Below are 224,590 nucleotides of genomic sequence, written 5' to 3'. Positions count from 1 at the left end.
CCCGACCGGCTGCGCGAGCTGGCCGCGATCAATTTCGACCGTCTGAGCCTTTTGCCGCTTTCGGCCGACCAGTTCGGGCGAATCGACCAGGTGGCCTATCCCGCCGCGCCGTTGATGGAGATCGACAATGCGATCGAAGTCTCAGCCGGGGAGGATGACCGATGATCCGCACGCCGCTGCGCCCGCTGGCGCGTATCCTCGATGCTCGTGCCAAGGGCGAAAACCCCGATGTGATCGAACGCGAAAACACCCGGATGCGCCACGAGGAGATGCGCGACAAGACGCGCGCCCGGGCCGAGGGGCGGCTGCTGGTGCTGGGGGTGATGTTTCTTTGTGCCTATGCGGTGATCGGGGTGCGGATGGGCGTAATGGCCAGTTCCGAACCCGAAGAGCCGCGCGCCCGGGCCGCGGGGAGCCATATCGTGGCGCAACGGTCCGATATCGTGGATCGGCGGGGGCGGGTTCTGGCCACCAATCTCGAGACCCACAGCCTTTATGCGCAGCCCCCCCAGATGATCGAGCCCGAGCGGGTGGCAAAGGCGCTTGCACAGGTTTTCCCCGATCTCGACGAGGCGCGGCTGGTGCGCGATTTCACCGGCAAGCGCAAGTTCGTCTGGATCAAGCGCAAGATCAGCCCTGAGCAGAAACAGGCGGTGCATGACATCGGCGATCCGGGGCTTTTGTTCGGGCCGCGCGAGATGCGGCTTTATCCCAATGGCAAGCTGGCCAGCCACGTGCTGGGTGGGGCGTCCTTTGGCAAGGAAGGCGTGGACGCGGCCGAGGTGATCGGCGTCGCGGGTGTGGAAAAGGTGTTCGACGATTTCCTGCGAGACCCGGGCGAAGAGAGCAAGCCGTTGCAATTGTCGCTCGACCTGACCGTTCAGGCGGCGGCCGAGCGGGTGCTGTTGGGTGGCATGAAGCTGATGAATGCCAAGGGCGCGTCAAGCGTGCTTTTGGATGTGCATACCGGCGAGGTGATCAGCGTCGTGAGCCTGCCGGATTTCGACCCCAATGACCGGCCGCGCGCGCCGACCGAGGGAGCGCCCGATGACAGCCCGCTGTTCAACCGGGCGGTTCAGGGCGTTTACGAGCTTGGCTCGACCTTCAAGATATTCACCGTGGTGCAGGCGATCGAGATGGGCCTTGCCAAGCCCTCGACCATAATCGACACGCGCGGGCCGCTCAGATGGGGCAAGCACAGTATCCGCGATTTCCGCAATTACGGGCCCGAGCTTTCGGTCGAGAAGGTGATTGTCAAAAGCTCGAATATCGGCACCGCGCGGCTGGCCCAGCAGATCGGGGCCGAGCGGCAGCGGGAGTTTCTGGGTGCGCTGGGGCTGTTGGAGCGCACCCCGGTCGAGATCGTGGAGGCGAGCGGGAGCACGCCGCTCTTGCCCGCGAACTGGTCCGAGATTTCGGCGATGACGATTTCCTATGGTCACGGGCTGTCGGTGAGCCCGATGCACCTGGCGGCCGGTTATGCGGCGATTGCCAATGGCGGCACTCGGGTCGATCCGACGATCCTGAAACGCGAGGGGCGGCAGAACGGGCCGCGGGTGATGAGCCCGCAGGTGGCCGCCGTGGCGCGTGACATGCTGCGCAAGGTCGTCACCGAAGGCACGGCGAGTTTCGGCGATGTGCCGGGCTATGCGGTGGGCGGCAAGACGGGCAGCGCCGACAAGCCAAGGCCGCAGGGCGGCTATTACAAGGACAAGGTGATCGCCACCTTCGCCACGATCTTTCCGGCGCATGATCCGAAATACGTGCTGGTGCTGACGCTGGATGAGCCCGAAACCTATGCCTTGGGCGAGATGCGGCGCACGGCGGGCTGGACCGCGGTGCCGGTGGCGGCCGAGATGATCAACCGGCTGGCCCCGCTTCTGGGGCTGAGACCGCAGGTTGAGCCCGGGCAATTGGCTGGTATAACGCTGACATCGAATTGACCCATAAAGGGGAACGGGCAGATGGGTGGCGGGCAGCAGGTCAAGACATTATCCCAGATGGGCCTGACCGCCCGGGGCGGGCGCGAGGCGCGGATCACGGGCCTTTCGGTCGACAGCCGTGACGTGAAGGACGGGCATCTGTTCGCGGCCCTGCCGGGCACGCGGGTGCATGGCGGCGAATTCATCCAGTATGCGCTGCGCATGGGGGCGGGGGCGATCCTGACCGATGCGGCGGGTGCGCGGATCGCGGCCGAGGAGCTGGCGGCGAGCGATGCGGCGCTGATCGTGAGCGAAGACCCGCGGCAGGTTCTGGCCTACACGGCGGCCTTGTGGTTCGGGGCGCAGCCCGAGGTGGTGGTGGCCGTGACCGGCACCAACGGCAAGACCAGTGTCGCGACCTTTACCCGGATGATCTGGACCGAGCTGGGCGAGGAGGCGGTGAATCTTGGCACCACGGGGGTCGAGGGGGTGTGGAGCGCGCCGCTCGCGCATACCACGCCCGAGCCGATCACGCTGCACCGCACGCTGGCGGCGGCGGCGCGCGAAGGGGTGAGCCATGCGGCGATGGAGGCATCGTCGCACGGGCTGGTGCAGCGGCGGCTGGACGGGGTGAACCTGGCGGCGGCGGGGTTCACCAACCTGTCGCAGGATCACCTCGATTACCACGCCAGTTTCGACGATTATTTCGAGGCCAAGGCGGGGCTTTTCGCCCGTGTCCTGTCCGAAGGCGGGACGGCGGTGGTCAATATCGACGATCCGCGCGGGCCGGACATGGCGGCGATCGCGGCGGGGCGCGGACAGCGAGTGATTGCCGTGGGGCGCACCGAGGGGGCCGACCTGCACCTGACCGCGCAACGCTTTGACACGACCGGGCAGGAGGTCTTTTTTTCGTGGGAAAGGAAGGGGTTTCGCGCCTACCTGCCGTTGATCGGGGGGTTCCAGGCCGAGAACGTGCTGCTGGCCGCGGGGCTGGTCATCGGCTGCGGGGAAGAGCCTGAACGGGTGTTCGAGACGCTGGAGCACCTGACCGGCGTGCGCGGGCGGATGCAGTTGGTCGCGCGCCGTGCCAACGGGGCGGCGGTGTTTGTCGACTACGCGCATACGCCGGGCGCGGTGGCCACCGCCTTGTGCGCGTTGCGGCCGCATGTGGCGGGGCGGATCGTCGTCATCGTCGGCGCGGGTGGGGATCGGGACCGGGGCAAACGCCCGCTGATGGGGCGCGCGGCGGCGGATCATGCCGATGTGGTGATCGTGACCGACGACAACCCGCGCAGCGAAGACCCCGCATTGATCCGCGCGGCGGTGATGGAGGGCTGTCCCGACGCCCAAGAGGTGGGCGACCGGGCCGAGGCGATCCTGCGCGGGGTGGATCAGCTTGAACCCGGTGACGTGCTTTTGATCGCGGGCAAGGGCCATGAAAGCGGGCAGGTCGTGGGCGAGGACGTGCTGCCCTTCGACGATGCCGAACAGGCGAGCGTGGCGGTGGCCGCGCTCGAAGGGCGGCTGGCATGACGCTCTGGACAGCGCAGGAGGCCGCAGCGGCCACGGGCGGGCGGGCGCAGGGCGATTGGGCGGCCCGGGGTGTGTCGATCGACACGCGCAGCTTGCAGTCTGGTGATCTGTTCGTGGCGCTCAGGGATGTGCGCGACGGGCATGATTTCGTGGCCGAGGCGCTTGCGAAGGGGGCAGGTGCGGCGATGGTGTCGCGCAGTCCCGAGGGCGTGGGCGCGGATGCACCGCTGTTGATCGTGGACGAGGTTCTGCCCGCGCTGGAGGCGTTGGGCCGTGCGGCGCGGGCGCGCAGCGCGGCGCGGGTCGTGGCGGTGACCGGGTCGGTTGGCAAGACGTCGGCCAAGGAGATGTTGCGCGACGTGTTGCAAGGGCAGGGCCGCACCCATGCCGCCGAGGCGTCGTTCAACAATCACTGGGGGGTGCCGCTCACATTGGCGCGGATGCCCGCCGACACCGAATTCGCCGTGATCGAGATCGGCATGAACCATCCCGGCGAGATTGCCCCGCTGGCGCGGATGGCGCGGCCGCACGTGGCGCTGATCACCACCGTCGCCCCGGCCCACCTTGAAGCGTTTGACTCGATCGAGGGCATCGCCCGGGAAAAGGCCGCGATCATGGACGGGCTGGAGCCGGAGGGCGTTGCGGTTCTCAACGCCGATATCGGCACGGCGGCGATATTGCAGGACAAGGCCCGTGAGATCGGCGCGCGGATGGTGCTTTTCGGCGAGACATCCGGCGACTACCGGCTTGAAAGCGTTCGCCTTTCGGATGAGCGGACGGTGTGCGAGGCGCGGGCGCATGGGGCGTCGCTCCTCTACAAGATTTCAAGCCCGGGGCGGCATTTCGCGATGAACGGGCTGGGCGTTCTGGCCGCGGCCGAGGCGCTGGGTGCGGATCTCGGGATCGCGGCGAGCGACCTGGCGCGTTGGCAGCCACCGGCGGGGCGCGGCAGGCGCGAGCGGATCGTTCTCGACGCGGGGGTGGGGGCCGAACTCAGCCTGATCGACGATGCGTTCAACGCCAACCCGACCTCGATGGCGGCGGCGCTTGAGGTGCTGTCGGTGGCCACGCCCGGCGACGCACGGCGCGGCCGACGGGTGGCCATTCTGGGTGACATGCTCGAACTCGGGCCAAGCGAGATCGAGGACCACGCGGCGCTTGCCACGCTCGACGCGATGGCCACCGTTGACGTCGTGCATTGTGTCGGGCCGCGGATGCGGCATCTTTATGAGGCGTTGGAACCGGCGCGGCGCGGTCTGTGGGTGGAAACGGCGCAGGAGCTGGTGGAGCAACTGCGCAAGCTGCTTCATGCGGGCGACGTGGTGCTGGTCAAGGGCTCCAAGGGGATCAAGGTGAGCCGGGTTGTTGACGCGATCCGCGAATTGGGTCATCGGACCCGTTTAAACAAGGGGAACGCGTGAATGCTCTATTGGTTGACCGCTTTGTCGGATGGCGGGGATGTCTTCAACCTGTTTCGATACATCACCTTCCGGGCGGGCGGGGCCTTCCTGACGGCGTTGTTGTTCGGGTTCATCTTCGGCCCGCCGCTGATCAATGTGCTGCGCCGCCGCCAGGGCAAGGGCCAGCCCATTCGCGAGGACGGGCCGGACGGCCATTTCGTGAAGGCGGGGACGCCGACCATGGGGGGGCTGTTGATCGTGGGGGCGCTGTTGACCTCGACGCTTCTCTGGGCGCGGCTCGACAACCCGTTCGTATGGCTCGTGCTGTTCGTGACGATGAGCTTTGCCGCCATCGGATTTGCCGATGATTACGCCAAGGTGCGCAAGCAGGACACCGCGGGCGTGCCCGGCAAGGTTCGGATATTGCTGGGCCTCGTGATTGCGGCGCTCGCCGCGTGGTGGGCGACGATGTATCATCCCGAGCCGCTCCAGAACCAACTGGCGCTCCCGGTTTTCAAGAATGTCCTGATCGACATGGGGCTGTTTTTCATCCCGTTCTCGGTCATCGTGATCGTGGGGTCGGCCAATGCGGTGAACCTGACTGACGGGCTCGACGGGCTGGCGATCATGCCGGTGATGATCGCGGCCGGAACGCTGGGCGTGATTGCCTATGCGGTGGGGCGGGTCGATTTCACCGAATACCTGGATGTGCATTACGTGCCCGGAACCGGCGAGATCCTGATCTTTTCCGCCGCGATGTTCGGCGGGGGGCTGGGGTTCCTGTGGTATAACGCGCCACCCGCGGCGGTGTTCATGGGCGATACCGGGTCACTGGCGCTAGGGGGCGCGCTGGGGGCGATCGCGGTGGCCACCAAGCACGAGATCGTGCTGGCCATCGTGGGTGGCCTCTTCGTGGCCGAGGCGCTGTCGGTGATCGTGCAGGTGCTTTACTTCAAGCGCACCGGCAAGCGGGTGTTCCTGATGGCGCCGATCCATCACCATTACGAGAAGAAGGGCTGGGCCGAGCCGCAGATCGTGATCCGGTTCTGGATCATCTCGCTCATCCTCGCGATGATCGGTCTTGCCACGCTGAAGGTACGGTGAGGCGATGATCGCCGTGCGCGGATACGACGGCCGACGCGTGGCCGTGCTGGGCCTCGGCCGGTCGGGGCTCTCGGCGGCGCGGGCGCTGCGTGCGGGCGGGGCGGAGGCGGTTTGCTGGGATGACAACCCGGCGGCGCGGGAGGCGGCGGAAAGCGAAGGGTTTCAATGCCTTGACCTTGCCCAGCCCGGTGCGTTCGACGGCGTGACCAGCCTGATCCTGAGCCCGGGTATCCCGCATCTTTACCCGGCGCCCAACCGCGTGGTGCGCGCGGCATGGGAGGCGGGGGTGCCGGTGGACAACGATATCGGGTTGTTCTTCCGCTCGCTGGGCGCGGCGGGTTGGGACAGTTTCGACATGGCGCCACGGGTGGTGGCGGTGACCGGGTCGAACGGGAAATCGACCACGGCGGCGCTGATCCATCACGTGCTGGCCGAGGCGGGGCGCGCGGTTGAACTGGCGGGCAATATCGGGCGCGGGGTTCTGGACATCGACCCGCCGGGGGATGGCGGTGTTGTCGTGCTGGAACTCAGCTCTTACCAGACCGATCTTGCGCGGGCGCTGACCCCGGATGTGGCTGTTTTCACGAACCTTTCGCCCGATCACCTTGACCGGCATGGCGGCATGGGGGGGTATTTCGCGGCCAAGCGGAGGCTCTTTGCCGAGGGCGGGCCGGATCGTTGTATCATCGGCGTGGACGAGGATGAGGGGCGATACCTTGCCAACCAGCTTGCCGAGGGGGTCGGGGATGACCGGGTGATCGCGGTCTCGGTCGAACGCAAACTGACCGGGCCGGGCTGGCATGTCTTTGCGCGGAAAGGGTTCCTGTCCGAGTATCGCAAGGGGCGGCAGGTCGGGTCGATCGACCTGCGCGCGATTGCCGGGCTGCCGGGGGCGCATAACCATCAGAACGCCTGCTGTGCCTATGCGGTGTGCCGGACCCTGGGGTTGGCGCCACGGGAAATCGAACAGGGATTTCAATCGTTTGGCGGGTTGCCGCACCGCTCGCAGATCGTCGGCGAGAAGGATGGCGTGCGGTTCGTCAACGACTCCAAGGCGACGAATGTGGATTCGGCGGCCAAGGCGTTGAAAGCCTTTGAGAATGTCCGCTGGATCTGTGGCGGGCTGGAGAAGGAAGGCGGGCTGGAGGGGCTGCTGGAGGCCACCGGATCGGTCGTGAAGGCCTATGTGATCGGGCGGGAAGCGGCCGGATTCGCCGTGCAATTACAAGGGGTTGAAGCCGAAGTTTGCGGCGACATGGCGCGCGCCGTGCGCCGCGCCGTGGAAGAGGTGCAGCCGGGAGAGGTGATTCTCCTGGCCCCGGCGGCGGCGTCGTTCGATCAGTATGACAGTTTCGAAAAGCGCGGCGACGATTTCATGGCTGAGGTTGCCAAGTACCTGTAATCAGTGACAAATTCCCTGCCGCTCTGCGCCGTCCCACGGAATGTGGACGGATTGCGGGATGCGAAGCCGTTGCAGGGGAAAGACCTCGCCAAGCAATTCCTTGAGCCGCGCGGTGCGCGGGGCGGTGGGATCGAGCGCGGCGCAGCAGACATATTCTTCGACAATGCTGGCCTGTTGCTCGAACGCGTAGTCAAGAAACCGCGTTTTGGTTGAGATATCGTAAAGATAGGGATCAGATTTGAAATCGTGCTCGTTGGCGGCGCGGATCGGGGAATATCCGGTGATTTCGCGGTTCTGCCATTGCCAGGCATGGGTCATCTCGTGGGCGAAAAGCATGGCCGCGAAGAGGTGCATTTCCTCGGGGTAGCCGACTAGATAATCGTTTGAATAGAATGGCTTGGAAAAGAATATCCGGTTGTGCAGCGCGATGGCAGCGGGGCCGACGGTGACGGTGTCGGTGGTGGGTTCGGGCCAGATGCGCTCACGACAGGCGAGGCGCGGGCGTTTCTGACGTTTGTAGGTGACCTTTTCGACGATGGCGCCGTCGTGAAAGCGGATCATGCCGGTGTTGGCCGTGTCGCCAAAGATCTGATCCGCAAAGGTTTTTTCCGCCTCGCTGAGCGGGCGGGCGGCGCAGGCGGCAAGGATGAGACAGAGAAAAAGGGCGACTCGCATGGGGGGAGTTTATGGGTTGTTGCGGCACCGTGCGAGGGGGTTAATGGCGCTGCATTGCGGAAATCACGCGGGGGTGATCCCCGGCTGCTGCCCGGCTGTTCTGCGTGCACCGCCGCGTTGCGGCATTTGTTAACGGTTTCTTTGGTTAACGGGGCGGGCGGTGGGCTGGCGTGTTTGCGGCGCGGGGCGTTGCGCGCGCAACCGAGGGCCGCGCCCGAGCCTGGGTGGGCGCTGGCGGAACCGGGAATAGGGGCAGGGCGGTGTAGATGGTCCAACGGTGGTGCGGGGCGCGCGGTTGCAATGCGCCCTCCCGGGGGGAGGGTCGGGCGCGGCCCGGGCCGTTGGCCTGTGCCAATCGCGTGCATTTAGATGGTTCACTTTTTCAGCTACTTTTTACTTGGCAAATACAGTTCTATGGTTCTTGCGAAGGGAGACTAAAATGGCAAGCTTTTCGGATGACGAGGCCCTTCAGATGAGAATAGAGAAATTAGGGGAGAACTTTGGCCCCTTATTTCATCATGTTGAGAATGACCTTCGCTCATTAAGAGTGCTTTGGAGGGTTTATGTCGCATTCTTTGGATTTTCACCAAAGCGCGTTGATCTGTTGAATTCGAGTAGCGGTATAACCGCGGTTATTATCGAAAGAACCTTTTTTGAAAGCGCGCTGTTGTCCCTTTGCCGGCTGACTGATCCTCCTACGGGAAATAGGGGCGCATCACTGAATACAACTGTGACGCGGTTTCCATCATTCCTTGAAGATCATAAAAAGATTGGCGATCTAAGATCCCTTGTCGACCACGCTGTGAACCAAACAGCTTTTGCGAGAAGTTGGCGCAACAAGAGAGTGGCGCATTCTGACTACGACGTGAGGCAGAAAAAGGCGCGAGTAGACCGGGCTTCAAGAAAGCAAATGTCGGATGCCACTGATGCAATCTCCGCTGTCGTCAGATGGGTAGGGTTGGAATGCTTGGATACGACGATTGTGACGCATCCGATTTCAGAATTTACAGGAGATGAAGTGAGCTTCCTGAAGCATCTTTATTTGGGCGTCGGAAAAGAAAGGCAGCTTGAAGCGGAACGTCGTCAATTGGCACAAGAAGGAAAATATGCTGAAGCGGAAGATAAGGTGAGTAATTTTCCCGATTGGCTAACTTACAGGCCACCAGATGTTATGGACATGTGATTGAGGCACTCAACCCCCGCCGCGAGCCGCCCGTTCTCGGAAAATAGCTTCGACTCGTCCACTCCGATCAACCCCATGCCCCTGCGCGGAATCAAGGCGCGGCACGCGCCGCCGCGCATCGCCGACCCGCCCCCCGGGGCGGCGATTGGTGAGGGCAGGCGGAACACCGGGGTTGGGAAGGTTTGGCGGGATAAACTGCCCTGCTGAAACCTCGGATCGCCACCCCGCGGGTCGGCGATGCGCGGCTTGGATCAAAAATCCAGCTCCTCCACGAACTTCGCGTTCTCCGAAATATACTGGAACCGCAATTCCGGCTTCTTGCCCATCAGCCGTTCGACGAGGTCGCCGGTCTCGCCGGGTTCGTCCTCGTCTATGGTGACGCGGATGAGCTTGCGGGTCTGGGGGTCCATCGTGGTTTCCTTCAGATCCTTGGCGTCCATCTCGCCCAGCCCCTTGAAGCGGCTGACGTCTATCTTGCCTTTGCCGCCCAGCCCCTTTTCGAGCCACATGGCGCGCTCGGCCTCGTCGAGCGCATAGACGCGGCGCGCGCCCTGCGTGAGGCGATAGAGCGGCGGGCAGGCGAGGTAGAGGTGGCCCGCGTCGATCATCGGGCGCATCTGGGTGAAGAAGAAGGTCATCAGGAGCGCGGCGATATGGGCGCCGTCGACATCGGCGTCGGTCATGATGATGACCTTGTCATAGCGCAGGTCGTCGAGGTTGAATTTCGTCCCCAACCCGGTGCCGAGCGCCTGTGTCAGATCGGAGATCTCCTGGTTGGTGCCAAGCTTGGAACTGGCCGCGCCCAGCACGTTGAGGATCTTGCCGCGCAAGGGCAGGAGGGCCTGGGTCTTGCGGTCGCGGGCCATCTTGGCGGAGCCACCGGCGGAATCGCCCTCGACGATGAAAAGCTCGGTGCCCACGCGGTTGGTGGCGGTGCAATCGACGAGCTTGCCGGGCAGGCGCAGCTTCTTGGTGGCGGTCTTGCGGGCGGTCTCTTTCTCCTGTCGGCGGCGCATCCGTTCCTCGGCCCTGAGCACGAGGAAATCGAGGATCGCACCGGCGGATTTGGTGTGGGAGGCGAGCCAGTGGTCGAAATGGTCGCGCACCGCGCCCTCGACAAGGCGTTGGGCCTCGGTGGTGGCGAGGCGGTCCTTGGTCTGGCCGACGAACTCGGGCTCGCGGATAAAGGTCGAGACGAGCGCGCAGCCCCCCGAGATGAGATCTTCGCGGGTGATCTCCTTGGCCTTGCGGTTGTTGGCCAGCTCGCCATAGGCCTTGATGCCCTTGAGGATTGCGGCCCAGAACCCGGCGACATGGGTGCCGCCCTCGGGGGTGGGGACGGTGTTGCAGTAGGATTGCAGGAAGCCGTCGCGCGCGGGGGTCCAGTTGATCGCCCATTCGACCTTGCCCGGCTGGCCGAATTTCTGGTTGAAATCGACGGTTCCGGCAAAGGGCTCCTCGGCATAGGTGGCCGCGTTGCCCAGCGTTTCCTTGAGATAGTCGGAAAGGCCGCCGGGGAAGTGGAACGTGGCCTCGGCCGGGGTTTCACCGTCGTCGATGGCCGATTTCCAGCGGATTTCGACGCCCGAGAAGAGATAGGCCTTGGAGCGGATGGATTTGAAGAGGCGCGCGGGTTTGAATCGGTGCGAACCGAATATCTCTTCGTCCGCATGGAAGGTGACGGTGGTGCCGCGCCGGTTGGGGGCCTGGCCCACCTTTTCGATCGGGCCGAGCGGCACGCCGCGTGAGAATCGCTGCTCGTAAAGCGCCTTGTTGCGGGCGACCTGCACGACCATGGAATCCGAGAGCGCGTTGACCACCGAGGCGCCGACGCCATGGAGGCCGCCCGAGGTCTGATACGCCTTGCCCGAGAATTTGCCGCCCGAATGGAGCGTGCAGAGGATCACCTCGAGCGCGGATTTCTCGGGAAACTTGGGGTGCGGGTCGATCGGGATGCCACGCCCATTGTCGCGGATGGTGATGGCGTGGTCGGCGTGCAACTCGACCTCGATCCGGTTGGCGTGGCCGGCCACCGCCTCGTCCATCGAGTTGTCGAGCACCTCGGCGACGAGATGGTGCAGCGCGCGTTCGTCGGTGCCGCCGATATACATGCCCGGGCGTTTGCGCACCGGTTCCAGCCCTTCGAGAATCTCGATGCTGTCGGCGTTGTAATCGCCCGATGCGGCGGGAGAGAGAAGATCGTCTGCCATGTCTGCTTGCTGCTCTGTTCTTGGTTGGCTGGGGGGCATTATGACAGAGCGCGCGGCGCGGGGGAAGCGGGGATGGGGGTGGTGTTTGGGGTCTTGCAAATGTTATAACATAACGCTAGTCGGGTGAAGACGACCGGATTTCCACTGACTAGACGCGAGGCCAGCATGACCATGCAAGACAACCGCCTTCCCGTGACCGTGCTTTCGGGGTTCCTTGGCGCGGGCAAGACGACCCTTCTCAACCGGGTGCTCAACAACCGCGAGGGGCGGCGGGTGGCGGTGATCGTCAACGACATGTCCGAGGTGAATATCGACGCCGATCTGGTGCGCGAGGGCGGGGCGAACCTGAGCCAGACCGATGAGACGCTGGTCGAGATGTCCAACGGCTGCATCTGCTGCACGCTGCGCGATGACCTGTTGCAGGAGGTGCGGCGACTGGCCGAGGACCGGCGGTTCGATTACCTGCTGATCGAATCGACCGGCATTTCCGAGCCTTTGCCGGCGGCCGCCACCTTCGAGTTCCGTGACGAGGCGGGGCAGAGCCTGTCGGATGTCGCCCGGCTCGACACGATGGTGACGGTGGTCGATGCGGTGAACCTGCTCGGGGATTATGCGAGCCATGATGTCCTCGCCGACCGGGGCGAGACGATGGGCGAGGAGGACGCGCGCACGTTGGTGCATCTCTTGACCGACCAGATCGAGTTTGCCGATGTGGTGATCCTCAACAAGGTGGACGATGCGGGGCCCGAGAAGGTGGATGCGGCGCGCAAGATCATTCGCAGCCTGAATGCCGATGCCAAGATCATCGAGACCGATCATTCCGACGTGCCCGCGGGGGCGATCCTCGACACGCGGCTCTTTGATTTCGAGCGCGCGCATGAGCATCCGATGTGGGCCAAGGAGCTTTACGGGTTTGCCGATCACGTGCCCGAGAGTGAAGAATATGGTGTCGGGTCGTTCGTTTACCGCGCGCGCCGCCCGTTTCATCCGCAGAAGGTCCATGACGTTCTGAACGGCCCGTTGCCCGGGGTGATCCGGGCCAAGGGGCATTTCTGGCTGGCGACGCGGCCCGACTGGGTGGCCGAGTTCAGCCTTGCCGGGGCGCTGTCGAGCGTGGCGCCGCTCGGCACGTGGTGGGCGTCGGTGCCACGGGAGCGGTGGCCCGATCATCCGCAGGCGCGCGATTACATGGCGGCGCATTGGGTCGAGCCGTGGGGCGACCGGCGACAGGAGATCGTGTTCATCGGGGTCGGGATCGACTGGCCCGCGATCAGGGCGCGGCTCGACGCGGCGCTGGTGCCCGAGCACCAGGCGCCGGGGCCCGAGAGGCTTGGACGGCTGGCCGATCTGCCCGACCCGTTCCCGCTCTGGCGGCGGGCGGAGCAGGCGGCATGAGCCCGCCCGGGTGTTCACCACGCCGACCGGTGCGCCGATCCTGTTGCGCGGCAGGATGTGGCCGGTCTCGGGCGGGGAGGTCAGGCGCTCTTGCATCGCTCGCCGCCGATCGAGGGCAGCGGGGAGACCCGCCTCGTGCTGGTGCTCGATCCGGTGACGGGCACGGAGGGGGATATGTGAGCGCGCATGGCAGGGCACAAATCCGCGCAAGATTTGAGCGAGGCGTTGCGAGAACCGGGGCGGGCGCGTAAAGCCATGGGCCATGAAGGGATTGCTCCGTCGCCTGCTGTCGCTTGTGCTGGTCGTCCTGCCTGTGGGGGCGGGGGCGCATCCGCATGTCTTTGTCGCCACCGGGCTGCGGCTGGTGGCCGAGGAGGGGCGGATCACCGGGATCGAGGTGGCCTGGCAATATGATGAATTGTATTCGCTTCTGGTGCTTGAGGACATGAACCTTGATCAGGATTACGACGGTGTGCTGAGCGAAGGTGAACTGGCGCGACTGGACGGGTTCGACATGAACTGGATCGAGGGGTTCGAGGGCGATCTTTACCTTGAGCAGGGCGGTGCGCCGCTCGAGCTTGGCCCGCCCGAGCCGCGCGGCACGGCGTTCGAGGAGGGCAGGATCGTCACCCGCCATTATCGCGCGGTCGAGGCGGAGGCGGGGCCGGTGGTGGTGCGGGCCTATGATCCGACGTTTTACACGGCCTATGACCTCGGCCTTGGCATCGACGTGCCCGAGGGCTGTTCGGTGTCCGTGAGGAAAGTCGATTTCGATGCGACCAAGCGCGCCCTGCTGGCGGAACTGGCCGAGATCCCCGAGGATGGCACGGTGCCCTTTCCCGAGGTGGGGGCGAAGTTTGCCGACACGGTGGAGGTGACATGCGACGCGCCGTCCTGATCCTGCCGGTGGTGCTGGGTGTGGGGCTGCTGCTCTGGCTTTGGGGGTTGGGTGGCATGGACCGGGTGGCGGCCTGGGCTGCCGAGGGCCAGCGCGATGCGCAGAACGCGATTGCCGGGACGTTGCGGCGGCTGCGCGGCGGTGACGCGGCGGCGTGGGGCGGGCTTTTGGGTCTGTGTTTCGCCTATGGGTTCTTTCACGCGGCGGGGCCGGGGCATGGCAAGATCCTGATCGGGGGCTATGGCATGGGGCGGCGGGTGCCGGTGGGGCGGCTTGCCGGGCTGGCGCTGGCGTCGAGCCTTGCGCAGGCGCTAACGGCGGTCGTGCTGGTCTATGCCGGGGTGTTCGCCTTCGCCTGGGGGCGCGAGCGGATGATCGGGATCGCCGAGGACATGTTGCAGCCGCTTTCTTACGCGGCGATCGCGCTGGTCGGGCTGTGGCTGGTGAGCCGGGGCGCGCGGCGGTTGTGGCGCGGGGTGCGGGGCCCTGTGCACGAGGGTGAAGCGGGCGAATGCGGCTGTGGGCACCGGCACGGGCCGACGCCCGAGGAAGCGGGGCAGGTGCGCTCGTTGCGCGATGCGGTCGTTCTGGTGGCGAGTGTGGGCATCCGGCCCTGTTCGGGGGCGGTGATCCTGCTGATCCTCGGGCACCTGATGGGGATCAACCTTGCCGGCATTGCCGGGGCGGTGGTGATGGCGCTGGGCACGGCGAGCGTGACGATGGCGGTGGCGGTGCTGGCGGTGAGCATGCGCGAAGGCGCGCTGGGCCAGGTGATGAGCGGGCCGGGCGCGGCGCGCTGGGCGGCGGTGATCGAGGTGATGGCCGGGGTGTTGATCGCGGCGGTGGCGGCGCAGTTGGTGTTGTTGACGCTTTGAGGCGGGGCACGATTTTTCGGCGAAAAATCGGGGTGGCCGGTTGCGTCATTCGGCGGGTTGGAAGCCTTCGATCAGGTGGCGCAGGCCGAGGGCGGCCCCGGCGAAGATCGCGGCGAAGGTGACGGGGGCCGAGAAGCTGAGCGTGGAAAAGGCCGAGAGGCCCTGGCCCACGGTGCAGCCCATGGCGATCACCGCACCCGCGCCCATCATCGCCGCGCCGTAGATCTGGCGGCGCAATTCGCGCGGGTCTTCGCAGGCTTCCCAGCGGAAATGGCCCTTGAGCCCCGAACCGATCAGCGCGCCCAGCACGACGCCGGTGACCGAGCCGACGGCAAAGGAGGGCAGGCGCGCCGAGGCGGTCATCAGCCACAGCACGGTTTCGCCCACCGGGGCCGAGAAGGAATGCGACACCACCGGCACGGCGGCAAAGCCGGTCATCGCCACATGCGCCGATCCGGCCCAGCCCGAGACGATGGCGAGGCCCACGATGGCGGCCCAGAAGATCAAGGCCGGTTTGGCGAGGAATGCGCGTGAAGCAAGCGCACCGGCGGTGATCAACGCCCCCAGCGCGATGCCGATTGCGGGGAGCGACAGCCCGCTCAGGTCGGTGAGAAGATGCGCAAGGCCGGGGGGCATTTCGCCGGGCGTGACAGCAGATTGCGGGAAGGCCCAGACCCGAAGCCCGGCCAGCGGCCCCGAAAGCACGATATAGGCCGACACCCCCATCACCAGCACGATCACGAAGGCGCGCAGGTCGCCGCCCCCAAGCCGGGCGATCGAGCCGAAGCCGCAATTGCCCGCCAGCGCCATGCCATAGCCGAACAGGAGCCCGCCGAGGATCGAGGCGAGGGGCGTCCAGCGGATCGAGAGGTAGAAGCTATCTTCGGGGATGAGCCAGCCCGCGGCGGTGAGCCCGAACGTGCCCATCACCGCGACGCCGATGGCCAGCACCCACATGCGCATGCGGATGTCGGAGCCGCCGTAAAGCAGATCCTCGATCGCGCCCAGGGTGCAGAACCGCCCGAGTCGCGCGGCGAGGCCCAGAAGGACACCGCCGAAGAGGCCCGTCAACACCACGAAGGCGTTGTCACCGATGATGTCGAGCATGACGAACCCCTCCTCCCGGGATGCCCTGCTGCTGTGGCGGAGCCAAGGGTCAGCTGTCGTCTTCGCAGAACAGTTCGTAAACGAGTTCCAGTATACGCTTGGGGCGGTTGTCGGCCAAACGGTAATAGATCGCCTTGCCCTCGCGCCGGGGGATCACCAGCCCTTCGAGCCGGAGGCGGGAGAGCTGTTGCGACACGGCGGCCTGGCGGGCCGAGAGCAGGTCTTCCAGTTCGGTCACCGATTTCTCGCCGGTGACGAGGTGGCACAGGATCATCAGCCGGCCTTCGTGGCTGACGGTCTTGAGGAAATTCGACGCCCGCGTCGCGTTGGCCACGAATCGGTCAAGTTCTTCCTCGCTCAGATCCTTGTCGAAAACGGGCAGGCCCATGGTTCTTGTCCTCGTCGATGTGGCGGGGCCCATGCCGGACCTGCGCCCCAATTGTCCATTCAACCCTGTCACGCGCACGTCGATGGGATGGTCTGTTAACGCTTTTTTACGTCGAGGTCATCCCCCGGCGTGTCGATGCGGCGCTTCATCCGGTGCCGGCGTAATCGGTTGTTCGTTTCAGCAGCATGTCGAGCAGGCCCCAGAAGAAATCTTCGCCCGGGTAACCTTCGATGCGGCCAAGTTCGGTGCCGTCCTCGACCAGGATGAAGGTCGGCGTGAAATTCACCGGGCGGGCATAGCGCACGCCATCGGGTGCGCCGTCGCGGATATTGACGACACGCAGCGGGGCAAAGCGGCCTTCGGGCGATTTGGGATAGATCGGGCCGATCGTGTCCATCCAGGCGATGCAGTAAGAGCAGCCCTTTTGCTCGACCATGATCAGTTCGGCCGCCGCGGCGGGCATCACCGAAAGGACAAGGGCCAGAACGGTCGCGAGAGCGTGTTGCACCGGGGCGAAAGACATGGGCAGGACCAGATTGACAATGATTGAACAAATCTTAATGTGATAATGTGTTTTCGGCAAGGGAGGGAAGCGCGCGTGCTGGATATTACCTATCTGGGCGCCTTGCTGGCAGGGTTTGGCGCGTTCTTCACGCCATGTATCCTGCCCATGGTGCCGTTTTACATCAGTTACATGGCCGGGATTTCCATGGCCGAGCTGCGCGGTGACGGCGAGATCGCGCCGGGGGCGCAGCGGCGGCTGGTGGTTTCGGCACTGATGTTCGCGCTCGGGGTGACGACGATCTTCATGCTGATGGGCATGGGGGCGACCGCGCTGGGACAGGCCTTTGCGCAGTGGAAAGGCACGTTGGCCTATGTCGCGGCGGCGGTGATCTTCGTCTTTGGGCTGCATTTCCTGGGGGTGATCCGCATCGGGTTCCTGATGCGCGAGGCGCGGATGGAATCGAAAAGCGACCCGACCACGGTTCTGGGCGCCTATGTGATGGGGCTGGCCTTCGGTTTTGGCTGGACCGCCTGCGTGGGGCCGGTTCTGGCCTCGATCCTGATGATCGCGAGCGGCATGGGCGAGATCAGCCAGGGCGCGATGCTGCTGGCGGTGTTCGGGGCGGGAATGACCGCGCCGTTCGTGCTGGCGGCGTTTTTCGCGCGCCCGTTCCTCGGCTGGATGCAGCGCCACCGGGCCAAGATGGTCTATGTCGAAAAGGCGATGGGGGTGATGCTCATCGTGTTTGCGATCCTGATCGCAACCGATACGGTGAACACGATTTCGAACTGGATGATCGAGACGTTCCCGAGCTTTGGCCGTCTCGGGTGAGTTTCTGAATACGAGGGAGAATGAGGATGAAACGGTTTGTGATGGCCCTGGCGATGCTGGCCGGGTTCGCGACGGGTGCGGTGGGCGAAATCGGCGATGACGGGCTGCACAAGCAGCCGTGGATGCGCGACACGTTCAAGGATCTGCGCGAGGATCTGAGCGAGGCCAACGCGGAGGGCAAGCGGCTGGTGCTGTTCGTCGAGCAGCGCGGGTGCATCTATTGCAAGAAGATGCACGAGGAGGTCTATGTCCGGCCCGTCCTGTCGGATTACATCGCCGAGAATTTCTTCGTGGTGCAGATGAACCTGCATGGCAACGATAGCGCGACCGATTTCGACGGGCAGGAGACCGGGCAATCGGCGTTGATGCGCAAATGGGGGATTCTCTTTACCCCGACGCTCATTTTCCTGCCCGAAGAGGTGGCGGACGGGCAGACCGCCGTGCAGGCGGCAGTGGCGATGATGCCGGGCGCCTTCGGGTTCCAGACGACGCTGGACATGTTTACATGGGTCAATGAGAAACGCTATGATCTTGATGACGGGGAGGATTTCCAGCGTTACCATGCCCGCATGATCCGCGAGAGGCAGGAAAATGCGGCCGATTGAGCAATAAAATTGCGCGGCCTTAATTCATTCTTTTGAATTTGTTGTTGCGTTCAGCGACAGGCCTGCAATACTGTGGCGACAACGAGCCTGAATTATAACAGGTCAAGGGAGTTGGGAGGAAACATGAAGCTTACGACTTTGACATTCGCGGCGGCGATGGTTGCCGGAACCGCAATGGCCGAGGGGGTCGTGGCCCCGCAAGACGTGGTGATGTCCGAATATGGCGAGGTCGCGACGTCGCTGACCGGCAAGCCGGGCGATCCGGAGCGGGGTTTCGAGGTCTATTCGAAGCGCAGCCTGGGCAATTGCGTGGCGTGCCACGAGATCAGCACGCTCGACGTGGCATGGCCGGGCAATGTCGGGCCGATGCTCGATGGCGCGGCGGATCGCTGGAGCGAGGCGGAACTGCGCGGGATCGTGGTGAATTCGAAGAAGACGTTCGAGGGCACGGTGATGCCGGCCTATTACCGGGTCGATGGCTTTATCCGTCCGGGCAATGCCTATACCGGCAAGGCCGCGGACGACTCGTTCGGGCCGCTTTTGACGGCCGAGCAGGTTGAAGATGTGATCGCGTTTCTCTCCACTCTGAAAGAGTGAACGGGGCGGGGCGGTCTGAAGTAACATTATCTGAGGAGAGAGACATGGGATTCTCGAGACGTGATACGCTGGCGCTGGGTGCCGGTGCTATTGCCCTGACGGCCCTGCCACTGCGCGTGGGCGCGGCAGGAGAGGACGCGATTGCCGCCTTTACCGGCGGCGCAGATGTGAGCGAAGGCGGTATAACGCTTGATGCGCCGGAGATTGCCGAGAACGGCAACACCGTGCCGGTGGGCGTGTCGGCCGACGGGGCATCGGCAGTGATGCTGCTGGCGCTGGGCAACCCGAATCCCGACGTGGCGGTATTCAATTTCGGCGAGTTGGCGGGCAGCCAGACGGCGTCGACCCGTATCCGGCTGGCTGGCACGCAGGATGTCGTGGCGATCGCGAAGATGGCCGATGGCAGCTTTGCCAGCGCGACCAAGAACGTGAAAGTCACCATCGGCGGCTGCGGCGGCTAATCAGAGGAGACGAAAGACATGGCATCTGGTGTTAAACCCCGCGTGAAGGCGCCCAAGACCGCATCGGCCGGCGAGGTCGTGACGATCAAGACCCTGATCAGCCACAAGATGGAATCGGGCCAGCGCAGAGACAGCGACGGCAACCTGATCCCGCGCTCGATCATCAACCGCTTTACCTGCGATTTCAACGGCACGAACGCGCTTGACGTGGAAATGCACGGCGCGATCTCGACCAACCCGTATTTCGAGTTCGACGTGACGATCCCCGAGTCCGGTGATCTCCAGTTCACGTGGTACGACGATGACGGATCGGTTTACGAGGACGTGAAATCGGTCAAGGTGTGAACGGGCCCAAGGATAAAAGGCGCCTTGCCCCGAAGAAGGGCAGGGCGTTTCAAAGGGAGGAAAGTGAATGAATTTCAAGATGTTGTCCGTTGTGTCGGCCGTGGCTTTGGCGATGCCGACATTGGGTGCCGCCGGTCCTGACGATGATACGCTGATCATCAACGAGGAAATCGAGGTGGTGACCAAGGCCGAACCCGCCGAGCATCTCGACGGGGCGCTCTACGAAGTGATTTCGGGCTGGCATTTCCGCAATGACGATACGCAGGCCATCGAAATGGACGATTTCGACAACCCCGGCATGTTGGGGGTCGAGAACGCCATGGCCACCTGGAACACCGCCGAAGGCAGCGCGGGCAAGTCCTGTGCCGATTGCCATGGCGATGCGGCCGAGAGCATGAAGGGCGTGAAGGCGACCTATCCGAAATACGACGAGAAGGCCGGCACGGTGATGACCGTTCAGATGAAGGTCAACGAGTGCCGCACCGAGCGGATGGGTGCCGAGGCGTGGAAATACGATGCCGGTCCGGCCATCGACATGGAGGCGATGATCGGCAGCCAATCGCGCGGCATGCAGATGAACGTGGCCATTGACGGCCCGGCGAAACCCTTCTGGGAGAAGGGCAAGGAAATCTATTACACCCGCTATGGCCAGTTGGAGCTGTCCTGCGCGTCCTGCCATGAGCAGAATTATGGCAACATGATTCGTGCGGATCACCTGAGCCAGGGCCAGACCAACGGGTTTCCCACCTACCGGTTGAAGAATGCAAAGCTGAACGGGGCGCATTCGCGCTTCAAGGGCTGCATTCGCGACACCCGCGCCGAGACGTTCAGCCCGGGCAGCGACGAGTTCATCGCGCTTGAGCTTTACGTGGCGAGCCGTGGCAACGGGCTTGGCGTCGAGACTCCGTCGGTTCGCAACTGATCCACGAAGAAGGCCCGTCATGGCAGTGTGCCGGGCGGGCCTTTTTTCTGTTGTAACAAATTCAATGCTGTGCATATGTTGCGCGCAACACTCAGGATAAATCCGGAAAGGCCCGCATCATGATCTCACGTCGCGATTTCCTCCAGGTCAGCATGGCCGCGTCGGCCATGATCGGCGCAAGCGGTTTCGGCAACTGGTCGAAACTGGCCGCGCAGCAGGCGCTGACGCAGGACGACCTGTTGCAATTCGACACGTTCGGCAATGTCAGCCTGATCCATATCACCGACATCCACGCGCAGATTAAGCCGATCTATTTCCGCGAACCGGAGATCAACCTGGGCGTCGGCAAGAACCGCGGCGCGGTTCCACATGTCACCGGTGCGGAGTTTCGCAGGCTTTACGGGATAGAGGATGGCAGCCCGAGCCATTATGCGCTGAGCTATGACGATTTTTCGGCGCTGGCGCAGACCTATGGCCGTGTCGGTGGGCTTGACCGGGTGGCGACGGTGATCAACGCGATCCGGGCCGACCGGCCCGACGCGATCCTGCTGGATGGCGGTGACACATGGCACGGCTCTTACACCTGCTATCACACGCAAGGGCAGGATATGGTCAACGTGATGAACGCGCTGAAACCCGACGCGATGACCTTTCACTGGGAATTCACGCTGGGCTCGGAGCGGGTGCGCGAGATCGTCGAGGAGCTGCCGTTTCCGGCGATGGGGCAGAACATCTTTGACGCGGAATGGGACGAGCCGGCCGAGGAGTTCCCCGATTACACCTTTTTCGAGCGGGGCGGGGCCAAGATCGCGGTGATCGGTCAGGCGTTTCCCTACATGCCGATTGCCAACCCTGGCTGGATGTTCCCCGAGTATTCCTTTGGTATCCGCGACGGGCGGATGCAGGAAATGGTCGACGAGGTGCGCGCGCAGGGTGCCGACCTCGTGGTGGTGCTGAGCCATAACGGCTTTGACGTCGACAAGAAGATGGCGGGGCGGGTCAAGGGGATCGACGTGATCCTGTCCGGTCACACCCATGACGCGCTGCCCGAGCCGGTGCTGGTGGGCGAAACGATCCTGATCGCGAGCGGCAGCAACGGCAAGTTCGTGAGCCGGGTCGATCTCGATGTGCGCGACGGGCGGATGATGGGATTCCGGCACAAGCTGATCCCGATCTTCTCGGACGTGATCGAGCCGGACAAGGAGGTGAGCGCGGTGATCGAGGCCGAGCGCGCGCCTTACAAGGCCGAGCTGGAAGAGGTGATCGGGACGACCGATGACCTGCTTTACCGGCGCGGGAATTTCAACGGGACGTGGGATGACCTGATCTGTGATGCGCTGATTTCCGAGCGCGAGGCCGATATCGCGATGAGCCCGGGCGTGCGTTGGGGGCCGAGCCTTCTGCCTGGCGATCCGATCACGCGCGAGGATATCTGGAACGTCTGTTCGATGACCTATGGCAAGGCCTATCGCTCGGAAATGACAGGGGAATTCATCCATGTGATCCTTGAGGACGTGGGCGACAACCTGTTCAATCCCGACCCCTATTACCAGCAGGGCGGCGACATGGTGCGGGTCGGTGGCCTTGGCTATCGGATCGACGTGACCAAGCCGCAGGGCGAGCGGATCACCGACATGACGCTGTTGAAGACCGGCGAGGCGATCGACCCGGCCAAGAGCTATGTCGTGGCCGGCTGGGCGAGCGTGAACGAGGGCACCGAGGGGCCGCAGATCTGGGACGTGATCGAGAACCACATCCGCAAGCAGGGCACGGTGAAGCTTGATCCCAACAACAGCGTCGAGGTGATTGGCGGCTGAGGCGACCTTGCAGGCGTGATTTGATGGGCAGGCCGGGACATTTCCTGGCCTGTTTTCATGTGCCGAGGATTTCGGTGGCCAATCGGCGCGAGACTTCGGCGGCGCGCAGGTAGCCGTCGGCGGCGTGGCCGAGCGAGAGGAAGAGGCCCGCAAGCCCTTCATGCGCGCCGTAAAGCAGCGCCTCATCCGGCAGGAAGGGGCGAAAGGCGTGGGTCGCTTCGAGAAAGGGCAGATCGGCCAGCGCGGGGGCGGCGCGGATTGCCCCGGCCAGAAGCGTCTGCACCGCGCCCGCATCGGGGAAATCGCGCATGTCGTCGGGCGTCTTGGTGACACCGAGGATGAGGCGACCGTCCGAGCGTGGGCAAAGGATGCCGTCGGGGCGTTTGATGAGCCGGGTGAAGAGCGGGGTGGGGCAGGAGAGCGCGAGGATCACGCCGCGCACCGGGATCGAGGCGGGCAGGTCGGCGGGCAGGCCCCTGATCCGGTCGAAGCCGTGCCCGGCCGCAAGGACCACGCGCTCGGATGGCATGTGACCGGCGGGGGTGTCGACGCCGGTAACGCGGCCGCGCACATGGGTGAGGGCCAGCGCGGGGCGGTGCTCGATCATCCGACCGCCGCGGATGGTGATGGCCCGGGCCAGCGCGGTGCAGAGCTTGCGCCCGTCGACCCAGGAGACCTGTTTGAGCAGGCAGGCGATGGTCACGTCAGGCGAGAGTGCGGGTTCGAGGGCGCGGGCGGCGGTGCCATCCATCATCTCGACATCCCAACCGGCGGCGCGGCGGGCCTCGTAATCGGCGCGGATCTCGGTCTCGTCCCCGGCAAAGCCGATGCGCAACTGTCCATCGGTGCGGAAATCGACCGAGAGGCCGGTTTCGGCTTCGAGATCGGCGATGAAGGTGGGGGTGGCGTGCAGGCTGGCCCATTCGAGATCGGTGACTGGCGAGGGGTCAAGGCCGGGCTGAAGATAGCCCGCAGCGGCATGGCTGGCCCCCTGGCCGATGGCACCGGCGTCGATGATGGTGGGAGGCAGCCCGCGCCGAGCCAATTGCCAGCCAAGCGAGAGCCCCGCGATCCCGGCGCCGATGATGATCATGCCCTGTCTCCCGAAGCGATTTTCGGGATGATAATCCGGTTGGGCCGGGGCAGGAAGACGTCGACAGACATCTTTTTATTCGCTAGTGTGAATGTGACGGTTTTCAAGCGCCCATAAATTCAATATGAAGAATTTGTTTTGCGAATGAGGAGGCAGAATCAATGACGGTCAGCGACAAGGGCACAAAGCCCTCGCGGCGCGCATTTCTGAAAGGGGCCGCCGCGGCGGGAGGCACCCTTGCGGGTGCGGGGGCTGCACATGCGGCGGGTGATCCGGTCATCACCGAGTTGCAACCCTGGATGCAGCAGCTTGGCGACGGGGTGGATGTTGCGCCCTATGGCAAGCCATCGGAATACGAGTCGCATGTAAAGCGGCGCACGGTGGAATGGCTGACGGCCGACCCGGTGAGTTCGATCAACTTCACGCCGCTGCACGAGCTGGACGGGATCATCACGCCCAACGGGCTGTGTTTCGAGCGTCACCATGCGGGCACGGCGCATATCGACCCGGCCAAGCATCGGTTGATGATCAACGGGCTGGTGGACACGCCGCTGGTCTTTACCATGGCCGATCTGTTGCGGTTTCCGCGCGAGAACCATGTCTATTTCCTTGAATGCGCGGCCAATAGCGGCATGGAGTGGCGCGGCGCGCAACTCAACGGGTGCCAGTTCACGCACGGGATGATCCATAACGTGATGTATACCGGCGTGAAGCTCAGACACCTGCTGGAAGAGGCGGGTGTGAAGACGAGCGGCAAGTGGGTCATGCCCGAGGGGGCGGATGCGGCGGCGATGACACGCTCGATCCCGATGGAAAAGGCGCTCGATGACTGTCTCGTGGCCTGGAAGATGAACGGTGAGGCATTGCGCCCCGAACAGGGCTATCCGCTGCGCCTTGTTGTGCCGGGCTGGGAAGGCAACATGTGGGTCAAGTGGCTGCGCCGGATCGAGGTCGGTGACGAGCCGTGGCACCACCGCGAGGAAACCAGCAAATACACCGATCTTCTGGCCGATGGCACGGCGCGGCGCTTTACGTGGGAGATGGACGCGAAATCGGTCATCACCAACCCCAGCCCGCAGGCGCCGATCCTGCATGGCAAGGGGCCGACGGTCCTGACCGGGCTGGCATGGTCGGGGCGGGGCACGATCCCGCGGGTGGATGTGACCATCGACGGTGGCAAGAACTGGCATGCGGCGCGGATGAGCGGGCCGAGCCTCGATAAGTCGATGCACCGGTTCTATTTCGAATTCGACTGGGATGGTGGCGAATTGCTTTTGCAAAGCCGGGCGCATGACAGCACCGGTTACGTGCAGCCGACCAAGAACGAGCTGCGCGACTATCGCGGGACCAATTCGATCTATCACAACAACGGTATCCAGACCTGGTATGTCAACAAGAACGGGGAGGCGGAAAATGTCGAAGTTTCTTAATGTCTTGACCGCCTCAGCCGTGGCGGTGTCGGTGCTTGCGACACCGGCCATGGCCGAGAATCTGGGCCTTGGACGCGCGGCGACGCCTGACGAGATCGCCGCGTGGGATATCGACATCCGCCCCGATGGGCAGGGCCTGCCCGAAGGGTCGGGATCGGTGATGGATGGCGAGGTTCTCTACACCGAGAAATGTTCGGTCTGTCATGGCGTGTTCGGCGAGGCGGTGGGCCGCTGGCCGGTTCTGGCGGGCGGCGACGGGTCGCTGAGCGATGATCGCCCGGTCAAGACCGTCGGTTCCTACTGGCCCTACCTGTCGACGGTCTGGGATTACGTGCACCGGGCGATGCCGTTCGGCGATGCGCAAAGCCTGAGCAATGACGAGGTTTACGCGATCACCGCTTACCTGATGTATCTCAATTACCTGGTGGAGGACGATTTCGTTCTCTCGAAGGAGAATTTCCTTGAGGTGCGCCTGCCCAACGAGGACAATTTCTTCATGGATGACCGCGCCGATGGCGAGCTTGTCGCCTTCGCCAAGCCCGAGATCTGCATGAGCGATTGCAAGGACAGCGTCGAGATCACGGCGCGGGCGGCGATCATCGACGTGACCCCCGAGGATGCGGATGCCCGCAAGGCGCGTGCCGCGCGGCTGGGGATGGATGTGTCGGAGTCAGAGGGCGCGGCGTCGGCCGGCGAGGATGACGCCACGCAGGAGGCCGCGGCCAGCGCGCCCGCCGAGAGCGGCGAACCGGCGCTCGACATGGCGCTGGTGGCCGAGGGTGAAAGGGTGTTCAAGAAATGCGCGGCCTGTCACCAGGTCGGCGAAGGCGCGAAGGACCGTGTCGGCCCCGTGCTCAACGGTGTGATCGGCGCGCCGTTCGGCCATGTTGACGGATTCAGGTATTCCAAGGGACTGCTTGAAATGGCCGATGAGGGCATGGTCTGGACCGAGGACAACATGGCGGAGTTTCTCAGGAAACCGCGCGATTACATCAAGCGGACCAAGATGTCCTTTGCGGGCCTGCGCAAGGACGAGGAAATCGCCGCGGTGATCGAATACCTCAAATCCTTTTCCGAATAGGGACGGGTGACGGGGCCGCCCGAGGGTGGCCCCGTTTTGCCGCAAGGTGGAGTTGTGGCATAGTTTGGTGAGTGCGCTATCTGGGAGGAGAGGCCATGCTCACACGACGCAATCTGTTTCTATCCGCCGCGGCCGGTGCTGCGGCAGGCCCCCTTTGGGCCGCCGGGACCAATGACCCGGCCGCAGCCCCTGTCGAACTGGGCGATGACGGGTTGCACAAGCAGCCGTGGTTCCTCGACAGCTTTCTCGAACTGGGCGACGATTTGCAGATGGCCGCCGAAAGCGGGCGCAACCTCATGGTGCTGTGGGAGCAGAACGGATGCCCCTATTGCCGCGAGTTGCATCACGTCAATTTCCAGCGTCCCGAGATCGTCGACTACATCGAAGCGCATTACGACGTTATCCAGCTTGACATGTTCGGCGCGCGCGAGGTGCTGGGTTTCGACGGGCAGGCGCTGGAAGAGCGGCGGTTGGCGGAAAAATGGTTCGTGAATTTCACGCCGACGACGATCCTGTTTCACCGTGACAATGCCGGGGCCGGATCGTTGCGCGCGGCCGAGACGTTCCGCCTTCCGGGCTATCTCAAGCCGTTCCATTACCTGAGTGCGCTGGAATATGTCGAGACGGGGGATTTCCGCAACCAGCCGTTCCAGCGGCATTTGCAGGACAAGTTCGAAAGGCTGAGAGAGCAGGGAATTGATCCGGATGTATGGTAGATTTCGGGCGGCGCTGGTGCTTTGGGCGGGGCTGGGCGTTGCGGCGCCGGTAATGGCCGAACAGCAGGGCGCGCTGATCGGGGACGCGGAGGCGGGCGAAGAGGTTTATGAGCTTTGCGTCGGCTGTCACGAGGTCGGGCGCGGGGCGGAGAACGGGATCGGGCCGCATCTCAACGGTATCTTCGGGCGCAAGGCGGGCTCGATCGAGGGGTTCAGATATTCCAAGGGGTTGGTCCGCGAGGGCACGCTGGGCATGGTCTGGACGCTTGAGTTGCTCGATGCCTACCTGGAGAATCCCAAGGCGCTGGTCAGTGACACGCGGATGAGTTTCGACGGGCTGGAGGACAAGACCGACCGCGACAACGTGCTGGCCTATCTGCGGCAGTTTTCGGACAATCCGCAGAACATCCCCGAGGCTGCCCCCACCGGCCGTGCCCGCGAGGTGGAGCTGTCGCCCGAGACGCTGGCCATTGTCGGTGACCCGGAATTCGGGGCATACTTGGCGAATGAATGCACGACCTGCCACCAGGTTGACGGCCGAAATGACGGAATCCCGGGGATTGTCGGCTGGCCGGAAGAGGACTTCGTGATCGCGATGCACGCCTACAAGAGACAGATTCGTCCGCACCCTGTCATGCAGATGATGGCGGGGCGGCTGTCGGATGAAGAGATCGCGGCATTGGCCGCATATTTTGGCGATCTGGAATGATCCGGGTGGCCTGACGCACCGGGCAAACGGGTGCAGACGAACGGGAGGAAAGACCATGACATTGAACAGACGCGCCTTTATCGGCACGGGGGCGGCCATGGCGGCGGCGCTTGCGGCCCCCAATGTGCGGGCCTCGAGCCATGGAATGCCGCGGGTCGTCGTGATCGGCGGCGGGGCGGGCGGCGCGACCGCTGCGCGCTATATCGCCAAGGACAGCAAGGGCGAGATCGACGTCACCCTGATCGAACCGACGCGGATGTATTACACCTGCTTTTTCTCGAACCTCTATATCGGCGGCTTTCGCGAGCTGAGTTCGATCGGGCACAGCTATGGCACGCTGGCGCAATCGGGGGTCAACGTGGTGCATGACTGGGCCACCGGCGTGGATCGCGAGGCGAAGACGGTGACGTTGGCGGGTGGGGCGGTGCTGCCCTATGACCGGCTGATCCTGTCGCCCGGGATCGATTTCGTTGACGGCTCGGTGCCGGGATGGGATGTGAGCGCGCAGAACAAGATGCCGCATGCCTACAAGGCCGGGTCGCAGACCGAGCTTCTCAAGGCGCAGATCGAGGCGATGCCCGAGGGCGGACGTTTCGCGATGGTCGCGCCGCCGAACCCCTATCGCTGTCCGCCCGGACCCTATGAGCGGATCAGCATGGTGGCGCATCTGCTCACGGAGATGAACCCGACCGCCAAGATCCTGCTGGTCGACCCGAAGCCGAAATTCTCGAAACAGGCGCTGTTCGAGGAAGGCTGGCAAAAGCACTATTCCGGCATGATCGAACGGATCGGCCCGGATTTCGGCGGTGACAAGGTCGAGGTGGACCCCGACGCGATGACGGTAAACATCGACGGCGTGGTTGAAAAGGTCGATGTGTGCAACGTCATCCCGGCGCAAAAGGCGGGGCGCATCTGCGAGATGGCGGGCATCACCGAGGGCAACTGGGCCCCGGTCATCGGCCACACGATGCAAAGCCGCGTCGACGAGAATATCCATGTGCTGGGTGACGCCAGCAACCAGGGCGACATGCCGAAATCGGGCTTCTCGGCCAACAGCCAGGCCAAGGTCGCGGCGATGGCGGTGCGTGGGGCGCTTCTGGGATCGAACGTGTTCCCGGCGAAATTCTCGAACACCTGCTGGAGCCTTATCGACGAGGATGACGGGGTGAAGGTCGGAGCGTCCTACGAGGCGACCGACGAGAAGATCGTCAGCGTGTCGAGCTTTATCAGCCAGACCGGCGAGGATGCGGATCTGCGCAAGCAGACCTACGAGGAATCGATCGGCTGGTATGCCGGGATCACGGCGGACATGTTCGGCTGAGCATTTGGTTTAAGATGCGTAACCGCACCGCTCAGACGGGTTAAGACGATTTTTCGTCGAAAAATCGGGGGGTGATCTCCGGCTGTTTTCCGGCTGTCGGGCGTGCACCGCCCGCGAAGCGGCGAAACCCTTGGTTCAATGGTTAAGGCCGCGCGCGGTGCGGGCGGTGGCTTGTGAGTATTTTTGCCAAGAAAGAACGGCGGTGCCGGCTCCGCGCGGTTGGCCTGTTCGCGGTTCCCAGGAAAGATGCAGGGCGGGGCGCGGTGTGGATCGCGCCCCGTTGCCTGTTGGGACAGGGTGTTTTTTTCCGCTGCCCTTGCAGCCCCTGAGCCGCATGACTAAGACTCCGTTAGGGAGTTTTCCGTAATCATCGAAACGACGAAAGCAGGCAGGATCAGATGAAAGACCCGTATGAGATTTACATGAATACCCTCGTGCCGATGGTGGTCGAGCAGACCAGCCGGGGCGAGCGGGCCTATGACATCTTTTCGCGCCTGCTCAAGGAGCGGATCATTTTCCTGAGCGGGCCGGTGCATGATGGCATGTCGAGCCTGATCGTGGCGCAGTTGCTGCATCTCGAGGCGGAAAACCCCTCGAAAGAGATTTCGATGTATATCAACAGTCCCGGTGGTGTCGTGACGAGCGGCCTGTCGATTTATGACACGATGCAATACATCAAGCCCAAGGTTTCGACGCTGGTGATCGGGCAGGCGGCCTCGATGGGGTCGCTGTTGCTGACGGCCGGTGAGGCGGGGATGCGGTTTTCGCTGCCCAACAGCCGGATCATGGTGCACCAGCCCTCGGGCGGATACCAAGGGCAGGCCACCGATATCATGATCCATGCCGAAGAGACGATGAAACTCAAGAAGCGTCTCAACGAGATCTATGTCAAGCATACCGGTCGCAAGCTCAAGGAGGTGGAGTCCGCGCTTGAACGCGACAAGTTCATGAGCCCCGACGAGGCCAAGGAATGGGGCCTGATCGACGAGATCGTGGAAAGCCGGGTGAAGGCGGGCGACGAGGCGTGAGCCCGCGCCCGCGGGTCGCGCGCCATCACAAGCCGCGGAGACGGTCGAATTTGACATTGTGACCGGTTTGTCTCTGCCCTAGACTTGGTGTAACGCAGACCCTTGGGCCGGACGCCGGCCAAAATGAATCGAGACGGCCCCGAAAGGACGATCATGGCGAACAATTCTGGCAGCGGAGACAGCAAGAACACGCTTTATTGCAGCTTTTGCGGCAAGAGCCAGCACGAGGTTCGCAAGCTGATTGCCGGACCGACGGTGTTCATCTGTGATGAATGCGTCGAACTCTGCATGGACATCATCCGCGAAGAAACCAAGAGTGCGGGTCTGAAATCCAGCGAAGGTGTGCCGACGCCGCGGGATATTTGCGAGATCCTCGACGATTACGTGATCGGTCAGGCCATGGCCAAGCGGGTGCTGTCGGTCGCGGTTCACAACCATTACAAGCGGCTCAACCATGCGGCCAAGTCCAGTGAAGTGGAACTGTCGAAGTCGAACATCCTGCTGATCGGGCCGACGGGCTGTGGCAAGACGCTCCTTGCGCAGACGCTGGCGCGGATTCTCGATGTGCCGTTCACCATGGCGGATGCGACCACGCTGACCGAGGCCGGTTACGTGGGCGAGGATGTGGAGAACATCATCCTCAAGCTGTTGCAATCGAGCGAATACAATGTCGAGCGCGCGCAACGCGGCATCGTCTATATCGACGAGGTCGACAAGATCACGCGCAAATCGGAAAACCCGTCGATCACCCGCGACGTGAGCGGCGAAGGCGTGCAACAGGCGCTTTTGAAGCTGATGGAAGGGACCGTGGCCAGCGTGCCGCCGCAGGGCGGGCGCAAGCATCCGCAACAGGAATTCCTGCAGGTGGACACGACCAATATCCTGTTCATTTGCGGCGGGGCCTTTGCCGGGCTCGACAAGATCATCGCGCAGCGCGGCAAGGGCAGCGCGATGGGGTTTGGCGCGGATGTGCGCGACAATGACGATCGCAATATCGGCGAGGTGTTCAAGGATCTCGAACCCGAGGATCTTTTGCGGTTCGGCTTGATCCCGGAATTCGTGGGCCGCCTGCCGGTGATCGCGACGTTGGAAGATCTTGACGAGGATGCGCTTGTCACCATCCTGACCCAACCCAAGAACGCGCTGGTCAAGCAATATCAGCGGCTTTTCGAACTTGAGGATGCGCAGCTGACCTTTACCGACGACGCGCTCAAGATGATTGCCAAGCGGGCGATTGCGCGCAAGACCGGCGCACGGGGGCTTCGCTCGATCCTGGAGGAAGTCCTGCTCGACACGATGTTCGAACTTCCCGGCATGGAGAATGTCGAGGAAGTGGTCGTCAACGAAGAGGCTGTTGCGCATGCCGAGGCCAAGCCCCTGATCATCTATGCGGATCAGAAAAAGGAAGGCACGGCGGCCAGTTGAGCTGCCGCGTCCGGGTGACACCGCCCTGACCTTGCGCCAATCCGACCCTGACCCCTGGATCGCGTGACGCGGCGTTTTGATGCGTTCGCATTCCGTTGGGTGCTAGCCTTTGCCGATCGGGGAGCGATCCCCGGCGGCATTGACTGTTCAGGGAGGAAAGAATGGCAATCAAGGGAAAAGTGATCGGCGCTGTTGCGGCTGTCGTGTTCGTGCTTGGGCACGGGATCAGCGCGCAGGCCGAGGGTTACAAGGTTGAAACGCTTGTGCCCGGATCGGATTTTCACGGCGTGCACGGGCTGGGCATCGGCCCGGACGGCGCGCTTTTCGCGGGCAGCGTGGTTGGGCAGTCGCTCTATCGGGTGGATCGCGGGAGTGGCGATGTCAGCGTCGAGATTGATGCCCCGACGGGCATGGCTGATGATATCGCCTTTGCCGATGATGGCACGATGGCCTGGACCGGGTTCCTGACCGGTGAGGTCTTTGCCCGCGCGCCGGGTGGCGAGGTGGTAAGGCTGGCCGAGGGGTTGCCGGGGATCAACTCGCTTGATTTCCGCGCCGATGGCAGGCTTTACGCGACGCAAGTGTTCCTTGGTGACGCGCTTTACGAGATCGACCGTGCGGGTGAGGCCGCGCCGCGCAAGATCATCGAAGGGATGGGCGGTTTGAACGGGTTCGAGTTCGGCCCCGATGACAAGCTTTATGGCCCGCTCTGGTTCAAGGGGCAGGTCGTTCGCGTCGACGTGGATTCGGGCGAAATCGAGGTTCTGGCCGAGGGGTTCAAGGTGCCCGCCGCGGTCAATCTCGACAGCCAGGGCAATATCTGGGTGGTCGATACGGCGCGGGGCGAGTTGGTGCGGCTGGACCCGCAGGGGGGTGATCGCACGGTGGTGGCGCAGCTTTCCACATCTCTCGACAATCTGGCAATCGACGGTGAAGACCGGGTTTTCGTGTCGAACATGGCCGATAACGGCGTGCAGGAGATCGACCCTGCGACAGGTGATGCCCGCCAGATCGTGAAGGGCCGATTGGCGATGCCCGGCGGTCTGGCGATGGTGGGCGATACGCTCCATGTCGCCGATCTCTTTGCCTATCGCAGCGTGGATACCGCAACGGGCGAGATCACGGACCGGGCGCGGATGCATGCGGATCATATCGAATATCCGATCTCGGCGCGGGCCAATGACCGGCATGTGATCCTGTCAAGCTGGTTTACCGGAACGGTTCAGGTGATCGACGCGCAAAGCGGCGAGAGCGTCAGGATGCTGCATGGATTCGCGGCACCTTATGATGCGGTTGAGCAGGATGACGGCACGCTTCTGGTGCTGGAACTGGCAACCGGTCAGTTGACCCGGGTGAGCGGTCCCGAGGGCGAGACCCGCGCGCCGGTGGTGCAGGGGCTGGTCCTGCCGGTCGGCATGGTGGCGGACGGCGAGGGCGGTGTCTATGTGACCGAGGCCGGAACCGGGGCGGTGTCGCGTGTCGATCTTGAGAGTGGCGAGAAAACCGTTATCGCCGAAGGGCTTGCCGGGCCGGAGGGTATCGAGATGGGCGGCGATGGTTGGTTGATCGTTGCGGAAGTCGGCAAGCGGCAAGTGATCGCCATCGAGCCCTCAAGTGGCGCGACCGAGGTGCTGGCCGGGGATTTGCCGCTCGGGCTGCCCGCTGCGGCGGGCACGCCGCCGCCGGGATCGCCAACCGGCATCGCGGTCGGGCAAGACGGGGCAATCTATGTCGCGTCGGATCTGGACAACGCGATCCTCAAACTGACGCCTCAGTGAAGGGATGTGTCCGGGGGCTGCGTTTTCAGCCCCCGGATTCGTGGCCGCGTTGGTCAGAACGCCGCATTGCTCCGGCCTTGGGTCTGAAAGGTCTTATCCGGTCGCGAGAGATAGCTCGCTGGGCGTGTAATCGCCGCCAAGGCTCGCGCGGATTTCTCCTTCGTCCAGCGGTTCCCAGCCGGATGGGCCGCCGGTGACGAAACCGTTGTCGACAAGGGCGCGGTGGAGGAGCGGCAAATCCGGTTCCCCCACGGAAAGGCGCGCACGCTGCGTGGCGACTGGTTGCCAGACGCGGCACAGCACATCGAGCAAGATGGGGTCACTCCCGGTAAAGCTTTTGATATGGGTGAGGATGTGTCGGGTCGCGCCGGAGCGGCGGCGCGGGATCACCGCGACCTGTTGATCGGACCGGCCGCAAAAGGCGAAGAGATGCAGGGCCGAGCCTTCGCTGGCAATGATCTTCCGGGCGGCTTTGTAGCGCGCGATCTGGGTGGGGATGTCATGGCGTTCGGGATGGAAGATTTCGTATCCTTGGGCCGCCAGTGCCTGTTCGATCCGGTCCTCGCCGAGAAGGGCGCCGCGTTTGGGGCCAAGGCGACTACGGGAGATATAGAGCCTGTCCCCGCCCTCGGGTGCGATATTCGCGCCAAAGCGGTTATGCGTAAAGCGCCGGAACGGTTCGGTGCCGGCGCTGATATCGCCGAGGCCAAAGCCCTGACCCGGCACGATGAGACGCTCGACCCGCGTCGGTTCCGACAGGACTTTTATGGGCAGGTCGATGCCCATTTCCCGAAAGAACCCGCTTTGGAAATTGACCAGTTCGGTCTCGACCAAGGGTCGGCGTGGAATGAATAGAATGCCCTCGGGGCGGCCGATTTCCGGCGCGTCCAGTGCCCAGAGCCGCCCGACGCTTTCGACGATGAAATGTGCGAAATAGCGCCACATGACGCCGCCCCAGAGCCAGGTGCCCGGTAGTTCGGGGATCGGTGCCGTGGGGCGGTCGAATGGAAGGTTCATGCGGCGGGCGTTGCGCCAGAGCGCGGCTTCGGCCACGTCGAGGCCGTTTGCGTCCTGCACCCCCGACGGGGTGCTTAGCCCGCTGTCTTCTGCCGGGTGAATCACGGCCTTGTCGACGCTGCGCAGGCTTTCGGACCAGCCGCCGGACGGGCGGGGCGGGCCGGAGGCAAGCCGCGCCTGTTCGGGCGAGCGGGTGCAGGTCCAGACAAAGCGGGTCGAGAGATCGGGGTTCTTGGCAAAGCCCGCCTGGCGCAGGGCGTTCTTGCAGGCCTTGGCGCCCTGCACGCCGTAAACATCGGGGTGAAACTCGATCACCACCGCGCGAATCCCGTGCAGGTCGGCATGTTCGAGGAAGTCGAGTTCCCCGCCTTCGATATCCATGATCAACACATCGGGGTGAAACGCATCGCGCAGGTCGTCGAAACCCGCTGTCGGCACCTCGACCGGGCGGGTCTTGCGCGTGGTCTTGGCGATCAAGGACGAGCCGAGAAACGAGTTCTGGATATGGAAGGTGACGGTCTCGGGGCGGTTGGGCGCGCTTATCACCACCTCGTTGCGCAGTTCGATCACATTATCGAGCTTGTTCTCGGCATAGAGTGCCCGGGCATGGGGGATGAGGTCGGGGTTGGCCTCGAAGGACAGGATGGCGGCGGGTTTGGCGTTGAGCGCCGTCACGGCCCCGACAATGCCCAGCCCCGCGCCCATTTCGAGCACCCGGTCGCCGGATTGCACGACGGCGAGTGCGCCGGCGATTTCATCGCCTTCATAGCGGGCTTCGTCGATCCGGCGGATGCGGGTATCGGTCAGAAACGGAGAATGCGGAACCCGAACACCCTTGCAGGTCGCGGCGATGGAAGCGGTTGTCATATCTGCCCAGCCATTTTTCTTGTTTGCACGAGGTTAGCCGGGATTGGCCATTCGGGCCAGATACCGCACGGGATGCTTTGCAGATGGGGGGCGATTGCGACATGCGTGCCACTGGACCTTGGTTGCGCTTTTCGTCATACAGAGGGCGAGACAAACAGGAGTCGTCCATGGGCATTCTCAATACCCTTCTTCGTGCGGTGACCTGGTGGCACGGGTCGACGCTCAACACGCAGTTCTATACCTGGCGCAAGGGCGTCAAAGTGGGTGAGGACGCGCAGGGTAACGTGTTTTACCGCTCGCGTGATGGCAAGCGGCGCTGGGTGATCTTTAACGGAGAGGCCGAGGCCAGCCGGGTCAGCGCGGATTGGCACGGTTGGTTGCATCATACCTTCGAGAAGGCCCCGAGCGAAGAGCCGCTGCCGCACAAGGCGTGGGAAAAGCCGCATCAGGAAAACCTGACCGGTACGATGCTGGCCTATGCGCCCGACGGCTCGATCCGCAAGACGATGCCGAAACCACGCCGCGATTACGAGGCGTGGCAGCCCGAGTAGCAACCCAGGATTGTAGGTCAGTCACATGGCGGAGAACACCACCGAAGTTTTGGTCGGCGGCGCGGTTTTGGCCGTGGCGATCGGGTTCGTGGTCTATGCGGGGCAGGCGACGGGCTTTTCGCGCGGCGGCGACGGATATCCGCTGACCGCGTCGTTTCGATCGGTCGAAGGGGTAACGGTGGGGACCGATGTGCGGCTGGCCGGGGTCAAGATCGGGACCGTGACCGGGGTCACGCTCAACCCGCAGACCTATCGTGCCGATACGACGTTCAGCGTCTCCAATGGCGTCGAGATACCGGATGACAGCGCGGTCGTGATCTCGTCCGAGGGGTTGTTGGGCGGGACTTTCGTTGAGATCTCTCCGGGCGGGTCGCCGTTCTATTATGAACCGGGCGATGAAGTGCTCGACACGCAAGGGGCGGTTTCGCTGATTTCGCTGCTGTTGAAGTTCGTGAGCGGCGGCGAGGGCGGAGACGACCAATGATGCGGTTGGTCGCGATTCTGATGCTTCTTGGCCTGCCGCTGTCCGGGATGGCCGAGGAGGTCAGCCCGGGCAAAGGTGCTGTGATCCGGACCCTCGACAAGATCAACGGCATGGTCGAGGATATCGAGCTTGCCAATCGCGAGGCGGTTGAGATCGGGCGGATCAAGGTGACGCTGGGCGAATGCCGATTTCCGGTCGGGAACCCGGCCGGTGATGCCTATGCCTTTCTGACCGTCACGGAGGAGGGGCGCGACAGCCCGGTTTTCATCGGCTGGATGATCGCGTCTTCGCCCGCGCTCAGTGCGATGGACCACCCGCGTTACGACGTGTGGGTGTTGCGCTGTATCACCGAATAAGGGTCTGTTTCCAAAGGGGTTTCCATGAAACGCCCCGGGTGTTGGAGCGCCTGTTCCAGCTGCCGTCGATAGGCGGCGCGCGATATCTCGACGGCGCCGAGCCGGGCCAGATGCGGGGTGATGAACTGCGTGTCGAAGAGCTGGAAACCGGCGCGGTTGAGGTGATCGACCAGATGCGCGAGCGCGATTTTGGAGCCGTCCCGGCGGGGCGAAACCATGCTTTCACCGAAAAAGGCGGCCCCTATCGTGACGCCGAAGACCGCGCCGAGCAGGCCGTCATCGTCGCGAATTTCCAGTGAATGCGCCCGGCCCATCGCGTTGAGCTGCATGTAGAGATCAAAGAGCGTCTGGTTGATCCAGGTTTCCGGGCGGTCGGCACAGGCCTGCACGACACCGGGGAAATCGGTGTCGATGGCGGCGCGGTAATCGGCGCGCCGCATGCGCCGGGCGAGGGAACGGGACAGGTGAAACCCGTCAAGCGGCAGGATGCCCCGGCGGCGTGGGTCGACCCAGAAAAGCTCGGGATCGTCCTGTTGCTCGGCCATGGGAAAGACGCCGACGGAATAGCCTCGCAGCAGCAGTTCGGGGGTGATGGTCATGTCCGGTTGGGGGGACATGGGGTTGGTCAGCCCTCGCCCAGATTGCTTTCGAGCCAGCGTTCCAGCCAGTGAATGTTGTAATCGCCGGTCAGGATGTCGGGTTCCTGCAGCAAGGCGTTGAACAGCGGCACGGTGGTGTCGACGCCATCCACGATCAACTCGCCCAGGGCACGGTCGAGCCGCGCGAGTGCTTCGCGCCGGTCGCGGCCATGCACGATCAGCTTGCCGATGAGCGAATCGTAATAGGGCGGGATGGAATAACCGTCATAAAGCGCCGAATCCATCCGAACACCCAAGCCCCCCGGCGCGTGATACTGGGTGATCCGACCGGGGCAGGGGGCGAAATTGGGCAGTTTCTCGGCGTTGATGCGCACCTCGATCGCGTGGCCGTTGATCTGCAACTCGTCCTGGGTGAAGGACATCGGCAGCCCTTCGGCGACGCGGATCTGTTCGCGCACGAGGTCGACGCCGAAAATGGCTTCGGTCACCGGATGCTCGACCTGCAGGCGGGTGTTCATCTCGATGAAATAGAATTCGCCATTCTCGTAGAGGAATTCGATCGTGCCGGCGCCGATATAGTTGATCGCCGCCACGGCATCGGCGCAGGCCTTGCCGATGCGGTCGCGCTCTTCCTGGCTGATGGAAGGGCCGGGGGCCTCTTCAAAGACCTTCTGGTGGCGGCGCTGGAGCGAACAGTCACGTTCGCCCAGATGCACGGCGTTGCCCTTGCCGTCGCCAAAGACCTGGATCTCGATATGACGGGGCTTCTGGAGGTATTTCTCGATATAGACCTCGTCATTGCCGAAATTCGACTTGCCCTCGGCGCGGGCGGTCATGAAGGCGCGTTCCATCTCGGCGGGCGAGTTGGCCACCTTCATCCCCTTGCCGCCGCCGCCGGCGGTGGCCTTGATGATCACCGGATAGCCGATTTCCTCGCCAAGCCGCTTGGCGGTTTCGAGATCGGGCACGCCGCCATCCGAACCGGGCACGCAGGGCACGCCGAGGTTTCGCATGGTTTCCTTGGCAGTGATCTTGTCACCCATCACGCGGATATGCTCGGCGGTGGGGCCGATGAAGATGAGGTCGTGATCCTCGACCACCTGAACGAAATTGGCGTTCTCGGAGAGAAAACCATAACCGGGGTGAATCGCCTGCGCGCCGGTGACTTCGCAGGCGGCTATGATCGCGGGAATCGAGAGATAGCTTTGCGGAGACGGCGCGGGGCCGATGCAGACGGTTTCGTCGGCCATGCGCACATGCATCGCATCGGCATCGGCGGTGGAATGGACCGCGACGGATTTGATGCCCATCTCGCGGGCGGCACGGATCACCCGGAGCGCGATTTCACCACGGTTGGCGACAAGGATTTTCTCGATCATGGTCGGGGCCTTATTCGATGATCATCAGGATCGAGCCGTATTCGACCGCGTCGCCGTCATCGACGAGGATGCGCTTGACGGTGCCGGATTTCGGGGCCGGGATATGGTTCATCGTCTTCATGGCTTCGACGATCAGGAGCGTATCGCCCTCGGCGACCTGTGCCCCGATGGAAACGAAGGGGGGTGAACCGGGTTCGGCCTGAAGGTAGATCGTACCGACCATCGGCGACGTGACCGCACCGGGGTGGCTGGCGAGGTCTTCGGTGGCGGGGGCAGGCTCGGCGGGCGCGGGCGCCGGGGCCTGCGGTGCGGCGGCGCTGCTGGGGGCCGGGGGCGGCGCGGTGTAGGCCACGGTTTCAGTGCGGCGGCTGACGCGCACGTTCAGGCTGTCGTTTTCGCCATAGTCGCGCTTGACGCTGAGTTCGGTCAGGTCGTTTTCGTTCAGCAACTCCGCCAGCGCCTGAATGAACGCCACGTCGGCTTCGGTAGATTGGGGTTTTCTCGTCATCAATGTCCTCGAACGGTTCGGGCGCAGGTTCCGCGCCTTGATGCATCTGTTGCCTTATAGGGCAAGGCCGGGAAGGTGAAAAGCGTGATCCGAGTTTTGTCCTGCCGTCACCAGTCTGGGACATTCGGCATGGCGATGTCAGGGGAAATCCGCGATCACAGCGGCATGCCCGAGAGTTTGGCGATCAGTTCGGCCAGTTTGCGGGCATGGAATTTCTGCAGCAGGCGGGCGCGGCAAACATCAGGCTGCAGCGTCGGATCACGCGGTTTTCCAGAACGGCAAGCCCGATGGGGGCATGATCGAAGGCAATCGCGGGATCGGTCATGGCGTCGTATTGACGCTTTTTCAGGGCCTTGCCAAGGGCACGTGGTTTTACGCGATTGCAGGTGGTGGGGTGCGGTGGTTTGATATGTGCAGGATGGAGAGGGGAGTGCAGGAATGAATATCGCGATCTATCTGGACCGGATTGCGCAGGTGCGCGGAGAGGCGCCTGCGCTTTTCCTCGGGCGTGAGGTGGTGGCGGATTACGCCGGGTTTCGTGACCGGGCGGCGCGGGTTGCGGCGTGGCTTTCTGTGCAAGGTATCGGGCCGGGGGGCCGGGTGGCGATTTTCATGAAGAACCTGCCGGATTACCTGATCGTGCAATACGGCATCTGGATGGCGGGCGCGGTGGCGGTGCCGATCAATGCCAAGCTGCATGGGCGCGAGGCGGCGTGGATCATCGACAATGCCGGTGCGGGCATGGTCTTTGCCTCGCCGGGTCTGTCGGAGGCATTGGCGGAGGCCGGTGTGACGGCGCGGATCGTTGACGTGACGGGGCGGGGTTATGCCGAGGTTGCGGAATGTGCGCCGGTGGCGCGCGCGGCGGAGCGCGGGGCGGATGATCTTGCCTGGCTGTTTTACACCTCGGGGACGACGGGGCGGCCCAAGGGGGTGATGATCACCCACCGGATGCTGCGCGAGATGGCGCTGTGCTATTTCGTTGATGTGGATCAGGTCCACCCGGAGGATGCCGCGCTTTACGCTGCACCGCTGAGCCATGGGGCGGGGATTTACAACATCATGCACGTGATGGTGGGCGCGCGCCATGTCTGCCCACCGTCGGGCGGGTTCGACGAGGCCGAGATTTTCGACCTCGCCCGCCACCATGGACGGGTGCACATGTTCGCCGCGCCCACTATGGTCAAACGAATGACACAGGCGGCGAAGGCTGCGGGCGAGGCGGGTGAGGGGCTGCGCACGATCGTCTATGGCGGCGGGCCGATGTATGTGGCGGATATCGTCGAGGCCGTCGACCATTTCGGGCCGATCTTCGTGCAGATATACGGGCAGGGGGAATGCCCGATGGCGATCTCGGCCCTGTCGCGCGACGAGGTGAGCGACCGGACGCATCCGCGTTGGCGCGCGCGGCTGGCCTCGGTCGGTCGGGCGCAATCGGTGGTGGAGGTGCGGATCGGTGATGCCGATGGGCAGGTGCTGCCACATGGGGAAGCGGGCGAGATCATGGTGCGGGGCGATACGGTGATGCCGGGTTATTGGCAGAACGACGCGGCGACGGCCAGGACGCTGGTGAATGGCTGGCTGATGACGGGGGATGTGGGCGTGATGGATGCGGATGGCTATATCACGATGCATGACCGCTCGAAGGACATGATCATTTCGGGCGGCACGAACATCTATCCGCGCGAGGTGGAAGAGGTGTTGCTGACCCATCCCGATGTGCAGGAGGCGGGTGTCGTGGGTCGCCCGCACCCCGAGTGGGGCGAGGATGTGGTGGCCTTTGTGGTGATGCGCGACGGCGTGGCACTCGATCAGGGGGCGCTGGATGCGCATTGCCTTGACAATATCGCGCGATTCAAGCGGCCGAAGGATTATTTCGTGGTGCCGGAACTCCCCAAGAACAATTACGGCAAGGTCCTCAAGATCGAGTTGCGAGAGCGCCTGAAGGAGGTGCTAGATATTTGACTTGAACGGAAAAACGGTCCTCGTGACCGGATCGGTAGAGGGCGTTGGGGTGGCAATCGCGGGGTCATTGTGCGGGGGATGGGCGGCGCAATACTGCGGCGATCAGGTGCCGGGTTGCGCGTCCTTCCTGGCCTGAACGTCGGCGAGTTCCTTTTGCAGGCGCAACTCGTGCAGCAGAACCGCGGTCATGGGTGGCACGGGGAAATCGGCCTTGCCTGCCCGGGAGGAGGGACGAGGACCGGGGTTCATCGCGGGTTTGGTGGCAGCCCCGGGTTGGAGAACGGCCTGCGTCGTCTCGACCGGTGCACCGGGGTGAGTGGTGGTGGAAGGCTGCATGGCGGCGGCTTTTGCCGTGCCCGGGCGCGCGCCGACGGTCGGGTGTTGAATGGAGGGCGCGCGGGCGCCGTTGCCGTTTCCAAGCAGATCAATCGGAGACATTTTGCGGCTCCTCTCAAAGGGAGCCCCCACCGAGGTTGAAGGTGGCCGAAAAAAGTTACCACGCGGTTAAGACAACCGCGTGGTATGTTTCAAATCCGAAGAAATATTGACGGATCAGGTCGGGCAAGGCCCTGTGCGATAGGTGCCGTCGCCGTTGGAATAGGCGCATTCGCCGGTGGCCTGATTGCGGGCCACCATGACACCGGCGGCGGAACCGGCCAGCGTGGACAGGATGGTCCAGTTGTTATTCGCGCCAAGCGCCTTGGCGGTGATGAGCCCGATCGCGCCACCGACCGTGGCGCCACCGATATCGCGGCGGTCCGATTCGCTCATCTGCATGCAGGCCGAAAGCGTCATGCTGCTGACGAGGGCGAGCGTGAGAATGGTCTTGTTCATGGAAACCTCCGATTGTCTGGCGGCATTGTAGCGCCGCCGTTGCCGCCACCTTATGCCATGTGTCGGCAAAGGACAGGGTCGCCCGTGGTGCGCGGTTGCAGTCGGCGGAAGATTGCCGGTCAGGGTGGCCCCTGCCCGCGCGGGGCAGGGGAACCTATTTGGGCCTGCGCAATCGCCTACTTGTTCATCCGGTTGTCGATCAGATCCTCGACCACGGAGGGATCGGCAAGCGTCGATGTATCGCCAAGCGCGCCGTAGTCGTTCTCGGCGATCTTGCGCAGGATGCGGCGCATGATCTTGCCCGAGCGGGTTTTCGGCAGTCCCGGCGCCCATTGGATGTGATCGGGCGAAGCGATGGGGCCGATCTCCTTGCGCACCCAGTCGCGCAACTCCTTGCGCAGCTCGTCGGTATATTCCTCACCGTCCATCAGGGTGACGTAGCAATAGATGCCTTGCCCCTTGATATCGTGGGGAAAACCGACAACCGCGGCCTCGGACACGGCGGGGTGGGCGACGAGGGCGGATTCGACCTCGGCGGTGCCCATGCGGTGGCCCGAGACATTGATCACGTCATCAACGCGGCCGGTGATCCAGTAATAGCCATCGGCATCGCGGCGGCAGCCATCACCTGAGAAGTAATAGCCCTTGTAGTCCGAGAAATAGGTTTTCACGAAGCGGTCGTGATCGCCATAGACGCTGCGCATCTGGCCGGGCCAGCTGTCTTTCATGCACAGCACGCCCTCTGCCTCGGTGGTGGTGACTTCCTCGCCGGTGGCCGGGTCGAGGATCACCGGCTGGACACCGAAGAAGGGCAGCGTGGCCGAGCCCGGTTTGGTCGGGATCGCGCCGGGAATCGGCGTGAGAAGGTGCCCGCCGGTTTCGGTCTGCCACCATGTATCGACGATGGGGCGGGTGCCCTTGCCGACAGTCTCGTTATACCAGTTCCACGCTTCGGGGTTGATCGGTTCACCCACGGTGCCCAGCACCTTGAGCGAGGAAAGGTCATGCTTCTCGACCGGTTCCTTGCCATGCGCCATGAGCGCACGAATGGCGGTGGGGGCGGTATAGAACTGGTTGACCTTGTGCTTTTCGCAGACCGCCCAGAACCGGCCCACATCCGGCCATGTCGGCACGCCTTCGAACATGAGCGTGGTGGCGCCGTTGGCGAGCGGGCCATAGATGATGTAGCTGTGACCCGTGACCCAGCCCACATCGGCGGTGCACCAGAAGATATCGCCTTCGTGATAGTCGAACACGATCTCATGGGTCATCGCCGCCCAGAGCAGGTAGCCGCCCGAACTGTGCAGCACACCCTTGGGCGCGCCGGTGGAGCCGGAGGTGTAGAGGATGAAGAGCGGATCTTCGGCATTCATCGGTTCGGCCGGGCAGTCGGTCGAGGCATGGGCCATGAGGGTATGATAGGCATGATCGCGTCCTTCGACCATGTTCACATCGGCGCCGGTGCGTTCCACCACGAGTGTCTTGACGTCGCCACAGATGGCGAGCGCCTTGTCGACATTGGTCTTGAGGGGTGTACTGCGCCCGCCGCGCGGTGCTTCATCCGCTGTCACGATGAGCGATGCCTCGCAGCCGCCGACCCGGGCGGCCAGCGCCTCGGGGCTGAAGCCGGCGAAGACGATGGAGTGCACAGCCCCGATGCGGGCACAGGCGAGCATGGCATAGGCGGCTTCGGGAATCATCGGCATGTAAAGGACGATTCGGTCGCCTTTGCCGATGCCGAGTGATTTGTAGACATTGGCCAGCTTGTTCACCTGCTCGCTGAGTTCGAGATAGGTGATATGCCTGGAAACCGACGGGTCGTCACTTTCCCAGATGATCGCGGTCTGATCGGGGCGTGTGGCAAGATGGCGGTCCACGCAGTTGGCGGCGACGTTCAATTCGCCGTCTTCGAACCATTTGATCGAGACGTCGGGGTGGGAGAAGGTGGTATTCTTGATCTTCGTCGGCGCCTTGTCCCAGGTCAGGCGCTCGGCCTGCTGCGACCAGAAACCTTCGGGGTCGTTGATCGACGCCTCATACATGGATTGGTATGTCGCCGCGTCGATATGCGCATTCTTCACGAAGTCGGGGGCGGGCGGATAGGTCTTGATCTCGGTCATGACGGGCCTTGTTGTCTGGTCTTCGATATGGATTTCTGCCCGCCTTCGCAAATGGATCGAAAGGCGGGCGTTCAGGCTCAGATGGCCAGATACTCGGTCCGCAGGCTCTCATTTTCAAGCACTTCGCTTGCGGAGGCGTCGAAAACGATGGACCCGGTGTCGAGAATCACCGCGCGGTCGGCCAGTTCCAGCGCGCGCACGGCGTTCTGTTCGACGATCACCGTGGTGATGCCCTGCTCCTTGATGATACGCAAGGTTTTCTCGATTTCGTCCACGATGACCGGGGCGAGACCCTCATAGGGTTCGTCAAGCAAGAGCACCTTGATGTCGCGGGCCAGCGCCCGGGCCACGGCCAGCATTTGCTGTTCGCCCCCCGAAAGCGTCACGCCGTCCTGCTTGCGCCGTTCGGCCAGCCGCGGGAACAATTCGTAAAGACGGTCGAGTGACCAGCCGATCGGCGGTGCGATCTGTGCGAGTTGCAGGTTTTCCTCGACCGTGAGGCCCGAGATGATACGGCGGTCTTCGGGCACCAGGCCGATGCCGGCCTGTGCGGCCTGATAGCTTGACATGTTGTGCAATGGCTGGTGATCGAGCCAGATTTCGCCATGCGTTACCTGCGGGCTGCTCACCCGTGCGATCGAGCGGAGCGTCGTCGTCTTGCCTGCGCCGTTGCGGCCCAGAAGGGCAAGGATTTCGCCCTCGTGGACGTTGAAGGAAATGCCCTGCACGATATAGCTCTCGCCGTAGTAGGAGTGCATGTCCCAGACCGACAGGAAGGCCGGGGCGGTTTCGGCAAGGTTGCGGCCCTTGGAAAAGTCGGGTTTGACGTTCATGTCTTCGTCCCCTCGCTTAAGCGGCTTCGCCAAGATACGCTTCGCGCACCTTGGGATGGCCCTTGATGTTTTCGGGATCGTCTTCGACCAATGGTGTGCCCTGCGCCAGAACGGTGATCCGTTCGGCGAGCGAAAAGACCACATGCATGTCATGTTCGATGATCGCGATGGTGATGTCACGTTCGTCCTTGATCTGTTTCAGCAGGTCGATCGTGTTGTTGGTGTCGGCCCGCGCCATACCTGCGGTCGGTTCATCAAGCAGCAGGAGGCGGGGATTCTGACTGAGGCACATACCGATTTCCAGCCGTCTCTTGTCGCCGCGCGACATGGAGGCCGCGTGCATATGCTGCTTGTCGAGCATGTTCATCTCGTCGAGCACCTGTTTCGCGCGTTCGACGACGGCCTTTTCGTTGTGCATGTTTTCGATGGCATGCATTCGGAAGGAACCGTCGCGACTGGCGAAGATCGGGATCATCATGTTTTCCAGCACCGAGAGATCACCGAAGATTTCCGGGGTCTGGAACACGCGGGAGATGCCCATCTGGTTGATCTCGTAGGGGGTGCGCCCCAGCACGGACTGACCATCGAACAGGACGGAACCGGTATCGGGGATCAACTTGCCGACGAGGCAGTTCAGAAGCGTGGATTTTCCCGCCCCGTTGGGCCCGATGATCGCGTGGCAGCTGTTTTCCCGGATCGACAGGTTCACATCGCCCAGAGCCTGTAGCCCGCCGAAGCGCTTGTTGACGTTCTTGACTTCGAGAATGCCCATTGGAACGTCTCCTTATTCGGCTGGTTTGGATTGAGCAGATTCGTCGGATGTCTTTTCCGACTTGCGGCGGCGGAAGAGTTTGGCGACCCGCTGACCAGCTTCGACAAGGCCGCCGGGCAGGAACACCACGACGAGCATGAAGAGGATGCCCAGTGTCAGATGCCAGCCCTTGCCGACAAACGGATGGACGATCGCGACCAGGGCGTTTTCGAACCCGTCGGGCATGAAGGCGAACCAGCTATGCAGGATGTTGTCGTTGATTTTCGAGAAGATGTTCTCGAAATACTTGATGAAGCCCGCGCCCAGAATCGGACCGATCAACGTGCCGGCACCGCCCAGAATGGTCATCAGGACCACCTCTCCGCTTGCCGTCCATTGCATTCGTTCAGCCCCGGCAAGCGGGTCCATCGAGGCCATGAGACCACCGGCCAGACCGGCATACATGCCCGAAATCACGAAAGCGGCAAGCGTGTAGGGCCGGGGATTGAGGCCGGTATAGCTCATCCTTGTCTGGTTTGACTTGATCGCGCGCAGCATCATGCCGAAGGGCGACCGGAAGATCCGGATCGCGATGTAAAAGCTGAGCAGCATGATGATGGCGCAGAGGTAATACCCGGCATTGAACTGGAATGACCAGGGTCCGAAGATCATCTCGTAGGTCGAGCGCATTTCCAGCCCGAACAGGCTGGTCACGGGGATCGAGCCTTCGGCGGTGGTCACCTGACCGAGGATGCGCGGGTCGTTCAACGTGAGCTGAAGCCCGGTTTCGCCGTTGGTGATGGGGGTCAGCACGGAGTAGGCAAGGTTGAAGCTCATCTGTGCGAAGGCGAGGGTCAGGATCGAGAAATAGATCCCCGAGCGACGCAGCGACACGAAGCCGATCAGCACCGCGAAGAGGCCCGAAATGAGCATCGCGAGCAGGATGGCCGGGATCACGTTCATCGACAGCAGCTTGAACATCCAGACGGCCGAGTAAGACCCGACCCCGAGAAAGGCCGCATGACCAAAGGAGAGATAGCCGGTCAGACCGAACAGGATGTTGAACCCGATGGCAAAGATCCCGAAGATGACGAAGCGCTGCATCAGATCGGGATAGCCCGCGTTGAACTGCGCCATGGCGCTTTGCGTCGGGAAGGGGTTGAGGATGAAGGGCGCAAGCAGCGTGATCGCGGCCACGATGATGAGCAGCAGGGTGTCTTTGTTGTTTAATCCGAGCATGACTTAATCCTCCATCACGCCTTTTCTGCCCAACAGGCCCCTCGGCCGGGTGAGCAGAATGATGATGGCAACGAGATATATGATGATCTGGTCGATGCCGGGGAATATCGATTTCACCTGGTTCATCGAGGCGAAGCTTTCAAGAATGCCGAGCAGGAAGCCCGCGGCAACCGCGCCGGGCAGCGAGCCCATGCCACCGACCACGACCACCACGAAGGAAAGCACGAGGAAATCCATGCCCATGTGGTAATTGGGTGAGTTGATCGGGGCATACATCACGCCCGCCAGACCGGCCACGGCAGCCGCGAGGCCGAACATGATGGTGAAGCGTTTGTCGATATTGATGCCAAGGATGCCGACGGTTTCACGATCAGCCATGCCGGCGCGGACCACCATCCCGAAGGTGGTGAATTGCAGAAAGGCGAAGACCCCGCCGATAATGATCGCGGCAAAGGCGAAATAGACCAGCCGCCAGTAGGGATAGATGATTGCGTTCGCTTCAAACCCCAGAAGCACGCCAAAATCGAAACTGCCCTTGAAGGCGGCCGGGGCCGGGGTCGGGATCGGGTTGGCACCGTAGAATGCCTTGATGATTTCCTGAAGCACGATGGCGAGACCGAAGGTCACGAGGATCTGATCGGCATGCGGACGCTTGTAGAAATGCTTGATCAGGCCGCGTTCCATGATGAAACCGACCGCGATCATGATGGGGATGGCAAAGAGAATGGCCAGCGGCACGGCCCAGTCGATCATCGCCCCGCCGAATTCGGGGCCGAACCACGCTTCGATATAGGTCGTCTTGACCTTGAGGGGCTGACCGAGAAAATCGGTTTGTGTCGGATCGACGGTTTCGAAGCTCAGGGTCAAGATCCGTGACAGGGTGACCGCGCAGAAAGCACCGATCATGAAAAGGGCGCCATGGGCGAAGTTGACCACGCCGAGTGTGCCGAAAATGAGTGTCAGCCCCAGCGCGATCAGCGCGTAGGCTGAACCCTTATCAAGCCCGTTCAGGATTTGCAGAATTATTGCGTCCATTTTCCCCACCTTTGCAGGATCGGACGGGCGCATGGAGCGACGCGCACCGTCCGTGGTTGGAATGCGGGGCGACCCGAAATCGCCCCGCAATCATGTCTTGGATCAGGCGCCGGGGTTGCAACTGCCCAGATTACCACCCGCGAACATCGGGTGGTCGTGAGCATATTCGACCTGCGCGCGAGGTGTGACCTCGACGACTTCGAGCACGTCGAACTCGCTGGTCGGGTTTTCCTTGCCGCGCACCACGAGCACGTCCTTGAAGCATTGGTGGTCTTCGGCCCGATAGAGCGTCGGGCCGTTGCCCAGACCGTCGAATTCAAACCCTTCGAGCGCCTCGGCGATACCACAGGGGTTGAATGTGCCGGCCCGTTCGCAGGCATCGGCATAGAGCAGCGTCTGGGCATAGCAGGTCTGTGCTGCCTGGCTGGGCGGGAAGCCGTACTTGGTGCCGAAGGATTTCACGAAGGCCTTGGAGGCTTCATCCTGCAACGACCAGTGCCAGTTGGTCGAGCCAAGGATGCCCTTGACGTTTTCGCCGGCGCCACGGGCCATCAAGCGCGAATAGAGCGGAACAACGATCTCGAAGTTCTTGTTGTTGATGATCTTTTCGCGCAGGCCGAATTGAACCGCATTGGTCAGCGAGTTGACCATGTTGCCGCCGTAGTGGTTGAGAACCAGAACGTCGGCACCGGAGTTCAACACCGGGGCGATGTAGGATGAGAAGTCGGTCGCGGCGAGCGGGGTCAGCACGGTGTTGACGGTTTCCCAACCCAGCGCCTCGGTTGCGGCGACGATCGATTCCTCTTGCGTCCAGCCCCAGGTGTAATCCGCGGTCAGGTGATAGGCTTTGCGGTCGGTGCCGTACTGAGCGGCCAGCACCGGCGCGAGGGCCGCGCCCGACATATAGGCGTTGAAGAAATGGCGGAAGCCATTGGCCTTCTTGTCCTTGCCGGTGGTGTCGTTGGAATGGGTCAGGCCGGCCATGAAGATCACGCCTGCCGACTGGCACAGATCCTGCACCGCCACGGCGACGCCCGAGGACGAGCCGCCGGTGATCATGATGGCGCCGTCCTTTTCGATCATGGAACGGGCCGAGGCACGGGCGGCGTCGGACTTGGTTTGAGTGTCGCCGGTGACATACTCGATCTTCTTGCCGAGGATGCCATTGCCCTTGAGGGCCTTGGAACTGAACGTGTTGAGCAACCCGCCGTCGCCTCCGCCATTGAGATGCTCGACGGCAAGTTCATAGGCGCGCAACTCGTCCGCGCCTTCGTCGGCATAGGGGCCGGTTTGCGGGACGTTGAAGCCCAGCGTGACGGTTCCGCCGGTGGGTTCGTTGGTATATGCGGCGGCCGAGCTTGCGGTGAAGATCGTGGGCAGCGCGACACCGGCACCAGCAACGGCACCTGTTCTAAGCACGCCACGGCGCGTGAAATTGGTTCTAGTCATGAATTCCTCCCGGTTCGATTGAAATGGGGAGAGCCTCCTCTTGCGTCTCCCCACGGACACTTTCGTGCAAAGACATTATCGTAAGGAATCGGAAAATTTCGCAACAGACCCTTGGCAGGAAATGATTTTTTTGTAAAAGTATGAACACATATGGGGTGAAATTTGTAAATAATTTCACGTTGCAGAGCAGAAACGCATTGAAATGGAACGAGAATCCCGATGCCAAGGTCATCACTCACAGGAACGCGCATTCGCGAACGGCGCATTCTTCAGGGGATCAGGCAATCGCATCTGGCAGAACGGGTCGGGATATCACCGTCCTATCTGAACCTTATCGAACACAACCGTCGCAGAATCGGCGGCAAGTTGCTGAACGACATCGCCGCGGTTTTGAATGTCGAGCCTTCATTGTTGGCCGAAGGGGCGGAATCCGTTCTCATCGCCTTGCTGCGCGAAGCCGTGGCGGAAGCCGGAGAGCAAGGTGTCGAGATCGAGCAGGCCGAGAGTTTCGCCGGGCATTATCCCGGTTGGGCGCGGTTGGTGGTGGCGCAGCGTCGTCAAATCGCCGCACTTGGACGGGCGGTCGAAACGCTCACCGATCGGTTGACCCATGATCCGCATCTGGCTGCGACGTTGCACGAGGTGCTCGATACGATTTCCGCCGTTCGCTCGACCGCCTCGATCCTGGCCGAGACCCGGGAAATCGAGCCGGAGTGGCGCGACCGGTTCCACCGCAACATCAACGAGGATGCCACGCGGCTGGCCGAAGGGGCACAGGCTTTGGTTACGTATCTCGACGGTGCGAGCGATGCGAGACGCGATGTGCAATCGCCGCAGGAGGAAATCGAGGCATTCTTTGTTGCGCATGACTTTCATTTCCCCGCCCTCGAGGACGAAAGCCTGACGCCCGAGGAGATCATGCACGACGCAAGTGAATTGGTGTCGGGGAGCGCGGTCTCACAAGCCTTGAAATTGTTGCGGCAATACGCGGTGGATGCAAAAGCGGTGCCGTTGGCAGAGCTTCGTGCGGTTGTGGATGAGCTCGGCCCGGACCCTTTTCGCATAGCCGTGCATTTGGGGATGGATCAGGGGGTGATCATGCGCAGGCTGGCGGCCTTGCCGGAATTGGAGGCCGGGTTGGTCGCCTGCGATGGGTCTGGCACGCTTGTCTTTCGCAAACCGTTGCCCGGGTTTCCGTTGCCAAGGTTCTCGGCGGCCTGTCCGCTTTGGCCCCTCTACCGGGCTTTGACCCGACCAATGGCGCCATTGCATATGCGCATGGAGCAACAGGGCCGCGGGACTGTGCCGATGGGCGGGAGCCTGTTCGACGCGTATGCGGTGGCGTTGCCAAAAGGCCCGGCGACGGTGAACACGGACCCGATTTTCGAGGCGCAGATGCTGTTCCTGCCAGTGCCGGGAGAGGAGCGGGAGGTTTGGCGGGGAGGTGTTGTTCAGGTCGGCGCGAACTGCCGTATCTGCCCGCGAATGGAGTGTCATGCCCGGCGGGAGCCATCCATCATTGCCGATGGGTTTTGACTTGGACCGACAGTTTGGTGATAACTGGGCTGCGGGCTTATGATTATGGCCCTTGGGGAGGAAGACCGGAGAATGGGCAAATCAGTCCTTCTGATCGAGGATGAGCCGAATATCATCGAGGCCATCAGCTTTATCCTTTTACGCGATGGCTGGGAAGTGAACACGCATGCGAACGGTCAGACTGCTTTGGCCAGGATCGCGGAAAAGAAGCCCGATGTCGTCATACTGGACGTGATGCTTCCGGGCGCGAGCGGTTACGATATTCTTCGGGGCCTGCGTGCAGAGCCGGAAACGCATGACCTGCCGGTCCTGATGCTGACAGCGCGCGGTCAGAACAAGGACAGAGACATGGCAGAAAAAATGGGCGCGAGCCAGTTCATGACCAAACCGTTTTCCAACGCTGATGTGCTCGAAGCCGTCCGGTCGCTGGTGGGATCGTGAGCGGGACAGAACATCGCGCACAGTCCGGGCGAGGGCAGGTTTCTGTTTTCCTTGAGCGCTCCACCTATCGGCGGCGGCGACTGGTCGATGCCATGCGGCTTTTGCCCTTGCTGGGTGTCGGCCTCTGGGCGGTGCCGCTCTTGTGGAATGCACGGGCGCGCGAGACGCCGATGTCCCATGCCGTTCTATATGTGTTCGGCGTCTGGTTGTTGCTCGTGGTTGCAGCGGGGATCATGGCCGTGATGATTGGGCGGCGGAACTCGGACACGGGTGAGCCTGGCGAGGCGGATGGACCGGCGATGAGGTTCTGACAATGGCGACACTCAATGTTCTTGTTGCCGTGTGTCTTGCCTATGTCGCCTTGCTTTTCGGTGTCGCTTTCATGGCCGAGCGGGCCGCGCTGCGGGGGCGGGTCAAGTGGCTGCGCTCGCCCGTGGTTTATACTTTGTCGCTGTCGATCTATTGTACCGCCTGGACCTTTTACGGGGCGGTTGGTTATGCGGCGCGGTCGGGGCTTGAATATCTGACAATCTATATCGGGCCGACGCTGATCATGGTTGGCTGGTGGTGGGTGTTGCGCAAGATGGTGCGTGTCGGGCGGGCACAGCGTGTTACGTCGATTGCCGATCTGATTTCGAGCCGCTACGGAAAATCGACCATACTGGCCATACTGGTCACGACCATGGCGGTTGCCGGCACCACACCCTATATCGCCTTGCAACTTCAATCGGTGACCCTGTCCTTTGCGGCGTTTGCAGGCACGACCGAGATTGCCGGTGTCGGCAACAGCCGCTGGACGGCGCTCTGGGTTGCGGTTGGGCTGACGTTGTTCACGATCCTGTTCGGGACCCGCAACCTCGACGCCAACGAGCGGCACCATGGAGTCGTGATGGCCATCGCGCTTGAAGCCGTGGTTAAGCTGTTCGCGCTTCTGGCCGTTGGTGTCTTTGTCGTCTGGGGGATGAGCGGCGGGGTCGGAGCCATGCTCGAACAGATTGACGCCAGTGATATCGGCAGCTGGCAAATGCAGGGCGGGCGCTGGGCCGGGCTGATCTTTCTTTCGGCGGCTGCGTTTTTGACTTTGCCGCGCATGTTTCAGGTTCTGGTGGTTGAGAACGAGAACGAGGATCATCTGCGGTTGGCGTCATGGGCGTTTCCCACCTACCTGATGTTGATGAGTTTGTTCGTCGTGCCGATCGCGGTGGTCGGTTTGGCGCGTTTGCCGCAAGGCGCCAATCCTGATCTTTTCGTTCTGACGGTTCCCTTGTCGCAAGGCCAGACCGGTCTGGCGATGCTGTCCTTCCTGGGTGGTTTCAGTTCGGCGACATCAATGGTGATCGTTGCCGCGATCGCGCTGTCGACAATGGTTTCGAACCATATCGTCATGCCGATCTGGCTGCGCGTCGCCTATGGTGGGGCCAAGATGTCGGGTGATGTGCGAAACCTTGTGCTTTTTTCGCGGCGGGTTGCGATCGCAGTCGTGGTGCTTATGGGATACATCTATTACCGGTTTTCCGGCGGTGGTGCGGCACTTGCCGCGATCGGACTGGTTTCCTTTGCGGGGGTGGCGCAATTCCTTCCGGCGATGTTGGGGGGGTTGTTTTGGCGGGGTGCAACCCGCACCGGGGCAATCATGGGGCTGATTACCGGCTTTGCGGTCTGGACGTGGAGCATGCTTCTTCCCAGTTTCGGCACGGGCGAAATCCTGTCCCCGCAAGTCTTTGAAGCGGGGCCGTGGGGGCTGGGATGGTTGCGGCCACATGCGCTTTTTGGAATCGACGGGCTTGATCCGCTGGTGCATGCGATCCTTTGGTCCATGTCGCTTAATACTCTGGTTTTCGTGGCCGTGTCCCTGGGCAGTTTTCCATCTCCGCTTGAACGTTTGCAGGGGGCGCAGTTCGTCGATGTTTTTCTGCATTCGGCGCGTCCGCAAAGCTGGTCGGGTGGCGTGGCGCAGAGTGAAGATCTTCTGATCATGGCGCAGCGCATCCTCGGGCCGATCGAAGCGCAGGCTCTTTTTCGGCGCGCGGCGAGCAAACAGGGCCTTGTCGGGTATCTTCCCGAGCCGGTGCCGGATTTTCTGAATGAACTGGAGCGCGAACTTTCCGGGTCTGTGGGTGCCGCGACAGCGCATGCCATGGTGGGACAGATCGTTGGGGGCGCCAGTGTTTCGGTGAAGGATCTCATGGCTGTCGCGGATGAAACGGCACAGATGATGGAGTATTCCAGCCAGCTCGAGATCAAATCGGAAGAACTGACGCGCACGGCGCGGCAATTGCGTGAAGCCAATGAGAAGTTGACCGCGTTGTCGGTTCAGAAAGACGCCTTCCTCAGCCAGATCAGTCACGAACTTCGAACGCCGATGACCTCGATACGCGCCTTTTCCGAAATCCTGCGCGATACGGATGGCCTGAGATCTGCTGAAAAAGCCAAGTATGCGTCAATCATTCATGATGAGGCGGTGCGACTGACCCGCCTGCTGGATGATCTTCTGGATTTGAGCGTTCTGGAGAGCGGGCAGGTCAACATGAACATGCGACGTGGGACACTCAAAGACATCCTGGACCATGCCATGGCGGCGGCGGGAGGGGGAAAGGCACTGCCAGTTCAGCGCAATCGCGAGAATGAGCATATAGGCCTATGGACCGATCTCGATCGTCTGGCCCAGGTCTTTATCAACCTGATCGCGAATGCGCAGAAATATTGCGATGCCTCTCAACCCGAACTGCGTATTCTCGTCAAACCCGGGCAAGCCGGGGGGATTGATGTGGACTTTGTCGATAACGGTTCTGGAATTCCACATGACAGGCAGGAAATGGTCTTCGAGAAATTCGCTCGTGTCAGCGATCAGGGCGCTGGTGGCGCGGGGCTGGGGCTTGCCATTTGCCGTGAGATCATGGTGCGTCTCGGGGGGCGCATCACCTATTTGCCGGGGCAGGGTGGGGGTGCGTTCCGCGTCAGCCTGCCGGGTGAGGCATTGACCACAAGTGCGTGAACGCGCGACCGCTCCTTTCATTTTACAGACATTCGATAACAGATTGGTAACTCAAACAATCCTAGGATGATGCCAGATACCGCAACATATGGCGGCGGAGGAGATGATCGCAAGCGACGCACATAGAGTATTGCGGCGAAAGGCCAAGGTCGGGCGTAGTGGCTATGAGGCCCGGATCATGACTCCGGCGCGTGCGGTGCGGCTTGCGCTTGCGCGCGCGGCCGAAAAACTGTTCGACTTGCCCTTGGTGGTGACCGGCGTGCAGGTTTCCCGTGTCACGCAGGACATGGTTCTCGAGCAAATCAATGATGGGTGGCTTATTACGGTGCTGGATGGACCGGATGGTGCGATGGGCGTGTCGGCCGTCGATATGCCGGTATTGGGCGCTCTTGTCGAAAGCCAGACCTTGGGCCGGGTCTCGTCGCGGTCCAGCGAGGCACGCTCGCCAACCCAGACCGACGCGGCGCTTTTTGCACCTTTGATCGATCAGGCTTTGTCTGTGATGAGTGACGAGCTTGCCAAGCAGGGTGGCGATATCCGGATCGCAGGGTTTCGGTTCGGTGCGCGAATGGAAAGCGCCCGGATGCTGGGGCTGCTGCTGGAAGCGCAGGAATTCCACTTCTTCCGACTCGACATCGTTTTGGGTGACGGTGCCAAACAGGGCGAGATGGTCCTGGCGCTTCCTGTGGCAGCGCGCTCCGCGATCAAGGAAACCGGTGGTGGCAAAGCAAGACCCGATACCGATCATGCAGATGGCGAGCAGTGTGCCAAGCTGGTGAGACAAGGTGTCCTGATGGAGGCAGAGGTCCGTCTGGATGCGGTATTGTGGAAGCACGAGATGCCTTTGTCTGCGATCGAGGCTCTCGCGGTGGATGATGTTCTGGAGATTCCGGAAGCCGCGCTTTCCAGGGCACAATTGCACGCTGGATCGGAACGTCTTCCGGGTTCTTTCCAGTTGGGTCAGAAAAACGGCTTTCGGGCGGTTCGCCTGAATATGACGGAAACCGGTGGCGAAAATCCGTCTCGGTCAACTGGAACTCAGAGGCAGGATCTGGTCACTTCACATGATGCTGAGCCTGCCCTGTCGGCTGATATTGCTGCGCAGGGCGGGCCAGTGGTGAATTTTCCGGATGCCCAGGCAACCTCCCCGCAAGTGCCAGAACGCGATGGTGTCAGGCCGCTTGAACAGTCCCGCGCATCGCTTGAAATCGAAGATCATCTGTCAGATCTGCCCGATCTCAGCGATCTGCCTGAACTGTCGTGACTCGGAGCAAGAGCCGTCCGGGTTTGAATGCTGGGATGCGAGGAAGAGGAAATGCCTTACCCGAGATAGGGTGCAAGCTGGTTGACGTTGTAGCCTGCATTGGCCGCCGTCTTCATGATCTCGTCGGCTGGCATATTGCCTGCCTGACCAAGGGCCCAAACGAAGGTCGAGCGCGTGCCTGAATTGCAGTAGGCGAGCACCGGCCCAGCGGATGACTCGACCAGGTCACGTTGGGTCGTGACCAATTCGCCTGTCATCCCTTGATGGCCGACGGGAAGCACATGGAACTCGAGACCGGCGGCACGTATTGCCGCGCCAATGGCCTCGGCCTGTTGATCCTTGGGAACCTCTTCATCCGGACGATTGCAGATCACAGTCGTAAAACCCGCCGCGGCGATTGCGGCGGCATCGGATGCTGAGATTTGCGGGCTCACCGAGTATCGGGGGGTCAGGGTGCGAATATCCATGGTTTGTCTTTTATGCAGCTGCTGAGCCTCTGTCCAGCACCTGGCATCGGCCTTTGGCAGCATTTCAGAGCTTGTTCACCGGAACTTTCAGGAACACGTCGCCCTTGTCATCGGGTTTGGGCATGTGGCCCGCGCGCATGTTCACCTGAAGTGACGGGATGATAAGTTTCGGCATGGGCAAGGATGCATCGCGTTCGTCGCGCATTTTCACGAACTCATCCCTGGATTTCCCATCGCCGACATGAATGTTCCGGGTTTTCTGCTCTCCAACCGTTGTTTCCCATGCATATTCTTCACGACCCGGCGCCTTGTAGTCGTGCCCTACGAAAATGCGGGTCGCGTCTGGCAACGCCAGGATTTTCTGCACCGAGTCATAGAGCATTCGCGAGGAGCCGCCGGGAAAATCGCACCGCGCCGTGCCGAAATCGGGCATGAAGAGCGTATCGCCAACAAAGGCCGCATCACCAATCACATAGGTCAGGCAAGCCGGCGTGTGACCGGGTGTATGCAACACGTCCCCGCGCAGTTGACCGATCATGAAACTGTCGCCTTCTGCAAAGAGCTGATCGAATTGAGAGCCGTCCCGCTCGAACTCGGTGCCTTCGTTGAAAACCTTGCCAAACGTTTCCTGAACGACCTTGATCCGGTCGCCTATTCCAATCTTGCCGCCCAACGCCTGCTGGATATAGGGGGCGGCAGAAAGGTGATCGGCGTGAACATGCGTTTCGAGCAACCATTCAACGCTCAGACCCTCTTGTTTGACCCACTTGATGATCCGGTCGGCCGACGCGGTGTCAGTGCGACCAGAGGCGTAATCGAAGTCCAGCACTGAATCGATAATGGCGCAGGACGATCCGTTCGGGTCGCGCACAATGTAGGAAATCGTATTCGTGGCTTCATCGAAAAAGGCTTTCACTTCGGGTGACATGGGGACTCCTCTGGTGATTTCTTGTTTCTCGTGACCTCGGTTTTAATATGTATTTTTTCGCATGTGTTTCAACCGATGATCAGATGATGTGCCTTTGATTTGTGTCAATGATTCTTGCAGTGAAATGTGCGACTCTTCCCCTTGGACAAGGGAGGCGTGACCAGATGAAATCCTACGCGAAATACCGGGCTCTGTTGCTGACACGATTGTCGGAACTGGACCAGCGATTGCATGAGATCGAAGAGGAACTTGATGCGCACCAGTCGAAAGACTGGGAAGAACTGGCGACCGAACGCGAGGATGATGAAGTTCTGGAGGGGTTGGGGCTGGCGGGTCAGGAAGAAATCAGGCGTATCCGCGCTGCTCTCCAACGGATTCGGGACGGGGAATACGGGATCTGCACCAAATGTGGCGAGCAGATACCTGAGGCCCGGCTGGACGTGTTGCCATACACGCCGTTTTGCAAAACCTGCGCCGCGTCTTTGTGATGCTGATCGAGGTGCGGAACATGGTCGAACGAAAGGACGTGAACCATGATGCAGCAAGACACGTTAAACCAAGCACTCGAAGCGCTGGAAAGGCGCATCGAGAACCTTCCGGATGAGAAGTACCGTCTGGTGCAAAAGGATTTGCATAATCTGGTTGAGTGTATGCTGAAGGCAGGGCTGGAACCGCCGGAGCGTGTGATACACCTTGAAAAAGCACTGATGGACGCTGCGATCGAGGCGCAGTTTGACAACATGCCGGTGTGAAAACGGGTAATGCGAAACTCGGAACTTGCGCGGAGGCAAAGACTGCCCAAAACTCTGTCACGAGACGTGTATTGGGAAGAGCCGTCAGTGGCGCAAGGCCTGTCATATAAAACAAAAGACGGAATTGCTATCTTGAGCGTCAATCAGGACCCCGGTCATTTGAGCGGGCAGGTGATTGACTCAATCGGCGCGGCGCTTTGCCGGGCGCAAGCGGAGGGGGTTCTGGCCGTTGTGATTGCGGGGGAGGGCGATGGATTTCCCGATGGTCCGCCGCTGTCCGAGATTCTGAGCGATGTGACGGTCGAAAGCCTCGGCAAATTGTGCTCTCGTGTTGCCTGTTCTGACCTGCCGGTTGTTGCGGTGATGCAGGGGGCCGTGTGTGGCGGCGCGCTGTCGTTGGCATTGTCCACACATGCGCGCGTTGCGCAGGTTGGCACGAGGATCGGGTTCAAGGAAATCGAGTGGGGTTTGTGCCCTTTTGCAGGCGCAACCCAGAGGCTTTCGCGGATTCTGGGGGCTGGGCCTGCGATCGAGCTTATGCTGTCGGGACGCCTTGTGCCCGCCGAACATGTGGATGTCGCGCCTCTTTTCGAGCGGCTTGTCGGTGACAACCTGATGGATGCGGCGATCGGGCTGGCGCGTGACCTTGCGGTTCAGTCCCGGGCGAATAACCGGCGGAGTGAAGCCGAGGCGGCCGGGTTATCAGACCCGATCCAATATCAACGGGCGGTCGCGGGCGCACGCAAGGGGGTTTTGTCTGCCGAGGCCAAGGCGATTGTCGACTGCGTTGAGGCTGCGCAACTGCTGACAATGGAGGCAGGGCAAGCTTTTGAAACGTCGTCGTTTCATGTGTTGCGAGAAAGTTCCAGGGCCGCCGCACTTGTCCATGTGGCGCAGGCGGAGGCATTTTTTCTGACAGCCCGGCATCCTGCGCCCAAGGACGTGGTGGTGTTCGGGGACAGCCGGATGGCGCGGGGGGTGGCGATTGCGTGCCTTGATGCCGGTGCCCGCGTTCATTTGGCCGAACGCGCAGAAGGCGGTGCCGGGCGGCTTGTGAAGGAGATCGAGAAGGTCAACACACAAGAGGTCGCGGCTGGCCATACGAGTGCCGAGCACGCGCAAGCGCGGCTGTCCCGGCTGTCCGGCGGACGGCTGGAGGAGGTGATCGGCAGCGGCGAGATTGTCATCGAAGCCGGAGGTTTTCCTCTATCGGCGATGGGAGATGTCGCCGATCTTCTTACGTCGGCAACCGGTCCTGAGATTCCGGTTCTGCTTGGGTCGAATGTCGCGTTGCGGGGCGGGGCCATGGCGCACCTGTTTGGCGGGCGTGTGCTCGGTGGCGCGTTTCAGCCACCCCCGCAGTTGGCCAGGCTGGTTGAGCTTGTCGTGCCGGACGCGGTTTCGGCAGAGGCCGTGATCCGGAGTGAAGCCTTGGCCCGTGCGATGCGCAAGGTCGTGTTGCATGTGGCCCCCCGGAACGGGTGTCTTTTGCAGACATTGGTGTCCCGGTTCTTTGCGGCGGCAGAGTGGTGCGTGTTGCAAGGTGCCTCGCCATTGGAGGTCGACAGGGCCCTTGGATGGCGGGCGGGACCATTTGCGATGATGGATCGTGAAGGGCTTGGAACTCAATCGGCCAGATTGGCTGCGATCAACGGGCATGAGCGCGAGAATTCGCTGAACAGTGCGCTTCTTGCCGTCGGTCGCGACGGTATTGCGAACGGTCGGGGATATTACCGCTATGACGACAATGGTCAAAACCCGAGAGCAGACCCGGAGGCGGATGCACTTGTTGCACGCTGGCGCGACGTTGAGGCTGACAGACAGGGGCCCGTTGCGGAGGAAATCCGTCAACGCATATTGCTGGCCTTGGTGAGTGTGGGGCTCGAATTGATGGAGGGTGGCGTAATCGGGCGTGCCGCGGAGGTGGATCTGGCCGCGATCCATGGGTTGGGCATGCCACGTTCGTCTGGCGGACCGATGAAATGGGCCGAAAACGCGGGCCTTATCAGGGTCAGAAAGGCGTTGGAGAGGTTCAGCGCGTCTGACCCGCGATTGTGGCAGATTTCACCAATTCTGGATGACCGGATAAAGGACGGCACGAGGTTCGGCGATTAAGCCAGGAAAATTCCAATGATAACAATCATCAATCCAATGGCCGAGAGCAAAAGGGATGCCAGGTTGATTGGTACGAGACGGGCCAGGCGCGCGCGCATTGCCTCGTCCGAGAGGTTCTCGCGTTTGGCGGCTGCGGCCCTGACGATGCACCATGCGAGGCCAAGCAGCCCGATGAGTGTAACGCCAGCACCAGCCCAGATCAGGAATAGCATCACTTTCGCTTTCGTTTGCAGTGAGACGGCACGCGGCTAGCGGATCATGATGCAAAGCGCAAGGCTGCGGTGCGATATCCTCTTGCGGGGGTGAGGGGAGAGGGGTAGTCAGTGCGCTCTCAACCGAAGGAGGCCCGAGCATGACCGATAGTGACAATGTGCAAAGTGACCAAGATTCGACATATCGTGTGACGGCCAATGAATTGAGGCAGTTCATCGAGCGCTTTGAGAGGCTGGAAGCCGAGAAAAAGGACATAGCCGATCAACAGAAAGAGGTCATGGCGGAAGCCAAGGCACGTGGCTATGACACCAAGGTCATGCGCAAGGTGATCGCGCTGCGCAAGCGGGATGCCGATGACATCGCGGAGGAAGAGGCGGTCTTGGATATGTATAAGGAAGCACTCGGGATGCGGTGAGGCGCAGTGCGTGCCGACCGGGTTCAGGGGGCGATGAAATTCACCCCGGGGATGCGTGCGATTTCATACACATCCTCATCATAGGCTTCACTCAGAGTATCCACGAGGTCATCGGTCCAGCCGGGCAGATCAAGCTCTTCTTCGATCATGTCCTCGCGCGCGAACTTGTCGAGAAATGCGACCATCACGCGACGCTTCTGGATCTCGGTCATTGCGGGATGCTCGGCCAGATAGGCGCGAAAGCGTTTCATCCCGTCGCGTGTCATGATCTCGGACAGAAGGTCGAAGCCGCCCTTGATCTTGGCGCCCGGGTTCAACCCGGCCATCTCGCGAATGATCTGTGCCCAGATCAAGGGGCTGTCCTCGTTGCACCAGACGGTCAGGGGCACGTCCGGGTGTTCATTGCGAATTCGCCAGATCAGTTCCGACCAAGCCAGATCGTGCGGGTCGTTGTCGCGCATCAACGCGTTGTAATCGTCCACAGGTGTGGCGTTGAAGAGCGCGGGGAAGAAAGTCGCCGGATTTCGGATGGCGATAAAAACTTCGATCTGATCCCCGCGAAAGAGGGATTTCAGTTGCCTGATCCGCATCCCCGCCTTGGGATAGAGGACACCGTTTGAAACAGCGAGCTTGCCAATGCAGAAAAGGTTTTCGTTGGACAGAAGCAGCCTGTCGGCCTGGTCGTCGTCGAGAATCGTTTCCAGCAGAATTTCACGCGCGTTTGGCGCGGGCTCGGACTGGGACAAGGCAACAAGGGTTTGGTGGAGCAATTTTCGATAGCGCCCGGGTGGTGGCACGATCGACCCGATTTCCGAAAATTCACTTCGGTTGCGCAACAGGCATTTCAACACGCGGTCATCGTCGGTGCAGTGAACTCCGGCGTGAAACATGATCTGCATTTGTCGCCTCGTGTGTTCATGGTTGGGGCACTATCCGGGCTGTACATGCCCCGTTGGCAAGGTTGCAGCCTCTATTCCCCACGCTGTTTTGTCGCTGTATAAGGTCTTTTCTGGACCATAGAACCGAAATCAGGCAACAGGGCAAGGATGAGCCTCGAGACTCTTCTCAAGAATGATAGGCGTGCTTGGCGCGATCTGGTGGATCCGTGGTCTGTCGGGGCGATGGTCATTGCAATCATCGTGTTGGCGCCGATTGCCGCGGTGTTGTGGATCGCGTTGTTTCCAGTTGATAATATCTGGCCACATCTGTTGGCCACGACATTGCCGCGCTACCTCAGGAACACGCTTGTATTGATGAGCGCGGTCGGCGCTGTCACCGCGGTTGTGGGAACCGGTGCGGCGTGGATCATTTCTCGTTACAGCTTTCCAATGTCGCGCTGGCTTGAATGGTTGTTATTGTTGCCCTTGGCGATCCCTGCCTATGTCGGGGCCTATGCGCTTGTCGACCTTCTGGAATATGCGGGGCCGGTTCAGACCGGCTTGCGGGCGATGTTCGGTTGGCAGACGGCGCGGGATTACTGGTTTCCCGAGATCCGGTCGATGGGGGCGGCGATTATCGTGTTGAGCGCCTCGCTTTACCCATATGTTTATTTGCTTTCGCGGGCCGCCTTTCGGGAGCAGTCGGGCAGTTCCGAAGAGGTGGCGATGAGCCTCGGGGCCGGGGCGTTGGCGCGGTTCTGGCGCGTTGGCCTGCCCTTGGCGCGCCCGGCGATTGCGGCGGGTGTGGCAATCGTGATGATGGAGACGGTGAATGATTTCGGCACGGTCGATTTCTTTGCCGTCCAAACCCTGACCGCCGGTATTTTCAACGTCTGGCTCGAGAGCAACAATGCCGGCGGGGCGGCGCAGATTGCCTCGGTGGTTCTTGCGATCGTCATTTTGCTGGTGATGCTGGAAAGACTTTCGCGCCGAAAGGTCAAGTTTTTCGATCTTTCGACCCGGCACCGCCCGGTCGAGCGCAAGCGGGTGACAGGATGGGCCGCCGCCGTGGCGTTCCTGTTGTGCCTGTTTCCATTTGCTATCGGGTTTATTCTTCCTGCTGCCGTCATCCTGAAACATGCGCTGGCCAACGCAGATCAATGGGCCAACCCGGCCTTGTTCAGCGCATTGATCAATACGTTGACCGTCGGTGGAACGGCCGCCGTTGTGACGGTTCTGGCCGGTGTGTTTCTTGTTTATGGCGTGCGTTTGTCGGGGCGGAGCCTGCCTCGGAAGCTATTGCCGGTGACAACCATCGGGTACGCCGCGCCCGGCGCGGTACTTGCGGTGGGAATTCTCATACCCCTGGCCACGATAGACAACTGGCTGGCCGACATGGTGGAAAACCTGACCGGATATGATATCGGGCTTATCATGACCGGATCGGCTTTTGCCCTGGTCCTTGCCTATTCGGTGCGGTTCTTCGCGATCGCGCAAGGGGCGGCCGATGCGGCAATGGGACGGGTATCGCCGAGTTTGCCCATGGCGGCGCGATCGCTTGGGCGGTCACAGGGGCAGACGTTGCATGAGATCTATTACCCGCTCATCCGTGGATCGGTGGGTTCGGCGCTCTTGCTGGTCTTCGTGGATTGCGTGAAGGAACTGCCAGCAACGCTTTTGTTGCGACCGTTCAACTTTGACACCCTCGCCACGCGGGTCCACAACGAAGCGAGCCTTGAAAACCTTGGCAATGCAGCTCCGGCGGCGGTTTTGATCATTGGGGTAGGGTTGGTTGCGGTGGGGTTGTTGGCGCGGGCGAACAGATGATTTTCCGGCTTGCGTGGCTGCGTTGCATTTCGTATGCCCTCACCGGCGCCCCTATAGCTCAGCTGGTAGAGCAACTGATTTGTAATCAGTAGGTCCGCGGTTCGAGTCCGTGTGGGGGCACCAGTAAGCCAAATAAAACAACAATTTATGGGTGTCGGCAGTCATGCCTTGCCCTACTGCTTTGCCTTTGTCGCCGGATTTGTAATCAATTTGCGCAGTCACAAGAAAACCGGGGGAATTCCGCCCGATCCACGTTGATCGGCTGACGTCAGACACCCGGGCGTCATCTCGCCTGTCGTGCCTCTGCGCACCACCCCCTCAATAGCGTGAGCGTCGTCAGCCTCGATCAACTTGCTTTGCGTGGCCGTAATCAGAACAAACAGGCTTTGAGCTTCGGGGAGATTGGGCAGTCTTGCAGCCTCGGCCATCTGCTCGACGGCGCGCAGCATTGCGGGCTTTGAAATGGGACAGAGTTCCCCCTATCCGCGCACCATCGTTGCGCTCCGCGCCGCCCTCGAATCCGCCAGGGTAGAGCTAATAGCGGAGAATGGGGGCGGCGCAGGCGTCCGGTTGCGCAAGGACACCTGACGCTCCGAAGTTGCAAACCGTGATGGGCCTTCGAGACGTGATTGGCCCTTTGCGGCTATTGGCCGGGACAAGTTACGCACAATGCAGCTTTCGCATTCCTGCCGTTTGCGCATCTTGCGGCATTTCCGATGATCGGATGGCGACAGACGGGCCGGAGCTGCCGCTCTTCATTCTGGATCGAATGGCTGGTGTCGGCATGTTGCGACAGGCGGTTTCTGCAGGACGGGCGCGAACCAGCCTTTTCAGCCCACATCACCGCTTTCAGGAAGAAGCCCGTTCAGGTGGCTCCAGCCATTTTCAGATCGTGTGTCAGCGTCTCGGTCTGATCGGGATCGGCCATAGGGTACGAGTTGAAAAAGGATTCAACACTAAATGACGGCGCCAAGTTCAGGATTTCCTCCACCTCCCACCGGGCGCCATCCAAGTCGTCGGCTTCGACCATGCAGGCGGCTATGTAGAGGCGTGTTTCCACATTCGCGAGGTTACGGACAGCCGCCTCATGCAGGTTGATATTCGCCTGCTCACAATCCCCCAAGAAATAGTAAGCCCGCCCGAGCAGCAGGAAATAAAGATACCCGGCTTGGGGGTTGAGGCGCATCGCTTCGCGCAGCAACGGGATGGAGGCTTCTGGTTGCCCTGCATATGTCTTGACCCCCGCCATCAAAGCGTAGGCATCGGCATAGAACGGATCAAGCTCCAGGGCGTCTTTCAACGCTGCTTCGGCCTTGGCGTGTTCGCGCAACTGGGTTTGGACATAGCCGATGACCCATAGTTGCTCTGGCATGTTGGGTTCAATCCCAAGCGCGATCTGTGCCGTTTTCAGGGCCATATTCAGGGAGTCCTGCCTATTCTCCACCCAACCATTACGATAATCGGCGGCATGGGTCAGGGCCAAACCGGCATAGGCGCGCGCGAAACGGGGGTCCCGTTCGATTGCCTGTGTGTACAACTCGCGGGCGCGGGCGTTGCCGGATTGGTCGCGCGGCAAAAGAGCAGAGCGTGCGCGAAGGAACAAGTCATAGGCGTCGACCGAATGGGTGTATCCGCGTGACGCGCTGGTCCGGTTGGCGATTTCGATATCGTTCGCAAGGGCGGACAGAATGGTAACCTCGATCTCGGCTTCGATCGCTATCAGATCGGAAAAGTCACCCTCATGTCGTTCTGTCGACAGGATGATACCCGTCGCCACTTCGAGCAACCGCGCCTCGACCCGAATGCGTCTACCGTTGCGATATACGCTGCCTTCAAGCCGGTAATCTGCGGGTGGTGAAGCCTGCCCCTGCATTGCCGCAATTCGTGGGAATTGGGCCAAGCCGGTCAGCAGGGTCTCTTCCACGCCGCGCACCAGGTAGTCCTGCGCTGGATCACCGCTGAGGTTCCGGAATGGCGCGACCAGGATGCGCGTTCGGGTGTCGGCCAGCGCGGATTGTGTCACCGGATTCTGCGCTGCTGTCGAAGGTTGCTGGCTACTGAAAAGGAATAGGCTACCGGCCATCGCAATTACGGCCAGAAACAGAACGAGCAATGCCGGTTGCCGGTTCCGTGGTGTAGCTGACAGGGGTCTTTGCCTTTCATGCTCTACCGCCGCGATCAGGCGGTATCCGCGTTTCGGAATGGTTTCGATCACTTGCGGGTTTCGCGCATCGTCTCCAAAAGCCTTGCGGATCTTGATGATCGCATTGGTCAGGCTGTCGTCGCCGACAACTACATCGCCCCAGATCGCTTGCTGCAGGTCGTCGCGTGACACCAACTCGCCGGCATGGGCGCAAAGATGCACCAGCGTTTCCATCGATTTCGGCTCGATTCGCGCGACCGTTCCATCGCGGGCGATCTCGTTGGTGTCCGGGGTCACGACATGACCATGGACGAGAAAGCGATCCGGCTGGCTGGGATTGGGCAAGGATGGGGCCTTTCGCGCGGCGTTTCCCTAATCATAGCTCAAAAAAGCGGAAAACCGTTGGAAAACCGTTGGGACTTTATTTGCGGCGATGTTGCAGCGTTGGCAGATGAGACCAAAGGAGGACACACCGATGACTGCGTTTGATCCGATCGCCTATAAGACAACCACTTGCGCACAGTGGCAGCACGCGGCCAAGGCTTGGAATGACTGGGGCGGCCTTTTGCGCAGTTGGCTTGGTCCGACGACCGATGTCATGCTGGAGATGGCTGGAGTGGTCGAAGGCTCCCACGTGCTGGACGTGGCGGCAGGCGCCGGGGACCAATCGCTTCTGGCCGCCGAGCGGGTGGGGCCGTCGGGCCGAGTACTGGCCACGGACATCTCTTCGAACATCCTTGAGTTCGCAGCGGAGAACGCACGGGGGCGAGGGTATACCAATCTGGATACGCAAGTGGCCGATGGAGAGGCGCTTGATGTGCCAGCTGCCTCCTTCGATGCGGCGATCTCGCGCGTTGGGCTGATCTATTTCCCCGATCAGCAGGCCGCACTGGCCAGCATTCGCAAGGCGTTGAAACCCAGCGGACGGTTTGCCGCCGTGGTCTATTCGACGCCGGATCGGAACGGGTTCTTTTCAACCCCTGTTTCGATCATCCGCGAGCGTGCCAAGCTGCCGCCGCCGCTTCCGGGCCAGCCGGGGCCCTTCAGCCTTGGCGCGCCCGGGGTTCTGGCGGGGGTGCTGGAGACCGCGGGGTTTTCCGATATCGAAGAACGCGTGATGGACGCCCCGGTATATCTGCCCACGGCTGCCGATTGCCTGCGGTTTGAGCGCGAGAGCTTTGGCGCGCTGCACCAGATGCTGGGCGGGTTATCTGCCGACGCGCAGGAAGATGTCTGGGCCGAGATCGGCATGGCCCTTGCCGCGTTCGAAACAGAACAAGGCTTTGTCGGGCCATGCGAGATGGTCGTCGTCTCGGGCCGGAACTGAACAGGAAGGATGTCAGACATGAAGATCGCTGTTGTACAGGAACCTCCCGTCTACTTGAACCTCACCGCCAGCATGGATCGGGCCATTGGCCTGGTCGAAAAGGCCGCCAGCGAGGGCGCGAAGCTTCTGGTTTTCCCCGAAGCGTGGTTCCCCGGATACCCGACCTTCGGCTGGCGCCTGTCACCTGGCGCCGACATGGGCAAAACCGACGCGCTATTCGCCGTGCTGCAGGCCAATTGCATCGACCTGAGCCGCGGGGGCATGAAGCCTCTGCAGGAAGCCGCGGTCGAAAACGACATGGTGATAGTAGCGGGTTACCAGGAGCTGGATGGCGCGGTGTCCGGATCAACGATCTACAATTCCTGCATCATCATCGATGCAGATGGCCGGATTGCCAACAATCACCGCAAACTGATGCCGACCAACCCGGAACGCATGATCTGGGGATTCGGCGATGCATCCGGGTTGAAAGTGGTCGATACGGCAGTAGGGCGGATCGGGGCGCTTATCTGTTGGGAAAGCTACATGCCGCTGGCACGCTACGCGCTTTATGCCCAGAATATGGATATCTATGTCGCCCCGACATGGGACAGCGGTGAGACATGGCTGGCCTCGATGCAGCATATCGCGCGGGAAAGCGGGTCCTGGGTGATCGGTTGCGCGACGAGCCTGGAGGTCTCGGATATTCCGGAGGATATCCCCCACCATGAAACGCTGTTTCCCAACAAGGGCGAATGGGTCAATCCAGGCGATGCGGTGGTCTACAAACCTTTTGGCGGCATTGCCGCTGGGCCGATGCACAAGGAAAAGGGCTTGCTTGTGACCGAGATCGACGTGGCCGCCGCCCGAGCCTCCCGGCGCAAATTCGACGCCTCGGGACACTACGCCCGCCCGGATGTCTTTTCGCTATCCGTGGACCGGAGCCGGAAAGACCCGGTCACATTTACCTGTTTACCTGAACAGCGACAATAACCTCCAAACTCATCCCGGCCAATCCGAGCCCCCGCAACATTCGGTATTTTGGGCGTATTTTGTTGCAAAACTCGTGCTCGATTGAAGCGTGTTTCGCTGATTCAATTCAGACATCGGGCGGGTGGAATGGCGATGATGGGACCGAGGCAGGAAGCGCAGGCGGCTTTGTTCTACGAGTTTTCGCTCGAGGATCATGTCCCCCAAGGCCACCTGTTGCGGTCGATTGATCGGTTTGTCGACTTGAGCGGCATTCGCGCCCATCTTGCCGGTTTCTAAAGCCATACTGGCCCTCCCTCGGTCGATCACGAACTGCTGATCCGAATGCTGCTGGTCGCCTGTTGCTTTGGCATCCGGTCGCTGCGTCGCCTGTGCGAGGAGGTGCATCTGAACCTAGCCTATCGGTGGTTCTGCCGTCTCGATCTGAATGACCGTGTGCCGGATCAGTCGACGTTTTCCAAGAACCGGCACGGGCGGTTTCGAGAAAGCGAGCTGCACCGATGACTCCTGCCGCCTGTTGATGAAAGTCTGAGCATTTCCGTGCTGGTCGCGAGGATTCTTGGGCCAAAGGTATAAAAGATGTCAGTTTTACTGTTTGACGATCTTCATAACTTGAGTTTAGCATCTTCAAAATAGGTAGAGGAGAGTCACGTGTTCGATCCGGCATCGCCTTTCATTGGCAAGACCGACCCGCTTCAGCCGGTGCAGAAGACCAGCTTTGCCGAGGACCGGCTGAAGGTGGCCGTTCAGTCCTGCGAGCTCCTGCCCGGGTCGATTGCGACCGAGGCGCAGATTTCCGAGAGATTCGGGCTTGGTCGCGCGGCGGTTCGCGTCGCGCTGGCCCGGCTGTCGGCCATGGGTCTCGTGCATCCCATCCGGCGGTCCGGCTGGAAGGTGCTGCCGGTCACCGGTGCCCTGATCGGCGACGTGATCGCGGCGCGGCGGCAGGTCGAACCCTGCCTTGCCGAGGCGCGCCCCGACGCCGTTGCGCTGAGCCGCATGGAAGAGCTGGCCGAGATGATCGAGGTGCTCGAAGGTCAGCGGGATTCTGCCAGCCTCACGACGCGGCGCGGCTATGAACGCGAGCTGCTCGATATTCTGTCGAACGCCGTCGGGAACCGGCTGATGGCCCATTTCCTCGTCGGGCTCTGGGATCATTCCGAACGCATCATGCGGTTCCTCGAAACGCCCGCATTGCCGCCCTTTGCCGCCTGCCAGGCGCGGGCGCTGACGCAGGCTGTGGCGGCCGGGGACGGCGCGCGGATCGTCGCGCTCCGGATGTCCGACATTACCACTTTTCAGGAGTACGCCTTTGCGGGCCTCATGCGGGACCGCACCGAGCTTGGCGTCCCTCTCGACGCCCACGACGCCTCATCCAACAACGGTCAGCCAAGGCCGGACGGAGGCGCAACACCCGGGACAAAGATCACAGGCGAGCCCGGGATCAAGTCCAACAATGGAGTCTCGTCATGAATACCACGAAGAGAGTGGCGCGCTTCGCGCTGCCGATTGCCCTGTCCCTTGGGGTCGCGATGTTCGCGCTGACCCCGGCCATCGCAAAGGATCTGCTGACCGTCGATCTGGTGAACGAGCCCTCGTCGCTCGACCCGCACCAGCAATGGAACCCAGACAGCTACTACGTCTACCGCAATATCTTCGACAACATGGTCACACGCGATGACGCGGGCCAGATCGTATCGCAGATCGCGACGAAGTGGGAGCGGACCAGCGATACCGATACCGTCTTCACCATCCGCGACGACGTCATGTTCCACGATGGCACGCTGCTCACGCCCGAAGACGTGGTCTATTCCGTCGACCGGATCACGAACCCCGATTTTGGCTCGCCGCAGCTGGGGCAGTTCAACAAGATCATCAAGGCCGAGGCCACCGGCGAGAACGAGGTCACGTTGACCACCGACGGCGCCTATCCGGCGCTGCTGGCACAGCTGGTGAAGCTGTCCATCGTGCCCAAGCACATTGCTTCGACCATGACGTCGGCCGAGTTCAACGAGGCCCCGGTCGGTTCGGGCCCCTATGTCTTCGAAAGCTGGGACCGCGGCGTGTCCGTGACCGTGACCAGGAACGAGGACTACTGGGGCGACAAGGGTCCGTTCGAGTCCGTCGTCTTCCGCGGAGTGCCGGATGCGGCGACCCGCGTGGCCGATCTGCAGGCCGGTGCCGCCGATCTTGTCGTAACGCTGAACACCGACCTCGCGCAGCAGGTCGAAAGTGGCGGCAAGGGCAAGGTGCTGACCGTCAACACCGAACGCGTTGCCTATTTCGCGATGAACAGCGCCCGGCCGCCGCTCGATCAGCCTGACCTGCGCAAGGCGATCGGCCATGCCATCGACCGAGAGGCCATCGTCGAGGGCCTGCTAGGTGGCTACCCGCAGATCGTCGATCAGATGCTGTCGCCCGCCCATTTCGGCTGGGCCGACGGGATCAAGGGCTATGCCTATGAGCCCGAAAAGGCGCGCGAGTTGATCGCCGGGCTGAACGTCGCGCCCGACATGGAGTTGGGCCTTGCCACCTCGCCGGTCTTCGATCAGCGCGTCGTGCAGGCGATCCAGCAGATGCTGACCGATGTCGGCCTGAACGTCGCGATCAACACGACCGACATGGCCACCTGGCTGAAGGATCAGCAGACCACCCCGGAACAGGCGCCGATGCTGACCTTTTCGCGCTGGTCCTGCGCCTGCCAGGATCCGGACGGGATCATGTATCCGCTGCTGCATTCTTCGTCGAACTGGAGCCGGGTGAACGATCCTGAGATCGACGCCCTGCTCGACGAGGCCCGCAGCGAACTGGACGAGACCAGGCGTGCCGAGCTTTACGCCCAGATCAACCGCATGGCGCTTGAGGATGCGGACATCCTGCCGCTCTACCAGGCCGCGATCATCTACGGTGCGGCGGACAATCTCGAATGGCAGCCTACATCCAACGAGAGCCTCTTCCTCAACCGCATGAGTTGGGCCGAATGACCAGCCGTGGGGCCGCGCAACAGGCGCGGCCCCGCATTCCTCAATTCTCAAGGAAGGATCGAACCATGATCCACACGAGCATCCGCGGTATCGTCATCGCCGCAGCCCTGTTGTCCGCCCCGGCCGTCATGGCGCAGGACATCACCGTCAACCTGGTGAACGAGCCGTCGACGCTGGACCCGCACCAGCAGTGGAACCCCGACAGCTATTACGTCTACCGCAACATCTTCGACAACGTTGTCACCCGTGACGACACGGGTGAGATCGTCCCGCAGATCGCGACCGAGTGGAACCAGGTCTCGGACACCGAGATGGTGCTGAACATCCGCGACGACGTCACCTTCCACGATGGCACGCCGCTCACGCCCGAAGACGTGGTCTATTCCGTCGAACGGATCACGGACCCCGATTTCGGCTCGCCACAGCTGGGTCAGTTCAACCAGATCACCGGCGCGGAAGTGACCGGCGAGAACGAGGTCACGCTGACCACCGACGGTGCCTACCCGGTGCTGCTGGCACAGCTGGTGAAGCTGTCTGTGGTTCCCAAGCACGTCGTCGAGGAGATTGGGGACGAGACATTCAACGCCGCACCTGTCGGCTCGGGCCCCTACAAACTCGCCAGCTGGAAACGCGGCGTCGACGTGACGCTGACGCGGAACGACGATTACTGGGGCGATGTCGGCCCGTTCGAGACCGCATCCTTCGTCGCGGTGCCGGACGCCTCCACCCGCGTGGCCAACCTGCGCGCAGGCACGGCGGACCTGATCGTGTCGATTGACAGCGACATCATCCGCCAACTCGAAGGTCAGTCTGGCGTGCAGGTCCTGACGGCACCGACGGAGCGGGTGGCCTTCATGGGCATGAACACCACGCGTCCGCCGCTCGACGATCCGCAGGTACGCGAGGCTGCCACCATGGCGATCGACCGCGAGGGCATCGTGCAGGGCATCCTTGCCGGGGGTGAGATCGTCGTCGATCAGATGGCGACCTCCTCGCATTTTGGTTACGTCGAGGGTGTCGAGGCGACCCCCTACGATCTCGAAAAAGCCAAGCGCATCGTCGAGGAGACCGGTGCCGGCGACATCCCGATGCAGTTCGCCACCTCGCCGGTGTTCGACCAGCGCATCGTGCAGGCGATCCAGCAGATGCTTACCGAAGCGGGCTTCGACGTCGAGATCTCGATGACCGATATGAGCACCTACCTGCAGCTGGCCCGCGCGCCCGAGAAGACGGAACGCCCGTATCTCAGCTTCGGTCGCTGGTCCTGCGCGTGCCAGGATGTCGACGGTGTCCAGTTCCCGCTCCTGCATTCCTCCTCCAGTTGGAGCCGGGTGAGCGATGCGGAGCTTGACGGCCTGCTGGAACAGGGGCGCACCTCGCTCGACGAGGAAGCCCGCATGGCGGCCTACACGGAAGTGCAGAAGATCGTGCATGACAACGCCTACATCCTGCCGCTCTACCAGGCGGTGGCGCTCTACGGTGCGTCGGACAAGCTCGAATGGACGCCGACGGCGAACGAGAGCCTGTTCCTGAACCGCATGAGCTGGAACGAATAAGCGGCCCATGTCGGTCTTCCTACTCCAAAGACTGGGTCAGGCGTTCGTGGCGATCTTCGGCGTGATGACGCTGGTGTTCTTTATCCAGCGCCTGACCGGGGATCCCACCTACCTGTTGGTCCCCGAGACCGCGACACAGGCGGATATCGAGGCCATGCGCCGGTCGCTCGGCCTTGATCAGCCGTTGGTCCTGCAATACGTGAGCTACCTCTGGGATATGCTGCGGTTCGATTTCGGAACCTCCTATGTCCAGAACATTCCCGTCACCGAGATCATCGCCTCGCGGCTGCCCTATACGCTGCAACTGGCTGCCGGCGCGCTCTTCGTCGCCTTCGTCGTCGGCCTGCCCGTGGGTCTCGCCATGGCGATCTGGCGCAAGCATCCCGTCACCAATGTGCTGATGGGGATGGTGCTGGGCGCGCAGAGCCTGCCGACCTTCTGGAGCGGCATCCTGATGATCATGATCTTCGGCGTCTGGCTGGGCTGGCTGCCACCCTCGGGTTCGGGAAGTTTCGCGCATCTGATCATGCCTTCGATCGCCCTCGGCCTGCTGTCGATGGCAACCTACGCGCGTATCGCCCGCAGCTCGATCCTTGACGAAATGTCCAAGGATTACGTCCGCTCGGCCCGCGCGCGCGGTGTCGGCACCGGGCGTCTGGTCGGCAAGCACCTGATCCGCAATTCGCTGATTCCGGTGATCTCGATCAGCGCACTCGAGATCTCACAGCTCCTCGCAGGTGCGGTGATCGTCGAAACCGTCTTTGCATGGCCCGGCCTCGGCCAGTTGACCGTGCAATCCGTGCAGTCGCGCGACTTTGTCGTGGTGCAGGGCATTGTCCTGCTGGGCGCCTTCGTCACGATCAGCGTGAACCTGCTGGCGGACATCCTCTACAGCGTGGTCGATCCGCGCATCCGCAAGGGAGGCCGAGCATGACCGCCGTTGCCGCCACATGGCGCCGCATGTTCTGGCCGCAGGCGGGCGGCGGCGTCCCCGCGGGCGTCTTCGTCACTATCCTCGCCACCATGGTCGTCGTCGCGATCTTCGCGCCGCTGATCGCGCCCTACGATCCCAACACCCAGAACCTGCTGGGCCGGTTGAAGCCACCGGGGACGCTGGCGCGGGACGTATATTACGTGCTGGGCTCGGACGAGCTCGGCCGCGACCTGCTGAGCCGGGTGATCTATGGCGCGCGGGTCTCGCTCTCGGTCGCCTTCCTGTCGGTGATCCTGTCGGGCTGCGTCGGCATCACGCTGGGCATGCTCGCCGGCTATCGCGGTGGCTGGGTCGAGGTCGTGGTGATGCGCTTTGTCGACATCTTCCTGTCGATCCCGGCCATCCTGCTGGCCATCATCATGGTCGCGGTGCTGGGGCCAGGCTTCGTGAACGTGGTCCTGGTGCTCGCCTTGACACGCTGGCCGCGCTACGCCCGTGTCGCCTATGGTCAGACCCTCGCGATCTCGAACCAGCCCTATGTTCGTCTGGCGAAGGCCATGGGCGCGGGGCCGGTCCGGGTGCTCTTCCTGCACATCCTGCCCAATATCATCGCGCCGCTCGCGGTGGTGGCGACGCTGGAATTCGGCCTGATGGTCCTCTTCGAGGCCGGGCTGTCGTTCCTCGGGCTCGGCGTACAGCCCCCCACGGCCAGTTGGGGCGCGATGCTGAGTGTCGGGCGCAACTACGTGTCGAGCGCATGGTGGATCGCGACCTTCCCGGGGCTCTGCCTCTTCCTCCTCGTGCTGTCGGTGAACCTGATCGGTGACCGACTCAGCGCCTACCTCAACCCTAAGTCAAGGTAAGTCATGGATTTCGGAACTGAATTTGAAGACAAACACGTGATCGTCACGGGCGCGCTCGGAGTGGTCGGACGATGGTTGGCGGAAGGCTTCGGCAAGGCGGGCGCGAAGCTCTGCCTGACCGACATGGACCAGTCGGCGCTTGACGCCTTGGCGACCGAGGTCGGGGCCGGAGGCAGCTTCGGCTTCGCCTGCGACTTGCGCGACGCCGGTGCGATCGACGCGCTGGTGGCCGAGGTGGGCCAGCGCTGGGGCGCGGCGGACGTGCTCATCAACAATGCTGGCGTCTATCCCTCGGGCTTTCTGCTGGATACGGACGCCGAGGAATGGGACCGCATCCTCGACATCAACCTGCGCGCCGTGCACCTCATGACCCGTGGCATCGCCACCCAGATGATCCGGGCCGGACGCAAGGGCAGCGTCATCAACATTTCCTCGGGTGCCGCGCGCAAGATGCGTTTGACCGCCGCGCCCTACAGTTTGTCGAAAACCGCGCTGGACCGGCTGACCAAGGGCTACGGGCTGGAGCTGTCGCGCTACGGCATCCGGGTGAACGCGCTGGAACCGGGCTTTGCCGCCGGATCGACCGCCAGCCCGTTGCCCGAGGAGCACGTGAAGCGCGTGACCGCCTCCATGCCGCTCGGTCGTGCGTCCTCGCCCGACGACGTGGTGCCCGCCGCGATGTACCTCGCGAGCGAGGCCGCCAGTTATGTCACCGGCGCAACGCTGACCGTGGACGGCGGCAACTCGATCGGTTCGATGGACATCTACCAAGACAAGAAGGCCCCACTATGAGCACTCTCGATCTCCCCGCCCCCTATCCCTGGCCCGAGGGCAAGACCTCGGCCTTCTGTTTCACGATGGACGTGGACGCGCATTCGCCATGGATGTGGAACAACCGCCACGAGGTGCCGCAGCTTCTGTCGCATCTCGAACAGCGCAACTTCGGCCCGCGCGTCGGTATCCAGCGGATCGCCGACATTCTGAAAAACCTCGGAGTGAAGGGCAGCTTCTATGTCCCGGGCGCCGTGGCCGAGGCGCATCCGTGGATGCTGCCCGCGCTTGTCGAGGCCGGTCACGAGGTCGGCCTGCACGGGTATTTCCACGAGCTGGTGGCCCAAGTCTCGGACGAGGAATTCTCCCGCGTGCTAGAGTCGTCCCTCGAAATCTTCCAGAAGCAGATCGGCGAGAAGCCCAAGGGCTTCCGCTCCCCCGCGTGGGAAATGACGCCGCACATGCTGGCCGAGGTGAAGCGCCACGGCTTTTACGACAGCTCGCTCATGGGCCTCGACACGCCGCATACCGTGGATGGCGTGGTCGAGGTGCCGGTCAACTGGGGCACCGACGACGCAATCTTCTTCAAGTTCCTCGGTGGCGGAGATCCGGCTCCGCGCAGCACCGCCGAGATCCTTGGCATGTGGACCGAGGAATTCGAGGCGAGCCATCGCTTCGGGTCGCTCTTCATGCTGACAGTGCACGACTGGATCTCGGGCCGTGGCGCGCGCCCCGTTATGCTTGAGACGCTGCTGGAGCGGGTGCTCGACAAGGGCGACGTCTGGGTCGCGACGGTGGCCGAGATCGCTGCGCATCACGCGGCTCACGCGATGGACCGGAACCAGATCACCTCTCACATCCCCGCAACCCTGTTGGAGCACCCGGCATGGATCAGGACGTGACCGACCGCGTCGAAGAGACCTGGACGGTTAGTAAGAAACAGGTCGAAAGCCCGCGCGGGCTGATCGCCACCCAGCATTTCGAAGCCGCCGAGGCGGGCGCGAAGGTGCTGGGGGCGGGCGGCAACGCTATGGATGCCGCCGTCGTCGCCGCACTGGTGCTTTCGGTGGTCGAGCCCTGGCTCAGCGGGGTTGGCGGCGGCGGGCTCATGCTCTGGGCGCCGGGCGACGGCGGCACCATCGACACGCTCGATTTCAACGTCCGCGCCAGCCGCAACATGGATCGCTCGCAATACCCGCTGGCTGGCGGGCGTGATGGCGACTGGTTCGACTGGCCCTCGGTCGAGGATGATCGCAACCTGATCGGCTATTCCTCGATCTGCGTTCCCGGCGCCGTCGCGGGCCTTGCCGCGGCTCTTGAAAAGCACGGCACGTTGTCCTGGGCCGACGCGCTCGCCCCCGCTATCGAGATCGCCGAGCGCGGGATGCGGATCGATTGGTTCACGTCGCTCTGCCTCGCTGTCGATGCGCAGGGGCTGGCGCGGTTCCCGGAGTCGGCGAAGCTCTTCCTCGATAACGGCCGCCCGCGCCGGGTGCCGAACGGCAAGCAGGTGGATTATCTGCCGATGACGGCCAAGGCCGCGATGCTGCGGCGGCTGGCCACCGCGGGCGCGCGGGACTTCTACGAGGGCGAGGTGGCGCAAAGCCTCATCGCTGACCTGCAGGACGGCGGCTCGGTGATCGACGCCGAGGATCTTGCCAGCTTCCAGCCCCGCTGGGCCGACGCCCGGACCGGGCAATACCGTGACATGGATGTTTCGGTCGTGCCGGGCCTCGGCGGTGGGCCGAGCCTGCTTGAGACACTTTCGCGCATCGAAGCCGGGCTGAAACTTGCCGCCTCCGAGGCCGAGGCGGCGGCGGTCTATGCCAATGCCATCCGCACCACCTACGAGGACCGGTTGAAGACCATGGGCCATGCCGGTGCGCATGGCGACTGCACCAGCCATGTCTCGGTCGTGGACGCACAGGGCAACATGGTGGCGCTGACCAACACACTTCTGTCGCGCTTTGGGTCGAAGGTCACTCTGCCCGGCACCGGCATCCTGATGAACAACGGCATGATGTGGTTCGACCCGCGGGAAGGCGTCCCTAACGGCATCGCCCCCGCCGCCCGGCCTCTGGCCAACATGAGCCCCGCAATCCTCAGCCGCGACGGCGCTCCGGCGATGGCGATCGGGGCAGCGGGTGGACGGCAGATCTTTCCTTGCATCGCCCAGCTGATCAGCTACGTGCTCGACCGCGGCATGTCGCTTGAGGAGGCGTTCCACGCCCCGCGCATCGACGGATCGGGCCCCACCATCGTCGTCGACCAGGCTGCGGCGCCAGACGTGGCGGCGGCGGTCAGCCGGTCCTACCCGGTCGAGATCCGGGCGAACTCCTTGCACCCGGTGCTCTTCGCCATACCTTCTGCCGTCACGCGAAGGGACCGGCTGAATTCCGGCATGGCGCACCCGGTGAACCCATGGACCGCCTGTGTTGCCGAAGGGGAGCGCCATGGCTGAGGCACAAACGCTCGAGATCCGCGATCTCAGCATCGGGGTAGGCGAACACTCCGTCGTGGATGGCGTCGATTTCTCCATCGGCCGGGGCGAGATAGTGGCCCTCGTCGGCGAAAGTGGCTCGGGCAAGAGCCTGACCGCGCTGTCGATCATGGGCCTGCTCTCGGGCTCGGTTCACCAGACCGGTGGCACCGCGACGCTCGAGGGGCAGGCGCTGGAACTCGGAAACGATGCAGCGATGCAGAAGCTGCGCGGCACGTCCCTGTCGATGATCTTCCAGGAACCTATCGCCTCGCTCAACCCGCTTCTGAGTGTCGGTGCTCAGGTGGCCGAGAGCCTGATCGTGCATGGCCGCGCAACCAGTGACGAAGCCTGGGATCGCGCGGTGGAGATGCTGCGCGACGTTGGCATTCCCGCGCCCGAGCAGCGGGCCCGACAACTGCCGTCGGAGTTGTCCGGTGGCATGTGCCAGCGGGTGATGATCGCCTCGGCCCTGATCGCGGAACCACGTCTGCTTATCGCGGACGAACCGACCACCGCGCTCGACGTGACGATCCAGGCGCAGATCCTGCACCTGATGCGGCGCTTGCGGGACGAGACCGACACCTCGGTCCTGATCATCACCCACGACATGGGCGTCGTCGCCTCGGTCGCAGACCGGGTCTGCGTGATGTACGGCGGGCGGATTGTCGAGCAGGCCGAGGTGCATGAGCTCTTCGCGGCGCCCCGGCACCCCTACACCAAGCTCCTGCTCGCGACGATCCCGCGCATGGACGGCCCGCGCAAGGTTGAACTCTTCTCGATCAGCGGTATGGTCCCCGATGTTTCTGCCTGGCCCGAAGGCTGCCGCTTTCGCACCCGCTGCCCGCTGGCCTCGGACGCCTGTGCCACCCGCCCGCCGCTGGAAGCGGTCGGCGAAGGGACCGATCACGTCACCGCCTGCTGGCATTCCGACAAGGTGGAGGGCCTGGCATGAGCGAACCGCTTCTTTCCGTCCGGGGTCTGAAGGTCCATTTTCCCGTTGCGACCGGCAAACTGTTTGGCAAGACCCCGGTGGTCCGAGCCGTCGACGGCATCGACTTCACGCTCGACGAGGGTGAGACGCTTGGCATCGTGGGTGAGTCCGGATGCGGCAAGTCCACCACCGGCAACGCGATCCTCGGCCTCGCCCCGGTAACCGAGGGTGAGATCCTCTTTGATGGCACGAATGTCTCGGCTCTGACAGGCAAGGCACGGCAAGCGCTCTGGCGCGACCTTCAGGTTGTGTTCCAGGACCCGGTCTCGGCGCTCGATCCCAAGCGCACCATCGGCCAGTCCATCGCCGAGCCGCTGGCGATCCACGGTGTCGGCAAGGCCGAACGCCGGGCGCGGGTAGACGAACTGATGGAGCTCGTTGGTCTGCGCTCCGGCCAGCGCGACCGCTATCCGAACGAGCTTTCCGGCGGCCAGCGGCAGCGTGTGGTGATCGCCCGCGCCCTGGCGCTGGAGCCGCGCGTGGTGATCTGCGACGAGGCGGTGTCGGCCCTCGACGTGTCGATCCAGAGCCAGGTTCTGAACCTGCTCTTGCGGTTGCAGCGCGATCTTGGTCTCTCCTACCTCTTCATCAGTCATGACCTGAGCGTGGTCCGTCACATCGCGGACCGGATCGCGGTGATGTATCTCGGCACAGTGGTCGAGGAAGCGCCGACCGACGCCCTCTTCGCCCGTCCGCTGCATCCCTATACCGAGGCGTTGCTGAGCGCCGTGCCGGTCCCCGACCCGCTGGCCGAACGTGCCAAGACCGGGCGACCGCTGCAGGGGGACGTGCCGAACCCGATGGAGATGCCCGCCGGCTGCCCCTTCGTCGCCCGCTGTCCACTCCGCGAGGAAGGCTGCGACGCGATCCGGCCAGCCCCCATCGAGGTCTCGCCGGGGCACCGGCTGGCCTGCCACGTCAGGGAACGCGAAATCACGGGCGCCTCGGCGCTCGACAAGGTAGGGTAGGTGGCCGAACCGTCGCCCCGCAACGACGGACCCGACCGCATGAGCGTCATGCCCCGGATCGGCTCTTTCGCCAACGAATTCAGCGAGATCCATCCCGACCTGCCCCCCGGAACTGGGCTTCGAAGCGACCCGCAACGCCCCGCTGTTGAAACCGCTGGTTCTGTCGATCACGGCCTTCAGTGTGGGCTCGGCCTGCAACGTGGTCCCGGGCCAGTGAGTGATCAGCGGCACTATCCGCTACTTGCACGATGACGTCATCGCAATGGCCGAGGCCGGCAGGTGCGAGCTCGGCGCCGGCGTGTCGCCTTGCCCCTTCGAAATCAGGGTCATGCCCTGCCACGATCCGTGACAGGCGCACATCCCATGCCCGGTGACGCTCGGGGCTATATCCGGCCCCACCTTGCGGGCGCTGGGTTCCGTGCGCGTGGTGCGTCGCAGGTCATGTGGACGCCACCGCCCGGTGATCCGGCGCGCACCGTCCGCCATGGTTAACGCCCGTCTGGGGCCGAATTCAGGGGGGTGACATCCGGCTGTCGCCCGGCTGCTCCCCGGCTGCCGGGCAAAACGGCGGCGGTTAACCTTTCGTTAGGTTAACGGGGCGTGCGATGTCGACCCCGCTCACGTGCGGGCCCGGCCGACATGCGGGGTTGATGCAGGTCAAGGACTTATCCGGGGCCATCTGTAGATTGGCGAATGGTCGATTATGCATGCGCGCATTTGACCAGCACCGCAAATTTGGAGTCAGTTCATGACCTACAGGCTTTTCCCCACGACGCCCCTTGTTCGCCCGCATGACGGGGAAGACGGTGCTTTCCTCGAACCGGCCTTTGCCCAACTGGCCGATGGCAGCGTGATTGCCGTTTCTGTCCATCGCTTTCAGCCCGATCCCGAGGCAGCGTATGAGCATCACCTGATCGCGCATCGTTACGCCCCCGATGGCACCTTCGCGGGCACGCAGGTTCTGTCGGAAGATACCAGCTTTCCCGTCAACAACAGGCCGGCCGCGGTCGAGGCGCTGGCCGGTGGCGGCTTTGCCGTGGCGTTTCGCCCTGGCGACTCGGACAATCTGGAATTGCGCAGCTATGACGACGCGGGCGTATTGACCGGCAGTCATCTCGTAACCTCGCCCCAGCGGGTCACCGACACGCGCGAGATCACGACCTATTCGGGGGGTGGCAGCAACACGCTGACCGCCCTTGAGGATGGCGGCATGGCGCTGACGTTCTCGGGCGAACATGCCGGCATGCTGGCGCAATATTCGGGGGCGGGCGCGAATTTCACGCAGGTCTTCGATGCCGCGGCCAATCCGGTGTCGTCCGTCAGCCAGATCTCGCCCTGGGTGAGCTGGTTGTCGTTCCAGGCGCATGTGCCGGACAGTGTTTATGTCTACGACTCCACCGACCTGCCCGATGGGGGGTATGTCGTCGTCCTGCTTGCGGGTGAAAACACGCCCGGCGGTGCCGAGGGTGCGGAATTGACGGTCGCGGCGCAGATCTTCAACGCGGATGGCACGGCGCGCGGTGAAGCGTTCGCCGTTGCGACGGCGGAAAACCACGACTACGCCGTGCCCGCTGTCGAGTCCTTGCAGGATGGCAGCTTTGTCATTGCCTGGCCCTTCGCCCCCGATGGCGAGGGTGGCCGGGCGCTGTGGCAGCGTTTTGACCCCGAGGGCACGCCATTGGGCGAAACGGTTCAGGTCGTGGGCGAGGCGTCGTTTGCCCTGTCGAGCCTGCGCCAGGAAGTGACCATCAACCCCATGCAGGATGGCGGATTCATGGTCACCGGTCGCTCGGGCGACACCTGGCGCCTGTTGCAGCGTCATGACGCCGAGGGCGAGCCGGTTGGCGGGCTGGATGACACGTTGCGCGCGCAGGACGTGGATCACTTCAGCCGGTTCCCCGGCGGACCCATCAAGGTTTTCGACATGGGCGAGGCCGGCTGGCTTGAGCTGTTCCGCACCGCAGGCTGGAACAGGGACGGCGAGGAAGCCGTGCTGATGGAAAACGGGTTCAGTGCGCGGATGAATGCCCCCGACATCCTGGGCACGCCGGATGCCGAGATGATCGCGGCCGGGGATACGGCGACGGCGCTGTTCGGGTTTGCCGGTGACGACATGCTGAGCGGCGGGCCGGGGGACGATTTCCTGGTCGGTGGTGCGGGTGACGATCTGTTGCAAGGCGGCGGCGGGCAGGACATGGCGGTTTTTGTCGGCCAGCGGGGCGAATACGACATCGCGCGCGGCCCCGGGGGCACGGTGATCGTCACCGATCTTCGCGAGGGCGAGGTGACGGATGACGGCACCGACACGCTTCAGGATATCGACCTGCTGCAGTTTTCGGGGCGTTTCGGTGTCGCTTTCGACGTTGTCCCTGTGGCCGATCTCGACATCGACATCGCGCTGACCGGTGTGGTTGCCGATCCGGATGGCGGGCCGCTTGAAGGTGTTGCGCTGACGTTCAGGGCCGAAGGCTGGCCCGAGGCGGCAATGTCGAGCGACGCGGGCGGTGCCTTTGGGTTCACGCTGGCGTCGGGGATTGCCGGGCGTCTCGACGCCGTGCGCGATCATGACGCGGCCAGCGATCCCGCGATAACCGCGTTTGACGCGCTTGATGTCTTGCGCCTTGCGCTGGGGATGGAGGCGTCCTTCGGGGAAGCGTCGGCCATGAATTTCGTCGCTGCCGACATTGACCAGGATGGCCGGGTTACCGCGTCTGACGCGCTTGACGTGTTGCGCGCGGCGGTCGGGCTTGAAAGCGAGAATGTTCCGCGCTGGTTGATCTTTGGGGCCGATACGGATTGGGACGGGCTGGGGCTTGATCGCCACGATGCCGCGGTCGAGACCGGAATCGACCTGGCCGCGATGGCGAGTGATCACGCGGTCGACATGACCGGTATCCTGCTGGGCAACATACAGGACTATGCCTGACGCGACCGGGTGAGAGCGGTTCGGCGGCCTGTGCCGCCGGTCGCCTGAGCTCTACATCCGGGCTTCGATCAGGTGCGGCCCCGGTTCCGTGAAGGCGCGGGTGAGTTCCTTGTGCAGATCCTGCGCGTCGGTGACGCTTGCGCCCGGCACGCCATAGGCGCGGGCCTGCGCGACCCAGTCGATGGGGGGATTGTCCAGACTCATCAGCGGGTCGGATCGCTCGTCGGGTTCGCCCGCGCCGATGCGCGACATCTCGGTGGCAAGGATGCGGTAGCGCCGGTTCGACAGGATCACCACGGTCACGTTCATGCCCGCGCGCGCCATGGTCCAGAGCGCCTGGGGCGTGTAGCTCGCCGAGCCGTCGCCGACCACGGCCAGAACCGGGCGGTCGGGGCAGGCGGCCGCGGCGCCCACGGCCACGGGCATCGAGTACCCGATCGAGCCGCCGCGGTTGTTGAGCCAGTCATGCGCGGGCGAGGCCGCGCAGGTCGGTTGCAGGAAGGGGCCGTTGGTGACGGATTCATCCACCACGATTGCCGCTTCGGGCAGGGCGTTGGCCACGGCGGCGCCCAGCGCCTCGGGGGTAATCGCGCCACGCGGCAGGGGCGGCATGTCGGGGGCCGACATGGCCACGGGTTTTGCGTCGAGATGGTCGGCCAGTGCCGCCAGCGTCGCTTCGAGATCGCCCTCGGGCGGGGAGAGGTGCGTGACGGCGCAGCCCTCGGGGAGGAGGGCGCTGGGGCGTTCGGGATAGGCGAAGAAGGCCACCGGCGCGCGCGCCCCGGCGAGGATTGCGTGGCGCGTGTCGGCGAGGGCCTCGAGCGCCGCGTCGATCTGGAACGGAATGCGGGCCATTTCGGGCAGTCCGCCGCCACGGGAGGTGCGGGCGGTCGCGGCCTCGGCGCGCAGGCTCGCGCCGGTTTTCGCGGCGATGGCATTGCCGAGTTCGATGGCGCGGCGGGTGATATGGGGGCTGCCCAGCAACAGGAGCGCGCCGGGTTCCTGCAGGGCCTTTGCCGCCGCGGCAATGGCTTCGGCATCGGGGGGCGTGGGCGCGGGGGCGCTCGCGGGGGGCAGGTTCGATTGCTGCGCCGTGTCCCAGGCGATGTCGTTGGGCACGATCAGCGTGCCGACACCGGTGGGGCCGGTCTGGATCTCTTGCAGCATGTCGGTGACGTCGGCGTCGATCCGGCCGGTCTCGCGGATGGTTGTCACCGTCTTGCTGACCGGGCGAGCGAGACCTTCGATATCGGCGGTGAGCGGGGCGTCATGGGCGATGTGGTCGATCGCGTGTTCGCCGACGATGTTGATGACCGGCGAGGCGGCCTTGCGCGCGTTGTGAAGGTTGGCGATCCCGTTGGCGAGGCCGGGGCCGAGGTGCAGAAGCGTCGCGGCGGGTTTGCGGGCCATGCGGGCATAGCCGTCGGCGGCACCCGTGGCGACGCCTTCGAACAGGCACAGGTGGCAGGTGATGCCGAGGTCATGGGTGAAGGCCGTGACGAGGTGCATTTCCGTCGTGCCGGGATTGGCAAAGCATGTATCGACACCGTTCCGGGCGAGAACCCGGGCCAGTATATCCGCGCCATTCTGTGCCATCTGCGTCGCTCCTTGCATCCCGTGATATCCGGTGCCGAAGGTGGCAGCCGAACGCGGGAGGTGCAAGCGGCAACGCTGCGTTCCGAGCGGCTTTACGATCAGATGCGAAAGAGCGGTTGCAGCATGCGCGGCAGGAAGCTGTTGAATTTCAACGCGGCATCGGTGGCGGCAAGGCAGATGCAGGGCGCGCCTTCGGCGGCGATCGGCGTGTGTTCGAGATCGGCGTCGGCCACTTCGAGATCACCGGGGCCGAAGCGCCCGGTTTCATCCGCAAACGCGCCTTGCAAAACCAGCGTCAGTTCGAGACCGTTATGCCCGTGATCGGGCACCGCCTGTCCGGGCGCGATCCACAACAGGCGCACCGAGCCTTCGGCGCCGTGGTCGATGATGCATTGCCGGTTGCCCATCCCTATGGGTTTCCATTTCGGCGGGTGGCCCTTGAGCGCCTCCATCACCGGGCCGGGATAGACCCCGTGGCGCGGTTGTGGCGCGGGCATCTCGAAGGGCGCATCGAGCGCGTCCAGCACCCGGTCGCGCAGGGATGCGCTGACCTCTTGGGGGGCGGATTGCTCGATGATCGCGCCGCCCGCGGCCTCGTGCGCGGCGAGCCGGGCGCGGCAGTCGTCGCAGAGCGACACATGCGCGGCCACGACAAGCGCAAAGGGATTGGGCAGGGTGCCCGCCGCGTAAGCGATCAGGAGGTTGTCGGGGATGTGGTGGGTGATGCCGGTCATGGCGTGCCTATGGTCTTGAGTTCGTGGCGCAGCCGCTCGAGTCCGAGGCGGATGCGCGATTTGATGGTTCCGAGCGGCAGGCCGGTTTCGGCCTGGATGTCGGTATGGCTCAATTCGCCGAGATAGGCCTTTTCAACCATTTCCCGTTGTGCCGGTTTCAATTGGCTGAGCGCCTGTCTGAGCTTCTCGGTTTCCTGCTCCAGCGCCAGAACCTGGCTTGCGTCGGGGGTGGTGTCTTCCTGCCGGGCGATTTCTTCGGGGATGGGGCGGCGTTCGCGGCGCAGGATGTCGATCTGCCGGTTGCGCGCGATCTGGTAGATCCAGCTTGAGACCTGTGCGCGCTCGGGGTCGAACTGGTGTGCCTTGCGCCAGACGGTCAGCATGACATCCTGCACGATATCCTCGACCTGTGCCGGGGGCGCACCGGATCGGGCGACAACCCCTTTGAGACGCGGGGCGAAGTGATCGAAGAGCTGGGCAAAGGCCCGGCGGTCGCGATCGTCGCGGACCGCGAGCATCCATTCGGTCTGGATCGAGTAATCGGTCTTGCGCACCTGTGCCTGCTCTTTTCCCGCCGTCATGCTGACGACGAGACTATCGCAGGGGGCAATGACGGCAAGCGTTCTATGATCATCCAGCATTATCATGGATCGGTTACGAGGTGTCCTTGGGGGCGGATCATTTTTCAGAATCGTTTTTCCTGCATCGCGGTTTGATCCGTTTGCCGGGGCCGGGCGTAGAATAGCGAACGGACATGAAGGAACGCCAATGTCATTCGACGCCCCGCCGCAACACCGCCTGCGCATCGCCATCGTGGGTGGTGGCATTTCGGGTCTTGCAGCCGCCTATCGGTTGACCCCGCAACATGATGTCACGCTTTACGAGGCGGCCCCCAGCCTGGGCGGGCATGCGCGCACGGTGGTGGCCGGGCGCAACGGGGATCAGCCGGTCGATACCGGGTTCATCGTGTTCAATTTCGTCAATTACCCGTATCTGACGGCCATGTTTCGCGATCTCGACGTGCCGGTCGAGAAGAGCAACATGAGCTTTGGCGCGACGATCGACGACGGGCGGGTGGAATACGGGCTGGGCAGTCTTGGTGCGCTGTTCGCGCAGAAATCCAACGCGCGCCGCCCCGGGTTCCTGGCCATGGTGCGCGATATCATGCGGTTCAATGCGCGCGCCGAGGGGGCGGTGAATGACGGGCTGACGATTGAGGAACTGATGCGCGAGCTGCGGTTGGGCGACTGGTTCCGGCGCTATTACCTGATGCCGATCTGCGGGGCCATCTGGTCGACGCCGATGGAGCAGATCGGCAGCTTTCCCGCCGCGACGCTGGTGCGGTTCTTCAGGAACCATGCGCTGATGAACGTGACGGGCCAGCACCAGTGGTGGACCGTCAAGGGCGGCAGCCGGGAATATGTGAGGCGGCTGGAAACGCGGCTGTCGAGCCTTGGATGCGATCTGCGCACGGGTGCGCCGGTTCAGGCGGTGGAGCGCGACGGGCAGGGCGTCGTCATCCGCAGCGCGCGCTTCGGGGCGGAAAGTTTCGACCAGGTGATCCTTGCCTGCCACTCGGACGACGCGCTGCGCCTGTTGGCGCGCCCGACGGTCGAGGAGCAGGCGGCGCTGTCGGACCTGACCTATCAGGACAATCATGCTATCCTGCATTGTGACGAAACGCAGATGCCCAAGCGCAAGGCCTGCTGGTCCTCGTGGGTCTACAAGGCCGAGGACCACGACACGCGCCCCGCGATCGGCGTGACATACTGGATGAACCGCTTGCAGAACATCCCCGAGAATGACCCTCTTTTCGTTTCGCTCAACCCGGTCCGGCCGGTGCGGGAGGATCGGATTTACGATGCGGTCACGTTCCGCCATCCGGTGTTCGACCAGGCGGCGTTGCACGCGCAAGACCGGCTGGCCGCGATCCAGGGGCAGAATCGCACATGGTTCGCGGGCGCATACCTGCGGCACGGGTTTCACGAGGACGGGTTCGCGAGTGCCGTGCGGGTGACGAACGCAATCGAACGGGTGGAGGCATGAGGCCGCAAGCCGAGCATATCGCGGGCACGACCGGCCATGCGCGGCGCGGCGATATCAGCAACGCCTTCCGTTACGGGGTGGATTACGTTCTGATCGACCCCGAGGCGAAGGGTGGGCCGCGGTTGTTTTCGCGCAACCGGTTCAACCTCTTTTCGGTGATGGATCGCCATCATGGCGGCGCGCGGGGCCGGGGGCGCGGCGTGGTCTGGGCGCGGGAGATTCTGGCGCGGGCCGGGCTGGAGCTAGAGGGCATGCAGATCCTGCTCCTGACCCAGCCGGGATTCCTGGGCTACGTGTTCAACCCGGTGAGTTTCTGGCTGGCGATGCGGGGTGGCACGCTGCGCGCTGTGATCGCCGAGGTCAACAACACGTTCGGCGACCGCCACAGTTACCTGTGCCATCGCGCGGGGTTTGCGCCGATCACGCGGGAGACGGAACTGACGTCCCGCAAGATCTTTCACGTCTCGCCCTTTCAGGACGTCGAGGGGGCGTATCGGTTTCATTTCGACATCCAGGCGGATCGGATCGCCATCCGCATCGAGCATGAAAACGGGCGTCAGGGGGTCGTGGCGACGCTGCAGGGGGCGCGGCGGCCGTTGACCGATCGGTCGATCCTCTGGGCCGCGCTGCGCCGCCCGTTCGGGGCGCTGCGCACGATCACACTTATCCATTGGCAGGCGTTGCGCCTGAAACTCAAGGGCGCGCGCTATCGCAGCCCGCCCGCACCACCGCGACAGGAGGTAAGCTGATGCTGTTTGTCACCAAACGTGTGAGGCATGAATTTCTCGAAAGTTGCAGCCGCATCCGCAGGGGGAGCCTGCATCTCGTCACGCCGGAGGGCGAGCGCCATGATTTCGGCAGCGGTGCGCCGCAGGCGGTGATGGAGCTGCATGACTGGAGCGTGGTCACGGCAATGGCGGTGCGCGGCGATATCGGGCTGGGCGAGGCCTATGTTGCGGGGCTTTGGGATACGCCGTCGATCGAGACGCTGGCGAGCGTGGCGACGCTCAACCTCGAAGAGTTGTCGCGGTTTGCCTATCCGGGGTTCTGGAGCGGGCTGAAATTCCGGGCGGTGGATCGCATCCTGCGCGCGAATTCACAACGCGGCGCGCCGCGCAACATCCGGGCGCATTACGATGTCGGAAACGAGTTCTACCAGCTTTGGCTCGACGAGGGGATGACCTATTCTTCGGCGATGTTCGCGCCGGGCGACAACGATCTGGAACGGGCGCAGACCCGCAAGTATGACCGCGCCCTCAGCCGGATGAGCGACGGTGAGCGGATTCTCGAGATCGGTTGTGGCTGGGGCGGGTTTGCCGAACGCGCGGCGGGTCAGGGCCGCGATGTGACCGGTATCACCATATCGCCCAGCCAGAAGGGCTTTGCCGATGCGCGGCTTGACGGGCGGGCGCGGATCGAGCTGCGCGATTACCGCAAGACCGAGGGCACGTTCGACAATATCGTGTCGATCGAGATGATCGAGGCGGTGGGCGAGCGCTATTGGCCGAGCTATTTCTCGACGCTGAAGGCGCGGCTGGCCGAGGGCGGGCGCGCGGTGGTGCAGGCGATCACCGTGCCGGATGAATATTTCCCGAGATACCGCAAGGGCACCGATTACATCCGCCATTATACCTTTCCCGGGGGCATGTTGCTCTCGGACAGAGTGATTTCGCAGCAGGCGCGCCGTGCGGGGCTGGTCGTGCGTGACAGTGTCGCCTTTGGCGAGGATTACGCGCGCACCTGCCGGACATGGGCCGAGCGGCTGGTCGCGGCCAGCCCGCGGATCGAGGCGCTGGGCTATGACCGGGCGTTCCTGCGCAACTGGCAGTATTACCTTGAAATCTGCGCGTCGAGTTTCGCGCTGGCCCAGACCGACGTGGTGCAGGTGGAACTGGAGCATGCGTGAGCTGGCCGCCCTTCTCGTCGCCCTGCTTTTGCTGGTGCCGGGATCGGCGCAGGCGCGGGCCGATATTGTTGCCGCCGGGATTGCCGAGGCGCGAAACCTCGGGCGCGTGACGGTGCGCTGGTTCGGTCTGCCGCTTTACGACGCGGCGCTTTATACCGAGCGCGGGGCGCGGTTTTCATGGCAGGTGCCGATGGCACTTGAACTGGCCTATCGGCGCGAGATCAGCCGCGAACGCCTTGTTGCGGCCACGCAAAGCGAGCTGGAGCGGATCGAGGGGCGGCGGCGGGATCACCCGGTTCTGCTTGGGAAACTCGGGCGTTGCTTTCGCGATGTCGATCCGGGGGATCGGGTTCTGGCGGTGGCGCGGGCCGATGACAGGGTGGATTTCTGGTTCAACGGTGCGCGTCTCTGCGAGGTGCGTCATGGGAACCTGCGCAAGCGGTTCCTGGGCATCTGGCTTTCGGACAATGCGCGATCTGTCGGGTTGTCACGCCGTCTCAGGGGACAGTGATGGGCTATTGGCAGGTGAGCCTTTTCGCGATGCTGCTCGCGGCGGCGGGGTTGCCGCTTTATATCCATCTGCCGCGCTATGCGACGGCGCAGATGGGGCTCGACCTGTCGACGGTGGGGGGCATCCTGATCGGGCTGCGGGTGGTGGATTTCGTGCAAGACCCGTTTCTGGGCCGCCTGATCGACCGTTTTCCGCGTTCGCGGGCCGGGTTTGCCGCGCTGGCCCTCGCGACCATGGCGCTTGGGTTCGTGATGCTGTTCACCTTGTCGCCGCCGGTCGCGCCGGTTCCCTGGCTGGTGCTGTCGCTGGTCGTCGTGTTCACCGGGTTCAGCCTTGGCTCGATCCTGTTCTATGGTCAAAGCCTTGCGCTCGCGGGATCGCGCGAGGGGCTGATCGGGCTGGCGGGTTGGCGCGAAGCGGGCACGCTTGCCGGGATCGTGCTGGCCGCGATTGCGCCGGTGCTTCTGGCGCCGTTCGACGGGCGGGGCGGATATGCGTTTTTCGGTCTCGGGTTGGCCGTGGCGGCGGTGCTGGTCTGGGGGGTGACGCGCGGGTTGTGGCGACCGGGGGGCACGACGCAGGGCCGGCTGGATTACGGGGCGCTGTGGTCGGCGGGGGGCGGGCGGTTATTGCTGCTGGCCTTTGTCAACAGCCTGCCGGTGGCGATGACCTCGACCCTGTTCCTGTTCTTCGTCGAGGATCGGCTGATGCTGGGCGGTCTGGCCGGGCCGTTCCTGATCCTGTTTTTCGTGGCCTCCGGGCTTTCCGTGCCGCTCTGGACCGTGGCGGCACGGCGGGTGGGCACGCGGCGGGTGCTTCTCTTTTCGATGTCGCTGGCGATCCTGTCGTTCGGGGGGGCGGCGCTCTTGCCCGAGGGGGCGGCGATGGGGTTTGCGCTGATCTGTGTCGGATCGGGCGCGGCGCTCGGGGCGGATATGGTGATCCTTCCGGCCTTGTTCGCGGCGCTGATGGGGCGGGCGGGACAGGTCGCGGGGCAGGCGTTCGGCCTGTGGTCATTGGCCGGGAAGCTGGCGCTTGCGGTGGCGGCGGTGGCGCTTTTGCCGCTGCTCGACTGGAGCGGGTTTCGCCCCGGTGGTGCGAATGATGCGCGGGGCCTTCTGACGCTCACGCTCGCTTACGCGGTGATCCCCTGTCTTATCAAGCTCGTTGCGATCTGGATGGTTGCGCGGCTGTCGCAGGAAGTGGAAATGAGATGAAACTGACCCTGATCCTCGTGATCGTGTTGTTATGCGTTGCCTTGTGGCGGCCCGGTTTCGGGTTCAAGTCGCAACGCCCCGACCATTACCGGGCCACCGGCCCCGCGTTCGACATTCGTGAGCACCTGTCCGGCAAGTTGATCTCGGAAGGGATGATCTATGGTCCGCGCGGGCGGGTCGTGTCGCGGTTCGTGGCCGAGATGACGGGCACGTGGGAGGGTGGAACGGGCACCTTGGCCGAGGAATTCCGCTATGCCGGAGGAGGGCGGCAAAGCCGCGAATGGCGGTTGACGCTGGGGGAAAACGGGACGTTCACCGCCGAGGCCAATGATATCATCGGGCAAGCCACCGGCGAGGTGAGCGGTGCGACGCTCTCCATGCGATACCGCATCCGCCTTCCCGAGGAGGGGGGCGGGCATGTGCTTGACGTCACCGACTGGCTTTACCTGATGGAGAACGGCACGATCCTCAACCGCGCGCAGATGCGCAAGTTCGGGGTCAAGGTGGCCGAACTGGTGGCCACGATGCGACCCGCGGGGGGCTGAGATGATTGCCGGGCGCACGTACTGGATCATCGGCGCCAGCGAGGGGCTGGGACGGGCGCTGGCGCATGAGATGGATGACGCCGGGGCGCGGCTGATCCTGTCGGCGCGGTCGGCCGAGCGGCTTGAGAGCCTGGCCGGTGAGATCGGCGGACCGGTGCGGGTTCTGCCGATGGATGTGACCGATCCGGCCTTGGTGCGCGATGCGGTGGACGCGGCGGGCGAGGTGGACGGGGTGATCTATTGCGCGGGGTTCTACGAACCGCTTGGCGTGGCGGAGTGGGAGCCCGAGGCGGTCGAGGCGATGTGCGAGGTGAATTTCATGGGCGCGGTGCGGGTGCTGGGGCATGTGGCGCCCGCGATGGCGGCGCGCGGGCACGGGCACATGGTTCTGATCGGGTCGCTCGGCGGGTTCACGGGCCTGCCCGGTGCGATCGGATACGGGGCGAGCAAGGCCGCGCTGATGCATCTGGCCGAGAACATGCAGGCCGACCTGCGCGGCAGTGGCGTGCGGGTGCAGCAGATCAACCCGGGCTTCATCCGCACCCGGTTGACCGACAAGAACGACTTTGCCATGCCGTTCATCATGGAGCCGGAGGAGGCCGCGCGCCGCGTGGTGCACGCGATGAAAACCGGGCGGTTCGCGACCTCGTTCCCGTGGCTTTTCTCGTGGTTGTTCCGGGCGGGGCGGTTCTTGCCCAGGTCGCTTTTCCTGCGCCTTTTCTAAGGCTTATCCGGTCAGATCGTGACGCGAGACGAGATGAAAGCGGCCCGTTTCGTCTTCGCCGAAAAGACAAATCTCGCGCAGGTGGAACGGGGCGGGCAGGTGCGGGGCGAACGCGGTTTCCAGAATACCTTTGACGGGGTCCAGCATGTCGTCGGGCAGCGGGCCGGTCAGGGTGATGTGAAAGCGGAAGGCGTCGAAAACATAAGGGTAGCCCCATGTTTCGAGGTATTCGCGCTGCTGCGCGGAAAGGCGTGCCTTTTGGCGGCGGGCCAGCTCTTCGGTTGTCGGCGGTGCGCGGTGGTGGTCGAGGCGCCGCACGGTTTCGCCCGCGATATGGGCAATCCCGGCCGGGTCGCCGCGCGGGGTGAGGGCGAGGAAACGGCCGATGCGTGAGACCTCGAGCCCGTCGGCGCTGGCCGGGGCAAGGGTGCTGGCGAGTTGTGCCAGATCGGCCTTGAGCGTGTCGGGATCGTTCGGCCCGGCGAGGCGGAAGGGCGGTTTGAGCGTGGCATGCAGCCCATATTTGCGGGGCTGCGCGGTGAGCTCGGACACGGGCAGGGGGAGGCCGGTCAGGTCGGGATGCGCGCGGGGTGTTCCGGTCACGGCATCCCAGCCCAACCAGGATGCGCCGAAATCGGCGAGCGGGCCGGGTTCGGGCGTGAAATAGACGGCGTAACGGCGAAAGACCGGCATCGGGTTACGCGTCGTTGAGCAACTGCGCCATATGATGCAGCGCGAGCGTGTAGCCATGCGTGCCGCAGCCCGCGATGACCGCATCGGCCCGCAGGCTGACATAGGAGTGATGGCGGAAGGTTTCGCGCTTGTGAACCTGGCTTATATGGACCTCGATCACCGGGCCGTCGAACATGTTGAGCGCATCAAGGATGGCGATGGATGTATGCGTATAGGCGGCGGGGTTGATGATGATGCCCGCCGCGACCTCGCGCGCATCGTGGATCTGATCGACGATCCCGCCCTCGTGGTTCGACTGAAAGAGCGCCACGTCCAGCCCCAGATCGCGGCCAAGCGCGATGCTGTCAGCCTCGATATCGGCCAGCGTGCGCGCGCCGTAGATTTCGGGTTCACGCTTGCCCAACAGGTTGAGATTGGGGCCGTTCAGGATGTGGATGCGGGTATTCTCGGGGCGTGTCATGGGGCGCTTGTCCTTGGCTGGCGTGGCCCCTTATGGGCCCTTGTCGCCCCGCGTGGCAAGCCGCCTGCGCACGGTCTTTTCCCCGATGTGGCCGCCCTGCGCCGCATGGTGCGCAGCGTGTCCTTGGGTCAGGCGTAGTAAAAGCCCGAGAAGGTGCGGTGCAGGATTTCCGCCTTGCTCAGCCCGGCGCGGCGCAGTTGTGCGTCGGTCATGTTGCCAAGGGCGAGGTCGGAGTAATGCGCGCGGCGGGCGCGTTTGGCAAAGTTGAAAAGGAAGGTCATGGCGGGGCTCCATCTGGCGCAATTACATGTCTGCACACCAAATAGGCAATTTTGCGAAAGCGTGTTAGTGCTGTTTGCGAAGTCCCGCCATGCGTTTTGCGCAAGGCGTCAGGTTGCCTTGAACGCCTCATCCACAGGAACCTGCATCGCGTTGGCGAGCGCGTTGGTCTGGCTGGCCATGCCGATCACGGCCAGAAGCTCGGCATACATCTCGTCCGACATGCCCTTGGCGCGGGCGCTGGCGGTGTGGGAATGGGCGCAATAGGCACAGGAATTGGCCGCCGATACAGCGATATAGATCATTTCCTTGGTCAGGGGATCGAGCGCGCCGGGGCCCATCACGCCCTTGAGCCGGTTCCAGATCGCGGCCAGTTGTGCGGGATCATGGGCGAGCGCGCGCCAGAAATTGTTGACATGCTCGACCTGCCGCGTGGCGCGGATATCGTCGAACACGGCGCGGGCCTCGGGGGCAAGATCGTCGTCGGAAAGCAGCGAAACGGTGGACATGGTCAACTCCCTTTGATGGCGAGGATATGACCGCCATAGGGGATCAAGCCGGGCGGCTTGTCAAAGGGGGGCGCAAAAGAAAACCGCCGCCGGGAGGCCGGCGGCGGTTGATCTTCGTTTCGGAAAAAAGTCTTAGAAACCAAGACCTTCGTATTTCTTCTTGAACTTCGACACGCGGCCGCCCGCGTCCATCAGGCGGGTGCCGCCACCGGTCCAGGCCGGGTGAACCGACGGGTCCACGTCGAGCGAGAGCACGTCGCCCTCGGCGCCCCAGGTCGAGCGCATCTTGACCACGGTGCCATCGGTCATCTTGACGTCGATGAAGTGGTAATCGGGGTGGATATCTTTTTTCATGCCGCTTCCCCTTACGCTTTGGTCTTGGGCTTGTAGGTGCTGTCTTCGGCGATCCGGGCCGATTTGCCGCGACGGGCGCGCAGGTAGTAGAGCTTGGCGCGGCGGACGCGACCGCGGCGGATCACTTCGATCGTGTCGATATTGGTCGAATAGAGCGGGAACACCCGTTCCACGCCTTCGCCAAAGGAAATCTTGCGGACGGTGAACGATCCGGCAATCCCGCCGCCATTCTTGCGGCTGATGCAGACGCCTTCGTAGTTCTGCACCCGGGTGCGGGTGCCTTCGGTCACCTTGTAGCCGACGCGAATCGTGTCGCCAGCCTTGAAATCGGGAATCTGTTTCCCGAGCGAGGCGATTTGCTCGGCCTCGATTTGTGCGATCAGGTCCATTGACCTAACTCCTTCAGATGCTTGCGGTTTTTTCCGCAAAGGTGGTGTGCGCCTCAGAGCTGCGGTCTTCGATCGGGTTCGCGGGATGCGCCCGCCGCAGGTCAGGTCAACATTTCTTGTCTGGCTCGTCTTCGCCGCGGGCAGGGCCGGAGAAGCACCCGGGCGCCATGGGGGGCGAAAACGAAAACCCGGGAAAAGGGCAGGGCCGATTCCCGGATGAGCGCCCGTATAGTGCGCGCGGGCCTTTTTCGCAAGGGTTAAAGCTGCGGGCTCAGCCCTTGTCCTTGTCCCGCGCGGCCCAGAGATCGGGGCGGCGCAGCTGCGTCAGCGCTTCGGATTGCGCGCGGCGCCATTTCGCGATCTCGCCATGGTTGCCCGACATCAGCACGTCGGGAATGGCGCGGCCCTGCCATTCGGCCGGGCGGGTGAATTGAGGATGTTCCAGTAACCCGTTGGAAAAGCTTTCTTCTTCGGTGCTGGCCGCATTGCCCAGAACACCGGGCAGGAGGCGCACGGTGGCGTCGATCACGGCCTGTGCGGCCAGTTCGCCGCCGGTGAGCACGTAATCCCCGAGGCTGACCTCTTCGATGGCGTAATGATCGAGCACGCGCTGATCGACGCCTTCGAAGCGGCCGCACAGAAGGGTCAGGCCCGGCAGGGTGGCAAAGCTGCGCGCCATGGCCTGGTCGAAGGGCCGGCCGCGCGGCGAAAGATAGATGAGTTTCAAGGGGTTGCGGGCCTGCTTTCGAGCATGTTCGATGGCCGCCGAGAGCACATCGGCGCGCAGCACCATCCCGGCGCCGCCACCGGCAGGGGTGTCATCGACATTGCGATGCTTGCCCACGCCGAAAGGGCGCAGGTCGATTGCCTCGAGCTGCCACAGCCCATCCTTCAGCGCGCGCCCGGTGAGGCTTTCGCCCAGAACACCGGGAAAAGCGTTGGGAAACAAGGTGATGACCTGCGCCGCCCAGGCATGGGCCAGGCGGTTTTCGGCCATCAGGTCGCGCGGTTTCAGGCTCGCCGAGATGGATTTGCGGCCATGGGATCTGGGGGTGTCGCTCATGCGCATCTCATAAGGCAAAGCGCGCGGATTGCAAACAACCCCTTAACGCGCCGTCCCGCCGGGTTAACGCGGGTTTTCGGCGAAAAACCGGGGGGTGATCCCCGGCTGCTGCCCGGCTGCAGGGCGTGCACCGCCGCGTTGCAGCGAAAATCGGCGCGACACCGGTTAATGCGGCGCCCGCCCGGGGCTTCATCTTGCCAGAAATACTCAAAAGGAAACAAGCACCCCCCGGCCGCAGAGGCCGGGGGGTGCAGGTGTTTCGAATGGCCCTTGTTACGCCGACTTGGCGAGGTTGCGCAGCACGTAATGCAGCACGCCGCCATGTTCGATATATTCGATCTCGATCGCGGTATCGATCCGGCACTTGAGCGTGATCTCTTTCACCTTGCCATCGGGATAGGTGATCTCGCAGGGCACTTCGGCCTGGGGCGTGATCGTGTCGAGCCCCTTGATCGAAATGCTCTCGTCGCCGGTGAGGCCGAGTGTCTTGCGGGTGTCGCCGCCGGTGAACTCGAACGGGATCACGCCCATGCCGACGAGGTTGGAGCGGTGGATGCGCTCGAAGCTTTCGGCGATCACCGCCTTGACGCCCAGAAGCGCCGTGCCCTTGGCGGCCCAGTCACGCGAGGAGCCCGCGCCATATTGCTCGCCACCGAAGATGACGAGCGGCTTGCCCTGTTCGCTCCAGGCCATCGCGGCGTCGAAGATCGAGGTCTGCTCGCCGTCCGGGCCCTTGGTATAGCCGCCCTCGACACCGCTCAGCATCTCGTTCTTGATGCGGATATTGGCGAAGGTGCCGCGCATCATCACCTCGTGGTTGCCGCGCCGCGAGCCGTAGGAGTTGAACTCGGACACCGGCACCTGCCGCTCGGTGAGGTATTTGCCGGCCGGCGTGTCGGGTTTGAAGCTGCCTGCGGGGCTGATGTGGTCGGTGGTGACCATGTCGCCGAGCACCGCGAGGATGCCCGCGTTCTCGATATTCGAGATGGTACCCGGTTCCGCGCCCATGCCCTGGAAATAGGGCGGGTTCTGGATATAGGTCGATTGCGGCGGCCAGTCATAGGTCTCGTCGCCGGTGGTTTCGACCGTGCGCCATTTCTCGTCGCCCTCGAAGACATCGGCATATTTCGACTGGAACGCCTCGCGGGTGACGGTTTTCTCGACCAGCTCGGCGATTTCCTTCTGGGTGGGCCAGAGATCCTTGAGATAGACGTCCTTGCCGTCGGGGGTCTGGCCCAGCGGTTCGTTGACAAGGTCGATATTCATGTCACCGGCCAGCGCATAGGCCACGACGAGCGGCGGCGAGGCGAGGTAGTTGGCGCGCACGTCCGGGGAAATCCGGCCCTCGAAGTTGCGGTTGCCCGACAGCACCGAGGTGGCCACCAGATCGCCCTTGGCGATGGCTTCGGAAATCTCTTTCTGAAGCGGGCCCGAGTTGCCGATGCAGGTGGTGCAGCCATAGCCCACGAGGTTGAAGCCGATGGCATCGAGATCCTCTTGCAGTCCCGCGGCCTCGAGGTAATGCGACACGACCTGCGAGCCGGGCGCGAGGGAGGTCTTGACCCACGGCTTGCTGTCGAGGCCGAGCGCGCGCGCCTTGCGCGCCACCAGCCCGGCGCCGATCATCACGTAGGGATTCGAGGTGTTGGTGCAGGATGTGATCGAGGCGATCACGACCGAGCCGTCGCGCAGCTCGTACTCTTCGCCCTCGACCTTCACGGATTTGCGCAGGTCGTTGTTGTTGGCGGTGATCGCGTCCCCCTCGGAGGCCATGTCGCGGGCCTCGTCGGTGGTGTCGATACCGCGGAATTCGCTGACCACGTCGTAGAATGCCGCTGCGGCCTTGTCGAGCGTGGTGTAATCCTGCGGGCGTTTCGGCCCCGAGATGGCGGGCACGATGGTGCCCATGTCGAGTTCCAGCGTGTCGGTATAGACCGGGTCGTAATCGGGCGTGCGCCAGAAGCCGTTTTCCTTGGCATAAGCCTCGACCAGGGCGATGCGGTCCTCGTCGCGGCCGGTCTGGCGCAGGTAGCGCAGGGTTTCGTCGTCGATCGGGAAGAAGCCGCAGGTGGCGCCGTATTCGGGGGCCATGTTGGCGATGGTGGCGCGGTCGGCGAGCGGCAGGGTGTCGAGGCCGGAGCCGTAGAACTCGACGAACTTGCCGACCACGCCCTTGGCGCGCAGCATTTCCACGACCTTGAGCACGAGGTCGGTGCCGGTGGTGCCTTCGATCATTTCGCCGGTGAGCTTGAAGCCCACGACTTCGGGGATGAGCATCGAAATGGGTTGGCCCAGCATCGCGGCCTCGGCCTCGATCCCGCCGACGCCCCAGCCGAGCACGGCGACGCCGTTGATCATGGTGGTGTGGCTGTCGGTGCCGACGAGCGTGTCGGGATAGGCGACAAGCTCGCCCGACTGGTCCTCGTCGGTCCAGACGGTTTGCGCGAGGTATTCGAGGTTGACCTGGTGGCAGATGCCGGTTCCCGGCGGCACGACGCGGAAATTGTTGAACGCCTTCTGACCCCATTTGAGGAAGGTGTAACGCTCCATGTTGCGTTCGTATTCTCGGTCGACGTTCATCTGGAAGGCGCGGGGGTTGCCGAATTCGTCGATCATCACCGAATGGTCGATCACCAGGTCGACCGGGTTCAAGGGGTTGATCTTTTGCGCATCGCCCCCGAGGGCCTTGATGCCGTCGCGCATCGCGGCGAGGTCGACCACGGCAGGCACGCCGGTGAAGTCCTGCATCAGCACGCGGGCCGGGCGATAGGCCAGTTCGCGGTTGGCGCGGCCGCCGTTTTCGGCCCATTCGGAGAATGCCTTGATGTCGTCGAGGGTGACGGTCTTGCCGTCCTCGAAACGCAGCATGTTTTCGAGCACCACCTTGAGCGCGGCGGGCAGGCGCGAGAAATCGCCCAAACCAGCCGCCTCGGCGGCCGCGATCGAGTAATAGGCGACCGATTGATCGCCGAGCGTGAGTGTCTTGCGGGTCTTGGCGGTGTCCTGTCCGACGGTGATGGGCATTGCTGTCTCTCCCTGGGGAAAACGGTTTAACCTTGGTCGGGGCTGCTTGTGGCCCATGAACGAAAGGGTTTCAAGGGGGGCATTGCGCAGATTGTATACTATTGCACACAGATTTGCAATCATGACACATGCGCCTGCGGCGCGGGATCGGGGGCGCAAGGTCACCATACTCTCGCAAAACCTTGATTGGTCATTTCACCGGGCTATGCCTATGACCGGGAGACCTGAACAAGGTGAGGGAATCACGAGGACATGATGCGATTTTGGGGATGGATCACACTGATATGGGTTGCAGTGGCCGGGGCGGCGATGGCCGAGGACAAGCGGCTGGTCGTGGTCGAACTGTTCACCAGCCAGGGGTGTTCGAGCTGCCCGCCCGCGGATGCGTTCCTGCATGAGCTGGCCAAGCGCGAGGATGTTCTGGCGCTGAGCCTGCACGTGGATTACTGGGATTACATCGGCTGGAAGGACGTGTTCGGCCAGGCGAAATTCTCGAAACGGCAGAAATCCTATGCCAGGGTTGCGGGGCGGCGGTCGGTCTATACGCCGCAGATGGTGATCCAGGGGCAGGACCACGTGGTGGGCAATCACCCGATGGACGTGACCGACCTCATTGCGCAGCATGGTGTGCAGGCGCAGGACGTGACGCTGCACGTGAGCCGCAGTGGCGGCGAGGTCGTCATTCGGGGCACGGCGCGGGTGCCTGCGCCGATGCTGGTGCAGCTCGTGGAATATTCACCGCGCGAAGAGGTGATGATCAAGAAGGGCGAGAATGCCGGGCACAGCTATGTCTATGCCAACGTGGCGCGGAATTGGCACCGGTTGGGCCAATGGGACGGCAAGGCCGGGCTGGACATGCGCGCGCCGCTCGAACAGGGGTTCGAGGCGGCGGTGATCGTGCAGCGGTTCGGCAAGCACGGGTTCGGCCCGATCGCGGCGGCGGCGCGGGTGGATTGAAAGGCTGATTCCAGGCCCCGGAGCCCGATGGCCGCTGCCGGTCCTGAGCCGCCTTCCTGTCTCTTTCTTGGGAAAAATACTCATTGCGCCGGCGCGGGCGGGCGCAATGATCGGGGCAGGCGCCCGGTTATCTGGCGCCCTTACCGTTGCGAGCGGGCCATGAAGGCCAGCCGTTCGAAAAGATGCACGTCCTGTTCGTTCTTCAGGAGTGCGCCATGCAGCTTGGGCAGGGCGTTCTTGCCGTCGCGCCTGAGATCCTCGGCATCGAGATCCTCGGCCAGGAGGAGCTTGAGCCAGTCGAGCACTTCCGAGGTCGACGGTTTCTTCTTGAGCCCGGGGGTGTCGCGCAGCTCGTAGAATTGCGTGAGCGCGGTGGTCAGGAGCTGTTCCTTGAGGCCGGGGTGATGCACCTCGACGATGGCGCGCATCGTGTCGTGATCGGGAAAGCGGATGTAGTGGAAGAAACAGCGGCGCAGGAAGGCGTCGGGCAGTTCCTTTTCGTTGTTCGAGGTGATGATGACGATCGGGCGTTGCCGGGCGCGGATGGTTTCGCCGGTTTCGTAGACGAAAAATTCCATCCGGTCGAGTTCCTGCAACAAATCGTTCGGGAACTCGATATCGGCCTTGTCGATCTCGTCGATCAGGAGGACGACCTTGTCGTCCGAATCGAACGCCTCCCAGAGCTTGCCGCGCTTGATGTAGTTGCGCACGTCATGCACGCGCTCGTCGCCCAACTGGCTGTCGCGCAGGCGGCTGACGGCATCGTATTCGTAAAGCCCCTGCTGCGCCTTGGTGGTCGACTTGATGTTCCATTCGATCATCCGCAGGCCCAGTGCCTGCGCGACCTGGCGGGCAAGCTCGGTCTTGCCGGTGCCGGGTTCGCCCTTGACCAGGAGCGGGCGTTCGAGCGTCACCGCGGCATTGACCGCGACCTTGAGGTCGTCGGTGGCGACATAGGACTGGGTTCCTTCGAATTTCATCGGCGCGTCATCCGTTCTGACTTGGGTTTCGGCGGCACCCTAAAGGAGACGCAATATGACCGCAATGTGCCGCCAGTCCTTTCTAACATCAGCAAAAATCGACAAAGCCGAGGAAACCGGTTTTGGGGTAGTGACAATCCGTTGATGGGGCGGTAAGAGGCAGGCGCAAGAGGGAAACCAATGTCCGATCTTGGCACAATTGAGGGAGCGGAGATGAAAGTGGAAGTCTTTCTGCCCGACGATTATCGTCCCGCTGAGGACGAGCCATTCATGAACGACCGACAGCTTGAATATTTCCGCAGGAAGCTGCTGGCCTGGCGGCTGGACCTTCTCGGAGACAGCCGCGACACGATCGAGGGGCTTCAGTCTGGCACCCGCAACATTCCCGACGTCGCCGACCGCGCCAGCGAGGAGACCGACCGGGCGCTGGAGTTGCGCACGCGGGATCGTCAACGCAAGCTCGTGGCCAAGATCGACGCGGCGCTGCGCCGAATCGAAGAGGGCGAATACGGCTATTGCGAAGTGACCGGGGAGCCGATCAGCATCAAGCGGCTGGATGCGCGGCCCATCGCCACGATGAGCCTTGAGGCGCAGGAACGCCACGAGCGGCGCGAGAAGGTGCATCGCGACGATTGAGCGCGTGCGGATAGAGAAGAACGACCGGCGCCGGGGCTTTCGCTCCGGCGTTTTTCGTAGGACGGTGACTCCATGAGCGAGAGGAACGAGCCACGACTCGACGGTTTGCGCGCCCTCGTGGTGGGGGGCGGCATTGGCGGGCTGACGCTGGCGCGGGCATTGGCGTTGCGCGGGGCGCGGGTCAGGGTTCTGGAACAGGCCGGGGCCATCGCGGAGGTCGGCGCGGGTCTTCAGATCAGCCCCAACGGCGCGGTGGTGTTGCGCGCGCTGGGGCTGGAGGAGGCGCTGATCGCTGCGGGGGCGGTGCGGGGCCGCGCGGTGCAGCTTTGCGATCATCACGGGCGAGAGGTCACGCGGCTTGACCTGACGCGACAGGGCGGGGCCTATTACCAGGTCCACCGGGCCGATCTGATCGGGGTGCTGGAGGCGGGCGCGCGCGCGGCGGGGGTCGAGATCGAGCTGGGCGCAGAGGTTGCGGATGTTGCGGACGGGCCCGAGCCGGTCGTGACGCTGGCCGGTGGGGGCGAGCGGCGCGCCGACCTGGTGATCGGGGCGGACGGGGTGCATTCGCGGCTGCGGGCGGTTCTCAACGGGACCGAGGCGCCGTTCTTTACCGGGCATGTCGCGTGGCGGGCGGTGATTCCGAACGACCTTGGGCTGGGGCCGGTCAGCCGCGTGCATATGGGGCCGGGGCGGCATGTGGTGAGCTATCCGTTGCGTGGCGAATCGCTGATCAACGTGGTGGCGGTCGAGGAGCGCCGCGGCTGGATCGCCGAAAGCTGGAGCCAGCGCGACGAGCCAGCCAACCTGCGCGCGGCTTTCGCCGATTTCGGGGCGCCGGTGCAGGAGATGCTGGCGCGGGTCGAGACCTGTCACCTGTGGGGGCTGTTCCGTCACGAGGTTGCGCAGAATTGGCATGGCGAGGGCGTGGCGCTTCTGGGCGATGCGGCGCATCCGACGCTGCCGTTCATGGCGCAGGGCGCGGTGATGGCGATCGAGGATGCATGGGTTCTGGCCGATGCGCTGGCGCGGGCGGGAACCCTTGGCGAAGGGCTCGCCGCGTATCGGCAGCGCCGCTTTGCGCGGGTCCAGCGGGTGGTCAACACCGCGACGGATAACGCATGGAAATATCACATGAAATTCCCGCCCCTGCGGTTCGTGGCGCATAACGTGCTGCGGCTGTCGGGGAAGGTGCGCCCGGACATGATGCTGCGCCAGTTCGACTGGCTTTACGGCCATGACGTGACGGCGGGCTGAGCGGGGACGATCAGGACAGCCGCGCCGCGAGGTCGTTGAAATCGTCGGCCACGATGTCCCATTCGGCATCGGGGGCAAGGTCGGTGGTCTGGCCGGGTCCGTGTTCGGCGGGGCGGGGGACAAAGGCCGTCTTGAGCCCTGCGGCGCGGGCGGCATGCAGATCGCCGTTATGCGCCGCGACCATCATCACCGCGTGGGCGGGCAGGCGCAGCGCGGCGCAGGAGGCGAGATAGACCGCCGGCTTGGGCTTGTAATCCCGCGCGATCTCGGCCCCGAGGATGCAATCCCACGGCAGTTGCGCGTACCGCGCCAGCCGGGTCATGAGGGCGATCGAGCCGTTCGAGCAGGGGGCGATGATGCGGGTTTGGCGCATGGCGTTGAGTCCGTCCGTCACATCCGGCCAGGGGTCGAGCCTTTCCCACGCGGTGTTGAGGCTGTCGGGGGCCTCCACCCCGAAGTTCTGCGCGGTGCGGTGCAGGTTTTCAAGGTGCAGATCGTCGAGCGGCACATAGCCCCGCCCGCCGTCGCGGATACGGGCCATGGCGGGGTCATATTCGGCGCGCCATGCTTCGGCAAAGGCGGTGGCATCGACGCCGGGCAATTGCCGCGCGACCGCGCGGGCGACCGAGTTGCGCCAGTCGACGCAGGTGCCGAACACGTCGAAGATGAGCGCCTGTATCATCATGGGGCCTTTGCGTTTCGAGATCGGGTCGGGGAAGGGTATGACGTTTCGCGGCGGACGTGAACCATCAATGCCATGGCCGCGGCGCGTGTTCCCGGGGCATTGATGACTGCCGCTCATGGATCGGGGGTGTCCCGAACCGCCTGCACCCGCGCCCTTTTGTCAGAAGGGCAGGAAGTCGATCAGAGCACCCTCGGGGAGTGTCGTGGCCTCGGCGGGGATCAGGGCAAGACCGTCGGCCTGTGCCAGAAGCGCGATTCGCGCGGAAAACGACGCGGTCATGAGGCGGACCCGGTCAAGCCCGTCGGCGCCCGGGCCCAGCAATTGCGCGGGGCGAAACTCGGACCGGCCGGGGCGGCGATCGAGGCCATCGGACAGGCGGACGCGATCGAAGGTGAGGCCCGGTTCGGCAAATCCGGCCAGCGCGCGCAGGATGGGCGCACCAAGGCAGGTCCATGTCACGAAGGCCGCAACCGGGTTGCCCGGCAGGCCGACATAGAGGGCATCGCCCAACCGGCCGAGGCCCACCGGCTTGCCGGGCTTGATTGCCACGCGCAGGGCGTCGACCTGGCCGCCCGCGTCGCGCAGGAGGCGGGGCATGTGATCCTCGTCCCCGTCGGCCATGCCGCCGGTCGAAATGACCATGTCGGCGTCTCGGGCCGCCGCGACCAGCGTTGCGGCGAGCTTTGCGGGGTTGTCGGGCACGGCGCCCATGTCGTGCAGGTCGATCCATGGGCTGGCGAGGGCGGCGGCGAGCAGGTAGCGGTTGGAATTCCAGATCTGGCCCGGCGCGAGCGGATCGCCGGGGTCGCGCAGTTCCGACCCGGAGCAGAACAGCGCAACCCGCACGCGGCGATGCACCGGAACCCGGGCCCAGCCACTTGCCGCCAGAACGGCGGCTTCTCGCGGGCCGATCACCCGGCCCTTGGGGAGCACGACGCCGCCCTTGGGCAGATCCTCGGCCTGGCGACGGATGTTGAGACCGGGCGCGGGGCGGGTTTCCAGCAGGATCGTGCCGTCCAGCCGTGTCACATGTTCCTGCATCACGATACAGTCGGCACCTTCGGGCACCGCCGCGCCGGTCAGGATGCGCAGGCAGGTGCCGGGGGGCAGGGGCGTCCCGGCCTCGCCCGCCGCAACGCGACCGGCGACCGGCAGCGACCAGGGCGGCGGGCCGATCAGGTCGGCGGTGCGCAGGGCGAAACCATCCATCGCCGAATTGTCGAACGGGGGCAGGGGGACCGGCGAGCGCGTCGCATCCGCCGTGACCCGGCCGGTGGCCGTGGCGAGGGGGACGTGATCCATGCCGCTCACGGGATGTGCAAGGCCGAGGCCGATGGCCTGTGCGTCCTGCCAGGACAGCAGTGCCGAGGCGGCGCCCGCATCGCAGTCTGCGAGGTCGCGATCGGTCGGTTTGGGGGTGTCGGTCATCGGGTGCCCCGCCGCAGATGCCGGAGGTTGAAAGCGCGGGCGAGAACGGCGGTGGCCATGGTCATGACTCGTTCGACGTGCACCCGGTGGGCCGCGCCCTGCCGACCGCGTTGCGGAGCGGCACCGTCAAGACGACCCATCCGAAGACCCGTCACCGTTTACCCCAGTATGCCATGCGCTGTCTCCTCGATCTGCACCCTGTCGTGACATGCGAAACGTTGCGCCTCAACACGTCTTTGCGCCCGATGGGCATTCGATGGGCGATTTCCGCGCATGATCCATGCCACGGCGGTTCTGGCCCGCCCCGAAACCTTTCACAAGACCCGAAACAGGCCGCGGTCCCGATGGGGGGGCGCTTTCGTTGACCTGAGTGGGGCCGGGTGCGGGTTTGGCCGGAGGGATCACGGTAGAGACGTCGAAAATCCGCCGATCCGGGCGAGCCTGCGCAAGGGTTTTGACTTCGAACAACGGGAGGGCTATGAGGCCCTTATTCTGCAGCTTGTCACGTTCGGGAAAGTGGGCTACGGAGTGGCAAAAAAAATCATTAGGAGAACTGCTAAATGTTTGACAACAAAACAGTATTTATCACTGGTGGTACGGGCAGCTTCGGCAAGAAATATGTTCAAACCCTGCTGGATCGCTATTCGGTCAAGAAAATCGTCGTCTATTCGCGTGACGAGCTGAAACAATTCGAGATGGCGCAGACCTTCAACGCGCCCCAGATGCGTTATTTCATTGGCGATGTGCGTGATCGTGACCGGTTGGTCTCGGCGATGGAAGGGGTGGATTACGTCATCCACGCCGCGGCGCTCAAACAGGTGCCGGCCGCCGAGTACAACCCCATGGAATGCATCAAGACCAACATTCATGGCGCCGAGAACGTTATCCAGGCCTCCATTGCCAACAACGTGGAAAAGGTCATCGCGCTGTCCACTGACAAGGCGGCGAACCCGATCAATCTTTACGGTGCGACCAAGCTGGCTTCGGACAAGCTTTTCGTTGCCGCAAACAACATGGTGGGGTCACGGCATACGCGCTTTTCGGTTGCGCGATATGGCAACGTGGTGGGGTCGCGCGGATCGGTCGTGCCGTTCTTCGAGAACCTCAAGGCGCAGGGCGCCAAGTCGCTGCCGATCACCGATTTGAACATGACCCGGTTCTGGATTTCGCTTCAGCAAGGCGTGGATTTTGTGCTCAAGAATTTCGAACGCATGCATGGCGGTGAAATTTTCGTGCCGAAAATCCCCTCGGTGCGTGTCCCTGACCTGGCCAGGGCGATCGCGCCTGAGCTGGACCAGCACGTTGTCGGCATCCGTCCCGGCGAGAAACTGCACGAGATCATGTGCCCGGGCGACGACAGCCACCTGACGCTGGAGTTCGAAGATCACTACGTGCTTCAGCCGACGATCACGTTCTTTGACCGCAAGAACAGCTATGGCAGGAACGCGCTGAACGAAGAGGGCACGCCGGTGTCACAGGGGTTCGAGTATAACTCGGGGGCCAACGAACACTTCCTCACGGTTGACGAGATCGTCGAGTTCAACAGGATGGCGATGTCATGATCCCCTATGGCCGTCAGGATATCACCGAGGCCGATCTCGCCGCGGTCCGTGACGTCCTTACAAGCGACTTCATCACGCAGGGCCCCGCGATCGCGGGCTTCGAGGAGGCCCTGGCGGGGTATTGCGGGGTGCGGCACGGGGTTGCGATGAATTCGGCGACATCGGCGCTGCATGTGGCTTACATGGCGCTGGGACTGGGGCAGGGGGACCTGCTCTGGACCTCGCCCAACACGTTTGTCGCTACGTCGAATGCCGCGCTTTATTGCGGGGCCGAGGTGGATTTCGTCGACATCGACCCCGATACCTACAACATGTGCCTCGATAGCCTAGAGGCCAAGCTCGAGGCGGCCGAGAAGGCCGGACGTCTGCCCAAGGTGGTCACCCCGGTCCATTTCGCGGGCCAGTCCTGTGACATGGCGCGGCTGGGGGCACTCAGGGACAGGTACGGGTTTGCGGTGGTCGAGGATGCCAGCCACGCGGTCGGCGGCAGCTATGGCGGTGCGCCGGTGGGAAATTGCGCCCATTCCGATATCACCATCTTCTCCTTCCATCCGGTCAAGATCATCACCACCGCCGAGGGCGGGATGGCGATGACCAACGATGACGAACTGGCGGCGAAGATGGCCATGCTGCGCACCCACGGGATCACCCGTGATCCCGCGCGGATGCGGGGTGAAGGTGACGGGCCGTGGTATTATCAGCAGACGATGCTGGGCTATAATTACCGCATCACCGACATGCAGGCCGCGTTGGGCCGCAGCCAGCTGACCCGGCTGGACAGCTATATCGACGCCCGCCACGCCCGGCGCGCGGTCTATGACCGGGAATTGGCCGATTTGCCGCTGAAGCTTCCCTACCAGGCCGAGTACCAGCATTCGGGGCTGCATCTCTACCCGGTGCTGGTGACCGACGCGGCCCCGGTGGATCGCGCCACGGCCTTCGCCCGGCTGCGTGAAATGGGGATCGGGGTGAACGTGCTTTATATCCCGGTTTATCTTCAGCCGTGGTATCAGGATCTCGGCTTCAGGCCCGGTCATTGTCCGAATGCCGAGGATTATTACCGGCGGATGATCACCATTCCCATGTATGCGACACTGGGCGCGGACGACCAGCAGACGGTGATCGACAGGCTTCGCGACGTGTTCGGCGGCTGATCGCGTTCAGTCCGCCGGGGGCTCTCAGAGATCGAACCTCTTGGACGAGGCGAGGCTCATTTCATGGACCGCGTCGTCCACGCCCCAGTTGAGCGTGTCGCGCAGGCGCACGACCGAACCCACGAGGATCATCGACGGGCCGGTGATCCCGGCGGCGGTGACACGGGTGGCGATATCGGCCAGCGTACCGGTGACGACGCGCTGATCGGGGCGGGTGCCGTTCTCGATCACCGCGACGGGGGTGCTCATGTCGATGCCATGTGCGGCAAAGCCGCCGGTCAGCGCGTCGAGCGCAGAAAGCCCCATGTAGATCGCCGTGGTCTGGCCCGGGCGCACCAGCACCTCCCAGTCGAGCCCCAGCACGCCGTCGCGGCCATGGGCGGTGACCATGACGCAGGATTGGGCGTGGTCGCGATGGGTGAGCGGGATGCCCGCATAGGCGCCGCATCCGGCGGCGGCGGTGATGCCGGGCACGACCTGAAAGCCGATGCCTGCCTTGGCCAGCACCTCGATCTCTTCGCCGCCGCGCCCGAAGATGAAGGGATCGCCCCCCTTGAGGCGCAGCACGCGGTTGCCTTCGCGGGCGAGGCGCACCATCCGCGCGGAAATCTCTTCCTGCGACATGGTGTGATCCGACGGCGCCTTGCCGACATAGATGCGTGTCGCGTCGCGGCGCACGAGGGCGAGGATGTCCTCGCCGATCAGCCGGTCATAGAGCACGACGTCGGCGCGTTGCATCAGGCGCAGGGCGCGGAAGGTCAAGAGGTCGGGATCGCCGGGACCGGCCCCGACCAGCCAGACCTCGCCGGTGGACTGGCTTTTGCCCGAGGCGGCGTCGGCCAGATCCTGTTCGATCCTTGCGGTCGCGCGAGCGGTGTCGCCGGCGAGGAAAAGATCGCCTGCCGGGCCTTCGATCATGTTCTCCCAGAAATGCCGCCGTTCGCGCCCGCCCGGGAAGGTCGTGGCGATGCGCGCGCGGAACTGGCCGACGAATCGCGCCAGCCGCCCGAACGTGGCGGGCAGGGTGGATTCGATGCGGGCGCGCAGGATGCGGCCGATCACGGGGGCCACGCCGCCGGTCGAGACCGCCACCACGATGGGCGAGCGGTCGACGATCGAGGGGGTGATGAAATCGCACAGCTCGGGCCGGTCGGCGATATTGGCAAGGCAGCCCTCTTCGCGCGTCCATTGGTAGAGCCGGGTGTCGCGGTCGTCGTCTTCGGAGGCACCCCAGACCACGAACGCGCCGCGAACATCCTCGCGCGTGGGCAGGCGGGCGTGATGGGTGACCTCGGGATCGCCCAACTGCATCTGGAGTTCCTGCGTGGGGTGGGGATCGAAGACCCAGACCCTTGCCCCGGCAGAGCGCGCGCGTTCGACCCGGCGGGCGGCCACGGTGTCGCCGCCATCGACCACGACCTTCTTGCCCTTGATGCCGAGAAAGATGGGAAGATTGTCCATGGTGCTTGCTTTCGGTTGGGTGAGGCGGGGACGGGCGGGGTCAGGCGTTGCCGTTCGGCCCGGCGCCCCGGCCTCGTCGGTGTGCAGGGCGGTGTCGCCCGAGGATGCCCTGACCCGGGGAGAGGCGCAAGCGGTGGTCGGCGGGCGTCGGCGCCTGGCACCTTGCCCGCCGACCGTTCCGATGCGACTGTGACCAATGACTGATCCAAGGGGGCCGCGATGAACGCGCCGACGCCGCATCCGTTTTCGAAATTCGTGGCCATTCTGGGCCGCGGCAAGACCAAGCAACGGCATCTGACGCTGAGGAAAGCGTCGAGGCGATGGAGATGATCCTGCGCGGCGAGGCGTTGCCCGAGCAGATCGGCGCGTTCCTGATGCTGCTGCGGCTGAAGGAAGAGGCGCCCGAAGAGATCGCCGGGTTCACCATGGGCACGCGGCGGACGTTTCAAGTGCCCGATGACATTCCGCTTGTCGATATCGACTGGTCCTCTTATGCGGGCAAGCGGGTTCAACTGCCGTGGTTCGTGCTGTCGGTGATGGCGCTGGTCGATGCGGGTCATTCGGTGCTGATGCACGGGACCGAGGGGCATACGGCGGGGCGGATCTATACGCGCGGGGTGTTGGAAGGATTGGGCTTTCCGGCGGCGGGGACGCTGTCCGAGGCGGCGGACCAGGTTCGGGCGCGGCGGTTTGCCTATGTGCCGCTCGAGGTGATGAGCCCGGCCCTGCGCCATCTCATCGACCTGCGCCCGGTTTTCGGGCTGCGCAGCCCGGTGCATTCGTTTTCGCGCATGCTCAACCCGTTCGATGCGCCGACGGTGATGCAGGGGATTTTCCACCGGGGTTTCATGGACATTCATTCCGGCGCGGCGCGGCTTCTGGATATTACCAACATGGCGGTGTTTCGCGGCGAGGGCGGCGAGATCGAGCGTCGGCCCAACAAGCCCACGCAGGTCTGGACGACCCATGGCGATGCGGAGCCGGTGATCGAGAACTGGCCGCAGATCCTGTCCGAAGGGCATCAGCCGCCCGACGAGGGGATGGACACCGGGCGCCTTTTGCAGGTCTGGCGGGGCGAGGTTGCGGATCGCTATGCGGAGGCCACGATCACCGGCACCATCGCGGTGACATTGCGCACCATGGGCAAGGCGGGGTCATTGGCCGAGGCCGAGGAGATGGGTCGCGCGCTCTGGTCCGCGCGCGACCGCGATTTCCTGCCCGCGCGCGCATGATCGACGCCTCGCGACGGGGCAGCGTGATGGCGCAGGGCGGGGTTAATCATATGAAAGCCTTGATCTGCAAGAATGCCCCAGTGAAGGCAAAGGGGCAGGTGCGGAGATGGAGCGCGACACCGACTGGATACGACCGGTTGTGATTCTCGTCCTGCTGGCCGCACCGGCCATCGGTGTTCGCATTGCCAGTCATTTCTCGGATGATCCGCATCTTCAACCGCTCGCGATCAGTTCGGAGCGCGGCGCCTCTGCGAGCGGCGGGCGGGTGGAGTCCGGGCTGGCCATGGTCGAGGTGGATGTGGATTGGGGTCAAGACTGGACCGGGCGGATGAGCCGGGTCGAGCTGCGCGATGCGATTGCCCGGTCACTGTCAAGCCAGACCGACCTTTACCGGGTCCGGTTCCGCGAGGCGCCGGGGGCGCGGATCGGCGTGTCTTTTCGGGTCGGGCCGAATGTCTTTGGCCCCTATCCACCGGGCGGGATGCGTGATGGCATTCATTCGGCGCTGGTTGCGCTCGACATCACGAACCGGTCGAAACGCTGAGTGATGGACATGCTCAACCGCGTGCGCCGCAGGTTGCGGAGCATGGGGGAACAGGCCGGATTGGCGGTCTCTTGGGGGGCGCGCGTCAGCCGCGCCGGATCTCGAACCTGTAGACATCGCCGTTGGAGGACTGGCTGAGAAGCTCGTTTCCGGTCTGGTTGCAGAAGGCGGCGAAATCAATGACCGAGGCGGGATCGGTGGCCTCGATCACAAGAACCTGGCCCGTGTTCATGGCCTTGAGGGTCTTTCTCGTCTTGAGAATGGGCAGCGGACAGATGAGCCCTTTCGCATCCAGAATTCGGTCGGCCATGTCGTCATCTCTCCTGCCACGGGATCGCGTGTCACCTGTTTCCATAACGGGCTTCGCATCGGATTGCAGCGTTTTTCGGGGATGACTTGCGCACCGGCCGGCTGACATCCGGCTGTCGGGTGACGCGAGCCGCAGGGCGGGGGAACACCCGTTGACGCGACATGCGGCGGGCCGCCCCCCGGCGCACGGCCCGCCCGCCCTCCCCCGTGCGCCGGGGGGCTTTGCGCTTTGAGGTTCGGCGTTGCGATTATGGCGAGGCCGGTTTGAGTATTTTTCCCAAGAAAGAGCGGGGGCTGGAGGCCTGTCGGGATGGTCGCTACTTGCCGTAATAGAGGCGCACCACGTGGGAGGCCTCGGCGAAGAAGAGCCAGCGGGCGGCGAGAAGCCCGACGAGGTGGAGCGCGATCACCGGGAGGGCGAGCGCGTGGGTGGCGGGGAAGATCGCGATCAGGGCCACCGGCAGCACCACGGCGCAAAGCAGCGCGATGACGCGCAGTTTGAGCGCGTGTTTGCGCCCGACGGTGAAGGCCATTTCCTTCAAGAGGTAATTCTGCCCGGTATGGGGCGATTCCAGAAGGCGGGTCTTGCCGATGCGGCCGAGGCCGGTGGCGGTCTCGATGGTGCTTTCTCCGGTGGCGCCGCGGGCGTCGCCCTGCATCCATGCGAGGACCTGCATGATGCCGAGGATGGCGAGCAGGATCGCCGCGGCACCGAATTGCCCGGCCAGCAGCGCGCCGCCGCCGAGCGCCCAGAGTTGAAACAGGATCGGGGTGAGCGGGGTGTTCCAGCGCGGAACTGACTTGAGCTGGGTGTAGATCATCGAGGTGGTGAAGACGGTGACGAGGGCGAGCCCTGTGCCGAGCGCGCCGATGGCGGGCAGGCGGGTGGCGAAGAAGATCGTGCCGATGGCGTGGATCGCGATCACCGAGAGCGAGAGGATCGCCATGATGCCTTCGCGCGAGAGCCACGAACTGCGCCATTGCGAGAAGGCCTTGATCGCGTTTTTCGGGTTGGCGAGGTGGAGGACGGAACTCAGGAGTCCGCCCACGGCCAGCGCGTAACCGATGAAGTAGAAGGTGAAGGCGACCCAGCCGGTGACGGGGGGAAGGCCGAGGCCGAGCCATGCCAGAAGGCCGAACCCGAGGCCGGAGAGGGCGGTGAAGAGGATGACGGAGGGGGCGGGGTGCATCAGATAGCCTCCAATGCCTTGTCGAGCCAGGCGAGAAAGCCCTTGGGTTCGCTATGGGTTTCTTCGAGCCGGGCCTCGGAGGGCCTGTCCTTGGGGCGGGGGGGCAGGTACTTGTTGACCGGCTTGGTGCCCATTTCGGGCATGAGGTCGATGCCGCCGCGTTCGGCGACGAGTTTCGAGACATTCGAGTCGGGATCGGCGAAATCGCCGAAATGCCGCGCGCCGGCGGGGCAGCTGCGCACGCAGGCGGGCACGCGGTCTTCCTCGGGGATGTTCTCGTTATAGATGCGGTCGATGCAGAGGGTGCATTTCTTCATCACGCCCGAAAGCTGATCCAGTTCGCGCGCGCCGTAGGGGCAGGCCCAGGCGCAGAGGCCGCAGCCCATGCAATCGTCTTCGTTGACCAGAACGATGCCGTCCTCAGTGCGCTTGTAGCTGGCGCCGGTGGGGCAGACGGTGACGCAGGGGGCGTCGTCGCAATGCAGGCAGGATTTGGGGAAATGGATGGTCTGGGAACATCCGGTTTCGGGCTGGGCCTCGAAGCTGTGGACACGGTTGAGGAAGGTGCCGTGCGGTTCGGCGCCATAGGCGTCTTCATCGGAAAGCGGTGTGCCATAGTTCGAGGTGTTCCATTCCTTGCAACTCACCACGCAGGCATGGCAGCCGACGCAGGTGTCGAGGTCGATGGCGAGGCCGAGTTTCTTTTCGGTCGATGTGGGCAGGGTGGTCATGCGGTGCCCCTTCTGACTTGAGTGGTGAGGGCCGGGTGATGGCAGGGTGTCCCCGTCGCGCAGCGACGGGACGCGCCCGCCCGCCCCATGGCGGGCGCGTTCGCGCCCACCCGGGCGGGTGCGTCCCGCCGATTGCCGGTGGTGTGCCTGGTCGGAGACGTGCTCATTTGAACTCCTCTCCATAGGCGATATCCTTTGGCCCCTGGCCCACGGGCGATGCCTGTGCCGGGTGCGCGGGTTCGCTGACATGATCGCCCGGCGGGGCCTTTTCGATACGCACGCGCAGGTCGAACCATGCGGCCTGACCCGTGACCGGGTCGGAATTTGCCCAGCGGCGGCCATCGCCCTTTTCCGGCAACAGCTCGTTGATGAGGTGGTTGAGCAGGAAGCCTTGCGTCGCCTCTTGTGCGTCGTCCGAGAGCGCCCATGCGCCGCGTTTCTTGCCGATGGCGTTCCATGTCCAGACGGTGTTTTCGTTGAGCGCGTCCATCCGGGCGACGCGGGCCTTGATGCGGCCATGGGGCGAGGTGACATAGGCCCAGTCGTCACCTTCGGCAAAGCCGTGGTCTTCCCAAAGCTTGCGGGGGATGAAGAGCCTGTTCACGCCGGTGATCTGGCGCAGCCATGCGTTCTGGCTCCCCCATGAGTGATACATGTGCATCGGGCGCTGGGTCAGGGCGTGGAGGGGAAATTCGCCCTTGTCGGTGGCGGCCTCCTCGAAGGGTTCATACCATTCGGGGAGCGGCGTCATTGCGGATTTCACCTGCTCGCGCAAATGGTCGGGCGGCTGGATCTTGCCATGGCCCTCGGCGGCGCGTTGCAGTTTGCGCAGCGGTTCGAGGTAGAGGTTGAAGACGTAAGGTGCGGCGGCGTCGAAGAGGCCGATCTCGACCGCCCAATCCTGGTAATGCTGGTTCCACGGCTTGTAGAATTGCGCGTTCTCGGGGATGTGGTTGATCCAGAAGCCGCCGTTTTCGATGTATTTCTCGATCTGGTCGGGGTTGGGTTCCCCACGTCCGCCCTTGTCGCCATCCTTGCCGCGCCACCCGGCGAGCGGGCCGACGCCGGGGCGGCGTTCGTGGCTGACCATGTAGTGGGCGTAGTCGCGGAATTTCTGGCTGCCATCCTCGTTGACGAAGCCCGGCAGGCCGAGACGCCCGCCCAGATCGCAGAGCGCGGATTGGAAGCCTTTCACATCGCGGTCCGGTTCGACCACCGGCCAGCGGATGGAGTCGGCCGCCGCCTCGGCCTCGCAGATCGGGCGGTCGAGGAGGCTTATGCAATCGTGGCGTTCGAGATAGGTGGTGTCGGGCAGGACGAGATCGGCATAGGCCACGGTTTCCGAGGAATAGGCATCGGAATAGATGAAATGCGGGATCACGTAGTCGCCGTTTTCATCGGTGTCGGTGAGCATGTTGATCACCTGTGACGTGTTCATCGTCGAGTTCCACGCCATGTTGGCCATATACATGAAGAGCGTGTCGATCTTGTAGGGATCGCCCGCATGGGCGTTCGAGATGACCATGTGCATGAGGCCATGGGCGCTGAACGGGTTTTCCCAGGTGTAGGCCTTGTCGATGCGCTTGGCGGTGCCGTCGTCGTTCAGCAGGAGATGTTCGGGGCCGAGCGGATAGCCGAGATGCGGGCCGTCGAGCGGCTTGCCCGGCTGGTGGGTGGCATGGGGTTTGGGGTGGGATTCGGGCGGTTTGGGGTAGGGCGGCTTGAAGCGGAAACCGCCCGGAACCTCGACCGAGCCCAAGAGGATTTGCAGGATGTGGAGCGCGCGGCAGGTCTGGAACCCGTTGGAATGGGCGCTGATCCCGCGCATCGCGTGAAAGGAGACCGGGCGGCCGGTCATGGTCTTGTGCTGTTCGCCCTTCCAGTCGGTCCATTCCACATCGAGGGTGATCTCTTCGTCGAAGGCGACGTGGGCCAGTTCGGCGGCGGTGGCGCGGATCTTTTCGGGGGTGAGGCCGCATTGGGCGGCGATGTTGGCGGCATCGTATTGCGGGTCGAGATATTTCTCGGCCAGAAGCTGAAACGCGGGTTTGTAGGTGATGCCGCCCTTGCGCAGGTGACCCGCGAGATCGGGTTTGATGCCTTTCGCATCGTATTTTGCGGGTTTGCCGGTGGCGCGGTCGATCACCTGTGGCGTGCCATCGGCATCGCGCAGGAAAAGGCCGTAATCGGGATCGTCCGCGTTGTCGTTCACGAGGAACCCGGCATTGGTGTAGCGGGTGAGGTAGTCGAGATCGACCTTGCCGGCCTTCAGAAGCTCGTGGATCATCGACAGGATGAAAAGCCCGTCGGTGCCGGGCGTGATGCCGATCCAGTCATCGGCAATGGCGTTATAGCCCGAGCGGATCGGGTTGACGCCAATGACGCGGCCGCCGTTCTTCTTGAGCTTGCCAAGACCGATCTTGATCGGGTTGGAGTCATGATCCTCGGCCACGCCGAAGATCATGAAGAGGCGGGTGCGGTCCCAATCGGGCTGGCCGAATTCCCAGAAGGCGCCGCCCATCGTGTAGATCCCCGCCGCCGCCATGTTGACCGAGCAGAAACCGCCATGCGCGGCATAGTTGGGCGTGCCGAACGCCTGTGCCCAGAAGGAGGTGAAGCTTTGGCTTTGGTCGCGGCCGGTGAAGAAGGCGAGTTTCGAGGGGTCGGTGTCGCGGATCGGTTTGAGCCAAGAGGCTGCGATCTCGTAGGCCTCGTCCCAGGTGATTTCCTCGAACTGGCCCGAGCCGCGCGGGCCGGTGCGCTTCAATGGCGCGCGCAGGCGCGAGGGCGCGTAATGCTGCATGATCCCGGCGCTGCCCTTGGCGCAGAGCACGCCCTGATTGACCGGGTGATCGCGGTTGCCCTCGATATACTTGATCTTGCCATTCTCGAGATGCACGTCGATGCCGCAACGGCAGGCACACATGTAGCATGTCGTCTTGCGCACCTCGTCCGAGACCTTGGGAGAGGGGCGTGCCGCGATCCTTGTATCCGTCATGTGATGGCCCTGTTCCTGATCGTTATATCGCGATATCCGAATGTGACGTCACCCTAGGTGGCGAAATCCGCAACTTCCAAACGATTATTCTATGAAACGACATCATGACACCGTGAAATGTGATGGATATTGGATCAGTGCCTGTGCTGTTGGTGGTTTGGCGCCTGTAATGACCGGGGTTTTGCCCGTGACGGGGCAGGGTGCCGGGTATGAAAAATGCGGCACAAGCATGGCAGTGATTCGGTCAAATCTGGCGAAAATGCGAATCAAGTTGCGCTGATTTCGGGATTTTGACGAGGCGGGGTCCGAGCCGGAGATCAGCTTGCGACTGGCTCGCACTCGCCTTTGGCGTGTCTGTTGCTGGCAAGGAAACGGTCTGCACAACAGGGGTGCTCGGGGAAATCGGGCGAGATTCGGCCTTGTCCGTGGCGAAACGGGACTGCAAGAGGATCAACAGTTGCAACCTGTTCCTGTTTTGGAACTGGAATATCTGTTGCCGCGTGGCGCGCTTTGGAAACATTCCCGGTGTATTGTTTCCTGTATCCCCACAAAGGAGTCGAAAACCGAACCGGAAAATTGTGCCGAGGGTCGGCTTTATCCATGGCCACAGAACAGTGCGCAAAACCGGGCGGTGGTGGAGCCTTCGAGGGCGGGGTGTCGGCGGGGTTCTCGGTAGGGTTGAAATCCGCGCTGCGTGATCGGCTATCGATTGGATGGGTTGCCCCTATCTATCGGCCAGATTGACTGTGAGGGGGGGTGTCGGCACAACATGGTGTATCTGCGATGGTTCAGATCATCATGTTTTTCATGCGTTTGGGGCTAGACGCATGAAGCGATCCAACCGGAAGCGGAGCGCATGCGGGGCCTTCCCTCATGCGAGGGAAAATATGTGACACGGCTCTGCTGCTATTCGAGTCTTTTCAACGAAACCGCCTGACAGGGCGGGGAAACTGCTGGTCGGGTAGGCGGTATAGCTTTGGCTTTCATACGCAATGCCTGTTGCGTATCACTTGGGGAATTTTAGTTGTGAGTCAACATGTTGCTGACATTTTCGATGCCGCCCGGCTAAAGCGGCTGATTGAGAGCGATGCCCCGATCCGCAAAGGGCAGGGTGCCTATCGCAACTGGGTCAAGCGTGTGCTGGATGTGGCGATCGTGCTGATTGCGCTGGTGCCGACCGTGGCGATCCTGGTGCCGCTGATGGCGATCATCGCGCTCGATGGACGGTCGCCGATTTATGTCCAGAAACGGGTGGGCAAGGATGGGCGGGTGTTCCGCATGTTCAAGTTGCGCTCGATGGTGGCGGGGGCCGATCAGGTGCTTGACGCCTACCTGGCGCGCGATGCCGAGGCCAAGGCGGAATGGGACCGCACCCAGAAGCTCAAGTCCGATCCGCGGGTCACGGGGTTCGGGCAGTTCATCCGCAAGACATCGCTTGACGAGTTGCCGCAACTGCTCAACGTGCTTTGGGGCGACATGTCGATTGTCGGGCCGCGCCCGATGATGGTCGAACAGCGCGAGATCTATCCCGGTGCGGCCTATTACGAAATGCGCCCGGGCATCACCGGTTTCTGGCAGGTGAGCGAGCGCAACGAGAGTTCGTTCTCGGAACGTGCCACCTATGACACCAATTATTTCCGCCAGATGTCCCCGATGACCGATTTGCGGGTGATCGCGGCGACGGTGAAGGTGGTCCTGCGCGGCACGGGATATTGATGAGCCGGAGGGAGGGCTGATCTCTCCCCGGTTCTGAACAATGTCCGGGTTTTCGGCTGTATCGTATCGTGACTTCTGACGATCTCCGGTGTGCGCCTGCCGGAAGGGCGGGACAGCGTTTCAATTGACTGGTAGGGTTGTTCGACGCCTTAACGAGCAGCCGGGATGCAGGCCCGAACATGCCCAACAGCTTTGCCCTGATCGTGCTGGCCTTGTGGCCGCTGGTGACGATTTTGATCTTTCGTCGCCTTGAGATCGGGCGGGCGGTGATCTGGTCGCTTCTGCTGGCTTACCTGTTCCTGCCACCGCCGCCGGCCATGTTCGACTTTCCCATGATGCCGGCGCTGTCCAAGGAAACATTGCCGTCGATCAGCGCCTTCCTGGTGGCGCTGGCGATGCGCGGGCGCGATTTGCGGCTGTTGCCCCGGTCGAACCTTGCCAAGTTGTTGATGGTGGTTTTCGTGGTCAGCCCGCTGGCCACGGTTCTGACCAATGACGAGCCGGTGGTCTGGGGGCGGGTTGTCCTTCCGGCGCTGCGGCTGACCGAGGGGATCGCGTTGATGGTCAACCAGGCGATGCTTTTGATGCCTTTCGTCCTGGCGCAGAATTTCCTCGGCCGCGCGCGCGATCAGCGCGACATATTGATCGCGCTGTTGCTGGCGGGGCTGGTCTATTCGGTGCTGATGCTGGTCGAGGTGCGGCTGAGTCCGCAGCTCAATGTCTGGGTCTACGGTTATTTCCAGCATATCTTCGAGCAGATGGTGCGGGCCGATGGCTACCGGCCCATCGTGTTCCTGTATCACGGGCTGTGGGTGGCGGTTTTCGCGCTGATGGCCGTGGCCGCGGCGGCGGCGCTTTTTCGCGAGACGCAAGGCAGGCTCAGGGGTTATCTTCTGATGGCCACGGGATATCTGTGGGTGGTTCTGGTGCTGTGCAAGTCACTGGCGGCGCTGGTCTATTCGCTGGTGCTGGTGCCGTTGATCCTGTTCAGCGGGCGTTTGTTGCAGTTTCGCGTGGCGGCACTTCTGGCGATTCTGGCGGTCGGTTATCCGGTCCTCAAGGGGAACGGGTTCATCCCCACGGATTTCCTGCTCGAGCAGGCGGAAGCGATCGACCCTGAGCGGGCGGGATCGCTGGAATTCCGGTTCGACAATGAGGATGTGCTGATGGAGCGCGCCTATGAAAAGCCGGTCTTTGGCTGGGGAAGCTGGGGGCGCAACCATGTGCACGACCCGGTTTCAGGTCAGATCCTGACGGTGACGGACGGGCGTTGGGTGATCACCATCGGGGTGTTCGGCTGGGTTGGGTTCTTTGCCGAGTTCGCGCTTCTGGCGCTGCCGCTTTTCATCCTTGCGGGGCGCAGTTTCAAGCGGCCGGACATGGCGCGGATCTCGCCCTGGCTTGGGCCGCTGGCATTGATCCTCGGGTTCAACCTTTTCGATCTTTTGCCCAACGCGACGATCACCACGCTGACCTGGTTGCTGTCGGGGGCGATGTTGGGGGCGCTGGACCGGGGGATTTTCAGGCGGGCCAGCGACGCGCCGCCGCCACGGGGCGCGGACGGATTGCGCAGCATCATGTGAGGTGGGGATGGCAGCGCGCAGGCGCATATTGGTGATCGCGGAGGCGGCGAACCCGGAATGGGTGAGCGTGCCGCTGGTGGGCTGGTCGCTGGCCACGGCGCTGCGCGAGGTGGCGGATGTGCATATCGTGACGCAACTGCGCAACCGCGAGGCATTCCTGCGCGCCGGCGAGGTCGAGGGCGAGACATTCACCGCCATCGACAGCGAGGCGTTGGCGCGGCCGATGTGGAAGCTGGGCGAGGCGCTGCGCATGGGGCAGGGCAAGGGCTGGACCATGGTGCAGGCGGTTTCGGCGCTGTCATACCCCTATTTCGAGCGGTTGGTCTGGCGCCGGTTCGGGGCGGCGATCCGGGCGGGAGATTATGACGTGGTGCACCGGGTGACGCCGCTTTCGCCCACGATCTCATCGCCGCTGGCGGGCAAATGCGCCGGGGCCGGTGTGCCCTTCGTTTTGGGGCCGCTCAATGGCGGGGTGCCATGGCCCAAGGGGTTCGAGGCCGAGCGGCGGCGCGAACGCGAATGGCTGTCCTATATGCGCGGCGCCTACAAGGCGCTGCCGGGGCGGGGGGCGACGCTCGACCATGCGGCGGCTGTGGTGGTGGGGTCGCGCCATACCGAATCCGAGATACCGGCGCGGCATCGGGGCAAATGCGTCTATATCCCCGAAAACGGCATCGATCCGGCGCGGTTTTCGCTGGTGGCCGCGCCGGAGGGAGAGGTGCTGCGCGCCTGTTTCGTGGGGCGCATGGTACCCTACAAGGGGCCCGACATGCTGCTTGAGGCGGCGCTGCCGTTGTTGCGGGCGGGGCGGATGCGGATCGAGATGGTGGGCGATGGGCCGATGCTGGCGGGGTTGAAGGAGTTCGCCCTGCGCGAAGGGATCGGTGAGGCGGTGAGCTTTCACGGCTGGATGGCGCATGAGCGGGTGCAGGAGGTGATGGCCGCCTGTCACATGCTGGCCTTCCCGTCGGTGCGCGAGTTCGGCGGCGGTGTGGTGCTCGAGGCGATGGCGTTGGGGCTGGTGCCTCTCGTGGTCGATTATGCCGGGCCGGGCGAACTGGTGGCGCCGGGCTGGGGGATGAAGGTGCCGATCGGGCCACGGGCGCGGATCGTGGAAGGTATGCGCGCAGCACTTGAGCATTGCGCCGATGATCCGGCGGCATTGGCGCCGCTGGGGCAGGCGGCGCGGACCCGGGTCGAGGAAAAATTCACATGGGCGCAGAAGGCGCGCCAGATCGCAGGGATTTACGAGTGGGTTCAGGGGGCGGGCGACAAGCCCACCCCTTTCGATTGAGCGCGCCGCAAATCCCCCGGCGCACGGCCCGCCCGCCCMCCCCCGTGCACCGGGGGATTTGGGAGTTCAGGCCACCCGCCGGGATCGTCGAGACCTTGGGGCCTGTGAGTATTTTTCCCAAGAAAGAACAGGATGTGCCGCTGTCCGTTTGTGATGTCGGTCAGCCGGGCACCAGGGTCTCGATCCGCGCCTTGATCTCGTCGCGGGCGGCGCGAAAGGCGGCGATGTCGCCCGCCGGGGCCGGATCGGCGATGGGCCAGTGAAGGCGTTGCACCGTGCCGGGCACGATGGGGCAGACCTCTTCGGCGCACAGCGTCACGATCAGGTCCGCGGTGTCGGGCGAGACCTGTTCGAGAGGTTTGGACCAGTGATCGGAGATGTCGATGCCCAGTTCGGACATCGCCCGGACCGCCAGCGGGTTCAACGTGCCGGGGTCCGAACCTGCGCTGACCACCTCGAAGGAGGCGGGCAGCAGCGCGCGGGCCAGCCCCTCGGCCATCTGGCTGCGGGCGGAGTTGGCGACGCAAAGAAACAGGATACGCATGGTGTTATGCCTTGTTGGTGTCGAGTGGGCCGCCCGGGGCGGTGGTGGCGTGGATCGCGATCAGGGTTGCGCCTTGCTCCTGCGCCTGCGGATCGCGCGTTCCTCGTCCGGGAACCAGTGCGCGGTGCGGTTGGCGAACCAGACGAGCGACAGCATCACCGGCACCTCGACCAGCACGCCCACCACGGTAACGAGGGCGGCGATGGAATTGAGGCCAAAGAGCCCGATGGCCACGGCAACGGCGAGTTCAAAGAAGTTCGAGGTGCCGATCATCGCGCAGGGGGCGGCCACCTTGTGTGGCACGTGCCAGGCCCGGGCGGTCCAATAGGCCACCGCGAAGATGCCGTAGGATTGGATGAGCAGCGGGATCGCGATCATCACGATGACCAGTGGCCGGGTCAGGATCACCTCGCCCTGGAAACCGAAGAGCAGGACCACCGTGGCCAGCAGCCCGAGGATGGAAAAGGGTTTCACCCTGGCCGTGAATGCGCCCACCGCCGCTTCGGCCTGTGCCGGGCTGGGCGCTCCGCGTGTCATGATCGCGCGCGTGACGATCCCCGCCAGCAGCGGGATCACGACGTAAAGCCCGACCGACAGCACCAGCGTTTCCCACGGCACGGTGATGTCGGTGACACCGAGCAGCAAGGCAACGATCGGCGCATAGGCAAAGACCATGATCGCATCGTTGAGCGAGACCTGCGCCAGCGTGTAATTGGGATCGCCCTTGGTCAGTTGCGACCAGACGAACACCATGGCGGTGCAGGGTGCTGCCCCGAGAAGGATCATGCCCGCGATATACTGCCCGGCGGTGCCCGGCTCGATGAAGGGGGCAAAGACCCATTCGAAGAACAGCAGGCCGAGGGCGGCCATGGTGAAGGGTTTGATCAGCCAGTTCACCGTCAGCGTGATGATCATGCCCTTGGGGCGTTCATGCACCCGCGCGAGGCTGGAAAAATCCACGGCCACCATCATCGGGTAGACCATGAACCAGATCAGGATCGCGACGACGAAGTTGACCGAGCCGTATTCCAGCGAGGCCAGAAAGCTCACAAGCCCGGGTGTGACCTGGCCGAGTGCCAGCCCGGCAATGATCGCCAGCGCGACCCAGACCGAGAGATAACGTTCAAAAACAGGCATTTCTATCTTCCTTCGTTCGGCTCGAAGCGGGGTTGGGGGGTGTCGGTTATGCAGCAATTCACCGGATACTGACCCATGAGGCGGATCATTGGGCGGTTTCCTTCGGAACGTAGCCTTCGGGGGTGTAACAAAAGGAATCCTCGCTTTCGGGGGGCTTTGCGGCGATGGATTCGAGCAGGGTTTGCAGCGGGGCGAGCGCCGCAGGGTCGAGCGAATAGCAGATCCGGGGGTAGTCGATCCTGCCCTGCACGATCCCGGCCTCTTTCAGGATCCGCAGGTGTTCCGAGACGGTCGATTGCGCGAGCCCCACCTGATCGACGATGTCGCCGCCGATGCAGCCGGGCCGCGAGAGCAGGAAGGCGATGATTCGCACCCGCGCGGGATGGGCCAGCGCCTTGGCCAATGCGGCGACTTGCTCTGTCTTGTCCGCAGGGGATGACACGAGATCGTTCCGGTTGAGCATCTGGATCGTCCTTTGTATCGGTGATGTCCGATGCATATGGATCGGTGTTCAACGATACAAGGGAAAATTTTGACATTCGGGGCCGCGCCGGTTTTTATGCCACCCCGGGGTTGACCTTTGCCGGGCTTGCCCCCCATTTGTCTGGGAATGGTTTAACGCGAACAAAAAGGGGGGCTTTCCCATGGCTTTCGAACTTCCTGATCTTCCTTATGCCCATGATGCGCTGGCTGCGAAGGGCATGTCGAAGGAGACGCTGGAATATCACCACGACCTGCACCACAAGGCCTATGTCGACAATGGCAACAAGCTGATCGCGGGAACCGAGTGGGAGAACAAACCGCTCGAAGAGATCGTGAAAGGCACCTACCAGGCCGGGGCCGTGGCGCAGAACGGGATTTTCAACAATGCCTCGCAGCACTGGAACCACATGCAGTTCTGGGAAATGATGGGGCCGGGCGACGCGGGCATGCCGGGCGAGCTTGAAAAGGCGATCACCGAGGCGTTCGGGTCGGTCGACAAGTTCAAGCAGGAGTTCGCCGCCGCGGGGGCCGGGCAGTTCGGTTCGGGCTGGTGCTGGCTGGTGCAGAACGGCGATGGGTCGCTGGCCGTGACCAAGACGGAAAACGGCGTCAACCCGCTCTGTTTCGATCAGACCGCGCTTTTGGGCTGTGACGTGTGGGAGCATTCCTACTACATCGATTTCCGCAACAAGCGCCCGGTCTATCTGGATAATTTCCTCAACAACCTGGTGAACTGGGAAAACGTGGCGAGCCGGATGAAATAAGCCTGCCTGCCAGGCGTGAGATGACGGCCGTCCTTTCGAGGGCGGCCGTTTTGCTTTGCGCGCTGGCGATGACACGCGGGCGCGGCGTCGGTGCTGGCGTGGCGCCAGGTGAGTATTTTTACCAAGAAAGAACGGGCAGGGCGAGGTCAGCCCGTGACGAGGAGCTTGGCACGCAGGGTCGAGATGGCGGTCTCGGGCGTGTCCACGCGGGTGATGAAGTCGCGCAGCGAGGCATCGGCAAAGCCCTGTGCGATCACGTGATCCACAAGCGTGGTGAGCGGACCCCAGTAGCCCCTGGTGTCGAGCAGCAGGATCGGCTTGGCGTGCAGGCCGAGCTGCGCCCAGGTGAGCACTTCGAAGAATTCATCGAGACTGCCCGCGCCGCCCGGCAGGACCACGATGGCGTCGGAGTTCATGAACATGACCTTCTTGCGCTCGTGCATGTTCTCGGTGACGACGAAGCGGGTGAGGTCGCGTTTGCCCACTTCAAGCTGCATGAGATGGGACGGGATGACGCCGAATGTGTCGCCGCCGGCCGACTGCGCAGCGCGCGCCACGGCGCCCATGAGCCCGACATCGCCCGCGCCATAAACCAGCCGCCAGCCCTCGCGGGCCAGCGCGGTGCCGAAACCGGTGGCGTCTTGCATATAGGCGGAATCGGCGCCGGGGCGCGAGCCGCAATAGACACAGATCGAAGGCTGGGGCGTGAGTGCGGTCATGGGGATCCGTTCTGTGGGGGCAAGAGGTGTTTTGACCCCTGTTATACTTGTTGCTAAAGAGGCTCAACCGCGTTTGCTGCCATGGCGCGGAGGGGAAGGATTCTGACATGAGCAAACTGGCCGGGCTATCCGGGATGCAGGGCGTGATGCTGGCGGGGGCCGCGGTTGCCGCGGTCGCATTGGCGGGGGCCTGGTGGGGCGGGGTGTTGACGCCTGAACCCGAGGTTCCTGCACCGGTGGCGGTGGAGCCGCAGAGCACGCCCGGGCCGGAAAGCGATGGCTCAGGGCCCGGGCAGGACCGCGCGGAGGTGGAAACGCAGGCACCCACCCCGGGCGTGGACCCCGTGCCGGAGGCCGACATTGCGTCGGATGTGGCGCCCGTGTCCGAGGCCGATCCTGCGCCGGACACGGCGTCTGAGCGCGCGGCTTTGCCGGAACCGGACCCCGCGCCCGAACCGCCGGTTGCGGGCGGACCAGCCGAACCTGCGGGGGATGCAGAGGACGTGGCGGAAACCGTGTCAGGGCCGGAGGCGGCGGCGAATGATACTGGTGAGGCTGATGCGGATCAGGCGGTGGACAGCCCGCATTCGCCCCGGCTCGACCTCGTGCGGATCGAGGTGGATGGCAGCGCGATGGTGGCGGGGCGCGGTGCCCCGGGGGCCGAGATCGTGATCGAGTTGGATGGTGCGGAAGTGAGCCGTTTGCGGGCGGGCGGCGATGGCAGTTTTGCCGGATTCCTGAGTGTGCCGCCGTCGGATGCGGCGCGGGTCCTTCGGCTGGTGCAGATCGTGGACGGCGAGCGGCAGGTGTCGCGCGACGAGGCGATCCTTGCGCCGGTGGAGATTGCGGCGGTGGAGCCGGGCGTGGATGTGGCAATGGGTGACGAGGCCGGGTCAAGGGGCGATCCGGCGCCGACCGAGCCGGAAGCGACCGCATCGGCGCAGGATACGCCGGCGGAAGACCCGGCGCGGGATGCGGCTGTGCAGGAACAGGTTGCACGGGACGACACGGGCGGCCCCGATGACAGGGGCAGCGATGCGGGCGACGATACGGACCGGTCGGCACGGGCGGGGGTGTCGGACACCCCGGATGCGCAGCCCGAGGCGGCGCCGCAACCCGATGTTCAGCCGGTGGTGACGGTGCAGCCGGAAAGCCCCGAAACGGGCGGCACGGAAGTCCTGGCCGCGCCGCAGCCTGCCCCGGAGCCTGCCCCGGTGCCCGTGCAGCGGCGGACCGCGGTTCTGCTGTCCGATGACGCGGGGGTGCGGGTGGTGCAGCCACCAGTGTCGGGCGAGGCCACGCCGGAGGTGATGAGCGCGGTGGCGATCGACGCGATCACCTATTCCGAGGCCGGAGAGGTCGAGATCACCGGGCGGGGGCGTCGCGCGGGAGGTGAGGATGGCGGGTTTGTGCGGGTCTATCTCGACAACCGCCCGGTGATCACCTCGCGGATCGCGGTGGACGGAAACTGGCGCACGGAACTGCCGGATGTGGATACGGGCGTCTATACCTTGCGTGTCGATCAGATCGACGATGAAGGTCGGGTGGTGAGCCGGGTCGAGACGCCGTTCAAGCGCGAGGCGCCGCAGGTTCTGGCCGATGCCACGACCGAGTCCGGGCCGGTGACGGCGGTGACGGTGCAGCCGGGCAACACGCTTTGGGCGATTGCGCGCGAGAATTACGGCGAGGGCATTCTCTACGTGCGGCTTTACGAGGCCAATCGCGATCGCATCCGCGACCCCGACCTGATTTATCCCGGGCAGGTGTTCGACATTCCGCGCGAGTGAGGGTTTGACCCGGCGCGCTGCGGGGGCTGCCTCTGGCATTCCCGGGGAAAGGGACATATCTAAGCCCCTCGACCCCGAGGAAAGGACGACCGATGCGCCGAGGCCGCGCCAAGACCGATACCAGGCTCAACAAGGATCAGGCGTCGGGGCTGCGCACGATCCGGCGGGTCGCGCCCTATCTGTGGCCGGATGAACCGGCATGGGTGAAACGCCGGGTGGTGCTGGCGATGGTGGCACTTGTGGCCGCCAAGGTGATCGCCGTGCTGACGCCGATGATCTACAAGCTTGCGGTCGATGCGCTGAGCGGTGACGGGGCAGGATCGGGCAGCGGGGCAGGCGCCGGGATGAGCCAGTTGATGCTGGGTGCGGTGGGGCTGACCGTGGCCTATGGCATGGCCCGGCTGATGACCAACGGGTTCCAGCAATTGCGCGACGCGTTTTTCGCCGCCGTCGGGCAGCGGGCGCTGCGGGCGCTGGCGCTGGAGACCTTTCGGCACATCCACCGGCTCTCGTTGCGGTATCACATCACGCGCCGCACCGGTGGGTTGAGCCGGATCATTGAGCGCGGCGTGAAGGGGGTCGAATTCCTGCTGCGCTTCTTGCTGTTCAGCATCGCGCCGCTGGTGCTCGAACTCATGATGATCGGGGTGATCTTTTTCATGCTGTTCGATGCGCGCTATCTTGGTGCGGTGGTGCTCACTATCGCGCTTTATGTCTGGTTCACCTTCAAGGTGACGGAATGGCGCGTGAAGCTGCGCCGCGAGATGAACGATCAGGACACGGATGCCAACCAGAAGGCGATCGACAGCCTGCTGAATTTCGAGACGGTCAAGTATTTCGGCGCCGAGGAGCGCGAGGCGCGGCGTTATGACAGCGCGATGGCGGCCTATGCGCGGGCCGCGCTCAAGACCGCGTATTCGCTGGCTTTCCTGAATTTCGGGCAGTCCTTCCTGATCACAGGCGGGTTGGTCGCGGTGATGGTCTTTGCCGCGATTGAGGTGCAGAACGGCACGCTGACCGTGGGCGATTTCGTGATGGTCAATGCCTACATGATCCAGATCACCATGCCGCTCAATTTCCTGGGCACGGTTTACCGCGAGATCCGGCAGGCGTTGGTTGATATGGGCGAGATGTTCGATCTGCTGGAGCAGCCCACCGACGTGGCCGACAAACCCGATGCCAAACCGCTGGCGGTGGATGGCGGGGTGGTGCGGCTCGACGATCTGCGCTTTGGCTACGAGGCCGAAAGACCGATCCTCAAGGGCGTGAGCCTTGAGGTCGACGCGGGGCAGAGCGTGGCCATCGTGGGGCCGTCGGGGTCGGGGAAATCGACCATTGGGCGGCTCTTGTTCCGGTTTTACGATGTGCAGGGTGGGGCGCTCACGATTGATGGGCAGGATGTGCGCGACGTCACCCAGAAGAGCCTGCATGACGCGATTGGCGTGGTGCCGCAGGATACGGTGCTGTTCAACGACACGATCCGCTACAACATCGCCTATGGCCGCGACGGGGCCAGCGAGGAAGAGATCGTGGCCGCGGCGAAGGATGCGCAGATTCACGATTTCATCACCAGCCTGCCGCAGGGTTATGACACGGCGGTGGGTGAACGGGGGTTGAAGCTTTCGGGCGGTGAAAAGCAGCGGGTGGGCATTGCCCGGACCCTGCTCAAGAACCCGCCGATCCTGCTTCTGGACGAGGCGACGAGCGCGCTTGATACCGAGACCGAGCAGGAGATTCAGGGCGCGCTCAAACGGGCCGCCGAGGGGCGCACGGTGATCACCATCGCGCACCGCCTATCGACGGTGGCGGATGCCGACCGGATCGTCGTTCTGGAGAATGGCGAGATTGCCGAAGAAGGCACCCATGCCGATCTTCTGGCGCGGCAGGGGCGCTACTGGAGCCTGTGGCAGCGGCAGGCGTCGGACCGCGAGGAAGCGGCGTGATCCGGGTGCGGGATGCGGGTGCCGCGGACGCGGCGATGGTTCAGGAAATTCACCGGGAGGCCTTTGGGCAGGATGACGAGGCGGCGCTGGTCGCCGCGCTCTTGCAGGACGAGACGGCGCAGCCGGCCCTGTCGCTGCTGGCCGAAACCGACGAAGGCACGGTCGGGCATATCCTCTTCAGTGCGGCCGGGATCGCGGGGCGAAGGGCGGCGCTTCTGGCGCCGTTGGCGGTGCGCCCCGCGTGCCAGCGAAAGGGAATTGGTGGTGCGCTGATCGCTGAAGGGCTGACGCGATTGCGTGCGGATGGCGTGGCGGCGGTCTTTGTGTTTGGTGACCCGGCCTATTACGGGCGGTCGGGATTTGGTCCGGCCTTTGCCCGTGGCATGGAGCCGCCCCATCCGGTTGAAGAGCCATGGCGCGACGCCTGGCAGGTGGCGGTCTTTGCCCCTGATACCGGGTCAGGCCGAGTCGGGGTCGCGCAGAGTTTTGACGACCCTGTGTTGTGGCAGGTCTGAACACGCGCTGCGAGGCTGCAAAGGCTGGGCGGGCTGTTGTGCTACTCGGCGGCGCGCACGGTGTCGTTGCCCTTGTCTGTCTTGCTCTCGGTCTCGTCGGTTTCCGCGTCGGGCTGGGTGCTGTCCTTGTCGGCATCGGCGGGTGATTCCAGCTTGCCGAGGCGAGCGAAGACCGATTGCATCTCGTCCGCGGTGGGGTCGGTGGTGCCGTTGTCGACCTCTTCGAAATCGGCCGGGACAGTGGCGAATTCCGTGGGCCAGAGCAGTTCGGGCCCACTGATCCGGTTGGCGGCCCGGCGCAGTGCGAAATCCTGTGCCGCGCGGCTGGCCCGGCCGAGGCTGAGCGCCTTGAGCGCGCGGGCGGTCCAGACGGCATAGGTCGAGACCCAGACCCTGAGCGCCAGCATCGAAGGGGTGAAGACCAGCGTGAGCATGGTGGCCACGCCAAGGCCGAACACGACCGCGGTGGCCAGTTGTTTCCACCACAGCGCGGTCGGGCTGTCGATCGTGTAACCGCCGTTCCAGAAATCGAGGCTGAGCCCGAACATCATCGGCGTGAGGCCGGCCATGGTGGTGATCGTGGTCAGGATCACCGGGCGGATGCGGTCTTCGGCGGTGCGGATGATCGCCTCGCCCCGGGGCATGTAGCTGGCACAATCCTGATAGGTGTCGATCAGCACGATATTGTTGTTCACCACGATACCCGCGAGCGAGACGATGCCCACGCCGGTCATGATGACCGAGAAGGACTGATCCATGACCAGCATGCCGATCAGCACCCCGGTGGTCGATAACACCACGGCGAGCAGCACCAGCACGGCATTGTAGAAGCTGTTGAACTGCGCCAGCAGGATGATGAACATCAGCGCCAGTGCCCCGGCGAAGGCGGACATCAGGAAGGTCTGGCTTTCGGCCTGGTCGTCCTGGTCGCCGGTCCATTCCCATTCGATGCCGCCCGGCAGGGGGCTGGTTTCAAGCCATTCGGTCAGATGGGCGATGCGTTCATTGGCGGTGACGGGCGCGGTGCGGGTCTCGCCCGCGTTGATCGCGGTGCGGATATCGTCGCGGGTGACGCCCGGTGCGAGGGCAAGGAGCGCGTGGTCCGTGCCGTCGGGCAGGGTGATCGTGTCGGTGCCGGACGTGAGCGGGCCAAGCGTGGCCAGTGGGCGGGTGCCGTCGCCCACGACCTGCCGCAGGTTCAGATGGCCCGCGCTGACCGCCGCCTTGATGTCGAAATAGCGGGTCTGGTCGGTGCGGTTGATCTCGGCCAGTTTGGCGACCGGTTGACGGGTGATGAAATTCGACAGCGGCACCAGCCCCTCGGCGGTGCGCAGCTTGAGCGTGTCGAGGGTCGAGAGCACGCGGTCGCCCTCGGGCAGGCGGACGCGGATCTCGATCTCCTCGTCCGAGCTGTCCACCCGCATCGTGTCGAGCAGCAGGCCACGGGTGACAAGCTGGACCATGCCGCCCACGGTGGCCACGTCGGCGCCAAAGCGCCCGGCCTGTTCGACATCGACGTCGATCTGCCAGTCGATGCCGGGCAGGGGCAGCGTATCCTCGACCAGTTCGAGTGCGAGGGTCTCGTCGAACCGGGCGCGGGCGGCTTCGGTGGCCGCGATGAGGTCTTCCCAGTCGTCGCCCTTGAGCCGCAGGTGTACCGGCTTGGCCGAAGCGGGGCCGCGCGACTGCGAGATGATCTCGATCCTGATGCCGGGGATCTGTTCGAGCGCCTCGGTCAGTTCGTCGATCACGATGTCGCCGTCGAGGTCGGGCCGGTCGGTGCGGTCCTCCCAGGGGATGGTTTCGAACTGGACCTGGCCGATCGTATCCTTGGGCGGCTGCGCACCGCCGGTATTGTTGTTTAACCCGCCCTCGCCGGCGAAGGCAAAGGCGTTATCGACACCCGGATGCGCCAGCACGACCTTCTCGGCCTGCTGCACCAGCGCGTCCTTTTGCGCAATCGAGAGATTGCCGCGTGCCCGCACATAGACGATGCCCTGTTCGGGTTCGCTCTCGACGAAGAATTCGGTGCCGTTGTTGTTCTCGCCGTAATAGACAAAGACGTTGACCACCACGAAGACCACCGCCGCGATGGTCACGATCGGCATGAACGGGTTGCCGGTCAGCAGCTTGATGAACCAGCCGAACCCCGTGCGGCGACGGCGCCCGGCGACGGGTGGCGCGCGGCGGGCGATCCTGGCCGCGGAGAGCGTGATCGAACTTGCCATCGTCCCGAGAAGGAAGAGGACAATGCCGGGCACATAGGCCATGAACCCGGTCAGCGGGGTTGACCCGCCGGTCAAGGGGCGCATGAGGTAATCGGGGTTGAGCACCTGCATCATGCCCACGAAGATCAGGCCGAGCGCGGGCGGGACGAGCGCGGCGCGCAGGGTCCAGGGAAGGCGGGCGCGCAGCCAGTCGGCGACGCGGGTGAAGCTTCGTGTCACGCGCCCGGTTACCCCGCCCATGACCGGCAGGTAGATCAGCGCCACTATGAGCGAGGCCGAAAGCACGAAAATGAGCGTGACCGGCAGCATCCCCATGAACTGCCCCGGCACGCCGGGCCAGAACAGCATCGGCAGAAAGGCGCAAAGCGTCGTGGCGGTTGACGAGATCACCGGCCAGAACATGCGCTTGGCGGCCTCGACATAGGCATGCATCGGCCCGGTGCCGGCCTGAATGCGCTTGTCGGCGTATTCAACGACCACGATGGCACTGTCGACCAGCATGCCAACGGCAAGGATCAGTCCGAACATCACGATGTTGGACACGGGCACGTCCATCACGGCGAGAAAGGCAAAGCACAGCAGGAAAGAGGTCGGGATGGCAAAGCCCACGAGCAGCGCGGGGCGCACGCCGAGCGCGCCGAGCACGACGATCATCACCAGCGCGATGGCGGTCAGCACCGAGCCTTCGAGCTGGCTGATCATGCTGCCCACGACGCGGGACTGGTCGTTCGAGGTGCCGACCTGAACGGCGGCGTGCATTTCGGGGGGCCATTCGGCGCTGGCGCGTTCAACCGTGGCCTTGACCGTGTCGGCCATGTCGAGAAGGTTGAAGCCCTTGCGCTTGACCACCTGGAGCGCGACGGTGTTTTCGCCGTTGAACCGCGCGGTCGAGCGGCGGTCTTCGAAGGTCAGGCGGATATCGGCCAGATCGCCCAGCGTGACCACCCGATCGCCATTGGTCTTGACCGGCAGGGAATAGACATCCTGCGGGCTGTCGAAGCTTGACGGGATCTTGACCGCGAAGGTGCCGGTGGCGGAGTCCACCTCGCCCGCGGCAATCAACTGGTTATTGTTCTGCACGACCGAGATCAACTCGCCTGCGGTCACGTTGTAGGATTCGAGCTTGAGCGGGTCGATCACCACTTCGAGCATCTCGTCGCGGTTGCCCGCGATGCCCGCTTCGAGCACGGAATCGAGCGTCTCGATCCGGTCTTGCAGATCCTTGGCGATGCGGTTCATCGTGCGTTCGGGCACCGCCCCGGTGAGGTTGATGATCAGCACCGGGAATTCCGAGAAATTGATCTCGTTGATCGAATATTTCTCGAATCCCTGGGGAAACTTTCCCTCGGCCGTGTTCATCGCGTCGCGGACATCGGCCATGGTGGAGCTTTTGTCCCAGCCGAATTCGAACTCCAGAAACACCCCGGCATAGTTCTCGGCGGCGGTCGAGGTCATTTTCTTGAGCCCGTCGAGATCGCTGAGTTCGGTCTCCATCACCTTGACGAGCAGGGTTTCGCTGTCCGAAGCGGAGATGCCGGGAAAGGGGACCGAGACGAAGAGGCCCGGGATCTGGATATCGGGCTCGCCCTCCTTGGGGAGCTGGAAATAGGAATAGCCGCCCGCCAGAAGCGAGAGCGCGATAAAGGCGAGCACCATGCGGGCCCGGTTCGTGGCCCAGTCGACAATGCGGGTCATTGCGTCTGGTCCTCGTAGCTGGGCCGGACCGGCACGCCGTCGACCACGTATTCCTGCCCGATCACGATCACGTCGGCGCGATCATCGAGCCCGGTGATCCAGACACCTTGCGCAGTGTCGCGCAGGAGGGCGACGGGGCGGAACAAGGCGTGGTTTTGATCGTCGACGATGCGCACCCCGAGCCTGCCGTCATCACTGAGCGTGAGGGCCGATTGCGGCACGAGATGTGCCGATGCCCCGTCCGAGGCGATGGCGATCTCGGCGGTCTGGCCGTCGCGGATGGCGAGGTCGGGATTGGGCACTTGCAGTTCGACCCGGAAGGTGCGGGTCAGCGGATCGGCGGCGCGTGACAGGAAGGTGACGCGACCCGTCACCTCGTGCCCGTCGGCGAGGCGCGCACCGGCCTGCGCGCCAACCTCGACACGGTCGATCTGGGTTTCGGGCACGAAGCCGACGACCCGGATCGGGTCGAGCTGGATCACGGTGGCGCAGAGACTGCCGGGAGAGATCAGCGAGCCGAGTTCGGCGGTGTCGGATTCGAGCAGACCCGCGAAGGGGGCGTGGATTTCGAGCCGCGACATCTCTTTTTCCGCCGCCGCTACCGCGGCCTCGGCCGACTGGATGCCCGCGGCCACGGTCATCAGTCCCGATTGCGCGGTCTTGACCCCGGCCTCGGCGGATTTCACCGCCGCCTCGGCGCCGCGGATCGCGGCCTGTGCGCCGGCGACGCGGGATTCGGAGGCAAAGCCACCCTCGGACAGTTTGCGCGCGGCGTTGTCGTTGATGCGGGCCTCTTCGAGCTGTGCCTTGGCGGTTTCGAGTTGGGCTTCGGCGGTGGGAATGCGGGCTTCGGCCTCGGGCATGCGGGCGCGGGCCTCTTCGAGGCGCGCCCGCGCCTCGGCCAGCGAGGCCGCCCGGGTGCCCGGATCGAGACGGCAGAGCAATTCACCAGCCTCGATGAAAGCGCCCTTGCGCAACGGTTCGGAGACCACGAGGCCCGAAGTTTCGGCGCGCACTTCGACCTGACGGGCGGCCTCGGTCTGGCCGCGCAGAATGACGGCGCTGTCGATTTCCCGGGCGTCGGAGTGCATGGCGACGACACCGATGGCATCGGACTGCGCCGGGCCGGGGTCTTGCGTGGCCGTGCTGTCCTGGCTCGCCATGGTGGTCGTCTCGGCTTCGCCGCGCGCGAAGGAGAATAGCATGTCGCGCTCGATGATCAGCAGATAGAGGAATGCCGTCACGAGGCAGGCTGTCAGAAGCGGGATGATGCGCATATAACTCGCCTTTCGCGACCATTTGCCGGGCGGTACTACCGCTTGTCGGCTAATTAGGCAAAATCGCCCGGTTTGCAAGCATCACGCGGGCTCCGAAGGATGCTGCGGCACAGAAAGTGAACTCACGGGTTCAGTTTAGTGCCGCCCGGGAATGAATTCAAGCGGGCGTGTTGGTGCTTTTTCCCCGGTGATTTTCTTCGGTGATGCCAGGCAATCGCGACACGCGCGGCCCTTGGCAGCGCGCGGGTGCTGCGCTAAGAGGGGCGAAACCGAAAAGGGGCGAGTGCGTGAGCCAGACCGACAGTTTTATCGAGGAAGTCACCGAAGAGGTGCGGCGCGACCGGTTGTTCGCGTTGATGCGGCGTTATGGATGGATCGCGATTCTGGCGGTTCTCTTGCTGGTCGGTGGCGCGGCGTGGAATGAATGGCGCAAGGCGCAGAATGAACGCGCGGCGCAACAGACTGGCGATGCGATGATCGCGGCGTTGCAGGCCGATGCGCCCGAGGCACGGGCGGACGCGTTGGCCAGTCTTGACCCCGAGAGCCCGGGGGCGCAGGCCGTGGCCGCGTTGCTGGCGGCGGGCGAGCAGGTTGATGCGGGCGCGCATGATGCTGCGATTGACGGGCTGAAGGCGGTGTCGGAACGTTCTGACCTGCCATTGGTGTATCGTCAGGTTGCGCTGTTCAAGCTGTTGGCCGTGCAGGGCAGGAACCTTTCGCCCGAGGAGCGCCGTGAAGGCTACGCCTCGCTGATCGGGCCGGGATCGCAACTGCGGCTTCTGGCCGAGGAGCAACTGGCGCTGATCGACGTGGAAACCGGCGAGACCGGCGCCGCGGTCGAGCGGTTGCAGGCGATTGCGCAGGATGACGGGGCAACGGCGGGCTTGCGTCGGCGGGCAACTCAGTTGATTGTGGCCCTGGGCGCCGAGCCGGAGACGCCGGTACGTGTGAACGGGGCGGCGTCGGCCACGAACGGCGGGTAACGCCGCGATGACAGGGCCGGAATGACAAGGTAGGTGGGGCCATGATCTGGGCTGAGACAGGGGCAGGACGGGCAGCAATGCGGGTTCGATTGGTCAGAAACTGGGGTTGGGCCCTTGGCCTCGCCGGTCTGGTCGGGCTGAGCGCCTGTGCCGAGCGCCAGGTCATCCTGCCGGGAGAGCGCGAGAACCTGCGCGCCGTCCTGAGCGAGGACGAGGCCGCGCTGGCCGCGCAAGAAGTGCCCGAGAACCGGGCGCTTCCGGTGAGCCTGCCGGCCACTGTTGCGAATACCGCCTGGACGCAACGCCACGGCAGCCCGGCAACGCGGGTGGCCCATCCGGCCTTTGGTGGCGCGATGGAGATGCTGTGGAGCAACGATATTGGCGCGGGCGACGCGCGGCGCAACCGCATCACCGCCGATCCGGTGGTGGCCGGCGGGCGCATTTTCACCCTTGATTCCGAAGCCCGGGTGACGGCGACGAGCACCGGCGGTGAAACCGTCTGGTCGAGCGATCTTGTCCCGCCGCGCGACCGTGGACGCGATGCCACCGGCGGGGGACTGGCCTTTGCCGATGGCAAGCTCTTTGTCTCGTCGGGATTCGGGTTGCTTACCGCGCTTGATGCCGCGACCGGGCAGCAGCTATGGCAGCAAAAGCTTGAAACGACGGGGTCGGGCACGCCGACGGTGATGGGCGACACGGTCTACCTTGTCGCGGGGGATCGCACGGCATGGGCGCTCAATACCGAAAATGGCCGCATTCTCTGGCAGTTCGATTCAACGCCCAGCGTGCATAACGTCCTGGGCGGACCGGCCCCGGCACTGAACGACCAGGTGGCGATCTTCGCCTTTGGCTCGGGCGAGGTCCAGGCGGCGTTCCGCGGTGGCGGGCTGCGGCTCTGGAACGCGGTGATCTCGGGGCATCGCGACGGGTTCAGCCGGGCGCGGGTGACCGATATAACCGGTGACCCGGTCCTGTCGGGCACCACGGCCTATGTCGGCACCTATGGTGGGCGGCTGGTCGCACTCAACGCGGGCACGGGCGAGCGTTTGTGGACCGCAGAAGAGGGGCCGCTCAACCCGGTCTGGGTGGCGGGTGGCTCGCTGTTCCTGGTCTCGGATCAGAACGAGCTGGTCCGGCTCGATGCCGAGGATGGCAGCCGGATCTGGGGCACGAAACTTCCGCTTTTCGTCAAGGATCGACCCCGGCGTCAGAAAGAGGTGTTCGCCCATTACGGGCCGGTGATCGCGGGTGGCCGGTTGATCGTGGCCAGCAATGACGGGTTTGTCCGTTCCTTTGATCCGGTCTCGGGCGAGTTGGTGGGCACGGTCGAAATTCCCGGCGGGGCGACCACCAACCCGGTCTTTGCGGGTGGCGTGATGTATGTGGTCTCGTCGCGGGGTGCGCTTTACGCTTTCCGATGAGCCATTGGTGATGTATCGGGGCGGTCTGATGCGCCCGGAGCTTTGAGATGACATTTACCCTCGCCATCGTGGGACGGCCCAACGTGGGCAAATCCACCCTGTTCAACAGGCTGGTCGGCCGCCGCCTTGCGCTGGTCGATGATCAGCCCGGCGTGACGCGCGATTTGCGCGAGGGTGAGGCGCGGCTGGGCGATCTGCGATTCACGGTGATCGACACGGCGGGGCTTGAAGAGGCGACCGACGACAGCCTTCAGGGGCGGATGCGGCGGTTGACCGAACGCGCGGTCGAGATGGCCGATATCTGCCTGTTCATGATCGACGCGCGGGCGGGTGTGACGCCCACCGACGAGGTCTTTGCCGACATCCTGCGCAAGAAATCGGCGCATGTGATCCTCGCCGCCAACAAGGCCGAGGGGTCGGCGGCGGATGCGGGATTGATCGAAGCCTATTCGCTCGGCCTGGGCGAGCCGGTGCGGCTTTCGGCGGAGCATGGCGAGGGGCTGAACGAGCTGTATTCGATGCTGGCGCCGCTGTCGGATGCCTATGCGGAACGGGCCGCGCAGGACGCGCCCGAGACCGACGTCACGGTCGAGGACGACGACGAGGACACCCCGCGGATGCCGACCCGCGAGCGGCCCCTGCAGATCGCCGTAGTGGGTCGGCCCAATGCCGGAAAATCCACGCTTATCAACAAGATATTGGGCGAAGATCGCCTGCTGACCGGGCCCGAGGCGGGGATCACCCGCGATGCGATTTCGCTCATCCTCGACTGGGGCGACGTGCCGGTGCGATTGTTCGACACCGCCGGGATGCGCAAACGCGCCAAGGTGCAGGACAAGCTGGAAAAGCTGAGCGTTTCGGATGGCTTGCGCGCGGTGAAATTCGCCGAGGTGGTGGTGGTTCTGCTCGATGCCGAAATCCCGTTCGAGCAGCAGGATCTCAGGATTGCCGATCTGGCCGAGCGCGAGGGGCGCGCGGTGGTGGTGGCGGTCAACAAATGGGACGTGGAGCCGGAAAAGCAGCAGAAGCTGCGGGATCTGAAAGAAGCTTTCAACCGGCTTTTGCCGCAGTTGCGCGGGGCGCCGCTGGTGACGGTGTCGGCCAAGACCGGGCGGGGGTTGGACCGGTTGCAGGCCGCGGTGATGAAAGCCCATGAGGTCTGGAACCGGCGCGTGCCGACCGCCGCGCTCAACCGGTGGTTGGGCGACATGGTCGAGGCGCACCCGCCGCCCGCGCCGCAGGGCAAGCGGATCAAGCTGCGCTACATGACGCAAGCCAAGACGCGGCCGCCCGGTTTCGTGGTGATGTGCAGCCATCCCGACAAGATGCCAGACAGCTATTCTCGCTATCTTGTCAACGGGTTGCGGGACGACTTTGACATGCCCGGCACGCCGATCCGGCTTTATATGCGTGGGCAGGGCGATCGCAACCCCTATAAGGATCGCAAGAAAAAGGCGCCGTCGAAGCTGCGCAAGCATCTGGAGGGGCGGCGCGAGTGAGTTGACTCGCGGCAGGTAAGGTTTTTCATGCTTTTTCTTGGCCTCCGTTCTGGTTAGCCTTGTCCCATCGAAATAAGAATATTCTGCCTGCTCACGGCTATGTGGAGGGCAGAGTCGGGGGACGGTGACGAGATGAATATTCGTCAATTTACAAGGGGTTACACGGCGAAACATGATCGGCGTGCCTGGGGCGAGTTGTTGGGGACGCTGCTGGCTTACGGGGTGAGCATCGGGTTGGCCATCCTGTATGCGCAAACATGGTGGCTGGTCGTGCCGCTGACGGTGCTGGCGGGGTTGATGGGGGTGCGGGTCTACATGATCCAGCATGATTGCATGCATCGGGCCTTCTTTAGCTCGCGCAGGCTCAATGACGTGGTGGGCGAGGTGATTTCGCCAATATCGCTGAGCCCCTATGTGGCGACGCGCTATAACCACAATCTGCACCATGCGCATGTCGGCGATCTGGACCATCGCGAGGCCTTTGAAATCGACATCATGACGGTCGAGGAATACCGCAATGCGCCGCTGGCGCGGCGGCTTTGGTATCGGTTCTATCGCTCGCCCTTTACCCTGCTTCTGGTCGGGCCATTCGTGCTTTACCTCATCCTGCGGCGCTTTCCCCGGAATGGAATAAAGACCGGAGTTCAATGGGTTATCCTGCATGATGCGATGGTTGCGGGGTATTTCGCGGGGATATTCCTTGTCGCGGGTTGGGCCGGGATTATGGTGCTTCTCGGCTCGATCTATGTTGGGGCCACGTTCGGGGCGGTGATCCCTTACGTGGTGCATAATTTCGAGCAGGTCTATTGGGGCAGACGGCCGGAATATACCTTTGAAAAAGGGGCTTTGGAGGGGACTTCGGTGCTGCGGTTCGGCGCGTTGTTCGACCTGCTGACGCTCAACATCGCCTATCACGATCTGCACCACCTGAACGCCAATATCCCGTGCTACAACCTCAAACGCTGTTTCGCGGAGACGGGGGATCTGCTGGCGAGTTACGAGATCGGGTTTCGCGAGGCAATAAGTTGTTATCGCTGGAAACTTTACGATGAGCGGGCGCAGCGGATGGTGGGCTTTGCGGCGGCGCGCGACGGGGTGGGCGAAATGGTTAACGCACCTGCCGAATAAATTCGTTAACGTTAACGCGGGGCGGATTTGGCGCAAAATCACGACGCACAACGCGTGCACTGTCCGGCTGCCGCCCGGCTGCCGGGCAAATGGTTAACGACGGGGGGTGGGTGCTGCGTGAAAAGGTTAACGCATGTCGTATCGGACCGGATTCAGGCCCACTCGCCCCGGGTTTGAGGCGGGGCCTCTGACACGGCCGAGAGGCCCCGGCTCTGGGCCGGGGCGAGTGTTTCCAATCAGAGGCGACAGGCGCTAATGGGGCGCGCGGGCGTTGCGCCATGCCTGTAGCCCGAGGGCGGCGATGCCGATGGTGGCGAGGCCGAGTGTCGCCGGATCGAGCGGTGCGAGGTTTTGCACGACGACGCCGATCAGCGCCCAGATCACGCCCAGCGGATAGGCCAGCGTGTCGGGGCGGGCTCGGGTGATGGCGGTGGCGATGACAAGGGCCAGCGCGAGCGCGATGAGCGCGGCGACGCTCGGCCCGGTCACGCCGTATCCGGCCAGCATCAGCCCGACCGAGACGGACGAGGCGGCGGTGAGCCAGCCCGCGTAAAGCCCGATCGGTTCGCGCAGCCAGAGCCGGTCCTGCCGGTGGGCGCGCAAGAGCGCAGCCAGCGCGGTGACGAGCATGAGCCAGATCACGACCGTCGCCCAGGGCACCGAAACCTGTGCCAGCGGAATCCAGAACATGCCGAGCAGCAGGCTGACCAGAAGGGCGGGTCGCGCCGCGTGCCAGCCGGGCGCGTCGGGCCGATTGACGAGGCCATAGCCCGCGCCCGCAATGAGCCAGAGATAGATCAGCCCCCAGATCGAGAAGGCATAGCCCGCGGGCTGCACCGGTGGGTCGATCTGCGGCATCGGGAACTGGTCGGGGGCGAAGCCGTTGAAGCCGGATGTGACAAAGGGCACCAGCGCGAAGCCGATGGCCATGGTGAGGGTGAAGACGGCAAGAACGCGTGTCATTGATTTCAGATGTGGGGTCGGGCGGCGCGGTTCAAGATGTCGCGCCGCCCGGACGGAAGTTTCACACCAGCGTGCCGTCGGGCGAAAGCCGGGTCTTGCCGCGCAGATAGGGGTGCAGGGCCACGGGCAGATCGACCGACCCGTCGGTGGCCTGTCCGTTTTCCAGCACCGCGATCAGCGCCCGCCCCACGGCGAGGCCGGAGCCATTGAGCGTGTGGACGAATTGCGGCTTGCCGCCATCGGCGGGCTTGTAGCGCGCGTTCATGCGCCGGGCCTGGAAATCGCCGGCGACCGAGACCGATGAAATCTCGCGATAGGTGCCCTGGCCGGGCAACCAGACCTCGATGTCATGGGTCTTGAGCATGCCGAATCCCATGTCGCCGGAACAGAGCACCACGGTGCGATAGGGCAGGTCGAGCTTTTCGAGGATCGCCTCGGCGCAGCGGGTCATGCGGGCGTGTTCCGCCATCGAGTCCTCGGGCCGCGTGATCGAGACCATTTCGACCTTTTCGAACTGGTGCTGGCGCAGCATGCCCGCGGTGTCGCGCCCGGCGCTGCCCGCTTCGGAGCGGAAACACTGGGTGTGGGCGACATAGCGGCGGGGCAGGTCATCCTCGTCGATCACCGTGTCATTGACGATATTGGTGAGCGTCACCTCGGCGGTGGGGACGAGCCACCAGCCATTGGTGGTCTTGTAGCTGTCTTCGCCGAACTTGGGCAATTGCCCGGTGCCATACATCATCTCTTCGCGCACGAGCACGGGGGTCCATGTCTCGCTCAGCCCGTGGTCCTCGATGTGGGTGTCGAGCATGAACTGGGCGAGCGCGCGGTGAATGCGCGCGACGCCGCCCGACATCACCACGAAGCGGCTGCCCGAAAGCTTGGCGGCGGTTTCGAAATCCATGCCGGGTTTGACGCCCTCGATCTCGTAATGTTCGCGCGGGGTGAAATCGAAGTTGCGCAGGGTGCCGTGCTGGCGGATTTCGACATTGTCGGCCTCGTCCGCGCCGTCGGGCACATCGTCGGCAAGCCGGTTGGGCAGGGTCATCAGCAGGTCGGCGAGCTTGTGGTCAAGCTCTTTCGCCTCGGCCTGCATCTGGGCCACTTCGGATTTCTTGGCTGCGACCTCGTCACGCAGGCGGGTGAACTCGGCGTCGTTTCCGGCGGCCTTGGCGGCGCCGATCGCCTTGGCGGCGCGGTTCTGATCGGCCTGCGCGGTCTCGGCGGCGAGGATCTTGGCGCGGCGGGCCTCGTCGAGCGTGAGGATTTCCGACGACATCGGCGCTTCCCCGCGGCGGGCGAGGGCCGCATCGAACGCTTGAGGGTTATCGCGGATGGCGCGGATGTCATGCATCGGTCTTGTCCTTCGTGACTCGGGTGGTTGGTGGATGCCTTATGGCCGATTTAGACGCCGGTGGTAAACGGGGGAATGACGATGGGTGGGAGGCGGTGTCCGAACCGGGTTGAAAACCGGGTCTGAGGGGATTGCAAAGCCTTGGGTCAGGGCATAGGTTCCGCCAAACTTTGCACAGGCAGTTGCACAGGCACTGGCCGGTGCCAGCCAAGTATCGAAAGGGACTCTCATGGACGGCGCGCTTGCCTCGTTTCTTCCGCTCATCCTGATCTTCGCGATCATGTATTTCCTGCTCATCCGTCCGCAACAGAAGAAGTTGAAGGATCACCAGGCCATGGTCGAGGCGCTGCGCCGTGGCGATCAGGTCGTCACCCAGGGCGGGTTGATCGGCAAGGTTGCCAAGGTCAAGGACGATGGCGAGATCGAGGTCGAGATCGCCGAGGGCGTCAAGGTGCGGGTGGTCAAGGCGACCATCTCGCAAGTTCTGAGCAAGACAGAGCCCGCGAAGTCGTGAAACTCGCACATTGGTGCTGATCCGGGGGCGCTGTCATGCTTCAGATTGATACGTGGAAGCGGGTGCTGATCTGGGCCACCGTGGTGGTAGGCCTGATCCTGGCCATGCCGAACGCGTTTTACACGCGGGTCGAGACCCATAACGACGCGGTGCGCGCGGTCGAGAACGGCGGCGCGGCCGAGGGGCTGGCCGAACAGGTGGGGATGTGGCCCGGCTGGCTGCCTTCGGGGCTGGTCAACCTCGGGCTTGATCTGCGCGGCGGTGCGCATCTTCTGGCCGAGGTTCAGGTCGAGGATGTCTATCGCAGCCGTATCCGTGGCATGTGGCCCGAGATCCGCGACATGCTGCGCGAGGAGCGCGCCACGATTGGCACGATCCGCCTGCAACCCGGCCCCGAGGACCAGTTGCGCATCCGCGTATCCGAAGGCGACGAGGTGCAGCGCGCGGCGAGCCTTGTGCGGGGGCTGGCGCGGCCGGTCACGAGCCTGACCGGGGCGGGGGCGACGGATATCGACGTCTCGATCGAGGGCGACACGATCATCGTGCAGTTGTCGGATGCCGAGAAGCTGGCCACCGATGACCGCACCGTGCGCCAGGCGCTCGAGATCATCCGCAACCGGATCGACGAGGTCGGCACGCGCGAACCCACGATCCAGCGGCAGGGGTCGGAGCGAATCCTGATCCAGGTGCCCGGGCTGGGCAGTGCGGCGGAATTGAAGCGGATCATCGGCACCACGGCGCAACTGACCTTTCAGCCGGTGGTGACGCGTTCGAGCGGTGATGACGTGACCGCGGGGCCGGGCGAAGAGGTTCTGCCCGGTCGCGGCGAGGATCAGGGCGTGCGATACGTGCTGGAACAATCGCCGGTGGTGACCGGCGAGGATCTCGTCGATGCGCAGCCCAGTTTCGACCAGAACGGGCGGCCTGCCGTCACTTTCCGGTTCGATCCGTCGGGCGCGCGCCGGTTCGGCAATTACACCGCCGAGAATATCGGCAATCCCTTTGCCATCGTTCTCGATGGCGAGGTGATCAGCGCACCGACCATCCAGGCGCATATCGCGGGTGGCTCGGGCATCATCACCGGGCGGTTCACGCTGGAGGAATCGACCGAGCTGGCCGTGCTGCTGCGGGCCGGGGCGCTTCCGGCGGGGCTCGATTTTCTCGAAGAACGGACCATCGGGCCGGAACTCGGCGCCGACAGTATCGAGGCGGGCAAGATCGCGACCATCGTGGCGTTTGGCGCTGTTCTGGTGTTCATGGCGCTCAGCTATGGCATGTTCGGGCTTTTCGCCAACGTGGCGTTGATCATCAATATCGGGCTCATCTTCGGGCTGCTGAGCCTGATCGGGGCGACGCTGACCCTGCCCGGGATCGCGGGAATCGTGTTGACCGTAGGCATGGCGGTGGACGCCAACGTGCTGGTCTTCGAGCGTATCCGAGAGGAGCTCAAGACCGCGAAAGGCCCGGCGCGGGCGATCGATCTGGGCTATGAAAAGGCGCTGTCGGCCATCGTGGATGCCAATATCACCACGTTCATCACCGCGGTGATCCTTTACGCGGTAGGGTCGGGGCCGGTACGTGGCTTTGCGATCACGCTGGGCCTGGGGATCATGACATCGGTGTTCACGGCGATTTTCGTCACCCGGGTGATCATCGTGATGTGGTTCGAACGCCGCCGTCCCAAGACGTTGGAGGTCTGACGATATGCGCCTGAAACTCGTTCCCAATGACACCAAATGGGATTTCTTCGGCCGCCCGAAACTCTGGCTGGGGATTTCGGCGGTTCTGATGGTAGTGGCGCTGGCCAGTTTCCTCGTGCAGGGGCTGAATTACGGCATCGACTTTCGCGGTGGCACGACGATCCGCACCGAGAGTGCGCAGACCGTCGATATCGGCCTTTATCGCGGCGCGATTGATGCGCTCGAATTGGGCGACGTGACCATCACCGAGGTGTTCGACCCGACCTTCGGACCCGAGCAGAACGTGGCGATGGTGCGTATCCAGGCGCAGGACGGCGAGGAATCGGTCAGCCCCGAGGTGATCGAGGCGGTCGAGGCGGCGTTGCAGGAGGTGGTGCCAGATATCCGCTTCATAAGCGTCGAATCGGTCGGGCCCAAGGTGTCGGGCGAGTTGATCCAGACCGCGGTGATCGCGGTGCTTTTGGCCATCGGGGCGGTGCTGGTCTATATCTGGCTGCGGTTTGAATGGCAGTTCGCGCTGGGGGCGGTTGCGGCGCTGGTGCATGACGTGTTGCTGACCATCGGGATTTTCAGCGAATTGCAGATCAGGTTCGACCTCGCGATCATCGCGGCGCTTCTGACCATCGTGGGCTATTCGCTCAACGATACGGTGGTGGTGTTCGACCGGGTGCGCGAGAACCTGCGCAAATACAAGCAGATGCCGTTCAAGGAGGTGCTCAACATCTCGATCAACGAGACGCTGAGCCGGACGATCATGACCTCGGTTACCACGCTTCTGGCGCTGATCTCGCTTTTCGTGCTGGGCGGCGACGTGATCCGGGGCTTTGTCTTTGCCATGATCTGGGGCGTGATCGTGGGCACATACAGCTCGATCTTCGTGGCCAGTATCATCCTGTTGCGGCTGGGCGTGAAGCGCGACTGGTCCAAGCCGGACGCCAATGCGGGCACGCAATTCGCCAACATAGATGCCTGAGATCGTCGCCGATGCCTTTGCCATCGAGGGCATTGGATGGGTTTTCGCGGCGGCCCTCGTGGCCGGGATCGTGCGCGGGTTCGCCGGGTTCGGCACCGCGATGATCTTTCTGCCGGTGGCCACGCGGGTGGTCGAGCCGGTCTGGGCGATCATCATCCTCATGGTGATGGATTCGATCGGCCCCCTGCCGATGATTCCGCGGGCGCTGCGCGAGGGGCATCCGCGCGATCTCATGCGGCTTTTCGCGGGGACGGTGGTGGCGTTGCCGGTCGGTCTGGCGGTGCTCTTCTGGGTCGATCCGGTGGTGTTCCGGGTCGTGGTTTCTGTGCTGAGCCTGGCGCTTCTGGCGTTGCTGATCGGCGGGGTGCGCTATCGCGGCACATTGAGGCCGCCCTTGGTCTATGCCACCGGCGGGGTGGGCGGTTTCCTCGGCGGTGCGGTGGGCATTCCCGGGCCGCCGGTGATCCTGCTTTACATGGCAAGCCCGCATCCCGCCCGCGTGATCCGGGCGAATTCCACGACCTACCTTTACGGGTTCGACCTTCTGGTTCTGGCGAGTTTCGCGGTTCTGGGGCGGCTTTGGGGTCTCCCGCTGGTGCTTGGCCTGATGGCGGCGCTGCCTTATCTTCTAGGCAATGCACTGGGTTGGTGGATGTTCCGGCCCGGGTATGAGAGGCTCTATCGCGCGGTGGCCTACGGGATCATCGCCGCCTCGGCGCTGTCGGGGCTCTGGTCGGTCATTGGAGGGACGACATGAGGTTTTCGCAGGTCGACTTCGGTGATGTGCAACCGATCGACGGCTACGGGCCGGGATTCTTCCGCATCGGCGGCACTGTCTATGAGGGCGCGGTTCTGCTGACCACCACCGGGGTGGAGCCGCTGGAGGAGCTGGAGGATCGCACGCGCATCATGGCGCTGGTGGGCGAGATCGACGTGATCCTGTTCGGCACCGGGGCGGAGATCGCCAATATTGACGCGGGCCTGCGCGACGAGATCGAGGCGGCGGGGCTTGGGGCCGAGGTCATGAACACGCCCGCGGCCTGCCGGACATGGAACGTGCTGGCCGCCGAGGGGCGGCGCGTGGCGATGGCCGCACTTGCGGTGTGAAGGCGGTATGTCGCGGCGAAAAGCGGTTCTGTTGGCGTCAGGACTGCGCTAAGGCGGAGCCATGGAACTCGAAGTGAGCGAACTTTCCGTCGCGCGTGGCGGTATCCCGGTTCTGGAGGGGTTGAATTTCCGGCTGGCGGCCGGGCATGCCCTGATCCTGCGCGGGCCCAACGGGATCGGCAAGACGACGGTTCTGCGCACGATCGCCGGGCTTCAACCGCCGCTTGCCGGGCGGATCAGCCTTGACCGCGAAACGATGACCTATGCCGCCCATGCCGACGGGCTCAAGGCGACGCTGACGGTCGAGGAAAACCTTTCGTTCTGGGCGGCGGTGTTTGGCACTGGCGGGATCGACGCGGCGTTGGACGGGTTCGCGCTGCGCGATCTGCGCGCCCGCCCGGCGGGGGCGCTTTCGGCGGGGCAGAAACGGCGGCTGGGGCTGGCGCGGCTTCTGGTGACGGGACGGCCGGTCTGGGTGCTCGACGAGCCCACCGTGTCGCTCGACGTGGAGGCGGTGGCGATGTTCGTGCGCGCGGTGCGGGCGCATCTGGCGGGGGGCGGCATGGCGCTCATGGCCACGCATATCGACCTTGGCCTCGACGAGGCGGCGGTTCTGGATGTCGGCCCGTTCCGGGCACGCGCCGCGCAAGAGGACCATTTCGACGAGGTGTTCCTGTGATTGCCCTTCTGATGCGCGATCTGCGGCTGGCGATGCGGGCGGGGGGCGGTTTTGGCCTTGGCCTTGCGTTCTTCCTCATCGTGGTGACGCTGGTGCCTTTCGGTGTGGGCCCCGAGACCGGGCTTCTGGCGCGGATCGCGCCGGGTATCCTGTGGCTTGGCGCGCTGCTGGCGTGTCTCTTGTCGCTCGACCGGATTCTCGCGCTCGACTGGGAGGATGGCAGCCTTGACCTGCTGGCGACCTCGCCCCTGCCGCTGGAGGGGATCGTGACGATGAAGGCGCTGGCGCACTGGATCACGACCGGCCTGCCGCTGGTGATCGCCAGCCCGCTTTTCGCGGTGCTGATGAGCCTGCCGGGGGCGGGATACGCACCGCTTGTCCTGTCGCTCCTCCTGGGCACGCCGGCGCTTTCGGTGATCGGCACCTTCGGTGCGGCGCTGACCGTGGGGATCAAGCGGGGGGGGTTGTTGTTGAGCCTTCTGGTGCTGCCGCTTTACGTGCCGACGCTGATCTTCGGCGCCGAGATGGCCCGGCGCGGGGCCGAAGGGGCCGACACCACCACGCCGATGCTGATGCTGGCGGGGATCAGCGCGGGGGTGATCGCGCTTTTGCCCTTTGCCAGCGCGGCGGTGCTCAGGGTCAACCTGCGCTGAGAGGCCGCGGGCCTGCGACGAAAGGTGATGATTTTGTGAACCGTTCAGGCTGGAAAAGCGCGGTGATTTAAGGCAGATCAAGGCGGATGGCTGTGACGGCTGGCAAAAGGCAGCAGGAGATGCAACCGAAGATGGGTCCGAGATGAACCTCAACGCGCTGTGGGAATATGCCAACCCATTGAAATTCATGCGCACGACCGAACGGGCACTGCCCTATTTCTGGGTCGCGGCGGTGGTGTGCCTCGTGGTCGGGCTTGTCTGGGGATTTTTCTTCACGCCGGATGATTTCCGGCAAGGCTCGACCGTCAAGATTTTCTACCTGCATGTGCCAAGCGCGATGATGGCGATCAATATCTGGGTGATGATGCTGATCACCTCGCTGGTCTGGATCGTGCGGCGCCACCATGTGAGCGCGCTGGCCGCGCGCGCCGCCGCGCCGATCGGCGCGGTGATGACGGTGATCGCGCTGGCCACCGGTGCGATCTGGGGCCAGCCGATGTGGGGCACCTGGTGGGCCTGGGACCCGCGGCTCACCTCGTTCCTGATCCTGTTCCTGTTCTACCTCGGCTATATCGCACTCTGGGAGGCGATCGAGAATGACGACACCGCCGCCGACCTGACCGCGGTCCTGTGCCTCGTGGGGTCGGTGTTCGCGCTGCTGAGCCGCTATGCGGTCAATTTCTGGAACCAGGGCCTGCACCAGGGCGCGTCGCTCAGTCTCGACAAGAAGGAGAACGTGGCGGATGTCTTCTGGTTTCCGGCACTGGTCTCGATCGCGGGGTTTGTCCTGTTGTTCATCGCGCTGGTGATCCTTCGCACCAATACCGAGATCCGGGCGCGCAGGATGCGGGCGCTTCTGGCGCGGGAGCGGCTGGGATGATGCCGGACCTGGGAAAATACGCCGAGGCCGTGCTATCATCCTACGCGGTGTCGATCCTGCTGATCGTTGCGCTGGTGGTGCTGTCGGTCCGCCGGTCGCGCAAGGTCAGGGCGCAGCTTGACGATATTGAAACGCGGAGGAAAAACCATGGCGAGGGTTAGCCCGATGATGATGGCCCCGCCGCTTGTCTTCGCGGGGCTGGCGGCGCTGTTCTTTTTCGGAATGATGCGCGAGAATCCCGACGAGCTGCCCTCGCAGCGGGTGGGCAAGCCCGTGCCGCCCGTGGAACTGGTGCAACTGGGCGAGACGCCGCTTCTGACCGATGAGGTGCTCAATGCGCCGGGGGTGAAGCTGGTCAATTTCTGGGGCACGTGGTGTGTCGCCTGCCGGGCCGAGCATCCGACGCTCTTGTGGATTCGCGACAATCTCGATGTGCCGCTGCACGGGATCAATTTCGATGACACCACGGAACGCGCGCTGGCCTATCTCGAAGAGGAGGATAACCCGTTCTCGCATCTCGGCGAGGCCAAGACCGCGCGCACCAAGATCGACTGGGGTGTTTATGGCGCGCCCGAGACCTTCATCATCGACGCCAATGGCATCGTGACCATGCGTTTTGCCGGGCCGATCACGCAGCGGGTGCTGAACGAAACCATCCTGCCCGCGATCGAGAAGGCCAAGGCAGGGGGCTGACCCCGGTTCTCCTTAACCGCACGGTTTCAAATTGTGCGCTTCCGCGCAGACTCATTCAGCATGTTGCGACGCGATGCGTGATGATCGGCGCCAGGGTGTCTTTCGATGCCAGGACAATGAGTATTTTTACCAAGAAAGAACCAGTATGGGTCTCTTTCTTGGCGGGAAATACTCTGGGGGTGAATGGCGAAGCCAGRGGGGGCAAASCCCCCTGCATGCCACAATCGTCTTGCGCCGCAGGCGCGCATTCTGGATCACGGCTGTCTGTCAGCGGATCAGGTTGGGGCGAAAGCGCAGGCGGGGGCGCGAATCCTGTGGCAGGTGTCGGTTGAGGTGGCGGTTGATCAGGCCGAAGACCCCGATGATGAGAAGCGTCAGCAGGATGAAATAGCCCGCGAGGATCGGATAGGGGATGAAGGGGTTGAAGGTCTTGTCGGCGAAATAGCTGGCGTAATAGAGCGCGTCGCCCTTTTGTTGCCAGGCCGGGAAGCCGGAAAAGAACACCAGCACGGTGGCGTGGAACAGAAAGATCGCCTCGTTCGTGTAGGCGGGCCAGGCGAGGCGCATGGCGGTGGGCCAGACGATGCGGCGGAACCGGGTCCAGCCGGAAAAGCCATAGGCATCCGCAGCCTCGATATCGCCCTTGGGCACCGAGCGCAGCGCGCCGTAGAAGATTTCGGCCGAATAGGCGGCGGTGTTGAAGAACAGCACCACCAGCGCGCCGAGCGCGGCCGAGGTGAAGGGCGTGAAGACCGGCGAGACGCCCTTGAGCGAGAGAAACAGGAAATAGCCGAAGAAGAACTGGATGAAGAGCGGCGAGCCGCGGAAGATGAAGATGAACCATTCGGCGGGTTTGCGCAGCAGCGGGTGATTGGCGCCCTTGGCCACGGCCAGCGCATTGGCAAGGATGAACCCGGCCAGCAGCGCCAGAACGCCGAAATAGATGTTCCACATGAGCCCCGAGCCGATCAGGGTGAATTGCTGGCAGAGCGTGAAATCCGAGCGCGGCAGCAGCCGTTCGCCATGGCCCAGCGCGCGCAGCCCGTAATCCTGTATGGTTTGCCAGCAGCTCATGTCGCGGCCTTTCTGAGCGCTTCGCCCCCGGCGGTGGCCTGTCCGTGGCTGAGCCGCCGGGTGAGGCGTTCGAGCACCATTTCAGAGAGTTTGGTGAAACCGAGATAGAACACCAGCAGCGCCAGGAAATACCACATCCGCCAGTCGGGATGCGGGTAATCGGTGAAGCGCGCGGTTTTCGCCCCGCCCAGTTCGCGCGCCCAGTAGACGATATCGGAAATGCCGAGCAGGAAGAGCAGCGGCGTGGCCTTGATCAGCACCATCCAGAGATTGCCGAGACCGGGCAGGGCATAGATCCACATCTGCGGCACCAGCACGCGCCAGTATGCCTGGCGTGGGGACATGCCATAGGCTTCGGCGGTTTCGATCTGGGCGTGGGGCACGGCGCGCATGGCGCCGAAGAGCACGTTGGCGGCAAAGGCGCCAAAGACGATGGCAAAGGTCACCACGGCCAGCGCGAAACCATAGACGTCATGCTGCCATTGCGACGCCGTCGAGAGCGGCATCTTGGCGGCGGAACAGACCACGAAATCATTGCCTTGCCGGATCGGTTCGGACCAATCGGGGCATTTCACCTTGTGCCGGAGATATTCGATCCCCTGGTCGAGGGCGATGACGAAAAACAGGAAGAACGCGATGTCGGGCACGCCGCGCACGATGGCGATGTAGAATTTTCCCAGCCACGAGAGCGGTCTGATGCGCGAACGGGCCGCCGAGGCCCCGGCAAAGCCCAGTGCCAGCGCCGTGGGGGCGGTGATCGCCAGGAGCGTCAGCACCGTGCCGAAGGACCAGTAGAGCGCCATGTGCTTGCCCGTGGTCAGGTAGCACGAAAGCCAGGTCAGGCCGGAGAGCGCGGCGGGGTCGGTGCAATATGAGAACATCGCGGGCCTTTACGGGGTCGGGCGGGGATGATCCCGCCCGACCAGCGCATCAGAAGGTTTCGCCGACTTCCCATTTCTCGATCAGCGTGTTGAGGCTGCCGTCATCCTTCATCGACTGGATCGCGGCGTCGAATTTCTCGCGCAGCTCACCATCGCTTTCGCGCAGGCCCATGCCGACGCCGCCGCCGATCAGCTCATCGCGTTCCAGGAGGGTCAGGTCGGCGTTTTCCTCGGCGATGGGGGCAAGATAGCTCTTGTCGGCCAGAACCGCGTCGGCCTCGCCGGTGCGCACGGCAGAAATGGTCTCGTCCGGGGTGGCGAATTCCACCAGCGGCGCGCCCATTTCGGCCACGAACCCGGCCTGGATCGTGTTGGTCTGGGCGGCGATCACGGCGCCGGTCACGTCAAGCCCCTCGTTGCCGGTCAGCACCATGTAGGCGGAGGGGTCGGGCTGGGTGTAGTTCTGGGTGAAGTCGATCACCTCGTCGCGTTCGGGGGTGATCGACATGCCCGCGATGATCACGTCGTAATTGCCCGAAACGAGGTTGGGGATGATCGAATCCCAGTCGTTCGTGACCCATTCGCAGGTCAGTTCGGCGCGGGCGCAAAGCTCGTCGCCCAGCTCGCGCTCGAAGCCGTCGATCTCGCCGGCATCGTTGAGAAAGTTGAACGGGGGATAGGCGCCTTCGGTGCCGAGGCGCACGGTGTCGGCCATGGCGAAGCCGGCCGTGAGGGCCAGCGCGGCGGTGGTCAGGATCAGGTTTTTCATGGATATACTCCCTTTGGTTTGCTTTTGAGTCCGGGTTCCGGGTTTTCGGGATCTTCTCATATGTCCCGTGACGGTTTGAACCATTTATCGTTGAGCCGGTCGAGGATTCCGTCGGATTCGAGTGTCGTCAAGGCCGCGTTGAAACGATCGCGCAGCGCCGTGTCCCCGGGGCGAAAGGCGATGGCGGGGCCGCCTGCCGCGATCTCCTCGCGCCCGAGGATCACCATCATGCGGCGACTGCGAAGGGCGCGGTTTTCAAGGAAATCAGGGCTGCCGAAGACCATGTCGGCCTGCCCGTCGATCATCGCCTTGAGGGCTGCGGTCGCGGTGGGGTGGTTCTGGGCTTTCATGCCGAGCGCGACGAGATGATCGTGATGGATCGTGTTCTCTTGCACCGCGATCAGCGCGCCCTCGGTCGACTGGAAACTGTGGGTGCCGACGAACATGCCCGAGGCCGTACCGGGCCGGGGGAAATACTCGCGGCTGAAGGCAATGCGCCTGGCGCGCAGCGGGGTGATCGCCATGCCGGCCATGATCGCGTCGTAATGGCCGGCCAGAAGGTCGGGGATCATGCTGGGCCAGTCGTTGAGCACCCATTCGGCCTGTATGCCGAGGTGGGCGCAGATTTCGGTGGCGAGGTCGATTTCGAACCCCTGGGGGCGGCCCTGCGCATCGAGCGAGTTATAGGGCGGAAAGGCGCCTTCGGTGGCGATGCGGATCACCTCGCGTGTGTCGCCGTCGCCGGCGCGCAGGGCGCTGGCAAGCGGCAGGGCGGCGAGCCCGGCGAGGAAGGCGCGACGGCGGGTCATGCGTGCACCGTGGAGGAGAGAAAGCCGCGCAGCCGCTCGGATTTCGCGTCGCCGAACAGGGTTTCGGGCGGACCTTCCTCTTCGATGCGGCCCTCGTGCAGGAAGATCACGTGGTCCGAGACGTCATGGGCCAGCTTCATGTCATGGGTGACGATCATCATGGTGCGGCCCTCGGTTGCAAGATCCTTGATGACCTTGACGACCTCTTGCTCAAGCTCGGGGTCGAGCGCGGAGGTGGGTTCGTCGAAGAGAAGGGCCGCGGGCTCCATGGCCAGCGCGCGGGCGATCGCGGCGCGCTGTTGCTGGCCACCCGAGAGTTGAGCGGGCCATGCGTCGCATTTGTCGCCGATGCCGACCTTGTCGAGATAGGCGCGCGCGGCCCGTTCGGATTCGGCGCGGTTGTGGCCCAGCACGGTCACCGGGGCCTCCATCACGTTTTGCAGGATGGTGAGGTGGGACCAGAGGTTGAATTGCTGGAAGACCATCGAGAGGTTGGTGCGGATGCGCAGCACCTGCCTGGGGTCGGCGGGATGGCGGCGCAGGCCCTCGCCCTTCCATTTGACCGGCTCGCCCTGGAACAGGATATCGCCCTGCTGGCTGTCTTCGAGAAGGTTCACGCAGCGCAGGATCGTGGATTTGCCCGATCCAGACGAGCCGATGAGAGAGATCACGTCGCCACGCCGGGCGGTGATGTCGACGCCCTTGATCACTTCGAGCGCGCCGTAAGCCTTGTGTAGGTTGCGGACCTCGATGACGGGTTCGGTCGTGGCGGTCTGTGGCACGGTTTGTTTGTATGTCCCCTGTTGTTTGTTGGGCTTCACTAGGGCGGAAAATTCGCAAGGATGCAACGTTCAATCCGTGCATTCCCACGCGGAAAGCGGCGATTTGACAGGCGAAGGCTGCAATTCGGAGCGTGTCACGCCGCCGGAGCGGCAGGGATGGGCAGCGCGAGATAGGCCGCGGCGGGGATCGCGACGAGCCCGCGCAGGAGGAGCGTATCGCGGTCGCCGGGGGACAGATCGGCGATGGCGGCCGCGGTGGCGGCAAAGAGCGGTGCAGGGTCGGTGCCCCGGGCGGTGATGAGCGGCAGGCCGGGGGTGGGGGTCGTGCGGTCGATCGCGCGCAATTCGTGGGCAAAGGAGTCATGGCGCTGGATGAGCGCCCATGTCACCGCGTCGAGGGCCGCGAGATCGGCGTGCCCCTCGGCCACGGCCCGGGCCGAGGCACGGTGGGCGCCGGTTTCGAGCAAGTGGCCGAAGGACAGGCCGTGGGCGGCCATATGGGCAGCGGGCGCGGCCCAGCCGGATTGCGACAGCGCCTCGTTATAGGCGAAGGATGCGCCGTCGAAATCGCCCAGCGTCTGGCGGGGATCGTCGGCGCGGGCCACGAGGGCGGAGCAGTAATGGCCCGGGGGGCAGTCGGGCAGGCCGTAATCGGGGGTTCCGACCAGCGTGACATGATCGTGCAGCCGCGCGCGGTAGGGATAGCCGCAGGTCTGCGCCAGCAGGAGGTCGGGGGCTTGCCAGATTTCCCAGAGGTCGCGTTCGCGGGTGAGGTGGTCCGGGCCACGGCCCAGCCGGGCGCGGATCGCCTGCCAGAGCCGGTCATTGGCATCGGCGGTCTCGGGCCGGTCATACATCGGCAGGGCGGCGATCATCCGCCCGCCTGTTGCCGGGCACGCGCGCTGTCGCGGTCGTTGATGCCGAGGAGATTGGCCACGACGCGCAGGAGCGTGTCCTCGTGCATGTCGCGATTGCCATCGGCCAGCACCACCTGCCAGAGCGCGGTGAGAACGCCGAGACGGTCCTCGTGCGGGACGGCCTCCTTGATGGCGCGGGTAAAGCGTACCGTGTCGGGGGCCTCGGATTCGAGGATCTCGGCCTCTTGGCGCAGCGCGGCGGCTTCGAAAGGCGACAGGCCATAGCGGGTCATGAGGATGCGGTCGATGCGGTCGATTTCGACCTCGGCATAATCGTGATCGCTGCGCGCGATGCGCACCATGAGCGCGGCGAGCGCAAGCCGGGCATCGGCTTCGTTGAGCGGTTCGGGGGCGGGCGCGGTCATGCGGCGCAGGAAATCGGCGAACATGTGATCCTATTTCGGGGTCATCTGCGCCGCGGTGTGTGCGGCGTCGTTGTCTTCGGGGGTGAGGCCAAGGGCGATGCGGGTGGTTTCGATCACGTCGAGTTCCTCGGGGCGTTCCACGCCGTCGGCCAGCGTGACCTGCCAGAGCGCGCGCAGCGTGTCGAGTCGCCCGTCATGGGCCACGGTGTCGCGGATCAATGCGGCGAAGGCATCGGTGCCGGGGGCGGCGCGTTCGAGTTTCTCGCAATCGGCGCGCATGCGCGCGGCCTCGACCGGGTTGAGCCCGTTGGCGGCGGCAAGGATACGGTCGATGCGGGCGATTTCCTCGACCCGGTAGGCCGCGTCGGATTTCGCCACCCGCACCATGAGCGCCCCGAGCGCGAGCCGTGCATCGGGTTCGGGCAGGGGGCGCGGTTTCGGGGCGGAAAAGGCCGAGAGGATGCGTTGAACGATAGGCATGTCGTTACCCGTCATAGCCTTCGATGATGACGATGTCACCGGTCGAAACCGGATCGCGCAGCGCCTTGGCGGCCTGGTAGCTTTCGGAGTGATAGCAGTCGAGCGCGGCCTGGTAGGAGGGGAATTCGATCACCACGTTGCGGGCGCGGGCGCTGCCCTCGGGATTTTCGAACCGCCCGCCGCGCACGAGGAACCGCGCGCCGTATTCGGCAAAGGGCCTGGCGTTGGCCGCGACATATTTCATGTAGCCGTCGGGGTCGTCCACGTCGACGCGGCCGATCCAGTATCCTTTGGGCATGTTTGTGTCTCCTTGATCAGGGCGGCGGGGGCCGGTTTCTGGCCCGGATGCTGCGCCGCGGGGCGGGTGCGGTCAAGGGGTCAGCCGCTCGGTTTCGGGTCGTCAAAGGCGAGATTGTCGATGGCGATGCCCTGCGGGTCCGAATTGAGGATGAGCAGCCCTGCGATATCGGCATCGGTGGCGTTGCGCAGGAAGCCGAAGCTGTCCTCGCCCAAGGGCGAGAGGTGCAGGCGGTCGATGATGCTGCCGTCACGGCGATAGAAGATCACGGTGGCGTGGCCACCTTCGCCGCCGCGCAGGTCGAGCGCGAGCGCGCCCTGATCGTGATCAAAGGCAATGGCGATGGCACCTTCGCCGATCGCCTCGGCGCGGGGGAAACCGCGCGGCCCGAGCCCGTGCAGAACCACCGTGCCGGGCAGGCGGATCGCGCCGAGATTGCGCCCCGGCGCCCCGGGCAGAACGGTGAGCGGGGCGTCGGGCCGACCCGAAACGCGGTCGAATTCGCCGTCCTGGGTCAGGATCTGCCCGGCGAAACGCTCGCCCAGCCGTGCGCCCGGACGAGTCAGGAGATCGTCGATCCGTGCGCCGACACCAAGGGAATTGGGGACGTCCTCGAAAGTCAGAAGGCGGCTCAGGCCGAGCTCGTCGCGAGGCTGGACGCAGATCGGCGCGGCACAGGGGGGCGGGCCGCCCTTGGCAGACAGCGGAGCGGTGGCGATAAGGGCGAGGGCGAACAGGGTCCGGCGCATGCCGCAGTGTAGATCGGATTCGGTGAGACGCCGCTCGATTTTTCGTGAATGCGCTCAGCCAAGCGGGATCGGGTGGGCATAGAGGATGTCGTCGATGGCGATATCGCGCTGCCGGTCGCGCCGGATCAGGCCCTGTGCCGCGCCCGGCGCCACACCCGCGACACAGAGCGCGCCGAAGCACATGATGACGGACGACAAAAGCCGCAATGCCGTCACATTTGCATCCCAGTTTCGGCCATTTGCGAGAGCAATTTTGAACATGCGAGGGACGATAGCTAGGGAAGCGCGACATGGCAGCCTTTGCCGCGATGGACTGGAACAATTCAAGCGAGCGGGAACAGTTGGACGCCGTGCGCCGGGCCCGGCCCGACGAGTTGAACCAGATCCTGTGCGAATATGACTGGTCGCTTTATCCCGAAACGGTTCTGGGCTGGGCCAGTGCGCAGCGCGGCATAACGCTTTGCGCGGCGATCACGGGGTTCTTCAACGCGGACCCGATGCGATTCAACTACCTGCCGCGCAGCGATGTCCCGGCGCAGTATCACGGGATTTGTCGCTTGCTCGATACGATGGCGCAGCGTGTGAATGCCGGGTTCTACCTGCCCAATGTGACGCATATCCCCTGTATCCAGCAGAAGACATTGCGCGCCTGGATGCATTACCAGCAGGAGGATGTGATCGACAATAGGCGCGGGCGATGGGTGTTCGAGGACGAGCTGATCGCGCCGCTGCTTAATCCGGTGTCGCAGAGCGTCTCCGGACAGGCCGGGCGGAGCGAACCTGAAGCGTCCGGGTTTCCCGACCTTGGGGCCCTTGTCAAACCGCTGATGAATTTCTGAGCGGGCCGCAGGGGCGGACCCGTCAGACCAGTCGCGAGCTTTCCACCGCCGCGCGCACGAAATCGGCGAAAAGCGGATGCGGGGCGAAGGGTTTCGACTTCAGCTCGGGGTGGAACTGCACACCGATGAACCACGGGTGATCGGACCATTCGACGATCTCGGGCAGGCGCCCGTCGGGTGACATGCCGGAAAAGGCAAGCCCGCATGTCTCGAGCTTGTCGCGGTACTTGATATCGACCTCGTAGCGGTGGCGGTGGCGCTCTTCGATCGTGGTGGTGCCATAGACCTGCGCGACCTTGGAGCCCTCGGAGAGCGTGGCGTCATAGGCGCCGAGCCGCATCGTACCACCCTTGTCATCATTGGCCGAGCGCTTGACGGTGTAATTGCCCTGCACCCATTCCTTGAGGTGATAGACGACCGGGGTGAAGCGTTTGCCGCCGGTCTCGTGGTCGAACTCTTCCGAGCCCGCGTCCTTGATGCCGGCGAGGTTGCGGGCAGCCTCGATCACCGCCATCTGCATGCCAAGGCAGATGCCGAGATAGGGCACCTTGCGCTCGCGGGCGAATTGGGCGGCCTTGATCTTGCCCTCGGTGCCGCGTTCGCCGAAACCGCCGGGCACGAGAATGGCGTGGTAGCCTTCGAGATAGGGGGCCGCGTCTTCCTTGTCGAAGACCTCGGCATCGACCCAGTTCACGTTGACCTTGACTCGGTTGGCCATGCCACCATGAAGCAGGGCCTCCTTGATGGATTTATAGGCGTCTTCGAGCTGGGTGTATTTGCCGACAATGGCGATGTTCACCTCGCCATCGACATTGTGGATGCGGTCATAGACGTCTTCCCATGTCGAAAGCTCGGGGCGCGGGGCGGGGGCGATCTGGAAGGCGTCGAGCACGGCCTGATCAAGGCCCACGCGATGATAGGCCAGCGGCGCCTCGTAGATCGAGGAGAGATCGTAGGCGGGGATCACCGCCTCGGGGCGGACGTTGCAGAAAAGCGCGATCTTGGCGCGTTCCTTTTCGGGGATCGGTTGTTCCGAGCGGCAGACCAGCACATCGGGCTGAAGGCCGATGGAGCGCAGTTCCTTGACCGAGTGCTGGGTCGGCTTGGTCTTCAATTCTCCGCTGGCCGCAAGATAGGGCAAGAGCGTCAGGTGCATGAAGATGCATTGCCCGCGTGGGCGCTCCTGAGAGAACTGGCGGATCGCCTCGAAGAAGGGCAGGCCCTCGATGTCGCCGACGGTGCCGCCGATCTCGCAGAGCATGAAATCGACCTCCGAGTCGCCGATTTCAAGGAAATCCTTGATCTCGTTGGTGACGTGGGGGATCACCTGGATGGTCTTGCCGAGGTAATCGCCGCGGCGTTCCTTTTCGAGCACGTTGGTATAGATGCGCCCCGAGGATACGCTGTCGGTCTTGCGCGCGGGCACACCGGTGAAGCGTTCGTAATGGCCGAGATCGAGATCGGTTTCGGCGCCGTCATCGGTGACGAAGACCTCGCCATGCTCGAACGGCGACATCGTGCCGGGATCGACGTTGAGGTAGGGATCGAGCTTGCGCAGGCGGACCGAGAAACCGCGTGCCTGCAACAGCGCGCCAAGCGCGGCGGAGGCGAGTCCCTTGCCAAGTGATGAGACGACCCCGCCGGTGATGAATACGTAACGCGCCATGTGGCCGAGTTATCCCCCGTGACTGTAGCTGCGACCGTGGCTGCCTGACCGATCAAATCCTGTCCGGGCGGGCCGAGAAAGCCACCATGTCACGGGATTTAAGCGTTAGCAGATTCGCATGGAATTGACAACAGAGCCGCAAGATCATGTTGTCGAGTGGTTTCATTCCCCAAGTGTTTGCGTCGCCTGTCGGCCGGGCCGACCAAGGGCTTTGCAAAAACTCTTGCAAAGATGTTTCAGAAGGTTCGGCCCGTCCCCTGATGGTTCGCGGATCAATCGGCCCGCGGCACCAGCGGCGCGCTGTCGTCGCCCGAAGGCGGCAGCAGATCGCCGGAAGGCAGGACGGGGCCATCGTCGACAGGCTCTTCGACCGCGGGGGCGTCGCGCAGGCGATCCATAACCGAGGTGCCCGATGATTTCTGCGCCGCGACCACGGTAAGAAGAAGCGAGGTGCAGATAAAGGCGATGGCAAGCACCCATGTGACCTTGCCCAGCGCGGTGGCCGCCGCGCGCTGCGAAATCGCGCCGCCGCCCGAGCCCATGCCCAGGCCACCACCTTCGGAGCGTTGCATGAGCACGACACCGATCAGCCCGAGCGCGAGAAGAAGATGGATTATGAGAACGACGTTTTCCATGGAGTAAGGCGCCTTGATCTGCCTGTTTCGCGGCTGTGTATGTCAAAGGGCAATTGGGTGCAAGGGATCAGGGCTATGAAGCGGACATCGACTTTCCGTGCTGTCCTGTCGGCTGTGGCGAAATAGCGGTTTCACCGCGCGACGCGGGGCGATATACGGGATCGGGTTTGGATTTGCGAACTCTGAAAACGAAGGAACCGTTATGGCCAATGTCGTGGTGGTCGGCGCCCAGTGGGGCGACGAGGGAAAAGGCAAGATCGTGGATTGGCTGAGCGAGCGGGCGGATGTGATCGCGCGCTTTCAGGGCGGGCACAATGCGGGCCACACGCTGGTCATTGATGGCGAGGTGTTCAAGCTGCATGCGCTGCCGTCTGGTGTGGTGCGCGGCGGCAAGCTTTCGGTGATCGGCAATGGCGTGGTGCTCGACCCGTGGCACCTGGTCAAGGAAATCGCCACGATCCGCGCCCAAGGCGTTGAGATCACGCCCGAGACGCTGATGATTGCCGAGAACACGCCGCTGATCCTGCCGTTCCACGGCGAACTGGACCGAGCGCGCGAGGGACAGAATTCGGTGGCCAAGATCGGCACGACGGGCCGCGGGATCGGGCCGGCTTATGAGGACAAGGTGGGCCGGCGGGTGATCCGGGTGGCCGATCTGGGCGACGATGCGACGCTGGAACTGCGGGTGGACCGGGCGCTTGTTCACCACAATGCGCTGCGCAACGGGCTGGGGCTGGGACCGATTGACCGCGATGCGCTGATTGCCGATCTCAAGGCGATCGCGCCGGAAATCCTGCAATATGCCGGGCCGGTCTGGAAGGTGCTGAACGAAAAGCGCAAATCCGGCAAGCGAATCCTGTTCGAGGGGGCGCAGGGCGCGCTTCTCGATATCGACTTTGGCACCTATCCCTTTGTCACCTCGTCGAACGTGATCGCGGGGCAGGCGGCGACCGGGGTGGGCGTCGGGCCGGGTGCGATTGATTTCGTTCTGGGTATCGTCAAGGCCTACACGACCCGCGTGGGCGAAGGCCCGTTCCCGACCGAGCTCGACGATGCCGATGGTCAACGCCTCGGCGAGCGGGGCCATGAATTCGGCACGACGACGGGGCGCAAGCGGCGCTGTGGCTGGTTCGATGCGTGCCTCGTGCGCCAGACCTGCGCCACCTCGGGGGTGAACGGCATATCACTCACCAAGCTGGATGTTCTGGACGGGTTCGAGGTGTTGAAGATCTGTGTCGGGTACGAGCTGGACGGGGCGCGGCTCGATTACTTGCCCACGGCCACCGACCAGCAGGCGCGCTGTGTGCCGATCTACGAGGAATTGCCGGGCTGGTCCGAATCGACCGAGGGCGCGCGCAGTTGGGCCGACCTGCCGGCCAATGCGATCAAATACGTCAAGCGCGTGGAAGAGTTGATCGAATGCCCGGTGGCGCTTTTGTCGACCAGCCCCGAGCGCGAGGATACGATTCTCGTGACCGACCCGTTTGCGGATTGAGCGGATGATCGGGTTTCCGAAGAATCCGCGATGCGGGGCGGGGCAGGGCGATGTTTGATCGTCTCTCCTACAAGGCGCGCAAGCGGTTGGCGATCCTCGTGCTGCTTGTCGGGATGCCGCTTTACATCGTGCTGGCGGTATCGCTGATGGGGTGGTTGTTTCCCGATCCGCTCGACAAGCCGCCGGTCCTGGTTGAACTCGCGATATATATCGGGTTGGGGGTCGTCTGGATCTGGCCGCTCAAGGGGATTTTCCGTGGCGTGGGGCAGCCCGACCCGGGGCGCAAGGATGACGCGGACGGCGGTGGAGCCTGACGCGGTGGCGCCCGGTGGCATCTGGGGGGCATCCGGCTTGCGGCAGTGGCGGCAGGCTGGTAAGGCAAGCCGATGAAACCCGATGATTTTGATCGGATTAGGGCAGGGCAAGCCGAATTGACAGCTCCAAACGAAGCCCCAGACATGGCCCCTGATACGGCCCGAGACGCGGCGGGCACGCCGGTGCCGCGGTTGGAGGTGCGCAATCTCAGGCGCGTTTTTGATGGCCGGGCCGTGGTGGACGATGTCTCGCTTCGGGTGATGCCGGGGCAGGTGACCTGTCTTCTGGGGCCCTCGGGATGCGGCAAATCCACGACATTGCGGATGATCGCGGGCGTCGAGATGCAGGATGCGGGCGAGATCCATGTCGATGGCCGGCTGATCTGTGACACGACCTTCCGGGTGCCGCCCGAGCGGCGCAATATCGGGCTGATGTTCCAGGATTTCGCGCTGTTTCCGCATCTGAGCGTCGCCGAGAACGTGGCGTTCGGGCTCAAGGGCAGCAAGGCGGAAAAGCGCGCGCGGGTCGAGCAGCTTCTGGGTGAGGTCGGGTTGAACCGTTTCATCGAGTCCTATCCGCATGAATTGTCGGGGGGCGAGCAGCAGCGGGTGGCATTGTCGCGGGCGCTGGCGCCGCGGCCGGGGATCATGTTGATGGACGAGCCGTTTTCGGGGCTCGACAACAGGCTGCGCGACGAAATCCGCGACCTGACGCTAGATGTGCTCAAGAAAGAGGGCGCCGCCGTTCTCCTGGTCACGCATGAGCCCGAAGAGGCGATGCGCATGGCCGACGAAATCGCGCTGATGCGTGATGGCCGGATCGTGCAGCAGGGCGCGCCATACAATATCTACAATGCGCCGATCGACCGGGCGGCAGTTGGCTTTTTCAGTGATATCAATGTTATAAAAGGCAAAGTTCAAGGTGCGTTGACGGATACGCCCTTTGGTCAGTTCCTTGCCCCCGGCGTGCCGGACGGGCAGGAGGTCGAGATCGTGATCCGCCCGCAACATCTCAAGATCGACTTTGACCGCGGCGGTCGCGGGCCGGACCCGACGCCGCAGGATGGTGTGCCGGCGCGTGGTGTGGTCCAGCGGGCGCGCTTCATGGGGAGCGAGAGCCTTGTCGAGTTCCGCATGGATTTCGACGGCTCGATCCTCAAGGTGACGGTGCCCAACGTGTTTCTGCCGAGCCCGGGCAAGGCGCTGTGGCTGACGATCCGGCGCGACCGGTGTTTCGTTTTCCCGGCTGAGGCGTAAATCGCGAGACCCGCTTTGATTGCGGCCAGTGTGGCGGCATGGCATGACGAAAGGGTTAATGTCACGCGCGCGGACTGGAACGGGGAGGCGCAGGCACGCATGAGCGTGGGTCGGATCATCGAGGGGCCGGACTGTGTGGCCGAAGGGGCGGCGTGGCTGGCGGCGCGGGACGCGGGCATGGCGCGCGCCGTGGCGGCGGTGGACGAGGTGCCGCTCAGGCTGCGCGAGGACGGGTTTGCCCAGCTTCTGAGCGCGATCGTGAGCCAACAGGTGAGCGTGGCCTCGGCCAACGCGATCTGGGGGCGGATGCAGGCGGCGGGGCTGGTGACGCCCGGGGCGCTGGCGGACGCGAGCGACGAGGCGTTGCGCGAGGTGGGATTGAGCCGACAAAAGATGCGCTATTCCAGGGCCTTGGCGGAGGCGGGGATCGACTATGACGGGTTGCGCCGCCTGCCCGATGCCGAGGTGGTCAAGATGCTGACCGCGGTGCCCGGCGTGGGGGTCTGGACGGCGGAAATCTATGCGATGTTCAGCCTTGGGCGCGCGGATGTGTTCGCACCGGGCGATCTGGCGCTGCAAGAGGCGGCGCGGGTACTTTACGAGCTGGAAGAGCGGCCCAAGGAGCGCGCGCTGCGCGAGATGGCAGAGGCGCGCTGGCGCCCGTGGCGCGCGGTTGCGGCGCGGGTGTTATGGGCCTATTACCGGGTGGCGAAAGACAGGGAAGGGATCAGATGACACGGGCATTGAATGCAACCCGCAAGGGCCCGAAATCAGGGGAAAATCCACGTTCCGTGGTGGTGTTCCTGCATGGCTACGGGGCGAATGGGGAAGACCTTTTGGGGTTGGCCGATCCGCTGGGCGAGCACCTGCCCGACACGCTTTTCATCGCGCCCGATGCGCCCGAGAAATGCGCTGCCTCGCCCGTTGGCTATCAGTGGTTTCCGATCCCGTGGATCGACGGCTCATCGGAAGAAGAGGCCGAGCGGGGGATGCGGGCGGCGGTTGACGATCTCAATGCCTTTCTCGACGGGGTGCTGGTGGACGAGGACATGCTGCCCGAGCAGATGGTGCTGTTCGGGTTCAGCCAGGGCAGCATGATGAGCCTGCATGTCGCCCCGCGACGCGAGGACGAAATATCTGGAATCGTTGCATTTTCCGGCCGTATTCTGAACCCGGAACTGCTGGTCGACGAGGCGGTGTCGAAGCCGCCTGTGCTGCTTGTGCATGGCGATGCGGATGACGTGGTGCCGCCCGCCTCGCTGCCGCAGGCGGCGGAGGCGTTGCAGGAGGCGGGGTTCAAGGAGGTCTATGCCCATATCATGAAGGGCACGGGCCATGGGATCGCGCCGGACGGGCTTTCGGTGGCGCTGGCTTTCATGCGCGACAAGCTGGGGCTGTGAGCAGCGCGCGGTGGGGTTAACGGCGATTTTCCGGCGAAAAACCGGGGGGTGATATGCGTATGACTCCCGGCTGTTCCCCGGCTGCCGGCGCGCGCGTTTACCTTTTCGCAGGAACGCGGGTTAACCAAGCGTGCGGTCGGGGTCCGATTTTTCGCCGAAAAATCGTGAGCTTCAGGTCTCGGTCGCGCGCCTTGCGAGGATCAGGCAGGTACGGGTGGCGGCGGTCATGTCCTGAACGCTGATCCATTCCAGCGGGCCGTGCAGGTTCTGCATGCCGGTGAAGATGTTGGGGCAGGGCACGCCCATTTCGGTCAGCCGCGAGCCGTCGGTGCCGCCGCGGATCGGGTGGGACACGGGGGTCAGGCCCGCCTCGCGCGTGGCGGCGTGGGCGAGGTCGACCGGCGTCATGTCGTCTTCGAGCCAGTAGCGCATGTTGCGGTATTGGGCCGTGATCTCGCAGGTGATGCGGGCGCGCGGTTCGGTTGCCTGCACGGCGGCGCAGATCTCTTGCAGCAATGTGCCCTTGGCGGCCAGCCCGTCGCGTTCGAAATCGCGCAGGATGAAATGCAGCGTCGCATGGGCCGCCGTGCCGGTCATGTCGGTGATCATGATGAAGCCATCGCGGCCATCGGTGGTTTCGGGCGTCATCGTGGCCTGTGGCAGGGTCTGCACGATCTTTGACGCGAGGTGCAGCGCGTTCACCAGCTTGCCCTTGGCGGTGCCGGGGTGGATCGAGACGCCCTCGATCTGGACGGTCGCGCCGTCGGCGGAGAAGGTTTCATGCTCGATCTCGCCAATCGCGCCGCCATCGAAGGTGAAGGCGAAATCGGCGCCGAGATCGGCGGGCAGGTCGGCATGGACGCCGCGGCCGATTTCCTCGTCCGGGGTGAAGGCGAGGCGAATCTTGCCATGCGGGATGTCGGGGTTTTCCAAGAGGTGGCGCGCGGCGGTCATGATGATGGCGACGCCCGCCTTGTCATCGGCGCCCAGAAGGGTGCTGCCGCTGGCGGTGATGATGTCGTGGCCCGCCTTGGTGGCGAGATAGGGATAATCCTCGGGCGAGAGGCGCAGCCCCGGCGCGTCGGGGAAGGTGATCGGGGTGCCGTCATAGGCGCGGTGGACGCGCGGCCTGACCCCGGTCGCGTTGAAGGCGGGGGCGGTGTCGACATGGGCGAGGAGTCCCATCACCGGGGTGTCATGTGTGACCGTTGCGGGGATGGTGGCTAGCACGGTGCCGTAATCGGTGAGCGTGACATCGGAGGCGCCGATCTCCTTGAGTTCCTCGACCAGCAGGTTGAGCATGTCGAATTGCATTTGGGTGCTGGGTGACGTGGGCGAGGCGGCGTCGCTCTGGCTGTCGATGGCGGTATAGCGCAGGAGGCGGGTTTCCAGTTCGGCGTCAAACTCGGGTTTCATGGGGGGCCTTTCGTCCTCGGGGCGTTGCCTGCTTTGTCATGTGGGCGGSGGGGGAGGTMARGGGGKGGKGGGTTGGGGTCAGATGGAATGTTAAGAAAACGTAAATAAAACGGGCGCTTAGCGGGTGTCGAAATTTGACAGGGCGCGCGGTCTGGCCTAGCTTTTACGGCATGCTGGACGAGATCGGCAAGCGGCCCCGGGGGTGACCCCGGTGGCCGTTTTTTCATGTCCGGCAAGGACGGAGGCAACAGGAACTCCAGATGAGGCAGATACGAATAGATGGCATCAGACCAGAACCGACGCGACCGGGAGCGCCTGCGACGGGCGCTCGAGGTGGTGGAGACCCAATTGCGGGCAATGAAGGGCGACCTGGAGCGGCTGCACAGGCAGATCCGCGCCGGGCAATTGAGCGGGCTGACGGATTCGGCCCGGATGACACAGGAGATCCGCCAATGGCTGCGGATCGCCATGGAGATGGAGACACGTCTTGAAAAACGATCAATCACGGAAGACCGGCGCGACGGACCCCGTGCCATTGACCTCGATGCCGCAAGGACTCGCATCGGGTGCCGCCTGGATCGCCTCAGAAGGGCCAGATGTCCAGGCCGCTTTCCTGAACGAGTTGAGTGAGGAGGAGCTTTTGGCGCTGCCTTACCTTTTCGAGTTCTGGGCGCTGGAGCATCAGCTTCCGCCCGGGGGCGATTGGCGGACATGGGTGATCATGGGCGGGCGCGGTGCGGGCAAGACCCGCGCCGGGGCCGAATGGGTGCGGGCCTCGGTCGAAGGGGCGGGGCCGCGCGATCACGGGCCGTGCCGGCGGATCGCGCTGGTGGGCGAGACGATCGACCAGGTGCGCGAGGTGATGGTGTTCGGCGAGAGCGGGATTCTCGCCGCGTCGCCGCCCGACCGGCGCCCCGAATGGCAGGCCGGGCGCAAGCGGCTGATCTGGCCCAACGGGGCGGTGGCGCAGGTGTTCTCGGCGCATGATCCCGAAGCGTTGCGCGGGCCGCAATTCGATGGCGCATGGGTGGATGAGCTGGCCAAGTGGAAGCGGGCGCAGGACACGTGGGACATGCTGCAATTCGGGTTGCGGCTGGGTGAACATCCACGGGTTTGCGTGACCACGACGCCGCGCAACGTGGGGGTTCTGAAGGCGATCCTTGGCAACCCGTCGACGGTGGTGACGCATGCGCCGACCGAGGCGAATGCCGCCAACCTTGCCGCCGGGTTCCTTGACGAAGTGAAGGCGCGCTATGCCGGGACGCGGCTGGGGCGGCAGGAGTTGGAGGGGCTTCTGCTGGAAGATGCCGAAGGCGCGCTCTGGACCGTGGCGGCGTTGGAGGCGTTGCGGATCGAGGCGCCACCCGAGATGGACCGCGTGGTGGTGGCGGTCGACCCGCCGGTGACGGGCCATGCCGGATCGGACGAATGCGGGATCGTGGTGGTGGGTGTCGTGACGCGCGGGCCGGTGCAGGATTGGCGGGCCTATGTGCTGGCCGATGCGAGCGTCAGAGCGGCGAGCCCCGCCACATGGGCGCGCGCCGCCATTCGCGCGATGGAGCGGTTCGGGGCCGAGAAGCTGGTGGCCGAGGTGAACCAGGGGGGCGACCTGGTGGAATCGGTGATCCGGCAGGTCGACCCGATGGTGCCTTTGAAGAAGGTGCATGCGGCGCGGGGCAAGGTGGCGCGGGCCGAGCCGGTGGCGGCGCTTTATGAACAGGGGCGGGTGCGGCATCTGCGCGGTCTGGGCGAGTTGGAAGACCAGATGTGCCGGATGACGCTGCGCGGCTATGACGGCAAGGGCAGCCCGGACCGGGTGGATGCGCTGGTCTGGGCGCTGGCCGAGCTTTTGATCGAGCCGGGGGCGAAATGGCGCAGGCCACAGGTGCGGGCGTTGTGATTCGCGATGAGGGGTGACGATTTTTCGGCGAAAAATCGGCCTCGCGTCGGGAGCGCACGGTGCCGTTAGCCCTTCTTAAACCTTTCGCGACATGATCCACGACAAGCCGGGTCAAGCCCCGGATCACATGAAGAACCGATGCCAGGGCATTGGGAAAAAAGAGAAATCGAGGAGAGCCGGATGGCGGTATTTGACTTCTTCAAGGCGCGTGAGACGCAAGCCCCCGAGGCCAAGGCGAGCGCGGCCGGCCCGGTGATGGCCTGGCACGGGGCGGGCCGGGTGGCGTGGAGCCCGCGCGACATGGTCACGCTCACCCGCACCGGGTTTGCGGGCAACCCGGTGGGGTTTCGCTGTGTCAAGCTCATCGCCGAGGCCGCCGCCGCGCTGCCGCTGGTGCTGGAGGATCGCGAGACGCGGTTCGACGCGCACCCGGTGCTGGGCGTGATGCGGCGGCCCAACCCGACGCAGGGTGCGGGCGAGTTTCTCGAGGCGCTTTATGCGCAGCTGCTGCTCACCGGGAATGCCTATGTCGAGGCGGTGGGGGCCGAGGGCGCGGTGCCGGTCGAGCTTTACGTGCTGCGCTCGGACCGGATGAGCCTCGTGCCCGGCGCGGATGGCTGGCCGGTGGGCTATGAATACAGCGTTGGCGGGCGCAAGCACCGGTTCGCCGTGGGCGAGGAGGTGTCGCCGATCTGTCATATCAAGAGTTTCCACCCGCAGGACGACCATTATGGCCTGTCACCGATGCAGGCGGCGGCGCAGGCGGTGGATGTGCATAACAGCGCCTCGCGCTGGTCCAAGGCGCTCTTGGACAACGCGGCGCGGCCTTCGGGGGCGATCGTCTATCGCGGGGCCGAGGGGCAGGGCAGCCTGAGCACCGATCAGTATGACCGGCTGGTGTCGGAAATGGAGAGCCATCACCAGGGCGCGCGCAATGCCGGGCGGCCGATGCTGCTCGAAGGGGGGCTCGACTGGAAGCCGATGGGGTTCAGCCCGTCGGACATGGAATTCCAGAAGACCAAGGAGGCGGCGGCGCGCGAGATCGCGCTGGCCTTTGGCGTGCCGCCGATGCTGTTGGGGATTCCGGGGGATGCCACTTACGCCAATTACCAGGAGGCGAACCGGGCGTTTTACCGCCTCACGGTGCTGCCGATGGCGCAGCGGGTGGCGGCGGCGCTGATCGCGTGGCTGGGCGATTTCAGCGGTGAGGCGCTGAGCCTCAGGCCCGATCTCGACCAGGTGAGCGCGCTGTCGGCGGAACGCGATGCGCAATGGCGGCGTGTGGCCGAGGCGGATTTCCTGAGCGTGGCGGAAAAGCGCCGCCTCTTGGGCCTGCCGGTCAGCGCCGAGGGGGAGATGGATGATTGAGGACGACCGCAGATACGGGTTCGAGGCGTTCGATTGCGCCCCGGCGCTGCGGCTCGAGGCGCATGAGCGGGTGGCGCGGCTTCAGCATGACGGGTTGGTGCGGCGGCTGGAAAAGCTCGAAGAGATGATCGAGCGGCTGGAAAAGCGTTTGTGGCTGGCGGTTTACGGCGTGGTCGCCGTGATCCTGGGGCAGGCGTTCCAGTCGATCCTCGCGGCGGCGCCGTGAGCGGAACGAGGATGGAGAGAGCGATGGATTTCGTGGATGTGAGCGGGCTGGAACGGAAATTTTGCCGCTTTGACGCGGCGCTGAGCGTGAGCGAGGGCGAGAGCGGCGGCGCGGTGATCGAGGGTTATGCCAGCCTTTTCGGGGCGCGTGACCAGGGTGGCGACGTGGTGGAAGCGGGCGCCTATGCGGCAAGCCTCAAGCGGCTGGCGGGCGAGGGGCGGCGGGTCAAGATGCTCTGGCAGCACGACCCGGCCCAGCCGATCGGCATCTGGGACGAGGTGCGCGAGGATGGCCGGGGCCTTTACGTCAAGGGGCGGCTTCTGGACGCGGTGGAGCGGGCGCGCGAGGCGGCGGCGCTGATCGCCGCCGGGGCAATTGACGGCCTCTCGATCGGTTATCGCACGCTCAGGACGCAGAAGAGCGATACGGGGCTGCGGCTCCTCAAGGAACTGGAGCTTTGGGAGGTGTCGTTGGTGACATTCCCGATGCTGCCCAGTGCGCGGGTCGGGGCCAAGGGCGAAAGCCCGGAGGCCGAGACCTGGCGCGAAATGGCGGCGGTGTTCGATACCGCCGCCCGCGAGTTGGCGCGCGACTGACGCGCTGGGACGACGACGTAACGTATGAACGAAGGAAAACGCGATGCGTGAACCCGAGACCAAGGCTCGGGCCGGGGGAGAGGTGTCTCCGATGGCCGAGATGAAGTCTGCCGTGACCGGCTTTCTGAGCGAGCTCAGGGACTTCAAGGACGATATTCACACAAGGTTTCAACAGCAGGAAGAGCGACTGACCATGCTTGATCGAAAATCCCATATCGCGGCGCGTCCCGCGCTGGCCGTTTCGGCCGATCTCGATGCCCCGCACAAGAAGGCGTTCGATGCCTATCTGCGCTCGGGCGATGATGACGGGCTGCGCGGGCTCGAGCTTGAAGGCAAGGCGATGAGCAGCGCGGTGGCGAGCGACGGGGGATACCTCGTCGATCCGCAGACCGCGGCGCAGATCCGCAGCGTGCTGGAATCGACGGCGTCGATCCGGGCGGTCGCGAATGTCGTCAATGTCGAGGCGACGTCTTATGACGTGCTGGTTGACCACTCGGACGTTGGCGCGGGCTGGGCCACCGAGACCGGCACGGCGAGCGAGACGGGAACGCCCGCGATCGACCGGATCACCATCCCGCTGCACGAATTGTCGGCCCTGCCCAAGGCCAGCCAGCGCCTGCTCGATGACAGCGCCTTTGATATCGAGGGCTGGCTGGCGGGGCGGATCGCCGACAAGTTCGCCCGGGCCGAGGCGGCGGCTTTCGTGAGCGGTGACGGGGTGGACAAGCCCACCGGGTTCCTCACGCATACGGTGGTGGCGAATACGGGCTGGAGCTGGGGCAATCTCGGCTATGTGCCGACCGGCGTGGATGGCAATTTCAACGGGGGCGAGGCGATTATCGACCTCGTTTATGCGCTGGGCGCGCGATACCGCGCCAATGGCACCTTCGTGATGAATTCGAAGACCGCGGGGGCGGTGCGCAAGCTCAAGGACAATGACGGGCGGTTCCTGTGGTCCGATGGCCTTGCCGCGGGCGAGCCTGCGCGGCTCCTGGGCTATCGCGTGCTCATTGCCGAGGACATGCCCGACATCGCGAGCGGCGCCGATGCCATCGCGTTCGGCGATTTCGAGGCCGGGTACACCGTGGCCGAGCGCCCGGACCTGCGCATCCTGCGCGATCCGTTCAGCGCCAAGCCGCATGTGCTGTTCTACGCCACCAAGCGCGTGGGCGGCGATGTGAGCGATTTCGCGGCGATCAAGCTGTTGCGGTTCGCCATCTCGTAAGGGCGGCGGATCGGGGGCGGGGCGACCCGCCCCCGGGCGCGCGGGGTTCGGGACAGGCGTTGTCCGGCTGCTCCCCTCCGTCCGAGCAACGCGGACCCCGTGCGCCGCATTTCCCCCGGAAGGGTCCGGAATTTTCGGAGTGTATCCATGATGTTGATCGAAGAAACCGCTGTGCCCCTTGCCGCCTTGCCGGTGGACGAGTTCAAGGCGCATCTGCGGCTGGGTTCGGGCTTTGCCGAGGACAGTTTGCAGGACGCGGTGTTGGAAAGTTTCCTGCGCGCGGCCATCGCGGCCATCGAGGCGCGCACCGGCAAGATACTGATCGAGCGCGGCTTTTCCTGGGTTTTGACCCAGTGGCGCGACCAGGCGGGCCAGGCCCTGCCGGTGGCGCCGGTGAGAGCGATCACCGAGGTCGTGCTGGTCGACAGGGGCGAGGCGGAAGAGGTGGTCGACCCCGCGCTTTACCGGCTCGACCGCGACATGCAGCGCCCGCGATTGCGCCCCGTTGGCACGCTTTTGCCCAATATTCCCGGGGCCGGATCGGTGCGGATCGGGTTCATTGCGGGGTTTGGCGCAGGCTGGGGCGATCTGCCCTCGGACCTTGCGCAGGCGGTGCTGCTCTTGGCGGCGCATTACTATGAGTACCGCCATGAGACATCGCTGGGCGAAGGGTGCATGCCGTTTGGTGTGACCTCGCTCATCGAGCGGTATCGCACGGTGCGGCTTTTCGCGGGGGGTGCGGTATGAGCGGCGTTCACCTCAACCGCAAGCTGGTTCTGGAAACGCCCGAGCGGGTGGCGGACGGGGCCGGCGGCTTTGCCGAAAGCTGGGTCGCGCTGGGCGAGCTTTGGGCCGAGATCCGCGCGCGCACCGGGCGCGAGAAGGCGGGCGGCGCGGTGGCGCTGTCCACGGTCGGCTATCGCATCACGCTGCGCGCCGCGCCGGTGGGCCACAGCACCCGCCCGCGCCCCGATCAGCGGTTGCGCGAGGGGAGCCGCATCTTTCGCATCCTCGCCGTGACCGAGCGGGACGCGGCGGCGCGATACCTCGTCTGTTACGCGGATGAGGAGGTGGCGGCATGAGCTATGGTGTGGCAGCCGCGCTTCAGGCGGCGGTTTACGAGGCTTTGAGCGGGGATGCGGCGCTGGCCGCGCTGGTCGGCGACGCGGTGTTCGATGCGCCCCCCGCCGGGCCGTTGCCGGGCACTTACGTGACGCTTGGCCCCGAGTTGACCCGCGATCGGTCGGACCAGACCGGCCACGGCGCGCTGCACCGGATCACCGTGTCGGTGGTCACCGACAGTGCCGGGTTCCAGGCGGCCAAGGATGTGGCGGCAGCGGTCAGCGATGCGCTGGTCGATGCCGATCTCACGCTGGCGCGCGGGCGGCTCATCTATCTCAACTTCGAGCGCGCGTTGGCGCGGCGCGAGGGCAGCGGTGCCCGGCGGCGGATCGACCTGTGGTTTCGCGCCCGGGTGCAGGACGACTGAACTTTTACTTTGACATGAACGGAGACATCACATGGCGGCCCAGAATGGCAAGGACCTGTTGATCAAGGTGGACCTGACCGGGGACGGTCAGTTCGGAACGGTGGCGGGGCTGCGCGCGACGCGGGTGAGCTTCAATGCCGAAAGCGTGGACGTAACCAGTCTCGAAAGCCAGGGCGGCTGGCGCGAGTTGCTGGCCGGGGCGGGGGTCAAATCGGCCTCGATCTCGGGCTCGGGCGTCTTCAAGGATGCGGACAGCGACGCGCGCGCGCGGCAGATCTTCTTTGACGGCGAGACCCCGGATTTCCAGGTGGTGATCCCCGATTTCGGCATCGTCGAGGGGCCGTTCCAGGTGACCGGCCTCGACTATGCGGGCAGTCACAACGGCGAGGCGAGTTATGAATTGTCGCTCGCTTCGGCCGGGGCGCTGACCTTTACGGCGGTGGTCTGATGGCCAATCCGTGGAGCGGCGAGGTGGCGCTTGTCATCGACGGCGAGGCCCGGGTGCTCAAGCTGACCCTCGGGGCGCTGGCCGAGTTGGAGGCGGGGCTGGAGAGCGGCACGCTGATCGAGCTGGTCGAGCGCTTCGAGGGGGGCGCGTTTTCGAGCCGCGATGTGCTCGCGCTGATCGTGGCGGGGCTGCGCGGAGGCGGTTGGCAGGGGAGTGCCGCCGACCTCTTGCAGGCCGAGATCGCGGGCGGGCCGATGGCGGCGGCGCGGGTGGCGGCGGAACTTCTGGCGCGGGCCTTCATGCTGCCCGAGGCGGGTTGAACCGATGGCGGGGTTCGACTGGCCCGCTCTGATGCGCGCCGGGATGCGGGGGCTTGGCCTCAGCCCGGCGGAGTTCTGGGCGCTGACCCCGGTCGAATTGCAATTCCTGCTGGGCCCTGAACGGGGTGCGGCACCGCTGGGCCGGGTGCGGCTGGATGAATTGATCCGCGCCTATCCCGACGATCAAGGAGAGAAAGACGATGGCGGAGAGTGACGGGTTTGATGAACTTGAAACACAGGTCGACGCGTTGGAGCGGACGCTGGGCGACGCGTCCAGCGTGGCCGCCGGGTTCGAGTCCGAGTTGCAGCGCATTCGCGGCACGATGGCCCAGACGGGGCAGGACGTGGCGACGCTCGAACGGGGCATGAGCCGGGGTTTGCGGCGGGCCTTTGACGGGGTGCTTCTGGACGGTGTGAAGCTTTCCGATGCGCTCGACACGGTGGCGCGTTCGATGATCAACGCGACCTACAATGCCGCCGTCAAGCCGGTGACGGATCATGTCGGCGGGTTGCTCGCGCAAGGGGTCGGGAGCCTGATGGGCGGGTTGTTTCCCTTTGCCGACGGTGCGCCGTTCAGCCAGGGCCGGGTGATGCCCTTTGCCAATGGCGGCGTGGTGGGCGGGCCGACCTATTTCCCGATGCGCGGGGGCACGGGGTTGATGGGCGAGGCGGGTCCGGAGGCGATCATGCCGCTGGCGCGCGGGTCGGATGGCAAGCTGGGCGTGCGCACGGCGGGTGGCGGGCGGCCCGTTCAGGTGGTGATGAACATCACAACGCCCGATGCGGGCAGTTTCCGGCGCAGCGAGGCGCAGATCGCCGCACAGATGGGCCGGGCGCTGCAACGCGGCCAGCGCAACCGCTGAGGAGGGCAAGCGATGAATTTCCATGAGGTGAGATTTCCCGCCAACCTGAGCTTCGGCTCGGTCGGGGGGCCTGAGCGACGCACGGATGTCGTGACGCTGGCCAACGGGTACGAGGAGCGCAACACGCCCTGGGCCCATGCGCGGCGACGCTATGACGCGGGGGTGTCGATGCGCTCGCTCGACGATATCGAGGTGCTGATCGCGTTCTTCGAGGCGCGGCGCGGGCAGATGTATAGCTTTCGCTGGAAGGACTGGTCGGATTTCAAATCCTGCAAGATGAGTGCGGCGCCCGCCTATACCGATCAGGAGATCGCGGTGGGCGACGAGGCGACGACAGCGTTCCAGTTGATGAAGACCTATCGCTCGGGCGAGTTCACCTATGTTCGCCCCATCTCCAAGCCGGTCAAGGGCAGCGTGCGCGTCGGGATAGAGGGCGAGGAGCAGCAGGAGGGTGTGCATTACGAGGTCGACGAGACCACCGGGTTCGTTGCCTTCGCCCATCCGATCAACATGGGCATGCGGATCACCGCCGGGTTCGAGTTCGACGTGCCGGTGCGGTTCGACACCGACCGGATCATGACCAACGTGGCGTCGTTCCGGGCGGGCGACGTGCCGAGCGTGCCGGTGGTGGAGGTGCGGGTCTGATGGCGTTCAACGAAGGGCTGCGCGCCCATCTGCAAAGCGGCGTGACGACGGTGTGCCACGCTTGGGCGATCACCCGGGCCGATGGGGTGGTGTTCGGGTTCACCGATCATGACGAGGGGCTTGGCTTCGAGGGGATTGAGTTCAAGGCTGACACCGGGCTTTCGGCCATGGCGCTGCAACAATCGACCGGGCTTTCGGTCGACAATACCGAGGCGCTGGGCGCGCTTTCCGACGCCGCCGTGAGTGAGGCCGATATCGAGGCCGGGCGCTTTGACGGGGCCGAGGTGCGCGCGTGGCGGGTGAACTGGGCCGATGTGAACGCGCGCCAGTTGATGTTTCGCGGCACGATCGGCGAGTTGAAGCGCGCGGGTGGGGCGTTTCGGGCCGAGTTGCGCGGGCTGGCGGCGGCACTCAACCGGCCACTGGGGCGGGTCTATCAGAAACCCTGCACCGCGGTTCTGGGTGATGCGGCCTGTGGGTTCGACGTCACGACGTCGGGGTATTCGGTCGAGTTGCCGGTCGAGGCGGTGGAGGCGCGCAGCCGGTTCATCCTTGACGCGCTACCGGGGTTCGAGCCGGGATGGTTTGCGCGCGGGGTTCTGGAGGGGTTGAGCGGGGCCAGCGCGGGGCTGCGCGGGATCGTCAAGCGCGATCTCTTCGACGGTGGAAAGCGCGTGATCGAGCTGTGGCAGCCGATGCGCGACGAGATCGCGCCGGGCGACATGATCCGCCTTGTTGCGGGCTGTGACAAACGCACGGAGACCTGTCGGCTCAAGTTCAACAACCTGCTCAATTTCCAGGGGTTTCCCGATCTGCCCGGCGAAAGCTGGCTGATGGTGCAGCCGGGTCAGTCGGGGCAACTGGGCGGGGGCAGCCGGAGATGAGCGGGCGCGACGACATCGTGCGCGCCGCGCGCGGCTGGATCGGCACGCCCTATCGGCATCAGGCCGCGATGCGCGGGGCGGGGTGCGATTGCCTGGGGCTTTTGCGCGGGGTCTGGCGCGAGGTTCTGGGCGCGGAGCCCGAACCGGTTCCGGCCTATTCGATGGACTGGGCCGAGCCGCAGGGCGACGAGCGTTTGTGGCAGGCTGCCCGGCGGCATCTGCTCGAGGTCGCGCCGTCCGACGAGGCGCTGGGCGATGTGATCTTGTTCCGGATGCGCGCCGGGGCGGTGGCCAAGCATCTGGGGCTTGCCGCGCGCGTCGGCCCGGACGCCACGTTCATTCATTCCTATGCGGGGCATGGCGTGGTCGAAAGCCCGCTCAGCACCCCGTGGCGGCGCCGGATCGCGGCGCGGTTCAGATTTCCCAAGGAGGCCAGTTGATGGCGACGATACTTCTTTCCGCTGCAGGGGCCGCGATTGGCGGCTCGATCGGCGGCACGGTTCTGGGGCTTTCGTCGGTTGCCGTTGGTCGTTTCGCGGGTGCGGCGCTGGGCCGGGTGATCGACCAGCGGGTGATGGGCGCGGGCTCGGACGCGGTGGAGACCGGGCGGATCGAGCGGTTTCGCCTGACCGGCGCGGGCGAGGGCGACCCCATCGCGCAGGTCTATGGCCGGATGCAGGTGGCCGGTCACGTGATCTGGGCCACGCAGTTTTCCGAGAGCGTGACGGTCACCGGCGGTGGCAAGGGTGCCCCGCGCCAGCCCGAACGGCGCGACTATTCCTATTCCGTCAGCCTTGCGATTGCGCTTTGCGAGGGCGAGATTTCGGGCGTGGGCCGGGTCTGGGCCGATGGCACCGAGATCGCGCCGGATGACCTGAACATGCGGGTCTATCCGGGCACGCGCGACCAGGTGCCGGATGCGAAGATGGAGGCTGTCGAGGGGTCAGGGCAGGTGCCCGCCTATCGTGGCACGGCCTATGTGGTGATCGAGGATTTACAGCTTGGTCCATTCGGCAACCACGTGCCGCAATTCACATTCGAGGTGATGCGCCCCGCGCAGCCGGGGCTTTCGGATGCCGACGAGGATATGGCGCATGGCATTCGCGCCGTGGCCATGATGCCCGGGAGCGGTGAATACGCGCTGGCCACGACGCCGGTGCATTTTTCGCACGGGGTTGGAAAATCGGCGCTTGCGAATGTGAACACGCCTGCAGGCAAGGCGGATTTCGCGGTGTCGGTCGAGCGTCTGGGCATGGAATTGCCGAATTGCGGTTCGACATCCCTGATCGTGAGCTGGTTCGGCGACGATCTGCGCTGTGGTGAATGCACGATCCGGCCCAAGGTCGAACAGGCGGAGTTCGACGGCAGCGAAATGCCGTGGAGCGTGGCGGGCGAGACCCGGGCCAGCGCCCCGATGGTGGCGCGCGATGGCGAGGACCGCCCGGTTTACGGTGGCACGCCCGCCGATGCTTCGGTGATCGAGGCGATTCAAGCCTTGAACGCCGCCGGCCAGGACGTTGTGTTCTATCCCTTTATCCTGATGGATCAGATGGCGGGCAACATGCTGATCGATCCCTATAGCGGTGACGCGGGCCAGCCCGCCCTGCCATGGCGGGGGCGGATCACCACGTCGCGCGCGCCGGGCGTCGCGGTGAGCCCGGACGGCACGGCGCAGGCCGAGGCGGAAGTGGCCGATTTCTTCGGCTCGGCGCAGGTGTCGGATTTCGCGATTGCGGCTGGCGTCGTGTCCTATTCCGGCCCGGCCGAATGGCGCTATCGCCGCTTCATCCTGCACCAGGCCGCGCTTTGTGCCGCCGCTGGTGGGGTCGATGCCTTCTGCATCGGGTCGGAAATGCGCGGGCTTACGCGGATCAGGGGGGCGGGTGGTTTCCCGGCGGTGGAAGCGCTGCGCGACCTGGCCGCCGATTGCCGCGCGATTCTCGGGCCGGATACGAAAATCAGCTATGCCGCCGACTGGTCGGAATATTTCGGCTACAACGCGCCGGGGGGTGATCGCTATTTCCATCTCGATCCGCTTTGGGCGGATGACAATATCGACTTCATCGGCATCGACAATTACATGCCGCTGTCCGATTGGCGTGACGGGCAGGATCACCTCGACGCGCAGGACTGGGCCTCGATTTACGATCTCGGCTACCTGCAATCGAATGTCGTGGGCGGCGAGGGGTATGACTGGTATTACCACTCACCCGAAGCCCGCGCGGCACAGATCCGCACGCCCATTACCGATGGTGATCACGATGAGCCGTGGGTCTGGCGCTACAAGGATATCGCGAACTGGTGGCGCCATGCACATCATGAACGCATCGGCGGGGTGCGACAGGCAGAGTCCACCGACTGGGTGCCGATGTCAAAACCGATCTGGTTCACCGAACTGGGCTGTGCCGCCATCGACAAGGGCACCAACCAGCCCAACAAGTTTCTCGATCCGAAATCCTCAGAATCCGCGATTCCCTATCATTCGAACGGGCGGCGCGATGAATTCATCCAGATGCAGTATCTGCGCGCGATGACGCGGTTCTGGGGCGACCCGGCCAACAACCCGATGAGCCCCGAATATGGCGCGCCGATGGTCGACATGTCCCGCGCCCATGTATGGGCTTGGGATGCGCGGCCCTATCCGTTCTTTCCGGGCAATGCCGCGCTCTGGACCGATGCGGCGAATTATGCGCGCGGGCATTGGATCACCGGGCGCGCCTCGGCACGCGCGCTTTCTTCGGTGGTCGAGGAGATTTGTGCGCGGGCCGGGCTGCGCGATATCGATGTTTCCGGCCTCAATGGCGTGGTGCGCGGTTACACGGTGCCCGATGTCGGCGATGCGCGCGCGGCGTTGCAGCCCCTGTTGCTGGCCCACGGGTTCGACGCGGTCGAGCGCGACGGGGTCTTGCGCTTCGCGATGCGCGACGGGATCGAGGATCGGGCGCAGGACGCGACGACACTGGTTGCCCATGACGAGATCGAGGGCAGAATCGAACGCAGCCGCGCCGCCGAGGCCGAACTTGTCGGGCGGGTGCGGCTGCGGTTCGTGCAGGCGGATGCGAATTTCGACGTGCTGGCCGAAGAGGCGGTGCTGCCCGACGAGGCGACCCATGCCGTGGCCAGCAGCGAATTGCCCATCGCCCTGACCCGTGCAGAGGGGCGGCAGGTGGTCGAACGCTGGCTCTCGGAATCACGGGTGGCGCGGGACGGGTTGCGCTTTGCGCTGCCGCCCTCAAGGCTCGATATCGGGCCGGGCGATGTGCTCAGGCTCGACACGGGCGAGGGTGCCGACCTGTTGCGGGTGGACCGGGTCGAGATGGGCATGTCGCAGATCGTCGAGGCGGTGCGGATCGAGCCGGAGACCTATGACCCCTCAGAGATCGAGGAGGATGGCGTTCAGCTTGGCGAGTTTGTCCCGCCGGTGCCGGTCTTTCCACTGTTCCTCGACCTGCCGCTCATGACCGGTGCGGAAGAGCCGCACGCGCCGCATCTCGCCATCACGGCCGAGCCATGGCCCGGATCGGTCGGGGTTTATGGCTCGGACCATGACGGGAGCTATGCGCTGGACAGTATCGTCGCGGCGCGCAGCACAGTGGGGATCACCCGCGCACCGCTGGTTGCGGCGCAGCCGGGGCTCATCGACCGGGGCGAGGGTTTGCTGATCGAGTTGACGTCCGGCCAGCTTGAATCGGTTGACGATCTGGCCCTGCTCAATGGCGCGAACTTCGCCGCGATCGGGGATGGCAGCGCGGAGAACTGGGAGTTGTTCCAGTTTCGCGATGCCGAGCTTGTGGGGCCGAACACGTATTTCCTGCGCCACCGGTTGCGCGGGCAACTGGGCAGTGACGACTGGCAGCCCGCGATCTGGCCTGCGGGCTCATATTTCGTGCTCATGAACGGCGTGCCGGGTCAGATCGACCTGTCGCTGGCGCAGCGCAACCGCGCCCGCCACTACCGGATCGGTCCGGCCCGGCGCGCCTATAGTGATCCGTCCCATGTCCATCGCGTCGCGGCATTTTCCGGTGTGGGCTTGAAACCGCTCAGCCCCGTGCATCTGCGCGCGACGCGTGGCCCGGGCGGCGATCTCAGCCTGCGTTGGGTGCGGCGCACGCGGATCGGTGGCGACAGTTGGGACGGGATCGACGTGCCGTTGGGTGAAGAGCGCGAAAGCTATGTCGTGCGGGTGCTGCAAGGCGGGGCGATCCTGCGCGAAGAGCAGGTGAGCGCGCCCGAATGGACCTATGCGGCGGCCGCACAATCCGCCGACGGGGCAGGCGGTGCGATCGATCTCGCGGTGGCGCAGGTCTCGGCGATCTACGGGGCGGGGGCGTTCGGTCGGGTGACGGTGACGCTTTGATCATTCACCCCGACGCGCAGGAAATGCAGCGTGTCACGCCGGGATCGAGTTCGAGCCGCTTGAGCGCGATTTCATCGCCGCAATCCTCGCAATAGCCGAACTCATCTTCGGCGATGCGTTTGAGCGCCGCCCGCAACCGGCGCCCGAGCGCATCGCGCCGCACCTGCGTCGCCTTGGCCATCGCCTGATTCTGAAGCGCGTCCATCCGGCTCAGCCGCCCGACCGATTGCTGGTCGAGCATCACGACACCCTGACCTTCGCGCCCCAGCGCATTCTCTTCCTCCAGCCCGGCAAGCTGAGCCTCGATCAGGGCGCGGAACCGGGCGATTTCCCTGTCATCCATCGTGATCTGCGTCCTCACGGCTTTGCGTTTGGCTCTGTCATCCTATGTGATATAATAGAGGCAAAGCAAAGGACATGAGATCAGATGGCAAAAACGCGCACCAAACTGGCCCAACTCGACCCGGTCTGGGCCCAGATCGTCGAAGAGGCCGAACAGGCGGTTCGGGATGAACCGCTTCTGGGCGGGCTCGTCCATTCCAGCGTGATCTATCACGGCTCGCTCGAACGGGCGCTGGCATACAGGATCTCGCTCAAGCTGGCCTCGGGCGAGATGTCGGCCCAGATCCTGCGCGAAATCTGCGACGAGGCCTATTCCTCCGACCCGTCGCTCGCCACCGATGCGCGCGCCGACATCGCGGCGGTCTATGACCGCGATCCGGCCTGCCACCGGTTTCTTCAACCGCTGCTCTTCTTCAAGGGGTTCCTCGCCGTGCAGGCCTATCGCGTGGCGCATTGGCTCTGGAACGAGGGGCGCACCGACCTTGCGCTCTTCATCCAGATGCGTGTTTCCGAGGTCCTCTCGATCGACATCCACCCGGCGGCGAGGATCGGCAAGGGCATCATGATCGACCATGCCCATTCGATCGTCATCGGCGAGACCGCCGTGGTGGGTGACAACGTTTCTCTCCTGCATTCGGTAACGCTTGGCGGGACCGGCAAGGACGATCAGGACCGCCACCCCAAGATCGGCAATGGCGTTCTGATCGGTGCGGGGGCCAAGGTGCTGGGCAATATCCGGGTGGGCGATTGCTCGCGTGTCGCGGCCGGGTCGGTCGTGCTGAGCGATGTGCCGCCCTGCAAGACCGTGGCGGGCGTGCCCGCGCGGATCGTGGGCGAGGCCGGCTGCGATCAGCCCGCGATGACCATGGACCAGATTCTGAAGAACGGCGCGTAACAGAACGATTTTTCGGCGAAAAATCGGGTTTCGGATCGTGGCGGCCGGATCGGTGACCCGGCCGTTTGCACATTACCTGGTCAGTGCGTCCAGGATTCGCGCCCAGCTTCGTGTGCCTTTGTGGAAACTCTCCATGTCGTATTTCTCGTTCGGGGAATGGATCTGGTCGTCATCCTTGCCGAACCCGATCAGCATCGAATCCATGTCGGTGATGGTCTTGAAATAGCCCGCGATCGGGATCGACCCGCCGCACCCGATATAGGCCGCCGTGTCGGGCCACTCGTCCGAAAGCGCCTGGCGGGCCTTTTCAAAGGCCGGGTCGTCGATCGACATCTGCGACGCGGGTGAGCCCTTCTCGGTGCGGTATTCCACGCTGAACCCTTCCGGCAACTGCCCTTCCAGGTAGCTGCGAAAGCTCTTGCGGATCGCGTTCGGGTCCTGCGTGCCGACAAGGCGGAAACTGATCTTGGCACTGGCCTTCGACGGCAGCACGGTCTTGAACCCGTCGCCGGTATAGCCGCCCCAGATGCCGTTCACGTCACAAGTGGGCCGCGACCAGATCATTTCCAGCGGCGTGCGGTCCTGCTCCCCCGCCGGATCCTTCAACCCCACATCGCCGAGGAAACTCGCGTGATCAAAGCCCAGCCCCTGCCATTGGCTCAGAATCTCGTCTGAAAGCTCGGGCACCCCGTCGTAGAAACCGGGCAGGGTGATGCGGCCCGTGTCGTCATGCAGCCCGGCAATGATCCGGGTCAGAACCCGGATCGGGTTCATGGCGATCCCGCCATACATGCCCGAATGCAGATCGCGGCTCGGCCCGGTGATGGTGAAATCCTCGCCCAGAAGACCGCGCAGCATGGTGGTGATCGCGGGCACCCGGCTCTCGAACATGCCGGTGTCGCAGATCAGCGCGATGTCGGCTTTCAACTCGTCGCGATTCGCCTCCATGAACGGCACGAGCGAGGGCGAGCCTGATTCTTCCTCGCCCTCAAGGAAAAAGGTGATGCGACAGGGCAGGCTGCCATGCTCCGCCTTCCACGCCCGGCAGGCTTCGATAAAGGTCATGAGCTGGCCCTTGTCGTCCGATGCCCCGCGCCCGCGGATCACGCGGCCCGCATCCGTTTCCTCAATGGCCGGGTCGAACGGGTCGCGATCCCACAGCTCCAGCGGATCGACCGGTTGCACGTCGTAATGACCGTAGAAAAGCAGGTGCGGGCCGTCGCCCTCGACATGACCCACAACCATCGGATGGCCCGGCGTGGGTCGTTTTTCGGCTTTGGCACCAAGGCTTTGCAGGTCCGCAACCAGCCAGTCGGCGGCCTTGCCACACTCCGCCTTGTAGGCAGGATCGGTCGAGATGGACTGAATCCGCAACAGCTCCATCAGGCGATCGGTGGCGGCGGGCAGATCGGAATCGATCCGGGCCAGAACGGCGTCGAGTGACATGGGGTAGGCTCCTTCGATTGTGGGAATTCGTGCTGCGGCGAAGAGTAACAGCCGCGCCCCCGGTGTCCAGCGTGACCTCATGCGAAAAACTTGACTTCGGTCAAAGTCACGGGGGGCGGCAATTTGTATTCTTTCTAAAAGATGTGCCACCAGATAATATCTTGGGCACGTTGCGAACAGGGCCGCGGCCCGCCCCCGGATGAATGACCTGCGAGGCCAGGCACCGGGATCAAGAAAAGGGGAAGTCGCGTGGACTACAAGGCTCAACTGGACCAGTGCCTCAACCGTCTGCATGAAGAGGGGCGCTATCGCACCTTCATCGACATCGAGCGTGAGAACGGCAATTTCCCCCATGCCACGTGGCGCCGCCCCGATGGCAGCGAACAGCCGATCACCGTCTGGTGCGGCAACGATTATCTCGGCATGGGGCAGAACCCGGCGGTCCTGTCGGCCATGCACGAGGCGATCGACGCCACCGGCGCGGGCTCGGGCGGCACGCGCAACATTTCTGGCACCACCGTCTATCACAAGCGGCTCGAGGCCGAACTGGCCGATCTGCATGGCAAAGAAGCGGCGCTTCTGTTCACCAGCGCCTATATCGCCAATGACGCGACGCTCTCGACCCTGCCCAAGCTGTTTCCCGGGCTGATCATCTATTCCGACGCCTTGAACCACGCGAGCATGATCGAAGGCGTGCGCCGCAATGGCGGTGCGAAACGCATCTTCCGGCACAACGACGTCGAACATCTGCGCGAATTGCTCGCTGCCGACGACCCGGCCGCACCCAAGATGATCGCCTTCGAATCGGTCTATTCGATGGATGGCGATTTCGGACCCGTAGAGGCGATCTGCGACCTCGCGGACGAGTTCGGCGCGCTCACCTATATCGACGAGGTCCATGCCGTGGGCATGTATGGCCCGCGCGGGGCAGGCGTGAGCGAACGCGACCGGCTGGCCCATCGCATCGACATCATCAATGGCACGCTGGCCAAGGCCTATGGCGTGATGGGCGGCTATATCGCGGCCAGCGCGAAAATGTGCGACGCGATCCGCTCCTATGCGCCGGGGTTCATCTTCACCACCTCGCTCGCGCCCGCCATCGCCGCCGGGGCCGCGGCCTCGGTGGCCTTCCTCAAGACATCCCGGGGCAAGGAGCTGCGCGACCGGCACCAGGAACAGGCCAAGACGCTCAAGATGCGCCTCAAGGGGCTGGGCCTGCCGATCATCGACCATGGCAGCCATATCGTGCCGGTGATCGTCGGCGACCCGGTGCACACCAAGAAGCTCTCGGACATGCTGCTCGACCGGTTCGGAATCTACGTTCAGCCGATCAATTTTCCGACCGTGCCGCGCGGAACCGAACGGCTGCGCTTTACCCCATCGCCGGTGCATGGCCCGGACGAGATGGACCGGCTGATCCGCTCAATGGATGAGCTTTGGTCGCATTGTGCGCTGAATCGTGCCGAACTTTCCGCCTGAACGGGTGCCGCATATGCAAATATTCTTGTGCTGTGCTATGCATATGCCATGAAGATGAACGAGTCGGGGCGGCCCTGACTCGATTCGTCGTGGCAATAGGGGCAGGAACGTGATCGGTCGCAAATCCAGGCGCGAAGCGCAGGAGCAAATCGACGAACCCAAGTGGTTCGATGATTTCGACATGCGACTCGGCGACCTGATGCGCGGCGAACGTGCCACGATGGGCAAATCCCTTCTCGATGTGCAACGCGAATTGCGGATCAAGGCCGCCTATATCGCGGCCATCGAAAATGCCGACCCTTCGGTGTTCGACACCCCCGGCTTCATCGCCGGTTACGTGCGTTCCTATGCGCGGTATCTCGGCATGGACCCCGACAAGGCGTTCGCGGCGTTCTGCACCGAATCCGGCTTTACGACGGCGCATGGCATGTCCGCCGCCGCCTCGACCATTCGCAAGCCCGATACATTGCGCGGATCGCGCCGCCTTGGGCTGGGCCGAAACGATCCCGATCCCATCCTCGGGTCCGGCCTTGGCTTTTCCCCCGCCGATGACAGCATGTTTTCGAGCGTTGAGCCGCGCGCCGTCGGGTCGCTTCTGGTGTTGGTTGCGCTGGTCGGCGCGTTGGGCTTTGGCGGCTGGACCATCCTCAACGAGGTGCAGCGCGTGCAGGTCGCGCCGGTCGACCAGACCCCGAATGTGCTGGCCGATCTCGACCCGCTGGCCGGTGTCGTCGCCGTGTCCGACAACGAGGACGTGGTCAACGCATCGGCGACCGCTGCGGGCGTCTTCAATCCGCCATCGCAAACGCTCGACCGTCTCTATCGCCCCGAGGCGCTCGATGTGCCGGTGATGGTGTCGCGCGACGGCCCGATCTCGACGCTCGATCCGCGCATGATGGGCAGTTTCGCGGAACCCGAAACGGTCAGCATGGCCGAGGTTTCGGAACCTGCCGAACCCACCATGCCACAGGTCATCGCCGAACAGGAAAAAGGCGTGATGCTGTTTGCCGTGCGCCCCGCCTGGGTGCGTATCCGCGCGGGTGACGGGTCGATCATCTTTGAAAAGATCCTTGAAGCGGGCGAGGAATACAAGCTTCCCGATGATGTCGAGGCCCCCACGCTTCAGGCCGGGATGTCCGGCTCGCTCTATTTCGAAATCGACGGCGAACTCTTTGGCCCGGCCGGTGAAGGCACGGCGACGGTGCGCCGCCTGTCCATCGCCCGCGATCAGCTCCTGGCCAGCTATGGACCGGCCGATCTCAGCCGCGATCCCGAACTGGCCAAGGTCATCGCGCTGGCCGAGGCGCAATCCGGCCAGACCCCGCCGGATCAGGACTGAACAGAACTCAATCGCCGCATTGCAGCGCGGGGGCAGGGGGATTATCTAACCCCTGACAGCAACCGCGACCGGGAAATGCTCATGTCTCTCAATCACGTCCGCCCGTGGCGCAATATCTATCGCCGCAAAAGCCGCCAGATCCATGTCGGCCCGGTGCCGGTCGGGGGCGATGCACCCATCGCGGTGCAGACCATGACCAACACGCCGACCACCGATATCGCGGCCACCATCGCCCAGGTTCAGGCCGCCGCCGAAGCCGGGGCCGATATCGTGCGCGTCTCGGTGCCCGACGAGGCATCGTCGAAAGCACTGCACGAGATCACCCGCGAAAGCCCGGTGCCCATCGTCGCCGACATCCATTTCCACTATCGCCGCGCCATCGAGGCGGCCGAGGCGGGCGCCGCCTGCCTGCGCATCAATCCCGGCAATATCGGCAACGAATCGCGCGTGCGCGATGTCATCGCCGCCGCGCGCGATCATGGCTGTTCGATTCGCATCGGCGTGAATGCCGGCAGTCTGGAAAAGCACCTCCTTGAAAAATACGGCGAGCCTTGCCCCGACGCGATGGTCGAAAGCGGGCTCGACCATATCCGCATCCTGCAAGACCACGATTTCCACGAATTCAAGATCAGCGTGAAAGCCTCCGACGTGTTCATGTCGGCCGCCGCCTATCAACAACTGGCCGAGGCCACCGACGCCCCGATCCATCTCGGCATCACCGAGGCGGGGGGCCTCGTCTCCGGCACGATCAAGAGCGCGATCGGCCTGGGGCAACTCCTCTGGATGGGCATCGGCGACACGCTCCGGGTGTCTCTCTCCGCCGATCCGGTCGAAGAGGTCAAGGTCGGCTTCGAGATCCTCAAATCGCTCGGCCTGCGCCATCGCGGGGTCAACATCATCTCCTGCCCGTCCTGCGCGCGACAGGGGTTCGACGTGATCAAGACGGTCGAGGAACTGGAAAAACGGCTCGCCCATATCCACACCCCGATGAGCCTGTCGATCATCGGCTGCGTGGTGAACGGCCCCGGCGAGGCGCTGATGACCGATGTCGGCTTTACCGGCGGTGGCGCCGGCTCGGGCATGGTCTATCTCGCGGGCAAGCAGGATCACAAGCAGGGCAACGAAGGCATGATCGACCATATCGTCGAACTGGTCGAAAAGCGCGCCGCGGAGATCGAAGCCGAGGGCGAGGCGTGATCCTCCGCACGGTGCGTTAACCGGTTTTGGCCGGGGAAATGCTGCAACGCGGCGGTGTAAGCTTTGCAGCCGGGCAGCAGCCGGAGATCACCCCTCGATTTTTCGCCGAAAAATCGCGTTAACCCCACCGCGCGCTGCGTTATTGCCCGGTCCCTTTTTCGAGGTAGCGCGCCAGGACCGGGGCAGGCATATGCCCTTGGATCATCATCCGCGGCATGACGTAGAAAGGCAGGTCGCCCACCCCCAGCGCATCAGCCAGATCACCATGTTCGCCCCGGTCGATCAACATCACTTTCAAGTCGTAACCATCTGACAATGCGCGCAAATCATCTTCCGCCCGCTTGCAGTCGGCACAGCCGTCGGCGGTAAAGAGCGCGATCATGTTTTCCGCGTCCGGGTCACCGAATCCCGGCAGATCGTCATCGAAAAGCGCATCCGCGTGCCGCGCGATCAGCGCGTGATCGGCGGCGATCTCCTCTTCATAGGCGGGTGCCGGGTAGGTCGCTTGAGGAATGCCGTGCAAGCCATTGAGAAGGATTGGATTTTCCACCAGAACGCTCCGGATTTCATCATCCAGAATCCGGCGTTCTTCGGGGGTCAAGGCTCCGAAATCCGTCCCGGCCATGACCACACCCGGCCAGAGCAGCAGGACAACAAGGCGCAACAGTGTCATTGCGGATCAACGGTCGCGAACTTCATCCACGATCTCGATCATTCCGGCCAGCGGCACATACCCCCTAAGCATTTGGTCTTCCACGACAAAAGTGGGTGTTCCATTGATACTCATCCGCTGGGCCAGCGCACGGTTCGCCTCGATCACCCGGCCCACCTCGTCGCTCTCCATCCGCTCAAAGATCGCGTCCGCATCAAGATCGAACGAGTCGGCCAGCCGCCGCAAGACCGCTTCCTCCGGGCTGGGTTTGAGCTTCATCAGCGCATCGCTCACCGCGTGATAGGCCTCGTCCCCCGCGAGTTGAAGCGTCGCGATCGCGAAGCGTGACGAGATCACGGAATCCGCGCCAAGTATCGGAAATTCCTTGACAATCATTCGGATATTTCCATCCGTTTCAAGCAATTGTGCCACCTCGTCATGGGCACGGCGGCAATAGCCGCAACGGTAATCCAGGAATTCGACGATGGTGACGTCCCCATCCGGATTGCCCCCCACCCAGGAATCGGGGTCGTTGAACAGCGCTTCGGAGTTGACCTGCACCAGCGTCTGGTCGTCCTCGGACTGCCGCTCGGCCTGACGTTGTTCCAGCACCGCCACCGCTTCCATGATGATTTCAGGGTTTTCAAGAAGATAGCTGCGAATCTCGGCGCGAAACGCGCTGCGTTCATCGGCACTCATCGCGGTCAGGTCGAAGGCCCCGGCCGGCGCGGTCAGCATCAGCCCGGCGACCAGCGCAAAGGGAAGGGTGGGTTTCATGATCTTCTATCTCCGTTTCTTGCTCGCGGCCTCAGCCGCCAAAAGCACATCCTGCGCCCGTTGCCAACCGGTTGACCCACGTGGCAAAAGGTCCGATGCGCGTTTCGCGTGAATACCGGCATCTTCCATCCGCCCTTGCAACGCATATCGTTCTGACGTCACCAGCGACGCCATGCCCATTTGCCCGCTTTTCGCATAGGCTTGGCCCAGATCCCTCATCACTCTTGCGTTATTTCCATCCGAGGCGCGTGATTTCTCAAGGGTTTTCAGGGCATTCGCGCTGTCCCCTGCGGCAAGAAGTGCATGACCATAGCTGCCCAGGATCAGCGCATCGCGCGGCGCGAGATTGACCGCATTGCGATAGGCAGTGAGCGCCGCGCGGGTGCTTCGGCTTTCCATAAGGATTTGGCCGTAAAGTTCATGATAGAACGGGTCGCGGGGATGTGCGGCAAGAAGTTTCTGCATTGCGGCAACGGCTTTCGCGGTGTTGCTGTCACGATGATGCGAAATGGCGCGCCGCATCAGCTCGATATCAGGCGCCGCGCTGTCCCCGGCGCGGCTGCGCGTCCATTTGGGCGATCTGAGAAAGGCGGTGAGTTTGCCCTTGGCGCGCGAGAACCAGTAGTCGAACTTCGGGTCGGAAGCGTTTGTTTTCGTGTAAGTATCGGCAAGCGCATTGGCATGGCGCAGCCGATCACGGCTCATCGGGTGGGTGCGCGCATAGGGGTCTTGCCGCGCGGCCGAGATCAGTTCCTGCCCCGCGAAGATCTCAATCACCCGGACCAACCCGTTCGGATTGACGCCCGCCCGCGCCATGTAACGGATGGCCGATTGATCGGCCGATGATTCCTCGGCCCGCGTGTGGCCCATGAAAACGCGGCTGGCCGAACTGGAAATCCCCACGCCAAGCGCGGTTGCCGCCTCGCTGCTTCCGCTCGCTGCTGCGGCTGCGGCGAGGGCCATGCCGATACCCGCGACGTTTTTCGCCACCCGGGCATTCAACATGCGCCGCGCGATATGGCCATGGGCAAGATGCGCGGCCTCATGCGCGATCACGGCCTGTAATTCGGCCGCGTCATCGAGGCGCATGATCATGCCGGAGTGAATGAAAATATGATTGTTATCAATAACAAAGGCGTTCATGTTCCGGTCCTGAACCACCAGTATCCTGACCCTTGCAGGCGACAACCCGGCCGCGGTCAGAACCGGCTTGGCGAGTTGGTTCAACGCATGTTCGATATCCGGATCGCGCAGCAACGTGACCGCCGACGCAGGCAGCACCGAGGCGAGGAACAACGCGCCCGTGAGACAGATTGCTAGTAGGCGGTGCATTGACGCGGGTTCCTCTCCCTGTGAAAACCGATCCAGCACAGTTAGGAAGAAATTCATGCGGAACTCAAGGCGCGGTCAGGTCGATCCCTTCATTGTGATGGATGTCATGGAGGCCGCCCGCCGCGCCGAAGAGGCCGGGCGGCACGTCATCCACATGGAGGTGGGCCAACCAGGAACGCCCGCCCCGCAAGGCGCGCGCACGGCGCTTGCCCGGGCGATGAAGGACGAGCCGCTGGGATACTCCGTGGCGCTTGGCCTGCCCGCGCTTCGTCAACGGATCGCGCGGCTTTATGGCGACTGGTATGATGTCGACCTTGATCCGGGCCGCGTGATCGTCACCGCGGGGTCGTCGGGGGCGTTCGTCCTTGCCTTCACGGCGCTCTTTGATGCGGGTGATCGCGTCGGCATCGGCGAGCCGGGCTATCCTTCCTACCGGCAGATCCTGCGCGCGCTCAATGTAGAACCCGTGGGCATTGCCGCGCGCGATGAAAACCGGCTCCAGCCAGTGCCAGGTGATCTGGAAAACCTTGATTTGCAAGGACTTATGGTGGCTTCCCCGGCGAATCCAAGCGGCACGATGCTCGACAAACCGGCGCTTTCTTCACTGATAGAAACCTGTGCCGCGCGTGACATCGCCTTTATCAGCGATGAAATTTATCACGGCATCGAGTACGAATCCAAGGCAGTGACGGCGCTTGAAATCACCGACGACGCCTATGTGATCAATTCCTTTTCCAAGTATTTCTCGATGACCGGTTGGCGGGTCGGCTGGATGGTCGTCCCCGAGGCGCATGTCCGCCTGATCGAACGGCTGGCGCAGAACCTGTTTATCTGTGCGTCGCATGCCGGGCAGGTGGCAGCGCTTGCCGCGATGGAGTGTGACGAGGAATTGCAGGGCAATCTCGCGGTCTACAAGGCCAACCGGACCTTGATGCTCGAGGGGCTGTCCGACGCCGGGTTCGACCGGATTGCACCGCCCGACGGGGCGTTCTATGTTTATGCCGATGTCTCGCACCTGACCGACGACAGCCGCGCCTTTGCGGCGGAAATCCTTGAAAAGGCCGGGGTTGCGGTCACACCGGGCCTTGATTTCGATCCGCATCGCGGTCACGGCACGATCCGGTTTTCCTATGCCCGCTCGACCGGGGATATCCGCGAAGGGCTCGCACGGCTCAAACGCTTCATGCAGGCGCGTGGATGATTTCCATTGGTCTGCATTTGCGATAGGGTTCTGTCAAAAGACCCAGGTGGCGGGCTTATGAGCAGATTCTATCAACTCTTCGTCGTTCTGGCGCTGTTCTGGCTGGCTGTTCCGGCCATGGCACAGGATCTGAGCGGTCTGGCACGGGTCGACCCGGATCAAAGCCTGTTGGCGGATCACGGCAATGAAACCACCCTCGACCTGCATTTGAGCCAAGGTGTACCTTATCGCTTTTTCAGTCTGGAAGAGCCGGATCGTCTTGTGATCGACTTTCGCGAAGTGGATTGGACCGGGCTTAGTGCTCTCGCCTTCAATCGATCCGAGCGGGTTGAGGACGTGCGTTTCGGCGGATTTCGCCCCGGATGGTCACGCATGGTGCTCGATCTGGCACAGCCCATGAAGGTGCGGCAAAGCGATATGCGCATCGACCGGGTGAGCAGCACCGCGCATTTGCGTCTGCATCTTGCGTCGGTGACTCGTGAACAGTTTGCCCGGCTGTCGGTGAAACCGGATACGCCGGATTGGGGTGTGTCCACGCCGCCACCGTCGGTCGATGCCGAGGGGCGCATCGTGGTGGTTCTCGATCCCGGTCACGGCGGGATTGATCCGGGGGCCACGGGTGATGGATATACCGAAAAGGATCTCATGCTGGTCTTCGCCCGCGAGCTGCGCGAGGCCCTGCTGCGTGTTGACGGGATCGAGGTCGTTCTGACCCGCGATTCGGATATGTTCGTGTCGCTTGAACGGCGGGTCGCCATCGCCCATCAGGCCGGGGCGCACCTGTTCCTGTCGCTTCACGCCGATGCGTTGTCAGACGGCCACGCCACGGGCGCGACGATCCACACCCTGTCGGAACAGGCCAGCGACAAGGCGAGCGCGCTTTTGGCCGAACGTCATAACCGCGCCGATATTCTGGCCGGGATCGACCTCACCGGGACGGATGACACGGTGGCCGATATCCTGATGGACTTGGCGCGCGTCGAAACCCAGCCCCGGACCGAGCGTCTTGCCGAGTCCTTGATCGAGTCGCTGCGCGCGGCCAACGCGCCGCTCAACCGTCGCCCGTACCGCTCGGCCGCGTTCTCGGTGCTCAAGGCCGCGGATATCCCGTCCGTGCTCCTTGAAATCGGGTTCATGTCAAGCGAACGCGACCTGCGCAACATCGCGAACCCGGACTGGCGCAAGAGTATGGCCGAGGCGCTGCGCGATGGCATTCAGGCCTGGATGATCACCGATGCATCTCTGCGCGGGCTGGTGCGGCAATGACGGGGCCACGCATCATGCGCAGAAAACAGGCAGTTTCCAGCCGATCGGTTGCAGCAATGTGTTTTGACCATGTGCTGCTCGCTACCTATATAGGCAGGACGAGGTTCAGGGGGCGCGCGTGCTGAGATTTGTCTTGTCGACATTGGGGGGGCTATTCAGCCTCATCACGATGGGGGTGATGATGGTTGCCCTGTCGGTGGGGGCGGTCTTCTGGATCTATGGGCAGGATCTGCCCAGCCATGCCAGCCTGGCGCAATACACGCCCCCGACAATCAGCCGTATCTATTCCGGCGAAGGAAGGATCATCGACGAATTCGCGCAGGAAAGGCGCCTGTTCGTGCTCGCCGAGGATATTCCCGATGTGGTCAAACAGGCGTTCATCAGCGCCGAAGACAAGAATTTTTATGACCATCAGGGCTATGACATGCGCGGCATCCTTATTGCCGCCTACGAAGCCGTGCGCTCACGCGGCAGCGATATCCGCGGCGCCTCGACCATCACCCAGCAGGTGATGAAGAACTTCTTGTTGTCAGGGGACAGAAGGGCCGAGCGCAAGATCAAGGAAATCATCCTCGCCACGCGCCTCGAGGAAACGCTGAGCAAGGACCAGATACTGGAGCTCTATCTCAACGAGATTTTCCTCGGGCAGAACTCCTATGGGGTCGCGGCAGCGTCGCAAAGCTATTTCAACAAGTCACTTGAAGAACTGGCGCCGCATGAGGCGGCATTCCTCGCGTCATTGCCCAAAGCGCCGAGCGATTATCACCCGGTCCGTCGCAAGGATCGGTTGATGGCGCGGCGGAATTTCGTTCTGAGGGAGATGTTGGAGAACGGATACTTGACCCAGGCGGTTTACGAGAGGGAAATCGAGCAACCGCTTCGTTCTGTCCAGAACGGGGATTTCGAAAGCTATCGCGGGGATTTGCCTCCCAGGGATTATTTCACTGACGAAATCCGCAGGCAATTGTCAGAGGATTTCGGCGAGGAAGAGTTCTTTTCCGGCGGCTTGAGCGTGCGCGCAACCGTCGATCCCGACATGCAGAAGATTGCAGCCCATGCCTTGCAGCTTCAGCTCGAGGAATATGACCGGGGGCTTGGGATATGGCGCGGCACGGGCGAGGCGCTTGCCCCGGAAGCGCTTGAAAGCGAAGCACGATGGCGGGAGGCATTGGCAGAGGTCGATATCGCCCGTGATATTGATCTTGAGAATCCATGGTATCCGGCTGTGGTCCTTGAACTGGGGGCGAATGACGCACGCATCGGGATCGAAGGTGTCGAAGATGACGAGGACGGCCACTGGATTCCTGCCAATGACGTGCAGTGGGCTCGCAAGAGGCTTGAGGACGGTAAACTTGGGCGCAAGGCGCGGGTGGCCGCCGATCTTCTCGATGTCGGGGATGTCGTGCATGTGCGGCGCATGACGAGCGATAGCGACGGCAGCTTCATCCGCTGGACCTTGCGACAGGTTCCCGAGGTTCAAGGCGGCTTCATGGCGATGGACGTCAATACCGGTCGCGTGATCGCGATGCAGGGCGGGTTTTCCTATCAGCATTCGGTGTTCAACCGCGCCACGCAGGCGCGTCGACAGCCCGGTTCGTCCTTCAAGCCCTTTGTCTTTGCGTCGGCGTTGGACAGCGGGTATTCGCCGGCGACAATCGTGGTTGACGCCCCGATCGAGATCAACACGCCGCAGGGGGTCTGGCGGCCCCGAAACGCGTCGAACCAGTTCTATGGACCAACGCCGCTGCGCACCGGAATCGAGCGCTCACGCAACTTGATGACAGTCCGCCTTGCCCAGGAGGTGGGGATGGACGTGGTGGCGGATTATGCCGAACGCTTTGGCGTTTATGATCACATGAGCCCGTTTCTGGCCAATGCTCTCGGGTCCGAAGAAAGCACCCTGTTCAAGATGGTCGCGGCCTATGCGATGTTTGCCAATGGTGGCCAGCGGGTCGAGCCGACGCTGGTTGACCGGGTGCAGGACCGATATGGCAAGACTGTCTATCGTCACGACACGCGTGATTGCCGCGATTGCGACAACCCCGCCATATCCCGAAGCGAGAGCCCCGAGATCGTGTCATATCGCGAGAGGGTCATGAACGAAGTGACGGCCTATCAATTGACGTCGATGATGCGTGGCGTGGTTGATCGTGGCACAGCCGCGAGAACGGTAAACCTGCCGGTGCCCGTTGCGGGCAAAACCGGGACAACCAACGAGGCCAAGGATGTCTGGTTCATTGGCTTCACATCGAACATCGTGGCCGGGTGCTATATTGGATACGACAATCCGCGCGGCCTTGGCCGCGGGGCATCGGGCGGGGGGATGTGTGGCCCTGTCTTTCAAAGGTTCATGAGCGAAGCGATCAAGAAATATGGCGGCGGGCAGTTCCGTGTTCCAAGGGAATGCACCTTTATCAACATCGACCGTTTCACCGGCGCGCCTCTTGGTCCGGATGCGAACGGGGATCACGTGGTCGCCGAATGTTTCCGCGAAGGCGAAGAACCGCTGTTCGGCGTGATGTATGATGGCGGTTTTGCAATGGGTGAAAACCTGCCGTTGTTCGACGAGGCACGCGAGGCCAATAGCGGACGGCAGGTCACGACATCGACCGGCAAAAAGGCCGTGGTCGGCCCCAAGGCGAACTTTGGCACCCTGAGTTCGGGCGGCCTCTACTGAGCTTGCCGCGCGGCTTTGGCTCGTCTATCACCCGTCACCAAGCATGACAGTCAGGACAATTCGATGCGCGCCGATACGCAGACCACCATTGATGAAATTGAGAAATCGCTCGACTTGCTGCGGCAGAGGATGGGTTGGGAAACTGCCCAGCACAGGCTTGAGGAATTCAATGCATGGGTGGAAGATCCAAACCTCTGGGACGATCCGGAGAAAGCGCAAAAACTGATGCGTGATCGGCAGGCCCTGGTCGATCAGATCGAAACCTGCGAAGCGATTGCCCGCGATCTGAGCGACAATGTCGAATTGATCGAACTGGGTGAGATGGAAGGCGACGAAGATGTCGTCAAAGACGCTGAAGCCGCGCTTCAGGCCTTGGCGGCAAAAGCCGCGGAAAAAGAGCTTGAGGCGTTGCTGGATGGTGAAGCGGACGCCAATGACACCTTCCTCGAAATTCATGCCGGTGCTGGCGGGACCGAAAGCTGCGATTGGGCGTCGATGCTGGCGCGAATGTATGTTCGCTGGGCCGAGAAGAGGGGCTACAAGGTCGAGCTTCAGGCGGAAAACCCGGGCGATGAGGCCGGGATCAAATCCGCCACATACAAGATATCGGGGCATAATGCCTATGGCTGGCTCAAGTCCGAAAGCGGGGTTCACAGGCTGGTGCGCATCTCGCCATATGACAGCGCGGCCAAACGCCATACCTCGTTCTCGTCGGTTTGGGTTTACCCGGTCGTGGATGACAATATCGAGATCGAGGTCAATCCGGCGGATCTTCGCATCGACACCTATCGCAGTTCGGGGGCAGGGGGCCAGCACGTCAACACGACGGATTCGGCGGTCAGGATCACGCACCTGCCCACCGGCATCGTGGTGACCAGTTCCGAGAAATCGCAACACCAGAACCGCGATATCGCCATGAAGGCATTGAAATCGCGGCTCTATCAGATGGAGCTGGAACGGCGGAACCAGGCGATCAACGAAGCGCACGAAGCCAAGGGCGAAGCGGGGTGGGGCAACCAGATCCGATCCTATGTTCTTCAACCCTACCAGATGGTCAAGGATCTCAGGACGAACTATGAGACATCCGACACCAAGGGTGTTCTCGACGGTGCGCTTGATGGGCTCATGGCGGCCACGCTGGCCCAGAATGTGAGCGGCAAGAGTCGCGCAGAGGCCCGAGGCGAAGAGTGATCACACAAAGCCCCCGGCGTTTTTCAGGTGCAGGATTGCAATGGCTGCGTGACAGTCTAACCTGCTCTCGAACACTGCAAGGGGAGCAAGGATGTGAGCGATATTCTGGACCGGGACGCCATTGATCTGGCCGCCGATCTCGAGGCCGGAAACCTGAGCGCCGAGGAGGTGATGCGGGCGACGCTCGACCGTATTGGAGAGGTCAACGGCAGGGTAAATGCGATCGTGTCTCTCAGGGAGCCGGACGCGCTTTTGACCGAGGCGCAACAGGCAGATGAGAGCAAGCGCAAGGGCTGGATGCACGGGCTTCCTCTCGCGGTAAAGGATCTCGCCAACGCCAAGGGGCTGCGCACGACGATGGGCTCGCCGGTCTTCGCCGATCAGGTCGCGCAGAGCGACGATATCATGGTGGCCCGGATGCGCGCTGCGGGGGCGATCATCATCGGCAAGACCAACACGCCGGAATTCGGGCTTGGCTCGAATACGTTCAACCCGGTTCATGGCGCAACATGCAATCCTTATGACCTGACGCGTTCGGCCGGAGGCTCGTCGGGGGGCGCGGCTGCGGCGCTGGCGTGCCGGATGCTGCCAGTGGCCGACGGGTCCGACATGATGGGCAGCCTGCGAAACCCGGCCGCGTGGAACAATGTCTATGGGTTCCGTCCCAGTTGGGGGCGGGTGCCATCGGAACCCGTTGGTGACAGCTTTCTGCACCAACTGGCGACCAACGGGCCGATGGCACGCAGCCCGCGCGATGTCGCGGCGCTCCTTGATATCCAGTCCGGTCCTGATCCTCGCCAGCCGCATGGGTGCCCGGTCGAACCGACATTGCCGGGTATTGAGACCGACGTGAAAGGCCGCCGTATTGGATGGCTGCGCGATTGGGGTGGGGCCTACGGGTTCGAGCCGGGTATCCTGGAACTCAGTGAGAAGGCTTTGGGCCATTTTGACGATATTGGCTGCATCGTTGAAGAGGTGCCGGCCCCCTTTGCGGCCGAAGCGATCTGGGAAAGCTGGACAACCCTTCGGTCATGGTCGGTGGCCGCAGGAACAGCCGCCCTTTACGAGAACGACGAGACCCGAAGCCGGCTCAAGCCCGAAGCGATATGGGAAATCGAACGAGGGCTGGCGTTTTCGGCGATGGATGTCCACCGGGCCAGCGTGATCAGGTCCGAGTGGTTCAAGGTCGCTGCCGGTTTGTTCGACCGATACGATGCGTTGATCCTGCCCTCGACGCAGGTTTGGCCGTTCCCGATCGAGTGGCGGTATCCGGAACGCGTCAATGATACTGACATGGACACCTATCACCGTTGGATGGAGGTGGTCGTCCCACCCGGGCTTCTGGGATTGCCCTGTCTCAACATGCCCGCGGGTTTCAATGCAGATGGGCTTCCGCTGGGGCTACAGATGTTCGGGCGCCGGGGCGCGGATGCATCGCTTCTTCAGATCGGTCATGCCTGGCATGCGGCCACGCCCCATTTTCGCGCGAAACCATCCGTATTGACCGCGCCGTGATGCGAAAGCAAAGCAAGGTGCTGTGACTGGGAGAAACCATGGAAAAGGCGGCAGATTTGGGTGTGCCGGAGATGCGCCCGGTTGAAATGGCCATGCTGTACGAGGCGCTGAGGCGTGGTTGGGCCGACATGAAACGCGCACCCGGATTCGGCCTTCTGTTTTCAAGCGCTTACGTGGTTATCGGCCTGTTGCTTGCTGCGGTGACATGGGGCACGGGCCAGTCGTACTGGCTTGTATTCGCTGCCGTCGGGTTCCCCTTGGTCGGTCCTTTCGCTGCCGTCGGTCTTTACGAAGTGTCACGGCGCCTGGAACAGGGACAGGCGCTTGAGGTGGACAAGATCCTCGGCGTGGTTGTTCAACAAAGCCGCCGACAATTACCGTCGATCTGCGCGATCATCATCATGGTGTTCCTGTTCTGGTTCTTCCTCGCGCATATGATCTTTGCTCTGTTCCTTGGCCTTTCGACAATGACCAATGTCTCGACCTCCTTCGAGGTCTATCTGACGTCGAACGGCTTGACGATGCTTGGCGTCGGAACCTTGGTTGGTGCTGCTTTCGCGCTGATTCTCTACATGATAACAGTGATTTCCATGCCACTCTTACTTGATCGTGAGGTGGATTTCGTGACCGCCATGATCACGAGTTTCCAGACCGTCATAGAGAACCCGCTTCCGATGCTGGCCTGGGCAGTGTTCATTGCGGTCGTGACTTTCCTTGCCATGATACCGGCGTTTCTGGGGCTGTTTCTGGTTTTGCCGCTGTTTGGTCATGCGAGTTGGCACCTTTACGACCAGATCGCGATGCGGGACGCATGAGTTCTGGGAATGTGTGCGGGTGTGGGAACGATTGTGATCCGGGACGTTTGATTTTTGGTAAACTGTGCGGCTGTGCAGGATGCGGGCGAGAAACACGTCTCGCGCGTCGCATCCTGACAGATGGTCGGTTTACGCAGTTTTGCGGTTTATTGGCCGCGGGAGAGGGCGGCGACGCCGGTGCGGGCGACTTCGATCAATCCAAGCGGCCCCATGAGTTCCGCGAAGGCGTCGATCTTGTCGGAGGTGCCGGTGATTTCGAACACGAAACTCTCAAGCGTGCTGTCCACCACGTTGGCGCGAAAGATATCCGCGAGGCGCAGGGCCTCGACACGTTTGTCGCCGAGGCCCGCGACCTTCAGCAAGGCAAGTTCGCGTTCGACCGACGGCCCCTCGACCGAGAGGTCATGAACCTCGTGCACCGGCACGATGCGGCCCAACTGGGCCTTGATCTGCTCAATTACCTGCGGCGTGCCGGTGGTGACGATGGTGATGCGGCTGGTGTGGCCGGTATGGTCGATCTCGGCCACGGTCAGGCTGTCGATATTGTATCCCCGGCCTGAAAACAGCCCGATCACCCGCGCCAGCACCCCGGCTTCGTTGTCCACAAGCACGGCGAGGGTATGGGTCTCGATCACGTCGCTGAAATCGGGACGTAGGTTATAGGCCGAATGCTTGGTCGAGCCTTTCTTGATCTTGAGTGCAGACATTGACTTGGTTCCTTCTATCTCTGCGGTCTCACACCAGAACGGCGCCGGACGTGCCGATTGCATCCTTGGTCTTTGCGTCACCCAGCAGCATCTTGTTATGCGGCTCGCCAGAGGGGATCATCGGGAAGCAGTTTTCATGCTTCTCAACCAAGCAGTCGAGGATCACCGGCCCGTCATAGGCAAGCATTTCCTTGATCGCCTCGTCGAGATCGTCCGGATTGTCGACCTTTATCCCTTTGCAGCCAAAGGCTTCGGCGAGCTTCACGAAATCGGGCAGGGCTTCGGACCAGCTTTGCGAATAGCGTTCGCCGTGCAGCAGTTCCTGCCACTGGCGCACCATGCCGAGGCGTTCGTTGTTCATGATGAATTGCTTGACCGGCAGGCGGAACTGCACCGCTGTGCCCATCTCCTGCATGTTCATGAGCCACGATGCCTCGCCCGCGACATTGATCACCAGCGCCTCGGGGTGGGCCATCTGGACCCCGACAGAGGCGGGCAGGCCATAGCCCATCGTGCCAAGGCCGCCGGAGGTCATCCAGCGATTGGGATCGTTGAAGGTCAGATACTGGGCCGCCCACATCTGGTGCTGGCCGACCTCGGTGCAGATATAGCGGTCATGATCGCGGGTCAGCTCTTCGAGTCGGTGGAGCGCATATTGCGGCTTGATCACGGAGCCGGTCTGTTTGAACGACAGGCAGTCGATCTTTTTCCACTCCTCGATCTTGGTCCACCAGCCTTGCAGCCCTTCCTTGTCGGTCTTGCGGCCGCGGGATTTCCAGATTTTCAGAATATCCTCAAGCACATGACCGACATCACCGATGATCGGGATATCGACGCGGATCACCTTGTTGACCGACGAGGGGTCGATGTCGATATGCGCCTTTTTCGAATTCGGGCTGAAGGCCGAGACGAGCCCGGTGATGCGGTCGTCGAAGCGCGCGCCGATGTTGATCATCAGGTCACAGTCATGCATGGCCATGTTGGCTTCGTACAAACCGTGCATGCCGAGCATGCCAAGCCAGTTCTTGCCGGTGCCCGGATAGGCGCCCAGCCCCATCAGCGTCGAGGTGACAGGAAAGTTGGTGCTGTCCACCAGTTCGCGCAAGAGCAGGCTGGCCGCCGGGCCGGAATTGATCACGCCACCGCCGGTGTAGATGATCGGTTTCTTCGCCTTTTCAATGGCTTCGACCAGTTCCTTGATCGAGTCCATGTCGCCCTTGACCGGCGGTTGATAATGGCTGGTCCTGGCCTTTTGCGGCGGGGTGTAGGTGGACGAGGCGAATTGCACATCCTTGGGGATGTCGATCAACACCGGACCGGGGCGGCCCGTGGTGGCGACGTGAAACGCCTCGTGGATCGTGCCCGAGAGGTTCGCGGTGTCCTTGACCAGCCAGTTATGCTTGGTGCAGGCGCGGGTGATGCCGACGGTATCGGCCTCCTGAAAGGCGTCGTTGCCGATCATGAAGGTTGGAACCTGCCCCGACAGCACCACGAGCGGGATCGAATCCATCAGTGCATCGGTGATCCCGGTGACGGCATTTGTTGCGCCAGGACCGGAGGTTACGATGACAACGCCGGGCTTTCCGGTGCTGCGGGCATAGCCTTCGGCGGCGTGGACGGCGCCTTGTTCGTGGCGCACGAGGACGTGGCGGATGTCGTTCTGCTGGAAGATCTCGTCATAAATCGGAAGCACCGCGCCCCCGGGATAGCCGAATACGACGTCCACGCCCTGATCGCGCAGGGCCTGAACCACCATTCTCGCTCCGGTCATTTGACGTGTCATCTTCCATCTCCGTATAACGTCATGTTTTCACGCATAAAAAAACCCCCGATTGGCGGGGGCGCATGGGTCGGGAACAGGGTTCCGTCAGTGGCCCATGCGCGGTGTTCCTACAATAATTACGAGGCAGTCCATTGAAGGTTCCTTTCACGTGTGAGCGCGAGATTAGGTCCGGGGCAACGCAGCGTCAACCGCCAAATGATGAATATTGTGTCGCGGAGGGCTTTTTTAGCGACCGATTCTTTCGCGAAGATCGGTCAAAGCGCATGATGCGAAAATTCGACCTTCCGGGGGACGGGCAAACGGCCGGTTTGCGGCGCGGATCGGATGCCGAGGCGCGACTCATGCGGATCGGGAATGGTTAATGCCCCCCTTTGGCGCAAATCGGGGGGGTGACATCCGGCTGCTGTCCGGCTGCCCTCCGGCTGCCGGGTGAAACGACGCGCGTTAACGTCTCGTTAGGTTAATCCTGCGCGCGGTGCTGGTGCGCGTGGGGGGCGTGGCCGGTCGCGAGCGCAAGGTGATGGGACTGATGGTGCATGCCGACGGTCATCAGCCCGATGAAGCCGAGCCCCCGGATGCGCAAGGCCGCGTCGCCGGGGCCGGTGGCGGTCAGGATTGCCCCGCCCGCGGTGGAGGTCGCGGACAGGCGCCAGCCCTGCACCCCGTCCATGGTGGCGGCATGGGCCGGGACCATGGCGCGGATCGAGGCGGTGACGGCGGGATCGTTCGAGGTGACGACAAAGCGCGCGCCACCGTCGAGCGGTCGCGTTTCGACCTGCGCGCGCAGGGTGACGTTGTCCATGTCGACGAGATGCTGGCGCAGCGCCTCGATATCGACCGTGGCCCAGTCGGTGGCGGGATCGGCCATGAGACGGGCCACGATTTCCTGAATGGTGGCAAAGGCGGATTGTCCGGCTTCGCGCAGATCGGCGGGCTCGGCCATGGTGTGCGTGTCGCCGGAGATATCGCCGCCATGCGTCATGTGGTGGGCCTTGCCATGGGCGGTGTGGTCCTGCGCGGTGGCCAGTCCGGGCAGGGCGAGGATGAGCAGGATCGGTATTGCGTGTTTCATGTCGCTCTCGTCTTGTGGGTTTCGCGGTTATTGCAGGCCGATCCGGCGCAGCATATGATTGCGATCATGCAGCACGTCCTGGAGAGCGCTTTTGCCGGATCACGTTCCGTTGAACTGACGGCTGGAACCGTCCTCTTTCGGACCGGGGCGCCGGTGACCGATATCTACCTCGTGCGCGTGGGGCGGGTGCATCTGTGCCGCCATTCGATCCATGGCGCGGTGATGGTGTTGCAGAATGCCACGGCGGGGGCGGTTCTGGCCGAGGCGTCGGCCTATTCCGGGGCGTATCATTGCGACGCGGTGGCGATGGATCGGTCGGTTCTGTCACGGGTGCCCAAGGCGCGGTTCCTGCGGGCGCTGGCCGAGGAGCCGGAGCTGGCCGCGCAATGGGCGGCGACGCTGGCCCGGGGGGTGCAGGCGGCGCGGCTGCGCGCCGAGATCCGGTCCCTGCCGCGGGTGGCCGACCGGCTCGATGCGTGGCTCGATGCGGGGATGTCGTTGCCGGGCAAGGGGCATTGGCAGGACGTCGCGGCCGAGCTTGGCGTGAGCCGCGAGGCGCTTTACCGGGAGCTGGCCCGGCGTCGCAAGGGGGGCAAGGAGACCTGAGCCGCGTGCCCTAGCGGCGATACGGGCCGGCGCGCATGTCGGGGAGCGAGATGTTGGCCACCTGTTCGGCGATCGGATCGGTCGAAAGCGGGTGGGTGTCGGCGGCGAAACTGGCCGGGTCGTGCACCGGTTCCCAAGTGCCGCCGCGATAGACTTCGAGCCCCGAGAACTTGGCCTTGTAGCCCATCTTGGGCGAGCCGGGCACCCAGTAGCCGAGATAGACGTAAGGCAGGTCCGCCTCGCGGGCGATCTCGATATGATCAAGGATGATATAGGTGCCGAGGCTGTCGCGCGGGCGGCCCGGTTCGAAGAAGGAATAGACCATCGAGAGCCCGTCATCGAGCACGTCCGTCAGGCATACGGCGGTCAGCGCGCCGCTGTCGCCCTCGGCATATTCGATGACGCGGCTGCGGATCGGGGTTTCCTCGACCATCGCGGCGAATTCGAATACGTCCATGTCGGCCATGCCGCCATCGGCGTGGCGGCTGTCGAGATAGCGGCGGAAGAGGTCGTATTGATCCTCGGTCGCCCAAGGGCTGGTGGCGCGACGTTCAAGCGCGCGGTTGCGGCGCAGGGTGCGTTTCTGGCTTTTCGAAGGGGTGAAGTCGGCCACCCGGATACGGGCCGAAAGGCAGGCCGCGCAATCGGCACAGGAGGGGCGATAGAGCACGTTCTGCGAGCGGCGGAACCCCTGTTTCGACAGTGCGTCATTGAGACGCTCGGCATTGTCGCCTTGCAGGGCGGTGAACAGCTTTCGCTCCATCCGGCCCTCGAGATAGGGGCAGGGCTGGGGCGCGGTCACGTAGAATTGCGGGGCAAGAGGAAGTGTATGGCGCATGTCAGGTCAGATGTGGTGTGTCATCGGGACGATAACAACAGCTTGGACGTTCTCCAAGCTTTGAATCGAACGAGACTTAATACCCGGCGCGGCGGTTGAGCGCGACGGTGCCGAGCATCTTGTCGGTCAGCCCCTGTTTGCGCGTGTCGGTGAGCATGAGCGCGACCGAGATCACCTGGAGCGGGAAGAAGGTGATCGAGAGCATGAACCCGAGCGTGTGCTGGAACGCCAGCACCTGGTCGAGCGGGCGGCCGCGATGGTCGCGCAATTCGAGCGCGACAAGGCGCATGCCCGGTGTCGCCGAGCCCTGGGTGATCGTCACCCAGCGATAGGCGAAGTTCAGCAACCACCAGAGCGGCACGAACAGGATCAACGCGAGCCCGAGGCTGAGCAGCGCCACGATGGCGGTCAGGGCGAGGATCAGCAGGGTATCGACGAAAAACGCGATGAGCCGTTTGAGCGGCACATCGGCGTAGAACTCGGGCTGGAACTGCGGGTCGGGCAGGTGCCAGTCGGGGGGCGGGTTGGGGATGTGATCGCTCATTGTCATGACATGGGGTGCGGGGGCCGGATGGAAAAGACCCGGCCCCGTTCGCGGGGGCCGGGTGGTGGGTGCGCGGTGGGGATCAGGCCTGTTGCCAGCCTTCGGTGCCGGGGTCGCGCCGGTCCTGCGGCGGCTCGGCGCTGCGGGCCTTGGCGGCGTCGCTGGCGCGGTCCTCCATGAACTGGTCGAACTCGGCCTTGTCCTTGGCGGCGCGCAGGCGTTCGAGGAAGCTCTCGAACTGTTTCTGCTCGTCTTCGAGGCGACGCAGCGTGTCGTCCTTGTAGGCGTCGAAGGCGGAATTGCCCGAACTGCGATAGGCCGTGGGGCGGCCGTGTTTGCGGCGATGCGCGCATCCTTTGAACATCTGTTTGCTCCATATCATGTAGGCGAGAAGGGCGAGGCCGATGGGCCAGAACAGGATGAAGCCAAGCACCATGGCGGCAATCCACGCGCCCTTGCCCTTGTCATCGAGCCAGTCCTCGGCCCGCCGCAGCCAAGCGATCGGGGCGGGTGAGGATGTGCCGTGCGTTGCGGTTGTCATGTCTCTCTCCGTTTGTCGAACTTTCGTGTCGGGCGGCTCATGTTAATGCCTTTCACATCCCCAATGTCGGGGTTGGGGGCGCGTTTGACAAGGGGCGATGTGAAGGTTTTTTACATTTTCTCGTATAATACTTTAAAATCAGGTAGTTGAATGGATGATGTTCGCGAGGAATCAGGCAGTGAACGCGGCGATCTCGGCACCCGACATGGATTCGAGATCGCGGGGCGGGATGGAAAACACGTGGCGCGGCGTGCCCGCGGCGGCCCAGACGGTTTCAAACTCAAGGAGGCGCGGATCGAGAAAGGCGCGGATCGGGTTGAGGTGCCCGATGGGGGCGACCCCGCCGATGGCAAAGCCGGTCTGTTCGCGAATGAGGGCCGCGTCGGCCTTGCCCAGCTCTTCACCGGCCAGGGCGGTGGCGCGGGCATGATCGACCTGGTTGCCGCCCGCGGTGATGAAGAGCACCGCGCGGCCCGAGGTTTCGCCGCGAAAGATGATCGACTTGGCGATCTGGTCGACATGGCAGCCGACCGCATCGGCGGCCATCTGGGCGGTGCGCGCCTCGCCGGCTTCGACGATTTCGGCGGCATGCCCGTCGAGCGCGGCGCGGACGCGTTTGAGGGATTTCGACATGGGCGGACCTTTCGACTGTGTCTATCCGCCCGAACTTGTGGTCATTTGCCAAGCGGATACAAGGTGCCAACCGCAAGCACGCGCGAGAAGGATGTGACGACATGGCAGAGGTGGAACTGGCCGAATTGCTTTGCATGGAAGAAAAGGTCTGGCAGGCGCTTGTCGAGGGGGATGCGGGCGCGGATGCCGCGCTTCTCGCGCCGGATTTCGTAGGGGTCTATCCGGATGGCATCGCGGGGCGCGACGCGCATGCGGGACAGTTGAGCGATGGCCCGACTGTTGAGCGCTATGCCCTCGGCATGGCGCGGGTTGTTCCGGTCGGGGGAGATCATGCGATGCTCATCTATCGCGCGCGTTATCGGCGGGTCGGGGCGGTGGCGGACGAGGTGATGTATGTCAGTTCGCTCTGGCAGCGGCACGGCGGCACGTGGCGCAATATCTTCAGCCAGGACACCCCCGAGGGCAGCGGCGTTCCGTGACGGGCAAAGCATTGACGCCCAACCGGTTTCGCCGCATCAAGATTGCATGAACCTCATGTCGCGCATCACCCGCCTGCCCATTGCCCTTGACCCGGATCGCGGCGCGGAGGCGCGGGCGCTGGTGCCGGGGGCCGAGGGAGACTTGGCCGCTCTGATCGAGGGGGCGGGCGGGTGCAGCCCCTACCTGGGCGGGCTTCTGGAGAAGGAGCGCGAGTGGCTGGAGCGGGCGTTCGACGATCCCGAGGCGGCGCTCGACGCGGAGTTTTCCCGGCTGGGCGAGGTTGCCCCCGGCGATCTGGGCACCGAGTTGCGTCGGGCCAAACGGCGGGTGGCGCTGCTCACCGGGCTGGCCGATCTGGGCGGGGTCTGGGCGCTGGAAGAGGTGACCGGCGCGCTCACGCGGTTTGCCGATCTGGCGGTGCAATTGGCGATGCGCGCCGCACTTGAGCCCGAGATCCGGCGTGGCAAGCTGCCCGGCATGGGCGAGGAGGATCTCGAGACCTGCGCCGGCTGGGTGGCGCTGGCCATGGGCAAGATGGGGGCGGGGGAGCTGAATTATTCCTCGGATATCGACCTTATCTGCCTGTTCGACGAAAGCCGGTTCGAGCGCGACGATTACATGGAGGCGCGGGCCGGGTTCGTGCGCGCGACGCGCAAGATGGCGGCGATGCTGTCGGACATGACCGGCGAGGGCTATGTGTTTCGCACCGACCTACGGTTGCGCCCCGATCCCAGTGTCACGCCGGTCTGCATCGCCATGGCCGCCGCCGAGACCTATTACGAGAGCCTTGGTCGCACATGGGAGCGCGCGGCCTATATCAAGGCGCGGCCCTGCGCGGGGGATATCGCGGCGGGCGCGCGGTTCCTGGAGATGCTGCGCCCCTTTGTCTGGCGCAAGCATCTGGATTTCGCGGCGATCCAGGACGCCCATGACATGCGGCTGCGTATCCGCGAGCATAAAGGGCTGGGTGGCAGGCTGGTTCTGGCCGGGCATGACATGAAGCTGGGCCGGGGCGGTATTCGCGAGATCGAGTTCTTTACCCAGACCCGGCAGATCATCGCCGGGGGGCGCGATCCGGACCTGCGGGTGCGTGGCACGGTCGAGGGGCTGCGGGTGCTGGCCGAAAAGGGCTGGGTGCCGCAGGCGGCGGCCGAGACGCTGGCGGCGCATTACCGGGCGCATCGCGAGGTCGAGCACCGCATCCAGATGGTCAACGATGCCCAGACCCACCGCCTGCCGACATCCGACGAGGGGATGGCGCGGATCGCGGCGATGTCGGGGCAGGGGCGGCCCGAGTTCGAGGCCGCGCTGCGCGCGCGCATCGACGAGGTGCATGAGCTGATCGAGAGCTTCTTTGCCCCCGAGGAAGGTGCTGCGCCCGCGCCCGAGCCGCTGGCCGATCATGCGGTGGTGTCGCGCTGGACCACCTATCCGGCGCTGCGCTCGGAGCGGGCGGTGACGATCTTCAACCGGTTGCGCCCCGAGATCCTGCGCAAGTTGCAGGACACGGCCCAGCCCGAAGAGGCGCTGATCGCGTTCGACGGGTTTCTGTCGGGGCTGCCCGCGGGGGTGCAGCTTTTCTCGCTTTTCGAGGCCAATCCGCAGCTTGTCGATCTGTTGGTCGATATCGTGGGCACCTCGCCCACGCTGGCGCGGCACCTGTCGCGCAATGCGGGCGTGTTCGATGCGGTGATCGGGGGCGATTTCTTTGCCGACTGGCCCGGGGCGTCGGCGCTGGCGGCCGAGTTGGCTGCGCGGCTGGAGCGCGAGGCGGATTACGAACGCAAGCTCGACCTGGCGCGACGCTGGGCCAAGGAATGGCATTTCCGGATCGGGGTGCATCACCTGCGTGGGCTGATCGACGCCGAGGAAGCCGGGCGGCAATATGCCGATCTCGCGGGTGCGTCGCTGGCGGCACTCTGGCCCGAGGTGGTGGCGCAGTTCGCGCAAAAGCATGGGGCCCCGCCGGGGCGCGGGGCCTGTGTCCTGGGGATGGGGAGCCTTGGCGCGGCGCGGCTGAACGCGGGATCGGATCTCGACCTGATCGTGATTTACGATCCCGACGGGGTCGAGATGTCCGACGGGCGCCGACCGCTCGCCGCGCGGCCCTATTATGCGCGCCTGACTCAGGCACTGATCACGGCGGTGACGGCGCAGATGTCCGAGGGACGGCTTTACGAGGTCGACATGCGGCTGCGCCCGTCGGGCAACCAGGGGCCGGTGGCGACAAGTTGGGAGTCGTTTCGCGCCTATCAGAGCACCGAGGCCTGGGTCTGGGAGCATATGGCGCTGACCCGGGCGCGGGTGGTCGCCGGGGAGCCCGGGCTTGGCGCGGATGTGGAGGCGTTCCGCAGCGCGATTCTGGCCGAAAAGTCGGAGAACCGGAGCGGGATCGTGCGCGCCATGGCCAGTATGCGCGCGCGGATCGCGGCGGCCAAGGCCCCGGATGGCCCGTGGGAGGCCAAGATCGGCCCGGGGCGGATGCAGGATATCGAGCTGGTGGCGCAGGCCGGGGCGTTGATGGCGGCTGCCCCGGGGCGGTCGGTGGCCGAGGGGCTGGAGGCCGCTGTCGCAAGTGGCTGGTTGAGTGACGCGGATCGCGCAGCATTGGAGGGGTCTTATGCGCTTTGCTGGCAGGTGCAGGCGGTGTCGAAGCTTCTGAGTGACAAGCCGCTGCAACCGGAGTCGCTAGGTGGTGGAGGGGCGTCGATGCTGATGCGAGAGACAGGGCTTGAGACGCTGGACGATCTCGGCGGGCGGCTGGCCGACCTGGCCGGGCGCGCCGAAACGGTGATCGACGCGGCGATTGCGCGCGAAACGGGGGAGGGGGCCGCGTGAAGGGGGACCAGTTCGATCCCAAGGGGCTGATATTCGAGGCCTATCGCATCGAGGGGATCGGCATGGCCGAGTGCCGGACGATCTTCCTCGACTGGGCGCTGAGCCTGTCCGAGGGTATGGACGCGCGGCGGGCGATTGGCGTCCTGATCGAGAGATATGGCGCAAAGGCCGACCACCCGATGACGCAGGTGCTGCGCGAGGGGCTGGAGCAGTCGGTGCATACCGGGCGGCGTGGCGGGCGGTCGGGGCGCGCGCGCCAGTAGCAACCGGACGCGGTTAGGGCCCGGGCAAGGCCGAGGCGCTGCGGGCGAGGCTTTCGATCCGGCCCCAATCGCGCGCGGCGATGGCGTCGCCGGGGGCGACCCAGCTTCCTCCGACGCAGGCGACATTGGCCAGTTCCAGGTAATCGGGGGCGTTTTGCGCCGTGATGCCGCCGGTAGGGCAAAAGCGGATCTGCGGGAGTGGCGCACCGATGGATTTGAGCGCGGGGGCGCCGCCGGAGGGTTCGGCGGGAAAGAATTTCTGCATGCCGTAGCCGCGTTCAGCCAAGCGCATCATCTCGCTTGCCGTGGCGGCACCGGGCAGCAGGGGCAGCGCGGCGTTTTCGCAGGCGTCGAGCAGGCGGTCGGTGGCGCCGGGCGAGACCGCGAAGCGTGCCCCGGCCGCGCGGGCGGCGGTGGCGTCTTCGGGGGTGATCACGGTGCCCGCGCCGATCACCGCGCCGGGAATGCGGGTCATTTCACGGATCGCGTCGAGGGCGGCAGGCGTGCGCAGCGTCACTTCGAGCACGGACAGTCCACCGGCGACGAGCGCGCGGGCGAGGGGCGCGGCGTGGGCCGCGTCGTCGATGGTCAGAACGGGGATGACCGGGGCCATCTGGCAGAGGCGGAGGATCTCGGCACTGGCCTCTTGCGGGGTCATGCGCCGTCATCTCCGAAAAGCGGGCTGGCGCCTGCGGTGGCGGGGCTGGCATGGGCGCGGAACAGTTTGAACAATTCGCGCCCGACGCCGTGATCCGCGACCCCGGCGCGGGGCCGGTCGGGTGTGCGGCCGGTGAATTCGGACGAGAGCACCTCGAGCGTTCCGGCCGCGGCGTCGAGGCGGATGATGTCGCCGTCGCGGATGCGGGCCAGTGGCCCCTCCATCGCGGCCTCGGGCGCGAGGTGGAGCGCCGCCGGGATCTTGCCCGACGCGCCCGACATGCGCCCGTCGGTCACGAGCGCGACCTTGTGGCCGCGATCCTGCATCACCGAAAGCGTCGGCGTCAGCCCGTGCAATTCGGGCATGCCGTTGGCGCGCGGCCCCTGAAAGCGCAGGACGATCACCACGTTGCCGGTGAATTCGCCCGCCTTGAAGGCGTCGATCACGGCCTGCTGGGTGTCAAAGACGCGCGCCGGGGCCTCGATCAGGTGATGCTCGGGGGCGACCGCCGAAAGCTTGATGATGCCCTCACCGAGATTGCCGGTCAGGTGCTTGAGCCCGCCGGTCGCCTGGAACGGGTCCGAGACCGGGCGCAGGATGCGGTCGTTCTCGGTTTGCTCGGGGCCGGGGCGATAGCGGATGTCGGCGCCGTCGAGTACGGGTTCTTGCGTGTAACGGCCAAGGCCCGGCCCCGCGACGGTCTGCACATCCTCGTGCAAAAGCCCCGCATCGAGCAATTGCGAGATGAGCCAGGCCATGCCGCCCGCGGCGTGGAAATGGTTCACATCGGCCAACCCGTTGGGATAGACCCGCGCCAGGAGCGGCGTGACCTGCGAGAGGTCGGCGAAATCCTCGAGCGTGAGGGTGATGCCCGCCGCGCGTGCCATCGCGGGCAGGTGCATCACGAGATTGGTCGATCCGCCGGTCGCCATCAGCCCGACCATGCCGTTCACGAAGGCGCGCTCGTCGAGGATGTCACAAAGCGGGCGGTAATCATCGCCCAGGGCCGTGAGCGTGAGGATCTGGCGCGTGCCCGCGGCGGTGAGCGCGTCGCGCATCTCGGTTCCGGGGTTGATGAAGGCCGCGCCGGGCAGGTGTAGCCCCATGATCTCCATCAGCATCTGGTTGGAATTCGCGGTGCCATAGAAGGTGCAGGTGCCGGGGCCGTGATAGGCGGCCATCTCGGCCTGCATGAGGGCGGCGCAGTCGATCTTGCCGGCCGCGAACTCCTTGCGCACCTCGGCCTTTTCCTCGTTCGAGAGGCCCGAGGTCATCGGCCCGCCGGGCAGGAAGATCGCGGGGAGGTGGCCGAACGTGGCCGCGGCCATGACAAGCCCGGGCACGATCTTGTCACAGGTGCCCAGAAACACCGCCGCGTCGAACGTATCGTGCGACAGTGCGACCGCCGCCGCCATGGCGATCACGTCGCGCGAGAAAAGCGACAGCTCCATGCCGGGCTGGCCCTGGGTGACGCCGTCGCACATGGCGGGAACACCGCCCGCGATCTGCGCGGTGCCGCCCACTTCGCGCGCCGCGCGCTTGATGATGTCGGGGAAGGCGCCGAAGGGCTGATGCGCCGAGAGCATTTCGTTATGGGCGGTGACGATCCCGATATTGGGGGCTTGTGTGGTGGCGAGCCGGTCCTGATCGTCGCCCATCGCGGCATAGGCGTGGGCCTGGTTCGAGCAACTGAGATGCCCGCGTGTCGGCCCGGCCTCGCCCGCGGCGCGCATCCGGTCGAGATAGGCCGTGCGCGCGGGCCTTGAGCGTTCGATGATCCGGTCGGTCACGTCGCGGACGGTCTGGTTCAGTGTCATGTGATATCCCTTTGCGCGGCGGATGACCGACATCTAGCAAAGGGTTTTAGCGCTAACAAGCCGTCCCTCCCGTGGCAGGGCAGCGGCGCCCCGCCGACCGACCGGGTTTTGCCCCCACATTACCCCGGCAAGATCGCAGCGCCGCCGCGAATTCGTCTCAATTGGCGGCAATCTTGGAGGTGAGCAGAAAACAGGGCCAAAGCCCGGGGAGAAAGAGTATGAAACATGTTCGTCTGGTTGCAATGATTGTTCTGGGGATGGCCGCGTCGGGCTGTTCCACCATTGATACCGTGTCACGTAGCGTGCCATTCGAAAGCCCGGCCACCACGGCCATGGCCCCCGCGATGAACGTGGACGCGTTCCAGGTTCGGGTGCCGCGTAGCTTGCAGGTTTCCGAAGCCAACAGGTATTACCCCTCGGGCGACATCGTCTGGCGCGGTGAGCCCTTGGGCGATCGTCACGCGCAGGTGCAGAAGATTTTCGAAGAGGGCCTGGCGATGGGCACGCAGGGTGCCGATGGTGCCGTTCCGGTCGTGCTTGATATCGAAGTGAAGCGGTTCCACGCGCTTTCGGAAAAGACGCGCTATTCCGTGGGTGGGCGCCACGAGATCGAATTCGTGGTGAACTTCCTCAACCCAGAAACGATGCGACCAATGGCCGAACCGCGCCAGATCGACGCGACCTTCAAGGCGTTTGGTGGCGCGCGGGCGGTGCAGGCCGAACGGAACGGGATGACCCAGAAAGTCAGGATCACCCGCCATCTGGCCGGCGTGTTCCAGAAAGAGTTGGGTGTGCGCGATGCCGCGCGCGAGGCCCCGGCCGTCAACCGCATCCCTGCGGTGTCGCGCAGCACCGCCACGCCACTGAGCGCGGGCGACCGGACGAACAACCTCTTCTGATCTCTTCCCAAGGATCACCGGAGACTGTAAGGGGACGGCATGACGCTGTCCCCTTTGCCCATTGTCCGCCTCAAACCCAAGACCGATGCGCGCAAGCTGCGCCACGGTAGCCCTTGGGTCTTTGCCAACGAGGTCGTGACCGATCGCCGCACCAAGGCGATTGCGCCGGGGTCCCTGGCGGTTCTGGAGGACGCGGAGCGCGCGGCCCTGGGGGTGGTGGCGGTGAATCCCGATTCGAAGATCTTCTGCCGGATGCTCGACCGTGATCCGGGCGCGCAGGTCGATCAGGCGTGGTTTGCGGCGCGGATCGGGCGGGCGCTGGCGCTGCGCGAACGGCTTTACGGGACGCCGTTTTATCGACTGATCCATGCCGAGGCCGACGGGTTGCCCGGCGTGGTGATCGACCGGTTCGGGGATGTCGCGGTGGTGCAGCCCAACGCGGCATGGGCCGAGGCGCAGCTTGGGCCGATGGTCGAGGCGCTGGTGGCGGTGACGGGTGTGAGCACGGTGATCAAGAACGCATCGGGCCGGGCGCGCGCGCTTGAGGGTTTGGACGAAGGGCAGGAGGTTCTGCGCGGGGTGGCGCCGCAGGGGCCGTTGCCGGTCGAGATGAACGGCGCGGTTTACATGGCCGACCTGGTGGGCGGGCAGAAGACCGGGCTGTTTCTCGATCAGCGCGAGAACCACGCCTTTGCTGGCCGGCTGGCGGGTGGCGCGCGGGTTCTCGACGTGTTTTCCCATGTCGGGGGGTTCGGCCTTGCCTGCCTCGCGGCGGGGGCGGAGCATGCGCTGGCGGTGGACGGCTCGGACCCGGCCTTGGCTCTGGCGGGCGAGGGTGCTGCGGCGATGGGCGTATCGGATCGCTTCGAGACGCGCCGGGGCGATGCGTTCGAGGTGCTGGAGGCGCTGGCGGGCGCGGGGGCGCAATTCGACGTGGTGATCTGTGACCCGCCCGCCTTTGCACCGTCGAAACAGGCGCTCGATGCGGGGCTGCGCGCCTATGAGAAACTCGCGCGCATGGCGGCGCCCCTGGTGGCGGAGGGCGGCTTTCTGGGGCTCTGTTCCTGTTCGCATGCCGCCGATCTCGGGCGGTTTCGCACGGCCTCGATCCGGGGGATCGGGCGGGCCGGGCGACAGGGGCAGTTGATCCACACGGGGCAGGCGGGCCCGGATCATCCGCTTTTGCCGCAACTGGCCGAAAGCGGGTATCTCAAGGCGCTGTTTTTCCGGCTGTGAGGGCGGTTCTCGATACCTGCGTGATCTTTCCCACGGTCATGCGCGAGGTTCTGCTGGGCGTGGCCGAAACCGGGGCCTATGCGCCGCTCTGGTCGGACCGCATTCTCGAGGAATGGGCGCGGGCAGCGGCGAAACTTGGCCCCGAAGCCGAGGCGCAGGCGCGCGGCGAGGCGGCGTTGTTGGAGGCGAGATGGCCGGGGGCGTCGGTCGAGTGGCCGCCGTCGCTGGAGGATCGGCTGTGGCTGCCCGACCCGGCCGATATTCATGTGCTGGCGGCGGGGGTGGCGGGATCGGCGGATGTGATCGTGACGCTGAACGCGAGCGATTTCCCGCGCGGGATTCTCGCCGAGGAGGGGCTGAGCCGGGCCGACCCGGACGGGTTTCTCCTGGGGTTCTGGCAGGCGGATGCCGCGCGGGTGGAAGCGGTGGTTGCGCGCGTGCGCGCCGAGGCGCGGCGGCTTTCGGGCGAGGATTGGACGGCGCGGGGGCTTTTGAAGAAGGCGCGATTGCCGAGGTTGGGCAAGGCGGTGGCCGGGCGGTTGGACTGAGGCTTAAGGGTGGCCGCAAGTCGCGGGGTTGCGCGCATGGCAAGGTCGGATTTGAGTATTTTTCCCAAGAAAGAGCAGGGTTCCTGGCTCCGTGGCAGGGGGCTCAGGCCCGCCACTTGTTTTCCAGTGACTCGATCGCCGCGATCCTCTGCGCCGTCTTGGGATGCGAGAGCAGCCATGCGGGCGCGGCCCCCATGTTGGTCTGGGTCAGCTTTTCCAGCTTCTCGAACAGGGATTTTTGCGGTGTCGTGCCGATCCCGGCCTTGGTGAGCAAGGCGGCCGCATATTCATCGGCCTCGTATTCATCCGACCGCGAGAGGCCCGCCGCCAGAAGCGTGGTGATCCCGTTCGCGATCCACACGCCGATGCCGGGCAGGAAGCGCGACAGCACCATGGCAAGCGCCGTGCGAATGGCGTTCTGGCCGGAAAAGTCGATCATCCGGCGCCGCGAATGGCCAAGCGCGACGTGGCCCAGTTCGTGCGCGATGACCGAGGCCAGTTCCTCTGCCGTTACCTCGCCGGCGCGGTACTTCTCGTAAAAGCCACGGGTGATGAAGATCCGCCCGTCCGGCGCGGCGAGGCCGTTCACGGGCTGGATTTCATAGAGATGCACGCGGATACGCGGCAGGTCGAGCGCCTGTGCCATGCGGTCGAACATCGGCTTGAGCGTGGGATCGACCAGTTCGGTCGATTTCGCATCAAGCTCGCGCGTGGTGCGCCAGACCGAGAAGCGATACATCCCGATGGCATAAAGGATGGCAAGCAGGATCGGCGTGAACTTCAGCATGGATGGAATATGGGGGCGCGAAAGGCCCGGAGCAAGAGGTCAGATTGCCCATGCGACGGGCATGGCGGTGGGCCCCCGAAACGCCCAGCCCGAAAACGGCACGGCGCCCGTGATGTGCAGGCCGGGCAGGGTGTTAAACAGCATGGGCAGGGCTACCTCGGCAATCAGCGCGCGGGCGACCGCGGCACCTCCGCAGAAATGCGGGCCTGCCCCGAAGGGGATGGCCGGGCCGTTGTCGCGGGTGATGTCGAAAATATGTGGGTTGTCAAAGTGTTGCTCATCATGACCTGCCGATGAGAACATGAAGAACACGCGGTCCTCGGGCTCGAACGTCACGCCGCAAACTGTGTCACGCCGCGCCACCCGGCGTGGCGACATGCCGATGGGAGAGATCCAGCGCGCGTATTCTGCGAAGGCCTGTGCGTAGCTGGCGCGGCCTTGCCGGATCAGCGCATGTTGGTCCGGGTGCGTGATGAGCGCCCATGCGGCCCCGGCGATGGCGTCGCGCGGCTCGTTCTGGCCGCCCGAGATGATGAGCTTGATATTGGCGCGGGTGGCGGGTTCGTCGAGTCCGGCCTGCATCTGGACCGAGAGCGCAGACATGTCGGGATGGGCGCGCAGATGCGGCATCATCTCGGTGATATGGCGGTCGATCGAAGCGGTGCAGTCGTGGCAATTGGCCTCGATTTCGGGATCGCCGGTGTAGTTGGCGCAGCCGTCGATCATGCCTTGGCTCACCCGGTCAAGCTCCTCCGCCGGCATGTTGGTGAGGCCGGTCACGAGCTTGAGCGCCTCGGCCGAAACCGGCATCGCATAGTCCCGCACAAGGTCGCATTTCCCCTTTGGTTTCAAGGTGTTGAGAATGTCCTGCGTTCTGGCGCGAAAGAGCGGCATCCAGGTGTCGCGGACCGTGCGTGGGCTGAGCGCGGGAAACAGGATCTTGCGCTCGCGGGCATGGGCCTCGCCGTCCTTGCGCATCATGTTCTCGCCCATCAGGAGCGTCATGAGGCCCTCGGGTTGACATGAAGAAAAGGTCTCAACCTGTTTTTCTTGCTGGAAAATATCGTCACGCAGGGTGAAGAGCGTAGCTCCGAGTTCGGGCACATGCGTGACCGGCGCATCGGCCCGCATCCGTGCCAGTGCCGGGTAGGGATCGGCGGTGAAATCGGCAGGGTCGATATGGGTGACGGGCGCGTCTGACATGGGGTTGATCTCCTCGGGTGGGGCCATGGTGCCGGTGATCGGGGGCCACGGCAAGCGTGATGTCTTGGCATGGGTGCCGGGCCGTGCGACAGTGGCGCGCGGAGGTGAGTCATGGCGCTGGAATATCAATTGGATCAAGGGTTTGGCGGGGCAGGCCGGTTCGGGCTGATCGTGCTGTCGACCGACGAATCGCTGGAGAACGAAGCCCGGATGCTGTTTGCCGGGCGCGATCTGTGCCTGCTGCATTCGCGCATTCCGGCGCAACCCGATGTGACGCCCAAGTCATTGGCATCCATGGAAAATCACATGACCGCGACGGCCGAGCGCCTGCCGCGGGGGCTGGAGGTGATCGGCTATGGCTGCACCTCGGGGGCGACGGTGATCGGGCCGGAGCGGGTGGCGGACCTGGTGCGCAAGGCCCATCCCGAGGCGCAGGTCACGAACCCGATGTCATCCGTCATTGCCGCCCTCAAGGCATTGAAATCAAACAATATCGCCATGATTACCCCCTATGTCGAAAGCGTCAACGAACCGATGATCGCGGCGCTGAACGACACCGGAATCGCGGTCGCGCGGCAAGAGAGCTTTCTCGAGGAAGACGATTACACCGTCGCGAGGATCGCCGAATCCTCGACCCTTGAGGCCATAAAAAATATCGCAAAAACAACGGATTGCGATGCGATCTTCGTCAGTTGCACGAACTTGCGCAGCTTTGGCATCATCGAGCGGGCCGAGGCCGAGACGGGGCTTCCGGTGATCTCATCGAACCTTGCCTTCCTGTGGCACATGCTGAAACTCGCGGGCACCGATGCGCGCGGATGGTGGCCCGGGCGACTGTTCGCCCAGTAAGCGTTCGGTGCGGTTAACACGGGTTTCTGTGCGTTGATGCAGGGGGTGACTCCCGGCTGCTGCCCGGCTGTCATCCGGCTGCCGCCCGATCCACATGGTATCGCGTCGGAAAACACCTTAACGCAACGCACGCTACCCCTTTCATCTTGCCAGAAATACTCTGGGGGTCTGGGGGTGAAACCCCCAGGGCCTCCCGTGGCCCGAACGGAACACAAACTGCGTGCGCAGCACACAACTGGATCAGGCCGACCTCAGCGCGACAACTCTTTCATGCCCTCTTCGATGCCCTTGAGGGTCATCGGCACCATGCGGTGCTCGAAGATCTCGCGGATCATGCCGATCGAATGGGTGTAGCCCCAGTATTTCTCGGGCACCGGGTTGATCCAGAGATGTTCTGGCCATTGCTCGCGGGCGCGTTGCAGCCAGAGCTGGCCGGATTCGGCGTTCCAGTGCTCGTTGGCGCCGCCGGGATAGGCGATCTCGTAGGGGCTCATGCTGGCGTCGCCCACGAAGATGCATTTGTAATCCGGCCCGTAGGTGTGCAGCACGTCCCATGTCGGGGTCTGCGCGTCCCAGCGGCGGCGGTTGTCGCGCCAGACGCCTTCGTAGAGGCAGTTGTGGAAATAGTAGTATTCGAGATGCTTGAACTCGGTCTTGGCGGCCGAGAACAGCTCTTCGACCATCTTGATATGCGGGTCCATGCTGCCGCCGACGTCAAGGAACAGGAGCACCTTGACCGCGTTGCGCCGCTCGGGGCGGGTTTTCACGTCGAGATAGCCATGTTCGGCGGTGGCGCGGATCGTGCCGTCGAGGTCGAGCTCGTCCTCGGCGCCGTCGCGGGCCCAGCGGCGCAGGCGTTTCAGGGCGACCTTGATGTTGCGGGTGCCGAGTTCGACATCGTCGGCGAGGTTGCGGAACTCGCGCTTGTCCCAGACCTTGACCGCGCGCTGGTGGCGGCTTTCCTTCTGGCCGATGCGCACGCCCTCGGGGTTGTAGCCATAGGCGCCGAAAGGCGAGGTGCCCGCGGTGCCGATCCATTTCGAGCCGCCCTGGTGGCGGTCGGTCTGTTCTTCGAGCCGCTTTTTCAGCGTCTCCATCAGCTGGTCGAACCCGCCGAGGCTCTTGATCTCTTCCATCTCTTCGGGGCTGAGATGCTTTTCGGCCATTTTTTCGAGCCAGTCGCCGGGGATGTCCACCGCTTCGAGCACGTCGGAGAGCGAAATCTCCTCGATCCCCTTGAAGGCGGTGGCGAAGGCGCGGTCGAACTTGTCGAGATTGCGTTCGTCCTTCACCAGCGTGCTGCGGGCGAGGTAATAGAACCCGTCGATGTCATAGGTGACGAGGCCCTGGCCCATCGCTTCGAGAAAGGTGAGGTGTTCGCGCAGGGAGACCGGGACGCCGTGTTTGCGCAACGCATCGAAGAACGGCAGGAACATCGCGTCTAACCCGTCATCGTGCGGACGATCAGGATATTGATGATCAGCGCCACGATGGCGAAGGCGATGCCGTAGGCCGCGCCATGCTGGGCCATGTCGAGCCCGGTGCCGCCGCGCCTTTTGGCCTGAAAGATGCCGAATGCCACCCCGAGGGCTGCCCCGATCAAGACGATCATGTGATGTGCCCGCTTATCCGCGTTTCCCTTTGAGCGGGTTGAGCGCGCCGATCTCGCGCAGCTTGGCGCGCACGGCCCAATCCGCGCCGAATCCGTAACGTGCCCAGCCCAGACTGTCCAGACGCACCTGGGCGGCCTCGGGGGCGCGGCTGGTGATTTCGAGCGCCTCGGCGCGCAGCAGCATCAGCGTCGAGAGGAGCGCGGCGTTCTCGAAGCGGGACGCGACGGGGATGTTGGGCTCGATCAGCGCGAGCGCGGTGCGCCCGTCGCCGCGGCTCAGGGCATGGGCGGCGAGTTGGCTGGCGACAAAGGCGCGGTGCAGCCCGGCGCCGGGTGTTGCGGCAAAGAAGCGGTCGGCGGCCTGGAAATGGCCCATCGCGGCGTCGGGATCGGTGGCGGCGATGAGCCGGCCCATGGCGTAATGGACGAAGGCGCGGCGGTGGTCCTGCCAGCCGAGGCTTTGGGCGATGCCGAGGGCACGGCGCGTGGCGCGTTGGCGTTCGCTTGGGCTGCTGTCGGGGCCGAGGGCCGCCTCGATGGCGTTGATCCAGTTTCGCGGCGTGCGGGCGGGCGCGCGCGCCGGGATGCCCGCACCGCCGGGGTTGAGCCGGGCGAGGATCGCGGGCAGGCGCGCCGCGACCTCTTGGCGGGTCATGCCGTTGGCGAGTTCGGGCGCGTAATAGGCGCGCAGGATCAGCATGTCGAAACCGGTCAGCACGGCGTGGATATTGTCGTCGTTGAACACCGAATCGGGCAGACGGTAGAGATCATTGAGCGGGCCGATGGCCTGGGCCAGTTCCTCGTGCAGGCAATCGCGCAGCTCTTGCGGCGAGGCGTCGCCGGGCACGAAGATCGCCAGTTTTTCGCGGTTGCGCAGGAGTGCCCAGTTGGCGCGGGCGCTGCGGCGAGCGCGGCGGTATTGGGAGATGTCGGTGATGCCCGGCACCACGAAACAGGCCGCGTGGGGCAGGTTGCGGCGGATTTCGCGCCGGGTCAGGGCCTCGATGGTGATGTTGGCCTGCGCGGCATTGGTGAGCGAGATGTCGATCCCGGCCTCGCCTTGCAGGCGGCGGATGAGCGCGGCGAGGTCGGGCATCATGGTTGCGGGCGGGCGGCCGGTGACGCGCACGGTGATCGGCTCTTCGAACCGGGTGAAGACCGCCAGTTCGCGGCCCGATTCAAGGCGGAAGGACAGGTCTAGGAAATCGCGCGCGATGTCGGCGTTGGAGCGTTCGGGCCGGGCCGGGGTGGGGGTTGCGAAACTCTTGAGCGGGGGCAGCGAGGACATCGCCGCGGGCTGCGACGCGCGGGTGGCGGTGTCGTCGGGCGCGGGACCGGGCATGCAGCCCACGAGCAGCAGGCAGATCGGCAGGAGGTGATTGCGCATCACGCGGCCCCCCGCCGTGCAGGCGCGGTTTCACGCTGGTCGCAGGCGATTTGGCGGGTCATGGGCCGCAGCCGGGGGCACGGTTGGGCGTGGTCCCTTGGCGCCTTGGTCTTGATCCGGGGGATGTCAGTTGCGCGTGCGCCGCGCGCCCGTGTGCTGGCGTTCGGGTCCATGGTCGGCCTCGGTCTGGTTTTCGTCTGGTGGACACTCGCCCGGTTCGGGGGACGCGGGTAAGGAGTAAGTGGGGCAAAAGCATGGCCATTGCATCGGTCGGGCGCCCTTGTCATGGCGCTTTGACGAAGGTTTCGCGATACCAGACGTAGATGCCCGCGCCCGCGATGGTCGCGGCGCCGAGAATGGTGAGCCAGTCGGGCAGGTCGCCGAAGATGGTGGCGCCGTAAAAGCTTGAAAACACCAGCCCGAAATAGGCGAAGGGGGCGAGCATCCCGGCCTCACCGGCCATCAGCGCGCGGATGAGCGCCAGTTGGCCCAGCGTGCCGCAGATCGCGATGGCGAACATGAGCGCGAGGTCGGTGCCGTTCAGCGGGTGCCAGAAGAACGGCACCGCCGCCGAAAGCACCACCGCCCCGAAAAGCGCGGTGTAAAAGAGCGAGGTCCAGGCGTCCTCGTCGCGGCCAACGAAGCGGGTGGTGAGCGCATAGGCCGAATAGCAGATCGCGGCCCCGAGCGGCAGCAGAGAATAGGGCGTGAACACGGCGGCGCCGGGGCGGATCACGAGAAAGGCACCGATACAGGCGGCGAGGATCGCCATGGCGCGGCGGATGCCGAAGCGTTCGCCAAGGAACACCGCCGCGCCGAGCGTGATGAACAGCGGGTTGGTCGACATGATCGCCGCCGCCTCGGCCAGGCCGATATTGGAGATGCCGAAGAAAAAGAAGATCGTCGCGCACATGAGATAGACCGAGCGCGCCAGTTGCAGCCGGGGATAGCGCGTGCGCAGCACCGGGCGCAGCCGTGGCAGCACGAGGATGAAGACGACGAGCGCCTGCCCGAGGTAGCGCGCCCAAAGCGTCGGCATGGTGCCGATGCGCCCGGCCAGCAGCTTGGCCAGCGCGTCCATCGAGGAGAACATGAAGATGGCGGCGATCATCAGCAGGATCGCCGTGGTTTTGATGGTGAATTTGGGCATCAGGGCGTCTTGGGCAGCCCGGTGCCGATCATCGAATCGCGGGTGACGAGGGCCGCCAGCGCGGTCTCGTCCATGCCCTCGGTCCCGGCGGGGCGGGCGGGCAGCACGATATAGCGCATGTCGGCGGTGCTGTCATGGACGCGCACCTGCGTGGTTTCGGGCAATTCAAGCCCGAACTCGGCCAGCACCTTGCGCGGTTCCTTGACGGTGCGCGCGCGATAGGCGCGGGTCTTGTACCAATCGGGCGGCAGGCCCAGAAGGTTGCGCGGGTAGCACGAGCAGAGCGTGCAGACGATCACGTTATGCACGTCCCCGGTGTTCTCGACCGCGATGAGGCGCAGCCCGCCGATGTCAAAGCCCATCTCGGCGCTGGCGGCGGAGGCATCGGCGAGCAGGCGCGCCTTGAACGCGGGGTCGGTCCAAGCCCGGGCCACCACGGCGGCGCCGTTGGCGGGGCTGCGCGCATCCATCGCCTCGATCTGGGCGGCGATCTCGGCGGGGGTGACGTGGCCCTTTTCGATCAGCAATTCGCGCACGGCGATTTCCATGCACTGCCAATAGCTGAGCGGTTCGTCATTGTCGGCACGGTAGGGGTGGCCCGAGGGGCTCATCCCGTCGTGGTGGAAATGGTCGTGATCGTGATGGTCATGCGGCATGATGTGTCTCGCGCGGGGAAGGGGGGGTGACATGCGCCCCGGGATCAGGGGGCCGGTTCGAGCCAGTGGCCGTAGATTTCGGCGTCGATCGTGTCGGTCGGGGTTTCGGCCGCGTCGCCCCAGATCTCGGCCATGGTGAAGCGGACGCGGTAGAGCGGTTTCTTCGGGCCGTCGGTATGACCATAGGCCAGAAGTTCGGGGTTGCCGAACTCGCCCAGGGGACGTTCGATCACTCCGATCTTGCCGCGCAGATAGGCGGGCGCGCGGACATGGCCCGGGGGCATCATGGTCTTGACGCGCACCTTGTCCGCCGGGCTAGCCACGGGCGGCCTCGCCATAGGTTTCGCCGCGGGTGCGGGCCTCGTCCATCTTTTCGCCCAGCTCTTCGAGCGTGTAGAGACCGGCCTCAATGAGGTTCTGGTTCACCGCGGCGATCCAGCGTTCGTAATAGCTGTATTTTTCATAGGCATCCTCGCCCATGTCTTCGAGCGCGCGGCGCAGGCCATCGACGGTGAAATGGCCCTTGGTCGACATCAGCACCTGGAGCGCGTCGACGCGCTTTTCCCAGAGCGCGAAGTCATGTTCGGCCGGGGTGACGGGGCCTGCATCCTGCCCGCCCATGTCGTGCCAGCGGCGACCGTCGAAGGGGAATTTCTCGCTCATCTCGCAAACCTCGCTTTCCGGGCGAGGGTAGGCGGGTGCGGCGGGGCTGTCCAGTGGGGGCGGGGGTTTGTGACGGGTTGGACAAGAGAAAGGGGCGGGCCGTTTCCGGTCCGCCCCTCGCGTTGCGCTGTCCGGGTGGTGAAACCCGGCCCTGCGAATATCAGGCGAAGTCCTGCATATTGCCCAACAGGACGCCCGTGAGCGATACGTCGAGGCCATCGCTGATCGCGGCAATGTCGACGCCGGGCGTATAGGCCACGTTGTCGTTGGCAAGGTCGGTGGGCAGGTTGTCGCTATCGAGGAAGACCCATTGCGGCGCGTTGTCGGTTTCGAGCCCGACGGCGTGGCGCAGGGCATCGAGCGCGTCGCCTGCGGTGACCAGTCCGTCCTGGTTGAGATCGCCGGCGACGAAATCGAGGTCTTGCGCGGGGCCAAAGCCCGGTTCGAGCCCGACGGCGAGGCGCAGGATGTCGAGCGCGTCACCGGAACCGACCAGGTCGCTGTCGGCCTCGGAGAGGGATTTGCTCGCGCTGGCCCGGCCGCTGGCGCCGTCGCCGAGGCCGAGGCTGTAGGCGCCGCTGCCGCTGCCCATGCCATCGGCGAGGCTGCGCGCGGTCGAGGCACCGGTCGAGAAGCCGACAAGGGCGTCGTCGATCCCGTCTCCGGCGCGGTCCTCGACGGTGAACTGGATCGTTGCGCGTTCCTGCCCCGCATCGAGGGTGGGGGCGACCGACGTGGTTTCGGGGGCCGCGACATCCTCGCTTGCGGAGCTTTCGACGAAGTCCGGGTCGCCGGTCAGCAGGAAGTCGAGAACGGCGTTGTCGTAATTCACCGTGCCCGGTGCCAGCCCGGCATCCGCCGCGGCCTGGCGGGCGGCCTCCTGGTCGGCGGGGTCGAAATCGTCGACGGTGGTGATCGATCCGGGTTTGGCGGGATCATAGAACCCGGCCAGCGTTTCGCCCGTGTCATAGGTGAACAGGCTGTCGGCCTCGGCATCGACGCGCCAGTCGCCGCGGTAATCTCCGTAAAGATCCTCGAAGGCGAGGGGGCGTTCCAGAACGGTGCCGTCGGCAAGCGCGACATCGTTGCTCTTGTCGCCGTCGCCATCGCCGAGGAGGCCCTCGACGCGCCCGGCCAGTTCGTCGCTGATCCGCACGCTGAGATCGACGCGCCCGTCATGCACCTTCACCGCGACCTGGGTGTCGCCATCGTTGAGGGTGCCGTCGTCACCGGCAAACACCATCGTGTAGGTGTCGCCCGCGCGATAGATCCGGTCGGCGCCGACATCGAGGAAGTCGCCATCGGCGATGGTCTGCACCGTGCCGTTGACCGAAAGCGGGTCGGCGTCGTTGCTGTCGATCATCACCGCGTCGCCATTGGCCGCGCGCATGGCAATCGCCTGGTTGACCGAGACGTTGTCAAGATCGACGCCCGCGTCATCCTGTGCCGGGGTCATCCGCGACTGGATCTCGAATCCGTTGACGCTCTCGCCGGTCTGGCCGCGCAGCAGCACGTATTCGCCGACCGCGTGGAAATCATAGCCAAGGCCATCGAGGGTGAGGAGGTGCGGATCGCCCAGCGTCCAGGCCGGGGTTGCGGCCGAGGGGGCGGGGGGTGTCGGCCCGGGTTCGCCCGGCTCCTCGAAGATCAGGTCTTCGACCGAGGTCAGCGTGATCGTGTCCGAGCCGATGACCACGGTATGGTTGCCCGTCCCGTCGGAGGTGACCGTGGCCTCGTCCTCGGTCACGCCGAAGAACACCTGGTCGTTGCCGTCGCCGCCATCCACGGTGTCGTTGCCACCGACAAGGATGAAGGCGTCATCGCCGCCGCGGCCTTCGAGGCGGTTGTCGTTTGCATCGCCCGCGATGCGGTCATTGTCGTCGGTGCCGCGCAGGTGCTCGATATTGCTGATCGTGTGGGTGAAGGGCTGGTTGCCACCGACGATGGCGGTGCCTGTCACCGTGCCGGCTTCGAGGTCGGCATCGACGCCGCCATTGTAGTTCGAACGGTCATAGCGCAGCCGGTCGAACCCGTCGCCGCCGTCAAGCGTATCGTCGCCGCCGTTGAGGATGAAGCTTTCATCGCGGTTCGAGCCGAGGATCGTGTCGGCCCCGTTGGTGGCAGAGATTTCCCATGCGCCGCGCGCCCCACCGATGGTGTCGGTGAAGGTGCCCGAGCCGCCGCTGCGGGTGATCGTTCCGGCTGCGAGGTCGACGTCGAGCGTGCCGGGAGACCCATCGTTATACTGGATGCGGACATAGCCGCTTTCTATGTTGATCGTGTCGTTGCCGCCGGTGGGCATGACCTGCATCCACTGGGTGTCGGTCAGGGCGAGGTTGAAGGTGTCGTCTGCAATCGTGCCGCCGATTCCCAGCCCGCCCAGCGTATTGCCCGCGATGAGCGGTTTTTCCACGTCGATCAGGGTGTCGGTGCCAAGACCGCCCTTGCCGATCGTACCGGTATTGGTCGTGCCGTCGATATCGACGGTCAACCCGGAACTCAGGATCGCGGGGTCGGTCAGGTGGCCATATTGGACACTGACATAGCCTTCGACGATGTCGGAGAAGTGATAGGTATCGTTGCCCGATCCGGCGCGGATGAAGGCGTTGCCCTCGCCGACAAAGGCGGTGTCATCGCCCGCACCGAGGTTGAACTGGTCGTCGCCGCCATTGCCGGTGGCCGTGTCGTCGCCATCCGTGCCGTTGAGTATGTCGTTGCCCGGGGTGCCTTCGATCAGGATGCCGCCGGTGTCGTCGCTCACCGGGGTGATGCTGGCGACCTCTGCCGCGTCGAGGCCTACAAAGTGTAGTGTCGAGCCGTCGGGCATGAGCACGATGCTGCTGAATCCGTCGAAAGTTGCCGATTCCAGTGCCGCCTTGGCATCGGCGATGCTCACCCCGAGGCGGGCCACGTCAAGCGTGCTGACGCCGGGTGTGAACCCGTCGATCCGGGTCACTCCGGCCCCGGGCACGAAAGTGTCGGCGCCGCCACGCCCGTCAAGGATGTTGAAGCCACCGAGATTGTCACCGGCGAGCCAGTCGTTGCCGGATGTGCCGCGCACATGTTCGAAACTGCCCAGGCTGTCGGTAAAGGCCGCGCCATCGACGGTGCCGGCCGCGGTGCCAGCGGCCAGATCGACCACGAGATCGGCGATCCCGGCACTGTCGTAGCTGACCCGGTCGTTTCCTGTGCCACCCTCCAGCGTGTCGTTGCCACCGGCCTTGCGGAAACGGTCGTCCGCATCGCTGCCGGTGAACATGTCGTCATGGAAAGACCCGCGAACCGCCCAAGGCAGGTTGCCGGCGAAGATTTCGGTGTTGCCGAACCCGTCATCGAGGATGATGTTGGCGTCGAGGTCGACCTCGATTCCGGTGCTGGCATCGCGGAAATCGATCCGCACGAGGCCGGGCCCGGAGATGTTGATCACGTCGACCCCGTCACCGGATTGCAGCTCCATCCATTGTTCCGCATCGACATGGAGGTTGAACGTGTCGCCCGCGCTGGTTCCGACCAGCGACAGCGCGCCGAGAGTCCAGCCGGCATCCAGCGGGTTCGCGACGCCGATGATGGTATCGGTGCCGTCGCTGCCCTTGTCGACCGACGCGGTGTTTTCGGCCCCGTCGAGGTCAACCGTGATCGGGCCGGACAGCCCGGCATAGTCCAGCCAGGTCCAGCCGCTGGAGCTGCTGACCATGGACAGGTCGATCACGTCATCGCCGGTGCTGCCGATGATGGTATCCGCCTCGTTCGGCGTGGTCCCGTTCGACGGGTTGATATAGTCGTCGCCAGCCCCGCCATCGAGCGTGTCGTTGCCACCGAGGCCGATCACGTCGTCATTGCCCGCGGTGCCGGTCAGGTTGTCGTCGCCACCATCCCCGATGACCTGGTTGTTGCTGGTCTCGGTCACGTTCAGGAAGCCGGAGACCGGGATATCGGTGCCCGGGGCGAAGGCGCCGCTGGTGATGGCGCCGGCCCCGGTGATGCTGCTGTCCAGCGCATTGAATTCGGCCACCGTCGTGGGAAAGGTCAGCGGGTCGCCACCGATCGGGAAGATCAGGTCGATATCCTCTTCGCCGGAATCGCCGAGGATCTCGAAGCTCATGATGACGTGCCGACCCTCGGGGGTATCCACGTAACCGAGATAATCAATGGTGTCGTCGGGCAGCGCGGCAAGACCGCCGGGCGCATCATCACCGGCCACGAGCACGCCGAGCGGGTCATCGCCGCCGATATCGACCTCGGGGAGATCGTCGGAGGAGGTGCCGAGCACGGAGTAGTTGAGGTTGCCCTCTCCATCTCGGAAAGTGGCCCGGAGTTCGACCTGGCTTACCTTGGTGACCGTGTCGGAATTGCGAAAGACGGCGATGCCGCTGATAGCGAATGTGCTCATGAAAAGCTCCCTGTTTTACAACTTTCCCGCGAGGGTGAAAAGGTGGTTTCAGATATAGGTTTTTCTATTTCGTCCGAGGGCAGAAACATTCCTTGCCGATTCAGGCCCACGTTTCCATGATCGGTTTATGCAGTCAATCAATGTCTTCGTTTGCGCGGTCATTTCGGAGGGGGAAAGGTCGGAAAAAAAGGCGCGAAATCTCCGAACGGACCGGGGGTGGAAAATTTTTGTTGTTCCAGCGGTTTGTCTTGTTCCGGCGCGCGCTGTTCCCTGCGTCGAAATTGTATGCTTTCACTCTTTCAAACGGGTTTTCGATATGCGACTATCCCGCCGATACTTGCATCAGATATTTTTTTGAGGGGCGCCATGACCACCGATTTTCGCGATATTGAGAACACTGAAAACACCCGGGCCGACGGCAATCACGACGACAATTACCAAAAGCAATCTTCGCCCATGGTTTCGAGCGAGGCGGAGCGCCGCGCCCATATCATCAAGTGGATCGCGAAACGCCAAAAGACGGCCGCGGCCACGTTCGGTTCGGCGATGGCGGTCCTGCCCGCCATGGCCAGTGCCCAGGCGGGCGCGGGCGAGCTTGTCAACGCGGCGGATATCGCGGGCGTGCGCAGTGCGGAGGTTCTCGACGATGGGTCCGCGCGGCTGGTCCTCGATGACGGGCGAATCCTCAGGATCACGTCGCAGGACTTCGTGGCCGGGGCCTCGGGCGAGGTTCTGGTTGGTGGACAGGCGCTGGACCTCGTGACCGAGGCGGCGGCTGCCGCGGTCGGCGGTGGAGCGGGCGGCGGGATCAACGCTGGTGCGCTGGCGGCGGGTGTTGGTCTGGCGGGGGCTGGCGTGATGGCGGCGGATAGCGGTGGCGGCTCGGGGGCACCCGCGCCGGAGACGTTCAACCGTGCCGATTTCCTGTCGGGCGGCATTTCCAGC

219 protein-coding genes, 1 tRNA gene and 3 pseudogenes (1 of these 223 cut by a window edge) are annotated in these 224,590 nt (G+C 64.0%); 133 read left to right on the top strand and 90 right to left on the bottom strand.

Annotated elements, in window-relative coordinates; translation table 11 throughout:
- The 6 genes in view from ftsL to murD are tightly spaced (at most 21 nt apart) and all read left to right on the top strand, a layout consistent with a single transcriptional unit that may run on beyond the window.
- Positions 1–165 carry the 3' end of a cell division protein FtsL gene (gene ftsL / locus FLO80_RS04195; protein WP_111363600.1) on the top strand. The gene continues 180 nt to the left of window position 1, outside the view, so 165 of the gene's 345 nt are visible here — the last part of the coding sequence; the start codon falls outside the window, past its left edge; its stop codon occupies positions 163–165.
- A complete protein-coding gene (locus tag FLO80_RS04190; RefSeq protein ID WP_111363602.1) occupies positions 162–1,943 on the top strand; it encodes a peptidoglycan D,D-transpeptidase FtsI family protein in 1,782 nt (593 codons plus the stop codon). Before ftsL ends, FLO80_RS04190 begins: the two co-directional genes overlap by 4 nt.
- A 21-nt stretch (positions 1,944–1,964) precedes the next feature.
- On the top strand, positions 1,965–3,455 hold the full coding sequence (locus tag FLO80_RS04185; RefSeq protein ID WP_111363604.1) for a UDP-N-acetylmuramoyl-L-alanyl-D-glutamate--2,6-diaminopimelate ligase: 1,491 nt from the start codon (positions 1,965–1,967) through the stop codon (positions 3,453–3,455).
- The gene (locus FLO80_RS04180) at positions 3,452–4,876 is read left to right on the top strand and encodes a UDP-N-acetylmuramoyl-tripeptide--D-alanyl-D-alanine ligase (protein WP_111363606.1); all 1,425 of its coding nucleotides are present in this window, start codon (positions 3,452–3,454) and stop codon (positions 4,874–4,876) included. Before FLO80_RS04185 ends, FLO80_RS04180 begins: the two co-directional genes overlap by 4 nt.
- Positions 4,877–5,959 (top strand): phospho-N-acetylmuramoyl-pentapeptide-transferase, encoded by a 1,083-nt coding sequence (gene mraY / locus FLO80_RS04175; RefSeq protein ID WP_111363608.1) that lies wholly within the window; start codon positions 4,877–4,879, stop codon positions 5,957–5,959.
- Positions 5,960–5,963: 4 nt separating this feature from the next.
- The gene (gene murD, locus FLO80_RS04170; RefSeq protein WP_111363610.1) at positions 5,964–7,361 is read left to right on the top strand and encodes a UDP-N-acetylmuramoyl-L-alanine--D-glutamate ligase; all 1,398 of its coding nucleotides are present in this window, start codon (positions 5,964–5,966) and stop codon (positions 7,359–7,361) included.
- On the opposite strand, the gene FLO80_RS04165 is transcribed toward murD, so the two are convergent.
- Positions 7,362–8,036 carry a hypothetical protein gene (locus FLO80_RS04165; protein WP_111363612.1) on the bottom strand — a complete coding sequence of 225 codons (675 nt, stop codon included), beginning with the start codon at positions 8,034–8,036 and terminating at the stop codon, positions 7,362–7,364. It lies immediately after the preceding gene.
- 439 nt (positions 8,037–8,475) lie between these two features.
- Here FLO80_RS04165 and FLO80_RS04160 point away from each other — a divergent pair, with 439 nt between their 5' ends.
- Entirely contained in the window at positions 8,476–9,219 is a 744-nt protein-coding gene (locus FLO80_RS04160; protein ID WP_146611012.1) for an AbiU2 domain-containing protein, read from the top strand.
- A 251-nt stretch (positions 9,220–9,470) separates the two neighbouring features.
- On the opposite strand, the gene parE is transcribed toward FLO80_RS04160, so the two are convergent.
- Positions 9,471–11,429 (bottom strand): DNA topoisomerase IV subunit B, encoded by a 1,959-nt coding sequence (parE, locus tag FLO80_RS04155; RefSeq protein WP_111363614.1) that lies wholly within the window; start codon positions 11,427–11,429, stop codon positions 9,471–9,473.
- A gap of 171 nt (positions 11,430–11,600) precedes the next feature.
- On the opposite strand from parE, the gene FLO80_RS04150 reads away from it, so the two are divergent.
- The 4 genes from FLO80_RS04150 to FLO80_RS04135 all read left to right on the top strand — a co-directional run bounded on the left by FLO80_RS04150 (position 11,601) and on the right by FLO80_RS04135 (position 14,597).
- Positions 11,601–12,824 (top strand): GTP-binding protein, encoded by a 1,224-nt coding sequence (locus tag FLO80_RS04150; RefSeq protein WP_111364089.1) that lies wholly within the window; start codon positions 11,601–11,603, stop codon positions 12,822–12,824.
- Positions 12,825–12,881: 57 nt separating this feature from the next.
- Entirely contained in the window at positions 12,882–13,004 is a 123-nt protein-coding gene (locus tag FLO80_RS23510; RefSeq protein ID WP_369333777.1) for a DUF1826 domain-containing protein, read from the top strand.
- Between the two features lie 82 nt (positions 13,005–13,086).
- Positions 13,087–13,722 (top strand): DUF1007 family protein, encoded by a 636-nt coding sequence (locus FLO80_RS04140; protein WP_111363616.1) that lies wholly within the window; start codon positions 13,087–13,089, stop codon positions 13,720–13,722.
- Complete coding sequence (locus tag FLO80_RS04135) at positions 13,704–14,597, top strand: nickel/cobalt transporter (protein WP_111363618.1); 894 nt, start codon at positions 13,704–13,706, stop codon at positions 14,595–14,597. Before FLO80_RS04140 ends, FLO80_RS04135 begins: the two co-directional genes overlap by 19 nt.
- A gap of 45 nt (positions 14,598–14,642) precedes the next feature.
- On the opposite strand, the gene FLO80_RS04130 is transcribed toward FLO80_RS04135, so the two are convergent.
- The 3 genes from FLO80_RS04130 to FLO80_RS04120 all read right to left on the bottom strand — a co-directional run bounded on the left by FLO80_RS04130 (position 14,643) and on the right by FLO80_RS04120 (position 16,600).
- Positions 14,643–15,704, bottom strand: a complete 1,062-nt coding sequence (locus FLO80_RS04130; protein ID WP_111363620.1) for a YeeE/YedE family protein — start codon at positions 15,702–15,704, stop codon at positions 14,643–14,645.
- A 49-nt stretch (positions 15,705–15,753) separates the two neighbouring features.
- The gene (locus tag FLO80_RS04125) at positions 15,754–16,092 is read right to left on the bottom strand and encodes an ArsR/SmtB family transcription factor (protein WP_111363622.1); all 339 of its coding nucleotides are present in this window, start codon (positions 16,090–16,092) and stop codon (positions 15,754–15,756) included.
- Positions 16,093–16,237: 145 nt separating this feature from the next.
- Positions 16,238–16,600 (bottom strand): thioredoxin fold domain-containing protein, encoded by a 363-nt coding sequence (locus tag FLO80_RS04120; protein ID WP_246156552.1) that lies wholly within the window; start codon positions 16,598–16,600, stop codon positions 16,238–16,240.
- A gap of 90 nt (positions 16,601–16,690) precedes the next feature.
- On the opposite strand from FLO80_RS04120, the gene FLO80_RS04115 reads away from it, so the two are divergent.
- The 7 genes from FLO80_RS04115 (at position 16,691) to soxB (ending at position 22,175) form a co-directional block, all read left to right on the top strand.
- Entirely contained in the window at positions 16,691–17,428 is a 738-nt protein-coding gene (locus tag FLO80_RS04115; protein ID WP_111363624.1) for a cytochrome c biogenesis CcdA family protein, read from the top strand.
- 26 nt (positions 17,429–17,454) lie between these two features.
- On the top strand, positions 17,455–18,033 hold the full coding sequence (locus tag FLO80_RS04110; protein WP_111363626.1) for a thioredoxin family protein: 579 nt from the start codon (positions 17,455–17,457) through the stop codon (positions 18,031–18,033).
- A 123-nt stretch (positions 18,034–18,156) separates the two neighbouring features.
- Positions 18,157–18,630: a sulfur oxidation c-type cytochrome SoxX gene (gene soxX / locus FLO80_RS04105; protein ID WP_111363628.1), complete on the top strand. Its 474-nt coding sequence runs from the start codon at positions 18,157–18,159 to the stop codon at positions 18,628–18,630.
- Positions 18,631–18,674: 44 nt separating this feature from the next.
- Positions 18,675–19,091: a thiosulfate oxidation carrier protein SoxY gene (gene soxY / locus FLO80_RS04100; protein WP_111363630.1), complete on the top strand. Its 417-nt coding sequence runs from the start codon at positions 18,675–18,677 to the stop codon at positions 19,089–19,091.
- Between the two features lie 18 nt (positions 19,092–19,109).
- Positions 19,110–19,436: a thiosulfate oxidation carrier complex protein SoxZ gene (gene soxZ / locus FLO80_RS04095; protein ID WP_111363632.1), complete on the top strand. Its 327-nt coding sequence runs from the start codon at positions 19,110–19,112 to the stop codon at positions 19,434–19,436.
- A gap of 67 nt (positions 19,437–19,503) precedes the next feature.
- Positions 19,504–20,358, top strand: coding sequence for a sulfur oxidation c-type cytochrome SoxA (soxA, locus tag FLO80_RS04090; RefSeq protein WP_111363634.1), 855 nt, complete (start codon positions 19,504–19,506; stop codon positions 20,356–20,358).
- Between the two features lie 119 nt (positions 20,359–20,477).
- Positions 20,478–22,175, top strand: coding sequence for a thiosulfohydrolase SoxB (soxB, locus tag FLO80_RS04085; RefSeq protein WP_111363636.1), 1,698 nt, complete (start codon positions 20,478–20,480; stop codon positions 22,173–22,175).
- Positions 22,176–22,230: 55 nt separating this feature from the next.
- Here soxB and FLO80_RS04080 read toward each other — a convergent pair whose 3' ends face one another.
- A complete protein-coding gene (locus FLO80_RS04080) occupies positions 22,231–23,268 on the bottom strand; it encodes an NAD(P)/FAD-dependent oxidoreductase (protein ID WP_111363638.1) in 1,038 nt (345 codons plus the stop codon).
- 161 nt (positions 23,269–23,429) lie between these two features.
- Between FLO80_RS04080 and soxC the strand changes: the two genes are divergently transcribed.
- From soxC to FLO80_RS04040, 8 genes are all read left to right on the top strand, one after another.
- A complete protein-coding gene (gene soxC, locus FLO80_RS04075) occupies positions 23,430–24,698 on the top strand; it encodes a sulfite dehydrogenase (RefSeq protein ID WP_111363640.1) in 1,269 nt (422 codons plus the stop codon).
- On the top strand, positions 24,682–25,779 hold the full coding sequence (locus FLO80_RS04070; RefSeq protein WP_111363642.1) for a c-type cytochrome: 1,098 nt from the start codon (positions 24,682–24,684) through the stop codon (positions 25,777–25,779). Before soxC ends, FLO80_RS04070 begins: the two co-directional genes overlap by 17 nt.
- Before the next feature lie 95 nt (positions 25,780–25,874).
- A complete protein-coding gene (locus FLO80_RS04065) occupies positions 25,875–26,495 on the top strand; it encodes a thioredoxin family protein (RefSeq protein ID WP_111363644.1) in 621 nt (206 codons plus the stop codon).
- Positions 26,485–27,204: a c-type cytochrome gene (locus FLO80_RS04060; RefSeq protein WP_439328702.1), complete on the top strand. Its 720-nt coding sequence runs from the start codon at positions 26,485–26,487 to the stop codon at positions 27,202–27,204. Before FLO80_RS04065 ends, FLO80_RS04060 begins: the two co-directional genes overlap by 11 nt.
- Before the next feature lie 55 nt (positions 27,205–27,259).
- On the top strand, positions 27,260–28,525 hold the full coding sequence (locus FLO80_RS04055) for an NAD(P)/FAD-dependent oxidoreductase (protein WP_111363646.1): 1,266 nt from the start codon (positions 27,260–27,262) through the stop codon (positions 28,523–28,525).
- Between the two features lie 398 nt (positions 28,526–28,923).
- The gene (locus tag FLO80_RS04050) at positions 28,924–29,553 is read left to right on the top strand and encodes an ATP-dependent Clp protease proteolytic subunit (RefSeq protein ID WP_111363648.1); all 630 of its coding nucleotides are present in this window, start codon (positions 28,924–28,926) and stop codon (positions 29,551–29,553) included.
- A 153-nt stretch (positions 29,554–29,706) separates the two neighbouring features.
- Positions 29,707–30,978, top strand: a complete 1,272-nt coding sequence (gene clpX, locus FLO80_RS04045) for an ATP-dependent Clp protease ATP-binding subunit ClpX (protein WP_111363650.1) — start codon at positions 29,707–29,709, stop codon at positions 30,976–30,978.
- A gap of 161 nt (positions 30,979–31,139) precedes the next feature.
- A complete protein-coding gene (locus FLO80_RS04040; RefSeq protein WP_111363652.1) occupies positions 31,140–32,756 on the top strand; it encodes a Vgb family protein in 1,617 nt (538 codons plus the stop codon).
- A gap of 93 nt (positions 32,757–32,849) precedes the next feature.
- Here the strand turns inward: FLO80_RS04040 and FLO80_RS04035 are convergent, their stop codons facing one another.
- The gene (locus FLO80_RS04035) at positions 32,850–34,640 is read right to left on the bottom strand and encodes an FkbM family methyltransferase (protein WP_111363654.1); all 1,791 of its coding nucleotides are present in this window, start codon (positions 34,638–34,640) and stop codon (positions 32,850–32,852) included.
- Positions 34,641–34,807: 167 nt separating this feature from the next.
- On the opposite strand from FLO80_RS04035, the gene FLO80_RS04030 reads away from it, so the two are divergent.
- From FLO80_RS04030 to FLO80_RS04020, 3 genes are read left to right on the top strand one after another with little or no spacing between them, the layout of a single operon-like run.
- Positions 34,808–35,191 carry an NADH:ubiquinone oxidoreductase subunit NDUFA12 gene (locus FLO80_RS04030; protein ID WP_111363656.1) on the top strand — a complete coding sequence of 128 codons (384 nt, stop codon included), beginning with the start codon at positions 34,808–34,810 and terminating at the stop codon, positions 35,189–35,191.
- A 25-nt stretch (positions 35,192–35,216) separates the two neighbouring features.
- On the top strand, positions 35,217–35,675 hold the full coding sequence (gene mlaD, locus FLO80_RS04025) for an outer membrane lipid asymmetry maintenance protein MlaD (protein WP_111363658.1): 459 nt from the start codon (positions 35,217–35,219) through the stop codon (positions 35,673–35,675).
- Positions 35,672–36,031: a DUF2155 domain-containing protein gene (locus FLO80_RS04020; protein ID WP_342781705.1), complete on the top strand. Its 360-nt coding sequence runs from the start codon at positions 35,672–35,674 to the stop codon at positions 36,029–36,031. The genes mlaD and FLO80_RS04020 overlap by 4 nt, the downstream gene beginning before the upstream one ends.
- Here FLO80_RS04020 and aat read toward each other — a convergent pair.
- From aat to FLO80_RS24400, 4 genes and pseudogenes are all read right to left on the bottom strand, one after another.
- Complete coding sequence (gene aat, locus FLO80_RS04015; protein WP_111364097.1) at positions 35,995–36,630, bottom strand: leucyl/phenylalanyl-tRNA--protein transferase; 636 nt, start codon at positions 36,628–36,630, stop codon at positions 35,995–35,997. The genes FLO80_RS04020 and aat overlap by 37 nt on opposite strands.
- Positions 36,631–36,656: 26 nt before the next feature.
- Entirely contained in the window at positions 36,657–38,009 is a 1,353-nt protein-coding gene (accC, locus tag FLO80_RS04010; RefSeq protein ID WP_111363660.1) for an acetyl-CoA carboxylase biotin carboxylase subunit, read from the bottom strand.
- 10 nt (positions 38,010–38,019) lie between these two features.
- A complete protein-coding gene (gene accB, locus FLO80_RS04005) occupies positions 38,020–38,517 on the bottom strand; it encodes an acetyl-CoA carboxylase biotin carboxyl carrier protein (protein ID WP_111363662.1) in 498 nt (165 codons plus the stop codon).
- A gap of 155 nt (positions 38,518–38,672) precedes the next feature.
- Positions 38,673–38,750: pseudogene (locus FLO80_RS24400) on the bottom strand (helix-turn-helix transcriptional regulator); the annotation flags it as partial.
- Between the two features lie 205 nt (positions 38,751–38,955).
- On the opposite strand from FLO80_RS24400, the gene FLO80_RS03990 reads away from it, so the two are divergent.
- Entirely contained in the window at positions 38,956–40,482 is a 1,527-nt protein-coding gene (locus FLO80_RS03990; protein WP_111363664.1) for an AMP-binding protein, read from the top strand.
- Between the two features lie 102 nt (positions 40,483–40,584).
- Here FLO80_RS03990 and FLO80_RS03985 read toward each other — a convergent pair whose 3' ends face one another.
- The 8 genes from FLO80_RS03985 to FLO80_RS03950 form a co-directional block, all read right to left on the bottom strand.
- Positions 40,585–40,920 (bottom strand): hypothetical protein, encoded by a 336-nt coding sequence (locus FLO80_RS03985; RefSeq protein ID WP_111363666.1) that lies wholly within the window; start codon positions 40,918–40,920, stop codon positions 40,585–40,587.
- 114 nt (positions 40,921–41,034) lie between these two features.
- Positions 41,035–41,316, bottom strand: a complete 282-nt coding sequence (locus tag FLO80_RS03980) for a YMGG-like glycine zipper-containing protein (RefSeq protein ID WP_111363669.1) — start codon at positions 41,314–41,316, stop codon at positions 41,035–41,037.
- Positions 41,317–41,492: 176 nt separating this feature from the next.
- Positions 41,493–43,436, bottom strand: a complete 1,944-nt coding sequence (gene acs, locus FLO80_RS03975; protein ID WP_111363671.1) for an acetate--CoA ligase — start codon at positions 43,434–43,436, stop codon at positions 41,493–41,495.
- Between the two features lie 77 nt (positions 43,437–43,513).
- On the bottom strand, positions 43,514–44,269 hold the full coding sequence (locus FLO80_RS03970) for an ABC transporter ATP-binding protein (protein WP_111363674.1): 756 nt from the start codon (positions 44,267–44,269) through the stop codon (positions 43,514–43,516).
- 16 nt (positions 44,270–44,285) lie between these two features.
- Positions 44,286–45,041, bottom strand: coding sequence for an ABC transporter ATP-binding protein (locus FLO80_RS03965; RefSeq protein ID WP_111363676.1), 756 nt, complete (start codon positions 45,039–45,041; stop codon positions 44,286–44,288).
- A gap of 12 nt (positions 45,042–45,053) precedes the next feature.
- Entirely contained in the window at positions 45,054–46,259 is a 1,206-nt protein-coding gene (locus FLO80_RS03960; protein WP_111363678.1) for a branched-chain amino acid ABC transporter permease, read from the bottom strand.
- Positions 46,260–46,262: 3 nt separating this feature from the next.
- On the bottom strand, positions 46,263–47,294 hold the full coding sequence (locus FLO80_RS03955) for a branched-chain amino acid ABC transporter permease (RefSeq protein ID WP_111363681.1): 1,032 nt from the start codon (positions 47,292–47,294) through the stop codon (positions 46,263–46,265).
- A gap of 102 nt (positions 47,295–47,396) precedes the next feature.
- Positions 47,397–48,743 carry a substrate-binding protein gene (locus FLO80_RS03950; RefSeq protein WP_111363683.1) on the bottom strand — a complete coding sequence of 449 codons (1,347 nt, stop codon included), beginning with the start codon at positions 48,741–48,743 and terminating at the stop codon, positions 47,397–47,399.
- Between the two features lie 219 nt (positions 48,744–48,962).
- Between FLO80_RS03950 and FLO80_RS03945 the strand changes: the two genes are divergently transcribed.
- From FLO80_RS03945 to FLO80_RS03925, 5 genes are all read left to right on the top strand, one after another.
- Positions 48,963–50,279: a helix-turn-helix domain-containing protein gene (locus tag FLO80_RS03945; RefSeq protein ID WP_111363685.1), complete on the top strand. Its 1,317-nt coding sequence runs from the start codon at positions 48,963–48,965 to the stop codon at positions 50,277–50,279.
- A gap of 72 nt (positions 50,280–50,351) precedes the next feature.
- A complete protein-coding gene (locus FLO80_RS03940; RefSeq protein ID WP_111363687.1) occupies positions 50,352–50,720 on the top strand; it encodes a response regulator transcription factor in 369 nt (122 codons plus the stop codon).
- Positions 50,717–51,031 carry a hypothetical protein gene (locus tag FLO80_RS03935; protein ID WP_111363689.1) on the top strand — a complete coding sequence of 105 codons (315 nt, stop codon included), beginning with the start codon at positions 50,717–50,719 and terminating at the stop codon, positions 51,029–51,031. Before FLO80_RS03940 ends, FLO80_RS03935 begins: the two co-directional genes overlap by 4 nt.
- A 2-nt stretch (positions 51,032–51,033) precedes the next feature.
- Entirely contained in the window at positions 51,034–53,715 is a 2,682-nt protein-coding gene (locus FLO80_RS03930; RefSeq protein ID WP_111363691.1) for an ATP-binding protein, read from the top strand.
- 103 nt (positions 53,716–53,818) lie between these two features.
- Entirely contained in the window at positions 53,819–54,979 is a 1,161-nt protein-coding gene (locus tag FLO80_RS03925) for a flagellar motor switch protein FliM (protein WP_146611013.1), read from the top strand.
- 56 nt (positions 54,980–55,035) lie between these two features.
- On the opposite strand, the gene FLO80_RS03920 is transcribed toward FLO80_RS03925, so the two are convergent.
- The gene (locus FLO80_RS03920) at positions 55,036–55,446 is read right to left on the bottom strand and encodes a protein tyrosine phosphatase family protein (protein WP_111363695.1); all 411 of its coding nucleotides are present in this window, start codon (positions 55,444–55,446) and stop codon (positions 55,036–55,038) included.
- Between the two features lie 64 nt (positions 55,447–55,510).
- Positions 55,511–56,374 carry an MBL fold metallo-hydrolase gene (locus FLO80_RS03915; RefSeq protein ID WP_111363697.1) on the bottom strand — a complete coding sequence of 288 codons (864 nt, stop codon included), beginning with the start codon at positions 56,372–56,374 and terminating at the stop codon, positions 55,511–55,513.
- Between the two features lie 164 nt (positions 56,375–56,538).
- Here FLO80_RS03915 and FLO80_RS03910 point away from each other — a divergent pair, with 164 nt between their 5' ends.
- The 3 genes from FLO80_RS03910 (at position 56,539) to FLO80_RS03900 (ending at position 59,241) form a co-directional block, all read left to right on the top strand.
- Complete coding sequence (locus FLO80_RS03910) at positions 56,539–56,862, top strand: TraR/DksA family transcriptional regulator (RefSeq protein ID WP_111363699.1); 324 nt, start codon at positions 56,539–56,541, stop codon at positions 56,860–56,862.
- A 45-nt stretch (positions 56,863–56,907) separates the two neighbouring features.
- Positions 56,908–57,126, top strand: coding sequence for a hypothetical protein (locus FLO80_RS03905; RefSeq protein WP_111363701.1), 219 nt, complete (start codon positions 56,908–56,910; stop codon positions 57,124–57,126).
- A gap of 171 nt (positions 57,127–57,297) precedes the next feature.
- Positions 57,298–59,241, top strand: a complete 1,944-nt coding sequence (locus FLO80_RS03900) for an enoyl-CoA hydratase-related protein (RefSeq protein WP_223145450.1) — start codon at positions 57,298–57,300, stop codon at positions 59,239–59,241.
- Here the strand turns inward: FLO80_RS03900 and FLO80_RS03895 are convergent.
- The gene (locus tag FLO80_RS03895) at positions 59,238–59,453 is read right to left on the bottom strand and encodes a hypothetical protein (RefSeq protein WP_111363705.1); all 216 of its coding nucleotides are present in this window, start codon (positions 59,451–59,453) and stop codon (positions 59,238–59,240) included. The genes FLO80_RS03900 and FLO80_RS03895 overlap by 4 nt on opposite strands.
- 140 nt (positions 59,454–59,593) lie before the next feature.
- Between FLO80_RS03895 and FLO80_RS03890 the strand changes: the two genes are divergently transcribed.
- Positions 59,594–59,869: a DUF2312 domain-containing protein gene (locus tag FLO80_RS03890; RefSeq protein WP_111363707.1), complete on the top strand. Its 276-nt coding sequence runs from the start codon at positions 59,594–59,596 to the stop codon at positions 59,867–59,869.
- A 23-nt stretch (positions 59,870–59,892) separates the two neighbouring features.
- Here FLO80_RS03890 and FLO80_RS03885 read toward each other — a convergent pair whose 3' ends face one another.
- Entirely contained in the window at positions 59,893–60,615 is a 723-nt protein-coding gene (locus FLO80_RS03885; protein WP_342781704.1) for a hypothetical protein, read from the bottom strand.
- 375 nt (positions 60,616–60,990) lie between these two features.
- Here FLO80_RS03885 and FLO80_RS03880 point away from each other — a divergent pair, with 375 nt between their 5' ends.
- Both FLO80_RS03880 and FLO80_RS03875 read left to right on the top strand, forming a co-directional pair.
- Positions 60,991–62,574, top strand: coding sequence for an ABC transporter permease (locus FLO80_RS03880; RefSeq protein ID WP_246156550.1), 1,584 nt, complete (start codon positions 60,991–60,993; stop codon positions 62,572–62,574).
- Positions 62,575–62,621: 47 nt separating this feature from the next.
- A tRNA-Thr gene (locus FLO80_RS03875) sits at positions 62,622–62,697 on the top strand.
- A gap of 95 nt (positions 62,698–62,792) precedes the next feature.
- Here the strand turns inward: FLO80_RS03875 and FLO80_RS03870 are convergent.
- Entirely contained in the window at positions 62,793–63,023 is a 231-nt protein-coding gene (locus FLO80_RS03870; RefSeq protein ID WP_111363713.1) for a hypothetical protein, read from the bottom strand.
- Between the two features lie 416 nt (positions 63,024–63,439).
- A complete protein-coding gene (locus FLO80_RS03865; protein ID WP_146611014.1) occupies positions 63,440–65,014 on the bottom strand; it encodes a winged helix-turn-helix domain-containing protein in 1,575 nt (524 codons plus the stop codon).
- Positions 65,015–65,017: 3 nt separating this feature from the next.
- On the opposite strand from FLO80_RS03865, the gene FLO80_RS03860 reads away from it, so the two are divergent.
- The 15 genes and pseudogenes from FLO80_RS03860 to FLO80_RS23145 all read left to right on the top strand — a co-directional run bounded on the left by FLO80_RS03860 (position 65,018) and on the right by FLO80_RS23145 (position 81,488).
- Positions 65,018–65,206, top strand: coding sequence for a hypothetical protein (locus tag FLO80_RS03860; protein ID WP_146611015.1), 189 nt, complete (start codon positions 65,018–65,020; stop codon positions 65,204–65,206).
- Positions 65,193–66,044: a class I SAM-dependent methyltransferase gene (locus FLO80_RS03855; protein ID WP_111363717.1), complete on the top strand. Its 852-nt coding sequence runs from the start codon at positions 65,193–65,195 to the stop codon at positions 66,042–66,044. Before FLO80_RS03860 ends, FLO80_RS03855 begins: the two co-directional genes overlap by 14 nt.
- An 18-nt stretch (positions 66,045–66,062) precedes the next feature.
- A complete protein-coding gene (locus FLO80_RS03850; protein ID WP_111363719.1) occupies positions 66,063–67,016 on the top strand; it encodes a carbon-nitrogen hydrolase family protein in 954 nt (317 codons plus the stop codon).
- Positions 67,017–67,148: 132 nt separating this feature from the next.
- Positions 67,149–67,514: pseudogene (locus FLO80_RS03845) on the top strand (transposase); the annotation flags it as partial.
- A gap of 150 nt (positions 67,515–67,664) precedes the next feature.
- The gene (locus FLO80_RS03840) at positions 67,665–68,486 is read left to right on the top strand and encodes a GntR family transcriptional regulator (RefSeq protein WP_111363721.1); all 822 of its coding nucleotides are present in this window, start codon (positions 67,665–67,667) and stop codon (positions 68,484–68,486) included.
- Positions 68,483–69,997, top strand: coding sequence for an ABC transporter substrate-binding protein (locus FLO80_RS03835; protein WP_188078209.1), 1,515 nt, complete (start codon positions 68,483–68,485; stop codon positions 69,995–69,997). The genes FLO80_RS03840 and FLO80_RS03835 overlap by 4 nt, the downstream gene beginning before the upstream one ends.
- Positions 69,998–70,062: 65 nt before the next feature.
- Positions 70,063–71,553, top strand: coding sequence for an ABC transporter substrate-binding protein (locus FLO80_RS03830; RefSeq protein WP_111363723.1), 1,491 nt, complete (start codon positions 70,063–70,065; stop codon positions 71,551–71,553).
- A gap of 7 nt (positions 71,554–71,560) precedes the next feature.
- Positions 71,561–72,487: an ABC transporter permease gene (locus tag FLO80_RS03825; protein ID WP_111363725.1), complete on the top strand. Its 927-nt coding sequence runs from the start codon at positions 71,561–71,563 to the stop codon at positions 72,485–72,487.
- On the top strand, positions 72,484–73,350 hold the full coding sequence (locus FLO80_RS03820; protein ID WP_246156549.1) for an ABC transporter permease: 867 nt from the start codon (positions 72,484–72,486) through the stop codon (positions 73,348–73,350). Before FLO80_RS03825 ends, FLO80_RS03820 begins: the two co-directional genes overlap by 4 nt.
- Positions 73,351–73,353: 3 nt before the next feature.
- Complete coding sequence (locus tag FLO80_RS03815) at positions 73,354–74,142, top strand: SDR family NAD(P)-dependent oxidoreductase (RefSeq protein ID WP_111363727.1); 789 nt, start codon at positions 73,354–73,356, stop codon at positions 74,140–74,142.
- The gene (locus tag FLO80_RS03810) at positions 74,139–75,023 is read left to right on the top strand and encodes a polysaccharide deacetylase family protein (RefSeq protein WP_111363729.1); all 885 of its coding nucleotides are present in this window, start codon (positions 74,139–74,141) and stop codon (positions 75,021–75,023) included. Before FLO80_RS03815 ends, FLO80_RS03810 begins: the two co-directional genes overlap by 4 nt.
- Entirely contained in the window at positions 75,008–76,582 is a 1,575-nt protein-coding gene (locus FLO80_RS03805; RefSeq protein ID WP_111363731.1) for a gamma-glutamyltransferase, read from the top strand. Before FLO80_RS03810 ends, FLO80_RS03805 begins: the two co-directional genes overlap by 16 nt.
- Entirely contained in the window at positions 76,575–77,555 is a 981-nt protein-coding gene (locus FLO80_RS03800; protein ID WP_111363733.1) for an ABC transporter ATP-binding protein, read from the top strand. Before FLO80_RS03805 ends, FLO80_RS03800 begins: the two co-directional genes overlap by 8 nt.
- A complete protein-coding gene (locus tag FLO80_RS03795; protein ID WP_111363735.1) occupies positions 77,552–78,562 on the top strand; it encodes an ABC transporter ATP-binding protein in 1,011 nt (336 codons plus the stop codon). The genes FLO80_RS03800 and FLO80_RS03795 overlap by 4 nt, the downstream gene beginning before the upstream one ends.
- Positions 78,563–79,310: 748 nt before the next feature.
- The gene (locus tag FLO80_RS23145; protein WP_111363740.1) at positions 79,311–81,488 is read left to right on the top strand and encodes a hypothetical protein; all 2,178 of its coding nucleotides are present in this window, start codon (positions 79,311–79,313) and stop codon (positions 81,486–81,488) included.
- 51 nt (positions 81,489–81,539) lie between these two features.
- Here FLO80_RS23145 and FLO80_RS03780 read toward each other — a convergent pair whose 3' ends face one another.
- The 3 genes from FLO80_RS03780 to FLO80_RS03770 all read right to left on the bottom strand — a co-directional run bounded on the left by FLO80_RS03780 (position 81,540) and on the right by FLO80_RS03770 (position 84,399).
- Positions 81,540–83,084 (bottom strand): acetolactate synthase large subunit, encoded by a 1,545-nt coding sequence (locus tag FLO80_RS03780; protein ID WP_111363743.1) that lies wholly within the window; start codon positions 83,082–83,084, stop codon positions 81,540–81,542.
- 98 nt (positions 83,085–83,182) lie between these two features.
- The gene (locus FLO80_RS03775) at positions 83,183–83,818 is read right to left on the bottom strand and encodes a ChrR family anti-sigma-E factor (RefSeq protein WP_111363745.1); all 636 of its coding nucleotides are present in this window, start codon (positions 83,816–83,818) and stop codon (positions 83,183–83,185) included.
- Positions 83,815–84,399 carry a sigma-70 family RNA polymerase sigma factor gene (locus tag FLO80_RS03770; protein ID WP_246156568.1) on the bottom strand — a complete coding sequence of 195 codons (585 nt, stop codon included), beginning with the start codon at positions 84,397–84,399 and terminating at the stop codon, positions 83,815–83,817. The genes FLO80_RS03775 and FLO80_RS03770 overlap by 4 nt, the downstream gene beginning before the upstream one ends.
- 187 nt (positions 84,400–84,586) lie before the next feature.
- On the opposite strand from FLO80_RS03770, the gene FLO80_RS03765 reads away from it, so the two are divergent.
- The 7 genes from FLO80_RS03765 to FLO80_RS03735 are packed head-to-tail and all read left to right on the top strand — an operon-like array spanning position 84,587 to position 90,767.
- Positions 84,587–85,864: an NAD(P)/FAD-dependent oxidoreductase gene (locus FLO80_RS03765; RefSeq protein ID WP_111363748.1), complete on the top strand. Its 1,278-nt coding sequence runs from the start codon at positions 84,587–84,589 to the stop codon at positions 85,862–85,864.
- Entirely contained in the window at positions 85,861–86,613 is a 753-nt protein-coding gene (locus FLO80_RS03760) for a DUF1365 domain-containing protein (protein ID WP_111363751.1), read from the top strand. Before FLO80_RS03765 ends, FLO80_RS03760 begins: the two co-directional genes overlap by 4 nt.
- On the top strand, positions 86,613–87,770 hold the full coding sequence (locus FLO80_RS03755) for an SAM-dependent methyltransferase (RefSeq protein WP_111363753.1): 1,158 nt from the start codon (positions 86,613–86,615) through the stop codon (positions 87,768–87,770). The genes FLO80_RS03760 and FLO80_RS03755 overlap by 1 nt, the downstream gene beginning before the upstream one ends.
- Entirely contained in the window at positions 87,763–88,281 is a 519-nt protein-coding gene (locus tag FLO80_RS03750) for a chalcone isomerase family protein (RefSeq protein WP_188078208.1), read from the top strand. The genes FLO80_RS03755 and FLO80_RS03750 overlap by 8 nt, the downstream gene beginning before the upstream one ends.
- Positions 88,281–89,498 carry an MFS transporter gene (locus tag FLO80_RS03745; RefSeq protein WP_111363758.1) on the top strand — a complete coding sequence of 406 codons (1,218 nt, stop codon included), beginning with the start codon at positions 88,281–88,283 and terminating at the stop codon, positions 89,496–89,498. The genes FLO80_RS03750 and FLO80_RS03745 overlap by 1 nt, the downstream gene beginning before the upstream one ends.
- Complete coding sequence (locus tag FLO80_RS03740; RefSeq protein ID WP_111363761.1) at positions 89,495–90,043, top strand: DUF3833 domain-containing protein; 549 nt, start codon at positions 89,495–89,497, stop codon at positions 90,041–90,043. Before FLO80_RS03745 ends, FLO80_RS03740 begins: the two co-directional genes overlap by 4 nt.
- 1 nt (position 90,044) lies before the next feature.
- A complete protein-coding gene (locus tag FLO80_RS03735) occupies positions 90,045–90,767 on the top strand; it encodes an SDR family NAD(P)-dependent oxidoreductase (RefSeq protein WP_111363764.1) in 723 nt (240 codons plus the stop codon).
- Positions 90,768–90,770: 3 nt separating this feature from the next.
- Here FLO80_RS03735 and FLO80_RS03730 read toward each other — a convergent pair whose 3' ends face one another.
- From FLO80_RS03730 to acnA, 8 genes are all read right to left on the bottom strand, one after another.
- On the bottom strand, positions 90,771–91,460 hold the full coding sequence (locus FLO80_RS03730; RefSeq protein WP_111363765.1) for a DUF1045 domain-containing protein: 690 nt from the start codon (positions 91,458–91,460) through the stop codon (positions 90,771–90,773).
- A 4-nt stretch (positions 91,461–91,464) separates the two neighbouring features.
- Positions 91,465–91,920, bottom strand: coding sequence for a type II 3-dehydroquinate dehydratase (gene aroQ, locus FLO80_RS03725; protein WP_111363766.1), 456 nt, complete (start codon positions 91,918–91,920; stop codon positions 91,465–91,467).
- A gap of 128 nt (positions 91,921–92,048) precedes the next feature.
- Positions 92,049–92,201: a hypothetical protein gene (locus tag FLO80_RS22830; protein ID WP_188078207.1), complete on the bottom strand. Its 153-nt coding sequence runs from the start codon at positions 92,199–92,201 to the stop codon at positions 92,049–92,051.
- Between the two features lie 108 nt (positions 92,202–92,309).
- Positions 92,310–92,708, bottom strand: coding sequence for a carboxymuconolactone decarboxylase family protein (locus tag FLO80_RS03720; protein ID WP_111363767.1), 399 nt, complete (start codon positions 92,706–92,708; stop codon positions 92,310–92,312).
- Positions 92,709–92,840: 132 nt separating this feature from the next.
- Positions 92,841–93,062, bottom strand: a complete 222-nt coding sequence (gene rpmE / locus FLO80_RS03715; RefSeq protein ID WP_111363768.1) for a 50S ribosomal protein L31 — start codon at positions 93,060–93,062, stop codon at positions 92,841–92,843.
- A gap of 11 nt (positions 93,063–93,073) precedes the next feature.
- On the bottom strand, positions 93,074–93,451 hold the full coding sequence (gene rplS, locus FLO80_RS03710) for a 50S ribosomal protein L19 (RefSeq protein ID WP_111363769.1): 378 nt from the start codon (positions 93,449–93,451) through the stop codon (positions 93,074–93,076).
- A 271-nt stretch (positions 93,452–93,722) separates the two neighbouring features.
- Positions 93,723–94,514, bottom strand: a complete 792-nt coding sequence (gene trmD / locus FLO80_RS03705) for a tRNA (guanosine(37)-N1)-methyltransferase TrmD (RefSeq protein ID WP_111363770.1) — start codon at positions 94,512–94,514, stop codon at positions 93,723–93,725.
- 273 nt (positions 94,515–94,787) lie between these two features.
- Positions 94,788–97,538, bottom strand: coding sequence for an aconitate hydratase AcnA (acnA, locus tag FLO80_RS03700; protein ID WP_111363771.1), 2,751 nt, complete (start codon positions 97,536–97,538; stop codon positions 94,788–94,790).
- 252 nt (positions 97,539–97,790) lie between these two features.
- Here acnA and FLO80_RS03695 point away from each other — a divergent pair, with 252 nt between their 5' ends.
- Entirely contained in the window at positions 97,791–98,495 is a 705-nt protein-coding gene (locus FLO80_RS03695) for a DUF1223 domain-containing protein (RefSeq protein ID WP_342781703.1), read from the top strand.
- A gap of 140 nt (positions 98,496–98,635) precedes the next feature.
- Here the strand turns inward: FLO80_RS03695 and FLO80_RS03690 are convergent, their stop codons facing one another.
- On the bottom strand, positions 98,636–99,475 hold the full coding sequence (locus FLO80_RS03690) for an AAA family ATPase (protein WP_111363772.1): 840 nt from the start codon (positions 99,473–99,475) through the stop codon (positions 98,636–98,638).
- A 213-nt stretch (positions 99,476–99,688) separates the two neighbouring features.
- On the opposite strand from FLO80_RS03690, the gene dksA reads away from it, so the two are divergent.
- Both dksA and FLO80_RS03680 read left to right on the top strand, forming a co-directional pair.
- Positions 99,689–100,111 carry an RNA polymerase-binding protein DksA gene (gene dksA, locus FLO80_RS03685; RefSeq protein WP_111364113.1) on the top strand — a complete coding sequence of 141 codons (423 nt, stop codon included), beginning with the start codon at positions 99,689–99,691 and terminating at the stop codon, positions 100,109–100,111.
- A gap of 72 nt (positions 100,112–100,183) precedes the next feature.
- Positions 100,184–101,368: an FAD-dependent monooxygenase gene (locus FLO80_RS03680; RefSeq protein WP_111363773.1), complete on the top strand. Its 1,185-nt coding sequence runs from the start codon at positions 100,184–100,186 to the stop codon at positions 101,366–101,368.
- A gap of 10 nt (positions 101,369–101,378) precedes the next feature.
- Here FLO80_RS03680 and FLO80_RS03675 read toward each other — a convergent pair whose 3' ends face one another.
- The gene (locus tag FLO80_RS03675; protein ID WP_246156548.1) at positions 101,379–102,050 is read right to left on the bottom strand and encodes a haloacid dehalogenase type II; all 672 of its coding nucleotides are present in this window, start codon (positions 102,048–102,050) and stop codon (positions 101,379–101,381) included.
- Between the two features lie 162 nt (positions 102,051–102,212).
- A complete protein-coding gene (locus FLO80_RS03670) occupies positions 102,213–103,481 on the bottom strand; it encodes a molybdopterin molybdotransferase MoeA (RefSeq protein ID WP_111363775.1) in 1,269 nt (422 codons plus the stop codon).
- A 560-nt stretch (positions 103,482–104,041) separates the two neighbouring features.
- Between FLO80_RS03670 and pseB the strand changes: the two genes are divergently transcribed.
- Together pseB and pseC are read left to right on the top strand one after the other, a co-directional pair.
- Positions 104,042–105,043 carry a UDP-N-acetylglucosamine 4,6-dehydratase (inverting) gene (gene pseB / locus FLO80_RS03665; RefSeq protein WP_111363776.1) on the top strand — a complete coding sequence of 334 codons (1,002 nt, stop codon included), beginning with the start codon at positions 104,042–104,044 and terminating at the stop codon, positions 105,041–105,043.
- Complete coding sequence (gene pseC, locus FLO80_RS03660; RefSeq protein WP_111363777.1) at positions 105,040–106,197, top strand: UDP-4-amino-4,6-dideoxy-N-acetyl-beta-L-altrosamine transaminase; 1,158 nt, start codon at positions 105,040–105,042, stop codon at positions 106,195–106,197. Before pseB ends, pseC begins: the two co-directional genes overlap by 4 nt.
- Before the next feature lie 24 nt (positions 106,198–106,221).
- Here pseC and cysG read toward each other — a convergent pair whose 3' ends face one another.
- The gene (gene cysG, locus FLO80_RS03655; protein WP_111363778.1) at positions 106,222–107,658 is read right to left on the bottom strand and encodes a siroheme synthase CysG; all 1,437 of its coding nucleotides are present in this window, start codon (positions 107,656–107,658) and stop codon (positions 106,222–106,224) included.
- A 200-nt stretch (positions 107,659–107,858) separates the two neighbouring features.
- On the opposite strand from cysG, the gene FLO80_RS03650 reads away from it, so the two are divergent.
- Complete coding sequence (locus tag FLO80_RS03650) at positions 107,859–108,890, top strand: glycosyl transferase family protein (protein WP_342781709.1); 1,032 nt, start codon at positions 107,859–107,861, stop codon at positions 108,888–108,890.
- Positions 108,891–108,996: 106 nt separating this feature from the next.
- Positions 108,997–109,434 carry a hypothetical protein gene (locus tag FLO80_RS03645; protein WP_111363780.1) on the top strand — a complete coding sequence of 146 codons (438 nt, stop codon included), beginning with the start codon at positions 108,997–108,999 and terminating at the stop codon, positions 109,432–109,434.
- Positions 109,435–109,519: 85 nt separating this feature from the next.
- Here FLO80_RS03645 and FLO80_RS03640 read toward each other — a convergent pair whose 3' ends face one another.
- The 4 genes from FLO80_RS03640 to FLO80_RS03625 form a co-directional block, all read right to left on the bottom strand.
- Positions 109,520–109,744, bottom strand: a complete 225-nt coding sequence (locus FLO80_RS03640; RefSeq protein WP_111363783.1) for a sulfurtransferase TusA family protein — start codon at positions 109,742–109,744, stop codon at positions 109,520–109,522.
- A gap of 316 nt (positions 109,745–110,060) precedes the next feature.
- Positions 110,061–110,933 carry a dimethyl sulfoxide reductase anchor subunit family protein gene (locus FLO80_RS03635; protein WP_111363786.1) on the bottom strand — a complete coding sequence of 291 codons (873 nt, stop codon included), beginning with the start codon at positions 110,931–110,933 and terminating at the stop codon, positions 110,061–110,063.
- On the bottom strand, positions 110,933–111,664 hold the full coding sequence (locus tag FLO80_RS03630; protein WP_111363788.1) for a 4Fe-4S dicluster domain-containing protein: 732 nt from the start codon (positions 111,662–111,664) through the stop codon (positions 110,933–110,935). Before FLO80_RS03630 ends, FLO80_RS03635 begins: the two co-directional genes overlap by 1 nt.
- A 163-nt stretch (positions 111,665–111,827) precedes the next feature.
- Positions 111,828–114,662, bottom strand: coding sequence for a molybdopterin oxidoreductase family protein (locus tag FLO80_RS03625; protein ID WP_111363790.1), 2,835 nt, complete (start codon positions 114,660–114,662; stop codon positions 111,828–111,830).
- 1,026 nt (positions 114,663–115,688) lie between these two features.
- On the opposite strand from FLO80_RS03625, the gene FLO80_RS03620 reads away from it, so the two are divergent.
- From FLO80_RS03620 to FLO80_RS03610, 3 genes are all read left to right on the top strand, one after another.
- A complete protein-coding gene (locus tag FLO80_RS03620; RefSeq protein WP_370331724.1) occupies positions 115,689–116,378 on the top strand; it encodes a sugar transferase in 690 nt (229 codons plus the stop codon).
- Positions 116,379–116,557: 179 nt separating this feature from the next.
- Positions 116,558–117,961, top strand: a complete 1,404-nt coding sequence (locus FLO80_RS03615; protein WP_111363797.1) for a hypothetical protein — start codon at positions 116,558–116,560, stop codon at positions 117,959–117,961.
- A gap of 7 nt (positions 117,962–117,968) precedes the next feature.
- The gene (locus tag FLO80_RS03610; protein WP_111363799.1) at positions 117,969–119,255 is read left to right on the top strand and encodes a glycosyltransferase family 4 protein; all 1,287 of its coding nucleotides are present in this window, start codon (positions 117,969–117,971) and stop codon (positions 119,253–119,255) included.
- Between the two features lie 160 nt (positions 119,256–119,415).
- Here FLO80_RS03610 and FLO80_RS03605 read toward each other — a convergent pair whose 3' ends face one another.
- The 3 genes from FLO80_RS03605 to FLO80_RS03595 form a co-directional block, all read right to left on the bottom strand.
- Positions 119,416–119,799, bottom strand: coding sequence for an arsenate reductase ArsC (locus tag FLO80_RS03605; protein ID WP_111363802.1), 384 nt, complete (start codon positions 119,797–119,799; stop codon positions 119,416–119,418).
- Between the two features lie 60 nt (positions 119,800–119,859).
- Positions 119,860–120,936, bottom strand: coding sequence for an ACR3 family arsenite efflux transporter (gene arsB / locus FLO80_RS03600; protein ID WP_111363804.1), 1,077 nt, complete (start codon positions 120,934–120,936; stop codon positions 119,860–119,862).
- 85 nt (positions 120,937–121,021) lie between these two features.
- Positions 121,022–121,399, bottom strand: a complete 378-nt coding sequence (locus FLO80_RS03595; protein ID WP_188078206.1) for an ArsR/SmtB family transcription factor — start codon at positions 121,397–121,399, stop codon at positions 121,022–121,024.
- A 181-nt stretch (positions 121,400–121,580) separates the two neighbouring features.
- Here FLO80_RS03595 and FLO80_RS03590 point away from each other — a divergent pair, with 181 nt between their 5' ends.
- The gene (locus FLO80_RS03590; protein WP_111363807.1) at positions 121,581–122,183 is read left to right on the top strand and encodes a superoxide dismutase; all 603 of its coding nucleotides are present in this window, start codon (positions 121,581–121,583) and stop codon (positions 122,181–122,183) included.
- A gap of 146 nt (positions 122,184–122,329) precedes the next feature.
- On the opposite strand, the gene FLO80_RS03585 is transcribed toward FLO80_RS03590, so the two are convergent.
- Entirely contained in the window at positions 122,330–122,902 is a 573-nt protein-coding gene (locus tag FLO80_RS03585) for an LOG family protein (RefSeq protein ID WP_111363809.1), read from the bottom strand.
- Positions 122,903–123,009: 107 nt separating this feature from the next.
- Between FLO80_RS03585 and FLO80_RS03580 the strand changes: the two genes are divergently transcribed.
- The 3 genes from FLO80_RS03580 to FLO80_RS03570 all read left to right on the top strand — a co-directional run bounded on the left by FLO80_RS03580 (position 123,010) and on the right by FLO80_RS03570 (position 127,147).
- Entirely contained in the window at positions 123,010–124,689 is a 1,680-nt protein-coding gene (locus tag FLO80_RS03580; RefSeq protein ID WP_111363812.1) for a LysM peptidoglycan-binding domain-containing protein, read from the top strand.
- A 92-nt stretch (positions 124,690–124,781) separates the two neighbouring features.
- Complete coding sequence (locus FLO80_RS03575; RefSeq protein WP_111363815.1) at positions 124,782–126,632, top strand: ABCB family ABC transporter ATP-binding protein/permease; 1,851 nt, start codon at positions 124,782–124,784, stop codon at positions 126,630–126,632.
- Positions 126,629–127,147: a GNAT family N-acetyltransferase gene (locus FLO80_RS03570; protein WP_111363818.1), complete on the top strand. Its 519-nt coding sequence runs from the start codon at positions 126,629–126,631 to the stop codon at positions 127,145–127,147. Before FLO80_RS03575 ends, FLO80_RS03570 begins: the two co-directional genes overlap by 4 nt.
- 41 nt (positions 127,148–127,188) lie before the next feature.
- Here FLO80_RS03570 and FLO80_RS03565 read toward each other — a convergent pair whose 3' ends face one another.
- Both FLO80_RS03565 and FLO80_RS03560 read right to left on the bottom strand, forming a co-directional pair.
- On the bottom strand, positions 127,189–131,070 hold the full coding sequence (locus FLO80_RS03565; protein WP_111363820.1) for an efflux RND transporter permease subunit: 3,882 nt from the start codon (positions 131,068–131,070) through the stop codon (positions 127,189–127,191).
- Positions 131,067–132,347, bottom strand: coding sequence for an efflux RND transporter periplasmic adaptor subunit (locus tag FLO80_RS03560; protein ID WP_111363823.1), 1,281 nt, complete (start codon positions 132,345–132,347; stop codon positions 131,067–131,069). Before FLO80_RS03560 ends, FLO80_RS03565 begins: the two co-directional genes overlap by 4 nt.
- A 287-nt stretch (positions 132,348–132,634) precedes the next feature.
- Between FLO80_RS03560 and FLO80_RS03555 the strand changes: the two genes are divergently transcribed.
- From FLO80_RS03555 to FLO80_RS03540, 4 genes are all read left to right on the top strand, one after another.
- Complete coding sequence (locus tag FLO80_RS03555; RefSeq protein WP_111363826.1) at positions 132,635–133,330, top strand: tetratricopeptide repeat protein; 696 nt, start codon at positions 132,635–132,637, stop codon at positions 133,328–133,330.
- Between the two features lie 77 nt (positions 133,331–133,407).
- The gene (locus FLO80_RS03550; protein WP_111363829.1) at positions 133,408–134,751 is read left to right on the top strand and encodes a PQQ-like beta-propeller repeat protein; all 1,344 of its coding nucleotides are present in this window, start codon (positions 133,408–133,410) and stop codon (positions 134,749–134,751) included.
- A 47-nt stretch (positions 134,752–134,798) separates the two neighbouring features.
- Positions 134,799–136,250: a ribosome biogenesis GTPase Der gene (gene der / locus FLO80_RS03545; protein ID WP_111363831.1), complete on the top strand. Its 1,452-nt coding sequence runs from the start codon at positions 134,799–134,801 to the stop codon at positions 136,248–136,250.
- Positions 136,251–136,382: 132 nt separating this feature from the next.
- Entirely contained in the window at positions 136,383–137,378 is a 996-nt protein-coding gene (locus FLO80_RS03540; RefSeq protein ID WP_188078205.1) for a fatty acid desaturase, read from the top strand.
- A 252-nt stretch (positions 137,379–137,630) separates the two neighbouring features.
- Here the strand turns inward: FLO80_RS03540 and FLO80_RS03535 are convergent, their stop codons facing one another.
- Together FLO80_RS03535 and serS are read right to left on the bottom strand one after the other, a co-directional pair.
- On the bottom strand, positions 137,631–138,341 hold the full coding sequence (locus FLO80_RS03535) for a TspO-related membrane protein (protein ID WP_111363837.1): 711 nt from the start codon (positions 138,339–138,341) through the stop codon (positions 137,631–137,633).
- 61 nt (positions 138,342–138,402) lie between these two features.
- Positions 138,403–139,695, bottom strand: coding sequence for a serine--tRNA ligase (serS, locus tag FLO80_RS03530; protein ID WP_111363840.1), 1,293 nt, complete (start codon positions 139,693–139,695; stop codon positions 138,403–138,405).
- Between the two features lie 229 nt (positions 139,696–139,924).
- Here serS and yajC point away from each other — a divergent pair, with 229 nt between their 5' ends.
- From yajC to FLO80_RS03480, 10 genes are all read left to right on the top strand, one after another.
- Positions 139,925–140,209, top strand: coding sequence for a preprotein translocase subunit YajC (gene yajC, locus FLO80_RS03525; protein WP_111363843.1), 285 nt, complete (start codon positions 139,925–139,927; stop codon positions 140,207–140,209).
- Between the two features lie 35 nt (positions 140,210–140,244).
- The gene (secD, locus tag FLO80_RS03520) at positions 140,245–141,909 is read left to right on the top strand and encodes a protein translocase subunit SecD (RefSeq protein WP_111363845.1); all 1,665 of its coding nucleotides are present in this window, start codon (positions 140,245–140,247) and stop codon (positions 141,907–141,909) included.
- Between the two features lie 4 nt (positions 141,910–141,913).
- Positions 141,914–142,882 (top strand): protein translocase subunit SecF, encoded by a 969-nt coding sequence (secF, locus tag FLO80_RS03515; protein ID WP_111363848.1) that lies wholly within the window; start codon positions 141,914–141,916, stop codon positions 142,880–142,882.
- On the top strand, positions 142,875–143,639 hold the full coding sequence (locus tag FLO80_RS03510) for a TSUP family transporter (RefSeq protein ID WP_111363851.1): 765 nt from the start codon (positions 142,875–142,877) through the stop codon (positions 143,637–143,639). Before secF ends, FLO80_RS03510 begins: the two co-directional genes overlap by 8 nt.
- A complete protein-coding gene (locus FLO80_RS03505; protein WP_111363854.1) occupies positions 143,636–143,989 on the top strand; it encodes an Mth938-like domain-containing protein in 354 nt (117 codons plus the stop codon). Before FLO80_RS03510 ends, FLO80_RS03505 begins: the two co-directional genes overlap by 4 nt.
- 61 nt (positions 143,990–144,050) lie before the next feature.
- Positions 144,051–144,668 (top strand): heme ABC exporter ATP-binding protein CcmA, encoded by a 618-nt coding sequence (gene ccmA, locus FLO80_RS03500; protein ID WP_111363857.1) that lies wholly within the window; start codon positions 144,051–144,053, stop codon positions 144,666–144,668.
- A complete protein-coding gene (ccmB, locus tag FLO80_RS03495; RefSeq protein WP_111363860.1) occupies positions 144,665–145,321 on the top strand; it encodes a heme exporter protein CcmB in 657 nt (218 codons plus the stop codon). The genes ccmA and ccmB overlap by 4 nt, the downstream gene beginning before the upstream one ends.
- 142 nt (positions 145,322–145,463) lie before the next feature.
- Positions 145,464–146,201 (top strand): heme ABC transporter permease, encoded by a 738-nt coding sequence (locus FLO80_RS03490; RefSeq protein WP_111363863.1) that lies wholly within the window; start codon positions 145,464–145,466, stop codon positions 146,199–146,201.
- Complete coding sequence (ccmD, locus tag FLO80_RS03485; protein ID WP_188078204.1) at positions 146,198–146,362, top strand: heme exporter protein CcmD; 165 nt, start codon at positions 146,198–146,200, stop codon at positions 146,360–146,362. The genes FLO80_RS03490 and ccmD overlap by 4 nt, the downstream gene beginning before the upstream one ends.
- Complete coding sequence (locus FLO80_RS03480; RefSeq protein ID WP_111363866.1) at positions 146,349–146,894, top strand: DsbE family thiol:disulfide interchange protein; 546 nt, start codon at positions 146,349–146,351, stop codon at positions 146,892–146,894. Before ccmD ends, FLO80_RS03480 begins: the two co-directional genes overlap by 14 nt.
- A gap of 267 nt (positions 146,895–147,161) precedes the next feature.
- Here FLO80_RS03480 and FLO80_RS03475 read toward each other — a convergent pair whose 3' ends face one another.
- From FLO80_RS03475 to FLO80_RS03425, 11 genes are all read right to left on the bottom strand, one after another.
- Positions 147,162–147,968: an ABC transporter permease gene (locus FLO80_RS03475; protein WP_111363868.1), complete on the bottom strand. Its 807-nt coding sequence runs from the start codon at positions 147,966–147,968 to the stop codon at positions 147,162–147,164.
- Positions 147,965–148,849 (bottom strand): ABC transporter permease, encoded by an 885-nt coding sequence (locus FLO80_RS03470; protein ID WP_111363871.1) that lies wholly within the window; start codon positions 148,847–148,849, stop codon positions 147,965–147,967. Before FLO80_RS03470 ends, FLO80_RS03475 begins: the two co-directional genes overlap by 4 nt.
- Before the next feature lie 49 nt (positions 148,850–148,898).
- On the bottom strand, positions 148,899–149,618 hold the full coding sequence (locus tag FLO80_RS03465; protein ID WP_111363874.1) for a transporter substrate-binding domain-containing protein: 720 nt from the start codon (positions 149,616–149,618) through the stop codon (positions 148,899–148,901).
- Positions 149,619–149,674: 56 nt separating this feature from the next.
- Positions 149,675–150,427, bottom strand: a complete 753-nt coding sequence (locus FLO80_RS03460) for a transporter substrate-binding domain-containing protein (RefSeq protein ID WP_111363877.1) — start codon at positions 150,425–150,427, stop codon at positions 149,675–149,677.
- On the bottom strand, positions 150,424–151,209 hold the full coding sequence (locus FLO80_RS03455; RefSeq protein WP_111364117.1) for an ABC transporter ATP-binding protein: 786 nt from the start codon (positions 151,207–151,209) through the stop codon (positions 150,424–150,426). The genes FLO80_RS03460 and FLO80_RS03455 overlap by 4 nt, the downstream gene beginning before the upstream one ends.
- Positions 151,210–151,343: 134 nt before the next feature.
- Positions 151,344–152,084, bottom strand: coding sequence for a phosphate/phosphite/phosphonate ABC transporter substrate-binding protein (locus FLO80_RS03450; protein WP_111363879.1), 741 nt, complete (start codon positions 152,082–152,084; stop codon positions 151,344–151,346).
- The gene (locus FLO80_RS03445; protein ID WP_111363881.1) at positions 152,081–152,515 is read right to left on the bottom strand and encodes a tellurite resistance TerB family protein; all 435 of its coding nucleotides are present in this window, start codon (positions 152,513–152,515) and stop codon (positions 152,081–152,083) included. The genes FLO80_RS03450 and FLO80_RS03445 overlap by 4 nt, the downstream gene beginning before the upstream one ends.
- 6 nt (positions 152,516–152,521) lie before the next feature.
- A complete protein-coding gene (locus FLO80_RS03440) occupies positions 152,522–152,971 on the bottom strand; it encodes a tellurite resistance TerB family protein (RefSeq protein ID WP_188078203.1) in 450 nt (149 codons plus the stop codon).
- 4 nt (positions 152,972–152,975) lie between these two features.
- Positions 152,976–153,269: a DUF1330 domain-containing protein gene (locus tag FLO80_RS03435; RefSeq protein ID WP_111363884.1), complete on the bottom strand. Its 294-nt coding sequence runs from the start codon at positions 153,267–153,269 to the stop codon at positions 152,976–152,978.
- 80 nt (positions 153,270–153,349) lie between these two features.
- The gene (locus FLO80_RS03430; RefSeq protein WP_111363886.1) at positions 153,350–154,018 is read right to left on the bottom strand and encodes a hypothetical protein; all 669 of its coding nucleotides are present in this window, start codon (positions 154,016–154,018) and stop codon (positions 153,350–153,352) included.
- A 54-nt stretch (positions 154,019–154,072) separates the two neighbouring features.
- Complete coding sequence (locus FLO80_RS03425) at positions 154,073–154,279, bottom strand: hypothetical protein (RefSeq protein WP_146611016.1); 207 nt, start codon at positions 154,277–154,279, stop codon at positions 154,073–154,075.
- Positions 154,280–154,308: 29 nt separating this feature from the next.
- On the opposite strand from FLO80_RS03425, the gene FLO80_RS03420 reads away from it, so the two are divergent.
- Positions 154,309–154,857, top strand: a complete 549-nt coding sequence (locus FLO80_RS03420) for a hypothetical protein (RefSeq protein ID WP_111363889.1) — start codon at positions 154,309–154,311, stop codon at positions 154,855–154,857.
- A gap of 22 nt (positions 154,858–154,879) precedes the next feature.
- Here FLO80_RS03420 and pyrG read toward each other — a convergent pair whose 3' ends face one another.
- A complete protein-coding gene (gene pyrG / locus FLO80_RS03415; RefSeq protein ID WP_111363891.1) occupies positions 154,880–156,523 on the bottom strand; it encodes a CTP synthase in 1,644 nt (547 codons plus the stop codon).
- 272 nt (positions 156,524–156,795) lie between these two features.
- On the bottom strand, positions 156,796–157,158 hold the full coding sequence (gene secG / locus FLO80_RS03410) for a preprotein translocase subunit SecG (protein WP_111363893.1): 363 nt from the start codon (positions 157,156–157,158) through the stop codon (positions 156,796–156,798).
- 202 nt (positions 157,159–157,360) lie between these two features.
- Here secG and FLO80_RS03405 point away from each other — a divergent pair, with 202 nt between their 5' ends.
- The 5 genes from FLO80_RS03405 to FLO80_RS03385 all read left to right on the top strand — a co-directional run bounded on the left by FLO80_RS03405 (position 157,361) and on the right by FLO80_RS03385 (position 161,624).
- Complete coding sequence (locus FLO80_RS03405; protein WP_111363895.1) at positions 157,361–158,653, top strand: adenylosuccinate synthase; 1,293 nt, start codon at positions 157,361–157,363, stop codon at positions 158,651–158,653.
- Between the two features lie 50 nt (positions 158,654–158,703).
- Positions 158,704–158,967 (top strand): DUF2842 domain-containing protein, encoded by a 264-nt coding sequence (locus tag FLO80_RS03400; RefSeq protein WP_111363897.1) that lies wholly within the window; start codon positions 158,704–158,706, stop codon positions 158,965–158,967.
- Between the two features lie 144 nt (positions 158,968–159,111).
- Positions 159,112–160,224: an ABC transporter ATP-binding protein gene (locus tag FLO80_RS03395; protein ID WP_111363900.1), complete on the top strand. Its 1,113-nt coding sequence runs from the start codon at positions 159,112–159,114 to the stop codon at positions 160,222–160,224.
- 99 nt (positions 160,225–160,323) lie between these two features.
- Positions 160,324–160,959: a DNA-3-methyladenine glycosylase family protein gene (locus tag FLO80_RS03390; protein ID WP_111364121.1), complete on the top strand. Its 636-nt coding sequence runs from the start codon at positions 160,324–160,326 to the stop codon at positions 160,957–160,959.
- Positions 160,956–161,624: an alpha/beta hydrolase gene (locus FLO80_RS03385; RefSeq protein ID WP_111363902.1), complete on the top strand. Its 669-nt coding sequence runs from the start codon at positions 160,956–160,958 to the stop codon at positions 161,622–161,624. The genes FLO80_RS03390 and FLO80_RS03385 overlap by 4 nt, the downstream gene beginning before the upstream one ends.
- A 171-nt stretch (positions 161,625–161,795) precedes the next feature.
- Here FLO80_RS03385 and pepT read toward each other — a convergent pair whose 3' ends face one another.
- Entirely contained in the window at positions 161,796–163,040 is a 1,245-nt protein-coding gene (pepT, locus tag FLO80_RS03380) for a peptidase T (protein WP_111363904.1), read from the bottom strand.
- Positions 163,041–163,319: 279 nt separating this feature from the next.
- On the opposite strand from pepT, the gene FLO80_RS22825 reads away from it, so the two are divergent.
- The 17 genes from FLO80_RS22825 (at position 163,320) to FLO80_RS03300 (ending at position 177,361) form a co-directional block, all read left to right on the top strand.
- Positions 163,320–163,670, top strand: a complete 351-nt coding sequence (locus tag FLO80_RS22825; RefSeq protein WP_188078217.1) for a hypothetical protein — start codon at positions 163,320–163,322, stop codon at positions 163,668–163,670.
- Positions 163,585–164,940, top strand: a complete 1,356-nt coding sequence (locus FLO80_RS03375; protein ID WP_111364123.1) for a DNA-packaging protein — start codon at positions 163,585–163,587, stop codon at positions 164,938–164,940. Before FLO80_RS22825 ends, FLO80_RS03375 begins: the two co-directional genes overlap by 86 nt.
- Before the next feature lie 180 nt (positions 164,941–165,120).
- Positions 165,121–166,308: a phage portal protein gene (locus FLO80_RS03370; RefSeq protein ID WP_111363907.1), complete on the top strand. Its 1,188-nt coding sequence runs from the start codon at positions 165,121–165,123 to the stop codon at positions 166,306–166,308.
- Positions 166,301–166,534, top strand: a complete 234-nt coding sequence (locus tag FLO80_RS03365) for a GTA head formation protein, RCAP_rcc01685 family (RefSeq protein ID WP_111363909.1) — start codon at positions 166,301–166,303, stop codon at positions 166,532–166,534. Before FLO80_RS03370 ends, FLO80_RS03365 begins: the two co-directional genes overlap by 8 nt.
- A 23-nt stretch (positions 166,535–166,557) precedes the next feature.
- Positions 166,558–167,130 carry an HK97 family phage prohead protease gene (locus FLO80_RS03360; protein ID WP_188078202.1) on the top strand — a complete coding sequence of 191 codons (573 nt, stop codon included), beginning with the start codon at positions 166,558–166,560 and terminating at the stop codon, positions 167,128–167,130.
- Between the two features lie 43 nt (positions 167,131–167,173).
- Entirely contained in the window at positions 167,174–168,355 is a 1,182-nt protein-coding gene (locus FLO80_RS03355; RefSeq protein ID WP_111363912.1) for a phage major capsid protein, read from the top strand.
- Between the two features lie 147 nt (positions 168,356–168,502).
- On the top strand, positions 168,503–169,102 hold the full coding sequence (locus FLO80_RS03350) for a head-tail connector protein (protein ID WP_111363915.1): 600 nt from the start codon (positions 168,503–168,505) through the stop codon (positions 169,100–169,102).
- On the top strand, positions 169,099–169,437 hold the full coding sequence (locus FLO80_RS03345) for a head-tail adaptor protein (RefSeq protein WP_111363918.1): 339 nt from the start codon (positions 169,099–169,101) through the stop codon (positions 169,435–169,437). Before FLO80_RS03350 ends, FLO80_RS03345 begins: the two co-directional genes overlap by 4 nt.
- Positions 169,434–169,844: a DUF3168 domain-containing protein gene (locus tag FLO80_RS03340; protein WP_111363921.1), complete on the top strand. Its 411-nt coding sequence runs from the start codon at positions 169,434–169,436 to the stop codon at positions 169,842–169,844. The genes FLO80_RS03345 and FLO80_RS03340 overlap by 4 nt, the downstream gene beginning before the upstream one ends.
- A gap of 31 nt (positions 169,845–169,875) precedes the next feature.
- The gene (locus FLO80_RS03335; RefSeq protein ID WP_111363923.1) at positions 169,876–170,292 is read left to right on the top strand and encodes a phage major tail protein, TP901-1 family; all 417 of its coding nucleotides are present in this window, start codon (positions 169,876–169,878) and stop codon (positions 170,290–170,292) included.
- The gene (locus FLO80_RS03330; RefSeq protein ID WP_111363926.1) at positions 170,292–170,612 is read left to right on the top strand and encodes a gene transfer agent family protein; all 321 of its coding nucleotides are present in this window, start codon (positions 170,292–170,294) and stop codon (positions 170,610–170,612) included. The genes FLO80_RS03335 and FLO80_RS03330 overlap by 1 nt, the downstream gene beginning before the upstream one ends.
- Before the next feature lie 4 nt (positions 170,613–170,616).
- Positions 170,617–170,826 carry a rcc01693 family protein gene (locus FLO80_RS03325; RefSeq protein ID WP_111363928.1) on the top strand — a complete coding sequence of 70 codons (210 nt, stop codon included), beginning with the start codon at positions 170,617–170,619 and terminating at the stop codon, positions 170,824–170,826.
- Positions 170,813–171,475: an RcGTA-type gene transfer agent tail tape measure protein gene (locus FLO80_RS03320; RefSeq protein WP_111363931.1), complete on the top strand. Its 663-nt coding sequence runs from the start codon at positions 170,813–170,815 to the stop codon at positions 171,473–171,475. The genes FLO80_RS03325 and FLO80_RS03320 overlap by 14 nt, the downstream gene beginning before the upstream one ends.
- A 12-nt stretch (positions 171,476–171,487) precedes the next feature.
- Positions 171,488–172,120 (top strand): DUF2460 domain-containing protein, encoded by a 633-nt coding sequence (locus FLO80_RS03315; protein WP_111363934.1) that lies wholly within the window; start codon positions 171,488–171,490, stop codon positions 172,118–172,120.
- Positions 172,120–173,004: a phage/gene transfer agent baseplate hub protein gene (locus tag FLO80_RS03310; RefSeq protein WP_188078201.1), complete on the top strand. Its 885-nt coding sequence runs from the start codon at positions 172,120–172,122 to the stop codon at positions 173,002–173,004. The genes FLO80_RS03315 and FLO80_RS03310 overlap by 1 nt, the downstream gene beginning before the upstream one ends.
- Entirely contained in the window at positions 173,001–173,444 is a 444-nt protein-coding gene (locus tag FLO80_RS03305) for an NlpC/P60 family protein (RefSeq protein ID WP_111363940.1), read from the top strand. Before FLO80_RS03310 ends, FLO80_RS03305 begins: the two co-directional genes overlap by 4 nt.
- Positions 173,444–177,361 carry a baseplate multidomain protein megatron gene (locus FLO80_RS03300; RefSeq protein ID WP_111363943.1) on the top strand — a complete coding sequence of 1,306 codons (3,918 nt, stop codon included), beginning with the start codon at positions 173,444–173,446 and terminating at the stop codon, positions 177,359–177,361. Before FLO80_RS03305 ends, FLO80_RS03300 begins: the two co-directional genes overlap by 1 nt.
- A gap of 4 nt (positions 177,362–177,365) precedes the next feature.
- Here FLO80_RS03300 and FLO80_RS03295 read toward each other — a convergent pair whose 3' ends face one another.
- Positions 177,366–177,722, bottom strand: coding sequence for a TraR/DksA family transcriptional regulator (locus FLO80_RS03295; protein WP_439328701.1), 357 nt, complete (start codon positions 177,720–177,722; stop codon positions 177,366–177,368).
- A 66-nt stretch (positions 177,723–177,788) separates the two neighbouring features.
- On the opposite strand from FLO80_RS03295, the gene cysE reads away from it, so the two are divergent.
- Positions 177,789–178,598 carry a serine O-acetyltransferase gene (cysE, locus tag FLO80_RS03290; protein ID WP_111363949.1) on the top strand — a complete coding sequence of 270 codons (810 nt, stop codon included), beginning with the start codon at positions 177,789–177,791 and terminating at the stop codon, positions 178,596–178,598.
- Positions 178,599–178,670: 72 nt separating this feature from the next.
- On the opposite strand, the gene FLO80_RS03285 is transcribed toward cysE, so the two are convergent.
- The gene (locus tag FLO80_RS03285; protein WP_111363952.1) at positions 178,671–180,044 is read right to left on the bottom strand and encodes a M20/M25/M40 family metallo-hydrolase; all 1,374 of its coding nucleotides are present in this window, start codon (positions 180,042–180,044) and stop codon (positions 178,671–178,673) included.
- Between the two features lie 249 nt (positions 180,045–180,293).
- Here FLO80_RS03285 and hemA point away from each other — a divergent pair, with 249 nt between their 5' ends.
- The 3 genes from hemA (at position 180,294) to ispG (ending at position 184,059) form a co-directional block, all read left to right on the top strand.
- On the top strand, positions 180,294–181,523 hold the full coding sequence (hemA, locus tag FLO80_RS03280) for a 5-aminolevulinate synthase (protein ID WP_111363955.1): 1,230 nt from the start codon (positions 180,294–180,296) through the stop codon (positions 181,521–181,523).
- A 109-nt stretch (positions 181,524–181,632) separates the two neighbouring features.
- Complete coding sequence (locus tag FLO80_RS03275) at positions 181,633–182,862, top strand: helix-turn-helix domain-containing protein (RefSeq protein ID WP_246156546.1); 1,230 nt, start codon at positions 181,633–181,635, stop codon at positions 182,860–182,862.
- An 81-nt stretch (positions 182,863–182,943) separates the two neighbouring features.
- Positions 182,944–184,059: a flavodoxin-dependent (E)-4-hydroxy-3-methylbut-2-enyl-diphosphate synthase gene (gene ispG / locus FLO80_RS03270; protein WP_111363958.1), complete on the top strand. Its 1,116-nt coding sequence runs from the start codon at positions 182,944–182,946 to the stop codon at positions 184,057–184,059.
- A gap of 139 nt (positions 184,060–184,198) precedes the next feature.
- On the opposite strand, the gene FLO80_RS03265 is transcribed toward ispG, so the two are convergent.
- The 3 genes from FLO80_RS03265 to FLO80_RS03255 are packed head-to-tail and all read right to left on the bottom strand — an operon-like array spanning position 184,199 to position 186,820.
- Entirely contained in the window at positions 184,199–184,732 is a 534-nt protein-coding gene (locus FLO80_RS03265; RefSeq protein ID WP_111363960.1) for a YbbN family protein, read from the bottom strand.
- A 6-nt stretch (positions 184,733–184,738) separates the two neighbouring features.
- Positions 184,739–185,488, bottom strand: a complete 750-nt coding sequence (locus FLO80_RS03260) for a DsbA family protein (protein WP_111363963.1) — start codon at positions 185,486–185,488, stop codon at positions 184,739–184,741.
- A gap of 6 nt (positions 185,489–185,494) precedes the next feature.
- A complete protein-coding gene (locus tag FLO80_RS03255) occupies positions 185,495–186,820 on the bottom strand; it encodes a M48 family metalloprotease (RefSeq protein WP_246156545.1) in 1,326 nt (441 codons plus the stop codon).
- 55 nt (positions 186,821–186,875) lie between these two features.
- Between FLO80_RS03255 and FLO80_RS03250 the strand changes: the two genes are divergently transcribed.
- From FLO80_RS03250 to FLO80_RS03225, 6 genes are all read left to right on the top strand, one after another.
- A complete protein-coding gene (locus tag FLO80_RS03250; protein ID WP_111363969.1) occupies positions 186,876–188,021 on the top strand; it encodes a pyridoxal phosphate-dependent aminotransferase in 1,146 nt (381 codons plus the stop codon).
- Positions 188,022–188,078: 57 nt separating this feature from the next.
- A complete protein-coding gene (locus FLO80_RS03245) occupies positions 188,079–189,287 on the top strand; it encodes an N-acetylmuramoyl-L-alanine amidase (protein ID WP_111363972.1) in 1,209 nt (402 codons plus the stop codon).
- Positions 189,288–189,405: 118 nt separating this feature from the next.
- Positions 189,406–191,964: a penicillin-binding protein 1A gene (locus tag FLO80_RS03240; protein WP_111363974.1), complete on the top strand. Its 2,559-nt coding sequence runs from the start codon at positions 189,406–189,408 to the stop codon at positions 191,962–191,964.
- A 63-nt stretch (positions 191,965–192,027) separates the two neighbouring features.
- A complete protein-coding gene (gene prfB, locus FLO80_RS03235; RefSeq protein WP_111363977.1) occupies positions 192,028–193,155 on the top strand; it encodes a peptide chain release factor 2 in 1,128 nt (375 codons plus the stop codon).
- A 93-nt stretch (positions 193,156–193,248) separates the two neighbouring features.
- Complete coding sequence (locus FLO80_RS03230) at positions 193,249–194,670, top strand: amidase (protein ID WP_111363980.1); 1,422 nt, start codon at positions 193,249–193,251, stop codon at positions 194,668–194,670.
- 38 nt (positions 194,671–194,708) lie between these two features.
- Positions 194,709–195,485, top strand: a complete 777-nt coding sequence (locus tag FLO80_RS03225) for a DUF2189 domain-containing protein (protein ID WP_111363983.1) — start codon at positions 194,709–194,711, stop codon at positions 195,483–195,485.
- 146 nt (positions 195,486–195,631) lie between these two features.
- Here the strand turns inward: FLO80_RS03225 and ilvN are convergent, their stop codons facing one another.
- The 3 genes from ilvN to FLO80_RS03210 form a co-directional block, all read right to left on the bottom strand.
- On the bottom strand, positions 195,632–196,192 hold the full coding sequence (gene ilvN, locus FLO80_RS03220) for an acetolactate synthase small subunit (RefSeq protein WP_111363986.1): 561 nt from the start codon (positions 196,190–196,192) through the stop codon (positions 195,632–195,634).
- Positions 196,193–196,220: 28 nt separating this feature from the next.
- Positions 196,221–197,975 carry an acetolactate synthase 3 large subunit gene (locus tag FLO80_RS03215; RefSeq protein ID WP_111363988.1) on the bottom strand — a complete coding sequence of 585 codons (1,755 nt, stop codon included), beginning with the start codon at positions 197,973–197,975 and terminating at the stop codon, positions 196,221–196,223.
- Positions 197,976–198,435: 460 nt separating this feature from the next.
- A complete protein-coding gene (locus FLO80_RS03210) occupies positions 198,436–199,047 on the bottom strand; it encodes a hypothetical protein (protein ID WP_111363990.1) in 612 nt (203 codons plus the stop codon).
- A gap of 66 nt (positions 199,048–199,113) precedes the next feature.
- On the opposite strand from FLO80_RS03210, the gene FLO80_RS03205 reads away from it, so the two are divergent.
- The gene (locus FLO80_RS03205) at positions 199,114–199,653 is read left to right on the top strand and encodes a Crp/Fnr family transcriptional regulator (RefSeq protein WP_188078200.1); all 540 of its coding nucleotides are present in this window, start codon (positions 199,114–199,116) and stop codon (positions 199,651–199,653) included.
- Between the two features lie 10 nt (positions 199,654–199,663).
- Here FLO80_RS03205 and FLO80_RS03200 read toward each other — a convergent pair whose 3' ends face one another.
- The 4 genes from FLO80_RS03200 to FLO80_RS03185 all read right to left on the bottom strand — a co-directional run bounded on the left by FLO80_RS03200 (position 199,664) and on the right by FLO80_RS03185 (position 202,209).
- Positions 199,664–200,491, bottom strand: a complete 828-nt coding sequence (locus FLO80_RS03200) for an arginyltransferase (protein ID WP_111363994.1) — start codon at positions 200,489–200,491, stop codon at positions 199,664–199,666.
- Between the two features lie 76 nt (positions 200,492–200,567).
- Positions 200,568–201,035: an RDD family protein gene (locus FLO80_RS03195; protein WP_111363997.1), complete on the bottom strand. Its 468-nt coding sequence runs from the start codon at positions 201,033–201,035 to the stop codon at positions 200,568–200,570.
- An 82-nt stretch (positions 201,036–201,117) separates the two neighbouring features.
- The gene (locus tag FLO80_RS03190; protein WP_111363999.1) at positions 201,118–201,576 is read right to left on the bottom strand and encodes a DUF2852 domain-containing protein; all 459 of its coding nucleotides are present in this window, start codon (positions 201,574–201,576) and stop codon (positions 201,118–201,120) included.
- 171 nt (positions 201,577–201,747) lie between these two features.
- Positions 201,748–202,209 carry a YbaK/EbsC family protein gene (locus FLO80_RS03185; RefSeq protein WP_111364002.1) on the bottom strand — a complete coding sequence of 154 codons (462 nt, stop codon included), beginning with the start codon at positions 202,207–202,209 and terminating at the stop codon, positions 201,748–201,750.
- Positions 202,210–202,310: 101 nt separating this feature from the next.
- On the opposite strand from FLO80_RS03185, the gene FLO80_RS03180 reads away from it, so the two are divergent.
- Genes FLO80_RS03180 through FLO80_RS03170 form a run of 3 tightly spaced genes read left to right on the top strand, consistent with a single transcriptional unit; the run spans position 202,311 to position 205,790 of the window.
- Positions 202,311–202,688: a nuclear transport factor 2 family protein gene (locus FLO80_RS03180; protein ID WP_111364005.1), complete on the top strand. Its 378-nt coding sequence runs from the start codon at positions 202,311–202,313 to the stop codon at positions 202,686–202,688.
- A 46-nt stretch (positions 202,689–202,734) separates the two neighbouring features.
- Positions 202,735–205,527, top strand: a complete 2,793-nt coding sequence (locus FLO80_RS03175) for a bifunctional [glutamine synthetase] adenylyltransferase/[glutamine synthetase]-adenylyl-L-tyrosine phosphorylase (protein ID WP_111364007.1) — start codon at positions 202,735–202,737, stop codon at positions 205,525–205,527.
- Positions 205,524–205,790: a hypothetical protein gene (locus FLO80_RS03170; RefSeq protein WP_111364010.1), complete on the top strand. Its 267-nt coding sequence runs from the start codon at positions 205,524–205,526 to the stop codon at positions 205,788–205,790. Before FLO80_RS03175 ends, FLO80_RS03170 begins: the two co-directional genes overlap by 4 nt.
- Before the next feature lie 13 nt (positions 205,791–205,803).
- Here the strand turns inward: FLO80_RS03170 and eda are convergent, their stop codons facing one another.
- Complete coding sequence (gene eda / locus FLO80_RS03165; RefSeq protein WP_111364013.1) at positions 205,804–206,448, bottom strand: bifunctional 4-hydroxy-2-oxoglutarate aldolase/2-dehydro-3-deoxy-phosphogluconate aldolase; 645 nt, start codon at positions 206,446–206,448, stop codon at positions 205,804–205,806.
- A complete protein-coding gene (gene edd, locus FLO80_RS03160) occupies positions 206,445–208,265 on the bottom strand; it encodes a phosphogluconate dehydratase (RefSeq protein ID WP_111364130.1) in 1,821 nt (606 codons plus the stop codon). The genes eda and edd overlap by 4 nt, the downstream gene beginning before the upstream one ends.
- Positions 208,266–208,483: 218 nt before the next feature.
- Between edd and FLO80_RS03155 the strand changes: the two genes are divergently transcribed.
- From FLO80_RS03155 to FLO80_RS03145, 3 genes are read left to right on the top strand one after another with little or no spacing between them, the layout of a single operon-like run.
- The gene (locus tag FLO80_RS03155; protein ID WP_188078199.1) at positions 208,484–209,164 is read left to right on the top strand and encodes a DUF6778 family protein; all 681 of its coding nucleotides are present in this window, start codon (positions 208,484–208,486) and stop codon (positions 209,162–209,164) included.
- 39 nt (positions 209,165–209,203) lie between these two features.
- A complete protein-coding gene (locus FLO80_RS03150; protein WP_111364015.1) occupies positions 209,204–210,400 on the top strand; it encodes an RSP_2647 family RNA methyltransferase in 1,197 nt (398 codons plus the stop codon).
- The gene (locus tag FLO80_RS03145; RefSeq protein ID WP_111364018.1) at positions 210,397–210,948 is read left to right on the top strand and encodes an RSP_2648 family PIN domain-containing protein; all 552 of its coding nucleotides are present in this window, start codon (positions 210,397–210,399) and stop codon (positions 210,946–210,948) included. Before FLO80_RS03150 ends, FLO80_RS03145 begins: the two co-directional genes overlap by 4 nt.
- Before the next feature lie 103 nt (positions 210,949–211,051).
- Here FLO80_RS03145 and FLO80_RS03140 read toward each other — a convergent pair whose 3' ends face one another.
- Together FLO80_RS03140 and FLO80_RS03135 are read right to left on the bottom strand one after the other, a co-directional pair.
- Positions 211,052–211,735: a M48 family metallopeptidase gene (locus FLO80_RS03140; RefSeq protein ID WP_111364021.1), complete on the bottom strand. Its 684-nt coding sequence runs from the start codon at positions 211,733–211,735 to the stop codon at positions 211,052–211,054.
- Between the two features lie 39 nt (positions 211,736–211,774).
- Entirely contained in the window at positions 211,775–212,938 is a 1,164-nt protein-coding gene (locus FLO80_RS03135; RefSeq protein ID WP_111364023.1) for a cytochrome P450, read from the bottom strand.
- A 111-nt stretch (positions 212,939–213,049) separates the two neighbouring features.
- On the opposite strand from FLO80_RS03135, the gene FLO80_RS03130 reads away from it, so the two are divergent.
- On the top strand, positions 213,050–213,787 hold the full coding sequence (locus FLO80_RS03130) for a maleate cis-trans isomerase family protein (RefSeq protein ID WP_246156543.1): 738 nt from the start codon (positions 213,050–213,052) through the stop codon (positions 213,785–213,787).
- 251 nt (positions 213,788–214,038) lie between these two features.
- Here FLO80_RS03130 and FLO80_RS03125 read toward each other — a convergent pair whose 3' ends face one another.
- The 8 genes from FLO80_RS03125 to FLO80_RS03095 all read right to left on the bottom strand — a co-directional run bounded on the left by FLO80_RS03125 (position 214,039) and on the right by FLO80_RS03095 (position 223,645).
- Positions 214,039–215,223, bottom strand: a complete 1,185-nt coding sequence (locus FLO80_RS03125) for a vWA domain-containing protein (protein ID WP_111364025.1) — start codon at positions 215,221–215,223, stop codon at positions 214,039–214,041.
- Between the two features lie 5 nt (positions 215,224–215,228).
- Positions 215,229–215,399 (bottom strand): hypothetical protein, encoded by a 171-nt coding sequence (locus tag FLO80_RS22820; RefSeq protein WP_188078198.1) that lies wholly within the window; start codon positions 215,397–215,399, stop codon positions 215,229–215,231.
- 13 nt (positions 215,400–215,412) lie between these two features.
- Positions 215,413–216,786 (bottom strand): DUF2927 domain-containing protein, encoded by a 1,374-nt coding sequence (locus FLO80_RS03120; protein ID WP_111364027.1) that lies wholly within the window; start codon positions 216,784–216,786, stop codon positions 215,413–215,415.
- 283 nt (positions 216,787–217,069) lie between these two features.
- On the bottom strand, positions 217,070–217,936 hold the full coding sequence (locus FLO80_RS03115; protein ID WP_223145449.1) for a DMT family transporter: 867 nt from the start codon (positions 217,934–217,936) through the stop codon (positions 217,070–217,072).
- A complete protein-coding gene (nthA, locus tag FLO80_RS03110; protein WP_111364030.1) occupies positions 217,936–218,592 on the bottom strand; it encodes a nitrile hydratase subunit alpha in 657 nt (218 codons plus the stop codon). The genes FLO80_RS03115 and nthA overlap by 1 nt, the downstream gene beginning before the upstream one ends.
- 44 nt (positions 218,593–218,636) lie before the next feature.
- Positions 218,637–218,879, bottom strand: a complete 243-nt coding sequence (locus FLO80_RS23470) for an SH3-like domain-containing protein (RefSeq protein ID WP_439328704.1) — start codon at positions 218,877–218,879, stop codon at positions 218,637–218,639.
- A gap of 28 nt (positions 218,880–218,907) precedes the next feature.
- On the bottom strand, positions 218,908–219,255 hold the full coding sequence (locus tag FLO80_RS23465; RefSeq protein ID WP_342781702.1) for a ScnB-like protein: 348 nt from the start codon (positions 219,253–219,255) through the stop codon (positions 218,908–218,910).
- Positions 219,256–219,415: 160 nt separating this feature from the next.
- On the bottom strand, positions 219,416–223,645 hold the full coding sequence (locus tag FLO80_RS03095) for a VWD domain-containing protein (RefSeq protein ID WP_111364036.1): 4,230 nt from the start codon (positions 223,643–223,645) through the stop codon (positions 219,416–219,418).
- Between the two features lie 366 nt (positions 223,646–224,011).
- Here FLO80_RS03095 and FLO80_RS03090 point away from each other — a divergent pair.
- A pseudogene (locus FLO80_RS03090) lies at positions 224,012–224,590 on the top strand (hypothetical protein); the annotation flags it as partial.

Origin of the sequence: Aquicoccus porphyridii, assembly GCF_008369105.1 — a bacterium.
Taxonomy (GTDB): Bacteria; Pseudomonadota; Alphaproteobacteria; order Rhodobacterales; family Rhodobacteraceae; genus Aquicoccus; species Aquicoccus porphyridii.
The sequence above is the reverse complement of the archived record's forward strand: the minus strand, read 5'-3'. Positions and strand labels throughout refer to the sequence as shown.

Excerpts from the sequence above, each read along its gene's own strand:
- FLO80_RS04190 (WP_111363602.1), top strand. The coding sequence starts at position 162 with ATGATCCGCACGCCGCTGCGCCCGCTGGCGCGTATCCTCGATGCTCGT.
- FLO80_RS04185 (WP_111363604.1), top strand. The coding sequence starts at position 1,965 with ATGGGTGGCGGGCAGCAGGTCAAGACATTATCCCAGATGGGCCTGACC.
- FLO80_RS04180 (WP_111363606.1), top strand. The coding sequence starts at position 3,452 with ATGACGCTCTGGACAGCGCAGGAGGCCGCAGCGGCCACGGGCGGGCGG.
- mraY (WP_111363608.1), top strand. The coding sequence starts at position 4,877 with ATGCTCTATTGGTTGACCGCTTTGTCGGATGGCGGGGATGTCTTCAAC.
- murD (WP_111363610.1), top strand. The coding sequence starts at position 5,964 with ATGATCGCCGTGCGCGGATACGACGGCCGACGCGTGGCCGTGCTGGGC.
- FLO80_RS04165 (WP_111363612.1), bottom strand. The coding sequence starts at position 8,036 with ATGCGAGTCGCCCTTTTTCTCTGTCTCATCCTTGCCGCCTGCGCCGCC.
- FLO80_RS04160 (WP_146611012.1), top strand. The coding sequence starts at position 8,476 with ATGGCAAGCTTTTCGGATGACGAGGCCCTTCAGATGAGAATAGAGAAA.
- parE (WP_111363614.1), bottom strand. The coding sequence starts at position 11,429 with ATGGCAGACGATCTTCTCTCTCCCGCCGCATCGGGCGATTACAACGCC.
- FLO80_RS04150 (WP_111364089.1), top strand. The coding sequence starts at position 11,601 with ATGCAAGACAACCGCCTTCCCGTGACCGTGCTTTCGGGGTTCCTTGGC.
- FLO80_RS04140 (WP_111363616.1), top strand. The coding sequence starts at position 13,087 with ATGAAGGGATTGCTCCGTCGCCTGCTGTCGCTTGTGCTGGTCGTCCTG.
- FLO80_RS04135 (WP_111363618.1), top strand. The coding sequence starts at position 13,704 with ATGCGACGCGCCGTCCTGATCCTGCCGGTGGTGCTGGGTGTGGGGCTG.
- FLO80_RS04130 (WP_111363620.1), bottom strand. The coding sequence starts at position 15,704 with ATGCTCGACATCATCGGTGACAACGCCTTCGTGGTGTTGACGGGCCTC.
- FLO80_RS04125 (WP_111363622.1), bottom strand. The coding sequence starts at position 16,092 with ATGGGCCTGCCCGTTTTCGACAAGGATCTGAGCGAGGAAGAACTTGAC.
- FLO80_RS04110 (WP_111363626.1), top strand. The coding sequence starts at position 17,455 with ATGAAACGGTTTGTGATGGCCCTGGCGATGCTGGCCGGGTTCGCGACG.
- soxX (WP_111363628.1), top strand. The coding sequence starts at position 18,157 with ATGAAGCTTACGACTTTGACATTCGCGGCGGCGATGGTTGCCGGAACC.
- soxY (WP_111363630.1), top strand. The coding sequence starts at position 18,675 with ATGGGATTCTCGAGACGTGATACGCTGGCGCTGGGTGCCGGTGCTATT.
- soxZ (WP_111363632.1), top strand. The coding sequence starts at position 19,110 with ATGGCATCTGGTGTTAAACCCCGCGTGAAGGCGCCCAAGACCGCATCG.
- soxA (WP_111363634.1), top strand. The coding sequence starts at position 19,504 with ATGAATTTCAAGATGTTGTCCGTTGTGTCGGCCGTGGCTTTGGCGATG.
- soxB (WP_111363636.1), top strand. The coding sequence starts at position 20,478 with ATGATCTCACGTCGCGATTTCCTCCAGGTCAGCATGGCCGCGTCGGCC.
- FLO80_RS04080 (WP_111363638.1), bottom strand. The coding sequence starts at position 23,268 with ATGATCATCATCGGCGCCGGGATCGCGGGGCTCTCGCTTGGCTGGCAA.
- soxC (WP_111363640.1), top strand. The coding sequence starts at position 23,430 with ATGACGGTCAGCGACAAGGGCACAAAGCCCTCGCGGCGCGCATTTCTG.
- FLO80_RS04070 (WP_111363642.1), top strand. The coding sequence starts at position 24,682 with ATGTCGAAGTTTCTTAATGTCTTGACCGCCTCAGCCGTGGCGGTGTCG.
- FLO80_RS04065 (WP_111363644.1), top strand. The coding sequence starts at position 25,875 with ATGCTCACACGACGCAATCTGTTTCTATCCGCCGCGGCCGGTGCTGCG.
- FLO80_RS04060 (WP_439328702.1), top strand. The coding sequence starts at position 26,485 with ATGTATGGTAGATTTCGGGCGGCGCTGGTGCTTTGGGCGGGGCTGGGC.
- FLO80_RS04055 (WP_111363646.1), top strand. The coding sequence starts at position 27,260 with ATGACATTGAACAGACGCGCCTTTATCGGCACGGGGGCGGCCATGGCG.
- FLO80_RS04050 (WP_111363648.1), top strand. The coding sequence starts at position 28,924 with ATGAAAGACCCGTATGAGATTTACATGAATACCCTCGTGCCGATGGTG.
- clpX (WP_111363650.1), top strand. The coding sequence starts at position 29,707 with ATGGCGAACAATTCTGGCAGCGGAGACAGCAAGAACACGCTTTATTGC.
- FLO80_RS04040 (WP_111363652.1), top strand. The coding sequence starts at position 31,140 with ATGGCAATCAAGGGAAAAGTGATCGGCGCTGTTGCGGCTGTCGTGTTC.
- FLO80_RS04035 (WP_111363654.1), bottom strand. The coding sequence starts at position 34,640 with ATGACAACCGCTTCCATCGCCGCGACCTGCAAGGGTGTTCGGGTTCCG.
- FLO80_RS04030 (WP_111363656.1), top strand. The coding sequence starts at position 34,808 with ATGGGCATTCTCAATACCCTTCTTCGTGCGGTGACCTGGTGGCACGGG.
- mlaD (WP_111363658.1), top strand. The coding sequence starts at position 35,217 with ATGGCGGAGAACACCACCGAAGTTTTGGTCGGCGGCGCGGTTTTGGCC.
- FLO80_RS04020 (WP_342781705.1), top strand. The coding sequence starts at position 35,672 with ATGATGCGGTTGGTCGCGATTCTGATGCTTCTTGGCCTGCCGCTGTCC.
- aat (WP_111364097.1), bottom strand. The coding sequence starts at position 36,630 with ATGACCATCACCCCCGAACTGCTGCTGCGAGGCTATTCCGTCGGCGTC.
- accC (WP_111363660.1), bottom strand. The coding sequence starts at position 38,009 with ATGATCGAGAAAATCCTTGTCGCCAACCGTGGTGAAATCGCGCTCCGG.
- accB (WP_111363662.1), bottom strand. The coding sequence starts at position 38,517 with ATGACGAGAAAACCCCAATCTACCGAAGCCGACGTGGCGTTCATTCAG.
- FLO80_RS03990 (WP_111363664.1), top strand. The coding sequence starts at position 38,956 with ATGAATATCGCGATCTATCTGGACCGGATTGCGCAGGTGCGCGGAGAG.
- FLO80_RS03985 (WP_111363666.1), bottom strand. The coding sequence starts at position 40,920 with ATGTCTCCGATTGATCTGCTTGGAAACGGCAACGGCGCCCGCGCGCCC.
- FLO80_RS03980 (WP_111363669.1), bottom strand. The coding sequence starts at position 41,316 with ATGAACAAGACCATTCTCACGCTCGCCCTCGTCAGCAGCATGACGCTT.
- acs (WP_111363671.1), bottom strand. The coding sequence starts at position 43,436 with ATGACCGAGATCAAGACCTATCCGCCCGCCCCCGACTTCGTGAAGAAT.
- FLO80_RS03970 (WP_111363674.1), bottom strand. The coding sequence starts at position 44,269 with ATGAACGTCAAACCCGACTTTTCCAAGGGCCGCAACCTTGCCGAAACC.
- FLO80_RS03965 (WP_111363676.1), bottom strand. The coding sequence starts at position 45,041 with ATGGGCATTCTCGAAGTCAAGAACGTCAACAAGCGCTTCGGCGGGCTA.
- FLO80_RS03960 (WP_111363678.1), bottom strand. The coding sequence starts at position 46,259 with ATGCTCGGATTAAACAACAAAGACACCCTGCTGCTCATCATCGTGGCC.
- FLO80_RS03955 (WP_111363681.1), bottom strand. The coding sequence starts at position 47,294 with ATGGACGCAATAATTCTGCAAATCCTGAACGGGCTTGATAAGGGTTCA.
- FLO80_RS03950 (WP_111363683.1), bottom strand. The coding sequence starts at position 48,743 with ATGACTAGAACCAATTTCACGCGCCGTGGCGTGCTTAGAACAGGTGCC.
- FLO80_RS03945 (WP_111363685.1), top strand. The coding sequence starts at position 48,963 with ATGCCAAGGTCATCACTCACAGGAACGCGCATTCGCGAACGGCGCATT.
- FLO80_RS03940 (WP_111363687.1), top strand. The coding sequence starts at position 50,352 with ATGGGCAAATCAGTCCTTCTGATCGAGGATGAGCCGAATATCATCGAG.
- FLO80_RS03930 (WP_111363691.1), top strand. The coding sequence starts at position 51,034 with ATGGCGACACTCAATGTTCTTGTTGCCGTGTGTCTTGCCTATGTCGCC.
- FLO80_RS03925 (WP_146611013.1), top strand. The coding sequence starts at position 53,819 with ATGATCGCAAGCGACGCACATAGAGTATTGCGGCGAAAGGCCAAGGTC.
- FLO80_RS03920 (WP_111363695.1), bottom strand. The coding sequence starts at position 55,446 with ATGGATATTCGCACCCTGACCCCCCGATACTCGGTGAGCCCGCAAATC.
- FLO80_RS03915 (WP_111363697.1), bottom strand. The coding sequence starts at position 56,374 with ATGTCACCCGAAGTGAAAGCCTTTTTCGATGAAGCCACGAATACGATT.
- FLO80_RS03910 (WP_111363699.1), top strand. The coding sequence starts at position 56,539 with ATGAAATCCTACGCGAAATACCGGGCTCTGTTGCTGACACGATTGTCG.
- FLO80_RS03905 (WP_111363701.1), top strand. The coding sequence starts at position 56,908 with ATGATGCAGCAAGACACGTTAAACCAAGCACTCGAAGCGCTGGAAAGG.
- FLO80_RS03895 (WP_111363705.1), bottom strand. The coding sequence starts at position 59,453 with ATGCTATTCCTGATCTGGGCTGGTGCTGGCGTTACACTCATCGGGCTG.
- FLO80_RS03890 (WP_111363707.1), top strand. The coding sequence starts at position 59,594 with ATGACCGATAGTGACAATGTGCAAAGTGACCAAGATTCGACATATCGT.
- FLO80_RS03880 (WP_246156550.1), top strand. The coding sequence starts at position 60,991 with ATGGTCATTGCAATCATCGTGTTGGCGCCGATTGCCGCGGTGTTGTGG.
- FLO80_RS03870 (WP_111363713.1), bottom strand. The coding sequence starts at position 63,023 with ATGCTGCGCGCCGTCGAGCAGATGGCCGAGGCTGCAAGACTGCCCAAT.
- FLO80_RS03860 (WP_146611015.1), top strand. The coding sequence starts at position 65,018 with ATGACCATGGACGAGAAAGCGATCCGGCTGGCTGGGATTGGGCAAGGA.
- FLO80_RS03855 (WP_111363717.1), top strand. The coding sequence starts at position 65,193 with ATGACTGCGTTTGATCCGATCGCCTATAAGACAACCACTTGCGCACAG.
- FLO80_RS03850 (WP_111363719.1), top strand. The coding sequence starts at position 66,063 with ATGAAGATCGCTGTTGTACAGGAACCTCCCGTCTACTTGAACCTCACC.
- FLO80_RS03835 (WP_188078209.1), top strand. The coding sequence starts at position 68,483 with ATGAATACCACGAAGAGAGTGGCGCGCTTCGCGCTGCCGATTGCCCTG.
- FLO80_RS03830 (WP_111363723.1), top strand. The coding sequence starts at position 70,063 with ATGATCCACACGAGCATCCGCGGTATCGTCATCGCCGCAGCCCTGTTG.
- FLO80_RS03825 (WP_111363725.1), top strand. The coding sequence starts at position 71,561 with ATGTCGGTCTTCCTACTCCAAAGACTGGGTCAGGCGTTCGTGGCGATC.
- FLO80_RS03820 (WP_246156549.1), top strand. The coding sequence starts at position 72,484 with ATGACCGCCGTTGCCGCCACATGGCGCCGCATGTTCTGGCCGCAGGCG.
- FLO80_RS03815 (WP_111363727.1), top strand. The coding sequence starts at position 73,354 with ATGGATTTCGGAACTGAATTTGAAGACAAACACGTGATCGTCACGGGC.
- FLO80_RS03810 (WP_111363729.1), top strand. The coding sequence starts at position 74,139 with ATGAGCACTCTCGATCTCCCCGCCCCCTATCCCTGGCCCGAGGGCAAG.
- FLO80_RS03805 (WP_111363731.1), top strand. The coding sequence starts at position 75,008 with ATGGATCAGGACGTGACCGACCGCGTCGAAGAGACCTGGACGGTTAGT.
- FLO80_RS03800 (WP_111363733.1), top strand. The coding sequence starts at position 76,575 with ATGGCTGAGGCACAAACGCTCGAGATCCGCGATCTCAGCATCGGGGTA.
- FLO80_RS03795 (WP_111363735.1), top strand. The coding sequence starts at position 77,552 with ATGAGCGAACCGCTTCTTTCCGTCCGGGGTCTGAAGGTCCATTTTCCC.
- FLO80_RS23145 (WP_111363740.1), top strand. The coding sequence starts at position 79,311 with ATGACCTACAGGCTTTTCCCCACGACGCCCCTTGTTCGCCCGCATGAC.
- FLO80_RS03780 (WP_111363743.1), bottom strand. The coding sequence starts at position 83,084 with ATGGCACAGAATGGCGCGGATATACTGGCCCGGGTTCTCGCCCGGAAC.
- FLO80_RS03775 (WP_111363745.1), bottom strand. The coding sequence starts at position 83,818 with ATGACCGGCATCACCCACCACATCCCCGACAACCTCCTGATCGCTTAC.
- FLO80_RS03770 (WP_246156568.1), bottom strand. The coding sequence starts at position 84,399 with ATGACGGCGGGAAAAGAGCAGGCACAGGTGCGCAAGACCGATTACTCG.
- FLO80_RS03765 (WP_111363748.1), top strand. The coding sequence starts at position 84,587 with ATGTCATTCGACGCCCCGCCGCAACACCGCCTGCGCATCGCCATCGTG.
- FLO80_RS03760 (WP_111363751.1), top strand. The coding sequence starts at position 85,861 with ATGAGGCCGCAAGCCGAGCATATCGCGGGCACGACCGGCCATGCGCGG.
- FLO80_RS03755 (WP_111363753.1), top strand. The coding sequence starts at position 86,613 with ATGCTGTTTGTCACCAAACGTGTGAGGCATGAATTTCTCGAAAGTTGC.
- FLO80_RS03750 (WP_188078208.1), top strand. The coding sequence starts at position 87,763 with ATGCGTGAGCTGGCCGCCCTTCTCGTCGCCCTGCTTTTGCTGGTGCCG.
- FLO80_RS03745 (WP_111363758.1), top strand. The coding sequence starts at position 88,281 with ATGGGCTATTGGCAGGTGAGCCTTTTCGCGATGCTGCTCGCGGCGGCG.
- FLO80_RS03740 (WP_111363761.1), top strand. The coding sequence starts at position 89,495 with ATGAAACTGACCCTGATCCTCGTGATCGTGTTGTTATGCGTTGCCTTG.
- FLO80_RS03735 (WP_111363764.1), top strand. The coding sequence starts at position 90,045 with ATGATTGCCGGGCGCACGTACTGGATCATCGGCGCCAGCGAGGGGCTG.
- FLO80_RS03730 (WP_111363765.1), bottom strand. The coding sequence starts at position 91,460 with ATGCCGGTCTTTCGCCGTTACGCCGTCTATTTCACGCCCGAACCCGGC.
- aroQ (WP_111363766.1), bottom strand. The coding sequence starts at position 91,920 with ATGACACGCCCCGAGAATACCCGCATCCACATCCTGAACGGCCCCAAT.
- FLO80_RS22830 (WP_188078207.1), bottom strand. The coding sequence starts at position 92,201 with ATGACCTTCCTTTTCAACTTTGCCAAACGCGCCCGCCGCGCGCATTAC.
- FLO80_RS03720 (WP_111363767.1), bottom strand. The coding sequence starts at position 92,708 with ATGTCCACCGTTTCGCTGCTTTCCGACGACGATCTTGCCCCCGAGGCC.
- rpmE (WP_111363768.1), bottom strand. The coding sequence starts at position 93,062 with ATGAAAAAAGATATCCACCCCGATTACCACTTCATCGACGTCAAGATG.
- rplS (WP_111363769.1), bottom strand. The coding sequence starts at position 93,451 with ATGGACCTGATCGCACAAATCGAGGCCGAGCAAATCGCCTCGCTCGGG.
- trmD (WP_111363770.1), bottom strand. The coding sequence starts at position 94,514 with ATGAGCGACACCCCCAGATCCCATGGCCGCAAATCCATCTCGGCGAGC.
- acnA (WP_111363771.1), bottom strand. The coding sequence starts at position 97,538 with ATGCCCATCACCGTCGGACAGGACACCGCCAAGACCCGCAAGACACTC.
- FLO80_RS03695 (WP_342781703.1), top strand. The coding sequence starts at position 97,791 with ATGATGCGATTTTGGGGATGGATCACACTGATATGGGTTGCAGTGGCC.
- FLO80_RS03690 (WP_111363772.1), bottom strand. The coding sequence starts at position 99,475 with ATGAAATTCGAAGGAACCCAGTCCTATGTCGCCACCGACGACCTCAAG.
- dksA (WP_111364113.1), top strand. The coding sequence starts at position 99,689 with ATGAAAGTGGAAGTCTTTCTGCCCGACGATTATCGTCCCGCTGAGGAC.
- FLO80_RS03680 (WP_111363773.1), top strand. The coding sequence starts at position 100,184 with ATGAGCGAGAGGAACGAGCCACGACTCGACGGTTTGCGCGCCCTCGTG.
- FLO80_RS03675 (WP_246156548.1), bottom strand. The coding sequence starts at position 102,050 with ATGATACAGGCGCTCATCTTCGACGTGTTCGGCACCTGCGTCGACTGG.
- FLO80_RS03670 (WP_111363775.1), bottom strand. The coding sequence starts at position 103,481 with ATGACCGACACCCCCAAACCGACCGATCGCGACCTCGCAGACTGCGAT.
- pseB (WP_111363776.1), top strand. The coding sequence starts at position 104,042 with ATGTTTGACAACAAAACAGTATTTATCACTGGTGGTACGGGCAGCTTC.
- pseC (WP_111363777.1), top strand. The coding sequence starts at position 105,040 with ATGATCCCCTATGGCCGTCAGGATATCACCGAGGCCGATCTCGCCGCG.
- cysG (WP_111363778.1), bottom strand. The coding sequence starts at position 107,658 with ATGGACAATCTTCCCATCTTTCTCGGCATCAAGGGCAAGAAGGTCGTG.
- FLO80_RS03645 (WP_111363780.1), top strand. The coding sequence starts at position 108,997 with ATGGAGCGCGACACCGACTGGATACGACCGGTTGTGATTCTCGTCCTG.
- FLO80_RS03640 (WP_111363783.1), bottom strand. The coding sequence starts at position 109,744 with ATGGCCGACCGAATTCTGGATGCGAAAGGGCTCATCTGTCCGCTGCCC.
- FLO80_RS03635 (WP_111363786.1), bottom strand. The coding sequence starts at position 110,933 with ATGCACCCCGCCCCCTCCGTCATCCTCTTCACCGCCCTCTCCGGCCTC.
- FLO80_RS03630 (WP_111363788.1), bottom strand. The coding sequence starts at position 111,664 with ATGACCACCCTGCCCACATCGACCGAAAAGAAACTCGGCCTCGCCATC.
- FLO80_RS03625 (WP_111363790.1), bottom strand. The coding sequence starts at position 114,662 with ATGACGGATACAAGGATCGCGGCACGCCCCTCTCCCAAGGTCTCGGAC.
- FLO80_RS03615 (WP_111363797.1), top strand. The coding sequence starts at position 116,558 with ATGCCCAACAGCTTTGCCCTGATCGTGCTGGCCTTGTGGCCGCTGGTG.
- FLO80_RS03610 (WP_111363799.1), top strand. The coding sequence starts at position 117,969 with ATGGCAGCGCGCAGGCGCATATTGGTGATCGCGGAGGCGGCGAACCCG.
- FLO80_RS03605 (WP_111363802.1), bottom strand. The coding sequence starts at position 119,799 with ATGCGTATCCTGTTTCTTTGCGTCGCCAACTCCGCCCGCAGCCAGATG.
- arsB (WP_111363804.1), bottom strand. The coding sequence starts at position 120,936 with ATGCCTGTTTTTGAACGTTATCTCTCGGTCTGGGTCGCGCTGGCGATC.
- FLO80_RS03595 (WP_188078206.1), bottom strand. The coding sequence starts at position 121,399 with ATGCTCAACCGGAACGATCTCGTGTCATCCCCTGCGGACAAGACAGAG.
- FLO80_RS03590 (WP_111363807.1), top strand. The coding sequence starts at position 121,581 with ATGGCTTTCGAACTTCCTGATCTTCCTTATGCCCATGATGCGCTGGCT.
- FLO80_RS03585 (WP_111363809.1), bottom strand. The coding sequence starts at position 122,902 with ATGACCGCACTCACGCCCCAGCCTTCGATCTGTGTCTATTGCGGCTCG.
- FLO80_RS03580 (WP_111363812.1), top strand. The coding sequence starts at position 123,010 with ATGAGCAAACTGGCCGGGCTATCCGGGATGCAGGGCGTGATGCTGGCG.
- FLO80_RS03575 (WP_111363815.1), top strand. The coding sequence starts at position 124,782 with ATGCGCCGAGGCCGCGCCAAGACCGATACCAGGCTCAACAAGGATCAG.
- FLO80_RS03565 (WP_111363820.1), bottom strand. The coding sequence starts at position 131,070 with ATGACCCGCATTGTCGACTGGGCCACGAACCGGGCCCGCATGGTGCTC.
- FLO80_RS03560 (WP_111363823.1), bottom strand. The coding sequence starts at position 132,347 with ATGCGCATCATCCCGCTTCTGACAGCCTGCCTCGTGACGGCATTCCTC.
- FLO80_RS03550 (WP_111363829.1), top strand. The coding sequence starts at position 133,408 with ATGCGGGTTCGATTGGTCAGAAACTGGGGTTGGGCCCTTGGCCTCGCC.
- der (WP_111363831.1), top strand. The coding sequence starts at position 134,799 with ATGACATTTACCCTCGCCATCGTGGGACGGCCCAACGTGGGCAAATCC.
- FLO80_RS03540 (WP_188078205.1), top strand. The coding sequence starts at position 136,383 with ATGAATATTCGTCAATTTACAAGGGGTTACACGGCGAAACATGATCGG.
- FLO80_RS03535 (WP_111363837.1), bottom strand. The coding sequence starts at position 138,341 with ATGACACGCGTTCTTGCCGTCTTCACCCTCACCATGGCCATCGGCTTC.
- serS (WP_111363840.1), bottom strand. The coding sequence starts at position 139,695 with ATGCATGACATCCGCGCCATCCGCGATAACCCTCAAGCGTTCGATGCG.
- yajC (WP_111363843.1), top strand. The coding sequence starts at position 139,925 with ATGGACGGCGCGCTTGCCTCGTTTCTTCCGCTCATCCTGATCTTCGCG.
- secD (WP_111363845.1), top strand. The coding sequence starts at position 140,245 with ATGCTTCAGATTGATACGTGGAAGCGGGTGCTGATCTGGGCCACCGTG.
- secF (WP_111363848.1), top strand. The coding sequence starts at position 141,914 with ATGCGCCTGAAACTCGTTCCCAATGACACCAAATGGGATTTCTTCGGC.
- FLO80_RS03510 (WP_111363851.1), top strand. The coding sequence starts at position 142,875 with ATGCCTGAGATCGTCGCCGATGCCTTTGCCATCGAGGGCATTGGATGG.
- FLO80_RS03505 (WP_111363854.1), top strand. The coding sequence starts at position 143,636 with ATGAGGTTTTCGCAGGTCGACTTCGGTGATGTGCAACCGATCGACGGC.
- ccmA (WP_111363857.1), top strand. The coding sequence starts at position 144,051 with ATGGAACTCGAAGTGAGCGAACTTTCCGTCGCGCGTGGCGGTATCCCG.
- FLO80_RS03490 (WP_111363863.1), top strand. The coding sequence starts at position 145,464 with ATGAACCTCAACGCGCTGTGGGAATATGCCAACCCATTGAAATTCATG.
- ccmD (WP_188078204.1), top strand. The coding sequence starts at position 146,198 with ATGATGCCGGACCTGGGAAAATACGCCGAGGCCGTGCTATCATCCTAC.
- FLO80_RS03480 (WP_111363866.1), top strand. The coding sequence starts at position 146,349 with ATGGCGAGGGTTAGCCCGATGATGATGGCCCCGCCGCTTGTCTTCGCG.
- FLO80_RS03475 (WP_111363868.1), bottom strand. The coding sequence starts at position 147,968 with ATGAGCTGCTGGCAAACCATACAGGATTACGGGCTGCGCGCGCTGGGC.
- FLO80_RS03470 (WP_111363871.1), bottom strand. The coding sequence starts at position 148,849 with ATGTTCTCATATTGCACCGACCCCGCCGCGCTCTCCGGCCTGACCTGG.
- FLO80_RS03465 (WP_111363874.1), bottom strand. The coding sequence starts at position 149,618 with ATGAAAAACCTGATCCTGACCACCGCCGCGCTGGCCCTCACGGCCGGC.
- FLO80_RS03460 (WP_111363877.1), bottom strand. The coding sequence starts at position 150,427 with ATGACCCGCCGTCGCGCCTTCCTCGCCGGGCTCGCCGCCCTGCCGCTT.
- FLO80_RS03450 (WP_111363879.1), bottom strand. The coding sequence starts at position 152,084 with ATGATCGCCGCCCTGCCGATGTATGACCGGCCCGAGACCGCCGATGCC.
- FLO80_RS03445 (WP_111363881.1), bottom strand. The coding sequence starts at position 152,515 with ATGTTCGCCGATTTCCTGCGCCGCATGACCGCGCCCGCCCCCGAACCG.
- FLO80_RS03440 (WP_188078203.1), bottom strand. The coding sequence starts at position 152,971 with ATGCCTATCGTTCAACGCATCCTCTCGGCCTTTTCCGCCCCGAAACCG.
- FLO80_RS03435 (WP_111363884.1), bottom strand. The coding sequence starts at position 153,269 with ATGCCCAAAGGATACTGGATCGGCCGCGTCGACGTGGACGACCCCGAC.
- FLO80_RS03430 (WP_111363886.1), bottom strand. The coding sequence starts at position 154,018 with ATGCGCCGGACCCTGTTCGCCCTCGCCCTTATCGCCACCGCTCCGCTG.
- FLO80_RS03425 (WP_146611016.1), bottom strand. The coding sequence starts at position 154,279 with ATGTTCAAAATTGCTCTCGCAAATGGCCGAAACTGGGATGCAAATGTG.
- FLO80_RS03420 (WP_111363889.1), top strand. The coding sequence starts at position 154,309 with ATGGCAGCCTTTGCCGCGATGGACTGGAACAATTCAAGCGAGCGGGAA.
- pyrG (WP_111363891.1), bottom strand. The coding sequence starts at position 156,523 with ATGGCGCGTTACGTATTCATCACCGGCGGGGTCGTCTCATCACTTGGC.
- secG (WP_111363893.1), bottom strand. The coding sequence starts at position 157,158 with ATGGAAAACGTCGTTCTCATAATCCATCTTCTTCTCGCGCTCGGGCTG.
- FLO80_RS03405 (WP_111363895.1), top strand. The coding sequence starts at position 157,361 with ATGGCCAATGTCGTGGTGGTCGGCGCCCAGTGGGGCGACGAGGGAAAA.
- FLO80_RS03400 (WP_111363897.1), top strand. The coding sequence starts at position 158,704 with ATGTTTGATCGTCTCTCCTACAAGGCGCGCAAGCGGTTGGCGATCCTC.
- FLO80_RS03395 (WP_111363900.1), top strand. The coding sequence starts at position 159,112 with ATGGCCCCTGATACGGCCCGAGACGCGGCGGGCACGCCGGTGCCGCGG.
- FLO80_RS03390 (WP_111364121.1), top strand. The coding sequence starts at position 160,324 with ATGAGCGTGGGTCGGATCATCGAGGGGCCGGACTGTGTGGCCGAAGGG.
- FLO80_RS03385 (WP_111363902.1), top strand. The coding sequence starts at position 160,956 with ATGACACGGGCATTGAATGCAACCCGCAAGGGCCCGAAATCAGGGGAA.
- pepT (WP_111363904.1), bottom strand. The coding sequence starts at position 163,040 with ATGAAACCCGAGTTTGACGCCGAACTGGAAACCCGCCTCCTGCGCTAT.
- FLO80_RS22825 (WP_188078217.1), top strand. The coding sequence starts at position 163,320 with ATGGCATCAGACCAGAACCGACGCGACCGGGAGCGCCTGCGACGGGCG.
- FLO80_RS03375 (WP_111364123.1), top strand. The coding sequence starts at position 163,585 with ATGCCGCAAGGACTCGCATCGGGTGCCGCCTGGATCGCCTCAGAAGGG.
- FLO80_RS03370 (WP_111363907.1), top strand. The coding sequence starts at position 165,121 with ATGGCGGTATTTGACTTCTTCAAGGCGCGTGAGACGCAAGCCCCCGAG.
- FLO80_RS03365 (WP_111363909.1), top strand. The coding sequence starts at position 166,301 with ATGATTGAGGACGACCGCAGATACGGGTTCGAGGCGTTCGATTGCGCC.
- FLO80_RS03360 (WP_188078202.1), top strand. The coding sequence starts at position 166,558 with ATGGATTTCGTGGATGTGAGCGGGCTGGAACGGAAATTTTGCCGCTTT.
- FLO80_RS03355 (WP_111363912.1), top strand. The coding sequence starts at position 167,174 with ATGCGTGAACCCGAGACCAAGGCTCGGGCCGGGGGAGAGGTGTCTCCG.
- FLO80_RS03350 (WP_111363915.1), top strand. The coding sequence starts at position 168,503 with ATGATGTTGATCGAAGAAACCGCTGTGCCCCTTGCCGCCTTGCCGGTG.
- FLO80_RS03345 (WP_111363918.1), top strand. The coding sequence starts at position 169,099 with ATGAGCGGCGTTCACCTCAACCGCAAGCTGGTTCTGGAAACGCCCGAG.
- FLO80_RS03340 (WP_111363921.1), top strand. The coding sequence starts at position 169,434 with ATGAGCTATGGTGTGGCAGCCGCGCTTCAGGCGGCGGTTTACGAGGCT.
- FLO80_RS03335 (WP_111363923.1), top strand. The coding sequence starts at position 169,876 with ATGGCGGCCCAGAATGGCAAGGACCTGTTGATCAAGGTGGACCTGACC.
- FLO80_RS03330 (WP_111363926.1), top strand. The coding sequence starts at position 170,292 with ATGGCCAATCCGTGGAGCGGCGAGGTGGCGCTTGTCATCGACGGCGAG.
- FLO80_RS03325 (WP_111363928.1), top strand. The coding sequence starts at position 170,617 with ATGGCGGGGTTCGACTGGCCCGCTCTGATGCGCGCCGGGATGCGGGGG.
- FLO80_RS03320 (WP_111363931.1), top strand. The coding sequence starts at position 170,813 with ATGGCGGAGAGTGACGGGTTTGATGAACTTGAAACACAGGTCGACGCG.
- FLO80_RS03315 (WP_111363934.1), top strand. The coding sequence starts at position 171,488 with ATGAATTTCCATGAGGTGAGATTTCCCGCCAACCTGAGCTTCGGCTCG.
- FLO80_RS03310 (WP_188078201.1), top strand. The coding sequence starts at position 172,120 with ATGGCGTTCAACGAAGGGCTGCGCGCCCATCTGCAAAGCGGCGTGACG.
- FLO80_RS03305 (WP_111363940.1), top strand. The coding sequence starts at position 173,001 with ATGAGCGGGCGCGACGACATCGTGCGCGCCGCGCGCGGCTGGATCGGC.
- FLO80_RS03300 (WP_111363943.1), top strand. The coding sequence starts at position 173,444 with ATGGCGACGATACTTCTTTCCGCTGCAGGGGCCGCGATTGGCGGCTCG.
- cysE (WP_111363949.1), top strand. The coding sequence starts at position 177,789 with ATGGCAAAAACGCGCACCAAACTGGCCCAACTCGACCCGGTCTGGGCC.
- FLO80_RS03285 (WP_111363952.1), bottom strand. The coding sequence starts at position 180,044 with ATGTCACTCGACGCCGTTCTGGCCCGGATCGATTCCGATCTGCCCGCC.
- ispG (WP_111363958.1), top strand. The coding sequence starts at position 182,944 with ATGTCTCTCAATCACGTCCGCCCGTGGCGCAATATCTATCGCCGCAAA.
- FLO80_RS03265 (WP_111363960.1), bottom strand. The coding sequence starts at position 184,732 with ATGACACTGTTGCGCCTTGTTGTCCTGCTGCTCTGGCCGGGTGTGGTC.
- FLO80_RS03260 (WP_111363963.1), bottom strand. The coding sequence starts at position 185,488 with ATGAAACCCACCCTTCCCTTTGCGCTGGTCGCCGGGCTGATGCTGACC.
- FLO80_RS03255 (WP_246156545.1), bottom strand. The coding sequence starts at position 186,820 with ATGCACCGCCTACTAGCAATCTGTCTCACGGGCGCGTTGTTCCTCGCC.
- FLO80_RS03250 (WP_111363969.1), top strand. The coding sequence starts at position 186,876 with ATGCGGAACTCAAGGCGCGGTCAGGTCGATCCCTTCATTGTGATGGAT.
- FLO80_RS03245 (WP_111363972.1), top strand. The coding sequence starts at position 188,079 with ATGAGCAGATTCTATCAACTCTTCGTCGTTCTGGCGCTGTTCTGGCTG.
- prfB (WP_111363977.1), top strand. The coding sequence starts at position 192,028 with ATGCGCGCCGATACGCAGACCACCATTGATGAAATTGAGAAATCGCTC.
- FLO80_RS03225 (WP_111363983.1), top strand. The coding sequence starts at position 194,709 with ATGGAAAAGGCGGCAGATTTGGGTGTGCCGGAGATGCGCCCGGTTGAA.
- ilvN (WP_111363986.1), bottom strand. The coding sequence starts at position 196,192 with ATGTCTGCACTCAAGATCAAGAAAGGCTCGACCAAGCATTCGGCCTAT.
- FLO80_RS03215 (WP_111363988.1), bottom strand. The coding sequence starts at position 197,975 with ATGACACGTCAAATGACCGGAGCGAGAATGGTGGTTCAGGCCCTGCGC.
- FLO80_RS03210 (WP_111363990.1), bottom strand. The coding sequence starts at position 199,047 with ATGAAACACGCAATACCGATCCTGCTCATCCTCGCCCTGCCCGGACTG.
- FLO80_RS03205 (WP_188078200.1), top strand. The coding sequence starts at position 199,114 with ATGCAGCACGTCCTGGAGAGCGCTTTTGCCGGATCACGTTCCGTTGAA.
- FLO80_RS03200 (WP_111363994.1), bottom strand. The coding sequence starts at position 200,491 with ATGCGCCATACACTTCCTCTTGCCCCGCAATTCTACGTGACCGCGCCC.
- FLO80_RS03195 (WP_111363997.1), bottom strand. The coding sequence starts at position 201,035 with ATGAGCGATCACATCCCCAACCCGCCCCCCGACTGGCACCTGCCCGAC.
- FLO80_RS03190 (WP_111363999.1), bottom strand. The coding sequence starts at position 201,576 with ATGACAACCGCAACGCACGGCACATCCTCACCCGCCCCGATCGCTTGG.
- FLO80_RS03185 (WP_111364002.1), bottom strand. The coding sequence starts at position 202,209 with ATGTCGAAATCCCTCAAACGCGTCCGCGCCGCGCTCGACGGGCATGCC.
- FLO80_RS03180 (WP_111364005.1), top strand. The coding sequence starts at position 202,311 with ATGGCAGAGGTGGAACTGGCCGAATTGCTTTGCATGGAAGAAAAGGTC.
- FLO80_RS03175 (WP_111364007.1), top strand. The coding sequence starts at position 202,735 with ATGAACCTCATGTCGCGCATCACCCGCCTGCCCATTGCCCTTGACCCG.
- eda (WP_111364013.1), bottom strand. The coding sequence starts at position 206,448 with ATGACCCCGCAAGAGGCCAGTGCCGAGATCCTCCGCCTCTGCCAGATG.
- edd (WP_111364130.1), bottom strand. The coding sequence starts at position 208,265 with ATGACACTGAACCAGACCGTCCGCGACGTGACCGACCGGATCATCGAA.
- FLO80_RS03155 (WP_188078199.1), top strand. The coding sequence starts at position 208,484 with ATGAAACATGTTCGTCTGGTTGCAATGATTGTTCTGGGGATGGCCGCG.
- FLO80_RS03150 (WP_111364015.1), top strand. The coding sequence starts at position 209,204 with ATGACGCTGTCCCCTTTGCCCATTGTCCGCCTCAAACCCAAGACCGAT.
- FLO80_RS03140 (WP_111364021.1), bottom strand. The coding sequence starts at position 211,735 with ATGCTGAAGTTCACGCCGATCCTGCTTGCCATCCTTTATGCCATCGGG.
- FLO80_RS03135 (WP_111364023.1), bottom strand. The coding sequence starts at position 212,938 with ATGTCAGACGCGCCCGTCACCCATATCGACCCTGCCGATTTCACCGCC.
- FLO80_RS03130 (WP_246156543.1), top strand. The coding sequence starts at position 213,050 with ATGGCGCTGGAATATCAATTGGATCAAGGGTTTGGCGGGGCAGGCCGG.
- FLO80_RS03125 (WP_111364025.1), bottom strand. The coding sequence starts at position 215,223 with ATGTTCCTGCCGTTCTTCGATGCGTTGCGCAAACACGGCGTCCCGGTC.
- FLO80_RS22820 (WP_188078198.1), bottom strand. The coding sequence starts at position 215,399 with ATGATCGTCTTGATCGGGGCAGCCCTCGGGGTGGCATTCGGCATCTTT.
- FLO80_RS03120 (WP_111364027.1), bottom strand. The coding sequence starts at position 216,786 with ATGCGCAATCACCTCCTGCCGATCTGCCTGCTGCTCGTGGGCTGCATG.
- FLO80_RS03115 (WP_223145449.1), bottom strand. The coding sequence starts at position 217,936 with ATGCCCAAATTCACCATCAAAACCACGGCGATCCTGCTGATGATCGCC.
- nthA (WP_111364030.1), bottom strand. The coding sequence starts at position 218,592 with ATGCCGCATGACCATCACGATCACGACCATTTCCACCACGACGGGATG.
- FLO80_RS23470 (WP_439328704.1), bottom strand. The coding sequence starts at position 218,879 with ATGATGCCCCCGGGCCATGTCCGCGCGCCCGCCTATCTGCGCGGCAAG.
- FLO80_RS23465 (WP_342781702.1), bottom strand. The coding sequence starts at position 219,255 with ATGAGCGAGAAATTCCCCTTCGACGGTCGCCGCTGGCACGACATGGGC.
- FLO80_RS03095 (WP_111364036.1), bottom strand. The coding sequence starts at position 223,645 with ATGAGCACATTCGCTATCAGCGGCATCGCCGTCTTTCGCAATTCCGAC.